This is a genomic window from Thermococcus radiotolerans, from assembly GCF_002214565.1.
Lineage (GTDB): Archaea > Methanobacteriota_B > Thermococci > Thermococcales > Thermococcaceae > Thermococcus > Thermococcus radiotolerans.
The window spans coordinates 713,118-936,750 of the sequence record NZ_CP015106.1; the positions used below are offsets into that span (position 1 = coordinate 713,118).

A 223,633-nucleotide genomic window follows, 5' to 3' on the forward strand; every position below is an offset into this window, starting at 1 on the left:
TCCGAATGCATAAAGCGGACTGAGGGACTTCTCAACTCAGAGGGAATACGCTACTCGCGGCTGATCGATCCGGACTCGTACATGATAACGGCCATGGCAGAGCCTTTTTACGAGAGGGGCAAATTTTTAGGGGTACTAGAGCTGGGGGATGAGCTGAGCCGTGCGTTCTACCTGATCGAGTCGGACATCCCGATAAACCTCAAAAACATTCCCGGACTGGAGTTCACCATAGCCTTTAGGGTGCGGAAAAAGGAGGGACTGACCGCGCTTCTAAGGATCATACATGAAGGAAAGGTCGGCGGGGCGAGACATAAACACCGCTCCACGCTGAACTTCCTCACCAGCTTCTTGGGAAGCCTCTTCCTGTCCACGGTAATGGACTTCGAGAGCTATTGGGCCCAGCTCCTCATCATGCTAATTCTGACGGTCCTTCTGTTCCTGGTACTCGACTACCCCTTCTCGCTGCTCTACTTCAAGGGCGTTGAAGTCGTCTCAGAGGCAGAAACATCAACGAATGTCTTCGTTCTCAAGATTAAGCTGGAGGAAAAGAAAAGGAGCTAACGCCCCAGCTCGGCGTGGGCCTTTGCCAGGTGCTTTGCCGCTATCGCGGCCAGGAGGGAGAGCTCTCCGGCGAGAACCGCGCCAGCTATTATCTCCGCGAACTTCTTGGCGTTGGTTCCAGGCGGATCTCCTCCGCCGGCAACGCCCATTATGCTCAGCGCCTCCCTCTGGGTCGGGACGCGGGTTCCTCCGCCGACCGTTCCAATCTCAAGGCTCGGCATGGTGACGCTTACGTAGAGGTCGCCCTCCGGGGTAACCTCCGCGAGGGTTATGCCGTGTGAGCCCTCGGTAATCTGGGCCTCGTCCTGTCCGGTGGCGAGGAAGATGGCCCCGACTATGTTTCCAAAGTGGGCGTTAAAGCCGTAGGAGCCGGCCTGGGCCGAACCGACGAGGTTCTTCCGGTAGTTGACCTCGGCTATGAGCTCTGGCGTCGTCTTCAGCTTCTTCTCAACTATCTCACGCGGGATTACCGCTTCCGCTATTACCGTCTTTCCGCGGCCGTTGATGAAGTTCATTGCGTTCGGCTTCTTATCAACGCACACGTTGCCCGAAAGCGCGAGGTACCTAACGTCCGGGAAGTGCTCCTCGATGACCTTCATTATCTCCTCGCTCGAGATGGTTACCATGTTCATTCCCATGGCATCGCCGGTCTCGAACTCGAAGCGCAGGTAGAGGTTGTTGCCGACGATGTAGGGCTTAACGTCCCTCAGCTTCCCGTGTCTGGTGACCTTGCTCACGGCCTTCTCCTGGAGGTACTCGATGTTGCCCTTAACCCACTCGGCAACTTCCCTGGCGCGCCTCGCGTCCGGGCATTTGAGGAGCGGCGCGCGGGTCATCTTGTCGTCGATTATGGTCGTCTTGACGCCCCCCGCGGCGGTGAGGGCGGAACAGCCACGGTTGACGCTCGCAACGAGTGCTCCCTCCGTGGTGGCAAGCGGAATGTAGAACTCACCCTTGGCGTATTCCCCGTTGATTTTAAGCGGACCGGCAACGCCCATCGGTATCTGGACGACGCCTATCATGTTCTCGATGTTCTTTCCTATGACCCTCTCGGGGTCTATCGAGTAGTGCCCTATGTTCTCAAGGCTGACGCCGAGCTTCTTCTCCAGGGCACGGCGCCTTACCTCGGTGGCGAGCCTCTTGTCGCCGTTCGTGTACCTCTCAACCTGGTGGAGCTTCACCTCTCCGCTGGCTACCTTATCCACAAGCTCTTCCACGTTCATACCAACACCTCCAGAAATCAGCCGAATATCCACTCCTCAAGTATCTCCCCCGTTTCCCTCAGGGCTATGGCAGCATCGCTTTCGGGGAAGTACTTAACGATTGGAATACCCTCGTTGATGGATTCCGGAACGTTGTAGTCGAATGGAATCCATCCAATGACTGGAACGTCGAGGTCGCTCTCAACCGCCTCAACGATCTTCTCAACGACATCGGCGGACTCCCTCACCTTGTTCAGGATGACGCCGATGTTGAGGTTGTACCTCTCGCCCAAAACCTTGAGCTTCTCAATCTCGTTCTTCACCATGGTCTCGAAGGAGTAGATGGGTGAGCGCTCGATTTCAACAACTATCAGCTGATAGTTGGCCACCTCAAAGGTCGGGAGGGTGTCAAAGGGGATACCCGTTGGGGAGTCCACGAATACGACCCCAAACTTGTATTTGACCTTCTCAAGTATCTCCACCAGCCTCCTCGGCGAGATTCCAAGAACGTCCTGGAGCTGCGTGCTGCCGGGCATAACGTGGACCCCCGTCTGGGGGTGCTTGTATATCGCCCATTCCGGGTCAATATCCGGGTTCCTCAGAAGGGAGTGAAGGGTATACTTGACGGTGTCGAGGGAGAAGTGAAAGCCGAGGTTGGGGAGGTACAGATCACCATCAATGGCCAGTACACGGTACTCCCGCATGGCCAGGTAAGTGCTAAGGTTGGCGGTCATCGTGGTCTTTCCAGCGCCGCCCCTCCCCGTCACGACTATCAGCGCCATCTTTAAACCCCCTTTATCAAGTGGAAAATACTCAAAAGAGGATATAAGGTTTCCGATGGGCATGGAAAACATCTCACCTCCTATCGTCGGCCGCAAAAGGTTTATATCATCCCCCGTTCAGATAGGCATTGTAAGGTTAAGGAGATGATTGCCATGGCCGAGAAGATGCCCGCGATTGTAAAAACCAAGCCCGCTTACGGTGCCGAGCTCGTCGAGGTCGACGTTCCAAAGCCCGGGCCGGGCGAGGTTCTCATCAAGGTTCTCGCCACCAGCATATGCGGAACCGACCTCCACATCTACGAGTGGAACGAGTGGGCCCAGAGCAGGATCAAGCCACCCCAGATTATGGGCCACGAGGTGGCCGGTGAGGTCATCGAGGTCGGCCCCGGCGTCGACACCCTCGAGGTCGGCGACTACATAAGTGCCGAGACCCACATCGTCTGCGGCAAGTGCTACGCCTGCAGGCACAACCGCTACCACGTCTGCCAGAACACGAAGATCTTTGGCGTCGATATGGACGGTGTTTTCGCGGAATACGCGATAGTTCCGGCCCAGAACGCCTGGAAGAACCCGAAGGGCATGAAGCCCGAGTACGCCACCCTCCAGGAGCCGCTCGGTAACGCGGTTGACACCGTCTTGGCGGGACCGATAGCCGGAAGGAGCACGCTCATAACCGGCGCTGGACCCCTTGGGCTGCTCGGCATAGCGGTTGCCAAGGCTTCGGGAGCTTACCCGGTCATCGTGAGCGAACCGAGCGAGTTCAGGCGCGAGCTGGCCAAAAAGGTCGGCGCCGACTACGTGGTTAACCCCTTCGAGGAGGACCCGGTTAAGTTCGTGATGGATGTAACCGACGGGGCCGGAGTTGAGGTGTTCCTTGAGTTCAGCGGTGCTCCCAAGGCTCTCGAACAGGGTCTCAAGGCCACCACACCCGGTGGAAGGGTCTCCCTGCTCGGTCTGTTCCCGCGCGACGTCACGCTGGACTTCAACAACCTGATAATCTTCAAGGCCCTCGAGGTTCACGGCATAACCGGAAGGCACCTCTGGGAGACCTGGTACACGGTGTCCAGCCTGATCCAGAGCGGCAAGCTCAACCTCGACCCTGTTATCACCCACAAATACAAGGGCTTCGATGATTTCGAGGAAGCCTTCGAGCTCATGCGCGCCGGCAAGACCGGAAAGGTCGTCTTCTTCCCGCACAAGGGCTGACCCATTTTCCCTTTTCCTCCACCGCAATTCTTAAGTAACTCCTCTCAAACTCAACCCAAGGAGGTGGCCCTATGGAGCTAAGCTACCAGGAAAAACTCACGCTCATAAAGCTCAACGAGGTTAAAAGGGTCAAATTCGACGAGCTCGTCGAGAAAACCGGCCTCGACCAGGTCGCGGTCATGCGCTCCGTCCTTGGACTCCAGAGCAAGGGACTGGCGAGGCTCGAGGAGAGAAGCGAAAGGATAGCGAAGCTAACCGAGACCGGGAGAAAGTACGCGGAGATAGGCCTCCCCGAGTGGAGGGCGCTGGCCGTTCTGAGGGAGAGGGGAAAGATAACCCTGGACGACCTGAGGGACGTTCTCAGCGAGGATGAGCTGAAACCGATAGTGGGCCTTCTGAGGAAGGAAGGCTGGGCATCCGTGCGGAAAGAGGACGGGAAGCTCGTTCTTGAAATCACCGAGAAGGGCATGGAAGCCGGGGAGAGACCCATTGATAAAGCCCTCAAGCTCCTCGCCGAGAGGAAAGTCGTACCCCTGGGTGAAGTTGAGAAACTGGTTCCGGCCAAGGAGCTTAAGAGGAGAAAGATAGCCGAGGAGGACACGGCAACCGAGAGGTTCGTGGAGATAACTCCCGAGGGAGAAGAGCTCGTGAGGAAGGGCCTTGAGCTGAAAGAGGAGGTCTCGACCCTCACCCCCGAGCTGATAAAGTCCGGCAAGTGGAGGGAAGTCGAGTTCAAGCGCTTCAACATCCAGGCCCCGGTAAGGAGATTCTACCCAGGCAAGAAGCAGCCATACAGGGCTTTCCTCGACAAACTGAGGAGAAGGCTAATCGAGATGGGCTTCATAGAGATGACCGTTGACAGCCTTATAGAAACTCAGTTCTGGAACTTCGACGCCCTCTTCCAGCCCCAGAACCACCCTGCCAGGGACTGGACGGACACGTACCAGCTCAAATACCCGAAGAGCGGCCACCTGCCCGGGGAAGAGCTGGTTGAAAGGGTGAGGGCTTCCCACGAGCACGGAGGAGACACAGGCTCCAGGGGCTGGGGCTACGTCTGGTCGCCGGAGAGGGCGATGCTGCTTATGCCGAGGGCGCACGGAACGGCGCTCAGCGGCAGACAGCTCGCTAAAGGCGTCGAGATTCCGGGGAAGTACTTCACAATCCAACGCGTCTTCCGTCCGGACGTCCTCGACAGGACACACCTCATAGAGTTCAACCAGGTTGACGGCTTCGTCGTCGGCGAAGACCTGACCTTCAAGCACCTCCTCGGAATACTCAAGCGCTTCGCGGTGGAGATAGCTGGAGCGAAGAAAGTCAAGTTCCTGCCCGACTACTACCCGTTCACGGAGCCGAGCGTCCAGATGAGCGCCTACCACCCGGAGCTCGGCTGGGTCGAGTTCGGTGGGGCTGGAATATTCCGCGAGGAGATGACCAAAGCCCTGGGCATAGACGTTCCGGTCATAGCTTGGGGAATAGGAATAGACAGGCTTGCTATGTTCAAGCTCGGAATAGACGACATACGCTACCTGTTCAGCTACGACCTGCGCTGGCTTAGGGAGGCGAGGCTCGTCTGGTGAGGTGATGGGGATGCCAAAGTTCGACGTTTCCAAGGCTGATCTCGAGAGGCTGGTAGGAAAGACCTTCACCGTGGAGGAGTGGGAGGACCTCTTCCTCTACGCGAAGTGTGAGCTGGACGACGTCTGGGAGGAGAACGGTGAAATCTACTTCAAGGCAGACTCAAAGGACACCAACCGGCCCGACCTATGGAGCGCCGAAGGTATAGCGAGGCAGATACGCTGGGCGCTCGGCTTCGAGAGCGGTCTTCCAAAATATGATGTTGAGGAGAGCGGCGTAACCGTTTACGTTGACGAGAAGCTGAAGAACATCCGTCCCTACGGTGTCTACGCGATAGTTGAGGGGCTGAGCCTCGACGAAGAGGCACTCAAGCAGATGATAAACCTCCAGGAGAAGGTCGCCCTGACCTTTGGAAGGAGGAGGAGAGAGGTAGCGATAGGAATCTTCGACTTCGACAAGGTGAAGCCTCCAATCTACTACCGCGCCGCTGAGAAGAGCGAGAAGTTTGTTCCCCTCGGCTTCGAGGAGGAGCTTACGCTGGAGGAAATCCTCGAGAAGCACGAGAAGGGGAAGGAGTACGGCCACCTGATCAAGGACAAGCCCTACTACCCGCTCCTCGTGGACAGCGAGGGCAAAGTTCTCTCGATGCCCCCGATCATAAACTCCGAGATAACCGGCAGGGTGACCACCGAGACCAGGAACGTCTTCGTTGACGTGACCGGCTGGGATTTGAAGAAGATAATGCTGGCTTTAAACGTCGTTGTTACAGCACTGGCCGAGCGCGGCGGGAGGATAAAGAGCGTTAGGGTAGTCTATCCTGAAGATGCGGATGTCTATCTTGCCCCTACTATCATTGCTCAATTTTTTGATGATTTCAAGTCTCATGAAGATGTGTGGCATGCCGTGAGAAATCTTTTGGGTTGGAAGGTAATCGAGAGCCCCGACTTAACCCCGAAGTCCTTCGAGGTCGAACTGGACTACATCAAGAGACTGACGGGGCTCGAGTTAAGCGATGGGGACGTGAGGAACCTTCTGGAGCGCATGATGTACGATGTCGAGTTGGTTGACGGGAAGGCGAGGCTACTCTACCCGGCCTTCCGCGACGACATAATGCACGCCCGCGACGTTCTGGAGGATGTCCTCATAGCCTATGGCTACAACGAGATTGAACCCGAGGAGCCGAAGCTTGCCGTCCAGGGCAGGGGCGACAAGTTCATTGAATTCGAGGACGCCGTCAGGGAGCTTATGGTCGGTTTCGGCCTGCAGGAGGTCATGACCTTCAACCTCACCAACAGGGATAACCAGTACACGAGGATGAATCTCCCCTGCGGGGACTACTCCAACCATCCACCCGCTGAGCTCGTCGAGATAGAGAACCCGATAAGCCCCAAGTGGTCGGCGCTGAGGGGATGGCTCACCCCGAGCCTGCTCGACTTCCTGAGCCAGAACACCCACGAGGAGTACCCGCAGAGAATCTTCGAGGTCGGAAAGGTCACGCTGATAGACGAAGGCAGAGAAACGAAGACCGTGAGCGAGAGCAAGCTGGCCGTTGCCCTGGCCCACCCGCGCGTAACCTTCACCGAAGCCAAGGAGATACTGGAAAGCGCCATGCGTCACCTCGGCTTCGAGTACGGGCTTGAAGAAATAGAGCATCCAAGCTTCATTCCTGGCAGGGTGGGGAGAATCATCGTGAACGGGAAAGAAATCGGCATCATCGGGGAAATCCATCCGGCAGTCCTAGAAAACTGGGGAATAGAAATGCCAGTGGCGGCCTTTGAGCTGTTCCTGCGGCCGCTCTACAGGGAACCCTACCTCTAATCCCCCTTTTTTAAGCCCTTCTGAAGCAGCGTGCACATTATTTCAAAGTTCGTGACGTTCGTGAGTATCTCCATGTCAAATATCTCAGCCATGACCCCACCTCCAATTAGAGCTGGAAGGCGCCCTTTATCAACCTTTCCGGTGGTTTATTGAATCTCGTCCAAAATCAGGGTTTGTATTTGTAAAATAACCCGTCGTTCCGTCGGGAAAAGGCATTTATACCCTCCGCCGGATTCACCAACCATGAGGATGGCCCTCAGGATAGCGTACGACGGCACGACATTCTACGGCTTTCAGAGACAGCCAGACGTTAGAACCGTCGAGGGTGAGCTAATCAGGGTTCTCTCAAAGCTCGGGGTAATAAGGGACGCCGAGAGCTCGAACTTCAAAGGGGCCTCCAGAACCGACAGAGGTGTCTCTGCGTTCTTCAACGTCGTGGCCTTTGACGTTGAGGGCCGACCAGACCTGGTTAGGGGGGAGGTTCTCAACCACCATCTCCGCGATGCCTGGGTTCTCGGCGTTGCCGAGGTGCCGGAAGACTTCCACCCGCGTTTCTGGGCAAAATCGAAGACCTACAGGTACTACTTGGTTGATGAAGGGTTCGACGAGGAAGCCATGAGAAACTGCGCCTCCCTATTCATCGGAACGCACGATTTCTCCGCCTTCGCTAGACTGGAGCCGGGAAAAGACCCCGTGAGAGAGCTGACGCGCCTTGAGGTGAGCCGGCGCCACGGCTACTACGTCATAGAGATTGAGGGCAAGAGCTTCCTCTGGGAGATGGCGAGGAGAATAGTCAACGCCGTCCGCCTCTGCGGGCTGAGCCTGATGGAGCCCGAGGAAGTTGAGAGGATGCTCGCGGGAGACTACGAGAAAAAGGTACCCCCCGCGAGACCGGAGGGCCTGATACTGTGGCACATATCCTACGAGGGAATAGAGTTCGAGGGGGATGAGCGGGGCCTCAACAAGGCAAAGAGAGACCTGTTTGAGCGCTACTCACGAGCGCTTACGAGAGCGGCCCTTCTTGGGGACGTTCTCATCGAGCTTTGAGTCCATCTCCCTGTCGTAGTACATGCCGTAGTACTGCTTGAGCGCCTTCTGCCTCTCGATGAAGTGGGTGAAGAGCAGGGGGTCGTCGTCCTGAACATCAACGATGACGGCCTTCATTCCCTTCTTCGGCCTTAGTGCGCGGCCTATCGTCTGAATCGTCATGATGTCGCTCTTTCCGCCGCCGGCGAGGATTATCGCCGAAATCTCGGGTATGTCAACGCCCTCCTTCAGGAGGGTGGAAACCAGGACCGGGATCTCGCCCTCCTTAAACGCCTCCAGTATCTCCCACCTGTTTGGGCTCTGGGAGCTGAGGAACTCGGCCTTTATCCCCTCCGCCTCAAGCATCTCCTTCAGAATCCTACCGTGCTCTATGCGCTTCACGTCAATGAGGATGCGGTGTCCTTTCCTGGCGAGCTCAACGGCCTTCTTGACTATCGCCCTGTTCCTCTCGTCGTTGTTCATTATCATGTCCTCGTACAGCTCCTTGTAGCGCTCGCTGAAGGACGGCATGGTCGATTCGTAGGTTATTATCTCGAAACGAGGCTTTGCAAGGAACCTCTCCTTTATCAGGTCCTCGGCCTTGACCTCAAATATGGTCGGGCCAACGACGGCCTCGATCTTTATCTCCTCCCCGCGAACGCGGCGCCAGGGGGTCGCCGAGAGGCCGAACCGATAAACTTGAGGGAGGCTGAGTCCAAGCAGGTAGAACTTCTCGGCAGCGGATGTTCTGTGGCACTCGTCGAACATCACTATCGCGTACTCGTTCTGGAGCTTCTCCGCGCCCCTCGAGAGGAGGGTCTGTATCATGGCAACGGTAACGCCGCGCTCCTCCCACTTGTTGTCCCCGACTATGCCGGGCTCAACGCCCAAAACTTCCCTAACCTTGTCCGCCCACTGGTAGAGGAGTTCCTTCGTGTGGACGACTATCAACGCAGACAGGTCGAGCTCGTGGATTATCCTGAGACCGACAACGGTTTTACCGCTCCCAACCGGGAGGGAAAGAACGCCCATCTTCTCCTTGAGGGCCTTTTTTATCGCCCTCGCCTGGTATCTGCGCATGACGTAGTTCTCGTTCCAGGTGGAGTTGAGCTTTACCCCACTGACCTGCCTCTCGTCCTTAATCCTCACCCGATAACCCTTGCAGTTGAGGAACTTCTTAACCCTCGGAAGAACACCCACGGGAAACGTTCTCTCGTAGGGGTCGTAGAGGCTCTCCGGCTTCTCCCATTTCCCGAAGTCCTTCTTGTAGCTCAGCAGCTCGTATATCTTGAAGTAAACCTGGGGGTCAGCCTTCTCGATTTTCACCAATGCCGAACCGTCCGGGATGCGAAGGACTACCATAGGCATGGCCAATCATCGGGGGTTTGGAAAAAGGCTTTATAGACCTTTTGGAACACCCATCTAAGGTGATAGAATGCTGAGGGAAATCATCGAGCGTTTTGAGGATACCGTCATCGTGGAAGAGCCCGTGAGCAAGGAGCTTGAGATAACCAGGCATCTCGTGAAATACCGCGATAGACCGGTCCTCTTCAGAAACGTGGACGGCTGGACCGTTGCGGGCAACATATGGAGCACGAGGGAGAGGATAGCGGGCTATCTGGGGACCGAGAAGGAGAAACTCCTCCACTTCATAGCGGATGCCATGGAAAACCCCGAACCCTACAGGACGGTTGACGGTGCACCCTTCATGGCGAACTCCACGGCCGACTTCTCACTCCGCGAGCTTCCAATTCCAAAGTACTACCCCAAGGACGGCGGCCAGTACTTCACATCAGCCATGGTCATAGCCAAGGACGAAAACGGCTTCGTCAACACCTCTTTCCACAGGATGATGGTCATTGATGAGAAGAGGGCCGCCATAAGACTCGTCCCAAGGCACCTCTACGCCATGTGGAAGGAAAAGGCCGAAGCCGGGGAGGAGTTGGACGTCAGGATAGTCGTCGGGAACCCGGTTCACCTCCTAATCGCCGGCGCCACGAGCGTGGCCTACGGTGTAAGCGAACTTGAGATAGCCTCGGCGATGAGCCGGAGGGCCTTCGGAAAGCCCCTCGAGGTCTTCAACCTCAGGGGAATACCCGTTCCGGTTGAGACGGAGTTCGTCTTCGAGGCGAAGATACTTCCTGAGCTGACCGATGAAGGGCCCTTCGTTGACATAACCGGAACCTACGACTACGTGAGGAAACAGCCGGTGGTGGTCTTCGAGCGCATGCACCACGTGGACGAGCCCGTTTTCCACGCCCTCCTGCCAGGCGGCTACGAGCACTACATGCTGATGGGACTTCCAAAGGAGCCGCAGATCTATGCCAGCGTTAAGAGGGTCGTTCCAAAGGTTCACGGTGTAAGGCTGACCGAGGGAGGTGCGATGTGGCTCCACGCCGTCGTCAGCATAACCAAACAGCACGACGGAGACGGAAAGAACGCGATTCTTGCTGCTTTCGCTGGACACCCCAGCCTGAAGCACGTGGTCGTTGTGGATGAGGACGTGAACATATACGATGACAGAGAAGTGGAGTGGGCGATAGCGACGCGCTTCCAGGCCGATAGGGATCTGGTGGTCATCTCCAACGCCCGCGGCAGTTCCCTCGACCCATCCGCCGAGAAGAGCCTCACCGCGAAGTGGGGAATAGACGCGACCAAGCCCCTGGATAGAAAGGAAGAATTCGAGAGGGCCAGGCTCTAGCCCTCACTCCACCATTTTGAGGAATATCTCCTCAAGGCTAGGGGCCTTGATCTGCATGGTGAGAATCTTAGCCCCCTGTGCGGCAACGAAATCGTGAATCTGCTCCCTGATGTCCTCCGAGGCCACTATGCGGTACTTCTTCTCGCCCAGCGGCGTGACCTTCCACTCGACCCCCGTGAAGTCCACCGGAACGTTGGTCTCCACCACGATCGTGTAGCCCGCCTTCTTCAGGAACTCCCTCTTGATGTTGTCAAGGTTGTCCTCAACGCGGAGCTTACCCTTGACTATTACGCCGACGGTATCGCATATCTCCTCGACGTGAGCCAGGATGTGGCTCGAGAAGAAAACAGTCTTTCCCGCCTTCTTCTGCTCTTTGATGATGTCCTTGAACTCCGCTATTCCCGTCGGGTCGAGGCCGGTCATCGGCTCGTCAAGGATCAGGAGCTCCGGGTCGTTGATGAGCGCCTGGGCAAGCAGAAGGCGCTGCCTCATTCCCTTAGAGAACTTACCGACCTTCCTATCACGTTCCTCCCACAGGTTGACCAGTTCAAGGAGCTCCCTGATGTTCTTCTCCCTCTCGGCCTTCGGGATTCCGAACGCGTCGGCTATTATCTCAAGGGTCTGAACCGGGGTGAGGAAGTCCCAGAGGGTGGCGTGCTCCGGCATGTAGCCTATGCGTTTTTTGGCCTCAACAAGCCGGTTCTCGTTGAACTTTCCATCGGCGAAAACCTCAAGGTCGAAGAGCTGAATCCTTCCCTCCTGAGGGAATATCAAACCAAGAGTGCTGAGGATGGTGGTGCTCTTTCCGGCGCCGTTGGGGCCGAGGAAGCCGTATATCTGGCCGGGCCTGACCTCAAGGTTCAGGCCATCGAGGGCGCGAACGTCCTTGTAAACTTTAACGAGATTCTCGATTCGTATCATCGTCATCACCTCAGATCCATGCGGAGGAAGCGGTAGAAGCCGATTCCAAGGTACACCAGCGTGAGCCCCACGAGTATTCCGAAGTTCGTGAGGTTGTTCCTGATGGCATAGGCCATACCGCGGTACTCGGCGGTGGCACTGTTGATGTTACCCTGGGTGTCCGATAGCATCCCAACGTCCCCCGTGATAACGCCAACCTGGGAAGTAGGGACGTAGAACAGGTACTTGGTGGTGTACTCCTTCTGGAGCGCCTTGATATCCTTATATCCCATGTTGGGGTTGTTAAGACTGTCCCTGATGGCTAGATATCCAACGATGTTCGGCATTATGAGGAAGAGCACGAATGCCAGCACGAGGGCCGCCCCAAGGGCCGAGCTGGAGGACTTGATGACGGTTGAGAGAATGTAGCCCAATGCAACGAGCTGAACCATCGCCAGGAGGAGCAGCATGTTGAGCAGCAGAACGTCAACGACGAGCTGACCGCTCAACGGTGCTCCCAGATAGACCACGCCGAGTATTCCGACGAGCGTGGATATCAGAAGCGCCATCAGCAGGACGGCGGAGTGTGCGAGGAACTTGCCGCCGATGTAGCCCAGCCTCTTCACAGGCTTGCTCATGGCAACGCGTAGCGTTCCCTTCTCAATCTCGCTGTTTATCGCTGTGGCGCCCATCAGGAGGGCGAGGATTCCGATGAAGAAGCCCGCCATTCCGGTGACGAACTGTATGAGGAACGTCATTGCACCCTCGACGGTGAGGTCCTCAACCCCCGCGCTCTTCATTATGTAGAAGACCGGGATGTAGAGGAGTACCATGATCCCTAGAATCAGCCAGAGCTTCTTAGTTCGAAGGCTCTGCTTAAACTCAAGCTGAAATCCCCAAAGCATGCACATACCCCCTTATTGCGATGTTGGAGTGAATCCCCCTCACTCGACTACAACTAACACAAGGAGTATAAAAATTTTGCCTATCGAGTTGAAGCGATGACGCCCCTCCAAGGTTGCCAATCGAAGTCACATCTCCAGTTATAAGGTTCCCAAACATACCTTCCACCCCGATGCATCGAACTTCGAGGTATTGTTGGCGTCAAGATATTTAAGGCTTTGGGCTTGACGAGACAGGAAGTTAGAGGTTTGCGAGCCTCAAAACATCCTCCCACTTCGTGCAGTGTTCTTTCAGCCGCCTGAGAACCTCGGCACTTCCTCCCAGAACCGGCCAGAGTATCGAATCTATGTGGAGCGGCGGAATTCCAGTTTCCTCTCCAATTCTTCCCCAGAAGCTCACCGGCGGCTCGTTCGTGAACCTCTTAGTGTAGGCGTTTATCCTCACGTCGTCGGGTATCTCGATGACCATTGGGTAAGGCACGAACTCCCCAAAGGCTATCCTGCCCGCGTAGCCGAACATCTTGACGGCGAAGACTATCGTCTTGGCGCTTCTCTTCGAGCCGAGAGCCTTTGCAAGCTCGTCGCGAAGGCGTTCCATGCCGTTGAAGTAGTAGTCCCTCAAGCCACTTAGGGAGAACGAATCGAGAAAAGGCTCGAGCCTTTCCAGCCTTCTCACCTTCCCGGCGACCAGCCTTCTGTTGGTCATCGAATTCGGCAGAAAGGAAGAGTACGCCTCGGCTATGCTTCCCGCCGGCGGGTTCTCGGAAAAGTACCTGGAGAACTCCCACCACCACCGCTCGCCCTTCGCCGTCAGCTGATAGCTCACAATGGAATTCGCTATGACCAGCTTGATAAAGAGCTCGTCGTCCCCAAGGTTCGCATGGAGGTTTTTGAGGGCATCGAACTGGAGGTCAACCCTCTCCTCGATGGTTCGAGCGCAGTCGAGGCCAAGTTCGCTTAGGATCTCTCTGAGAACCTCCACCTTTTTCTCGTTGGCCTTATATTTTACCCTGATGAACCTATCCAGCGTCACCTCAACCACCCACGGATTTTATCAGCCTCTCAAGGAACGCGCTGTCACCTATTACCTCCGCACCGGCGTTGTTGGGCAGACCGAGCTCGACCTTTGCCCTTATCCCGTGCTCCCGCAGGTAGTCGTGGGCCTCAGCGTTGAGCCTCTGAAAGTCATTCCTGAGTATCAGCCCGTAAACCGTAGGTCCCCAGGAGCTCTGACCGCAGCCGTAGGTTTTCTCCGCCAGAAAGTCGAGTATAAGCTTAACGTCCTCCCTGAACTCGCCACCCTGATACGGCTCGAAGTGCTTTCCAACGAGCCGCTGTATCGCGGAGAGGTGCTCGCCAAAGGTCTCAACGTCCCTCTCCTTCAACGCGGGCAAAAGGCCGAGCAGAACCCGGTGGCTTATCTCCATGGCAACGTCGGCCCTTCCAACAACGCCCGCCATCACGGGCTTTTCCTCCTCCTCGTCGAGGCCGGGCTTGAGCTCGGGAATAACCAGCAGAAAAGCCCACTCCTCCGGGAAGTCCTCGCGGAATATAAGCGGGGGAAGGCTATCCCTGACGCCGCCATCTATCACAAAACCACCGTAGGCGAAGGAGTAGATTCCGGCACCGCCGTTCTTGCCCCTTCCAAGAATCCTCGCCAGCTCCTCTACCGAGACGTTCAGGTTCTTCAGCCTCACTATCCCTGTCGCAACGGCCAGGCTGAGCTGGGTCGTGGAGCCCAGGCCCACGTGCCGGGGGATGGCCTTTCTAATCTCGACGATGTAGTTGACCCCTGTCTCATAGGCTGAGTTCATGCGCTTTATGGCGAATTCGATGGTTTTTCTGTCCTCGCCCTCAGCCGCTATCTCCATGGCCTCGCCCTCAATGATTCTAACTTCGTAGCCGCCTTCGAGAGCAACGCCGAGGCTCCCGAATCGCCTCCCAAATGTGGCGGCGGGGTCTATGAGACCGAGATGAAGCCTCCTGGGAGTGCGGATTATCATGAGGATCACCAGAACTTGAAGGGCGAAAGTCCTTTTATACCCAGCGGCCATTTCAATGTGGAGGGTGAAACCATGAAGTTCGCGGGGATTGATTTAAGTGAGCCCAGGATAATGGGCGTCATTAACGTTTCACCGGAGAGCTTCTACAAGGGGAGCGTCAGGAACGACGAGGACCGGCTGATCGAGACCGCGGTAAAGATGGTCGAGGATGGGGCGTCTTTCATCGACATCGGCGCCAAATCGACCGCTCCCTACCTTGAGACCCAGATTCCGGTCGAGGAAGAGGTAAGGAGAGCCGTTTGGGCGATTAAGACCATTCGCGACCACGTTGATGTTCCCATAAGCATAGACACCACCAGCGCGAGGGTAGCAGAGGAAGCGCTCAAAGCAGGGGCGGATATTATAAACGACGTCACCGGCCTGAAGGGAGACCCGAGGATGGCAGAGGTGGCCAGGGACTACGGGGCTCCTGCAATAGTCTGCGCCCATGGAGAAGTGAGGAACCTCAGCGACCCTATCCACACCGTGATAGACTTCCTGGAGGAGAGTCTCATCATAGCCGAGAGGCACGGTATCGAGGAAATAGCCATAGACCCGGCGATAGGCTTCCTCCGTCCGGAGTGGCCGCCCTGGTACGAGTGGGACTCGAAGGTCATAGCCAACCTCGACATCCTTAAAATCTTCGGAAGACCAATCCTCGTCGGGATATCCAGGAAGTCCTTCATAGGGGCGATAACCGGAAGAAAAGACCCGGCGGAGAGATTGCCTGGAAGTTTATCGGCAACGGCAATAGCCGTCCTAAAGGGAGCGCACATCGTTAGAACGCACGACGTCAAAGAAACCCTCGATGCGGTCAGGGTGGCCGCATTCATCCGGCGCTTTTCACCTTGACTTCCTTCCATTCTTCGACGAGCGTCGCCAGCAACGAGAGGGCCACGGGTCCGATTATTATTCCAACGAAGCCGAAGGCTAGATAGCCTCCAAAGATTCCAACGAGTGAGATGAGAGCGTTGACGCCTTTCTCCCTTGTTCCGAGCCTGGGCCTCAGGAGTATATCGGGGAGAGGTGAGATGAAGACGATTCCGTAAAGGGCAAACACAATGGCACCGGCAACGTTGCCGCTGTTGAGCATGTAGACCGCCCCGGCAAGCCAGACAACCCAGCCTCCGAAAACGGGGAGGAGCTCAAAGATAACGGTGAAGATTCCTGCGGCTATGGCTCCTCCGGGCTTGGCGAGTTCAAAGAGAATGAAACCACCGGCGGTGAAGACACCCTTGAGGATGCTGATGGCCAGCCAGCCGCGGAGGAGGCTGTGGAGTGTCTCACCGGCCTTCTCGAGGAGTTTTATCGCCAGCTCCCTATTCTCGGGCGGTAGGAGCGAGTAGACCTCTCTCCGAATGGCCCGGGCGTTTATGAGCATGCCATAAAAGGCAAAGACCATAACTATGGCCTGGAGGGAGAGCTTGGGAAGGGAGTAGGTGTAGCCGAGAACGTACTCCTCAAAGCGATTCGGGATGTCCTCTGCGAGCTTCTGGAGGAGTTCGTAGACGGCAGCCGGAAGGTTCCAGGTGAGGAGCCACTCGAAGAAGGCGTTGATGTAGTACGCTAGCGAGCTCTTGACGTCGTTTATCCAGAGGGCGAATCCGATTATGAAGAGGAAGGTGATCAGGGTGAGAATGGCCGTCATGGTGAATGCCGAGACCCTGTTGCCGGTTTTCTTCGCCAGTCTCTCGTGGAGGGGGTAGAGGATGTAGGCGAGCGTCACCGCCAGGATGATGGGAGAAAGGATGGGACTAACCGTTTCCCATACGAGGTAGAGGACTATGAGCGAAACCGCTATCCAGATTCCCGCCTCAAGCTCCATCCAGCATCCCCAGGTACTTCAGTATAAGTTCCCTCGCGCTCGGCTTGTTGAAGACTATGAGGGTCTTGGTACCCTCGTCAAGGATGAAATTCTTCCCAAGGGCTAATAAACCTTTCTTGAGCTTGTGAATCTCCGCCTTCTCGAAGTCTACGCTTTCCCTGACTTCCTCAGGCGCACCCGTCTCCTCTAATGCCTTCTCCAGCCTGTTGAGAACGCTCTGGTTGAGGAACTTTACCGGGCTCGGCCTGAACTCCTCGGCAACTACATCACTTCCGTCCATGTAGATTCCCCAGAACTCCTTGGCGCACTCGAAGGGATAGACGTAGTCCTCCCCGTAGTCGGGGAGGTACAGCTCCCTGATGACGGCAAGGAGAAGCCTCCTGGCGTCGCCGCCGTAGAACTCCACCTCAAGGTGAAACTTCCCATCGGCGAAGCCGTTCTCAAACACCTCGAGCTTCTCCTCGCAGAGCATGGCCATCACCCCGTTTTTATGTAAGCGCTAACGTACCTAGGATCGAGGAGCAGGGCGGTGCTCCCGAATATCCCAAAATCTGACGGGGACGAGCCTTTGTAGATGACTATCCTCGGGTTGGTGACGTTGAGAATCCCCTCAAGTACGCTAACTGCGTAGTCCAGGTCGCCGGTCTCGTCAACCAAGCTTCCGGTAACGTTCATTGCGAACCACGTCCTTCCGGTCGCGTATTTCTTCGTCTCGTTGATGCTCATGCCCCTGCCGCTGCTCACCGCCTGGAGGAAGCCCTGGAAGTACGTATCAACCATCTCGGTTATCATGGCCTTCTCCTCGTCGGTGAGGCCGCGCCATTCGGCGCCCATGTCCTTGTAGGGACCGGTCTTGAAGACCTCGACCTTTATTCCGTTCGTCTCGTAGTTCTGCTGGAGGTTGTAGTGAACGTAGATAACGCCTATACTCCCCACCTCTGCCAGGGGGTCGGCTATTATCTCATCGGCTCCGACGGCTATGTAATAACCTCCCGAAGCCGCTATGCCGCCCGTGTAGACCACGACGGGCTTCACGAGGTTGAGCTTCCTGACGGTTGAGTATATCTCCCTGACGGGTCCAACGTAGCCGCCGGGGCTCTCTATCCACAGAACAACGCCCGCGATGGAATCGTTCTTGGCGATTTCCCTCAGGGTGGGAATCACGCTGAGGGCCGTGTAGTCGTCTATGAGGCCGAAGATGGGAACTATGGCTATCGTCGCGTTGCCCTCGGGCATGTTCTGCTCCCTCAACTGGGCCTTCAGAAAGTCAATCTGCCTCTGGAGTTCGTCTATCTGGAGCTGGTACGAGGTGGTGTTGCACGTGACGTTGGGCCCCTGGACGAGAACGGTGGTCGTGACATTGGATGGATGATAGCCCTTCAATTCCGAGTTCTGCATGTAGAGCAGGAGGACCGCTACACTCGACGCCGCGAGAAGGAGTATGAGAACCGCAGCAATGTACTTCCAGATGTTTTCCCTCATTCGCTCACCCACCTATATCTCCAGCCCAAACTTTTAAACCCTGTCCCTCGGTAAGCTTTTATATTCAGCGCTCAACTCTCTCGTAGGTGATAGTATGGAGATAGGCGTAACGATTTATCCGCACTTCGTCACCAAGGACAAGACCCTTGCGTCGGTTTTGGCGGACGTTAAGATAAAGAACTACGACTTCGTCTCGATATTTCCGCACACGCTGGGGCTCATAATGAACGGCGTCGTCATCGAAAAGAAGCTCAGGAACATAGAAACGACCCTCCGCGGCGTCGGCATTGACTACCTCGTTAGAATGCCCACCTCCGTCAACCTGCGCGACCACATCTACTACACGCGCCACTTCCGCGTCGCCAGGGCGATGGCAGACGTGGCGATAAAGCTCGGTGCCAAGGTTATCGTGATGCAGAGCGGAAGAACCGGAAGGCTCGATCTTGAGATAGAGGCGATACAGCAGCTCGCCGACATGGTGGCGCCGTTTAACATAAAGATAGCCCTTGAGAACACCTTCAGCGTCAAGGACACTCTCTATGTGGTTGACAACGTTGAAAGGGAGAACGTTGGCTTTGCACTCGATGTTGCCCACGCCTTCCTCAGCGCCCAGGGCGACGCCGACAAGCTGCTGGAGGACGTCAAGCTCGGAACTGACAAGACGGTAATACTCATGATACACGACAACTTCGGAAAGCTCTTCCCGCAGGTTGAGCCGGAAGATGCCCTCGCTTACGGCGTCGGCGACCTGCACCTGCTCCCGGGGGAGGGAAGCATACCCTTCGGAAAGGTTCTCAAGCTCTTCGGAGACGTTCCGCTCCTCCTGAAGGTCAAAGACCCGGAGAAGTTTGCGAAGGTTCCGACAAAGATGGGGCTCATAGAGCTGCTGACGAGCCTATAGCTCCAGCCTCTCCCCTATTACTTTGAAGACCTCGGCGAAAGCCCTTCCTATTGCCTCTTTTCTCCTTGAGAAGTGCGTAACGTCCTCGGTGAAGTTCTTCATCAGAATCTCGACCGCTTCCTCCACCGTTATCTTCCCCTCGAGCCACGCGTAGGCGAATATTGCCTCCGCTATGTCGCCCTTGCCGTGCTTGTCGGTTCTCGGAGGAATAACGTGCCTCAACCCGGCCAGCTCGAGGGCTATGCTCAGCGAGGCGTTCGGAACCCTCTCGCCGGTGGGCCTGTCCAGATACTCGCTCAAGGCGAGAGAGAAGACGAAGTTGACCAGCGAATCTCCGAACTTTGAAAGCCCCTTGTCGGTGAAGTCCATCTCGTACCTCAAGCTCTCACCCACTCCCTCTCCGAGAGCCAGGCTTTAAGGTTTTTGAGGTGTGGAACCGTGGCGGTGAGTATCACCGCGTAGAGGAGAAGCGTCAGCCCGATGCTGTAGGCAACGTACGGCTCATCGGAGAAAACCCTGAACGTCACCGCGTCAACGAAGTGGACGAGCGCCCAGTTGGGGTTCTCCATGTGGACGTGGAACCAGAACGCCGAGGGCTGCATTATGGGCCAGATTCCTGCGTACACCGCGGTAAACAGTGAGAGGATTGTCACCGCGCCCTCATCAAGCGCGGCAAGGATGACTAGGAACGCCACCAGCGGGACTAGGTACTGTGGGTTGACGCGCCAGTACGTGGCCGTGAAGACGGCGTACGCAAGGGCGGCCGAAGCGGCCAGGTTTCGGTTAAACGTATGCCTGATGAGAACCAGCGAGAGAAGAACGAGGGTCGGAACGTACCAGTGCCGGAGAACGGGGAGGGTGTCACTTCCCCCGGTCATGTGGAGGTAAGTCGCGAGGCTCGAGACCCCGTTCATGCTGTAGGAGAGCGGAACGGTGTACGAGACTTTCAGTCCCCTCATCAAGTCCGGTAACCCCCTCAGACTCGATGGACAGAGGAGTATCATGGGAAGGAACGGAAGAAGACCGCCGAGCAGGAAGAAGGCAATGCGCTGGACGGCCCTCTTCCCCCTCAGCACCGCATCCCAGAGGGAGAGAAGCGCCGGAAATACGAGCGTGTGCTTGACAGCGAGGGAAAATCCGTAGAGGATATAGGAAGAGCGTTCCCTGCTCGAGAGATAAAGGCCGAGGAGGAAAAATGCGAGCGCAAGTCCGTCGAACATCCCGTAAACGGCGGAGACGTGTATCGTGATAGGGTTAAGGTAGTAGAGTGCAGCGCCGAGGATGGCGAGCTTTTCGCTTTTCTCCCGCAGGAGAAGGTACAGGAGAAAGGCCACGGCAGTGTCGGCGAGGATGAAAACCAGCTTGACGGAGAACGCCCACGTTGGGTCAACGTAGACGTAGTAGTTCCCACCGCTCCAGAAAGCCCTGACGGAACCCCCGACAACGTACCTGATGAGGGCAAGGACGTATGCCATGACCGGGCCGTAGACGTAGGGCCAAGGATATGGCCATCCCTTATTCCAGAAGCCGACTACGTCGGCGTAAGCGTAGAAACAGGCCTTCTTTTCCAGCATGGTTCCGGCAAAGCCGTAGAACTGGGCTAAATCGCTGCCGGCTGAATACGGTGCAAGGGCAAGCCTCAGGGACAGGCCGGACACTATGATGAGGAGCAGGAGGTATCTCGGACGTTCCAAGCATTCCACCCCAGAGGGGGTCGTTGATTTCAACTTAGAGTTAGAAGAGTTCGGCATTTAAGGGTTTTGGACGGAGGGATGGAAAGGGAGAAGAAGAAACTCACTCACTTATGGCAGCCTTCCATGCGTCGAGAACGGCCCTGGCCCTGTCGAATATCTTCTGGGCAGCCTCCTCCAGGGCCTTCTCTGGAGTTACCTTGCCGTCGGTGACGATCCTGAACTTCGGCTTCCTGGCCATAAGGACCGGGTGCTCGATGGTGTAGCCTGCAAAGGTCACGTGCTTGTTCTCGTGGAGCACCTCGTTGAGCAGGTTGGCGAAGGTGTGATCCTCCCCCTCAAGGTAGAACTCGAGGACGTTTTCCTCACGCTTGATGACCTCAATCTTCATTTTCCTCACCCTCTAAGTGTTTGAGCAGTATCTCCAGCGCCTGCTCCTTGTTCTTCACCAGTTCGTATTTAAACTTATCCTCCTTCCACTCGGCGAGGCCAAGTTCAACGAGCAGGTCAATGACCTCCATCGGGTCGATGCCCTTGAGAACCGCCACAGGAAGGATAACCTCCCGTATCTGCCTGGTGGTCTGAAGGGAGATGTCCGAGAGGTACTCGCCGAGCGTCCCCGTCAGGGCAACCAGCTCCTCCCAGGGCATGGACGTTATCAGCTCGCCCTCCCTCAGTTCAACGGTTTCGCCCAGGAGTTCCAGGGTCTTTAGGAGTATCGGGGTCGAGACGCTCGCCCCGGATTCCCTGAGAAGGTCGTCTATTGTGTAGCGGTAGAGGCCGCGTCTGTCGGGGTACAGCTTGGCCCTGACGCGGTTGTGTATCTCCCTTATCCTGCGGATGGCTTCCCTGATGTCCTCCTTGGTTCCCTGAACGTTTATCTTGAGGTCGTTGAGCTTGGCGTGGACGTAGATGAACGCGGGAAGGCGAAGCCTCTGGAGCTCCCTGAGGAACTCCTCCTTCTCCCTGTCGTCCCGGACGTGAATCGTTATTACCTTCTTTGCCCTCGCCATGCTCACACCTTCAGCTTCCTGTAGAGGGAGGACAGCTTTCTGGTCTCGACGTGGCCGCAGCGCGGGCATACCAGCTTGTCGCCGCGCCTCACGAGGGGCGCCCTGCACCGGGAGCAGAGGGCGTAGATAACACCCAGGTCGTGGCCCTTGGTGGACAGCTGGATTGGGCTCTTCTCGTTTGCTATGACCCTCGCCCTGATGATGTCGCCTATCTTGAACTCGCTGCTCATGCCTTCCACGTAGCCCTCCCTGACCTGGGAGATGTGGATTCCGGCGAGTTTCGATGTCGCTATCTCCCTGTCGTTCCTCCCCTCGATTTTAATGAGCTGAACTATCGCCGCCTGGGGCTTGACCTCAAGTATCTTTGCGATAACGATGTCGCCCGGCTGCGGAAGCGGGGGTGTGTCCGTTACGGGCTCAACGCTTATCTCCATTTTATCCTGGTCTATCCTTACCTTACCTGCCCTTATTGCATAGAGCTCACCGTTCTCCTCCTTAACGCCCTCGCCGGGAAAGTACTCCTCGATGACGCCGAGGTAGTCCCCAGGAAGAACCAGGTCACCGTTCCTTGCACTCCTCTTTTCATCCATTCTCCCACACCTCCATGAAAGTTCCAGCCCGGATTTTTTAAGCCTTTGCCATCTGGGGAGAATTTATAAAGGCCGGGGGAAAAGTTTTAGTAATTCCAATTGAGCCTATGGTGGTGGTTAAGGATGAGAATGCTTCTGATACACAGCGACTATTTGGAATACGAGGTAAAAGACAAGGCCCTTAAGAGCCCCGAGCCGATAAGCGAGGAGCAGAAGAAGGGCAGGCTTGAGGAGGTTCTGGCGGTTTTCATGAGCGTTGAGAAGGCCGACGAGACCAACCCGGAGGAGGTCGTTGAGAAGGCCGTTGCCGAGATTAAGGACGTTGCATCGCAGGTTAAGGCCGACAGGATATTCGTTTACCCATTCGCACACCTCAGCAGCGAACTTGCGAAACCTGACGTGGCGCTGAAGGTTCTCCAGAGGATCGAGGAGAGGCTGAGGGAGGAGGGCTTCGAAGTCAAGCGCGCCCCCTTCGGCTACTACAAGGCCTTCAGGCTGAGCTGCAAGGGACACCCCCTGGCCGAGCTCAGCAGGACGATAGTCCCAAGCGGCGAGGCGGTCAGCAAGGAGGAGCGCAACATAGCCCTCGAGAAGGAGGAGGAGCTCAAGAGCTACTGGTACATACTCACACCCGAGGGAGAGCTCGTTGAGGTCGAGAAGTTCGATTTCACAGGGCACGAAAACCTCAGGAAGTTCGCCAACTACGAGATAAGCAAGAGCAGGGTGGCGGAGAGGGAGCCGCCGCACGTCAGGATAATGCTCGACCAGGAGCTGGTTGACTACGAGCCGGGAAGCGACCCCGGAAACCTCAGGTACTACCCGAAGGGCAGGCTCATCAAGGGTCTCCTTGAGCAGTACGTCACCGAGAAGGTCATAGAGTACGGCGCCATGGAGGTCGAGACCCCGATTATGTACGACTTCGAACACCCGGCGCTCGAGAAGTACCTGAACAGGTTCCCGGCGAGACAGTACGTGGTTAAAAGCGGCGACAAGAAGTTCTTCCTCAGGTTTGCGGCCTGCTTCGGCCAGTTCCTCATCAAGAAGGACGCCACGATAAGCTACCGCAACCTGCCGCTCAGAATGTACGAGCTGACGAGATACTCGTTCAGGCGCGAGAAGAGCGGAGAGCTCTCCGGCCTCAGGAGGCTCAGGGCCTTCACGATGCCGGATATGCACACCGTGGCTAAAGACCTCAAGCAGGCCATGGACGAGTTCAAGAAACAGTACAAGCTCAGCATGGAGGTTCTCAGGGGAGTTGGCCTCACCCCAGACGACTACGAGGTTGCCATAAGGTTCACCGAGGACTTCTGGAAGGAGAACAGGGACTTCATCATCGAGCTGGCGAACATAATAGGTAAGCCGGTCCTCATCGAGATGTGGAAGCAGAGGTTCTTCTACTTCATACTCAAGTTCGAGTTCAACTTCGTGGACAACCTCGACAAGGCTGCAGCCCTGAGCACCGTCCAGATCGACGTCGAGAACGCAGAGCGCTTCAGCATAACGTACTACGACGAGGAAGGAAAGGAGCGCTACCCGCTCATCCTCCACTGCTCGCCCAGCGGTGCAATCGAGCGCGTTATGTACGCAATCCTCGAGAAGCAGGCCAAGCTCCAGGCGAAGGGCGTAAAGCCGATGTTCCCGCTCTGGCTCAGCCCGATACAGGTCAGGGTAATCCCGGTCAGCGACGAGGTTCTCGACTACGCGCTCTACGTTGCAGGAAAGCTGGAGGGTGCGAGGATACGTGTCGACGTTGACGACACAGGAGATAGGCTCAACAAGAAGATAAGGAAGGCGGAGAAGGAGTGGATACCGTACGTCATCGTCGTCGGCAGGAACGAGAAGGAGCAGGGCACCGTAACCGTCAGGAGGAGGAGCGACGGAACGCAGGTAGAGATGCAGCTCGAGGACCTCATCCGGGAGATAAAGGGCCAGACCGAGGGCTTCCCCTACAGGCCGAGACCCCTGCCGTTACTCCTCAGCAGGCGCCCCAAGTTCAGGGGCTGATTTTTCTTACCCTCAACTTTTCCATTCCCTTCCTCTTTGTAACACGGAAGGAATACATCTCAGGTTCAAAATCCTCGTAAGGTGCGGATATAAGGTACAACGCTTCTTTGAGTCCCTTTTCTTCCAGCCACGATTTGGCGAGGATCACGTAGTCACTTATCCCGGAAACCCACGCCACAAAGCGGGTTGAGACGACGTCTCTGTTCAGGGCCAATACCAAGATGGAGTCCGGGAGCTGGCGGGTTCTGGACGCTAGGGTCTGGTTCAGGAGTTTTAGAGTGTTTTCCTCGCCAAGGAGCAATGAGACCCCATCTAGTGTGTAAACCAAGCGGAAAACAGGCCTATATCTAACCAGTTCCCGAAGGTAAACGTCATATATCCTGTCGATTTTGGGGTTGAGGGTCTCGGGCTCAACTTTGTCCAAGTAGAAGACGTTCGGGAGTGACTCCTTTGAACCGTATCTCGTGCCGAATAGGTCTATTACAGCGACATTTCCGTCGTGAAGTGCCTTCTCCATATCAAAACCAACGGTACCGGTCTTTCGTATTAACGACCTGATGGGTCCCGCATAGTTGGATACAATGCCTACACTACCATTCTCAACCGCGTGCTTGAGAAGAAGGAGCGGTATCCTCCATGCGGAAGAATAAGCGTCGTAGATAATGCTGACGGTAGAACCGGGGAGGTATTCCTCCCGGAAGAGGTCTATGACGTTCATCTCCATTCGCCTTCCCCCCATAAAGTTGAGGGGAAGTCATCACAAAGTACGTCATGCCCCTCTCATACCAGCCATTATCTCGTTGAGGAAGTCCCTGCCTTCATCGCTGAACTCCTTCATGGGAACCTCCTTGCCGTACTTGTCGTAGACCTTGCCGTCCCTGAAGTTTATCTCAAAGACCTCGTAGCGCTCCTCGCTCTTCTCGTGGTGCTTTATGCCGTGCCCCTTGAGGTGCCTCTCGAGGCTCTCGACGTCAACGTACTTCCCGCACTTCTCGCATTTGTAGAACTGCCAGAAGATGTAATCCTGGCCGGCGAGCATGTTGTTCTTGATGTGGTTGATGAAGGCCCCTCCGAGGTACTCGTAGAAGTCCTCCTGGATGAGGTTATCCCCGTCCTCGACGACCTTGAAGCCGCTCCAGACTATGTGGTCGTTTATGTCCGCGAGGGTCGCCTTAAGGTAGCGGTAGGTCAGTATGAAGACGCCATTGTGGACGAAGAAAACGCTCTTGTCGGGTATGGCGATTATCCTGATTCCCTCGCCGCTCCCGTTTTCGGCCATCTTCTCGGCATGCTCCCTGTTGTCAGCGACCTCTATCGTGACCCGGACGTTGCTCTTCTTGTGAAGTCCGATTATCTTTCCACCGTTTATCTCCCAGTGATAGTCATCCAGATATCTCACCTGGGCATAGACCTTCTTGATTCTCGGGCTCAGCTCACCGTAGGCCATTAATCACCACCGTGAGAAAATCGCCCCCAACGTTAATAAGCTTTAGCGGAAAATTTTAAAAAGGGTCGTTCCGGCAGTGGCTGGCTCCGATGATGGAAAGCTACCTTCCAAAGCGCCTCTGCCTCTTCTGGTACTCGCGAATGATTCTGAGGAAGTCTATCTTCCTGAACTCGGGGAAGTAAACGTCAACGAAGAAAAGCTCGCTGTAGGCGATTTGATACAGGAGGAAGTTGCTTATCCTCTCCTCCCCACCGGTTCTTATAACGATGTCCGGGTCGGGCATGTTCGGATAGTACAGGTACTCCTTTATGAGGTCCTCATCAACGTCCTCAGGCTTTACCTTTCCGGCCAAGGCGTCCCTCACTATGTCCCTCACGGCGTCGGCTATCTCGCTCCTCCCCCCGTAGGCGAGGGCTATGTTGAGGGTGTAGTTGCTGTACTTCCTCGTGGCTTTCTCGGCCTCCTCAGCGGCTTTCCTGACGTTTTCGGGCAGGAGCTCCCTCCTCCCCAGGACGTTCACCCGGATCCCGTACTTGTGAACCCTCTCGTCCTCGAGGAGCTCCTTGAACTTCTCCTCGAAGAGGTTCATGAGGGCGTTTACCTCCTCGGGGGTTCTCTTGAAGTTCTCGGTGGAGAAGGCGTAAACGGTGAGCGTCCTTATGCCGAGCTCGCGGCACCACTCGAGTATCTCCTCAAGCTTCTGGGAGCCGAAGAGGTGCCCGTACCACGGGGGTTTCTCCAGCTTCCGCGCCCATCTCCTGTTCCCGTCCATTATGATGGCCACATGCTTTGGGATGCGGCCCCCCTTAACCTTGTCCAGAAGGTAGCCTTCGTAGACATCGTAAACGGGCTTGAATAAAATGTGGGGAACGTGGGAAAGGAGACGGGAAATCATGACCATCACTCAATCTTCTTCCTGCTGGAGAGGTGCATCTCGGCAAGCTCTATGTAAATCTCGGCGTTCTTCTTGGTCCACTCGATTTCCTCCTCGCTGAGCTGCCTGACGACCTTGCCGGGAACGCCGACGACTAGGCTGTAGTCCGGTATCTCCTTGCCGGGCGGAACGAGCGCCCCAGCGCCGATTACGACGTGCTTGCCTATCTTGGCCCCGTCGAGTATGACGGCACCCATTCCGATGATGGTGTAGTCGCCTATCTCCGCACCGTGAACGACGGCGTTGTGACCGATGGTGACGTACTTGCCTATTACCGTGGGCTGTCCGTGGGAGGTGTGTATGCTGACGTTATCCTGGACGTTCGAACCTTCGCCCACGTAAATCTGCTCTATGTCCCCCCTCAGAACCGCCGACGGCCAGACACTTGTCTTCGCCTCGAGGACGACATCGCCTATGACCGAGGCGGTCTCATCGATGAAAGCGGTCTCGTGAATTTTAGGCTTCTTTCCGGCCAACTCATAAATCGCCATGTCCATCACCGGCCTTAACTCCTCGACATAGCTTATAAACCTAACCGGACAATATAGGATGAGGGAGTGCAATGAAGTACAGAAGGGGTGCCAGCGCTGAAAGGGAGCTTATAAAGATGCTCGAAAAGGCCGGTTTCGCGGTGGTGCGCTCCGCTGGGAGCAAGAAGGTTGACATCGTGGCCGGCAACGGAAAGGTCCACCTCTGCATAGAGGTGAAGAGCACCAGGAGCGAGAGGCTATACTTCAGCAGTGAGGATTACGAGAAGCTCGTCTCCTTTGCCGGAAAGTTCGGGGCAAAGCCTGTTATAGCGGTCAAGTTCGTGAACAACGGCTGGCGCTTCTTCCTCCCGGAGAGCCTCGAAAAAAGTGGCAAAAACTATAAGGTGGGCCTGCAAACAAAGAACTATCTTACCTTCGACGAAGTTATCGGGAGGCAGAGGTCCCTCGAAGGGGTGGTAAAGGGTGAAGTTTAAGGGCATGCTGCTGATAATCCTGCTGGTTCCGATTCTTCTTCCGCACGTGAGCGCCCAGTCACCGCTCGTAATAGTCCCGCTCAACGATGAGTTCACGGGTGTTCCAGGGGACACTATAATAATCCCGTTCCAGCTCAGAAACCTGGGGAATCAGACTGTGTCGAACGTCACGGTGTACGTTACTGGCCCAACTGAGGGCTTTCTCTACGGGAGCAAGGTAATAAGGGAACCCATAGGCCCAAACGAAACGATTCAGGACACAATCTCCGTCAAAATACTCAACCTTGACCCCGGAAGGTACAACCTGACCCTCGTGGCGAGGGTCGGCTCCAGCTACTCCGAGGCCCAGATAACTGTCAGCGTTAAAACCCTCGTGGACTACGCACTCAGCATTGACGTCAACGACGAGTACACCTACGGCAGCAACGTCACTGTGAGACTGAAGATGACCTCCCAGGCGAACGGCGTTATCATAGGCCGGCTTGGGTACACGCTCACCCGCGATGGCAACGTTCTGGAAACGTTCGTCACCACGATATACCTCCGGCCGGGTGAGAGCTGGATAAAGGACGTAAAGCTCACGACGCCCAGGGTCGGCGATTACTCCGTGTACTTCTGGGCAAACTTCAGCGGGAGGTTCAAGAGCAAGACGACAACGTTCCGGGTGTACCAGAGAAACCTGAGGTACGATGCATACTTCAAGGACGGGGCCATATACGTCCACGTTTACGACGAGAACGGTCAGGGCGTTCCGGACATCTCCGTGAAGATAAACGGGATACCCTTCAAAACCGACGACGAAGGAACCGTTTCGTACCTCGTGGACAAGCCGGGAACCTACGAGGTCATCCTGAACCTCGACGGAAAGATAGTGACGACCTTCGTTGAGGTTAGAAAGCTATTCCTAAGCGCCGCCCAGGAGAACGAGACGCTCCTCGTGAGGGTCGTGGATTCCACAGGAAAACCCGTCTCCAACATAACGGTCACCGCCTCTGGGCCCCTCGGCAAGGACTACTCGACCACGAACGCCTCCGGCCTGGCTGAGGTTGACCTCAAAAAGATCGGCTACGGGACGATAATGCTCCGCGCGGAGAGCAGCAGGTACATAGGCGGCGAGGCCAGCGTGAAGGTAACGCAGCCGGTCACTCCAACCCCGACACCAACGACGACCACGACGCCCCCACTGACCACTACCACCACCCCGACAAAGCCTCCGAGGAACTACGGCCCGCTGGCGGCCATACTCCTGATTGCTGGCGTAATCCTGGCCGGAACCTCGTATGTGGCATTCTTCAGACCGATAGTCCAGGAGGAGATGCTCGACAGGTACTACTTCGTCAAGGTGAAGGCGCCCAGGCTGAAGGGCGTTGATAACTTCAGGTTCGAGAAGGGCGTCAACGCAATAGAGGTCAAGGCAACCAAGGGCAAGGCCGAGATAGGTGACGGAACCGTTGTGTGGGAGATCGACCATCTGGAGCCGGAGGAGGAGGCCTACCTGCAGGTCATCCTCGGCTGAATCCCTTTTCTTTCGTAAACCTTATTAACACGGGCGGATACATTCAGATGGAAATCTAAAGGAGGCGAAAGCCATGGTGGACATTGAACTGCTCAGGAAAATTGTGGAGGCGCCGGGAGTTTCCGGCTACGAGTTCCTTGGAATAAGGGACGTCGTTTTTGAGGCCCTGAAGGACCACGTGGACGAGATATACGTTGACAAGCTCGGCAACGTCATCGCCCACAAGAAGGGCAACGGGCCGAGGATAATGATCGCGGCCCACATGGACAAGATAGGCGTCATGGTCAACCACATAGACAAGGAGGGCTACCTCCACGTAGTCTCCGTTGGAGGCGTTGACCCCAGAACCCTAGTCGCCCAGAGGATAAGGTTCTTCACCGAGAAGGGCGAGCGCTACGGCGTCGTCGGCCACATACCGCCGCACCTCCAGAAGCCGGAGGACAGGAAGAAGGCCGCCGACTGGGACACCATCGTTGTGGACGTCGGCGCTGACAGCAAGGAGGAAGCCGAAGAGATGGGCTTCCGCGTTGGAACCGTCGGTGAGTTCGCTCCAGCGTTCGTCCAGCTCAACGAGAACAGGATTGCGACGCCATACCTCGACGACCGCGTTTGCCTCTACGCCATGATAGAGGCCGCTAGGGCCATTGAGAGCCACGAGGCGGACATCTACTTCGTTGCCTCCGTGCAGGAGGAGGTCGGCCTGAGGGGCGCTAGAGTTGCCAGCTACGCCATAGACCCCGAGATAGGCATAGCCATGGACGTCACCTTCGCCAAGCAGGTCGGCGACAAGGGCAAGATAGTTCCGAAGCTCGGCGGCGGCCCGGTCATGGACGTCGGTCCAAACATCAACCCCAAGGTTCGCGCCTTTGCCGACGAGGTTGCCAGGAAGTACGGCATAGAGCTCCAAGTCGAGGCCAGCCCGAGGCCGACCGGAACCGACGCCAACATAATGCAGATCAACCGCGAGGGCGTTGCGACGGCCGTTCTCAGCATACCGATACGCTACATGCACAGCCAGGTCGAGACCGCCGACTTGAGGGACATAGACAAGACCATCGAGTTCGCCAAGCACTTCCTCGAGGAGCTTCGCGAGATGGATCTCACCCCGTGAGGTCTCTTCTCTTCTTCCTTTGGAAAGGTTTATCTCCCCCAAGGCGAATTAGATAACGGTGGAAGGCGTGAGGGCAGAGCCTATACCGGGCCGATTCCCGCCTTCGATTGGGGGTTCCCGCAGTCCGTACACGCGCCGGGTGAAGCCCGAGCTTAGGAGGGGAGCCGGGGATGATACTCCTCGTACCCATCGGAAGGATTGATGGGCGGGTGATTGAGGCGGTGAGGGAGTTCGTCGGTTCTTACTACACCTCCCTAGGCCTCCCCGTCGCGGTGAGTGATGCCCTTCCCGAGGACCTGTTCTCCGACGCTTACAACCCCCTGAGACGCCAGTACCTTGGGAGGAGGTTCCTGCCCGCGCTCTCCGAAGTGGGAAGGAAGAGGAGAGCGCGCGCCGTCCTCGGGATAACCAATCTCGACCTCTACGAGGAGGGATTGAACTTCATTTTTGGACTCGCACATTCTGGACTCGGGGCGGCGGTTATCTCGACGTTCAGGCTCAGGCCAGAATTCTACGGAGAGGCCCCGGACGAGAGGCTCTTCGTCGAGAGGACAATCAAGGAAGCCATGCACGAGCTGGGGCACGTTTTTGGCCTGGGACACTGCCCTGATGAGCGGTGCGTCATGCACTTCTCAAACTCCATAGTTGACACGGACATCAAGGAACCCGTTTACTGTCCCCCCTGTCTCAGGAGGCTTAAGAAAAACTTGGAGGTTGGGTTATGATAGAGATTGAGGTTAAGGGGTACGCGAACGAGGCAGTGTTTGAGCGCGTTAGGGAGAACTTCAAGCTGATACGAAAGGAGTATCACGAGGACACCTACTTCAGGCATCCGTGCAGGGATTTCGCCGAAACCGATGAGGCCCTCAGGATAAGGATAAGACGCTTCAACGGGCACTTCGAGGCGTTCCTCACTTACAAGGGGCCAAAGATAGACCAGAACTCGAAAACCCGAATGGAGATAGAGGTCCCGATAAGCGACCCCGACAAGCACACGGAGATACTCAGAAACCTGGGTTTCGAGGAGGTTCTCACCATAGAGAAGACCCGGGAAAAGTACTACGTGGACAAGGGTATCATAATAGACCTCGACGAGGTGAACGGTCTCGGAAAGTTCATTGAGATCGAGGCCCTAGCCGAGGGAGAAGAGGTCGTCGAGGAAACGGTAAAGATACTCCGTGAGATTCTGGAGTCCCTGGGAGTCGAGAGGTTCGAGAGACGCTCTTACCTGGAGCTAATGCTCGAAAGGGAGGTGGAGCATGGGGAGGCTGGATGAGTTCTTCAAGTCACTGGGCGAGAAAAGGAGAAAGAGGTCAGAGCTGGATGTTCTCGAGGAGATAGAGGGCCTCATCGGGATAGGAGAAATCGAGCAGGCGGTTGAATTAGTCGGGGAGATTGAGGGCGAATCCAACAGGTTTCTGGCCCTGAGGATGATTCTGCGCTCGATTATGGAAAGATTAACTGAGTTGAAGCGCTCAGAGGGCGAAGCGGATACGGGATTCGAAAACATGAGGGAAACGGTCAAGACCCTGATACCCCTCGTTAATTCCCTCATCAATCCTCGCTACAGGGCCATACTCCTCGGAGACCTGGCGGTTCTATTCTACCACCTCAACGATGAACTCAACGGCGACATAGCCCTTCGAACCGCGATAAACCTTGCCAAGGAGAGTGCCGACATAATTCGGGACATTCTCATGGGACTCGTGAACGCGGGCCTGCTGAGGAAGGCGGGCTACGCCATGAAGATGGTCCGCGAGCCGGAGAAGCTCGACGTCGTGCTCGTGCACCTGGCGGAGATGTTCTACCGCGCTGGCGACGTCCAGAGGGCAAAGTTGATAATCGAGCACATCTCCAACCCGTTCCACAGGGCAATGGCGCTCTACTACCTCGCCGAGGTGGAGGGGGAGCGGAACAGGGAGGGGGCACTGAAGATACTGGACGCGGCATTCAAGATTGCAGATAAGGTGGAAGACCCCGACGCCAGATTCGAGCTCATGCTCAAGCTCTACGACCTCAAATACGCTCTCCTTGGGAAGGCGCTCACACTGGAGGATATCCTATCCCGGAGAGAAGCTCCTCCTCAGTGATGGCCGGTCCCTTCAACATACCCCTCTTCCTGAGCTCGTGGGATATCTCGAGGCTTGGAGGGAGCTTCACACCTAGTCTCTTCAGCGTCTCGGCCTCCTCGGCTATCTCCCTGGGGGTTCCCTCCAGGACAATTTCTCCGCCCGCCATGACCAGCACCCGGTCGGCGAAACGGAGGATGTAGTCGGTGTGATGCTCGACCAGAACCACCGTGATGCCGTGCTCCTTCCGGAGGAGGGAAACGAGTCCCAGGACTTCCTTCCGTCCGACGGGGTCAAGCTGGGACGTCGGTTCGTCCAGAACAAGCACGGCCGGCTCCATGGCCAGAACCGCCGCTATGGCCAGCCTCTGCTGCTGTCCCCCGCTCAGGTTGGGCGGAAACTCGTTCTCAAGTCCCCTCAGTCCGGTTACCTCCAGCGCCCACCGGAGTCTTCTGAGTATCTCGTTTCTATCGAATCCCAGATTTTCAAGACCGAAGGCTATCTCCTCCTCGACGGTCATGTTGAAGAGTTGGCTCTCGGGATTCTGGAGGACAAGGCCGACGAGCGTTGAGAGCTTCGCCACGGGTGTTTCCTTGGTGTTGTACTTCTCCCCGGTCTCCGGGTCCCTGACTATGACATCGCCTGAGAACTCACCCTTTATCGAGTTGGGAATCACGCCGTTGAGGGTCAGACAGAGCGTGGACTTTCCGCTTCCGCTCGGCCCGATTATTCCGAGGAGCTCCCCCTGCCTAACCTTAAAGCTCACGTTCTTCAGCGAGTACTCCCTCGCTCGCCTGTACCTGAAACTGAGGTCCTCCACGCTTATGACGTTCATCTCCTCGTCACCACCCTCGGGGCGAGGAGGAATACGCTTATGATGAACACTAGGGTCGAGAATATCTCCAGCCTTCCAATCCACATGTGAAGGATGAGGAGGATTTTGAGGTCAACCGGCAGTGTGGGGGAGGTTATGCCGATGCTGAGACCAACGTTGCCCTGGGCGGAGGCGACCTCGAAGAAAGAATCCGTCAGGCTCGTGCCGAGGCGGAGCATCGTGTAGAGCGTGCCTATGAGAAGGAAGGCGAAGTACGTCATCGTGAAGCTCATGACCTCCTGAATGTCCTCCTCGCTGAACAGATAGTTGCCCACCTTCCTCTTGATGACTGCACCCTTGGGCAGTATGGCGCTCTGGAGGGTCCACTTGAGGCTTTCGTACATCAATATGACACGTATGAGCTTTATACCACCCGCGGTGCTTCCGGCGCCGCCGCCGATGACCATAAGGATGCCTAGTATGAACTTGCCCAGCTCCGGATACTTGCTCAGGTCAGCGATTCCAAATCCGGTACAGGTTATTGCCGAAACTGCGTGGAAAACCGCCTGTCTGAGGGCGTCGCCTATGCCATCTCCGAGCTGGGTGAGGCTGAGGGCTATCACGGCTATCGCGGGGAACAGGAATATGAACATGTACTTGACCTGAACGTCCTCGAAGAAGGGCTTGAGGTGCCTGTCCCTGAAGAGTCTGTAGTGAACCGTGAAGTTGACGGCACCCATTATCATGAGGAATATCGTGACGGCCTCTATGGAGGTGCTGTTGAAGTAGCCGATGCTCAGGTCGTGGCTACTCATACCACCGGTTCCAAGACCGGTCATGGAGTGTATGACGGCATCAAAGAGGGGCATGCCGTTGATGTAGTAGAGGTAAACGCCAACCAATGTGAGAACCAGGTATATCTGGAAGATGACCTTTGATGTGTTCACCAGGTTGGGGACTATCCTCTCGCTCCTCGCCTCGGCGCGGTAGAGCCTGGCCGCCGCAACGCCGGGGCGGATGAGAACCGTCAGCGCGACCAGCACGATACCGATTCCGCCGAGCCACTGCATCCACGAGCGCCAGAAGAGGAGTATATGGGGGTAGCTCTCAAGGTGACTCATCATGGTGAGGCCCGTTCCGGTCCACGCGCTCATGCTCTCAAAGTAGGAATCCACGAAGGGCATGTCAGCTATGTAGATGAACGGTATGACGCTTATGAACGATGCGAAGAGCCAGGTGAAGGCGGCCGAGACCATAGCCTGTCTGAGGTTGACGTCCTCAACCTTTCCCATGTGCCTCGCGAGCCACGCGCCGAGCAGAATGGAGAACACTCCAGGGAGGGCAAAGTACACAACGTAATTGATTTCATCGGGGTAGAACCACACCAGCAACACGGGGAAGAGGTACGCCAGCCCCACACCCTGCAGGATTGCCCCGATGAGATTCTTAACCACGAAGATGTCGTCAGAGATGTTGATGTACTTTCTGAGCTCTAGCATGGGCCCACCGTAGAGGTAGGGTCTGCATTAAATAAAAGGTTTTTCCCGGAGTGGAAAGGTTTAAGGGGTAATAGGGCCTTCTTATGGCGGTGATAGAAAGTGGACGAGAGAGAGGCACTCATAAAGGCAGGGGAGATAGCACGCCAAGTGAAGAAGGAAGTTGTCGACATGATAAAGCCCGGGGCAAAGCTCTACGACATCGCGGAGTTCGTGGAGAGGCGCATAGTCGAACTCGGTGGAAAGCCCGCCTTCCCGTGCAATCTATCGATAAACGAAATCGCTGCCCACTACACGCCGTACAAGGGCGACGATAGCGTCCTCAAGGAAGGGGACTACCTCAAAGTCGACCTCGGCGTTCACGTGGACGGATACATAGCGGACACCGCCGTAACGTTCAGGGTGGGGATGGAAGAGGACGACCTGATGGCCGCCTCCAAGGAAGCACTTGAGAACGCCATAAGCGTGATACGCGCGGGTGTCAAAATAAGCGAGATTGGAAAGGCAATAGAGGAGACCATACGCGGTTACGGCTTCAATCCAATAGTCAATCTCAGCGGTCACAAAATAGAGCGCTACAAGCTCCACGCCGGTATAAGCATCCCGAACATATACCGCCCCAACGACAGCTACGTCCTCAAGGAGGGGGACGTCATCGCGATAGAGCCCTTCGCGACCACTGGTGCCGGGCAGGTCATAGAAGTTCCACCGGCGCTCATATTCATGCACATCCGCGACAGGCCGGTGAGGATGGCCCAGGCCAGGAGGCTTCTCATGCACATAAAGAGGGAGTACAACGGCCTCCCCTTCGCCTACCGCTGGCTCCAGGGCTTCATGCCGGAGGGTCAGCTCAAGCTCGCCCTGGCTCAGCTTGACAGGGCCGGAGCGATTTACAGCTACCAGATACTGAGGGAGGTTCGCGGCGGCCTGGTGAGCCAGTTCGAGCACACGGTTATAGTGGAAAAGGACGGGGCGTACATAACGACCTGAGCAAGCTTTTAGAAAAAGCTTGAGCAAAAGTCAAAATTCCGTAAAATATGAACGAGAGAGTTGCATCTCCTTTTCAATTTTAGCGGTAAGTTTGGGGTTTTATTCAAACACGCCGGCTTGACTGAGGTTTCACTCATTTCAACGTCCAAAGGACGTTCTACACAAGGGAAACACAATAAGAAGTATGAAAATTTGGGGAGCAACCCCCCAAGGGGCTCGGCAGTTGGCGCCGGGGCAGGGATTTGAACCCTGGTGCGCAACGCGCACGGGATCTCGAGTCCCGCGCCTTCCCAGGCTAGGCTACCCCGGCGCGATGGAGAGTTCTCGCGGGAGTTTTATAAATCTTTCCGCGAAAGATTTATTAACCTGAGTTAACTAAAAGCTCTCGGTTGCAAAAGTTTAAATTATCGGCCGCCCTAATAATAAGTGAAAAGGAGGTGGCAGAAATGGTCGGTATTCTTGTGCAGGAGGTTATGACCGACAGGTTCCAGAAAATAGACATCGACGCCCCGCTTTCTGAGGCGATCGGAATTTTTGAGAAGGAAGACCCTGACCTTATTCTGGTCTTCGACGGAAACCTGTACAAGGGAGTCCTGACCCAGGACCTGATAGTACGCTCCCACCTCAAGTGGGACCCAACCAAAGCCAAGGTTAGGGACGTCTACAAGACCGCTCCGGTTATCAAGCCGGATGAGGACCTTAGCAAGGCCGCCAAGCTCATGATTGAGGTTGACCTGCGCTCCCTCCCGGTTGGGGAGAGCAAGGCTGAAATCATTGGAGTTATAAGCGATATGGAGCTCCTCAACAGGATCGTTAAGGAGGAGTTCGGGGAAAAGAAAGTCGAAGACTTCATGACGAAGGACGTTATAACCCTGAAGCCCGACGACACTGTTGCAAAGGCGCTCGCAACAATGCGCGACCACGCGATCTCAAGGATACCCGTGGTCAACGAGGAGGGAAGGCTCGAAGGCCTTGTTACCCTGCACGACCTGATAATAAGGTTCATCAAGCCCCGCTTCAAGGCCCAGTACGGAGAGGTCGCCGGTGAAAAGATACCTCCCTTCAGCATGCAGCTCCGCGACGTGATGATAAGGGGTGTTATAACCATACCCGCCGAGGCAACGCTGAGGGACGCCGTCAAGACGATGATGGACAACGACATAGACGGACTGGTTGTCGTTGACGAGGGCAACAGGGTCAGGGGAATCCTCACCGTCAAGGACATGCTCCTGCCAATCTCAAGGATGGTTGAGAAGGAGGTCCGCTTCTACCTCCAGCTTGGCGGAGATGCGGATGTACTCAGCGACTTCACGAGGGAGAGGATAATTGAGGACGTGAGGCGCTTCGTTGACGGCTACGAAGACCTCCTTGGCCAGGAAGGCATAATCTACCTCTACATCAGGCGCTTCAACGAGCGCTTCAGGGGAGTGCACCTCTACCAGGCCAGAATGCGTGTCGTCACCGACAGGGGGGTGTTCATAGCAACCGGAGAAACATGGGGTGCGATACAGGCAGTCCACGACGCACTCAGGGCCATCGAGAGACAGCTCCTCCAGAAGGCGGAGCTTGAAAAGGACACCCACTACTACAAGCGCTTCCTTGAGAAGATGGGACTCGATTGAGGGGGTTACCCCCCCGGAAATTCCCTTTCTAAAATTCTTCTCTGGGTTTTGTCGAGGGTTCCAGGGTCAACCACCAGGATCAGCGTTCCGCCCGCGACGAGCACGTGGTCCTTCACGTTGAGGAGGAACTTAAGGGCGTTTTCGAAGCCGTTCTCCACGATCAGGTACTCGACGGCATCAACGTAAACAACCCTGTATCCGCTCTCGACGGCCTTGGCTATCAAGTCGGTCAGTATGTCTATCTTGGTGGGGCTTATAGCGTATATCTCGGGGGATTTGTGTATCTGCCCCTCCATGACCCTGGTGACCCAGAAAACCAGGGCGCTGGGGTGAACCTTACCGACTATGGAGTCTATGTTCTCCCGGGTTATCATCACAAGGTTTGAGGCCTCCTCGATACTGCCGAATTTCTCCGAGGCCTTCTCCCTTGAGGGACAGAGATAGGCACCGGGGGGAATGTTCTTCTTTGGCACTGGGGGAGCCCTGGCGGGTGGAAACGGTATGAACACGAATTTAACCGCCCCCACCGCGGCCATGATGCGGAAGAGCGCACCCAGGAAGAAACCAATGGGAGCAAACCACTCGATGTGACGGGTGACCGGATAGGTCAGGTTCAGAACACCCAGGAGCATCAACCCTATCGGGAACAGCGAGTCTATACTGCGGTCGGATATCTCCTTTTCCCTCAGAATCATGCCGAAATATATCAGGGCGGCGCCGTAGACGAGGGATGGAAACGTGGACTCAATGAAGAAGTTGTCGTGGAACGCGTTGGCGGCCAGCAGAAACAGCCACACATAGGACAGCACCAGGAGCACGGAGATGGCAACCACGTGCTTGAACTTGCTCGTGCGATATTTGAGGTGAAGAGCACCCCAGATCAGCAGCGTCGCTATGAAGAAGTTGGGTATCTTCGAGGCGATTCTGTAGGCATCGTGAGCGATCTCAATGCCAAGGGGTTTAAAAATGTAGCTCTCGATGTCCAGAACGTTGATAAAAAAGGCGGTCGTCAGAAGCATCCAGCTCTTTTCTCTCGTCTGATACGTTTTGTAAAACACCGCGAAGAACAGCACCCATCTGGAGATAAAATTGATTATGGAGACAAGATCGTGCCAATTCATCTCGTCATCACCGTTTTCTCCTGCTTCGCCACCACGAGGCTCCCGCTTGGAACGTTTCTGTCAACTATCACGCCTGGCCCGACGAAGGAGTTGCTCCCTATCTTCCTACCGGGGTAGATGCTAACGTTTATGCCCACCTTGACGTTGTGGCCTATTATCGCCCCGAGCTTCCTCCTTCCGGAGTCCTCGAGCTTGCCCTTTATCTCAACCTTTATCGTGCCCTTGTCGTGCCTCAGGTTTGCTGTGATAGTGCCAGCGCCGAGGTTAGTGTTCTCCCCGATTATCGAGTCCCCGACGTAGTTGAGGTGCGGAGCGTTGGAATTGTCCATTATGATGGAGTTCTTAACCTCCACGGCGTTGCCTATGTGGCAGTTGTCACCTATGCTGGTGTACGGTCTTATGAAGCAGTTCGGTCCGATGCGGGAGTTCCTGCCTATCTTAACCGGCCCGATTATGTAGGTCCCGCTCCTGACGACCGTACCCTCCCCGATTTCAACCGGGGGAACCACCGTGGCGCCTTCCTCCACGATGCCCCTGATGCTGTGTTTAAGCTTGTTCTTGAGGAGGTATTCGTTCAGCTCCAGCATGTTCCACGGCCTGCCAACGTCGTTCCAGTAGCCGGAATAGACGGCGTAGGTTACTCTCCTTCCGGCATCCAGCATCAAGTTGAGCGTGTCGGTTATCTCGTACTCCCCGCGCTTGCTGAGGGGAGTTTTCTTGATGAAGTGGAAGACGTCTGGTTTGAAGATGTAGACCCCAAGGTTCGCGTAGCCCGAGACCCTGCCGGGCTTTTCCTTAACGGCCGTGACTAGGTTTTCCTTGACCTCGATCTTGCCGAAATGGCTCAAATCATCGAACTCCTTGACGAGCAGCGCAGCATCGGCCCTTTCCCTTCTGAAGGCACTCACGAGCTCCTTCACACCGTCTATCTCGAAGTATATGTCCCCGTTCGCAACTATGAACTCCTCGTCCCCGATCAACTTGCCCGCCGATTCTATGGCCTTGGCCGTTCCGTCCCCCGGGAGCTGCTCGACGTAGGTTATCGGCTTTCCGTTGAACTCGTCCCCGAGGGTGGCCATCAGCTTCTCCTTCTCGTAGCGGACCACCACGATGAACTCGTCCACGAAAGGATCGAGGTTCTCAAGCACGTACTCGATTATCGCCCTGTTTGCGACCTTGAGCATAACCTTTGGCCTGTCATCTGTCAGCGGGCGTAGCCTCTCACCCTTCCCGGCTGCGAGAACGACGGCCTTCATAGAATCACCCCCAGCAGGTAAACAGCGACGGCGATTGAGCCAAAGACGACCAGAAAAGCCCTCTGGCCAATGGACTCCGAGAGCCTTACGAGGGCTTTCATCGTTACGATGCTGACGACGAACGCGGCGAGGAAAGCCGTGAACAGCAGCGAAACCGGGAGCGCGGGCTCCCAGCCGCCGAGGAACGCGAGCTTCATGACAAAGTACACGGGGGCCACGATAAAACTCAACTCAAGGGCCCGCCTCACGCTTATGCCTGTACACAGGAGACCCAGGAGAACCAGTCCACTCCTGGAAAGACCGCCAAGGAGTGTGATTCCCTGCGAGAGGCCGGATATTATTGCATCGAGGAGAGTTGCCTCTCCCTTTTCCTCTCGAATACGGCTCTCCAGCCCCTTAAAGGGTGCCCCCGACTTCGTGCCCGCGAGCAGAGCGAGGATGATTATCACAACGCCAATCGCGGCGTTTACCATGTCTGAGGTCCGGGGGCCGATAACGTCCCTGACCCCGGCGAGTATGGGGTAACCGAGGAGAACCGTGAAGATGGCGGCGTAGAGAAGATACCTCGTGTCAGAGTCGAAGCTCTTCCGGAGGGCGTTCTGGGAACCGAGGGCTATCTTCTCCTTGAAGTAGAAGAGAACCGCGAAGGTAACCCCCAGATAGGCGGGCACCAGGTAGTCCGCGTAGGCCGGATCGATGCTGTGAAGGAGGTTTGAGACGAAGTATCCCTCGGGGCTGATGGAAAGCCAAGACGAAAGTGCAACGACGATGCCTGAAACCAAGGGGGCTACGTATTCACCGATGTTAACCATGGCAACCACACCAAGGGTTTTAATTCCCCAGAACATAAACTTTTCGAGGGGTCGTGATGAAACTGACCGTGATATACGAAAACCATGCCGGGTTTAGAAAGGGTCTCCTCGGCGCCCACGGCTTTTCAGCGCTCATTGAGCACGGAGGAACCAGGGTTCTCGTTGATACCGGCACGGATGGGAGCGTGCTCCTTCACAACATGGGGGAGCTGGGAATCGACGTGGACGGGATAGACTTCCTCTTCATCACCCACGGACACTACGACCACACGGGGGGAATGAAGGCCTTCCTCGAAGCCAGAACGAAGCCGTTGAAGGTCATCGGCCATCCGGAAATCTTCAGGAACAGAATAGCCCTGAAACCCAAAAGAAGGGACATCGGCATCCCGTTCAGCAGGGAGGAACTTGAAGGGCTGGGAGCGGAGTTCGTTCTCAGGAAAGAGCCCTTCGAGTTCACACCGGGGTTCTGGAGTTCGGGGGAGATACTCAGGCGCACGTGGGACAGGGCGGTGGGCTACGTTGAAAGGGACGGAAAACTGGAGAGGGACTCCGTTCCGGACGACATGGCGCTGATAATCGACCTCGGCGATGGGGCCGCCGTTGTCACCGGCTGCGGTCACTCGGGGGTTCTGAATATCGCGTGGCATGCGGAGGATGTGAGCGGGAAGCCGGTCAGAGCGCTGATAGGAGGCCTTCATCTCAACGGTGCCAAGAGGGAAATCCTCGATGAAGTCGCCGAGAGGATAGAGGCCGAACGGCTCTACGCCGGCCACTGCACTGGCATTGACTCCTATGCGTACCTGAAGGCCATGCTCGGTGAGAGGATAGAGCCGCTGCACGTAGGCAAGACCATCGAGCTTTAGCGAACCTTTAAATACCCAGCCGAAAAGCCCAACATCGCGAGAGAAAAGGAGAGGTGGGAGAGATGAAGAACCCGTTCGAAAAAATGCCGACCGTGCTTACCGCTGACGAGCTCATCGACAAGGCCTTCAGGAGGGCCGAGAAAGCCGCATCGGCCTTCACGCCCAAGGGCGGTCCGAGGGCAAAGGCGAGGCAGAGGGAGGAGCTCCGCGTAAGAACTGTCTCAAACGTGGTGAGGGACAACCTCAGAAAGCTCCTGGACAGAACGCCGGGCGTTTCGGAGCTGCCAGCGTTCTACAGGGAGCTGGTTGACACGCTCGTTGACAGGGACCAGTTTCACCGCTCCCTTGCGAGGGTCAACTGGGCGATAAAGACGATAAGGAACCTGGAGCAGAGGTACGTTGAGAAGATACGGTACTCCAGGGACCCGGAGGAGATAGCCCGGCTCAGAAGGGCCTTCTACGGCCGCGTTGCTGACGTTCTCAGGGACATAGCCGACGACCTTGAGTACCTCAACCAGGCGAGGAACGTGCTGAAGGATTTGCCGGTCGTTGACCTTGGGCTCCCAACCGTCGTCATAGCCGGTCACCCCAACGTGGGCAAGTCAACACTGCTGCGGGCGTTAACCAACGCCAGACCCGAGGTTGCCACATACCCGTTCACGACCAAGGGCATAAACGTTGGCCAGTTCGAGGAGCACTACCTCAAGTACCAGGTCATAGACACGCCCGGCCTTCTAGACAGGCCGCTGAGCGAGAGGAACGAGGTCGAGAGGCAGGCCATCCTGGCGCTCAAGCACCTCGGAAAGGTCATCGTCTACATCTTCGACCCCAGCGAGTACTGCGGCTATCCCATTGAGGAACAGACCCACCTGTTCGAGGAAATCTACGCCGAGTTCGGCGAGTTCCCCTTCATCATAGTCCTCAACAAGGTGGACATAGCCGACGAGGAGAAGATTAGAAAGGTAGAGGAGTTCGTCAGAGCTAAAGGCCTTGAACCCCTCAGAATCTCGGCGCTCAACGGCGAAGGCCTTGAGGAGCTGAAGGAGCGAGTCATAGAGCTCGTAAAGCCCATGGTCGAGGAGCAGGCGAGGAGAATAATGGAGAAGGAACTGAGAAAGTACCGGGAAGAGCTGGAGCTCTGACCTTTTCTTTCCTATCGTTGAGTTCTATATCCCTAGAAAGCGGACGTTAAATACCGGTCAATTGCAAATTCGAGAGAAAAGCTCAAATTGAAGAGAAAAGAATTCAGGCGCTCTCCTCCTTGATGAGAACGGCGTTGACGACGCCGTCCTGGCCGGGCCTGCTGGTGACGATGGCCTTGCCGGCCTCGGTCTCGATGATGGCGCCCTTGGTGATGATGTTCCTCCTGACGTACTGCCTGTTGGCCGGGTTCTGGATGACGCTGATTATCTTAACCTTCTTCCCCTTGCCATTCTCGAAGACGTTGGCGTAGAGGGCCTCGATGAGCCTGACCTTCCTGTTTCCGCCGTAGGTTCTGATTATCTTCTTCTTTTCCCTGTCCTCACCGACCTTGGTGAAAGCCGGCTCCCTTCCAAGCTCCCTCTTCCTCTTCTTCCTAGCGAGGATAATCCTTCCGCCTGAAGGCTTCTTGAGTGACCTTCCCTGCCATATAGCCATTTATCTCACCTCATGAGCTTAATACTCAACCTATCGCCACTTTGGGGGGTTCGTTTATAAGCTTTTCTGGAAGGATTTTTAAATACTCTCCCCCATTACTCCATCAGGTGGTGGCATGGGAGCGATCGACGCCTTCACGAACGCATTCTCACTGGTTCTCAGGAACAAGAGACTCTACCTGCTTGTGCTGGTCATGAGCCTCATGATGGCCCCACTAGGGGCATACCTGATCCCCAGCGACATCGGCTACGAGTACAATCAAACGAGCATGCAGAAGGGAAACGTCATCATCGAGGAGTACGGAACGCCAATAGGCGAAGACGAGATGGGCATGATCATGGAGCTTCTCAAGGGACTCGCAATCTACTCGGTTATCGCCATCATAGTCGGGGCAATCTTCGAATACGGCGTTACGAAAGGAATCTTCATGTACATAAAGGGCAAGGAATACTCCCTAACCGGCATTCTGATGGACGGGCTGAGGCACTTCCCGGGGGTAATCCTGATAAACTTCGTCTACGGCCTCATAATGATAGTCTTCATAGCCCTCGCCGCGATTCCGATAGCCCTGGGGGCCGCTCTGATGCCAGCGGGAATCGTGCTCGTGTTCCTCGGCCTGCTCCTGGTGCTCTTTGTCCTAGCCTTCACCGTTGGCCTCTCTGCCCTCGCAATTCCCTTCTACGTGGATAGAGGGAGCATCGGGGCGGCCTTCGAGGCCTTTGGAGTGGCATTCAGGAACGTCATCTCAACAACCGGTTTCGGTGTTCTTCTTGGGGTGGGAGTGGTCGCCATTATGATGGTGGCGAGTCCGATAGCATTCGTGACGCAGATGGCCCTCCCAGAGAACATAGCCCCGTACGTCTCGGCGTTCCTCCAGGCACCCTTCGACGCCCTGCTGTACCTCTTTCTCTGGGTGGCTGGAGTGGCGTTCTACAAGGAAATCCAGAGGATGGAAGAACTGAAAAAAGTTGATGAAGAGCTGCGTGAGCTCGGGATAGAGGTTTAAGCCCCGTACTTCTTTTCTTTTGCAGCCTTGACGAGCCCCCTGAATACCGGTGCCGGATTCATGGGGCGGGACTTGAACTCTGGGTGGAACTGGGTTGCTATGAAGTACCTCTTCTCCGGAAGCTCAAGTATCTCCATCCTCCTCTCGTCGTCCCCGGCTATTCCGCTGAAGATTAAGCCGGCCTTCTCAAACTTCTCTATGTACTCCGGGTTGACCTCCCAGCGGTGCCTGTGGCGCTCGTAGATCAGTTCCTTCCCATAGAGTTCCCTCGCAAGGGTTCCTGGCTTTACCTTGACGGGATAGGCACCGAGACGCATCGTTCCGCCGAGCTTGTCGAGGTCCCTCTGTTCCGGCATCAGGTCAACGACGGGGTGCGGTGTCTGGGGGTCTATCTCGGTGGAGTGCGCACCCTTCAGCCCCAGAACGTTGCGCGCAAACTCAACAACCGTGAGCTGGAAGCCGAAGCATATCCCAAGGAAAGGTATGTCGTTCTCCCGAGCGTAGCGGGCCGCGAGCATCTTGCCCTCCGTCCCGCGCGCCCCGAAGCCGCCGGGAACTATTATGCCGTCAACGCCTTCGAGGAGCTTTGTTCCGCTCTTCTCGAGGTCTTCCGCCTCGATCCAGCGTATCTTCACCTTCACGCCGTTGGCGACGCTCGAGTGCTTTAACGCCTCCTTTATGCTGAGGTACGAATCGGCAAGCTTGACGTACTTGCCCACCACGGCAATCTCAACTGTGTCCTCTAAGGACTTGTACCTCTCGACCATCTCGCGCCAGGCGTCGAGTTCCGGCTCCCTCTCAGGAAGGCCGAGCCTGCGGGTAAGATAGTTTGCAAGACCCTCCTTCTCGAGCATGAGCGGAACCTCGTAGGTGTCCTCAACGTCGTAGGCGCTTATGACCGCCTCCGGCGGGACGTTGGTGAAGAGGCTTATCTTCCTCCTGGCGCTCTCCTCGAGCGGGTCCTCCGAGCGGGCCACTATAGCATCGGGCTGGATTCCAAGGCTCCTAAGCTCCTTAACGCTGTGCTGGGTCGGCTTCGTCTTCTGCTCGCCGACGACCTTGAGCTTCGGCACGTAGGTAACGTGAACGAAAGCGACGTTCTCCCTTCCCTCCTCGAGCTGCATCTGACGGGCAGCCTCAAGGAAGGGCATGCTCTCTATGTCACCGACGGTTCCGCCGATCTCGACGACAACGACGTCGTGGTCGCGAGCTATCTCCCTTATGCGCTCCTTTATCTCGTTGGTGATGTGCGGAATGACCTGCACGGTGGCACCGAGGTAGTCGCCCCTGCGTTCCTTTTCAATGACAGCAGAATATACCTTCCCAGTGGTTATGTTGTGGTCAAAACTCAGGCTGGTGTCCAGAAAGCGCTCGTAGTTGCCAAGGTCGAGGTCAACCTCGCCGCCGTCGTCGAGGACGAACACTTCGCCGTGCTGGTAGGGGTTCATGGTTCCGGCGTCGTAGTTGAGGTAGGGGTCTATCTTGATGTTGGTCGTTCTGAAGCCCCTCGCCTTCATGAGCATTCCGAGGGAAGCGCTGGTTATACCCTTTCCAAGACCGCTGACGACACCACCAGTGACGAATATGAACTTTGTCATGGCAAAACCTCCACCGGTTATGTCGTTGGTTGATTGGTGAGTGCTTAAAAGCTTTGTTGGTGGCGGGGAAGAAAAGCTTAAAAGGCTCCACGTCAATACCATTCATCGATGTAACTATGGAAACTGTCGACCTGAATGTATCCGCAACACTCAGGAATAGGAAATTTCTCGCCCTGCTAGCCATAGCACTTCTGGTGACCTATGCACTGCCGTTTCCCCTCATCAACGGTCCCCTTCATGACTATTCACGGCTCAAGAGGATAATGGAAAGGATGACCAAGGAAAACGACGCCATAGTCTGCCACAACGTCCTTGATACTAACCCCGACTTCTTCGGCTCCCACGGGATGAAATGCGATGACGAGTACTACAGACCGAACAAGTCCACGGTGACCGTGGGTGACTTGATAGTCTATGAGGACACGTACAACGAGTACCTGAGGGCAAGGGAAGACCTGAAACGCGGACTGTCGGTATTCATACTCTTCGCGATATTCGTCTTTCTGGCCACGCTGGGCTTTGGATACGCCATGGTGGATTTTGCCGTTGGGCTGTCGGCGGGAACTGAAAGAAGGCTCCAGGACTCGCTCACCTCGGGCCTCCGCGCGATCCCCGCCCTCGCCGCTTCTGAGATTCTGGTTTTCATCGTACTGCTACTGGTTCTAATACTCCTGGCGATTCCAATGGCGCTTTTAGGCCCATTCAGCAACGTTCTGGCAGGACTCGTGGCGTCTCCGGCTTTCGCGCTGGTGGTTCCAGCCTACTACTTCACAAAAAACATCGGATTGATTGAGGAGATCTGGCGCGTGGTGAAAAAGAACACCGGGGGATACTTTGCCCTTGGCGCCGGTCTCGTGCTGGTTGATGGATTGATGGTCCTTCAGTACAACCTGGGCCTCGGAATCTGGACGCTCCCCGTCATGATCACAATAGGGGCGGTGAGGTACCCGCTAAATAGCCTGGGGGCACTCAAAGTTTACCTAGACACTGAGCGGGAAGAAGAGACGAGCAACGAAGAGAAAGAAACGTGATCAACCGTCCAGCTCCAGACCGTTCCCCTCTTCCTCCTCGGTGAGCTCCCTTATCTCGTAGACCTTGAGCGGAACCTTCTTGAGGGCCTTGCCGATGACGGCCTTGGCTATCCTCTCGGCGTGCTCGATGGTTTGAGCGTTGTAGACCTTGATCGTCAGGTACATCCCAACCAGACCCACCGAGCCTATGACGAAGGCGCTCTCGAAGTGGGCCCCGCATACCGGGCACTGGGAGTAGCCGATTTCAACGCGCACGAAGTCGAGCTTCTCCTTGTTGAGGGCTTTCGCAACTTTGCTCACCGCCACGTTTATCGCGTCCTCGCTCGTTTCGACGTCCCTCACTATAATGGGTGCCTCCAAAACAACCACGTAGTCTCCCATAGCTCCCACCTCAGCCAAAGGCAAACAGTCTGTCATCCTCTCCCCTAAAGACTCCGAGCCTTACGCCGGCATCGATGAAACCGTGGGCGTAGTTGAGCGCGGCAAAGGCAGTCACGTAGTCACCTTTCTCGTAGTAGTACCTGGCGTCCTCAAAATAGCTCCTCGCCATGGTGAGGAAGTCCTCCGCAACGGTTCTTAAAAGGCTCTTCTCATGAACCGCTATTTCAAGGGTCTCCAGCGCTTCAGCGGTGATTTTAAAGTACCTCTGGAGCTTCTCCTCGGTTATCTCCCGTCCCACCGGTCTCGCCTCACGGTTGGTTGGGGGAGAGTCTTATAAACCTTATCCCATGACTCGCCACTCTTCGGTTGACCAACGTTCACAAGTCCAGCCGTCGGTTGGGCGCTCTTACCTTCAAAACGCTCCGGAGGGGACACAAAGGCGAAGGAGCAAAGCGTAAAGTTTATAAAGCCCACCCGATGATAGGTAAATGCCCGCACGGGTGAGGGCCCGGAGAGGGATGAGAGCCGGGTTTTAGAGCCGTGCGGAGCTGTTGGGTGTGGGCCGGTAGCTCAGCCTGGTATGAGCGCCGCCTTGGCAAGGCGGAGGCCCCGGGTTCAAATCCCGGCCGGTCCACCATCCTTGGGTCGGGCCCGTGGTCTAGACTGGTTATGACGCCACCCTGACAAGGTGGAGGTCCGGGGTTCGAATCCCCGCGGGCCCACCACATCAACCCTTTGCTGACGCAAAGCGTTGATGGAAAAATGGCGTGCAATTCTAAAAACGCTTATCAGGTGGTTTACTCCCCAATTACCACTTTTACAGCGTTTCACTCACTCAAGGCGTCCTTCGGACGCCAGAATAAGAGTGAAACTAGTTCAACAGCCTGTTTTAAAGTTAAACCCCCCCACAGGCAAATTTTAAAGTGCACGCTCTAGGCTCCAGCCAACTTGACAAAAAGGGAATATTTTGGTCAAACTTTGCTCTGCAAAGTTTGCTTTTCTGGCGAAAAGTTTGATCAAAGGCTAGTGATTCTTTTTGAGGAGCTTCTTGAGAGGGTTCGCCTTTTTGAGTGTGTGGTTTTTAGTGAAGAATTCCTTTGAACCTGCCTTATTCGAGTGAATTTTTGCCAAAAGCTTCAGCATCGGCTGAAAGAGGCAACGTTTTCAGAAGTTGTGAAGTTCATTAAGATAAGCATCGAAAAGTTAATATGGGAGTTTTACGATTTTCATTCCAGGTGAGACCATGAACCCACTCGACGAAGCCCTGAGGATTAAGGACGAGATAATAGCCTGGAGAAGGGACTTCCACATGTACCCCGAGCTCAAGTACGAGGAGGAGAGAACTTCGGAAATTGTGGAGGAGCACCTCCGTGAATGGGGGTACAGGATAAAGCGCGTCGGAACCGGGATAATAGCAGACATCGGAGATGGCGAGAAGACAATAGCCCTCAGGGCGGACATGGACGCTCTGCCCGTTCAGGAGGAGAACGACGTCCCCTACAAGTCCCGCGTTCCCGGAAAAATGCACGCCTGCGGACACGACGCACACACGGCCATGCTCCTTGGAGCCGCAAAGATAATCTCGGAGCACATCGATGAGTTCAACGGCAGGGTGAGGCTCATCTTTCAGCCGGCCGAGGAGGGCGGCAACGGAGCGGTGAAGATGATCGAAGGGGGAGCCTTGGAGAGCGTGGATGCGGTGTTCGGCCTCCACGTCTGGCACGACCTCCCGAGCGGGATCATCGGCATAAAGGAAGGCCCGTTCATGGCCGGTGCGGGCATATTCAAGGCACGGGTAATAGGAAAAGGCGGCCACGGAGCATCGCCGCACCAGACCGTTGACCCCATCCCGATAGCGGCGGAAACAATACTTGCACTCCAGACCATAGCGAGCAGAAACGTCCCTCCGATTGAGACGGGAGTTGTCAGCGTCACTGCAGTACACGCCGGAACGGCCTTCAACGTGATTCCAGAGGAAGTCGAGATGAAGGGGACGATAAGGTTCTTCAAGCACGAGGTAGGCGAGTTGATTCAGAGGCGCATGAGGGAGATACTCGAAGGTGTCACGAAGGCGCACGGGGCTTCCTACGAGCTGTCAATAGAGGAGCTCGTCCCGCCGACCGTTAACGATAAGAACATGGCGGCTTTTGCCAGAAAGGTGGCCGAAAAGTACGGTCTGAGGTATGGCGATGTTGAGCCAACCATGGGGGCCGAGGACTTTGCCTTTTACCTCCAGAAAGTCCCAGGAGCGTTCCTGACGCTCGGAATATACAACGAGGAAAAGGGGATAATCTACCCGCACCACCATCCCAGGTTCGACGTTGACGAGGAGGTTCTCCATCTCGGAACGGCGATGGAAGTTGCCCTCGCCATTGAGTTCCTCAGGTGAGCTCCTTCGCGAGTATCTTAATTTTTCCCACCTTTTCAGCGCCGAAGCTCTCAACGCTGCCCGGCAGGAGTGTCAGAACCCGCTCAAACCCGAGGATCTTCGCCCTGCCAAGAACCGCCTTCAAATCCTCAATCCTGCCCCAGAGCAGGAGCGCAACGCCCTCTCTCCCCGGAAGGTTTTTCAGCGCGTAGTACGAGCCGCCGCTCCTTCCTGATTCTACGGTATAGTGAATCCCAGCGATGTTGTCCTTAAAGGCCGAGAAGAACATGCTGTAGGAGCTTTGGAAGCGACCAGCGACCAGTTCGAGGTTCTTAACGTCCTCCCAGCCAAACTCCAAAGGTTCTACCGTCCCCCTTCCCTTCGCGGGCACCCACAGGATCGTTCCCGTGAAGAGTTCAACGTTAAAGCCGAGCTTTCTGTAGAACCCCTCCGCATCCGTATCCGGCTGGACGGTCAGCATCTCGACCTCCCGCTCCCTAGCGACCTCCTCAACGAACTCGATGAGCGCCCTTCCAATGCCCCTGCCCCTGTAATCCGGGTGAACCTCGATGACGTCAATATGGGCTATTTGCATAAGCTTCCCGTTAATTGGCTCCTCAGAGAATAGAACCTCCACCTCGCCCACGATTTCTCCGTCCAACTCAGCAACGGCGACCAGCTGGTTATCCCGCAGAAGGTTATTGATGTGTATCGCGCAGGTCTCAACCGCCGTCCATGGCCCGCCCTTGCTGTAGCGTTCGTAGATGCCGCCGTTGAACCTCTCGCCGGCCGTGTGGAGTGCAACTATCCCCTCAACGTCATCGAGAGTCGCCAAGCGGATCCTCATCGACATCACCAAGGTAGCCGAACTTCTCCAGTACGTGAAGGATTCCCTCCGCTCCGCCCTCCCCGTAGGTCTTTTTCGTCACGTAGTCGGCTTCTCTTTTCAGGCTCTCCGGCGCCTGGCCAACGGCGACGCGATAACCGACTACTCTGAAGGCATCGAGGTCGTTCTCCCCGTCCCCGATATGGGCGACCTCCTTGGGCTCTATCCCGAGCACCTCGCAGGCCTTTTCAAGCCCGGTACCCTTGTTTATCCATGGCTTCTTGACGTGTATCGCGAAGCCTGAATCAACGGCGATGAGGTTGAGCCCGAGCTCCGCTATTATATCCTTCACGGCCTCGACGGGGATGGTCCTCAGAATCACGAGGCCGGCCTTCCGCTCCGGCATCGAAAAGCTCATGACTGCCTCTGGATAGCGTCTCTTCACCTCGCTCCAGAGAATCCATTCCTCGTCCATCTTCGTCAGGTAAATCCTCTTTCTCAGCCGTCCGTCCCTTATGGACAGGGCTCCACCGTCCTCCGCCACCACCGGGCCGCTGGTGCCTATCATTATCGCCATTGCCTCCGCGAAGGGAACGGAGTTGCCGGTGACCAGCATGACGGGAACGCCCAGGCTCTCAGCGAGCCTTATCGCCCTCAGGGCATCTTCATGGAGCCGCCTGTCAGGATAAGTGATAGTGCCGTCTATGTCTAGGGATATTGCCTTTATCATCCTCTCACCCGCAATCTGCTTGAAAAAAGTCGATAAAAGGCTTACTGGACATCAGTGGTCCTTCATTATCTCCCTGAGCACGCTGGTTGCGTATGTTCCTTTCGGAAGGAAGAAGCGGAAGTACATGCCCGTTCCGGGGATGTAGCCGTAGGTCATTCCTAGGGGCCTAATCAGAAGCTCCCTCCTGCCGCCGGGCTCGGCCATCGGCTTGGGAAGCTTTCTGAAGGTCTCGAGCGTTATGCCCTCCTCCGCAAGAATCTCCTCCTCAAGCTTCCCCGGAAGACCCCTGGCCATCCTCATCGCAAAGCCGAAGAGCGGGCCACTAAGGGCGGCCTCGCCGCGCCGTATCTTTTCATTTACGAAGTCGATGTTCGTCTCGGTGACGCGGTACGTTCTGTCGCGGTAGGGAATTCCCCCTTTGACCTGAACGACGATATCGCCGACGAGGGCCTCGTTCAGGGGAATGCCCCTCTCAATCCTCCTGGAAATGTAGATGTTGAAGAGGTAGCTCTGGTAGGCGTGGATGAAGATGCGCATTATCGGGAGGGGCAGCGAGAGGAAGGCCCTTCTCCAGCTTCCCGTCTCCTTGTAGCGGTAGAGGAGCGTTCTCTCATAGCGCAGGAAGTTCGGAAATTCCTCTAAGGCCCTCTCAACGTCGCCCGTCTCCCAGAAGCGCCTCCTGGCTTCGTCGCCCTCCATGCCACCCTCGTGTGCTCCGAGGAACAGCCTCGCCGCAGCCTCAAAATCTCCCTGGAGGAGGAGCTTTCCTATGAGGTGGTTCGTGACGCGCCGCTCTCCAAAGCGCTGGTAGCCGAAGTAGTTCGGAAAGCCGCCTTTACCGCGGAGTTCTCTCATTATTTCCTTACTCCGCTCGAAGGCCTTTTCATCAACCTCTCTCACGATTATCTTGAAGCGATTTCCGAGGAGGTGACCGAGTTTTATAAACCGACCGTAGGAAACGAAGCGGAGCTCAACGTCTCTGATCCGAACGTTTTCAACCTTCTCCTTCGCATCTTGAGGCACGCTTATGTATTGATACGTCACCGCATGCCTGTCCTTCGTCCCGGCAAAGCCGATGTCCCTGTAGTTGATCCCGGCGCGCTTCGCTATCTCCTTCACCGCGCTCATCGTGTCCCAGTTCCTCTTTTTAAGGAAGAAGATGGCATGCTTCCTGCCCTCGAAAATCGAGGGAAGGGGGTCTTCAATGACCACGAAATCCTCGGGATGGACCTTTATCCTCCCGCCGATACCGGGCCCCTCGCTCAGATACATGAACTGGGAGAAGAACTCGCGGTAGTCCATGGCTCACACCAGCTTCAGATGGCCGGTAACCTTGTCAACTAGCTCCTCCGGGGCCGGGCCGATCGCCAGAACCGTTATCGTTCCCGGAGGAATCTCGGTTAAGCCGGCATCTCTGATGAGCGCCGCGGGGATGCCGAGCTTCTCCGCGTGAGCCTTCAGTTCGAAGAGCTCCCCCTCGTTTTCGGCCTTAACGACGACCTTCTTCTGCCCCTCGTGGAACCAGGCCTTGAACCACTCGGGCTTCTCCTTCTGAGCCTTCAGCGCAGCGGTAACCGCTCCGTGGGCAACCTGAACGGCGAACTTACCCTTGCTGAGCTTCAAATCCTTCCTCGCGACTATGACCTGCTTGTATCTGAACATCTCCCATCCCGAAGGAAGTGAGAAAAGGGGCTTATAAATTTAAGGAAAAGAAAGGTCAGAGTTCGGTTATCTCGGTGCTTTCCTTCTCCTCTTCCTCGGCCTTCTTCGGCAGTCCTCCTGGGCGCCTGCTCTTCTTCCTCTCGAGCTTCTCCCTGAGCTTCTCGGACTCGTCCCAGTACTTGTAGGCGACTCCAGCGAGCACGAAGGCCACTATGATGAGGAGTATCGCGAGCGGCTTCCATGGGTTGCCGGTTGGGCTGTAGGTTTCGGCAATACCCTTGAGCTCCTCGGCGAGAGGAGTGGGGTCGCTCATCTTGGCGAGGGTCTGGTTGACATAGCCCGGAAGCTCCTCCGGGGTCGGCCAGACTTTGACCTCCTCCACGATAACCTTGGGCGGAATGCTGTTGATGGTAACGAGGTTGCCGAGCTCAAGCCTGTGCTCGTTTCCGAGCGGGTCGAGGTAGACGAGCGTAGCCCCTATGTTGGTGAGGTTTTCCCTGAGCACGGTCAGGTCTATCTGAACCGTCTTGGTTTCTCCGGCCTTAATGGTCCCTATCTTGATTGATGACTGTCCGTCAAGGCTGGCCGGGAGGTCTAGGAGGAGCGTGGCGTTCGTTACAAACTCGTAGTCCGGGTTGCCCTCGTCAGCTGAGAGCATGAACTTGACCTTGACGGTATCGCCGACCTTTGCGCTCACGTAGTTGCCCCAGGTGCCGTTGTAAGCCTGGGCGGTGACGTCTATGGCGGGTATGTTGTAGACCTTAATGCCGCTGAGAATCGGGGAGTATATCGTCCTCTTCTTTCCGGTCTCGAGGCTCTTGTCGTCGTAGAAGGTAACTATGGCCTTCCCAATCTCAAACTCGCCGACCTTGGTGGGCTTGAGGACGTAGATGAGCGCAGGCATGCTGGTGAAGGCAGGGAAGGTCTTAAGGGTCCAGGTTTTGGTCATACTCACGAGCTCAAAGTCGTTGGGTATCGGCGCGGCAACGCTCACGTCGTAGGCATCTCCCCTTCCGAGGTTCTGAACGTTTATCGTGACCACGAGGTTGTCGTTGAGCAGCATCGCCTTTGGAACGGCATCTATTTTGGCTATAACGTTGGCCTGCCTGAGAATCGGAGTCACCTGAGCACCGGCAGGGCCGTAAACCCTGATTATCGCTCTCTTGTAGTCGGGCTCAACCTTCTGAACCGAGAGCTTCAGGGGGGCGTTTGGAACGTTCTTTGGCTCGTCTCCGACCTCAAGGAGCATCGTTCCCAGGCTGTAGTCCCCTCTGAAGGCCTCAACCTTAACCACATCGGGAATCGTTGAAACGAGCTTGATGTAGTACGTGGTGTTGTCCGCAGTTATGGGGAGCTTCTCGTTGACGTAGAGGAGGTCGTTGTAGAGGAGGACGGTCTCAACCTGCTCGGGCGGGTTAACCTCACCGCCCTTTTTGACGATCTGGAAGTTTGTGGATGCGACCTTGGGGACGTAGACGTTTATCGTGGCGCCGTTGTTCACGGTGTTTGTAACCTCTATGGACAGGTAGTTGGAGTATGAGTGGCTTGAGTCAAGCTTGTACCTCACGCTACCGGCGGAGCCCTTGTCTATGGTGAGCGTGTATATGTCGCCGTAGGGCATGGTGACCTTGAACGAGGCGGTATCGCCGGAAACCGAGGTCAGCTTTATTTTAATCTGCGGGAAGCCCTCCGGCAGGGTTAGCTCGTTCCCAACCACAAGGTTCTTGCCGGAGAGGACCTTCTGGAGGGGCGATTTCAGCTCAAGGAGGATGGACTTGGTGTCGTACCTGATCCACACGAGGCTCACGTTCAGGTAGACGTTCGCGCTCGATGGATAGAGGAGGTATCCATCCTGGCTGATGACGTACCTGAGGGGGCCCTGGGGGCCGTCGACCTGAATGTATATCTTGCTCCAGTTGGGATTGGCGTCGGCGAACTGGACCTCAAACGGACCCAGAACAGCCTTGTCTCCCAGACCCAGGGAGACGCTGGATATGCTGGCGTATTCCGGCACGCTTGCGGATTTTACTAGGTGCACCACAGGTGTCAGGGAGAGAATCATCAGGCCCAGCAGGATTAAAGCGGCTACCTTTTTCATATCTCCAGCCTCCAAAGAGTAGTTAACTAATCACCAAAAGGAAAAGGTGATATAAAGATGTTACGGTGTTAATCTTCTCCTGTCCCTTGGGAACAGGATGACTTCCCTGATGTTGTTGAGGTCGAGCATCTGTTTCACCAAGCGCTCGGCACCGAGGCCGAAACCGCCGTGCGGCGGCATTCCGTAGCGGAAGGCCTTGAGGTAGAACTCAAAGCTGGCTGGATTGAGTCCCTTCTCCTTGATCTGCTCGACGAGGACGTCAACCCTGTGCTCCCTCTGGCCGCCGGAGGTTATCTCTATCCCCCTGTACTCGAGGTCGAAGGAGCGGCTTATCTCCGGCCTGTTCTCATATTTCATTATGTAGAACGGCTTTGCCTCGCTGGGATACTGGTATATGAAATAGAGGGGCGCGTTTTCGTTTTCGAGCATGTACTTTCCGAGGAGCCTCTCGCCCTCGGTGTCTATGTCCTCGCCCCATGGAATTTCCCTGCCCAGGTCCGCGAGTATCTCCAGGGCCCCCTCGTAGGTGACGCGCGGGAATGGCAGCTTTGGCTCCTCCAGCTCGAAGCCGAGGGTCTGGAGCTCCTTGACGTTGTGCTCGCGGACGTATTCGATGGCGTGCGCGACGAGCCTCTCGAGGAGGTTCATTACCTCTTCCTCGTTCTCGATGAAGGCCATCTCGGCGTCGATGCTCCAGGCCTCGTTGAGGTGTCTCGTGGTGTTGTGCTCCTCGGCGCGGAATATCGGGGCTATCTCGTAGACTCTGTCCAGGCCGGTGGCCATCATTATCTGCTTGTAGAGCTGCGGGCTCTGGGCGAGGAAAGCATCTTTCTCGAAGTACTTCATGGGGAAGAGCTCGGTTCCGCCCTCGGTGGCGGTGGCTATTATCTTGGGTGTGTGCACCTCGATGAAGCCCTCGCTGTGGAAGAAATCGCGAACGGCCTTGAAGACGCTCGAGCGTATTTTGAATATGGCCATTACCTCGGGCCTTCTGACGTCCATGAACCTGTTGTCGAGTCTTGTGTCGAGCTCCGCCTTGACCTTGCCGGTCGGATCGAGCGGGAGCGGGCTCTCGGCCCTGCTGAGCACCTCAAGCTTTTCGGGAAGGATTTCAAATCCCAGCTTCGCCTTCGGGGTGAAGTTCACCACGCCCTCGACGGCGACGACGTCCTCGGCGTTCAGCTTGGGTATGAGCTTGAACAGCTCCGGGTCGACCTTCTTCTTGGGGGCCGTTACCTGGACTATGCCCTCGCGGTCCCTTATCCAGAGGAACTTTATTCCACCGAGGTCCTTGATTTCCCAGACCCAGCCAGCGACCCTAACGCGCTGGCCGTTCAGCTCTTCGGTAATCTGGCTTGAGTAGTGCGTCCGATACATCCTCAAAACCTCCATAGGGAAAAAGGAATCAGATGAAGTTTATCTTAACATCCTCCCCGGCTATCTGGGAGAGTATGCTCTCCAGCACCTCAGCCTTTTCAGGAAGCTTCCTCCTGTCCCTGTTGAGCACGAGAACCTTGTAATAGGTTCCCCCGCCGGGCTTGTAGACTATGTTCACACCGAAGACCCCCGCCGGGTAGAGGAGGTCCGTGGCGAGCTTTTTAACGTCGTCGGTGCCCTTGACTTCCACAGCCTCGATGACGCGTATCCTCTTGCCGAGCTCCCTCATGAGGGCCTTGATGTTCTTGCCGCCCTTGCCGATGGTTATCGGGACATCGCCCTCCCCAACCACAATGACTATGAGGTCACCGGCTTCGACGGCCTTCTTAAACTCCATGTCAACGTCGCCGATAAGCTTGTACAGGAGTCTCGCGACTTTAACATCCAGCTCGGAAATAACCCCATCCTGAAGTTTTTTCTCGTCGGCCGGGCACAGAATATCGTCGGTCTTCAAACACACCTCACAGATTGGCGCCTTCATCTCCTCACCTCCCTTTGCCTGAAGAATGAACCTAAAGGGCTAACCCTTAATTCTAGAAGTCATTTAAAAACCTTATTATAGGGGAAAGAGAAGGAAGAAGTTCAGATTTCGCCCTCTATCTCACGCCTTATGCGCTCGATGAATTCCTCAGTAAAGCGGTGCCGCTCCTCGGCCATCCTTCTCGCCGTTTCAGTGTACATCAGGTCCTTGAGCCTCAGTATCTTCTCCTCGAAGTGCCTAAGGGAGGCCTCTATGTCCCTCCCGTGCTCTCCCGAGTACATAAAGACCCTAGCTATCCCTATCGCGCCTATCGCGTCGAGCTTGTCGGCGTCGCTGAGTATCTTAGCCTCCAAGGTTCTCGGCTCGGGTCCGCGGGAAAAGCGGTGGGCCTCTATGGCATGGGCAACCTCCTCGATTTTATCCTCCGCGTAGCCAAGGCTCCGGAGATACTGCCGCGCTATCCGCGCGCCCTCAACGGCGTGGTCCTCCACCCTGCCGGAGCTTTCTAGGGGTCTCGCTATGTCGTGGAGCAGTGCCGCCAGTGCCAAGACCTCAAGGTCCGCCCCTTCCTCCCTTCCGATGTGCATACAGAGGTTCAGAACCCTCTCAACGTGGCTGAACCCGTGGGTTCCCTCCCTCTCGAAGAAGTGCCGCGCGTATTCGCGGGTTCTCTCTATGAGCCTGAGGCTTTCCTTGTTGGTTATGAACTCATCGAGCTTCATTCCATCACCTTAGGGCCTCATTTACGAGGGCGTTTAAAAGCTCAACGATTTTCTCGTGGACGTCGAGGCTTATTCCATCAACAGTCGGCGTCTGGGTTTTGAAGACCCCGTCTATCAGACCGAGCTTTGATATGACCCTGACTATCGCCCCCTCGTCCCAGCCGGGGAGGAGCTCCCGTCCGAACTCTATTGACGCCTGGGCCACGAGCCCGTAGGCTCCCCAGTTGGAGACGGCCGAAAGAACGAGTTCGTCCGTTTCGACAATGCTGGCTATCCTATCACCGTGGGGGACGTACCTTCTGGTGAGTTCGGTTATCTTCCCCATGCCGGCCTCGTTTCCGCCGTCGCCTATCCCTATCGTTGGCACCCCGAGCTCTCTAGCCCTCAGAACCGCCCAGTCGAAGGTCTCCCTCGTTATCTCCATGCCGCTCATTGAGTAATATCTCCCGTCCACTGCCCTCCCGGGGGTTTCCACAGCTACAACGAGGGAGTAGTCCCCTATCTCCGGTTCGTCCGTGAACCTGATGCCAAATGGTTCCAGGGCGGTCTTTACCTCCGGATACGTAAGCACCTCGGCGGTGCCCCCCAGGGTCTCAACGGCCTTCACTAGAGCCAGTGCTCCCGGCGGGCCGTCGGTCTCCGCGCGCATCATCGGAGGGATTGGAAACCCCGTTATCACGAGAACGCGCTCATAATTATCCAAAAACATCTTTGCAGAATTATGTAAAAAATTGGGGTTTTCCCTACGGTAGTCGAGGTAAACGCCCAGGGTGCCCCTGTTGCCAACGTCAGTGTTGATTAGGTGGGCTATCATGGCTCATTCCTCTGCCTCGTAGACGGTTATCCTGACCCTCTTGCCCTTTACCGCCTCCTTGAGCTTCCACCAGAGTTCCGTCGGCTCCTCGCTCCTGTGAACCAGTTCGTCCCCGTTTTCGAGCTTGACCCTCTTCTCCCGGTACTTGACGAAAACGCCTTCCATATCGAATATCTCCTTCATTCCCATCCCCCCAGGATTTTTCTAAGTTCGTGAAGGGTTCTGATTTCATAGTCCGCCATGTTATAACCTTCCTCACCGTCGCGGTTTATCCACACGGCGGTCATCCCGACGTTCTTGGCACCGTAAACGTCCTGGCTGAGGGAATCCCCGACCATCATGGCCTCACCGGGCTCCACGCCCAGGTCCTCAAGGGCGTAGAGAAATATCTTGGGCTCGGGTTTTATAGCGTTCACGTCGTCCCTAGTGACGACGACATCGAAGTAGTCCAGCAGACCGGCGAGCTTGAGCTTCAGTCTCTGGTACTCCGGGCCGCTCGTGATGACCCCGAGGAGGTAGCCCTCCTCCCTCAGCCACTCCAGGGTTGGAACCGTATCGGGATAAACGTGGAGCTTGTGGGGGTAGGTCTCGAGCAGCTCCTCGTAATTCAGGTCGAGGTCGAAGAGCCTGAAGAAGAAGTTCCAGTCGTGCCAGTCGTAGGTGTCTCTCCTGCCGAATATCTCTCCGAGGAACTGCTCCCTCGCCTCATCCTTGCTTATCCCAAACTTCTTCGAGAGCTTGTCGTAGACCTGCGGAAGGAAGAGCTGGATGAGCGGCATCTCGGTTAGTATTGTACCGTCTATATCAAAGAGAACCGCCTTCATTTTACCACCTCTTGACTAGGAGGGCCAGTATCTCAACTTCCCTGGTGAGGTTCTCGTCCATTACGACGCCCCATATCACGTCCTTCTCGGCCAGTATCTCCTGGAAGTGCCCCAGTATCCCGTGCGCGTCCTTCAGTGGAAACTCCCTTCCGACGAGTATTCCCACGAGACCCCTGTCCCAGATGCCCCAATGCCAGCCGAAGTCGACCTCCCGGAGGAGGCGCAGGATTCCGACGTTGCCGCCGCGGATCATGTTGAACAGGTCGGCGTAGTCGATGTTGACGAGCATCTGCGTTTCGAGATAGTAGTAGAGCCTGCTGAACATCTCGGCGATGTTCTCCGATGCACCCTGGAACGCGACCGAGATCGAGGCGTCGTCGCTGCGGAAGAAGTCCCAGAGGGAGTCGTAGAAGACGGTTTCAAAGTCACCGGCCCAGGGAGGCTTTTTCTCGGTGACCAGTTCTTTTTTCGGCGTCAAAACGTAGGCGAGCTTTATCGTGTCCTTCGGGGCGCTTTCCGTTATTATCTCCCTCAGTTCGTGGTTTATCTCCTTGTCGTCGAAGACGAGCCACAGAAAGGTGTTCTCGGGAAGGCTGGAGAAGAAGTTCCTGAGCCTCTCCTCGTACTCATCAAAGCGGGGCAGGAGGTAGTAGGCAGGGTTGACGGTCACCTTAACGATGCCGTCCGCGGTTATGCTGTTGACTATCCTCGCTCCCGTGTTCCCGATTCCGACAAAAAGATGGGTAAAAGACTGCATGGCGACCCCTTACTCAAGGGTCGCATGCTTCTTCTTCATATCCTTTTCGGTCTTCTGGAAGGTTGCCATGAGGAGTGCTATGACTCCGTCGAGGAATATCATCGTTGAGTCCTCGAAGAGCGTTCCCATCGGGGCTATCCACTTGTACTTGGTGAGCATCTGGCGCGCTATGTAGTCCGTCGGGATGTCGGTCTTGGCCCTTCCGGGTATCTCAACCACGACGTCGGAGAGCTTTCCGAGGGTCGAGTTGGCGTAGGAGGTTATCGCCACTATCTTTCCACCCTGCTTCTTGGCTATCTCCGCGGCATCGACTATACTGTTGGTCTCACCGGAACCGCTGATGGCTATGAGCAGATCACCCGGCTCGAAGGCAGGCGTTATGGTCTCACCGACGACGTAGACGTTGAAGTCGAGGTGCATGAGCCGCATCGCGAAGGCCTTGCCGACGAGGCCGCTCCTTCCGGCACCGTAGATGAATATCTTGTTCGCCCCAATCATGGCATCGACGAAGCCGCGAACCTGCTCTATCTTGAGCTTCTCAGCGACGTTGTCTATGTGGTCCACTATATCCGTCATGGCCTTCCTTATGGTCATCATGTACTCTCCCCAGAAGAGGTCGATTATTCTCCTGGTGACTTCCTCGGGATTTTCGGCCTTGGTTATGGCGCCGCCGACTATGATGATCGTGGCGCCCAGCTCGATGACCTTTGGGATGGTCTCGAGGTTCAACCCCCCGGCAACGGCAACTGGGACACTGACGGCCTTGACGACCTTCTCAAGGTCTTCCAGTGGACTCTTGCCCTGAACCTGCTCATCTATGCCGGTGTGGACGAGTATGTAGTGAACGCCCATCTTCTCGAGTTCTTTAGCCCTTTTGACCTTGTCCTTAACACCGATTAGATCGACCATGACCCTGATTCCATAGCGCCTTGCAACTTCAACCGCGTCTTTTATCGTCTTGTCATCGGCGACGCCGAGGATAGAAACAACGTCGGCACCGTGTCTTGCCGCCATCTCGACCTCCAGAGCGCCGGTGTCCATGGTCTTGAGGTCCGCCACAATCTTCCTGTCAGGGAAGCGCCTCTTGAGAAGCTCAACCGCGCGCATGCCCTCCTTCTTGATGAGCGGTGTTCCCACTTCGAGCCAGTGAGCGCCGCCGCGGGCGGCCTTCTCCGCGATAGAAATGGCCTGTTCAACGTCAGTTAAGTCAAGAGCAACCTGAAGTATCATCTCCTCGCCTCCAAGGAGTTTTCGTTTTAATCTTAGGGGGCTACTTTTTAAACTTTGGTGTCATAATTTTACAAAATCGTGTTAAAGGATTCAGCCAAGGTTTAAAAAGTGAAGGAGCAATTCCAGATGGGTGGAATCAATGGTAACGTTCATTCCCTTCGGCGAGAAGCCCAACAGGGACGGGGTTCTCTACGTTCTGCAGCTCTTGAAGAGGAACAAGCTCATCGAGGATTACATGATAGTCGAATCCAGCAGGGTTGAGCTCCTCCCGGAGAGGATTCCCCTCGACAACGCTTACATAGTCGGGGAACACCTGGCGACGTACGGCATAATTGAGAAGCTGAGGCCCAGTTCCCTGCTGAGCGTCGATGCTCACACCGACCTCATGCACGACTACCTCGACCACGGCTCATGGCTCGCCTACGCCCTGGAGGAGCGCATCGTGAACCGGGCCGCGGTTCTGGCGCCGGTTCTCATGATACCAACCACCGAGCGGACCCAGCTCTGGACGAGGCGCGTGAAGGTTTTCCCGGCCCTCCTGAGGAGCAGAAAGATTCGCGGAAAGTGGAGGGCGTACAAGAACCTCCAGACGAACCCCCTCGACGAGATAATCTCCGAAGCAAAGAGGTATCTGGGGGAAGAGGTGTACCTGACGGTTGACCTGGACGTTCTCAGGCCGGAATACAAGATAGCGCGCTTCCAGCACGGGGAGCTCACGCTTGAGGAACTTCTGAATCTCCTTGAGGAGGTAAAGAAAAACTTCAGGATAATCGCCTTCGACATAGCCGAGGTTTCCGACAAGATTCGCCGCTCAAGGCTGGGCAAAAAGGCCCTGGTTGAGGTTTTCCAGCTACTCACGGGGTGATGGGATGGCGCTCAAGGGACCCACCGAGGAGGAGATGAGAACGGTCCTCATGCCCCTCATGCTGTCAGGGGCGAAGATGCTCGACAAGCACTGCCCCAAGTGCGGTTCACCGCTCTTCGAGAAGGACGGCAGGGTTTTCTGCCCGATATGCGAGCACAGGAAAAAGCAGAGACAGGCTGAGATGAAAGGCGTTGAGGAGCGCCTCATGGAGAAGCTGAACGAGCTCGCCAACTCCCTGCCGGACGAGGTTGAGCAACTTGAGAAACACTTAAGGGCAATGGAGAAGATAATAGAACTGCTGGAAAGGTACAGGAAACTGGAGGGAGGGGAATGAAGAACGTCAGGGTTTTGAAGGCTCTGGAGGATGGTCCGAAGACCATCGAGGAGATAGTTGAAATCACGAAGCTCCCCGCCATGGAGGTCAGGCGCTACCTTCTCCGCTTCGTTGAACAGGGGAAGGTTGAGAGCTATCAGAAGGAAGGAAAGCTCTTCTGGAAGATTAAGGAGACGAGCGAAGTCGAAGAAGAGTTCAAATACGTCTGAACCCTTTCTTTTCTACTACATCCCCGTCACCGAACAAAGGAAAGGAAAGAAGGGCATCAGGCCTTCTTGGCGGCCTTCCAGTACTCGTTGAACTTGCCCTCGAAGAGGGCCTTGACGCGGAAGTCCTTGATCCATATCTGGGTCTCGTAGTTGAAGTACCTCGCCGCCATGTCCTCGAGGGCGAAGAAGACCTCGTCGTCGCAGATGAGCATCGGGAGCTCGAGCTTGTCTATGACCTTGAGCTCAAGCTTGCCAGCCTTGTAGTAGTCCATTATCTTCGAGGTGCCGAGCCTGTGGAACACGGTCTCAGTGACTATTATCTTGGCCTTGGCGCCGTTGTCTATCGCCTTGATGATGTCACTCTCAAGGTTGACCGCGATGTAGCCGTCGTCGGCGAGGAGTATCTGCTCCTTGACTTCCTCGAACATCTCCTTGGTCTTGAGGGTGGCGTTCCTGATTCCGCGGACGACCCAGACCTTCTCGACGCCGTACTTCGGAATCTCGGTCTCGATGAGCGGGCTCATGAGCTCAAGGAGCTCCTCCTTCGCCTTCTTCTTGGCCTCGAGCTCCTCGGCAACGCGCTCCTGCCACTCCTCGATGAACTTCTCGAGGATGTTCTGCGGGTGAACCGGCCTGTACTTGTTGACCTTGCCCGGCTGGCTAATGGCAAAGCCCTTCTTCTCAAGGCTCCTGAGAACGTCATAGGTTCTCGGCGCCGGAACCTCGGAGACGCTGGCCAGCTCGGCAGGGGTGAGAACTCCAAAACCGACTAATGCCACGTACGCCCTTGCCTCGTAGAGGTTCAACTCAAAGTGCTCCTGAAGGAGCTCTACCATCCTGTCCTTAACCATTTCTTACCACCACCCGATTTTCTATTTTTTGTTTGGATTTCATTCCATATAAATTTTTTCCACACGTCGTTAGTGTCTTTGGTTATGCTTCGAAGATTATTCGAAGATGACTTCACTAGATATTATTGCCGTTGCATGGATATACAAAAGCATTACTACTGGATAAATTTTAAAATTTTTGGTTTTACTGAAAAGCAAAATTTACAGGTACCATCTAAGCACCAAATGAACTATGAGTAATAAAAAGACGAAACGTAGTGTAACATTATTGATGAATTTGCAACAGATTAAGCATGCTCCAATGCACTAAATAAGCGCGATTCCAAATTGACACCAAAACATAGGGTAAAGTATGAAAAATAAACCTCAGCCCAGGTACTGGCGTATCTCCCCATGAAGCTTACGGAGGACCTCTTGGTAATCAATCTTGTTTTCCTCGATCAGATCCATTATCTCCTCGAGCTCCCTGGTCTTCTCCTCGCTGACGAGTTCCTTATACTTACTTATGAGATAGTGGTAGACCTTGATGCCCTGCTCGGTGGGCACGAGCTTCTTCCTTCCGCGGGTCTCGATGACGTAGTAGCGCTGGAGCAGGGTCTGGACGATCTTGGCGTAGGTTGAGGGCCTTCCTATCTTGCGCTCCTTCATCAGGGCGATTATGTCTCCCTGGGTGTAGAGGGAAACCTTCGGCGCCTTCCACTTCTTGGACTCGACGACCTTCAGCTTCGCCCCCTTCTCAAGCCTCGGGAGCTGTCTGAAGGGCGGGTTCCTCAGCTTGGTCCAACCGTCCTCGATTACCTCGACGTAGCCCTCTATCTCGGCCTTTCCAACACTCGCGTTAATGACGGCTTTCTCGTGGAGTATCTTGGCAGCTTTCATCTGGCTCGTCATGAAGCGCCTGAATATCATGTCGTAGAGCCTGTAGTGGTTCCGGGTGAGGTTCTTGGGGAGTTGGATAATCCCATCGCGGACGAGCTGCATGAGCCTGCCGGTGTCTATCGGCCTGGTCGGTCTTATGGCCTCGTGAGTCCCTTCCTCGCCCCAGGGCCTGGGCTTGAAGTATCCCTCTCCAACCTCCTGGGTGATGTACTCCTTCGCTATTTCTATTCCAGTGTTACTGACGTGCGTTGAGTCCGTACGGTGGTAGGTGATGAGACCCATCTCGAAGAGGTCCTGGGCGATACGCATCGTTTCCGGCGCGGACAGCTTGAGGAAGGTCGAGGCGTCCTTCAGCATGGCATCAGTCGTGTAGGGCGGCATCGGGTTCAGCTCGCGCTCTTCAAGCTGAACGTCCTCGACAGTGACGTATTCGGGCGGTTCAACGCTTTTGCCGTCCTTTCCGAGTTCCACAGTGATCTGGAGGTCGTTCTCCAGCTTTAGACCCATGAAGTAGGTCTCGCTCTCGGTGAACTCCTTGTACCTCTCAATCACCCAGCCCAGAACCGGCGTCTGAACCCTTCCGGCGGAGAGGTTGCGGTTCTCAAAGACGCGCTGGAGTTCCTGGCTCAGCTCGAACCCTATCCACCTGTCCTCTATGCGCCTGACGAGCTGGGCGTTAACGCGACCCTCGTTGACGTCCCTTGCTTCCTCAATGGCGCGCATTATGGCCGGTCTCGTGACCTCGTGGAACTCTATGCGCTTGATGTTCGGTGTGTACGGGCTGAGCACGTTCCTTATGTCCCAGGCTATCTTCTCACCCTCCGTATCGGGGTCCGTCGCTATGAGTATCTCGTCGACCTCCTGGGCTATCTCGCGCATTGCCTTGACGTTCTGAAGGGCGTCGCGGACGTTGGTCGAGCCGCAGCGAGGACAGACACCTTTCTCCTCCCAGTCAACGAACTGATGGCCGCAGTCGCGACAGCGCTTTATGGTATCGTAGACGGGTATGAACTTCAGCATGCCGTCTTTCTCATCAACAAGAACGCCGTGATAGCCCTCGTTCGTCACAAGGTCAAACATGTGCCCGCCGCTAGCGAGGATGGTCAGCATCATGTTTCCTATGCTCACCTCGTAGGCGACCAGGTCCCCTATCCTCGTCTTGCTCGGCTGGCCGAAGAAGTTGGCTATCGTCCTGGCCTTGTTCGGGCTCTCCACTATCATGAGGGCGGATTTGACGAGGTCCTTGACCTTGGCGCTTATCTTGCCCTCCATAACGAGGCGGACCTTCTCCCTGTCCTCGTCTATCTGCCTCAGAACCTCGTCGAGGTCCAGCTCCTCGAAGGGTACCATCTTGAACTCGGTGAAGCGCCAGCGCATCTGTCTGAGGAGGCCGTTGAAGACCTTCTCGTTGTCAACTATGAGCACGCTCAGTCCCTTAGTGATTCCGCCGGCGAACAGCCTGCTCGTCCTTCCGGTGGCCTGGATGTACGTCCTGACATCGGGAATCTCGATGTACCACTTGCCCTCCTCTTCCTTCAGGCTGATGAATGGATCCTCGGCGAGTCTCCTGAGAACCTCCTCGTCCTTGAGAACCCTCCTCAGGAACTCGACCAGCTCGCGGAAAACGCCAAGAACGTGGTTGTGGAAGCCGTTCTCTATCGGCAGTCCCTCAGCCAGGGCCTCCTCAATCTTAAGGAGCTCGAACTGCGGGATGTTCCTTATAAGTCTCCTAAGCCTCGCGTGCATCTTTTCGGCCTGCTTCCTGTCCTCGTCGCTCAGAAACTCCATTATCTCACTGAGCAGGCCGAGGGCGCGGTATATGGTGGGCCTTTCAAGGTCTATTGAAAAGCGGAACTTGGGAACGCCGGTAAAGACCGCGTAGCGGATGAGGTGGGGCATGTCGAGGCCCCTCACCAGGGAGCCGTAGTAGGTTGCCGAGCCTATGAGGTAATCGGCCTCGCCGTTTTCGAACTTCTCGATGGACTTCCTGTTCTTTGAGCTCACCAGTTCTATCCTAAAGCCCCGCTCACGGAGGTAATTGGCCAGCTCCTCGGCGTAGGTCAGGCCCTGGTCAATCGGCGTGAAGATTATGCCCCCCTTTCCGAGCCTCTCAAGGAGTTCCTCGACGTGCTCCTTAATGTCCCTGCTCGGCTTCAGATAGCTGTCAACGACGTTCCTGAGGGCACTTCTTCCGCTTCCAACCTCAAAGCCAAGCAGCTCACGGTAGAGCTTTATTCTGTCTCCCCTCGCCGAACCGGTGGCGGAGGCGATTATCATTATTCCAACGCCGTTTTTGGCCTTGAACTCCTCGATTTCACGCTGGAGCTTCCCTATGCTGCCGTTCAGCTCCTTGAGCCTCTCCTCCCTGTCCTGCGCGCGGCCGTTCAGGTACTTTGACATCTGTTTCTTCAGGCGGATTATCTCCCAGGCTTTCTCGATTACATCGTCGTTGAAGCCTAGGAGGAGAAGGGAGCGGTCTATGTTCTTGCTGGCCTTGAGGAACGCATCGACATCGTCAACAAAGATAAAGTCAAAGCGCCTGCCCTTGAGGACATCGTCAAACTTCCTGGCGAGCCACTGGGCGCTGGTAACGAGGATATCGTAGTCCTCGTTCTGAATCTTGGCCAGCATCTCTTCCCTTTCCTTCTTCCGAAGGTTGCCGTGGTAGTAGGCCAGGTTTATCTCAACACCGGCCCTCTCGGCTATAGCTCGGAGTTTTTTAGCTGTTTGGATCACCAGTGGGGTTGTCGGCACAACTATGTAGCTCTTCTTTCCCCTGGTCGCGTGCCATACAGCCATGAACGCCCCGAAGGTGCTCTTGCCCATTCCAGTGGGGGCTATGATCGAGAAGCTCCTGCCCTTCAAGAGTCTCTTAACCCATGTTCTCTGCGCGCTCCAGAAGGTGAAGCCGGTGGCCTTCTCAAAGAAGGCCTCGATTTCCCTAAGGCCCTTCTCAAGGCCGTATATCCTCTCCCACTCCTTAAGAGTACCCCTGAGCTGGAGGGCGTTTCTAACTGCGGTCACAAGGTCAAAATAAGAGTCAGCATGAGCGGTTTCATCGAGGCACTCATTGCAGGGATTCTTGAGGTACAGCCTTTCATCGGAGATTTTACCTAGGCAGTTCGGGCACATCTCGCGATAGATCGCCTTCATTTTCTCACCCTCTAAGTTCCTATTTGGTGTTAGGGGGATTTATAAGGCTTTTTGGAACGTGGGCGAGAATTCCTTTTTACCTTGACAAGGACAAAAAGATAATAAGGAATGAGATCAAAACGATAGTTGATGGTATCCGCGTGGGGGGATACAAATGAAAAAGCCTCTCGCATTTTTAATGGTAGTAATTCTGTTCTTTTCTTTGATCTCCGTAACGGCGCCTGCATCTGCCCAGGGTTCGGATGAGACAACTACCCATGAAATGCCCGATGAAATTTTCATTGTTGGTGATCCCGATGCTAGTTATATCGTCCAGAGCATTGCCGACGGATCGCTTGACATGAGCTGGGAAAACTACCCAATGTCTTTCTACCTTGGACTTGGCGAAGGAATCCTCTCGAGCTTAAACCTCCATCAGACAAGCACTTCGTATTTTGATCTGACTTTCAACACCTACCATGATCCCGATAAGGATGCCCCCATAGTCACCGTTGGGGACCAAGTTTACTTTAACCCCTTCGCCATGAGAAAAGTCAGACTCGCAATGAACTACCTCATAAACCGGACGTACATCGTACAGTCAATAGAGGACGAAAGCGGGGCCCCCATGTTCGGGGCTATACGGCCGAGTCATCCATCCAGCGGTTATTTTGAATATGTCTATTCCTCTCTGGGCCTCTCAGCAGGGGGGAACGTTACCAGGGCGATGGAACTCTTTAACGAAGCTATGGAAGAGGCCATCTCACAAGTCTCGGCTTATGGGCATACCCTTGAGAGGGGAGACGACGGCCTCTGGTACTTCGACGGCGAACCAGTCACAATCAAATTCGTAATAAGAACCGAGGACTGGAGGCACGATATAGGACTGTACGTTGCGGATCTAATGGAAGAATATCTAGGCTTCAGTGTTGACAGGCAGCTTATGAACAGGGACGAGGCGGGTCCAATAGTATTCTCCCACCCCCCGAGCGATTACGAGTGGAACGTATACACGGGCGGATGGGCCGGCACGGGAGACCCTTCCCTGTGGATCGATGACTACGCCGCCTGGTTCTACGCCGCTTGGTACGGATACGTTCCTGGAGCCGTTGAACCCAAGCATCAGAATACCCTGACGGTAGGGGAAGCGCTAGAATACATTGGAGGTGGAGATATTGCCCTCGGGCTGGAGCGGATAAACGCTACGTACTACACAACCCCCGAAAGCTTGGGTTCCATATTGGACTGGACGGAAGAGGAGCTTACTTACTTCCTAGTCTATTTCTCAATAAGCAGGTCATCTGCCAGCGGAAGCCCTCACCTCAACCCAGACGTAATCCCCGAAGAAACGTTAAGGATAACAGACGAGGATCAGTACTGGGACCTTCAGAAAATAAGCATGCTCCTCGGTATACTCGAAAGTCCGAGGATATTCATCACTGAAAATCACGGGTTCAACCCTTCGAGCAGGGAGAGGGTTAGTGCGATAGTATCCAGTCCAAACACTGGGATAGCCAACCGCTGGAGCGTGATGACCGCGACAACCCCCGATGGCATGCTTAGGATTGGGTCCACGATTCCCTCGGGTTCTCTCTACTGGGGTTCCTTCAATCCCGTTGGGGGAATGACCTCCGTGTACAACACAAGAATATGGAGCCTGATCAGAGACTACGGCATTGCCATGAACTTCAGGGGTTTAATGTCTCCCTACAGGTGCACATGGGAGCTTGAGCGGGGCCCGTTCACGGTTCCAGAAACTGCGGTGGTGTACAACCAGACCCTGGGATGGATTTCTGCCCATTCCGGTGAAACCGCCAGTGTTAGGGTTTTGGTTCAGTGTGACCTCGGCACCTGGCACAATGGTGTTCCTGGGGACATCAACGACATAAAGAACTACGTAGCCTTCCTCTACACCTGGGCGTTTCAGGACTACCCGGACGACCCATATTATGAGGGTGAACTTGCCTGGCGCGAAGACGGCGCGAATCTCCACAACGTTCTTGGTTTTGAGTGGACTGGTGATGGTTACGTGGTTTACGGTACTTACGAGCATCCGCTGGCTGACGACGTTACCGCATCAAAGTACATATTCTACCCACAGCTCCCATGGGAGTTATACTGGACAATGGGAGAGCTGGTAGCGAGGGACGGTGAGTACGGTATCTCGACTGACTACTCCTTCACCACGCAGTCCGATAAAGTCGCCTTAGACATGCTCCTCCCCGAACATATGAACGACCTTAGAAGCGTCATGGAAACGGTGCTCGCCGGAGGAGCCCTCGGTTCATTCCCTGGAATCGACTGGTCCTCAGCCTCTGAGAGGCTCAGCGCTGATATAGACTTCTACGATGAGCACGGACACATGGCGATAAGTAACGGACCCTATTACCTTGACGAGTACGACCGTGATTCTCAGGTCATGCACCTCCTCAAGAACCCCTCCTATCCCTTCACCGCGGCAGACGTTGCCTCGTGGACAGAGGGGGAGGTAGTGTACGGCGGGGGTGGAGGAGAGATATTCAGGCGTCTGCCCCCTGTTATAGTTAACGTCTCAGTCGAGCCTCAGAGACAGCTAGTTGGCGAGAACGTGATGATAAGCTGGAGGATCTCTAACACCAGCAACATCACTCGGGTTTGGCTCACCATACAGAGGCCCGATGGGACGACATTCCAGAGGGACTTTGACCCTTCAGCGGGTTCGTACATGTACAGCTACACCGTCGATTCCACTGGACTGTACTACGTTATTATAAGCGCGGAGGACGAATCCGGCAAAGTGAACAGGATGTCCCTATGGTTCTACGGAATCTCCGGAGAGGAAGAACCTGCAGCCAAGCCCCTCCTGATGAACTTCACACTGGTTCCAGATCCGGACATGGGCATAGAGGATGTTGCCGCTGGCATCCTTGACATTCTCCTTCAGGCATACCCGTCATTCAAATACGACGAATTGTCGGGGGACGAAGTAGCCAACCTGTCGCTTTACAGGACCGTTGTATCATACGACGAGCTGACGTTCAACACCTACCATGATCCCGATAAGGATGCCCCCATAGTCACCGTTGGGGACCAAGTTTACTTCAACCCCTTCGCCATGAGAAAAGTCAGACTCGCAATGAACTATCTGATAAGCCGTGACCACATAGTCAATGACATACGCTCTGGAAGTGGGGAGCCAATGTTTGGGTGCGTGAGGCCAGGTCATCCAGCCAACGGGTACTTTGAACCGGTTTACGACGTTTTGGGACTAACGGAGGAGGGCAACGTCTATTACGCGCTGGATATTTTCAGGGATGCTATGGAAGAGGCCGCCTCACAAGTCTCGGCTTATGGGCATACCCTTGAGAGGGGAGACGACGGCCTCTGGTACTTCGACGGCGAACCAGTCACAATCAAATTCATCATCCGCATTGAAGACGAACGGAGGGAGATAGGCGACTACGTGGCCGACCTCATAGAGGACTACCTCGGCTTCAGGGTTGAGAGACTGTACTGGGATAGAAGAACCGCGGGTTCAGTTGTCTTCGCCAGGCCTCCGAGCGATTACGAGTGGAACGTATACACGGGCGGATGGGTCAGCATGGGAATCCCACCCGTCTGGGTTGATGACTACACCGCCTTCTTCTACGCCGCTTGGTACGGATACGTTCCTGGAGCCGTTGAACCCAAGCATCAGAATACCCTGACGGTGAGGGAGGCCCTCGAATACCTCGGAGGGGGAAGTGCCTCTAACGGCCTGACACTGCTCGGAACTCACTACTACGAGACACCCGAGAGCTTGGGACCGATACTCGATTGGAGCGAGGAGGAACTCAGTTACTTCCTCAAAAACTTCTGGATAAACAGGGACGCGGCGCTGGCGACCCCGCATCTGAACGCAGACCTCGTCCCGGAGGAGACAATGTGGATAACGGACGAGGATCAGTACTGGGACCTTCAGAAAATAAGCATGCTCCTCGGTATACTCGAAAGCCCGCGCGTGTTCCTTATGGAAAACGTCAACTTCTACCCGGCCAACAGGGAGAGGGTTGAGAGCATCATGGCCGAGTCCAGCACCGGAATAGCCAACCGCTGGAGCCTGATAACGGCTGAAACACCGGATTCAACCCTCAAGGTGGGTTTGACTGGAAGGTTCCTCAGCCCGGCGAACCCCATAGGGGGCATGAGGGACTTCTACTCGAGGAGCGTACTGAATCTTGTGGTGGACTACGGGGCCTCGGTAAACTTCAACGGACATGTAGCCCCGTACAGATGTTCATGGAGCCTGGAGAAGGGCTCTTTCTCGGTACCGAGTGATGCAGTTATCTACACTCAGACGGACGGATGGGTTCCCTTCCACGCGGGCGAGGAGGCCAGTGTTAGGGTTTCGGTTCAGTGTGACCTCGGCACCTGGCACAATGGTGTTCCCGGGGACATCAACGACATAAAGAACTACGTAGCCTTCCTATACACCTGGACCACCCAGGACGGCTTCGATGACAGGTACTACGACCCCGCCCTTGCGGATGTCCTCAGGGGGAACCTCGGGATAGACCTTGGGAACGTTCTTGGTTTTGAGTGGACTGGTGATGGTTACGTGGTTTACGGTACTTACGAGCATCCGCTGGCTGACGACGTTACCGCATCAAAGTACATATTCTACCCACAGCTCCCATGGGAGTTATACTGGACAATGGGCGAACTCGTGGCGAACCACCCGACCTACGGCATTTACAAGGCCTACTCCTTCACTGACGGAAGTATGGAGTGGCTTGACCTCCTAAACTCCTCCCACGTCCAAGACTTGAACACTGTCATAGAAGCCATCCTCTCGAATGAGAGCATAGCCAGCTCGTTCCCTGGAATAGACTGGTCTTCCGCTCTAGATAGGCTCAACGCGGACCTTAGCTTCAGCGAACTCCACGGGCACCTGTTCATAAGCAACGGGCCGTATTACATTGACGGCTATTCCGAGGAGCCGTTCAACGTGGTCCTCAGGTTCTTTGACCCCTATCCCGTCACCAGGGGAGAGTTTATGACGTTCCTCACGGGATACCACGAAGAGACAGACACGTCCCCACCGTCAATAGTCAACGTCAGGGTTACTCCAGAAAGTCAGGAGGTCGGAAACGTTACGACGATAAGCTGGGTCGCCTCCGATGACAGCGGCCTGGCCAACGTGACCCTTGAGATAGACGGTCCCACAGGGGAGCCCCTAAAAGTGGAGTTCGACCCCTCCTTGGGTGTCTACGCCTACAACTATACGATACCGGCCGTTGGAACGTACACTGCCAAAATAACGGTTGGCGACGTCTATGGGAACGTTAGGGAGGTCTCCATCGAGTTCTACGGTAAGAGAACCGTGGTCGAGACGGTCACCGTAAACTCCTCCACCGAGAACGTCACAGTAAGCGGGGAAGACGTTGAGCTCAGCATGGACGTAAACGAGAGCGTTGAAGGGCAGCAGGAGGTCGTCGTAAACGTCACGGTCACGACGAACGAGGAGGAGATCGAGGGCGAGAACGTCACCGAACTGGCGGTCGCAACGGCGGAGAACGAGACTGTGGCACCTGTAAAATATGTGGCCGTTGAAGTCGAGACCAACGAAAGCGTCGTGGAGCGGTACACCCTTAGGGTAAGCTACACCGATGAGGAAATCAGGGGCATAGACGAGGGCACGCTGAGCATCTACTACTGGAACGGGAGCTCGTGGATACAGGTCACGGACTACATTGGAGAGCGCATACCCAACGGCCCCTTCATCTACGACACCGGTGTGAACACGGAAGAGAACTACGTCTGGGCGGTGGTTGACCACTTCAGCGTCTACGCCATAGGCGGCATCCCGGTTCCGGAGGTCAGGGTGCTGTCGCCCGCCGATGGGGAAGTGTTCGTGGTCAACAAATCGGCGAACGTTACGGTCGTCTGGTCAGGAGACGACGAGCTGGCGATAGACCACTACGAGGTACGGCTTGACGGAGGGGAATGGATCAACGTGGGCCTGTCCACGGAGTACACGTTCGAGGAACTTTCGGTGGGAGAATACACGGTTTACGTGAAGGCCGTTAACATCGCGGGCAGGGAAAGCACCGTAGAGGCCTCGTTTAAGATAGTAAGGAAAAAGATGTCTCCTAACCTTCACAGCAGGACCAACCTTGTAATGATGTACTGGATACTGTACAGGTACCAAGAAATGAAATTCGAGAAGCTTTACAACAGGTCATCCCAGGCGGGAGTTAGCAATGAAACCCTACAGAGAGCTGCAGAATACGCGTCTATTGCAGAGGAATATTACAAGGAAGCGATGAAATACGGCGAACTTCCACAAACGATGATGATCTGCCAAATAAGACCACTGAGACTTGCATACATTAACATAAGGAGAGCCGTTGAGATTCTCGAAGAGGCGCTGGAAGAGATCCATAAGTGACTATTTTCCCTTATTTTCTTTTTCTTTGATGTCCCGGTTCAGCAGAAGTGTTCTCAGTTCGTCCTCAAGCTTTGCCGAAAGCTCGTAGTCGCTGAAGACGTGCTTGTATTCCGCGAGGATTTCCTCAAGGACGTGGAGTGCCTCCATTTTGCCGGTCATCTCAACGAGCTTCAGAGCCCTCCTGAAGAGTTTAGCCACCTCGCTCCCGCTCTCGTCCGTGCTGAGGGAGAACCTCAGCTCCTTGAGGGTAACGTCGAGCGCCAGCTCCGGAACCTCAGCCAGGAACTCCATGGCGATCGCCTCCGGAAAGAGCTCGGCATGCTTATCGAAGCTCTCGAAGTAGAAGCCGGCATCGTAAGCTTTCATGGTCGCCGCGACGTGCTTGCAGTCTCCTCCAAGTGGACAGGTGCAGTGGTTCTCGCCCGTTGAGAGGTCAAGCTCGACGTAGTAGGGATACGTACCCAGAACCTTGGAGAAGAGCCTGTTTCCATGTTTGACTACCCAGAGAACCTTTCCGGCCTTGTAATAGCGCTCCCCCTTCTTGAGGGTTCTCTCATCCATGGCACTCACTTTAGGGGCTTTGGTTAGCCTCGCTTTAAGCCTTTCGACCGCAACCGTTTTATTCCCCGGTGAGTACTATATCCGGTGGTGACCATGGATGTTTTTGAGCTCGCGAGGCGCTATCACGATGAGCTCGGCATAAAGGAGCCGAGCATGGCCACTATGGCGGCTGAATTCTTCGACGACCTCGGCCTCAAAATGGCGGAGTTCCTTCAGGGCGAAGGCTACGCGATACTGAACACAAAGTTCATAGACTACGACAAGAGCCTCGTTCTCGACGTATCAAAAGGAGAAAAGAGGTTCGAGGTAACGCTCCGGAAGAGCTAATAGCGGTTCTCGTAGTCAAAGACTATCTCCTTCTTTTCTCCGGGGTTAACCGTAACCTTGAACTCGACGTAGTTCTGGGTCTCGTCAATAGGCTTGATGCTCGAGCTCAGAACCTTGCCCCACTTGTAGTGCCTGACTATGACCGTCTTGGCGTCCTTTCCGAAGTTCTCAAGGGTGATCTTGACCTTGTAGTAGGCGTAGTGGTCGTCGTGTCTCTCCTCAAGAACCACCGTGCTGCCCTTGAGGTCGTAGTCCCTTCCGATGCCTATTCTGAGCGTGTCCCCTTCGGGAGTGTGCTCTATGGCCCTCTCGCCGATGAGGAGAGACCCGTCGTCGGTTTCCTTGTATATCTCAACTATTCCCGCCGGAAGAACCTTCTCGGTCTTGAAGGATATCGACTCGTAGACCGGCCCCTCCCGGCTGTACGGCCAGCTCTCGTAGAGGTACTCCCTCTCGAAGGGAACCTCAAAGCTTATGTAGGGATACATCATCGTGCTGGCCGGGTTGATGTCGGCCACACCGAGCTTGTAGAGGTAGAACGCCTCTATCTTCTCCGGCCCGCCGACGTTGACCTGATCGGTTCCCTTCTCAGCCATGGCGTAGAGGACCCTCGGCTGGGGAACGTTCTGATACAGCTGGACGTCGCCGGCAACCAAGAGAACCTTCGCGTCCTTGAACTCCTGGGCAGTCGGGTTGTTGAGGACGATGTAGCCATAGAGCTTCGCGTTATCGCCGATGTAGAGCTTGTACCTGCTCTCCCAGCTCATGTTGGCGACGCGGTAGATGATGCTCACATTGTACTTTCCTGCCTTGTCAGCCTGGAGGACCGCGTAGGCAGACGCCTTCCCCTCAAGGTTCTTGGCCTTGAAGTAGGCCACCTCGTTCGGGTTTATGAGGTAGTACCCGTCGCCCTCGATGGCTATCTTCCCGTTCTTGAAGCCGAGAAACTTTCCGGCTATGGTCTCTCCGCTCCTCAGCTTGACCTCGACATCGCTTCCGACGTTGGCGCTGTAAACGTCTCCTCCCTGGCCCCTGCTGAAGACCCCAAGCACCTGAACGCCCTCGTCGAGCGGCCGGATGGTAACCTCGGCTATGTTCAGCCCCGCCAGCTCCTCGAGGGGAACCTCGTTCATGCCCTCCTTGAGCTCCAGCTCCAGCGTTTTCTCAACGACGCCTATCTTGGCAGAGTTGTACAGCACAACCGTCGTCTCGGCGGCCGAAGCCTTGCCGCCCTGGAAGGAAAAAACCGCCAGAATTATCACCAAAATTCCTCCGATACCTGCAATAATCTTCCGATTCATTCCAATCACCACTAATACCTTGGACTTTGGGGTATTTATACCCCGGGCATCGCTTCAAACGGAGCCGAAACGAAAGAAACGATAGGTTGACGAATGGAAACCCTTTTAACTGCCCGCTCGGATTGAGAACTGTCAAGCTGATGAGGTGATTGGTATGGACAGGATTGAAAAGGCTAGGGCAATCATCGAGAAGGCCAAGGCCGAAAACAGGCCGCTCGTCGAGCCTGAGGCGAAGGAGATACTCAAGCTCTACGGTGTCCCCGTTCCGGACTTCAAGGTCGCCACCAACGAGGAGGAGGCCGTTCAGTTCGCCAGGGAGATCGGCTACCCGGTCGTTATGAAGATCGTTTCTCCGCAGATCATCCACAAGAGCGACGCCGGCGGTGTCAAGGTCAACATCAAGAGCGACGAGGAGGCCAGACAGGCCTTCAAGACCATCATGGAGAACGCCAAGAACTACAAGCCGGACGCCGACCTCTGGGGCGTCATCGTCTACAAGATGCTCCCGCTCGGCAAGGAGGTCATCGTCGGTATGATCCGCGACCCGCAGTTCGGTCCGGCCATCATGTTCGGTCTCGGTGGAATCTTCGTCGAGATTCTCAAGGACGTCAGCTTCCGCGTCGCCCCGATAACCAAGGACGAGGCCCTCGACATGATCAAGGAGATCAAGGCTTACCCGATCCTCGCCGGAGCCCGTGGCGAGAAGCCTGTGGACATCGAGGCCCTTGCAGAGATAATCACCAAGGTCGGCGAGCTCGCCCTCGAGCTTCCGGAGATCAAGGAGCTCGACATCAACCCAATCTTCGCCTACGAGGACAGCGCGGTTGCCGTCGACGCCAGGATGCTTCTCTGAGGGTTTTTGTCCCTTTTCTCTCTTCTGCACTTGAGACAGAATGCGGGATTTAATTTGAAATAATGATGAAAAACTTGTTGGAATCACACTTCCCGCGCCAGCTCCATCTCCGTGACCCGCTCAAAAACGGTCTTGTGGTTTCCAAAGGCCTCGAACATTCTATCAGAATAGTTGGTGGACGCCGTTTCGAGGAACAGCCGGAGGTTTCTGCTTATTTCATCGTTCATTGGAACGTGAAGTGGCATCGGGTCGTAGTAATCGAGTCCCTTCATGAGGGCGGTTGAGAAGTACCAGAGCGTCTTCCTGACCTTCCTGCCCTTTATCCTGGAGAAGCTCGCCTCCATGCAGTTGAAGGCCGCGTGAAGGAGAACTATCATGTCTATCTCCACGCCCCGCCTGAGGAGCCTCTCCCTCTCCGAGTCCCTCCCGAGGTCCTTTATCCTGTAACCGCTTCTCGTCTGCTCGTCGTAGGGCACCTCGATGTCGTAGATGCCCTCCACCCTTGGGTCGTAGACGAGGACGTCCGTTCCCCCGACTATGGTGAGCCTCCCGTCCCTGACCTCGACGACCGTGTTCTCCGTGCTCAGAACGGGCATCCCAGCCGCCATCGCGAGGACGGACATGGTGCTCTTTCCGGTGTGGGGGTAACCTACGAAGAGAATCGCCTTCCCGTTGGGGGCCACCACTCCAACGGAGTCCGTTATGAACACCCTGCCCAGCTTTGCGCCGGCCCTTGCCGCAGCCTGAAGGATGAAGAATACCGGTGCCTCGTTGCCGTACGCCGAGGGGACCCCTGACTCTATCTTGTACTCGTCCCTGCCCATGTAGTCGTAGGCGGCACTGAACACCCTGAACCTCTCGCCGTTGAACCGCTCCACGATGACCTGCGCGTCGCCTGCGCCCTCTCCCACGTCCGGAAGATAGCGCCTCGCGAAGAGTCCAGTGAAAGCGTCCTCAAAACCGTCTTCAAGTTCCCCGGTGAATTTGACGTTTACACCGCCGATTCTCGTCCCCATTTGCCCACCCGGTATGGGCTGGGTTGAGGGATTTATAACTTTTCCGTGAAAAGTCGGGCAGAGAATCGGGGGGACATTGACAAGAACATCACAAAAGAAGGTAGAAAACTGAGGGCCTCACTCGAGGGCCGCGAGGAGCTTCTCCATGAACATCTTCTCCGGATAGGCACCCTCGAACTGGACCTTGTCCTCGCCATCGACTATGATGACGATCTTCGGCACGGCCATGACGCTGTACTTGTCGGCCCACTCGGGGTACTCGATGGCCTCGACCATGTCGCCGAGTATCTTGCCCTTGCCAGCGTTGGTGTTCTCGATGGCGAACTTGTGGGCCATCCTAACGGCGAGCGGGCAGTACGGGCAGGTCGGGGTGACGAAGACCAGTATTCTGACGTCCCTGTCAATGCTGGCGAGGTCCTGCTTGCTCTCCGGCATGAGGTCGGTCGTCGCGTTGCTGACGTCAACTATGTCCTCGAGGAAGGCACCGAACTCGTGGCCGGCGGGAAGGCCGAAGAACCTGACGCCCATATCCTTGCCGTCCTGGGTTATGGTGACGGCCGGGGCGCGGTCGATCCTGTACTGCTCGGCTATCTTCCTGCCCTCCTCGGTGTCGAAGTCGTGGAACTCGTAGGTGAGCTTGTCGCTGAGCTCGCTGAGCTCCTGAACCAGCTGTTTGAGCTGGTCGCAGTACTGGCAGTGCTCTTTTCCGATAAATCCGATGATCTTGACCGGGTTCGTCATCTTGGAGAAGAATTCCTCCTTAATGACCTTTTTGTCCGCATCACTAATCAGTCCCATTCCAAACACCTCCACATAAGGTTTATAACGATTGGATTACAATCTCTCCGTGGAATTCAATTCCGGTTTGCAACCTAAGGTTAAATGTTCACTATATAAGCTTTACGTCACAGATTTGGGTGGTGTAGGTCATGACTGAACCCGACATCTTTTACATACTGGGGAACAAGGTGAGGCGCGATCTGCTCAGCCACCTCACCTGCACGGAATGCTATTTCAGCTTCCTCAGCAGCAAGGTTAGTGTGTCCTCAACAGCGGTAGCCAAGCACCTTAAAATCATGGAGCGCGAGGGCATTCTGAAATCCTACGAAAGGGAGGGGCCGTTCATAGGGCCCGCAAGGAAGTACTACGACATAGCCATCTCAAAGACCTACGTTACCACGGTAACTCCCAACCTCTTCTGGTACCGCGGCCTGGACCTGGAAGGGGCACCCATCGAAAAGGTCAAGGTTGACCTGACCCGCATACCCGCGGAGCACGAGAGCCTTCTGGAGATGGTCAGCTCGTTCCTGGAGCTGAGTTCGGAGCTTGAGAAGATACTCCGCGCACTACAGGCCATCGAGAGCAGGCGCGACAGACTCATGAAGGAGCTGAAGGAGAGGTACCTCACTGAGATAGGCGACATGACCCAGCTGGCCATACTGCACTACCTCCTCCTCACGGGTGAGGCCACCGTCGAGGAGCTGAGCGACAGGCTCAACCTCAAGGAGAGGGAGGTTCTCGTAAAGGCACAGGAGCTGGACAGGTTCGTACCGTTAATAATAAAAGACGGAACCATCAAAATCGACGAGGACAAGCTAAAACAAAAGCTTGGCGGTGTCGAATATGCCGGAGAAAATAAGGGTCGTGGTTAACGAGGACAAGTGCTATCTCTGCGGTGGCTGTGCTGGAGTCTGCCCGACGCTTGCAATAAACGTAAGCCCCTCGAGATGGGAGTTCTTCCAGGACAAGTGCATCTACTGCAGGATATGCATTACCGCCTGCCCAGTGGGCGCACTGAGCGCCGAACCCCTGGAGGTGGGAGAGTGAACGGGATGAAATACGACGTCGTTGTAGTGGGCGCCGGAATCGCCGGGCCCATAGTCGCGAGAAACGTTGCTAAAGCCGGGTTTTCTGTTCTTCTCATCGATAAAAAGCCTGCCATCGGCACGCCGAAGCAGTGTGCCGAGGGCATAAGCATCAAGGTCTTTGAGAAGTACGACATACCCTACGACAGGCGCTTCATCAACCGCGAGATATACGGTGCCAAGCTGTACTCGCCCAGCGGGTACGAGCTTGAGCTCCGCTATAAGGACGTCAGCGGCGTTATCCTCGAAAGAAAGGTCTTCGACAAGATGCTGGCCTACTATGCCGCCAAGGCCGGTGCCGATGTCCTCGCCAGAACAGAGGCGCTGGACGTCATCAGGAAGGACGGCAGAGTGGTGGGAATAAAGGCAAAGCACGAGGACGAGCCGATTGAGATTCAAGCCGATGTCATAGTCGCCGCCGACGGCGTGGAAAGCATGATAGCAAGGAAGGCGGGCATAAACACCTACGCACCGCCACACGAGTTTGACTCCAGCTACGAGTACGAGATGCTCATCGAGGGCTACGACCCGGACCTGATACACCTCTGGTTCGGCAACGAGGTTGCCCCGAGGGGCTACGTCTGGGTCTTCCCGAAGGACGAGGACAGGGCCAACGTCGGGATAGGCATAAACTCCGACAACCCGCAGACGGCCAAGTACTACCTCGACAAGTGGCTGAAGGAGAACAACATCTCCGCCAAGAAGCTCCTTGAGATAAACGTCGGCGTCGTCCCCGTCGGTGGTTTCGTCAAGGAACTCGTCAAGGACAACATTCTCGTCGTCGGCGATGCAGCGAGGCAGGTCAACCCGATGCACGGCGGCGGAATGGCCGAGGCGATGGAGGCCGGAACGATAGCGAGCAAGTGGATAGTCAAGGCTCTGGAAGAGGAGAACCTCGCGCTGCTCAGGAACTACACGACCGAATGGTGGGAAACCGACGGGGAAAGACTCCAGAAGGTTCTCAAGGTCAGGAAGGTCACGGAGAAGCTCAGCGACGAGGACCTGGACCTCTTCATCCAGGTACTCAGCGGCGCCGACGCAGAAAAGATAGCGAGCGGAGACTACGGGGAGGTCATCAAGGCGCTCCTAAAGCACCCGAAGGTCATCCTCAGCCCGAGGAGAATAAAGCTCCTCAGGGAGCTTCTCTGACTACTTCTTCCCCTTCTTCCAATCCCTGCAGTTCATGTCAACGCATATCTCGTACTCGCGGCCCTTCTCACGTATTTTGACCACCGGAGCGCCGCCGCAGCAGGTTTTGTTGGTCGGGATTATCTCGCCGCGCTGGAGGAGCGGATAGGTGACGTTGCACTTGGGCCAGTTGGAACAGCCGACGAAGCGCTTGCCCGTCCTCCTGTTGTACCGCACCACGAGGTCACCGCCGCACTTGGGGCACTTACCTATGACGAGCGGACCTTTCTTCTCCTCCCCGTCAACGGCCTTTTTAACCGCCCTTTCCTCTTCCTCGCTGAGCTCCTTCACGGCTCCAGCTTTTCTGGCGGCGGTTTTTGAGGTAGTCGCGCCGGTCCCCGTCGTCTCCATGAGCATCTTCCCTATGTCCATCTCCCTCTCCTTGAAGACCTTCAGGATTTTGATGAGCTGGTTCTTGCTCTCCTCGATGACACCCTCTTTATCGGCCTTTCCGGCCATTATCTCCTCCATCTTCTCCTCGAAGGCCCTCGTCAGCTCGACGCTTACTATATCCGGCACGTTCTTCTCCAAAGCTTCGACGACGCGCATGCCGAGCGGGGTGACCTTTATCTTTCTCTTGCCCTCGATGTAGCCGCGGCTGTAGAGGGTCTCCAGAATCTGGGCGCGGGTTGCCTTGGTCCCTATGCCTAGGTCTTCCATCCTCTTGATAACCGCCGCGGGTGAGTAGCGCGCGGGAGGCTTCGTCTTCTTCTTCTCGCGCTTTATCTGGATGACCTTGACCGGCTCGCCCTCCCTGAAAGCCGGAAGAATCACCTCGTCGAACTTGACGTACTTGCCGTAGACCTTCAGCCAGCCCTCCTTCACGGTCCTCGCTCCACCCAGGATGAAGCGGTGGGAGTTGGAGTTTATGACCACCTTCATTATCTCCCTGACGGCCGGCTCCATGAAGAGGGCCAAGAACCTCCTGACGATGAGGTCGTAGAGGTTGGCTTCGTCCTTGGTCAGCTCCCCCTGCTTGGGCAGCTCTCCCGTTGGATATATGGCCGGATGGGCAGGGTCGTCCTTCTTACCCTCAACGGGTTTGAGCCTCTCCTTTCCGAGGAGGGCGTGGGCGAAGGGCTTGTACTCCGGCAGTTTGGCGAGGTTCTGGAGAATGGAGCGGAAGTTGAGGTTCTTTGGGAGCTTCTGTGAGCTTGTCCTGGGATAGCTGGTGTAACCCTTCTCGTACAGCTTCTGTGCAATCTCCAAGGTTTTCTTCGGGCTGTATCCAAAGGCGGAATAGGCCTCCCTCTGCAGGGTTCCGAGGTCGAAGGGAACCGGTGGGTGCCTGTTCTGCTGCTTGACCTCGACCTTCTCGACGAAGGCCGGGCCCTTCTTAGCCTCCTCGACGATGAGCTTCGCCTCGTCCTCATCGAGTATGCGCTCCTTTTCGTAGACCGCCGTGTACTGCTCCCCGTTCTTCTCGAGGAGCATCTTTATGACCCAGTATGGGGTAGGCTTGAAGTTGGCTATCTCCCTCTCCCTGTCAACCAGAAACTTAAGCGTCGGCCCCTGAACGCGGCCGGTGGATAGAACCTGCCACTTACCGCTGGCGCGCTTTATGGCGGAGGTGAGCGCCCTGGAGAGGTTCACGCCCCAGTACCAGTCGAGGACGTGGCGCGCTATCCCGGCATCGGCCATCCCGAAGTTTATCGTCGGTTCGAGGTTGTACCACGCCCTGAGAAGGTCTTTCTTCGTTAGGGCGGAGAACTTCATTCTCCTCGCCCGGGACGGCTCAACGCCGCAGGCGTACTTGAGGGCGGTATAGCCTATAACCTCACCCTCGGTATCGTAGTCACAGGCGACCACAAACTCGTCGGCGCGCTTGGCGAGCGTCGCGAGGGCTTTTATGTAATCCTTGGCGTAGCCCTTCCCCTTCTCCGCCGCATAAACGGGAACCCATTCTATGTCGAAGACCGGGTAACCGTAGGTTTTGGTCTTCGGCGCGAGTGAGAAGAGGTGGCCAACCGCAGGAGCGACTATTATCCTCTTCCCGTCGCGGGTGAATTCGTAGTAGGGAACCTTGCCGATCGTCTTTCTAACGGGCTTACCCTCGGCTAGGGCATAGGCGATTTTTCTCGCGACGTTGGGTTTCTCGGCTATGATGAGCGTGACCATGACGACACCTTGAAGCGATAGGCAGGGGGATTATAAAAAACCTGCGGAGCAAGCTTTCCTAAAAGCTTCCAGCGAAAAGCTTAATAAGGAACTTCCCAATGCACCTACCGCGGGCGGGGCCGTAGGGTAGCCTGGTCCATCCTGCGGGCTTTGGGAGCCCGTGACCCGGGTTCGAATCCCGGCGGCCCCACCAGGAAACAAGCTTTTGCAGGGCAAAAATTTGATCAAAAGCTGGTGATTCTTTTTGAGTGGTCAGGTTCTTAGTGGGTTTTTGTTTTAGTGGTTGGATTGTACGTTGGATTCATCGCCAAAACGGCGCTTTTTAACAGGTTCAACTTCAACCTGCGCTCCTCCGGAGCGCTAAAAAAGCCGAACCTATCGATGGTTGTCTTTTTTGGAATGAATCCGGCCAAAATTGCAGATTTCAACTGAAAACCCCCGTTGCCTAGCGAATTCTAAGTAAGGAATCACGAACTTTGATGAAACTTTGTCCAGAAACTTTACGCAGGCAAAGTTCTGGGGGTGTGGGGGCGTTAGCCCCCCGGAGGATTAAGGAACAGAGGAAGGTGGGGAAACGTAGTTTCCCAGGTTTTTAGAGAAAAAGCGGGGTTGTGGGGTGGAACCCCACTCCAGGGGTTTGAAAGTACAGAGAGATAAGGGGGCGGAGCCCCCTTGTCTTTCGTTGTGGAGCCCCGGGCGGGGTTTGAACCCGCGACCTGCCGCTTACCAAGCGGCCGCTCCACCAGGCTGAGCCACCGGGGCGTCGATGATACCATGCAGACCAGCGTTTATAAATTTTTCCCTCAGCCCATTTTCTCAACGAGGCCTTCCAGGACGTCCCTGAAGTTGGCCGCGTCGATCCATTTGATCCCCATCTTCTGAGCCCACGTGAGTATGCCAACGTCGGCGGAAACTATAGTTGCGTCGAGCTCTTTTGCCAGCAAGATAAGCTCAAAGTCCTCCTTGCTGTCAACGATGCCTTCCCTGAGGGCCTTCCGATAGTTTCTCCTCAGCTTCTGGATTATCTTGTCCACGTTATCGGTCTCGATGACCCCCTCCCTCACCGCCTTCTCGGCGACGCGGAGTCCCTTGTCTATCCTCCTCCTGATGTCGTCTATCAGTTCGTACACGACGAAGGCGGGAATCTTGATGTCGTGGACGTTAGGGGGCTTCTTAATCACGTAGAGTTCAATCTCCGGAAGGAGCTCCTCCTCATCAACGAAGTGCATAACCTCGCGGTAGATGCCGGGGGGCATGTAGAACTCCACCTTCCCGAAGAGCCTCTCAGCATAGCCCAGAAAAGTCCTCATGGCCTCGGTTGGGGAGTCACCGAACCTGTCCCGTATCTCCGGGTTGACGAAGATGCTCGTATCAAGGACGAACCTCATGACCACCACAAGCTTATTTAAGCGCGGAAGTTTAAAACGGTTAGGTGAAAGCATGAAAGTTGGAGTCGTTTTTGGAGTCAGCGAGCTTGCAAACCCAAAGGCATTCGAGAAAAAGGCCTCGGAGTTCATAACGGCCCTCGCAGGAGAGTTCGATGTCGTCGGAGGCTTCTTCATCTCGACGAAGAGGGATTTCAAGGAGGCCAAGGAGGAAGTCAACTTCAACGAGGTTGACGCGATAGTCCTCTATCCCCTGACGGGAGGAACCGAGGGACCGCTCAAGGAGTTCTTCGTTTACAGACGGCCGGTAGTCATCTACGGCGACCCGTTCAATAACTCACTCGCAGCCGGAATCGAGCTCAGGGAGTACTTCAGGGACAGGCTGGTGCCTTCCACCCTGGTGAAGGACCTCAACGAGCTTAAAGCCGCCCTCCTGGGCTACGACGACATGAAGGATCTCCTGGAGAAATTCCTCCGCATGCGCATAGGGCTGATAGGCAGGGTCTCACCCTGGCTCATCAACGAGAAGTTCGAGCTCCCCTACACCAGCATCAGCCTCAAGAAGTTCTACGAGTACTATGAGGCAACCACCGACGCGGAAGGCTGGAAGGTCGTGGAAAAAATAGTCGGAAAGGCCATGGAGATAAAGGAACCCGGCAGGGAGGACCTGGTGAAGGCAGGAAGGATATACCTCGCCATAAAGAGAATCCTGGAGGACTACAGGCTCGACGGCTTTACCATCGGCTGCTTCGACCTGATAGGCAAACTCAAGGCAACGCCCTGCCTGGCGCTGGCCATGTTCAACGCGGAGGGAATTCCGGCCGCCTGTGAGGGCGAGCTGAACGCTCTCCTCGGCATGATGATAGCGAGGCGCTTCTTCGACAAGCCGGCGTTCATGGGCAACATAGCCGACTACGGGGAGAACCACGTAATCCTGGCCCACTGCACCGCGCCCCTCATCGGGAAGTACATCGTCAGGTCCCACTTCGAGAGCGGCATGGGAGTCGGCGTGGACGTCCAGCTGCCGAAGGGAAGGGCCAGCCTCATGAAGATACGCGGAAGAAAGGCGGTTGTTGCCGGCGTCGAGGTGGTCGGCCAGGAGCACAGCGACTTCAGGTGCAGGACGCAGGTCAAGCTCCGCGTTGAGGACGCGGGGGACTTTCTGGACGGAACCCTCGGCAACCACCACCTGCTAGTCTACGTCGACAGCGAGGAGCTGGCGGACCTGCTGAGCGAGCTTGGCTTTGAGGTCATGCTCTACTGACCCTTTTCAATTTCAAAACTTTTCTAGAACAGGCAACAAAGGGAAAATTAAAAACAAAGGGCTAGGATGCGCTCTTCTCGAACCTTGCCCCGTAGAACTTCAGACCGAGCCACGCGGCGACGCCCGCGCCTATGATGATGGGGTTCAGCGTCACGCCGGCCAGGCCGAGGACGCCGACTATTCCCCTCATCCAGGGCTTGAGCTTCGTGCTGTAAAAGCCGGTCAGCGCTATCGCCAGCAGGTACATGACGAAGAGGGTCGCCAAGAGGTAGTAGAGCACCCTCAGGGCCATCGCCGGCGTCCACTCCGAGACCGTTATGAGGAACATCTCCGGGTGGGTGAAGTATATGTACGGCCCGATGTAGCCCGCCAGCGCGTACTTCACCGCGTTCATCGCGGTCTTCCAGAAGTCTCCGCCCGCTATAGCGGAGCCCGCGTAGCTTGCGAGGGCCACCGGCGGGGTGACGTCCGCGAGGATTCCGAAGTAGAACACGAAGAAGTGGGCCGCGAGCATGGCTATAAGGACGGTGTAGCCCGGAACCGGCTGGTTGTAGGGCTCTATGTTTCTGACCAGCATGTAAATTGCCGGGGCGGCGACGAGCGAGGTGATGATATAGTTGGCCGTCGTGGGGACGCCCATTCCGAGGATGAGGCTGAAGACCATCGTTAGCAGGAGGAGCAGCCAGAGGTTTCCGTGGGTAAGGCTTATGAGGCGGTAGCCAATGTTCGTCAGCTCACCGGTCATCGTGAGGACACCCTGGATGAGGCCCGCACTGGCGGCCGCGAGCATGACGCTGACGCTGGTCTTTCCGGCATCTATCATCGCCTCGTAGGTTGCCCTGTACATCATCTTGCCGCTGTCCATGCTGGAGCGGTAGCCGACGAGGATTGAGAAGATTATTCCGAAGACACCGGTCATGAGGACTATCTGCTCCTTGCTCATCAGCAGGTACTTCGTCAGGGCAATGAAGAGGAGGAACGTCGCACTGATGTAGAACTTCTCGTTGAAGGCGACGCCCTTCTTCATGACTCCAAGGGCCACCAGCAGAAGGAACATCGCGGCGAGAACCATCGCGGTCTGCCTTCCAATGTCTTTGCCCAGGAACATCAGCAGCGTTGCCAGCAGCGAAATGGCGACGTAGAGCTTCTCGTTTCCATATATCTCGTCCCTTGATATCCACGCAACCCATATGGCAACTCCGAGCGACGATATAGCGGCTATCTGCGGCGCTATTCCCCAGACGAGGGCCACCGTGATGACGACTATCGGCAGGAGGATGTAAAGCTTGCGCAGGAAGTAGGCCATCGTCTTGAACGCTTCGGCTGCCATGCCCTTCAGGCCGAGCCTCTTGGTCTCGAGGTCTATGAAGAGGTAGACTCCGCCGTAGTAGACCAGTGCAGGCAGAACCGCGGCGATGATGATTTTGTTATAGGGCAGGTTGAGGAACTCGGCCATGATGAAGGCGGCGGCGCCCATGATTGGCGGCATCAGCTGGCCGCCGGTTGACGCGACCGGCTCAACTGCTCCCGCTATCTCGGGTGGATAGCCCGCCTTCTTCATCAGCGGAATTGTGAAGGTTCCCGTTGTGAGGACGTTGGCGACGCTCGAACCGCTGACCGTTCCCATGAGGGCGCTTGAGACGACCGCAGACTTCGCAGGACCACCTGGCCTCTTTCCGAAGAGGTTTATCATGAACTCGGTGATGTAGTCGCTGACGCCTATCTTGAGCAGGAAAGCGCCGAAGAATATGAAGGCGAAGACGTATATCGTCATGACGAAGAACGGGATTCCAAAGATTCCCTCGTCGAAGTATAGCTGCTGAACGAAGCGCACCCAGTCGTAGTCGATGGCGTAGATTCCGTAGAGCAGGAAAAGGACCACTATCATGGGCAGAACCCAGCCGAGGACCCGCCTCGTTGCCTCAATGACCATTATTATAGCCAGCAGGCCGAAGATTACGTCGGTCTGGTTGAGGGTCGATGTTAGGATGTAGCGCTGGTAAACCGCGAAGAGGTACAGCATTGAGACGACTCCGGCGGCTCCCATGACGTAGTCGTAGGCGAAAACCTTCTTGAAGTACTTCTCCTTCTTGCGTATCGGGTAGAGGAGGAACGTTATCACCATGAGCATGGCCATGACGAAGGCCTCACCCTGCTTGGGCTGGAACGTTATCCTCAGGAACTCAAGCTCCACACCGAGGCGCTGGAACAGGTCGTAGAGGGTATAGTTGAAGTTGAATATGAAGAGAATCTCGTAGAGGCCTATGAGTATGGCGGCCACCTTCACGACAAGCTCCAGCCTAGGCGGTAACGTTCGGGTTCGTTCTATTACAACCTCCTCGGCCGCAACGACATCGAGAGTAGGTTCCTCTGACACTTTACCACCTCCCTATTAGTTTCACAATGAGCGGAACGCGCCTAACACGAAAATCAACGATGGTTTCATGTCCAGGACTGCTCAGAACGGGCGAGCCGTCCACGGTGACGTTGGCACAGTTGATCGGGATGAACCAGTACTTGAAATCCCTGCCCAGGTAGTCGTTCGTCCTCTTAACGTAGAACCCGTCGGTGAGGTTCTGGATGTCCTCTGGAAGCCCCGCCCCGAAGTCCTTCCACTTCATCTCAACGGCGTAGAAGCCGCTATCGTTGGCAACGAGCACCTCGACAACGGTGCTCCGCTCAACGCTGTGGATGTACGATATCTCGATGGTGGAACCAATGGGATAGAAATGAGACTCGCCATCAACGCTTATCTCAACGGCGTTAACCGGAAGAAAGAGCAGGAGAAATGCGAGAATGATTGCAAAAAAAGAAAGGGCTTTTCGGCTCAAAGAGACCCTCCTCACGGCTTTAATTCGCTAGGAACGGTCTTGCCCTTCTCCTCGTAGTACTTGATGGCTCCCGGGTGAAGTGGGATGCTCATACCGTCGAGGGCAGTGTCGAAGCTGATGTACTGGGCCTTGGCGTGAACCTGCCTGAGCTCGTCAACGTGGAGGAAGAGCAGCTTGGTCATGGCGTAAACGACGTCATCCGGAACGTCGGCGCTGACGACGAGGACGGCCTTAACGGCGAGCGTCTGGGTGTCCTCGGTCATGCCCTTGTAGGTGTCCTTCGGAAGGGTCTGGGTGACGTAGAATATGTAGCCCTTGTCCTTGAGCTTCTTGAGGATGTCCTCGCCTATCGGGAGGACCCTAACCGGGGTCTGAACGGCTATCTGGTCAATGGCCGGGGTGGGGGCGCCCGAAACTATAACCGCGGCATCGATCTGGCCGAGCTTGAGCTGCTGGGCGGCCTCGCTGAACTTGAGGTAGACCTTGTCAACGTCGTTCCAGACTCCGGCCGCCTCGAGTATCTGCTGGGCGGCCACGGCGGTACCGCTTCCGGCGGCACCAACGGCAACCTTCTTGCCCTTGAGGTCCTCGAGGGTCTTTATGCCGCTGTCTGCCTTAACGACGAACTGTATGGTTTCAGGATAGAGGGCAGCAACACCGCGGAGCTTGCTAACAGGCTTGCCCTTAAAGGCATCGAGAATAACCCCATTGTAAGCGTAATAGGCAACGTCGTTCTGCATTATCGCAGCCTGGGCCCTACCCTCACCGATTGCCTGGGCGTTTGCAACGCTGGCACCGCTGGTGACGGCCCTGGCTTCAATCTTAATACCAGCCTCATCTTTGCTGTACTGGTTCAGTATGTTGGCGTAGGCGGAGCCGAGTGGGTAGTACACACCGCTTGTTCCTCCAGTGTATATCTCCACCGAGCAGGTCTCGGTGGCGCCACTGGTGGTGCTCGTTTCACCGCCGCCACTGATGCAGCCTGCCATAACCACGGCAAAAACCAAAACGGCAACCAACCCAATTGACATAAGTTTTTTCATAGTCTTGCACACCTCCGAACTATAATGTACGTTTAATGGTCTAAAGACCATATTAGGATATTGAAGCACATCTGGGGTTATATAGTTTGTGTTACTTTTCCGTAAATCTTTCATGAAACATCCAACCTAAAACGTAAAACCATCGGTATAAGGTATACAAAGGTAGAATCTCGAACCCGGGCAAAGCCTTTTAATTGTAATGAATATCCCCTCAGGGGTTGCAAAATGAAAGTCGTGATGACAACCAAGATAGACCTTGCCTCGATGAACATTATGAACAAGCTTATCGAGAACTTCGGATTCAAGGAAACGGGAAAAGTTTTCGACGGAAACCCAGTGTACGAGAGGGGAGATACGCTCATACTGACAACGAACGACGAGATGATATACTACGACGGCCTCGACAGGGCCATTGAGGAGCAGCTGGGCTTCGTGCCCGAGATCATAGCCTTCGCCTCCAGACACTCGAGCAAGCAAAAACTGCCGGCACTCACCGTCCACGTGACCGGGAACTGGGGCGAGGGGATATACGGCGGAAAGGACGAGAGCCTTGCGGTCGCACAGCCAGCCGCCATGAAGCTGGCCCTTCTGAAGATGAGTGAACTCAACGACCTCGGCTGGACTGTCTGCTACGAGGCAACGCACCACGGCCCGAGCGAGCTTGAGGTGCCGAGCTTCTTCATAGAGATAGGTTCAAGCGAGGAAGAATGGGTAGTCGACAGGGCGGGAGAGATAATAGCCGAGACGATAATCCACGTGCTTGAGAACTACGAGAAGGCCAAGTTCCCGGTTGCCATTGGGATAGGTGGCGGGCACTACGCACCGAAGCAGACGAAGAGGGCCCTCGAGACCGACCTGGCGTTCAGCCATATAGCGGCGAAGTACGCCCACCCGCTCAAGAGGGAACTCATTCTGAGGGCAATAGGGAGGACCTCCGGGAACGTGGACGCCATATACGTTGATTGGAAGGGCAGCAAGGGCGAAACCAGGCAGATGGCTAGGGCGCTGGCCGAGGAACTGGGCTTGGAGTTCATACGTGACTAAACAATCGAAATCTTTAAAGATGTTAAGCGGGATTTTAAAATCAGCACTCGCCCTTAGCTAAATTTATATACTACCTGCCTACAAAGTGAAACAGATGTTAAATTGCCCGGAGGGTGAAAAGATGCTGAAGCTGATTGAAGACGCTATCGAAAGAACCTCTGCCGACCTTAACAAGGTCCCGGAGGCCCAAATCCCCCAGACCGACATTGATGAGGAGCTTAAGAAGATTCTCGAGCAGATACAGGCCAAGATTTATGTCGTTGGTGTCGGCGGTGCCGGCTGTAACACCATTAACAGGATGATGCAGGTTGGTATTCAGGGTGCAAAGGTCATCGCGGTTAACACCGACGCGCAGGACCTTCTCAAGGTTCGCGCTCACAAGAAGATACTCATCGGTAAGGAGCTGACCAGGGGCCTCGGAGCCGGAAACAACCCCAAGATGGGTGAGGAGGCCGCCAAGGAAAACGAGAGGGACATACGCGATGCCCTTGAGGGCGCCGACATGGTCTTCATCACCTGCGGTCTCGGTGGAGGTACCGGTACCGGTGCCGCCCCGGTGGTTGCTGAGATAGCCAAGAAGATGGGCGCCCTGACAGTCTCCGTGGTCACCCTTCCGTTCACCGTTGAGGGTATAAGGCGCATAAAGAACGCCGAGTACGGCCTTGAAAAGCTCAGAAAGAACAGCGACACCGTCATAGTCATCCCGAACGACAAGCTCATGGAGGTCGCCCCGAACCTGCCGATACACATGGCCTTCAAGGTCGCCGACGAGATACTCGTCCAGGCCGTCAAGGGCATCACCGAGCTCATCACCAAGCCCGGTCTCGTCAACCTCGACTTCAACGACGTCCGTGCGGTCATGAAGGACGGCGGCGTCGCCATGATCGGTATCGGCGAGAGCGACAGCGAAAAGAGGGCTTTAGAGGCCGCCCAGCAGGCCCTCAACAGCCCGCTCCTCGACGTAGACATAAGCGGTGCCAAGGGTGCCCTTATAAGCATCATCGGAAGCGACGTCAAGCTCGAGGAGGCCCAGCAGATCATTGAGCTCGTCACGAGCAAGCTCGATCCCGAGGCCCAGGTCATCTGGGGTATCCAGCTCGATGAAGAGCTCGGCAAGATGATAAGGATACTCATAGTCGTCACCGGCGTCAGCTCACCCTACGCCGTCGCCGAGGAGGAGACCCTCTACTACCCCGAGGAGTCGGAGAGAAAAGTTATTAAGCTCGACCTTGAGGAGCTTTGACGACCCTTTCATTTTCAAAATTTAGCGAGGTGACGAGGGTGGCAACAAGCACGGAAAAGCTTAAAAGCTTCTTCGCGGAGTCGCGGAGGGTTTTAATGGTCACAAAAAAGCCGGGAATGAAAGAATTTAAGATGGCAGCGAAGATTACCGGCATCGGAATGATCCTAATCGGCCTCATCGGCCTTGTTATTCGTCTGTTCGGCTACCTCATCACTGGCTCTTGAGCCAGCAACGGGTGATAGAAATGAGCGACAGCAGGATATTTACAGTACGCGTCACCGTAGGCCAGGAAGAGACCACGGCCAAGCTGATATACAGCAAGATTAAAACGTACAACCTGCCCGTCTACGCTATACTCGCCCCGTCAAAGGTGAAGGGTTACATATTCGTCGAGGCGCCCAGTAAGAGCGCCGTTGACGAGGCCATAAAGGGTATACGCCACGCAAAGGGCACCCTTCCGGGCGAGGTTAAGTTTGAGGAGATAGAGCACTTCCTTGAGGAGAAACCGGCCGTCAGCGGCTTCGAACCCGGCGACATAGTCGAGCTCATTGCCGGACCGTTCAAGGGTGAGAAGGCAAAGGTCGTAAGGGTCGACGAAGCCAAGGACGAGATAGTAGTCGAACTCATAGGCTCAATCGTCCCGATTCCGGTCACGGTGAGGGGCGAATACGTTAGACTTATAAGCAAACGCCAGAAGGAGTGAACGGTCAACAGACAGAGGTGAGAAAAATGGCACAGGTTGTTGAGGTGCTCGTTGAGGGAGGAAAGGCTTCACCCGGACCCCCGCTCGGTCCCGCCATCGGTCCGCTTGGACTCAACGTCAAGCAGGTCGTTGACGAGATAAACAAGGCTACCAAGGACTTTGAGGGAATGCAGGTTCCCGTCAAGATCATCGTCACCGACCCGAAGAAGAAGACCTTCGAGATCGAGGTCGGTGTTCCGCCGGTCAGCCAGCTCATCAAGAAGGAGATCGGCGCCCCGAAGGGCTCCAGCGAGCCCGGTCACAGCCCGGTCGGGAACCTGACCATGGAACAGGTCATCAGGATAGCGAAGGCCAAGGTGGACCAGATGCTCGCGGCCGACCTCAAGGCCGCGGCGAAGGAGGTCATCGGCACCGCCCTCAGCATGGGCGTTACCATTGAGGGCAAGGACCCCAGGGAAGTCCAGAAGGAGATTGACGAAGGCGTTTACGACGAGATTTTCGCCAACGCCGAGGAGTGAGGGAAAAGTTTAAAAATCCCTCTTTTTACGCATTTTTGACTTTTCGTTGCTTAAATCAAAAACGAAAGGAGGGCTGTAAATGGCCTATGACAGGCAGAAATTCGTGGAAGCGGTGAAGGAGGCGAAGGCCCGGGCTAAGCCGCGCAACTTCACACAGACCGTCGAAATGGCAGTCAACCTCAAGGATATAGACCTCCGCAAGCCGGAGAACAGGTTTAAGCTTGAGGTTGTGCTGCCCCACGGTCGTGGGAAGGAGCCCAAAATCGCGGTCATCGCTGATGGTGCCGTTGCCGAGGCGGCTAAAAAGCTCGGGCTTGATGTGATTAGTGGAGAGCAGCTTGAGGAACTTGCCAAGAGTCCAAGGGAAGCCAGAAAGCTCGCGAAGAACTACGACTTCTTCCTGGCGGCGGCTCCCCTGATGCCGAAGATCGGTAGGTACCTCGGTAGGTACCTCGGTCCGAGGAACAAGATGCCGCAGGTCGTGCCGCCGACCATGACCAACCTCGAACCGATAGTGGCAAGGCTCAAGAGGACCGTCAGGCTACAGCTCAAGAACAACCCCGTTGTGCACGCCAGGATAGGAACCGAGGACATGGACGACGAGAAGCTCGCTGAGAACGCCGAGGCAGTTCTCAACGCCATTATCAACAAGCTGGAGCGCGGCGAGAATCAAGTGAAGTCAGTGTACGTCAAGACCACCATGGGACCGGCAGTTAAGGTGGAGAGGTGAGGGAGATGGCCCACGTAGCCGAGTGGAAGAAGAAGGAAGTTGAAGAGCTCGCCAACATCATCAAGAGCTACCCAGTGATAGCGCTCGTTGACGTCGCCAACGTCCCGGCTTACCCGCTCAGCAAGATGCGTGAGAAGCTCAGGGGCAAGGCGCTCCTCAGGGTCAGCAGGAACACCCTCATAGAGCTCGCCATAAAGAGGGCCGCCCAGGAGCTCAACAACCCGGACCTCGAGAAGCTCATCGACCACATCCAGGGCGGAGCAGGAATCCTCGCCACCGAGATGAACCCGTTCAAGCTCTACAAGCTCCTTGAGGAGAGCAAGACCCCGGCCCCGGCGAAGCCAGGCGTTGCAGTTCCCAAGGACGTCGTGATTCCAGCCGGTCCGACCTCAATCTCACCGGGTCCGCTCGTCGGTGAGATGCAGGCTCTTGGCATACCCGCGAGAATCGAGAAGGGTAAGGTCAGCATCCAGAAGGACTACACCGTCCTCAAGGCCGGTGAAGTCATCACCGACCAGCTCGCGAGAATCCTCAACGCGCTCGGAATCGAGCCGCTCGAGGTCGGTCTCAACCTGCTCGCGGCCTACGAGGACGGAATCGTCTACACTCCAGAAGTCCTAGCGATCGACGAGAGCGAGTACATCACCCTGCTCCAGCAGGCCTACATGCACGCGTTCAACCTGTCAGTCAACACAGCCTACCCGACCAGCCAGACCATCGAGGCAATCATCCAGAAGGCCTTCCTCGGCGCGAAGAACGTCGCTGTGGAGGCTGGCTACGTCACCCCAGAGACCGTCGAGGACATCTTTGGCAGGGCTCTGCGTGCAGTCCTGCTCATAGCCCAGGAGCTGCCTGAGGACCTGCTCGACGAGAAGACCAAAGAGCTTTTAAACCAACAGGCACAAATAGCCGTTGCCGCTCAGCCTCAAGAGGAGAAGGTTGAGGAGGCTGAGGAAGAAGAGGAGGAAGAAGAGGAAGCCTCCGAGGAGGACGCGCTCGCGGGACTGGGCGCGCTCTTCGGCTGAACTTTCCATTTCCCTCGTATCCCTGAACAAATCCGTGTGAAATGAATGAAAAAATGAAGATGATTGGAGGTGCGAAAAATGGAGTACGTGTATGCCGCTCTGCTGCTCCACGCCGCTGGTAAGGAGATAACCGAGGAGAACCTCAAGGCCATCCTTGAGGCCGCTGGTGTCAGCCCGGACGAGGCCAGGATAAAGGCCCTCGTTGCCGCCCTTGAGGGCGTTAACATCGACGAGGTCATCGAGAAGGCCGCCATGCCGGTTGCCGCCCCGGTTGCCGTTGCCGCTGCTCCGGCTGCCGAGGCTCCGGCTGAGGCCGCCGCTGAGGAAGAGGAGGAAGAGGAAGAGGAGGCCAGCGAGGAGGAGGCCCTCGCTGGACTCGGCGCCCTCTTCGGCTGAAATCCTTTCCCTTTTGTCCGCCTTCGGGCGGACACCCAACCACTTTTCTTTGCAGCCATTCGCCACCGTTAAATAACATGAGCGCCATAATTCTCTGGTGGTCTCCATGCCCATAACCCTCGAAAAAACCGGGGGTAAACCCCTCAACGAGGCCCTCCAGGAGATGGGAATGGCCTCCAAGGTAATGGTTCTGGAGGAGCTCATGACCGTCTACACCGAATGGGTCAGTATGGTGAGCGAGGTTCTCGTCGGCCCGTATGGGCTGAGAAAAAACATCGGCGCCTACCGCGTTGATGCCCACTACAAAATCATGGACACCATGGCAAAGGTCTACGCCACCAGCGAGGCCTACAAAGCGCTTGACGACCTCATAAGAAGCCTGACCCAGGAGTGAGAGGCATTTTCGTATTTTGAGGGTCTATCTTTTATCTTGACCCCATTTGCACCGCCTGAGAAAGGTAACTCCTGAAAAACAAGCACTTTTAGAATTTCACGTCATCTTTCCGCCAGCGCTTCGTGGGAAGCGAAGCAAAGTTCTGGGGGTGTGGGGGCGTTAGCCCCCCGGAGGATTAAGGAACAGAGGAAGGTGGGGAAACGTAGTTTCCCAGGTTTTTAGAGAAAACGGGGCGCGGGGTGGAACCCCGCATCGGGGGTTTGAGAGTACAGGAAACTTTGCCTGCGCAAAGTTTCATCAAAGTTTGTGATTCTTTTATGGATTGCTATTTAGAAGGGGTCTTCACTTAAATTGGCAGTTGATTTGGATTCATTCCACGAAGGCAACCTTCAATAGGTTCGGTTTTTTAGCGCTCCTTTGGAGCGCGAGTTGAAGTTGAACCCGTTAAAAAGAGCCTTTTTGGCAATGAATCCCCTTATAAAGTCACCACTAAAACAAAAACCCGCTAAAAATCTGACCACTCAAAAGGAATCACAAGCTTTTGATCAAACTTTTGCTCTGCAAAAGTTTGTATTACTGGCGGGCCCGGCGGGATTCGAACCCGCGACTACCGGCTCCGAAGGCCGGCGCCATGTCCCCTAGGCCACGGGCCCTCGGAAGTGTTTTAAGGGGCGGCAAAATAAAGCTTGCGGTGGTTGGTAATGATGCTCCCGGACTGGAAAATCAGGAAGGAAATTCTAATCGAGCCCTTCAACGAGAAGTCCCTCCAGCCGGCAGGCTACGACCTGCGCGTTGGGAGGGAGGCACACATAAACGGAGAACTGATCGACGTTGAAAAGGCCGGAAAAGTTGTGATTCCCCCCAAGACCTACTCCCTCATCCTGACCCTCGAGCGTGTTAGGCTCCCGGACGATGTCATGGGGGACATGAAGCTCAGGAGCAGCCTCGCAAGGGAAGGCCTCCTCGGCTCGTTCGCATGGGTTGACCCGGGCTGGGATGGCAACCTCACCCTCGGAATCTACAACGCCTCGGATGAAGCGGTTGAACTCGCCTACGGAGAGCGCTTCGTACAGATAGCATTCATCAGACTGGAAGGGCCAGCGAAAAACCCGTACCGGGGAAACTATCAGGGGAGCCAGCATCTCGCGCTTTCAAAGAGAAACTCGAAATAACCAAATCTGCCCATTAACCCTCGTTCTATTTCTTATGACATTCTCAGGCAGATATAAGCCAACTCCCATTTTCTCGCGACCGTCGGGCCGATAGACCGCGGTATCACCCGGTTATAGCCGTGGGAAGGCACCATCCAGGTAAGGCCTCCTATGGCATGTTGTGCTTTTGCCAGGTTATCTATTGCTGGGAATGCTCATGAAAATATTCGGCTGGTCAAGCCGATTGTATTCAAAGGCGCATTGGGCATCTAGTCGACGTAGATGGCTCCGTTTACCGAAAGGTTTATATATCTCCAATTCCTTAAAAAATACCGAAAAACCCTTCCTGGAGGTGTTGTGAATGGCTGAGTTGCCGATTGCCCCGATTGACAGGCTTATAAGGAAGGCCGGTGCCGAGAGGGTCAGCGAGGAGGCTGCCAAGATCCTCGCCGAGTACCTCGAGGAGTACGCAATTGAGGTCGGCAAGAAGTCCGTCCAGTTCGCCAGGCACGCCGGCAGAAAGACCGTCAAGGCGGAGGACATCAAGCTTGCCATCAAGGCCTGAAGGCCTTTTTGGCTTCTTTTACTTCCCATTTCCCAACCGTTAGCGTTTTAAGCCCCTTCTCAAGGCTTCAAACATGCCCGAGATAGCCGTCCGAATGACCAAGCGCAACCACAACGCCTTCGTCCATCTCCTCGGCGCCCTGGAGAGCCAGGGCTTTGACCTGAGCGAGCTCTTGATAACCAAGGACTTCCGGGAGATACTCCGGGCGAGGCCAAAGGTGGTTCTGTACTCCTTCTTCACGGAGGAGATATGGGAAAACCTGCCCCAAGAGATCCGCCTCCTGAAAGACATGGGAACCCTTCTCGTCGCGGGCGGTTACCACGCGATAGCGATGCCGAAGCACACCCTCAATCAACTCGGCTTTGACATCGCGGTTATTGGTGAAGGCGAGGAGGTTCTCTACAGTCTCCTGAGCGCCCTTAAAAACAGTGGATATCGGGTCACGAAGGAGCTTCTGAACATCAGGGGGCTGGCCTTCTACCTCAACGGCGAGTTCGTCTTTACGGGCTTCGCCAAGGTTGAGGACTTCTGGCGCTTTCCACCCTATCCCGAGAGCGTTCGCTTGATATCCCCCATCGAGATAACGAGGGGCTGTCCCTTCGGCTGCTACTACTGTCAGACACCCTATATCAAGGGGCTGAGGATGCGACACAGGCCGATAGACCAGATAGTCAAGTACTCCCGCAGGATGAAGGACATGCGCTACATAACGCCGAACGCCTTCGCCTACGGCTCTCCAGGGGCGATTCTAAAGCTCAACAAGCTCGAGGCCCTCCTTAGGGCACTCCAGCCCCTTCGGAAAGAGGGCAGAAGGCTCTACTACGGCACGTTCCCGAGTGAGGTTAGGCCCGAGTTCGTCCTTCCAGAGACGCTGGAGCTCCTTATCGACTACGCCGACAACAGAAGGCTGGCGATAGGTGCCCAGAGCGGCGACGATGCAATGCTAAAAGCTATGCACAGGGTTCACAGGGTGGAGCACGTTAAGCAGGCGGTCGAGTACATGCTCGAGTACGGCTTCGAGCCGATCGTTGACTTCATCGTCGGCCTTCCGAATGAAACGGAGGAGAGCCAGCGCAAGAGCATCGACCTGATGAGATGGATAATAGCTAGGGGCGGGAAGGTAAGGGCGCACTACTTCATGCCGCTCCCAGGGACGCCATGGGCACGCTGCAGACCGAGCCCACTGAGCGATGAGATGAAGAAGTTCCTCGGCAGGATGGCGGCTAAGGGGAAGATAGAGGGCTCTTGGGGGATGCAGATTGAACTCTCCAGAAAGCTCCGGAAACTCATGGACGAGTTCTACGAGGAGCCGATGAGCCACACGGTACCCGTTCGGAACGTCTGCTGATGTAGACAAAAAAGCGTCAAAAATCATCCAATAAACTTATAACCCCATTCTTTCGTTACCTAACCGACGGCAATATGTACGCCGAAAACTATAAAAGATTCCTGGAGCTTATAGATAAACTGCGAGAGTTTGAGGGAGCCCTCATCGTGGAGGGCCCGCGAGACGAGGTGGCTCTGAGGAATCTGGGGGTCAGGGCGGAGATAATAAGGCTCTCCCGCCTGCCTTTAACGGAAGTTGCGCTCATCGCGTCATCACATAAAGAGGTCATGATACTTACGGACTTCGACAGAAAGGGCGAAGAACTCGCAAGGAAGCTCCTCCGGTATCTGGAGGGCTATCCCTGCAGGGTTGATTCAGAGACGCGCAGGGAGCTCAAGAGAATAGCAAAGAAGGACATCAAAGGGATCGAAGACCTCTATGGTCTCTACCTTAAGGTCGTCTCCGTTTCTGACCCCCCGCTGGAGGGGATTCGATGAAGAGGAAGAAGACAGTGCTTCACCACATTTTGGCTGAAAAGCAGAAGTTTGAAAAACGGAAAGAAGGTGGTGGTATGTCAGCCAAAGACGAGTTTGGAACCACAAAGTACGTAATATATGCGGAGTTTGAAGCGAACGGAATTGTTGAAAGGCCCGACGTCGTTGGTGCTATTTTTGGTCAAACTGAGGGCCTTCTGGGTGACGATCTCGATTTAAGGGAACTTCAGAAGACCGGAAGGATTGGAAGGATAAGGGTTGAGGTTCACACCAAGGCCGGAAAGACCTATGGAACGATAACGGTCCCATCGAGCCTTGACAGGGTCGAGACCGCTATCCTGGCGGCTGCTCTTGAAACCATCGACCGCGTTGGTCCGGCCGAGGCCAAGATAAAGGTTCTCCGCATCGAAGACGTCAGGGCAACCAAGAGGAAGTACATAATCGAGAGGGCCAAGGAGATACTCGAGAGCCTGATGGAGCAGGAGATACCGGAAACCCAGGAGCTTACCGAGGAGGTCAAGAAGGCCGTCCGTGCCAAGGAACTCATAGAGTACGGTCCCGAGAAGCTTCCCGCTGGACCCCACGTGCCGTTCTCAGACTCAATCATAGTCGTTGAGGGCAGGGCCGACGTGCTCAACCTGCTCAAGCACGGCATAAAGAACGCCATAGCCGTCGAGGGCACCTCCGTTCCGGAGACGATAATCAAGCTCAGCAAAGAGCGCATCGTTACCGCCTTCACCGACGGTGACCGCGGCGGCGAGCTCATCCTCAAGGAGCTCCTTCAGGTGGCGGATGTTGACTACGTGGCAAGGGCACCGGAGGGCAAGGAGGTCGAGGAGCTTACCAAGAAGGAGATAGTCAAGTCCCTCAGGAGCAAGGTTCCGGCCGAGCAGGTCATAACGGAGATATTCTACAAGGGCAGGAACTTCTACGACGTCATCAAGGAAAAGGAGAAGGCAAAGGCCAAGGAGGAGAAGAGGGAATCCAAGCCACCCGCCCAGGCGGTGACCCCAGCGCAACCGCAGAAAGTCGAGGAGAGGAAACCCCAGCCGGAGCCCAGGAGGGAGGAGCGCATAATAAAACCCATCCAGCAGCCGAAGCCGAGCGAGCTCGAGGAGTTCGGCCAGTTCATAGAGAAGGTCAAGGCCTCCAAGGAGTCCATGGCACTCCTCCTCGACAAGGACAAGAACACCGTTGCGGAGATACCGGTCAGGGAACTCACGAACCAGCTCAAGGAGCGCAAGGACGTCTACGCGGTGGTCTTCAACGGCGTCATAACCCAGAGGCTCATAGACACCGTGAGCGAGAGCGGTGTCAAGTACCTCGTGGGCGCGAGGAAGTACAACGTCGTCAGGCGCCCGATAAACCTCAAGATAGTTACCTTCGCGGAGTGAGCTCCGCACCTCTTTTCTCCTAATTTCCGAGGACTAACTTTATAACCACTCCCGCCTTTCTCCCCCCGGTGAGGAGAATGAACGTGGAGGAGCTTATACTGAAGTACGCGCTCATAAACGCTTACACCCACAAGGGAAAGGCGAATGCCAAGGCGGTGATAGGGAAGGTTCTTGGTGAGAACCCAGAGCTGAGGCCGAAGGCGAAAGAGGTAATCCCCCTCGTGAACGAAATCGTCGAGAGGGTCAACGGCATGAGCATCGAGGAGCAGGAGGCCAAGCTCAGGGAGATTTATCCCGAGTTCTTCGAGGAGAAGAAGGCCAAGAAGGAGGAGAAGAAAGGCCTCCCACCCCTGCCAAAGGCCGAGAAGGGGAAGGTCGTTACCCGCTTCGCCCCCAATCCGGATGGAGCCTTCCACCTCGGAAACGCGAGGGCCGCGATTCTGAGCCACGAGTACGCGAGGCTCTACGGCGGCAAGTTCATCCTTCGCTTTGACGACACCGACCCGAAGGTCAAGAGGCCCGAGCCCAAGTTCTACGACTGGATACTGGAGGACCTCGAATGGCTCGGCTTCAAGATAGACGAGATACACATCGCCAGCGACAGGCTGGAGATATACTACGACTACGCTGAGAGGCTCATAAAGGGCGGGAAAGCCTACGTCTGCACCTGCCCGCCTGAGAAGTTCCGCGAGCTTCGCGACAAGGGCATCGCCTGCCCTCACAGGGAGGAGCCGGTTGAGGTTCAGCTGGAGCGCTGGAGGAAGATGCTGAACGGCGAGTACAAGGAAGGCGAAGCCGTCGTCAGAATTAAGACCGACCTCAAGCACCCCAATCCCGCTGTGAGGGACTGGCCGGCGCTGAGGATAATAGACAACGCGGACCACCCACGCGTCGGTGACAAGTACCGCGTCTGGCCCCTCTACAACTTCGCCTCGGCCATAGACGACTACGAGCTCGGTGTCACACACATCTTCCGCGGTCAGGAGCACGCGGAGAACGAAACGAGGCAGCGCTACATCTACGACTATTTCGGCTGGGAGTACCCGGTTACCGTCCACCACGGAAGGCTCAGCATAGAGGGAGTGATCCTCAGCAAGTCCAAGACGAGGAAGGGAATCCAGGAAGGGAAGTATCTAGGCTGGGACGACCCCAGGCTCGGGACCATAAGGGCCCTCAAGAGGCGCGGCATAAGGCCGGAGGCAATAAGGCAGCTCATCATCGAGGTCGGTCTCAAGCGGAGCGACACGACGATAAGCTGGGACAACCTCGCGGCGATAAACAGGCACATCATCGAGCCGATAGCCAACAGGTACTTCTTCGTGGCCGATCCGATACCCATGTACATAGAGGGGGCCAAGGAGTTCACAGCGGAGATACCGCTCCACCCCGACCACCCGGAGAGGGGAACGAGAAAGCTCAAGTTCAGGCCGGGAGAGCCTGTCTACGTCTCAAGGGACGACATGGAGCTCTTCAAGCCGGGCAGCTTCGTCCGCCTGAAGGACCTCTTTAACGTTGAGATAATCGAGGCGGGCGAAGACGGGATCAGGGCGAAGTTCCACAGCGTCGAGTACGAGGTGGCCAGGGAGCACCGCTGGAGGATGGTCCACTGGGTCACCGAAGGAAAGCCCTGCGAGGTTCTCGTGCCGGAGGGAGACGAGCTGATAGTCAGAAAGGGCCTCCTGGAAAGCGACGCAGAGCTCAAGGTCGACGACATAGTCCAGTTCGAGCGCTTCGGCTTCGTCAGAATCGATGAAGTTGGAGAGAAGGTCGTGGCAATCTTCGCCCACAAGTGACCTCTTTTCTAAAATTTCAAAGGAGCGGGGCTACTCGAAGCCCCTCCACTTAACCAGTCCAAGCAGGAACCTGTGGGGCAATTTCTCATGGTGCGGGTAAACGCGGAGCGCGTAGTGCCAGCAGGGGTCACCGAGGTGCCTCAGGGCGGTTCCCTCGTAGGTGTAGAGCCACCGGTTCCCGCCGAGCTCCTTCGGGTGCCTCAGCTCGATGATGTATGGCTTCTCCACGTGGTAGCCCTCAGCCTTGACTCCGTAGTAGAGTTCGACCCTAACATCCTCCGGCGCAAGTCCGTCGAGGTACACGGTGACATCAAAGCCGCTTCTGTCTTCTCTGACCCGGAGGTCCTCTATCACCACGCTGTCCCACGACGCCGTGACGCGGTCCTTCCAAGCGGCTATCTCCTTGGTTCCCCTGTAATTCTCACGGGTGAGCCAGATGTGGTTACTCATGGCCTTCGCGTAAAACCTGCCGACGTACTCCTTGACCATCCGGTGGGTGCTGAAGCGCGGCGCTATGCTCTTGATGCTCTCCTTCATCATGTATATCCATCTCTCCCTGTTGCCGTAGTAGGTCGGGATTATCTCCCTCTCCAGGAGGTCGTAGAGTGCCCCGGCGTCCTTGGCATCGTCGGCCTCGGTCTCCGGCTCCGTGCTCTCCTCGCCAACGACCCAGCCGTTTTTGCCGTTGTAGCCCTCGACCCACCAGCCGTCGTAGATGCTCGCGTTGAGGACGCCGTTCAGTCCAGCTTTCATGCCGCTGGTTCCACTCGCCTCCATCGGCCTGCGCGGCGTGTTGAGCCAGACGTCAACTCCCGCCACCATGAGCCTAGCGCTGCCCATGTCGTAGTTCTCCATCACGAATATCTTGCCCCTGAACTCGGGCATCTGGCTGACTTCATAAACACGTTTGAGGAACTCCTTTCCGGCCTCGTCCATCGGATGGGCCTTTCCGCCGAAGACTAGGTAAATCGGTCTTTCGGGGTCGTTGAGGATTCTCTTCAGCCTCTCAAGGTCGGTGAACAGAAGGGTTGCACGCTTGTAGGTTGCGAAGCGCCTGGCAAAGCCGATTATGAGCGCGTTCTCGTCCATATCGGGTAAAGGATCGTCCGTTCCAAGGCGCTCGTTCCGCCTCATGACCTTCCTCCTGAGGAACTCTATGAACTGCCTCTTGGCTTCGAGATGCGCCTCCCAGAGCTCCTCGTCGGGAATCATCTCAACGGCGTACCAGAGGCCTTCGAGGTTGGTGTGCTCGCGCCAGATCTTGCCGAGGTAGCGGTCAAAGAGCTTCCTCATCTCGTTGTGAACCCAGGTCATGGTGTGGATTCCGTTGGTGATGCCCTCGATGGGTATCTCGTCTATGGGAACGTCGGGCCAGAGGTCTTTCCACATGCGCTTGCTGACCTCCGCGTGGAGCTGGCTCACGCCGTTAACGTAGCTCGAAGTTCTTATGGCTAGGAGGGTCATGTTCAGCTGGTTGTCCTCCCTGCCGAGCTCCAAAAGCTCTTCCCTGCCCTCAAGGAACTTTGCCAACCTCTTTCTGACTTCCTCTATCGGGAACCTGTCGTGGCCGGCCGGCACCGGGGTGTGGGTGGTGAAAACCGTCGTCCCTCTTACTATGCTGAGCGCCTCGGTGAAGGTGAGGCCCTCATCCATGTACCAGGCAATCCTCTGGAGGTTTGCAAAGGCCGGATGTCCCTCGTTGAGGTGAACCACGCCGGGTTCTATCCCTAGGGCTTTAAGCAGTCTCATGCCGCCGATTCCCAGGAGTATCTCCTGCTTTATCCTCTTGTCTATCTCCGCGTTGTAGAGGTAGTCGCATATCGTTCTGTCGTCAGCGTCGTTCTCAGGTACGTCAGTGTCGAGGAGGTATATCTTCACCCTGCCAACCGCGACCTCAAAGGCCCTCGCGTAAACGATTCCATTCCCTATCGGAACCTCCACCAGCAGGGGCTTTCCGTCCTTGCCGAGAACTGGTTTAATCGGCATCTCACCCGGCCTGTACTCCGGAAAGACCTCCCTCTGTCTGCCGTCCCTCTCGATTTCCTGCCGGAAATAGCCGTGCTTGTAGAGAAGGCCAATCGCGATGAACGGCAAACCGAGGTCGCTGGCTGTCTTGACGTGGTCTCCGGCCAATATGCCCAGCCCTCCGGAGTAAATGGGCAGGCTCCTGCTTATCCCGTACTCCATGCACAGGTACACTATCGGCCTGTCCCACTTGGGGTAGTTGGTGGAGAACCACGTGGACTGGGGGTTCATGTAGCTCTCAAACTGCTCGGTGACCAGGTCGTAGAGGTTCATAAAATCGTCATCCTTGAGAAGCTCGCGAAGGCGGCTCTGGGGAACGTCGAGAAGGAGCTTGACCGGGTTCTTGTGTTCCATCCAGAGCTCCGGGTCTATGTACTCCCAGAGCTTTGTGGCACGCCGGTTCCAGCTCCACCAGTAGTTGTACGCCAGCTCCGCCAAATCCTTCAGGGGATGCGGGAGCTTCTCCCTGATTACATCCTGGGTACAGGTGTCAAGTTCAACCATGGCAACCACCCGTGTATCATCTTGGGTGATACGTAATCGGCGCGAACCTTAAAAAGTCTTGCCGCTCGGCGTTTGACGAAAAGAAGAGAAGAAAGGCTCACTCCCCTTCGAGGACGAAGGGGCTGATGTAGTCACCGTACCTCTCCCTGGCCTCAAGGAGCCTCTTACGCTCCTCCTCAAGAACCTGGAAGAGCTCCTCCGGAACCTCCCTAACCTGCTCGCGGTAGATCTTCTCGATGCGCTCAATCTTCGCTAGCAGTTCCGGAACCCTTACCGTGAACTGCTTCTCGTAGGCCTCCCTGGTGTACTCCTTGTCCAGAACCTCTCTGAATAGCCTCGCCAAATCCTCGTACTTCGGAATGTAGCCTATCGGCGTCTCGATGGCGTCAACGTCGCCGTGAACGCGAAGCTCCATCCACTTGAGCCAGACCGCCTTGTCGAGCTTGTGGTTGAGCCAGTTGCCGTTTTCGTCGCGGAGGAAGTAGTTCACCGCAAATATCTTCGGGGCCTTCCTCAGCTTCTTCTCGAACTCAAGGTAGTTTCTGATGTAGTCCCCCAGCGGAACGCTCATGAAGTCCAGGATGGCCATCGGGTTAAAGGCACGGACGCCCTCCTTGCCGAGGGTTGCCGCTGTGGTTTCGCTCTCAAGGGCGGCGCCCATCGTAACGACTCCGTGCTTCCAGTCGAAAGCTTCTCTCACCGGGGGCCAGGTGTCCTTGTCGCGGCCGCCGAATATCATTCCGCCGACTTCCACACCGCACGGGGCTTCGAGGGCCTCCAGGTCAACGTTCGGGAAGTGCTCAAGGCTGACTGTAAAGCGCGCGTTCTTGTGGCTCGGAGGTATCTCGTTTCCTTCCTTGTCTTTCTTCCCGCACCACCATTTTCCGCTGTGGTTCTCACCCTCGTTCGGAATCTCAACGCCCATCTCGTTCCAGTAGGGCTTCCCGTCCTTGATGAGAACGTTGGAGAAGATTATCTCGACCGGCGAGTGAAGAACCTTCCATATTATTGGGTCGTCCTCCGGGTTTACACCCTGAATTATACCGAAGACTCCCTTCTCGACGTTGGCTCCCCGAGCAACGCCGTTGAAGGGCATTATGAAGGTCAGATCGTCGCCGACGATGTTCTCCCAGCTTATCATAGCTGTGGATGTCTTCCCGCACATGCTCGGGTATGCTCCCGTGAAGTAGGTCTTCCTTCCGTTGGGGCCGTTGACGCGCATCAGGAACATGTGCTCGCTGAGCCAGCCCTCCTTAACGGCCTTCTGAATTGTAAGCCTGAAGGCGAGCTTCTTGAGGCCTATGGTGTTCCCTCCGTACTGGGTGTTAACGGAGTAAACCGTCTCACCAACGAGGTCTATGTAGATGCGCCTCTTATCGAGGTTCTTGCTGGTCTTCCTTTCGTCGAGCTCGCCGGCTGAGTGGACGAAGCGGAAGAATCTGGCCTGCCTTCCGAGGCGTTTGAACTCCTCATAGCCTTTCCTGTAAAGAATGAACTCGGAGTGGGCAACGTAGGCCGAATCGGTGAGCTGAACGGCTGGAATCGTGAAAACCGAGTTCTTTGGCCCAAGGACGAAGAAGCACACGAAGAGCTCCTTACCGCGCATAACGCCCTTCATGAGCTCACGTATCTCCTTCAGGCCCTCGTCCCTGTCCTTGGTGTTGAGGAAGGGAATCTCCTTACCGCCGGGAACGAGGAGCTTGGTGTTGGTCTTGTCCCTGGCCTGGTCGTAGTAGTTGTCGTAGTGGACGGTGTGGTTCGGCGTTTCGAGGAGCTTCTCCTCCCCGTAATAGAGGGCCTTCCAGCGGACGTAGTGCTCGTCCTCTTCACTATCGGTGCAAACGAAAACCTTATCCGGCTCAAGCCATTCGATCCATTCCGCCAAAAACTCGTGGAGTTCGGGATTGTTTATCGCCCTGATTTTTTCAAACTGCTCTTTGTCGAGGAGTCTTTCGAGCCTCTCCAAGGCGTTCATAGTATCGCCTCCGATGGGAGTTGGATTTAAACTTAAAAATTCTTCGTCGTTGTGACCAGTCGAAAGCCCAATTCAGACCTTTTCTTGCCCCAATCCTGCAGAAACAGAGAATCTGGTTGTCACAACGACAGGTGCTCGGTGTCCAAATTTAGTGACCGATGTTCATCTACCTACCTCCGGCGCAAAGTATATTAACCAGCGGTGATATAGTCCAGTGGTGCGCGTAATGAAGGCAGTGATTTTGGCCGGGGGCAGGGGGACACGGCTGCTACCGCTGACCGTCTACAGGCCGAAGCCCATGATACCCTTCTTCAACAGGCCTCTGATGGAGTACACCGTCCAGAGTCTCGTGAAGGCGGGAGTTGATGAGGTTTACGTTTTGGTTGGGTACCTCAAGGAGCGCATAATGGACTACTTCGGCGACGGCAGCCAGTGGGGAATCCAGATACACTACTCCAACAGGGACAACGTGAAGCTCGGAACTGCCGGTGCCACCAAGAAGGTGGTTAAGGAGATGGACGATGCCTTCTTCGTCGTTTCGAGCGACGTGCTCACGAACCTGAACCTGGGGGCGTTGTACGATTATCACGTTCAAAAAAAGGCCCTCGCAACGATAGCCCTCTCACGGGTTGAAGACCCGACCCAGTACGGCATAGCGATAATAAACGAGGATGGACGGATACTCCGCTTCAAGGAGAAGCCAAAGCCGGAGGAGGCCTTCAGCAACCTCGTCAACGCCGGCATCTACGTCTTCGAGCCGGAGGCGTTTGACCTCGTCCCCAAGGGTAAGAACTTCGATTTCTCCAAGGATCTGTTCCCCAGGATGCTTGAGAACGACCTGGCCCTCTACGGATTCCCGTTCAACGAGTACTGGAACGACGTCGGCAGGCCGTCGAGCTACCTCCAGGCTACTGAGGACGTCTTCCTTGGCAGACTGGTTCTGCCGGGCCTGAGAACCGAGAGCCTCAAGGGAAACCTGGAGTACGGGGGCGCCCTGATAACCGGCAGGCGCTGCGTCCTGAGGCGGCCGGAGGTCAGGGGCTTCGCTGTGCTCGGAGACGACGTGGAGATAGGCAGAAACGTTAAAATAGAGCGTTCGGTGATATTTTCAGGGGCAATCATAGAGGAGGGCGCCGAGATTAAGGAGGCGATAATAGGGGAGAACGTCCACGTGGGCAAGGGCGTTGTTATACAGCCCGGCAGCGTTATCGGTGACAACACGCTCATAGAGGACTTCAGCAAGATAGGCTCCAACGTTAAGATTTGGGTGGAGTCTAGGATCGGTAAGGAGAGTATAATACTCCCGGATTGAGGTGGTGGAAGTGGAAGTGTACTACTCCCAGAGGTTCAACCCTGAGGAGCTCGCCCTTCTTGGAAGGGCCATAGGAACGATATCCCACGGCACGATAATAGTCGGAAGGGACGGCAGGGCGATATCCAGATACGGGAAGCGAGCGATGGTGGTCGGAATCGTCAGCACCGGTTCCACCATAATGGACGTCCGTCTGATTCCGCTGATAGCCCTGAAGGACTTTGCCCATAGAAAGGGGCTTCCGCTGGCGTACGTCTACTACTACGGCGGTGTTCGCGTCTACGTGAGCGGTATTGACAGCGACGAGATAGGGGCGATAATGGAGAGCAAGAGCTTCATCGAGGCTCAGCCCAACGATATCGGGGCGACCGTGTACTATCCCAACGCCCTGGATGACTTCCTCCACGAGGTCTTCAAGTACTACAACTTCCGCGTTGAGGCCAAGGCCCTCGTTGACGCCATGAACACGCCGGCGGTGCTGTTCTTCCCACGCATGAGCGACCACTTCGGCTTCGAGGTCGAGCTGATAAACGACATGATGACGAGTTATCTCCCGCCGAAGCCCAAGGAAGTCTTTATGCACAAACTCCAGAAGGGAGACTACGACTTTGGACTGCGCTTTAGGCCCGAGGGCATCGTTGAGTTCTACAAGGACGGGGAGGAGTTCGAGTTCGGAAGCATGTGGAAGCTCTTGGACCACATGAAGAAGAACCTTTGAATTTTTGCCCTCCCTTTTAAACCCTCTCAAAAATCTTTAAGAGAAAAGCGTTAAAAGGGTAGGGCTCATTATAATCTTCCGTTCATTTTGGGGGTGACGTCTGTGGGAGCATTCATAGTCATGGAAGGCATCGATGGCGCCGGTAAATCAACCCAGGCAAGGCTTCTGGCGGAGTGGTTTGAGGAAAAAGGCTACGAAGTCGTTCTCACAAAGGAGCCAACGGATACCGCCTTTGGAAAGCTGATAAGGAAACTGGTTCTCACCGGAGGACGTGAGGGTATAATCGATGGCGCCAGAATAAGCCACGAGGCCGAGGCGCTTCTCTTCGCCGCCGACAGGGCGGAGCACGTCAGCAAGCTGATAAAACCGGCCGTCGAAGCTGGAAAGGTCGTAATCTCGGACCGCTACTTCTACTCTTCCCTAGCCTACCAGTGGGCAAGGGGATTGGACCTTGAGTGGCTGATCGACCTGAACCGCTTCGCGATACGGCCCGACCTTGTGATTCTCCTCGATCTGCCCGTCAAGGAGAGCATGAAGCGCATAAACGGGCGGAGCATAAAGACGGAGTTCGATAAAATAGCGGAGCTCCAGAAGAAGGTGCGCGAGAACTACCTAAAGTTAGCCGAGCGCTTCCCCGAGATGAGGATAGTTAACGCCCTGGCCAGCGTGGAGGACATCCACAACGATATAGTCGCGCTGGTTGAGCACGAACTCTTCAAGAAGTGATGGGGTCGGCCAGTGCCAGTCTCTTCATCCGGTAGCGATCCGACCGGTAAACGCTCTTCATCCCCCTTCCTTCCTCGACGGATTCTTTTTAAAACCTTGGCATCAACTCCCTCAGGCCGATGACGAGCGTTAGCCACGCTGAGCGGTGAGGAGAAGAGGGTTAGCCGAGGCCGTTCTGAATCTCAGAATTTCTTGAGGGTTTATATCACATGACGCCCAAATAGAGACTGGGTGAGCCGATGAGAGCCCTTGAGATTAGGGGACTGAAGAAGAGTTACGGGGACTTTTTGGCATTGAAGGGAATAGACCTCACGGTCGAGGAGGGCGAGGTTTTCGCGCTCCTGGGGCCGAACGGGGCCGGAAAGACGACGCTCATAAGGATTCTGGCCGAGGGGCTGGGCTACGACTCCGGTGAGATAGTGGTCTTCGGTGAGCCTCTCTCAAAGAGGACCGCCAGACTGATCGGCTACGCGCCCCAGGCGAGTGTGGCCTACGACCTCTTAACCGTGGAGGAGAACCTGCGCTTTTACGCCGACCTCTACGATGCACCGAGAGAACGGGTGAAGAAGCTCATTTTGGAGTTCTCCCTGCCCGCGAAGAAGAAAGCCAGGGAGCTGAGCGGCGGCTTTAAGAGACGCCTCAATCTGGCGATAGCACTCCTCTACGAGCCGAGACTCCTAATCCTCGACGAACCTTCCGCCGGACTCGATGTGCCGTCGAGGAGGGAGCTCTGGAGCCTGATCATGAGACTCCGCAAGGAGGGGCGGACGGTACTCCTGGCGACCCACTACATGGAGGAGGCGGAGGCATTAGCGGACAGGGTGGCGATAATGAACGAGGGAAGGGTGATAGCCGTCGGGACCCCGGACGAGCTGAAGTCGCTGGCGGGGGAGGGAAGCGTGATACACGTCGAAGGCATTTTGAAGGGCACTGAACTCGTGAGAAAGGAGTTCCCGAGGACGATAGAGCGCGAGGGGACGCTCAGGATTGGCGTGGAGGAAGCAAAGACCGCCCTGCCGAGGGTCGTCGAACTGCTCGTTGAAGCGGGAAGCGAGATAAGGACGATAAGGGTTGAAGAGCCGACCCTCGAGGACGTTTTCCTGAAGCTCACGGGGAGGGGGTTGGAATGAAGGCCAGAGCCATCAAGGCCATAATCGGCAAGGACTTGAGGGAGACGAGAAGGGAGAGGATGGCGCTCTTCTGGATATTTGTCTTTCCGCTCATGTGGATCACCCTGCTAGGGGGAATATGGGGCGGCCACAACCCACCGATAACCGTCGACGTCGGCGTCGTCTACTTCAACGAGAGTGCCCCCTTCACCGCGGCGGACATCGTTAACGTGATGGAAAACGTGACGATGGAGGGTGTCCACGTTTTTAAGGTCAGGAGGTACCCCCACGAGAGCGCTGGGGTAGATGCCGTCAGAACCGGAAGAATCGATGTTCTCCTGGTCTTTCCAAGGGGCTTCGGAGAGAACGTTTCGAGCGGTCTGCAGGCAGAGGTCTACGCCTACTTCGACAGGAGCGACCCCCAGAACTACCAGATAGTGAGCGGCGTCATCAAGGGCTTCTTCTCCGAGTTTGAGAAGGAGATGACCGAAAGGCGCTTGAACATCACCCTTAGCTACATGGAGAACTACGTTCCAGCGGATGCAATGGGGAACTTCACGGTGGCTGACCTCGAAAGGTATATGCTCGGACTCACGAATCCACTCGAGCTGGAGGAGAGGGAAGTGAAGGGAGAAGCACCCTCCGCTATTCAGTTCTACGTCACGAGCTTCATCGGGATTCAGTTCCTCTTCGCCACGATGCTCATGATAGGCTCCGGGACTCTTGAGGAGATAGAGCACGGAACGCTGAGGCGCATAGCGGCCTCGCCTGCAACTGCCTGGGACTTCCTAATTGGAAAGATGCTCTCGACCTTCATCGTCATAACCGTGAGCATAGTCATTGGAATAGTTTACGCAAAGCTGGTCTTCGGGGAGACCGTCTTTCCAAGCGCCCTCGGCTGGCTCATAATATTCCTCGCGGCGGTCTTCTCAATGAGCCTCGGGCTGGCGATAGCCATGGGCACGAGGAGCATAAAAGCAACGAACGCGATAGTCAACCTCATCTCGATGCCCCTGCTTTTCCTAGCCGGCATCGTCATCCCGGCGAGCATACTGCCGGAGTGGGCGAAGCCCATAGCGAACTACTTCCCACTCGGAACTGCGCTGAAGAGCCTCCGCCTGCTGGAGCTCTACCACAGGCCGACAAGCGAAGTCCTGCCCGACGTTGTCTGGGTCGCCGTGAGCGCCTTTGGAATGCTCCTGATAGCGATACTCCTCTACAACTGGGCGGTGAAGAGGCTTGAATGAGGAATAAAGAAAAGCCAGCTAACCCATCCACTTCCCGAGGAACTCCCCCACTTTCCCTTTCCATTCCTCCGGGTGGAGCTTTATCGTCCTCACGTGGGGGGCATCGGTAACCCAGAGCTCAACGTCCGGGTTTATCTCCCTGTTTTTCTCGTAGAACTCCCTGACCTCGTCGACCATCACCAGCGGGTCTTTCTCCCCCGCTATGAGAAGGAGGGGTTTTCTGACCCTCTCGGCGTACTCTATGGGATGGACCTCTTTCCCACCGCTGAAGAGCTTCGTGAGCGGCCTGACGAAGAGGTGGAGCCACTCGGGGAGCTTTGCAAAGTATCTGAGTCCCCTGGCACCAGCTCTGTCGAGGTACATGGGCGGACTGTCGGCAACGCCGCAGCAGATTCCCTCGACCTCGGCGAGGGAGCGTATCGTGACTATGGCACCCATGGAGAAACCTACAAGCCCTATCCTCTGGGCGCGTTCGGGGTGGTTCTCCCTCAGCCACGCTATGGCCGCCCTGGCATCGAGCAGCTCCCTGTCGCCGACCGTTGTGTACTTTCCTTCGCTCTTTCCGTGGGCCCGGAAGTCAAAGGCCAGAACGTTGTAGCCCTCTCTGAGGAGGAACTCTATCGTCGGTCTCATGTACAGCTTCTCCCACCTGCTCGCGGTGTAGCCGTGGAGCGGGAGAACGGTCTTATCGCTTCCGTTGTCCACCCACCAGCCCCTCAGCTTCAGGCCGTCCTCCGTTTCGAAGGTAACCTCTTCATAATCGAAGCCGAGGTCCTTTGGGGTCCAATCCCCGAGGAGACGGGGCGGCGTTATCATCTTGTAGGCAACGAAGGCCGAAAAGGCAAGAAAAACAAGGAGAACAATGATAAAAATGCCAACCCAGGTCATGCCTCAACCCTCCGCGGTCACGTCCAGGTTCCGCATGCGCCATATCATGGGCATCGCGAGGAGAACCATCAGGGCCCCGATGGGGAAGAGAACCCTGTAGTTCTCCCCGGTCAGATCAACTATAGCGCCACCCAGGACTCCCGCGAGGAGAAGCGGCAGGGCGCGGGTGGCCTCGAAGAAGCCGTAGTACCTGCCGGTGAAGGCCTCCTTTTCGAAGCGGGTCAGCAGGTCGCCGATTACCGGGTACGAGGCCGCCATCAGAATTCCCCATCCCACACCCGCCAGCCCGAGGGCGATCACTATCTCGGTTCTGCTCGTCACGAACCACCCCCACAGCTGGGGCAGGGCAAAGATAACGCCGCCGAGGACTATGCTGAGGCGCCTCCCGAGCCTGTCGTAGATTATTCCCCCGGGCAGTGCCCCCAGGAGAACCGTAACGTTGAAGAGGGCCATCAGGTAGAGGCCCAGGGAGGTCACCGCCTTTATGTTCTCCTCGCTCGCCGAGCCGTACAGTATGTAGGCGAGTATGCCGTAGAGGAAGATGGCTATGAACTCAAAGCTCATCCACCAGAGTGTTTGAGCGGCGTAGAACTTGAGAAAATCGCGGTTCTCGACGATGCTTTTGAGATAGTCCCAGAGGCTCTCATCCTCCATGATCTCCGGCGCTTCGGGCTCCTTGACAATGAAGTACACGAAGAGCGCCGCACCTACCAGGAACGCCGCGGTTACGAGGAACGGAACCTTGAGGTAGGTCGTCTGGGCCAGTGCCTTTATTCCCTCGCTCTCCCCGGTCTCGGCCACGGCCTTCGCTATCAGGAACCCCGCCAGACCGAAGAGGAAGAGGTTGCCGGCCCATTCGAGGAGTGTTATAACGCCGCTGGCCTTTCCGCGGTGACCGCTCTCAATCGTGTCGGGCATCAGGGCGCGGTACTGGGCGGTGTAGAGGTGCATCGAGAGGTAGAAGAATCCCAGAACCAGCGCAAAGCCCCACAGGGGTGCCTCCATGACGTAGGAACCGTATATCATGAGCGCCGCGATGCCGGCGAGAACTCCGCCGGTCATTATGAATGGCCTTCTCCGTCCGTGCTTTGATTTAAGCGTATCGCTGTAATAGCCGAGGAGAACCGGGACGAACAGACCGATGAAACCCTCAACGGCCAAAATCGTTCCCTTAATGAAGGCCGAACCGGTGTAACTGGAGAGCAGAGGGAAAGACAGACCTTTGTTGAGAGCCCAGCCGGTGCTCCTGCTGAACCCGAGCAGGGCAAGGCCCAGAACGGTGCCCCATTTGAATCCCTTCCCCTTCATGGTTCCACCCCCTTATTTTGACACCGTTATGTCAAAAGGAAGTTTTTACGTTTTCGGTTCAAAGGGCTAAAAACTGTAAAAAATGAAAGGGCATCAGTCCATGTCCGGAACGTAGTCCAGTGCTTCTCCCTTACGCCGGACGATGTCTCCACGCCTGACGAACTGCATCGCTATGGCCGCCAGGATGAAGAAGGCTATTGAGAACGGTATCAGCGTCCTGTAGCCGATGAGGTCAAGGAATGCTCCGGCCAGCGGGGGCGCGACGAGGTTTGCCGCTTGGCTGAAGAAGTAGTAGAGTCCCGTGTAGCCGCCGAGCTTCTCCTCGGTCGTCATGTCAACGACCATCGGCAGGGAGTTCACGTTGACCATCGCCCAGCCCATGCCGCCTACGAAGAACAGCCCCATGAACGTCATGACTACAGGGTCCGAGAGGGAGCTGGATTCCGGTTTCTGACCCTCGCCGACGAGGTACGCTCCCACTAATATTCCTATGATTATTATAAGGCCGAGGGTTATGGTTCTCCTCCTGCCCAGCCTGGCACCTATGAAGCCCGCGGGAATCGCGAATATCATGAAGCTCAGGGAGAACAGCCCGAGCATAAATGCTCCCGTGCTCTCCTCGATGCCGAGGTAGTACTTGGCGTAGCTAGTGAAGAAAGTCTCTAGGGAGTTGAAGGCGATGAACCAGAGGAATATAGCAAGGAGAATCGCGAGCAGGCTCCTCTCGTGGCTGGCGAAGACGTCCTTGAGGTTATCCTTGAGCTCGCCGAAGCTCTTGTGGGAGGTTTCGGCGAGGAGCTTCCGTATGTTGAGCTTCTTTCCCGGGACGCGGTACTCTTCCGGCTCGGGGACGAAGAGAACGACAAGAAGGTTGGCCAGGAGCATTATGGCGGCGCCGAGGTAGAACGGGTAGGCGTAGTTCATGTCGTAGAGGGCCTTGCCGCCGAAGTAGGCCAGCAGGGCTCCAAGGCCACCCATGAAGTTAATTATCCCGTTGGCCTGGGAGCGCTTTTCGCTTGGGGTTATGTCGGGCATAAAGGCAACGACCGGGGAGCGGAACAGTGCCATGAAGAAGTTCATGAAGATTATTGTTCCCATGAAGAGGGCGAGGCTTTCATACATCCTCGAAATCGGTATGAGCGCAAACATTATCGCTGCAGAGGGGGCACCCAGGAGGATGTAGGGCTTCCTACGCCCCAGCCTCGTCCGCGTCATATCGCTCAGTGCGCCTAGGAACGGGAGCAGCAGGACCGCGAACAGGTTGTCGATGGTCATTATGAAGCCGGTCACCGTCTTGCTGAGGTGGAAGGTGTCCTGCAGGAATATCGGCACGTAGGCGTTGTACAGCGCCCATATTATGCTTATTCCAAAAAAGCCAAAACCGAGGAGGAATATCCTGCTGTACTTGAACTCTACCATGTTCATCACCCTACTATTTTAGTCCTCAATGAACTAAACCGCTGAGTTTATAAGGATTTTCGGTCTCCAGGTGAGTAGGGACCGGGGATGAAGCAACCGAAGGTCTTGGGGCACAGGGGGTTCAGGGGAAGGCTCGAAAACACCCTCCCAGCATTCAGGAGGGCGCTCAAATACGCCGATGGAATAGAGTTCGACATCAGGTTAACCAGTGATGGAAAGCTGGTGGTACACCACGACGACTCCTTCTACGCGGACGGCTCGCGGTACAGGCTAAGGGCACTGAGCCTGAGGGAGCTGTGGAAGCTGCACCCCCTCGGAAGGCTGGTTCCAACTGTCGAGGAGGTTCTCCGCTCATTTCCGAATGTCTTCCTAAACGCCGACGTCAAGGAGATTGAAGCCGTTGAGGGAATCCTAAAACTCGTTGAAGAGCATAGAGCCCTTGAAAACACGGTGTTCTCCTCCGAGAATCCAGAGATAGTGAAGACCATCCTGAGGGAATGTCCAGAATGCAGGGTAGGACTCTCGATAGTCGGGTATTCCTCGGTTCCCTGGATACCGCGCCTCGGAGGCATGAGCTCAATCCACGTTCCGATAGACGCGGTCTCATACATCGGCTATCGACCGTTGGTGGTCCTCCTACGAACCCTCAGGAGGCGCGGACTGAAGGTCTACATCTGGAACTACAGGATGAACGAGCTGGCCTGGGTTCCCAGGCTCCTGCCCCTGGCTGATGCGGTTATCTCCGATGATCCCGCGAGGCTGAGGAAAGGTTTTTACGTCAGAGACCTATCGGAAGGAGGCGATGGAGATGTGGGAACGCGATAGGGTTATCGTCCTTGGACACAGGGGGTACATGAGCGCCTACCCCGAGAACAGTCTCCTGGCCTTCAGAAAGGCCATAGAGACAGGTGCGGATGGAATCGAGCTGGACGTATGGCTGACCAGGGACGGAAAGGTCATCGTCATGCACGACGAGAGCATAGACAGAACGAGCAACATGAGCGGAAACCAGAAGAACATGACGGTGGAGGAGCTGAAGAAGGCGGACATAGGCATGGGCGAAAGAATCCCGACGCTTGAGGAGGTTTTTGAGGCCCTCCCCGAGGATGCCCTAATCAACATCGAGCTCAAGGACACCGATGCGGCAGGGGAGGTCGCTAAAATAGTGGCTCAGAACGGCCCTGAGAGGGTCATGGTGTCCTCCTTCATCATAGACGCGCTCAGGGAGTACAGAAAGCACGACAAAGAGACCGTGATGGGACTGCTGATAGACCGCGAAGAAGTTGTCCCCCTTATTCCACAGCTGAAAGGGGAGCTTAACCTCTGGTCGATAAACGTCCCCATGGAGGCGATACCCCTCATCGGGTTCGAAAAGACTGTTCAGGCCCTCCACTGGGCACGCTCCCTCGGCCTCAGGGTGGTGCTCTGGGCCGAGAACGACGTTCTGTTCTACCGGGACGACAACCTGGCCAAGCTCAGGGGGCTGTTCGACGTCGTCATAACGAACGATGTGGAAAAGATGTTGGGGTATCTTAAAACGCTTGGGCTCAGGTAAAGATTTTTAAGGTTCCCTTCTTTACTTCAAATGGTGGGGATATGCGGTGGGGTTCGATTCTAATTCTCACGGCCATCGCTCTGATGCTGACTGCTGCAATGGTACCGCCGGAGAGGTACGCTCCTCCCCCCAAGCTGAGCGTGTATCCCAACCTAGAGGACTTCACGGAGGAGCTTGAGGAGCACAACGTAACGAAGCCCTATCTATGTGTGCCAGCTGAAAGGGTTCTCGTCACGTGTCACATTCGCTCCGATTGGGAGCTGAACAGAACCATAATGGCGCTCGATAAGTTTCCACACTTCTCGATAGAACTCACCAATGGCTACGACGAAACCGATGTCGTGGTCTTTAACAAGAGCGAGTTTTACTACGCCCTTCCGAACACATGTCATCCCTGGGAAAACATTGAACTGAAGCCTATCAAGCTGGACCGGGAACGGCTGGAAAAGGAGCTGGAAGCCTACCGCGAGCTGGAGGGCCTGATTGATGATCCCACCGAGAAGGAGTTCATCCACAACCGCACCATCGAGTTGGAGGCGCTCCTCGGATTGAGGCAGAAAGAGCCGATCTGCAACGCAACGTTCGCCCACGTCATCCTGATGTATCCCGTAAAGACGGAGAGCAACGCACCCCTGATGGCGGCCCTGTGGACAGGTGTCATTCTCACGGGAATTGCCGGGCTGGTGATGGTATGGAGGGAAAGAAGGCTCTGATACTCGCGGTGACTCCGTTCGTGATTTTCATAGTCCTAGGCTCAATATTCGTCGGCACCTACTACAGGGAGACGTCCCTGGCCCGTGAACAGGTCTCTGCAATGGACGAACTTGAGAGGGTCGGGGAAGAAAACGCCGCGTGGTACGGGCTCTGCAACATGGTGGACATATACGTCACGGTGAGGGACCGGGAGGATGCCGCAAGGCTGGAGGAGTTTCTCAGGGAGGAGAAAATAAGGATCGCGGTTTCGAGGCCCAGGGAAAGGATAATAAGAATGACTGGCAGGGTCGCCCTCAAGGATGTTGATAGGATTGTGGAGAAAAGTGGAGAGAATGGATGGGTGGCGGCGTATCACAACAACTCCGATTTCTGCGCCAAGAGAATTCTCAGATTTGAAAGAGAGAACCGGATAATATCCGCCCACCTGGATGAACTCTCACCCGAGAGTAGAGAAATCCTCACGGGAGTTATGGAGAGAAATCGCGGAAGCATTGAGGGAATCGAAAACGAGACGAGGCTGTGGGCGGAGCTGGACATCATGGTGCGGGCGGGGCCTTCGTATACACCCGGAAGCTTCCACGACCTGTCGGGCTTCCTGGCGACGTGGGGCGTTGTGCTGGGAACCCCCTTCCTCCTGTGGTGGGTGTTCGGTGGCAAACAGGAAGAAGAGAAAAAATAACGGCGATGTTCTCACCAGAACATTTCATCAAAGTTGCTGACGTTCTCTATTCCATTAGGAGCCGCTATATGCACCGGCTTGTTCACGTCCGAGAGCCTGACCTCCTCGTGAACCGTCATGCGAACTCCCACAGGCTCCTCGGAGATTGCGGTTATCGTCATTACAATATCCATGTACGTCTCCATGAAGACCGGTGTTCCATCGTCCCTGAGGTGAACCTCAACCCACCCGGATTTCGTGTCCACGGTCACGTTGCCGGGGAGAGTTCCCCAGGCCTCATTGAGATAGCTGGTCTGGTTGGTGGCGTTAACGAACTCCCAGAAGGTAATGTTGACCCGGAAGGCGTATCCGCTGGCTAACTTTTTGATGGTCACGTTCTTCCTCTTCAGGAGGTTCTCGATGTAGGCAACGTTGAGTGAACCCTTCGCCTGGGAGTAGATGGTATCATTGCTGGAGACGCGGTACCACTTTCCATCCACGTTGATGTACGTGCTGGTGCCGTTGACGAAGTACGGCCAGTCAAAGTTGATGTCCATCCCCATGGTGTGCGTCTTTATGCTCATGTTGCCCTTTTCCAGGCCGGCGGTCTTGTTGAACATCCCGATGACACGACCGGACATCGTTATGTTGACGGTCTTGTTTGTCCCCGGATCAACGAAGTGCATGGTCATTGAGAAGTTCTGGCCATATTTGGCCGTCTCAATGTTCTCAATGGCGTTCAAAACCTTCTCCTTGGTCAGATCAACGTTCTCCCCGATGCATCCACTTGCCAGCGCTATGAGACCAACCAGCAAAAGGGCCATAACCCTCCTCATGGTACTACCTCCCGTGGTTTCATTAGAATGTGCGTAAGTGGACTTAAATACTTTTCCTATTCAGATTTTGCATACCATCAAAAAGAGTCAACAAAAAGTGGAAAGCTCAGAGCGCCTCGAACTTCTGAAGGAATATCCGCAGGTCGGTCTTAAACGGCTCTTCGGCGCGCTCTATCTCCTCACGAAGGCGTTGGAGAAAGTCCTTTTCATCAACGGATTCGTCCCAGAGACGTTTTACTAGATTTTCGAGCCTCTCATAGTATTCCGCGTACGGCCTCGCTTCAAACAGGGCCTCTTCCAGCTTCACATCTCATCCCTCCGTTTGAACCAGTAATACCAGAGCCGGCCGACGTCCTCGGCCTGACCCATTATCAGGAAGTAGCGGAGTATCGCGAGGTTCACGAGTATGAGCAGTATGAGGATGATGTTGTATGCCGGAACCTCGCGGCTCAGGAAGGCGTAGTAGTCCCAGATGAAATGGAGGAGCATCGCGAGGAGGAAGTACGGCGTGACAGAGTCTATCTTCCCCTCGGCCTTCATTCCGTAGCCAACACCTATCACCGCGCTCCAGGCACCGTGGGCGAACGGCGTCAGGAACGCCCTCACGATGGTCACTGAGACACCGTATCCCAGCCCGTAGAGGAAGTTCTCAGTTGCAGCGAAGCCCAGTCCAGCGGCAACGCCGTAGACGAGACCGTCCATTATGCCGTCCATCTGACCGGCTTTGAACGGCCACCTGACGGCCAGGGCCTTTGCCGGCTCCTCAACGATTCCGGCAACCATCGCCACGTAGAAAGCCGTCGTCGGAAGAACTGGGGTGACGGCTCCCCCCAGCGTCAGGACGCTCTCTATCATGTACGCTATGCCGACTGAGACCGTTGCCCCCAGCAGGAAGGTCCCTATGACGTACCTCCGGGGCTCGGGCTCGTACCTGTCGGCGTGATAGAAGTACCAGAGTATCACCAGAGCTGGAGCGTATGCGAAGAACACTATAGCACTGAGGAAATCCATGCCTCACTTCACCAAAAGAAATTGGGGGGCTGAAAATTTAAAGGTTTAGCATTTTCCAAGGAGTTCCTCCAGGTCCAGACCCTGGCTCTCCAGGTAGTCCACGAGGGTCTCCGGGGGTTTCACCGAAACCGCGTTGACGTTCCTTATCTCTATCGTTATCTCGTCCACCCATCTCTGGTCTTCCTTCCTGTAGTACGCCTTCTGGGTTATCTCCACCGGGACGAGGTCCTTGGTCAGCTTAACCGTCACGGTACCGCTGTAGTCCTTCTCGCTCCCGCCCTCGCTCCAGATTGTGTGGTTAACCGTGATGATGTAGTAGTCGCCCTCCGTCGTCACGGTCGCGTTTTCGAGTGGAAAATCCTTCCACAGGTTGTCGAGAAGGGTCGAGTTCATCTCGGGCCCCTTACCTTCCTCATAGCATGAAAACTGCCAGTTTACGAGGCCGCTCTTGTTCGTCAGCGTTACAAACCCGGCCTTGGTGGTGTAATAATAGACGGCATAGACCATCTCCCCCGTCTTGTTGGCCACGGTGGCAGAGGACTTCATCTCGTTTTCCTTGTCTATGGCAACCGAGGAGTGGAGCGTCGCAACGAGTTTGGTTCCGTTGTACGTTTTAACGTCCATGACGTACTCATAGCTCTTTATCCCAGCAACGGCGCTCTCAAGCTGCTCCTTCGTGAAGGGCAGATTTGGGGTCGTCGTTGTGGTAGTACTCGGGCTGCTTCCCCCAGAGGAGATGCATCCTGAAGCGAGAACCATGAGAACGAGCATCGCGCCGATGATTCCTAGGTACCTCTTTCTCATTCTATCACCCGGAGAATAGTTCAGCTCCCGGTATTAAAACCTTGGCATCAGAGCGAGCCCAAGACCCTGCTCAAGTCGGTGAGTCTGCCGAAGTCCAGGAGCTCCTCGTCCAGAGGGACCAGAACCCTCGTGCTGGAGACATCATACGCCCTGAGGAACGGGGAGACTATCTCCCTGAGCACGTCGTTTCCGTACGCCCATGGGCTGAACGCGGGCAGGACTATCAGTTTCTCACCCATCAGGAAGACGGGCACCTTGACGAGCGCCCCCACCTCATCCCGGAGCCGTATCGATGGATGCTCGTGCCCTATGATGAAGCGCTCCCCATCGACGAGTTTGTGACCGTGAACCAGCTTCCATCCGGCGAGTTCGAACTCATCAACGATCTCAACGCCCAGCTCCCTGAGCCAGAGCGTTCCCACGTCGTGGTTCCCCCTCACCAACACAAGTTCATTGACGAAGGGGGCAATTTCCTCAATAAATGCCTTCAGCTCCTCTCTTTCTCTCCACTCGGGAATGAAGGAGTGCTTAAGGTCGCCGTCCACGACGAGGGTTTTCGGCCTTTCCCGCTCGAGGAGGGACTTCAGCCTTCCAACGACTTCGTTGAACACTCGGGGCAGGTAAAAGCCCTCCCTGGCCATGCTGATCTCGTAGCCGAGGTGGAGGTCCGCTATGATGAGCGCCCTCCCGAGTTTCAGCGCCTTGCCCGGTAGCGGTGTGGGTCTCATGTGTTGGAGTTTGGCCTTCGGCTTTTAAACTTTGTTAGGCCAACCGAAAAGGTTTTAAATCTGTCCACAAAGGGTACAATGGTGAGTAAAAATGCCCTATGTTGGATTCGTGAGGAGCCCGCACGGGCCGGTCAAAACGTACGAACTCATACTGAGAGAGCTGGAAAGAAATGGCTTTTCCATCGAGTTCTCAAAGCACCACTGGGCGGGAGATCTGCCCTTCGGCCTGGTGATGGCGGAAACGAACATGGGAGAGGTGGCCGTGAGGTGGGCCCTGGGAAGGGAGTTCACGATGGAGCTCGAGGAGGTTGACAAGGAAACCTACGACGAGTTCGTCGAGGACACGATCGAGTACACCAACGCGGACTCAGGATGAGCGCTCCTGCTTTATCCTTTCTATAACGTCGAATATGCTCCACAGGTCCCTTATCACGTGGAGGTGCGGAATTAAGGCGAGCCTCTCGCGGTTCTTCTCAACGAACTTCGCACTGAACGGGAAGTAGTACCAGACGTACTCCGTGTTCTCATCGCCGTGCCCTATGAAGCGCCAGGGCTTGTCATCCACCCAGACGAATATTTCGTCCCCGTACTTCTCCCGAACCTTTCTGAAGGCATCGTCTATTGTCATCTCGCGGCCGAAAACTATAACGTCGTCGAATAGGTCGTAGATGCCCATCTCCTTGAGCCTTCGGACCTTCATGCCGTCAATGAAGTCCTCCGCCGAGAAGGAGATGACCGTGTGGCCATCCTCCTTGAGTTTCTTCAGCAGTTCCGGGGCATCGTCGAGGGGTTTGCTCAGCTTTGCCCTCTCCTCGAACCAGGTTTCGAAGAACTTCGTGCGCAGAAAGAAGGGGGGCTTTGAGGTCTTCTTGTGGCTACCGAACGTGGGTCTCTCGAAGTAGTTCTCAAGCTTCGTGAGGGCCTTGGCCCAGAAGCCCTTGAAGGGCAGCCAGCGGTAGCGCCTCTCCAGAGTCCGTCTGAAGGCCTCCTCGATGCACGAGTAAGTGTCCGCCAGCGTTCCGTCGAAGTCGAAGGCTATTATCATGATGACCCCTCCCAAAGCTCTCCAATCGGGGCTTTAAGGGTTTTTCTTTTTTGGGCCCGAACACAAAGCATATAACAATCCCAACCTTATTTTCCCCCGACTGTCTTAAAGCTAGAGGGTGATAGGCATGGGAAGGCATTACCTCCCCAACGCTGCGCATAAGGAAGAACTTGCCAAGGAGATTGGTTTCGCCTCCGTTGAGGACCTCTTTTCCGACGTTCCCAAAGGCATGGTCAAGGAGTTCAACCTTCCGGAGGGTAAGAGCGAATACGAGGTTTTTCTTGAACTCAACGAGGTTCTCTCCAAAAACAGAACCGTTCTTGAGATGCCCAGCTTCCTCGGAGCCGGGACGTACTTCCACTACGTTCCAGCCCACGTGAAGTACCTCATCGAGAGGAGCGAGTTCCTGACGGCTTACACCCCTTACCAGCCTGAGGTAAGCCAGGGCATGCTCCAGGCCCTCTTCGAGTACCAGAGCCTCATCGCGGAACTCGTTGGCCTTCCGATAGTCAATGCCTCAATGTATGATTGGGGAACCGCCATGGCCGAGGCGGCCCTGATGAGCGCCAGGGTTACCAGAAGGAACAAATTCGTAGTCCCGAAGGCCCTCAGTCCAGAGAAGAGAAAGGTTCTGCACACCTACACCGCGGGTCCGGGGGTCGAGATAGAGTACGTGGACTGGAATGAAAACGGCCAGGTGGACATCGAGAAGCTCAAGGAGGCGGTTGACGGCGCCGCCGGAGTATACGTAGAGATTCCAAACTTCTTCGGAATGCTCGAGGAGGAACTCATCACCATCGGCGAAATCGCCCACGACGCGGGAGCGCTCTTCGTGGTCGGCGTCGATCCAACGATCCTCGGTGTGGTGGAGGCGCCCGGAGAACTCGGAGCCGACGTCGTCGTTGGAGAGGCAGCCTACTTCGGAAACCCGATGAACTTCGGCGGCCCGAGGGCGGGGATATTCGCGGTTAAGAACGACAGGAAGTTGGTAAGGCAGATGCCGGGAAGGATAATCGGAATGACCAAAGACGCCGACGGGAAGAGGGCCTTCGTCATGACCCTCCAGACCAGGGAGCAGCACATAAGGCGCGCCAAGGCAACTTCGAACATCTGTTCAAACGAAGCCCTAGTGGCGGTTGCCGCGGCGATACACCTCGCGACCCTTGGCCCGAAGGGCTTAACCGAGCTCGGAGAGGTCATCCTCAAGAACACCGCCTACCTCAAGAAGAGGCTTTCAGAGGTTGCCGAGGTTCCCTTCGAGGGCGTCAACTTCAAGGACGTTCTTGTGAGGTTCGGCAAGCCCTACAATGAGATACATGGGGCCCTTCTCGAGAGGAACATCCACGGCGGTTACTACATAGGGGAGCACTTCCCGGAGCTGGGAGAGAGCGCCCTCTTCGCAGCCACCGAAACGACGAGGAAGGAATGGGTCGATGCCCTCATAGAGGCCCTCAAGGAGGTGGCCTGAATGTTCCGCCAGGCTAAATGGGATGAGCCGCTCATCTTCGAGCTTTCCCGCGAGGGAAGGATCGGCTACACCATGCCGAAACCGATTGAGGACGTCAGCGTTGAGGTTCCAGAGAAGCTGAAGAGAAAGAGCCCCCTCAACCTTCCCCAGCTGAGCGAGCCGGAGGTCGTCAAGCACTACACCCGCTTAAGCGAGATGAACTACGGCGTTGACTCGGGCATATATCCGCTCGGCTCGTGCACCATGAAGTACAACCCCAAGATAAACGAGGAGATAGCCGGCCACCCGGGAGTTGCCTACGTCCACCCCTACCAGGACGAGAGAACCGTTCAGGGAGCGCTAAAGATAATGTGGGAGCTGGAGCAGTGGTTGAAGGAGATAACCGGCATGGACCGCTTCACCCTTCAGCCTGCTGCCGGAGCCAACGGCGAGTTCACCGGAGTAATGGTCATTCGGGCCTACCACCTCGACAGGGGAGACACCCAGAGGACGGAGATGCTCGTTCCAGACTCCGCCCACGGAACGAACCCGGCGAGCGCCGCCATGGCGGGCTTCAAGGTCATCGAGATACCCTCCAACGAGAACGGAACCGTTGACCTCGAGGCGCTGGAGAACGCCGTGAGCGAGAGAACCGCCGGATTGATGCTCACGAACCCCAACACCCTGGGCATCTTCGAGGACGAGATACTCGAGATAGCGAGGATAGTCCACAAGGCAGGTGGGCTTCTCTACTACGATGGGGCAAACCTCAACGCGGTCCTCGGAAAGGTCAGACCAGGGGATATGGGCTTTGATGTAGTTCACCTCAACCTGCACAAGACGTTCTCAACCCCGCACGGCGGCGGCGGTCCCGGCAGCGGGCCGGTCGGCGTCAAAGACTTCCTCAAGGACTACCTGCCGGTTCCGCTCGTGGGATACGACGAGGAGCGCGGTTACTACCTCGACTACAACGTGCCCAAGAGCATAGGGAAGGTGAAGGAGCTCTACGGCAACTTCGCGGTGATGGTGCGCGCACTCACCTATCTCAAAGTCATGGGCAGGGAAGGCCTCAGGGAGGTCAGCGAGATAGCCGTTCTCAACGCCAACTACATCACCCAGAAGCTGAAGGGCACCCGCGGCTACGAGCTGCCCCACAAGGAGCTCAGGAAGCACGAGGTTGTGTTCAGCGCCGAGCCCATGAAGAAGGAAACGGGGGTTAAGGCCCTTGACGTGGCGAAGAGGCTCCTAGACTTTGGCCTACACGCGCCGACCATATACTTCCCGCTGATAGTCCACGAGGCCCTAATGATAGAGCCAACAGAGACCGTCAGCAGGGAGGAACTCGAGGCGTACGTCGAGGCCCTCAAGAGGATAAGCGAGGAGGCCTACAGCAACCCGGAGATCGTCAAGAGCGCACCTCACAACGCCGCCGTGAGAAGGGTGGACGACGTTCTAGCCGCCAAGAGGCCGATAATCACCTGGCGCATGTACAGGGAGCTGAAGGAAAAGGGAGAGGTCGACATCTGAACCAGCCACCATTATCTCTCCTTTTTTGGTTGTTCTTTTCTCCATTTCTGGCCTCGATTACTCACCCTCTCATCATGAGAACGTCGTTGAGGAGCACGAGGTGTCAGCCAAGGGGTTCTTTTAGGTATGGCGGGCTTCCGGAGGGAAGTTGAACGTATTCCGCCAATGACGGGGCTTCCACTCAAAAAAGCACTTCTGGGAGCAGTACCCACCAAACGAGGTTTATCCACTCAGACAGCGTTTTTCAGAAGAGTTTCATGGTGGGCCCGGGGGGCTTTGAACCCCCGACCACGCGGTTATGAGCCGCGCGCTCTGACCAGGCTGAGCTACGGGCCCACTGATGGCGCCGCCGCCCGGACTCGAACCGGGGACCGCCGGATTAACAGTCCGGCGCTCTACCGACTAAGCTACGGCGGCACGACCCAATGTAGGGAATACAGGGGGGATTTATAAAACTTACGGTGATGGCCAGGCTGGAGAGAAAACTTTATATTCCACGCTAGCTCTCTTAAAACCGTGCCCCGGTAGCCTAGCCTGGCGGGGCGGCGGACTTGTAATCCGCCGGTCGCGGGTTCAAATCCCGCCCGGGGCTCCACTCCAACAAACTTTTGCTCTGCAAAAGTTTGACCAAAAGGTCGTGATCCCTCTGAAGGGCTTCTTTGAGTTAGGTTGGATCTGTCCCAAAAAATCATAAAATTTCCGAGGATCTTTGTTGACTGCTAGTCCAGTAGGTGGCAAGCAGAGCTAGGAAGCGTCAAGATTTTCAGCAATTAAGGCACAAGATTTGGCAGTTCGCGTGGATACACTCTCATAGGGGCACATTCAGGATTTAGAGGCCTCTTATTTCCTCAATTTTTACAAAAAACCGACCAAGTTTTACCCATGTTTTGTCGGAATATGGCAATTAAGACTTCTGAAAGATATCATAACAACAATCTTTTTCAGTAAAAGATGTCAAAACTCCAGCAGGTTTGGGGAGTTTAGTCAGTTTTCAAGAAGTTCGAACATCGAACCCGTGCTGAGCCTTTATAAGCCTTTCCCAGGAGAGATGAACATAAGGGTGCATCAAGGTAGCTTTTCGACATGAAAAATGTTCTTAAACTTTTCGTAACCGATATAAACCCCTGTGAGCGAGTTATCACTCGAAAAGCTTATATACCGAAACCCGCAGGTGGGAGGTAGTGATAATCGTTCTAAAAAATGTTAAGGGGGCAATTCTCGGTGGCGGCGAAAAAAGAATTTGATATATTCACTCACGAGCTGGTTCCTGAGCACAGAATACTCAGCGAGGAGGAGAAGGCCGAACTCCTCAGAAAGTACAGAATTAGGATTTCCCAGCTTCCGCAGATCAAGGCTTCGGACCCTGCTGTTGTTGCTCTCGGCGCAAAGCCCGGAGACGTTCTTGAGATCAAGAGGAAGAGCCCGACGGCGGGCTACTATTACTACTACCGCCTGGTGGTTGAGGACTGATTCTGTGAGGTGAGATTATGGCATCGAGAGGACCAACCGTTGTTGATGTTACTCCCGACGACCTCTGGCTCGTTATGGAGGCATACTGGAAGGAGAAGGGACTGGTTAGACAGCACCTTGACTCTTACAACGCCTTCATAGACTACGGGATGCAGAAGGTCATAGACGAGTTCGGCGGCATCAAGCCGGACATTCCCGACTTCGAGGTTAAGTTTGGAAAGGTTCGCCTCGGCGAGCCCGAATTCCAGGAAGCCCAGGGGCAGAGGAAGCCCCTCTATCCTATGGATGCCCGCATAAGGAACCTCACCTACTCGGCCCCGCTGTACCTCGAGCTCATTCCCGTCGTCAACGGTATCGCCCAGGAGGCCGTCGAGGTTCGCATCGGAGAGCTTCCGATAATGCTCAAATCCAAGGCGTGCAGGCTTTACGGTCTCAGCGACGAAGAGCTGATAAAGCTCGGCGAAGACCCGAAGGATCCGGGAGGATACTTCATCATCAACGGTTCCGAGAGGGTTATAGTTTCTATCGAGGACCTCGCCCCGAACAAAACCCTGGTTGAGAGGGACGAGAGGCAGAACAGGGTGATAGCCAAGTGCTTCTCCTACAGGCACGGCTACAGGGCTTTAATAACCGTCGAGAGAAGGAAGGACGGAATTCTCTACGTCAACATCCCGAACGTTCCAAGACCCGTCAAGTTCGTCTACGTCATGCGCGCGCTGGGCGTTCTCAGCGATAAGGAAATCGTCGAAGCTGTGAGTGACGACCCGCGCATACAGCAGGTTCTCTTCGACAACCTTGAGGACGCAAGCGACATAACAACCCAGGAGGACGCCCTCGACTACATAGGAAAGCTCGCCCTCCCCGGCCAGCCGAAGGAGTACAGGCTCAGAAGGGCCCAGCACATAATAGACAACAACCTCCTGCCCCACATGGGCGTTGAGGAGAAGGACAGGAGCGCGAAGGCTTACTACCTCGGCATGATGGCCCTCAAGGTTCTGGAGCTCTCCCTCGGACTCCGTGGCGAGGACGACAAGGACCACTACGCCAACAAGAGGCTTAAGCTCGCTGGAGACCTTTTGAGGGACCTCTTCCGTGTTGCCTTTGGTCAGCTGGTCAAGGACATGCAGTACCAGATGACCAAAACATACCAGAGAAAGGGTGAGCGCTACACCTTCGAGAACATCCAGCGCTTTGTGAGAAACTCGATAAGACCGGACGTCCTCAGCGAGAGGATAGAACACGCCCTCGCTACCGGCGCATGGCCGGGCGGAAGGACCGGTGTGAGCCAGCTTCTGGACAGAACCAACTACATGTCAACCCTTTCTCACCTCAGGCGCGTTACTTCCCCGCTCAGCAGGGATCAGCCCCACTTCGAGGCGCGTGACCTTCACGGAACCCACTGGGGTAGGATATGTCCGACGGAAACTCCGGAAGGTCCGAACTGTGGTCTTGTCAAGAACCTCTCCCTCATGGCTCAGATAACCACCGGAATTCCGGAGGAAGAGGCCAGGGACTATCTGAGCAGACTCGGCGTTATCCCGATAGAGGAGCAGAGACCGAACCCTGAGCTCTGGCGCGTCTACCTCAACGGAGTTCTGATAGGAACCGTGGAGGATGGAGAGGGGCTCGTGAACAGAATAAGAACCGACAGGAGAAGCGGAAGGATAAGCGACGTTATAAACGTCGCCCTCTACCAGGACGAGGAGGTCAGGGAGATATACGTCAACAGCGATGACGGCCGCGTCAGGAGACCGCTCATCATAGTCGAGAACGGCAAGCCGAAGCTCACCAAGGAGCACATCGAGGGAATAAAGAACGGCACCCTGACCTGGAGTGAGCTCGTAAAGATGGGCGTCATCGAGTACCTCGATGCAGAGGAGGAGGAGAACGCCTACGTTGCCACCTGGCCGTGGGAGGTCACCGAAGAGCACACCCACCTCGAGCTTATGCCCGCTGCGATACTCGGTATTCCTGCTTCACTCGTTCCGTACCCGGAGCACAACGCGGCACCGCGTAACACCTACGGCGCAGGTATGGCCAAGCAGAGCCTCGGTCTCGGCTGGGCCAACTTCAGGATTCGCGTTGACACCCGCGGGCACCTCATGCACTACCCGCAGGTTCCGCTCGTCAACTCAAGGATAATGAAGGCCGTCGGTTTCGAGGAGAGGCCTGCCGGTCAGAACTTCGTGGTCGCTGTGCTGAGCTACGGCGGATACAACATGGAAGATGCGGTCATCATGAACAAGGCCTCCATAGAGCGCGGTCTTGCTCGCTCAACCTTCTTCAGAACCTACGAGGCCGAGGAGAAGAGGTACCTCGGTGGTCAGACCGACCGCTTCGAGGTTCCAGACCCGACGATCCAGGGTTATCTCGGCGAGAAGTACTACAGGCACCTCGACGAGGACGGTATAATCTTCCCGGAGTCAAAGGTCTCCGGCAAGGACGTCCTCGTTGGAAGAACCTCACCGCCGAGGTTCCTTGAGGAGCAGAGCGGCCTCGGAGGTATAATCCTCCAGGAGAGGCGCGAAACGAGCGTTGCTGTCAGGCCAAGCGAGAGGGGCATCGTCGACAAGGTTATCCTGACCGAGACGGGCGACGGAACCAAGCTCGTCAAAGTTACCGTGAGGGACCTCCGTATTCCCGAGTTTGGAGACAAGTTTGCTTCGAGGCACGGTCAGAAGGGTGTCATAGGCCTCATCGTCCCGCAGGAGGACATGCCCTGGACCGAGAGCGGAATTGTTCCAGACCTCATCGTTAACCCGCACGGTATCCCGAGCCGTATGACCGTCGGACAGCTCATAGAGGCCATCGGCGGAAAGGTCGCGGCACTGAAGGGAAGGAGAGTTGACGGCACCGCCTTCATCGGAGAGCCGGAGGAGAAGCTCAGGAAGGAGCTTGAGGAGCTCGGCTTCAAGCACAGCGGAAGAGAGGTCATGTACGACGGCATAACCGGAAGAAGGCTTGAAGCGGACATATTCGTGGGCGTCATCTACTACCAGAGACTCCACCACATGGTTGCCGACAAGATGCACGCGCGCTCGAGAGGTCCGGTTCAGGTTCTTACCAAGCAGCCGACCGAGGGAAGGGCCAGGGAAGGTGGTCTCAGGTTCGGTGAGATGGAGCGTGACGTCCTCATCGGCCACGGTGCTGCGATGCTGCTCATAGAGAGACTGCTCGAAGAGAGCGATAAGACCGAGGTATGGGTCTGTGAGAGCTGCGGACACCTAGCACTCGAGGACAAGCGCAGAGGAAAGGTCTACTGCCCGGTCTGCGGAGAGGAAGAAAAGATAAGCAAGGTGGAGATGAGCTACGCCTTCAAGCTGCTGCTGGACGAGCTGAAGGCGATGGGAATAAGGCCGTCTCTCAATATAGTTGACAGGGTGTGATTGCCATGCAGTCGATGAAAAAGGTCATCGGGAGTATTGAGTTCGGAATCCTCTCACCCCAGGAAATCAGAAAGATGAGCGCGGCCGAGATAACCGTCCCGGACACCTACGACGATGACGGTTACCCGATAGAGGGCGGCCTCATGGACAAGAGGCTGGGTGTCATCGACCCGGGACTGCGCTGTGAGACCTGTGGAGCGCGCGCCGGAGACTGTCCCGGTCACTTCGGCCACGTCGAGCTGGCCAGGCCGATCATCCACGTCGGATTCGCCAAGACCATCCACCGCGTTCTGGAGAGCACCTGCCGCGAGTGCGGAAGGATAAAGCTCACCGAGGAGGAGATAGAGGAGTACACCCACAAGTTCGAGGTCATGGGCGACAGGAAGAAGGCCAAGGACAGGCTCATCAAGGAGATTCACAAGAAGGCCAAGGAGAGGATGGTCTGCCCGCACTGCGGTGCCCCGCAGTTCCCGGTCAAGTTCGAGAGGCCGACCATCTACTGGGAGCTCAGGAAGGACGAGGAGGGCAACGAGTACAAGCACAGGATGATGCCAAGCGAGGTCAGGGACAGGCTTGAGAAGATACCCGACAAGGACCTGCACCTCCTTGGCCTGCACCCGGAGAAGGCCAGGCCGGAGTGGATGGTCCTCACGGTTCTGCCGGTTCCGCCGGTTACCATGAGACCGTCCATCACCCTCGAGAGCGGCATTAGGGCTGAAGACGACCTCACCCACAAGCTCGTTGACATCATCCGTATCAACAACCGCCTTAAGAGCAACATCGAGGCCGGTGCGCCGCAGCTCATCATCGAGGACCTCTGGGACCTCCTCCAGTACCACGTCACCACATACATCAACAACGAGACCTCAGGCATTCCGCCGGCCAAGCACAAGAGCGGAAGGCCCCTCAAGACCCTGGCACAGAGGCTCAAGGGTAAGGAGGGACGCTTCCGTGGAAACCTCAGCGGTAAGCGTGTCAACTTCTCTGCCCGTACGGTCATCAGCCCCGACCCGATGATAAGCATCAACGAGGTCGGCGTTCCGATAGCGGTAGCTATGGAACTCACCGTTCCAGAGAAGGTCACCGAGTTCAACTTCGAGAAGCTCAAGAAGATGGTCCTCAACGGGCCCGAGAAGTATCCGGGCGCTAACTACGTTATAGACCCCGAAGGAAGGAGAATCCGCCTCATGGAGAACAACCTCGAGCTCATCGCAGAGAAGCTCGACCTGGGCTGGACGGTTGAGAGACACCTGCTGGACGGCGACATAGTCCTCTTCAACAGGCAGCCGTCCCTTCACAGGATGAGTATAATGGCCCACCGCGTTAGGGTTATGCCCTACAGAACCTTCCGCCTCAACCTCGCCGTCTGCCCGCCGTACAACGCGGACTTCGACGGTGACGAGATGAACCTCCACGTGCCGCAGACGGAGGAGGCTCAGGCCGAGGCAAAGATACTCATGGAGGTCCAGAATCACATCATCTCGCCGCGCTACGGTGGCCCGCTCATCGCAGGAATCCAGGACCACATATCCGGCGGCTACCTGCTCACGCGCGAGGGCGCCTACTTCACCCGCTCAGAGGTCGAGCAGATGCTCATGTTCGCCGGCGTTGACGTGGACAAGCTTCCGAAACCTGACAAGGTCGAGAACGGCGTCGAACTCTGGAGTGGAAAGGTCATATTCTCCCTCCTCCTGCCGGACGACCTCACAATCTGGTACCGCAACAAGCTCTGCGACGAGCCGGAGCGCTGCGAGGCTCTCGAGAAGCTTATAGAGGAGAAGCTCATCCCCGACGAGGAGGAGGTCAGAAAGCTCGCCTACGACGGCTTCACCTACATCCTCAACGGAAAGCTCCTCAGCGGTGCGATAGACAAGAAGGCCTACGGAAGGGAGGACGGAAAGCTCCTCGACCTCATAGTGAGGGAGTACGGCGTCGAGAGGGCGAGGCAGTTCCTCGACCAGGTCACCAAGCTCGCGATCTGGGTCATAACGCACAAGGGCTTCACAACCGCGATAGACGACGAGGACCTTCCGAGTGAGGCCCTCGACAGGATTCACGAGATAATACGCGAGGCTGAGGAGAGGGTTAACAGGCTCATAGAGGCGTACAAGAACGGCGAGCTCGAGCCGCTGCCGGGTAAGACCCTCGAAGAGACCCTGGAGAGCAACATAATGGCCGTTCTGGCCGAGGCGCGTGACAACGCAGGTAAGGTTGCCGAGAGGTACCTTGGTATGACCAACCACGCAGTCATAATGGCCAAGACCGGTGCGAGGGGTAAGATGCTCAACATCACCCAGATGGCGGCGATGCTCGGTCAGCAGTCCATCCGTGGAAAGAGGCTCTATCGCGGCTACCGCGGAAGGGTTCTCACGCACTTCAAACCCGGTGATTTGGGAGCCAGGGCGAAGGGATTCGTTACCAACTCCTACAAGAGCGGTCTAACCCCGCAGGAGTACTTCTTCCACGCGATGGGTGGTAGAGAGGGACTGGTCGACACGGCCGTCAGGACCGCCCAGAGCGGTTACATGCAGAGGAGGCTCATCAACGCGCTCCAGGACCTCAAGGTGGACTACGACGGAACCGTCAGAGACCCGACCGGAATCATCGTCCAGTTCAAGTACGGCGAGGACGGAATAGACCCAATGAAGAGCTGGGGAGGCAAGACCGTGGACGTTGATAGGGTGATTGTAAAAACCCTGCTCAAAGTGAGGGGGAAGGGGTGAGATAGATGGTCGCCGCAAAAACCATCAAGAGCATGGTTGACAAGGCCGAGCTTCCCGACAACATCAAGGAAGAGCTCTACAACAAGCTCATCGAGTACAACAAGAAGTACAAGCTCAAGAAGGCCGAGGTTCAGGCCATCATAGACGAGGCCGTCAAGGAGTATCAGAGGGCCCTCATCGAGCCGGGCGAGGCAATAGGAACAGTCGCCGCGCAGTCCATCGGTGAGCCGTCAACGCAGATGACCCTCAACACCTTCCACTACGCAGGAGTTGCTGAAATCAACGTCACCCTCGGTCTGCCGAGAATCATCGAGATCGTTGATGCCAGAAAGAACCCATCAACGCCAATCATGACCGTCTACCTCGACGAGAAGCACCGTTATGATAGGGAGAAAGCCCTAGAAGTTGCGAGACGCATTGAGGGAACGAGCCTTGAGAACCTCGCAAGAGAGATGAGCATAGACATCCTCAACTTCGAGTTCATAGTTGATATAGACCCGGAGAGGCTTGAGAAGGCCGGTCTCGACATGGAGAGGATTCAGAGGAAGCTGGAGAGCTCCTTCAAGAGCGCTGAATTTGAAGTTGACGGCTACACCGTCATAATGCGCCCCAAGAAGGTCGGCAAGCTCTCCGACCTGAGGAGGCTCTCCGAAAAGGTTAAAAAGCACCGCCTTAAGGGTCTCTCGGGCGTCGGAAAGACCATCATAAGGAAGGAAGGCGACGAGTACGTCATCTACACCGAGGGCTCGAACTTCAAGCAGGTCATCAAGGTCCCGGGCGTTGATCCGACGAGAACCAGAACCAACAACATCCACGAGATCGCCGAGGTGCTCGGCATCGAGGCGGCAAGAAACGCCATCATCGAGGAAATTGTCAACACGATGCGCGAGCAGGGTCTTGAGGTTGACGTCAGGCACATCATGCTCGTCGCCGATATGATGACGCTCGACGGCGTGATACTGCCCATAGGCAGGCACGGTATAGTTGGGGAGAAGGCCAGCGTGCTTGCCAGGGCTGCTTTCGAGATCACCACCCAGCACCTCTTCGAGGCGGCTGAGAGGGGTGAAACCGACCCGCTCAACGGTGTCGTCGAGAACGTCCTCATCGGACAGCCCGTGCCCGTCGGTACGGGAATCGTCAAACTGGCAATGAATCTCCCCCTGAGACCGAAAAGGGAGTAGGGAGGTGTAGTTAATGGTTGACTTTGCGTTCGAACTTAGGAAGGCTGAGGAGACCGGAAAGATAATCATGGGAGCCAAGAAGGCCCTTCAGTACGCCAAGATGGGCGGGGCCAGGATGGTCATAGTGGCCAAGAACGCCAGACCGGACATCAAGGAGGACATCGAGTACTACGCCAAGCTCAGCGGCATACCGGTTTACGAGTTCGAGGGAACCAGCGTCGAGCTCGGAACCCTCCTCGGAAGGCCGCACACCGTTTCGGCCCTCGCCGTGATAGACCCCGGTGAGAGCAAGATACTGGCCTTGGCTGGGGGTAAGGAGTAATGCCGCTCAAGCTCAACACCGACCAGATCAAGTTCATAGCGCTCTTCGAGAGCATGACCGGAGCGACCGTCATGGACTGCCTCATAGACACGAACAGAAACAGGCTCATCTACGTCATCAAGAAGGGTGAGATGGGACTGGCCCTTGGAAAGAAGGGAGCCAACGTCAAGCGCGTCCAGAACATGCTTGGGAAGGACATAGAACTCATCGAGCACTCCGAGAACCCCGAAGAGTTCCTGAGGAACATTTATAAGAGCCTCGGGGTTAAGGTTAAAAAGGTCCACATCACTGAGAAGCGTGATGGTAAGAAGGTCGCCCTCCTCGACATAGGCCCGCGCGACAAGCCTCGCGCCATCGGAAGGGGCGGCCAGAACATCAACCTCGTGAAAGAGTTGATGGAGAGACACCACGGCATTCAAGATGTGATCATAATTTGAGGTGATGCTCATGCCTGGAAAGAAGGCCCCGTATGGAGAGTTTGCCGGTAGGAAGCTCAAGCTCAAGAGAAAGAAGTTCCGCTGGAGTGACATAAGGTACAAGAGAAGGGTTCTCCGCCTCAAGGAGAAGAGCGACCCGCTCGAGGGCGCTCCGCAGGCCAAGGGAATAGTCCTTGAGAAGATAGCCGTTGAGGCAAAGCAGCCGAACTCCGCTATGCGTAAGGCAGTCCGTGTTCAGCTCATCAAGAACGGTAAGGTCGTTACCGCCTTCACCCCCGGTGACGGTGCCATCAACCACATAGACGAGCACGACGAGGTCATCATCGAGGGAATCGGCGGTCCCAAGGGTGGTTCCATGGGTGATATCCCGGGAATCAGGTACAAGGTCGTCAAGGTCAACAGGGTCTCCCTCAAGGAGCTCGTCAAGGGAAGGAAGGAGAAGCCGAGGAGGTGAAGTGAATGGCCAAGGCAATCACCGAGCGCTTTTACCAGCCGAAGGAGCTCAAGGTCATGGGCAGGTGGAGCGTTGAGGACGTCGTCGTGAACGACCCGTCACTCAGGCCCTACATAAACCTCGACGCGAGAATCCTCCCGCACAGCCACGGAAGACACGCCAAGAAGTCCTTTGGAAAGGCCCAGGTTCACATCGTCGAGAGGCTCATCAACAAGGTCATGCGCAGCGGCGCCAGCGGCCACAAGGTCGGCGGCCACTTCATGAGAAGGGAGCACCGCTCGCTCATGAGCAAGAAGATGAAGGCCTACGAGGTCGTCAAGGAGGCCTTCATGATCATCGAGAGGAGAACCAAGCAGAACCCGATTCAGGTTCTCGTCAGGGCCCTCGAGAACTCCGCCCCGAGAGAGGACACGACCACCATCGCCTTCGGTGGAATCCGCTACCACATGGCCGTTGACGTTGCCCCGCTCAGGAGGCTCGACATAGCCCTCAAGAACATCGCTCTCGGAGCGAGCGCCAAGTGCTACAGGAACAAGACCAGCTACGCCCAGGCCCTTGCCGAGGAGATAATCGCTGCGGCCAACAAGGACCCGAAGAGCTTCGCTTACAGCAAGAAGGAAGAGATCGAGAGGATCGCCCAGTCCTCACGCTGAGGACTGGAAACCCCCCCACTCTTTTCTACTATTCTCCTTTGTTCTGGCGTAACTGTGTAACCCGCGGGGTTATCCAATTAAGCTCTTCCCCACCATGTTCCCAGGCTTCTCTATTCCAAAGAACCCTAAAATCGTTGGCGCTATGTCCATAAGCGAAGGGTTTTCAAGATTAACCTTCTCAAACCCCCAAAGGATCAGTGGGACTCTCAGAACCGGTTCGTTCATCGAGCCGTGCATCCCCCTAACCCAGTGGCTCACTCCCTTTATGCCCTTGCACATCCTGTGGGAGCAGAACCAGTAGCCGGGCTTTGCTGAGACTATCAGCTCCCCGCTGTTCGGGGTGTTGAGGTGCGGCAGATCCTCGCGGAAGAAGACGGCCTTAACTCCCGGTGCCTTCCTGAGGGTTTCAAATGCCTCCTCGGCATCGTTCGGATTCCTGAGGTACACGTGAACCCCGCCACCGGAGGAAACGCGGAGCGTCTCTATCCCGTGCTTTCTCAGGTAGGTCCTCAGGTTCACCCAGGTGTGAACCTCCTCCTGTCCATGGTCCGCAAAGATTATGAAGGCGTATTCGTCCTTCAGCCTCTCCCAGAGGGTTCTGACGGCGGTATCAACCGTCTCGACGGCCTTCAGCACCCCCTCGCTCAATGGCCCGTGGTCGTGGCTCATGCCGTCAATCGAGGCAAAGTGGACGAGCAACAGGTCCGGTCTGCACTCCTCGTAGAGGTACAGAGCGGAGCTGAGAACCCAGACGTCCTTCCTCCAGTCCCTCCCGTGTTGACGGTACATCTTGTCGCTTGAGAAGAAGGGAGGAAAAATCCTCACGTCGGTGCCGCTGAAGGGTGGCATGGTGTATCCGGAGACGCTGGCTGTTCTAACGCCCCTGGCACGGAGAATATCAACCACCGTTTGAGCCTTAATGACCCTGTGGGGGTTGAACGCTATTTCGTAGTCGTAGAAATTGACCTTCCTGTCAGCGAGGCGGTCGTAGTAGCCGTTCTCAACGACGCCGTGGTCTCTCGGCCACACACCGGTCATGACGCTCGTGTGAACTAGGTCGGTGAGCGTTGGGAAGATGGAATCAACGATGGCAAAATCACCGTTTTCCGCCAGCTCACTGAGGAAGGGCATGTGACCAAGGTTGTAGACCCCGTTTCCGTCGAGACTTATGAGGGCCAGCTTCTTCCGCATTTCGAAACCTCCAGGTGGTGTCAGCCTGACGTGCACTCATCACATTCAGTGGGATGGAGTGGTCATCATCCACCGGGTTTCTCTCCGCCGAGGCGGTATAAATTCTTTCCGAGCCACTCGTCCAAAGTTTTCTGTCTCGCGAGGCTTCCGAGGATGTAGCTTCTCGCAAGGTATTTCTCGAAGGGATGCTCAAGGCGCCTCTTTATGGCATCGAGGGCCTCGTTGAGCGTCTCGAAGCGTCCGATCAAGTTGCCCATCGCCTTCTTCACCCCGAGGCGAATCTGCCAGACGCCGACCGGTGCGTAGTACTCGGGGGTAACCTCACGGAAGACGACCGCTCTCGCCTGCCTCCTCCTTGCCCTGAGGGCTTCGAGAACGCTCAAACGGGCGGCATGATAGGCACCGGCGGTCTCCTTGACGTACTCCTTCCTCCCGCGGAAGTCCTCGTAGTCGTGGATTACACTCGGCTCGCTCGCACCGAAGAGCGAGCCCTTAAGCCAGACCTCAAGGAGTTCGAAGGCGTAAGGCTCCGGCATCAGGAGAACCGCGTAGCGGTTGCCCATGAACCGGTAGAAGTAAACCTCGTAGTCGTTTATCTCCGGGTTGTGCAGAATCTCACGCCGCAGGTTCTTTCCAATGGTGTCTTGAACGGCTGTAATGCTCCACCTCGTTGGGACGAGCCTCTTGTCCAGGCCCAGAAGACCCGCGGAGAGGAGCCTTATGATGTAGTACTCGTCGAAGCCCCAGTTGTATAGGCGCATTATAGCCGCTTCCGCCTTCAGCTCATCACTCACGACGTAGTCCGTCCTCCTCGGAATCTTGGGGTTCTCAGTGAGTTCGAAATCGAGGAGCTCGGCCTTCGGCCCGATAGGCGGTGCAAACTCACTCGGAAGGACTTTGAGAACCGGCTTCCTCTTGAGGAGTACCTCGCTGTCAACGGGCTTTATCGACATCGCCAGCTCCTGAACCTCGCCGAGGATTCTACCGCTCCGCCTCACGTGGACGTCAGCCTTCGTCTCACCCATGACGAGAAGCGAACGATAGTAGAGGATGTCCCTTATCGTCTTGTCCTCCCACTTCATCGGACTGTCGAGGTGACTGGTGTTTCCCTCAATAGGGGGCACCAGGGGTCCTATGCGGACCTTGGGATAACCGTACTCACCAACGAAGATACTCGGCGGTGAGGAGCCGAAGAGGTGGCGTTTGTTCAGTCTCTGTTCGACGGTGCGGGCTACTCTAAACCTCTCAAGAATCGGACAGGTTGGCCTGCCACAGAGGAGCTTTCTGCCCTTGCAGATCGCACAGAGTTTCGAGTTGAAGACCGGGGCACTCATCGAAGGTAGGTAAGCGGGGAGGTATTTATGGTTTGTTCCCTAGGAAACTTTGCTGGGCAAAGTTTCATCAAAGTTTGTGATTCCTCCCGAAAAGCCAACTGAGAAAAGGCTTGCAATCTCAACAAGAATTTCAAGCAGGAATTCACTCTCAGAGAGGCACCTCAAAAAGGAATCACAACTTTTGATCAGACTTTTGCCCTGCAAAAGTTTGTTATGGAGCCGGGAGGGGGATTCGAACCCCCGTAAAGCGGATCTGCAGTCCACCGCCTCACCTCTAGGCTATCCCGGCATTTGAATCCCAGAAAGATTTTGGCGCCGCGGAGGGGATTTGAACCCCTGTGGCCAACGGCCACCGGCTTAGCAGGCCGGCGCCCTACCAGGCTAGGCTACCGCGGCACTCCAGTGCCCAGGTTATATGAGCCGGGGAGGGTTTTTAAGTTTTTTGGACGAGACTCCCCATGAACGGCCAATGCGCTCCGCTCCCTTCGGGCTGAGAGACTGGCCCGGCACCGAGCGGTGCGGCCGCTCGGTTTATAAAGGAAGATGGGCAACATCGAGCCGGTGGTGAGCGATGATCAGGGTAAAGGTCCTTGGCAGAGGCATCGAGAGGGAAGTGGAATGGCGAAAGGGCATGAAGGTCTCCGACCTGCTCCACGAGATAGGCTTCAACACGGAGAGCGCCATAGCCAAACTGAACGGCCGCGTTGCCCTCGAGGATGAGAACCTCAAAGACGGAGACTACGTCGAGGTTATTCCAGTGGTCTCGGGAGGATAAACGGGTGCACAGCTTGTCATATATTTTTTATTACTGAGTAAAGATACTCTTCATGTTTTTTGAACGATACCCAACAAGGTATACTTCAATAGTTATACCAAAGATGCGCGAAAGTGTTATATACTGCTTTTGATAATTGTGGTTGACAACCTCTTTGGGGGGGCGAATGCGAAAGTGGGTAACGATGCTCCTCCTTGGACTTCTCCTCCTGAGCGGCGTTCAAACCGTCAAAGCGAAAGCAACACAAACCACCAGTCAAGCCCAGACAACCTGTCAGGACTGCTCCTGTATCGACGTTAACGTCCTTCTAAATAACCTCACAGCGAACATCACAAACCTGACTAACACCATTGGACAGAAGAAATTGGAACTCAAAACTCTTTACAAGGAATGGAGCGCCACTAAAAACACAAGCGTCCTCTTCGAAATCGTGAAGCTGAAAGATGAGATCAGACTACTCACCAACGAGCTGAAGTACCTCGAACGCCAAAAGCTCAGCCTCCAGTTAGTCCAGAATTACACCGTGCAAACACCTTACGGGAGAAAAATTCTCTATTATAAACTGCCTCCAGAGAGCACCATCGTCCAAGAGCACGTTAAAAAAGTTCATCCGGTGAGGGCTGATGTTGACTTGGAGTGGTTCATAGCATACTACCGGCAGGCGGCGGAGCTGACGTTTACAGAGGTCGTTCAAACGGACATGCGGATGAGAGAACTGCTTAAGAAAGTTGAAGCCGGGAACTACACCGAAGAGACCATCAATGAAATCTTCACCCTGCTGGACAAAAGAGAAAAACTCTGGAGTGAAATCTACAAATTCGCAGAAGAGAAAGAAAAACTACAAACCATGCAAACACTCAAAGAAACCGGACGAAAGCAGACGCTAATAGCAAGTGCCACCGGAATAGAACCATTGGCAATAAACTTTGGTGGAATCGCACAAGGAGACAGTTGCTATAGCATTTATTGCAATTTATATGGAACCAGTCCACCACTGCCTGGAGTTAGCGACCCCAAATATGCCTCATCGGCTCCACATGTTTATTATAAGTATTTTTATCCAGTTGCAGTATGGGTGGGGATCTATGAAAGCTTATCCCCTCGAAATGACACTTATTGGGGAGAATACTGTACATACGACTTCCCTTCAACCGATACAGATTTCAAGAAATATTGGGATCAGGCAGTATGGCTACATTCAGCATTGCCATACATAGGTTCAATACAAGTTAAGTTGTTTTACGTAGGAATAGCATACAACCCAGAAACAGGGAATTATCAAGAAAGCAATATAATATGGCAAGTAGAATGTAACAATAACGGGTGTTGGATCATTAATTACAGACTAAAACCATTATCCGATCCAGATGTCTCTCATTATTACGAGTATTACAAGTTGTATATAAATACACCATGGTTAGCCTGCTGTAAGAACGAGACGTAGGAAGTACCTGCAAGTGGGCAAATAGGCATTGTGGAGGATGCTTTGCTCCTGACGCATCGAGGTCCCAGAATTTTGTGGTTTGTACTCAGGAAGAGTATGGGAGTCAGTGTGGCTCAAGGTGGATAGTAAAGTGGTGACAAAGCATGAACAAAAAGAAGAAAGCAATAATTTTGGTATTTATTTTCCTGCTCTTGTTTTATTTTTCTCCCAAGGGGCTACTAATCAATACAAACGCAAAAGGATTATCTTTCGAGAATAGCAACCTGAGATTCCTACCGTGTCCCTCAAACCTTCAAGTGAAAGCAGAATACTACCAATACCAACTTGATCATTTTGTAAACTTTACACTTTCTTTTAAAGAGAAGGAAGCCAACATAACTCTTAAAGGATTTTTTGGGAAACACTTCTTTTGTATTCCTGAGGGAGTCTTTGTTTATTCGTATTACCTTGGCGACCCTGCAGTGGGGATTAATGCGGCATTGTTTGATTACAATCTGAGCCTTAAATGGTGGAGGCACTCGTCGATAACAGGATATACGTCACTCTAGGGTATTACAGTGTTGGAACCTTCTCCGGAGAGACGAAGGCATTCTTGTACCTCATAAGTGGAGATGATGTGAAGAGAAAAGAAGTTGCCAATATTGAAGGTCATCCGCTCGGCGTTAGATTGCCGCTTGACATTAACGAAAAATACGTGGCTGTTGCGTACTATCTTCACGATGAGATTGGAAATGAGAGGAATGGGGTCTGTGTTTTTACCTCAGGTAGGCTGATCAAAATCGCCTGCAAGGAATTTGGGGAGTGGGAGCGACCGATAAATGTGAAACTCGAAGGAAATATCGTTTACGTTCAGACTACCAATGGGGTGAGGGCATACAAAATACTCAGCCTGTGGTGATTTTGGACAGTGAAAGAGTCAGAGAGTCGAGGAATCGTTATCAGAAAAATTCCAGTCTTCTTACCTTGGAGCCACTTATTCCAACAAATGTTGTTTCCTTATCCAAAGTTAAGAATAAAGGGGCTTCAGGCCCCAAGCCTCTTCCTCATGAAGGCCTCGAAGTTGTTCATGGCCTCCTCGAGTATCTCAACCGGCGGCAGGAAGACTATCCTGAAGTGCCACTCGCCGGCGTATCCAAAGCCCGAGCCGTGGACGAAGAGCACGTGGGCCTCGTTGAGGGCGTCGAGGACGAACTCCTTGTCGTTCTTCCACTTCGAGCGCTCCTCAATGCGCGGGAAGATGTAGAACGCTCCCTGGGGCTTGGTGGTGCTTATCCCCGGAATCTCCGTGAGGCGCTTGTAGATGTAGTCTCTCCTCTCCTTGAGCTTGCCCATGTACTCATCGAGGTAGTCCATCGGCCCTGTTAGGCCGGCTACCGCGGCGAACTGGGCTGGGGTGTTGGGACACAGCCGTATCCTGGCCATCTTGTCTATAGCCTCTTTGACTTCGGCGAGCTTGTTTTCAGGATCAATGTAGTAGAAGTAGCCGAGGCGCCAGCCGGTGGCGAAGTAGACCTTGGACATGCCGTTCATGACTATAACGGGGACATCCTTCGTGAGCGAACCGGGGGAAACGTGTTGCCCCTCGTAGGTCATAAGGTCGTATATCTCGTCGCTGATGACCGGAAGGTCGTACTCGCCGGCCAAATCGAGTATCTCCCTCACGGTTTTCTTCTCGTAGAGCGCTCCCGTTGGGTTGTTGGGATTGATGACCGCTATGGCCTTTGTTCTCTCGTTAATTTTCTTCCTCATGTCGTCTATGTCCGGCTGCCATCCGTTCTCCTCAACAGTCAGATACTCGTTGGCGATTCCGCCGTAGAACTTGACGAGGCCAACGTAAGGCGGGTAGCTGGGACTCGGGACGAGGATGTTGTCCCCCGGGTTGAGAAGGGCGCCGAATATGAACTGTAGAGCCTCGGTAACGGCCGCAGTAACGCGAACGTCCTCGGGCGTTATATCAACACCGTTCTTCCTCTTCTCCCTCGAGACTATGGCCTCCCTAAGCTCCGGAAGCCCCTCGCTGGGGCCGTAGTAGTTGTGGCCGTCCTGAATGGCCTTACAGTAAGCGTCCCTCATGTGCTTCGGCGGCTGGAAGTCGTATTTTCCCGGATCGCCTATGTTGAGGCGGATGACCTTTATTCCCTTCTTCTCAAGCTCCCTTGCAGGCAGAACAACGTCCCTGATGGCGTACTCAATTCCCATAGCACGTTCGGATGCGCGAATCATGTGGATCACCATTTGAATGATGAGAGGTTTGTAGTAAAAAGCTTTGCCCACATAGGTTTAAAAAGAAGCAAGGATAACGGATTACGGGCGATGACGACTAGCAAGCATGCTGAAGAGATGCACCATGATGACGTGAACACCCACCGAGCCCCTCGATACGTTTATTAACCTTCAGAGGAAGGTTTTTGCATGAACATCTTCATCCCACTTATCGCGGGTGTTCTCGTAGGCTACGTCCTCCGCAGGAAAGAGCGCAGGGTAAACGTTGATGCCCCCATGAGCATCGCACTCCTCTTGTTGATATTCTTCATGGGCGTCGAGGCGGGGAAGGTGAAGATAGACGCCCTGTGGCTCTTGAGTTCATCCATCGTCTTCGCGGCCCTGACCATCGCGGGAAGCGTTGGAATCGCTCTCCTAGTGGGGGGAAGGGGATGAGGTTTCTGGTCTACGTTCTGGTGGCTCTGATTACCGGCATACTCACAGGCCACTTCTACGCCCCGGAATTCGGCAACCTCTACGAGGTCATGCTCTACCTGCTGATACTGATAATCGGAATAGACCTCGGTCAGAGCTTCCGGCTTGCGGAGATTAGGAAGCTCGGAAGGCTCGCCATAAAGCTGCCTCTGGGGACGCTCCTCGGTTCCCTGCTCGGTGGCCTCGCCGCCTCCCTTCTCCTGGGGATAGAGCTCAGGTGGGGGCTTGCCGTCGCTGCCGGTTGCGGCTGGTACAGCCTCACGGGACCACTGATCGCCCAGTACTCCGCCGTCTACGGCACCCTCGGCTTCCTGGCCAACCTCACCAGGGAGATATTCACCGTTCTGCTGTACCCAGTAGCTATCGGGAAGATGCGAAAGGAGCTGGCGGTTTCCATGGGCGGTGCAACCACGATGGACACGACGCTACCGATAATGACGAAGTTTGGGGGCAGCGAGGTCGCGCTCATAGCCTTCGTCCACGGCTTCGTCCTCACCGCACTGGTGCCATTCGTCGTTCCCTTTATACTCCAGCTGTTGGCCGGCGGGTGAGAAAAACTTTTTTAAAGCCTCACGGCTACCGGGGTTTGCAGGCACTATCATGCCTCACGGCTCGGGGGTGTCCGAGGCTGGGGCGAGTAGGAACCCACCGGGCCTCTGCGTGGAGGTGAGAGAATGAAGTATCCGAAGCAGATAAGGACTTACTGCCCCTACTGTAAGAAGCACACTATCCACAAGGTCGAGAAGGTCAAGAAGAGACCGAGGAGCGAGCTCAGCCAGGGCCAGAGGCGCTTCCGCAGGATCATGAAGGGTTACCGCGGTTTCCCGAGGCCGAACCCGGCCGGAAGGGAGAAGCCGGTCAAGAAGCTCGACCTCCGCTTCAGGTGCACCGTCTGCGGCAAGGCCCACACCAGGGGACAGGGCTTCCGCGTTAAGAAGTTCGAGCTGGTGGAGGTGTGAAGCATGGCGCTCCCGAAGAACCTCATCCCGATGCCGAGGAGCAGGTTCCTCCGCGTCAAGTGCATAGACTGCGGCAACGAGCAGATAGTCTTCAGCAACCCGGCGACCACCGTCCGCTGCCTCGTCTGCGGCGCGACCCTCGTCGAGCCGACCGGCGGAAAGGGCGTCATAAAGGCCAAGATACTCGAGGTTCTCGAGTGAACCTTTTCCTTTCCTTTGCCTCCGTTCCCGGAGGCTTCTGCTAAACTTTAAATACCTCTTTTCGTAACTTACCCCGGCAGAGAAAATTTTGAGGTGGTTAAAATGCCGAGGAAAGCCAAGGAGTACCCCGAAGAGGGAGAGTTTGTGGTTGCCACTGTTAAGAGCATTCACCCTTACGGTGCGTTCCTCAAGCTTGACGAATATCCGGGCAAGGAAGGATTCATGCACATAAGCGAGGTCGCCTCCACCTGGGTCAAGAACATCAGGGATTACGTGAAGGAGGGCCAGAAGATAGTCGCCAAGGTCATCCGCGTCGACCCGAGCAAGGGGCACATCGACCTGAGCCTCAAGCGCGTCAACCAGCAGCAGAGGAAGGCCAAGCTCCAGGAGTACAAGCGCGCCCAGAAGGCCGAGAACCTGCTGAAGATGGCGGCCGAGAAAATAGGAAAGGACTTCGAGACGGCCTGGAGGGAGGTCTGGGTTCCCCTCGAGGAGGAGTACGGCGAGGTTTACGCCGCCTTCGAGGACGCGGCCCAGAACGGGATGGACGTTCTCAGGGGACTCATCGGCGATGAGTGGACCGAGGCCCTGAGGCCGATAATCGAGGCCTACGTCGAGATTCCGACCGTTACGATCGACGCCGAGTTTGAGATAACCGTGCCCAGCCCGAACGGGGTTGAAATCATCAAGGAAGCCCTGATAAGGGCCCGCGACAGGGCCAACGAGGAGAAGGAGATAGAGGTCAAGTTCTCCTACCAGGGAGCGCCGAGGTACAGGATAGACATAACCGCCCCGGACTACTACAAGGCCGAAGAGGTTCTTGAGGACATAGCCGAGGAGATACTGCGCGTCATAAAGGAAGCGGGCGGCGAAGCGACGCTCATCCGGAAGGAGAAGAGAATCAAGAAGATAAAGAGGAGAGGGGCATGAGGTTTCGCATAAGGAAGTGTCCCGAGTGCGGGCGCTACACCCTCAAGGAAACCTGTCCAGTCTGTGGGGCTAAAACAAAGGTAGCCCATCCGCCGCGCTTCTCGCCGGAGGACCCGTACGGCGAGTACAGGAGAAGGCTGAAGCGCGAGCAGCTGGGCATCGTCGGGAGGGATTGAGATGAAGGAGTCAGTTATCCACGTCTACGAGAGGCCCCAGCTCAGGGACCCCGTTTTCATCGAGGGGCTGCCCGGCATAGGGCTGGTGGGAAAGCTCGCCGCCGAGCACCTCATCCAGGAGCTCAACGCGGTCAAGTTCGCGGAACTCTACTCACCGCACTTCATGCACCAGGTTCTCATCAAGAAGAACTCCGTCGTCGAGCTGATGAAGAACGAGTTCTACTACTGGAAGAACCCCGACGAAAACGGCAGGGACATCATAATCATCACCGGCGACCAGCAGGTTCCGCCCACAGACAGCCCCGGCCATTTCGAGGTCGTCGGGAAGATGCTGGACTTCGTCAACGAGTTTGGCGTTCGCGAGATAATCACAATGGGGGGCTACCAGGTGCCGGAGCTCCAGGGGGAACCGAGGGTTTTGGCCGCAGTGACCCACGAAGAGCTCGTTGAGTACTACCAGAAAAAGCTGGAAGGTTGCGGCATTGAGGTTATCTGGCGCGAAGACGAAGGGGGAGCGATAGTCGGCGCCGCCGGCCTTCTGCTCGGCATGGGCAAGCTCCGCTCGATGTACGGGATAAGCCTGCTCGGCGAGAGCCTTGGCTATATCGTTGATGCGAAGGCTGCAAAATCCGTCCTCCTCGCGGTGGCGAAGATACTCGGCCTCGAGCTCGACATGACCGCCCTGGAGGAGCGCGCCAAGGAGACCGAGGAGATACTCAGGAAGGTCCAGGAGATGCAGAGGGCCATGCTGGAGCAGCAGATGCCTCCCACACCCGAGGAGGAGGACAGGGGCTACCTCTGATTTTCCGCTTTATCTCTTCGATTCTTTTTGACCGCTTGAAACTTCAGGCTTCCCAGGATTGGGAATCCCCGGTACATCCCGCAGTTCTCTGCCAACAATCCGCTCTATGAGTAAGCCCATAGCGAGCACAAAGACCACCGTGAGGGCGAGTCTCGCCAGCATGAACCCCGCGCCAAGGAACTGGAGTTCTACCAGCTCCTGGGGAATCTTTATGCACGCCCAGGCAGAGAGGAAGGCAATAACACTCGCAACACGGGCACCTTTTTTGAGCAGGGACGCCGCTATGGGGAAGGCCACGTAGAGCGGACCCGTTGGAAAGGCCCCGATGAATATCGCAAGCAGCATGCTTTTTACCCCAGAGTTCCCCCCGAGGTATCTCACGATCAGGTCATCCGGCACAAACACCGCAAAGAGCCCCATCAGGACCATCACAGCGGGCAGGATGAGGATCATCTCAACGAAGAACTCGGCCGAAGATGATATCACCGGCTCCCTCTTATCCGGATACATGAGCAGCAGAGCCACCGCAACGACCAGTGTGGCGCCTAAAAACATCAAGTCCTTTATGAATCCTTTTTTCCGCCCTTCCTTCTGTGTTCCTTTCATAGAATCGCCCCCATGATAAGGCCGATAATGATCGCAACGATGAAGCTGAGGGCGTTCCTGAGCAGGGCCAGCTTATTCCCCAGGATTCTCATCTCGAGGGGCAACGTCACGAAGCCGATCATAGTCAGCGTCGTTATGAAGACGGCAACCGAGGTCACGGAGGCACCCTTTTCAAGCAGCGAGGCCGCGAGGGGGAAGGCTATCAGGGAGGGGATGTGCAGTATTGCGCCGAGGAATGCAACGGTTAGAATACCAACCAGCCCTGCTTCATTTCCAACGATCCCGGAGATTGTCTTCTCCGGCACAAAACCGGACATCAGCCCTATGATCAGGATTATGGCGAGCATCGTTGGGAGAATCCTGACGAACGACTTCGCGGCAACCCTTAGGGCCCGTCTCGCCTTGGCCTCGTCCTTCCAGAAACCGACGAGGAGACATACGAGGGCTAGGACGTTTATAAACAGAGTAGTCGTGCTCATGGCTTTTCCACCATGAGAAGCATGAAAAAAGTTTTATAAAAAACTAACTGGCGGCATCGGATAATCAGCCCAGTGCCGCTTCCAAAAGGCTCAATCCCAGCTCAAGGTACTCTTTAGCCTTCTCCTCGCTCTTTGCCTCGCTGAAGACCCTGATTATCGGCTCCGTTCCGCTGGCCCTGACGAGAACCCAGCCGTCCGGGAAGAGCACCTTAGTGCCGTCGGTGGTGTCAACAGTGTAGCCCCTCTTTTCAGCGAGCTCGGCGACCCTGGAGACTATCGCCTTTCTGTCGCCTTCGACTTTCCTTTTCGTCTTGAACTGGTAGTATTTCGGCAGTTCGTCAATCAGCTCGCTGAACTTCTTGCCGGATTTCGCGAAGATCTCGACTATCTTTGCCACCGTCATCGCCCCGTCCCTGCCGAGGACGAAGTCTGGGAAAATTACTCCACCGTTCTCCTCTCCTCCTATCGTTCCGTTGTGCTCGAGGAGAGCCCTCGCAACGATGAGGTCGCCGACCTTGGTTCTCATGACTTCCGCGTTGTTCCTCTTCGCTATGTCATCCAGCAGGTTGGAGGTGGCTATCGTCGTGACGAGAAGCCCACCGCCGTTCTCCCTCAGAACTGCATCGGCAACCAGAGCGAAGGTCTTGTCCCCCTGTATGAACCTGCCGTTCTCGTCTATGAAAACCGCCCTGTCGGCGTCGCCGTCCTGGGCAACCCCAAAGTCGGCACCGAGGGCCTTCACGATCTCCATGAAGCCCTTCAGGTTCTCCTCGTTCGGCTCGGGATTTCTGGCCGGGAAGTGGCCGTCCGGATGGGCGTTGACGCTGACGACCTTGCAGCCGAGCTCGCGAAGGAGGTAGGGGAGTGTTAGGCTTCCGGCACCGTTGGATGTGTCCACGACCACGAAGGGCCTCCGCTTTTTGATGGCCTCAACGTCAACCCTGCCCTTTATCGCCTCGATGTAGGGCTTGATGACGTCCTCCTTCCTGACGTCGCCTATCTCGTCCCACTTGGCCCTGTCGAAGTCCTCTTTGAAGAAAACCTCCTCCACGACGGCTTCGCGCTCCTTCTTCAGCCCCATGCCGTTGGGTTCGAGCAGTTTTATGCCGTTGTATTCGGGCGGGTTGTGGGAGGCGGTTATCACAGCACCGCCGTCGGCCCCGAAGTGTGCCGTTGCGAACTGTATCGCAGGGGTTGGGGCTATTCCGACGTCTATGACGTCGCAGCCGGTGCTGAGAAGGCCGCTTATAAGAGCGCCCTTGAGCATCTCCCCGCTGACGCGGGTATCCATGCCGACCACTACGAGGGGCTTCTCCCTCCCCTCGCGCTTGAGCATCGTTCCGAAGGCCATGCCCATCCTGAGGGCAAAGTCCGGGGTTATCATTTCGTTGGCTATCCCCCTGACGCCGAAGGTACCGAACAGCCTTCCCATTGCAATCACCTCACATTAGAGCACTGGCAAAGTTGATTATCATCATCACGAAGATGTAGAGCCCGTAGACGAACGCCCCAGCCTGAATCAGAGAGACGAGTATTTTCAGCGGCTTCCACTTGCCGGAAAGCAGAGGCACGGGAATGCCGATCAGTATCGCGGCGAAGAGGTATATCACCGCGTTCTTTATGGCGGAGTAGTCCACAGGTATGTTTATCTGCGGGTAGGTTATGGTGACCTCCTGTCCCTGGACCGTGAACGTTATATCCGCGTTCTGGAGGCCCACGACGATTATGTAGGACATTATGAGCACGAAGAGCAGCGTGGGCAGGAGACTGAGCGAAAGGGAAGATATCGAGCTGCTGAACCGCTCCCACTCATCCCCACAGTTCTTGACCTTCTCTTTCTTTTCCTTCTTTTCAGCTTCTTCAGCCATCATCACTCCCTCCCGAAATCGTCCGCAAAGCGGACTATATCGTCCTCACCCAGGTACTCCCCGATCTGGGTCTCGATGACCTCAAGAACTACCTTGCCCGGGTTCTCAAGCCTGTGGATGACGCCGGCGGGTATGAACGTGCTCTCGCCCGGCCGGAGGAGGATTTCCTTCTCCCCGACGCGGACCTTTGCGGTACCCCTGACCACTACCCAGTGCTCCGAGCGGTGATAGTGCATCTGAAGGGAGAGCTTCTTGCCGGGCAGAACGGTGAGGCGCTTTATCTTGTAGCGGTCCCCCTCCTCCAGAACCGTGTAGCTTCCCCAGGGCCTGTATGCAGTTCTGTGGACCATGACACGCTCATCGTTCATCTCCTTGAGGCGCCTGTAGACCTCCTTCACCCTCTGTCCCTCGCCGCGGTGGGCGACGAGGAGAGCATCGTCGGTGTCTATGATTATCAAATCATCAACACCAACCGTGGCCGTTAAGCGGCTCGTCATCACGAGGTTGTTGCGCGAGTTAACACCGATGTGATAGCCCTTCTTGCCGCCGACCTTGACGGCGTTTCCACTATCGTCCTTCTCCATCACCTCGTAGATGGCGTCGAAGCTGCCCAGGTCGTTCCAGTAGGCGTTGAGCGGAACCACCGCGGCCCTGTCAGTTTTCTCCATGACGCCGTAGTCAACCGAGACCTCGGGAACCAGCTCGTAGGCCTTCTCGATGCTCTCCGCCGTTTCAAAGGCCTCGTAGACATCGGGGGCGTGCCTCTTCACCTCCTCGGTGAAAACCTCCGTGTCGAACATGAACATGCCGCTGTTCCAGTAGTAGCCGTTCTCGACGTAGCGCTTCGCGGTCTCAAGGTCCGGCTTCTCCTTGAACTCGGCCACCAGATAGCCGCCCTCAAGCTTCTCCCCGGGCTTTATGTAGCCGTAGCCGGTGTGAGGCTTGGTCGGCTTTATCCCGAAGGTCACGAGGTAATTCCTAGCAAGTTTCTCCGCGTTTCTGAAGGCTTTTACGTAGTTCTCGTTGGCCTCTATCAGGTGGTCGGAGGGGAGCACCGCGACTATCGAGTCTCCGAAGGTCTCTTCGATTCTCTTTATTCCCCAGAATATAGCCGGCAGAGTGTTTTTTCCCTGGGGCTCGAGGAGGATGTTGTTCTCGGGCAGCTCCAGGCCCAGCTCCCGCAGGTCGTCGAGAACGCGGAAGCGGTACATATCGTTGGTGACCACGAAAATCTCCTCGGGCTTTGAAAAGGTAAGCGCCCTCTGGACGGTTTTCTGGAAGAGGGAGTACTCGTCGAACATCCTTATGAACTGCTTGGGCATCAGCTCCCTGCTGAGGGGCCAGAGCCTCGTTCCCTTTCCCCCGGCAAGAATCAGCGTCTTCATAACACCACCTCCAGTAGTTCGACGACAGAGCTTATATTTTTAGCCCTCCGATGTCTGAGGCTTCCAACGATGAACGGATGGTCAACGACGTCCAGGAGAGGGAAATCGTTCTCCCCGTCCCCCAAAGCGTAGCTCTCAACCCGCTCCAGGCAGGAGTAGAGGTTCAGCAGCTCCACTGCGGCCCGCCCCTTGTCGGTGTCCCCTGTAACGCCCAGGAACCTGCTGCCCCTCGACACCCTCAGGCCCATGCTCTCAAGCACTTCCTCGAAACCTGAGCTTTCCCACTTGAATATCGTCTCGCTGTAACCGCGCTCCATCGCCAGCCTCGCCAGGCTCTCCGGGAGTCCCGTGAAGGCCATGACCTCTGCGAGCGTGCAGTTGCCGTAGTACTTGAGGCCGTATTCCCCTGCGAGACCATCGAGGGCAGCCTTTATCCGGTCGTATTCCTCCCCCAGCTCGATGATAACGTATTCCCCCCGCTTCCTTCCGTTGACCTCGAAGGGGAAGTAGCCCTCGGGAATCACGATGGCACTTCCGTTCTCGACTATGAACGGGCCCTTCAGCCCCCAGGCCTTCCTGTAGTACTCCTGCTCCGCGAGGGTCTTCGAGGAGTTGAGCACGACCTCAAAGCCCGCCTCGAGAAGTGATTTAAGGACCGGTCCGGCCGGTTCGGGGGAGTAGTCGTCGCCGAGCAGTGTTCTGTCGAGGTCGAGGAAGAGCACCCTCATCGTCACACCTCGAAGCGAAGGAGCGTTTCGGCGTTGTCCTCCAGGGTCTCCATCCACCGGTTCACGTCTATGTTCTCTATGGGGGGCATGATCCTCGGACTCGGCGGTTCCTCGTTCTCACCCAGGAGACCGTGGAGGCGAAGCTCCTTCAGTATCTGGTTCCTCATGGATTCCGTCGCCAGCTTGGAGTGGTATATCGTCCCCAGGGAGCTGAGAATCATGTTAACGACGTGCTCCTGCCCCTTGTCCTCGTGCAGGTGGGGGTTCAGCGTTTCTATCTGGAACACCTCTACCCCTTGGTCGTAAACGTCCGTGTGAGGGTCCTCTCCCCACCTTCCGAAGGTCTCGAAGAGGTACACCAGCTCAAAGGGTTCTATCGAGTAGCCCGTCGAGAACGGCATTATCTCGGCCAGCTTTATGCTCATCGCGTGCTCGCCGGCGTTTCCGGTCACTATGATGTTCGTCTCGAAGTTCGTGGCCACGCCGAAGAGGGCGTTCATGTAGCGGTTCGTTATCTCGCTCACGCGGCCCCACTTTCTGAAGTACAGCCCCTTCGTGCTGACCTTGGGCTTGTGGCGCCAGCTCAGGCGAACCATCGCGTATTCGCTCTCGCTCATCAGAAAGCCAGCCGCGTAGTCCTTCACGTACTCGTTGACGGAGCCGGGAATGTAGTTGTCGGCATCAACGAAGCCCACGTACTTGGCCCCTATAGCCTTCGCCAGGAGGATTCCTATAAGCATCCCCTCACCTTTCCCACTCCGCACGCTTCCGTTTTCGTCGAGGATGTCCGTGTATCCCACCTCGCGGAAGGCCTCGGCGACCCCCACGTCCTTCTGGTGGACCATTATTATGCGCGAGTGTGTGAGGTTGTAGAAGTGCTTTACGAGGTCAACCTCCTGCTTGAAGAGGTTCGGCCCCTTCCTCTTGCTGTTCGAGACGATTATTATCGGGCACTGGTGCGGTATGGCCTTCAGAACACCGTCGACAAGCTGGAGCTTCTCGTTCTTCATCGGGACGACTATCGCGATGTCTTCAAGAGTTCCATAGATGTCCTCGCGGGGCACGTTCGTGACGGTAAAGCTCCCCACGTCTCGCGTCTGAGTGTCCAGCTTGATGACCTTCTGAACCTCGTAAATCTCAACCGCTCCAAACAGCTCCTTGTAAACCGGAGCCTCCAAAAGCAATTCAACCACCCCTTGATAATTTTCGAAGATGAAAAGGAAACCCCGTAAAAAATTTGGGAACACGAAAATAAAAAGGTTTGTTTTACGGGCGCAGTGCGAACTCACCAACGAAGGCCGAACTCGATATGGTGTCGCCGATTCCGACGGTGCTCTTGGGCATCGTTACTATCTTCGTCGGGGCGAAGGAGAGCTGATAACCGTCGATCTCAGCGATGCCGTTCTTCATGCCGTACTCCTCGGTAAGTCCCTCCTCCACCGCCCCAGCCTTCTCGTTCATCGGGACGTCCATGGCCTTGACCACGTCATCTATCGAGCGGATATCGCCGAGCTTCGCCTTGGCGGCGGCAGCCAGTGCCGCGAAGAGCAGCGCGTCGCGGACGAAGTCCCCTTTGTAGTCGGTCAGGGCGAGGTAGTAGCCGTAAGTGTGGAAGTGTATCCTCTTAATGCCTGTTCTCTTGGCGAGTCTTAGCATGGCCTCGGTTACCGCGATTGGGTCCACCGGGTCGTCGGCGAGGAGCTTCTCGGCGAGGCCCTTCTCACCCATGACCTCCATTATCGAGGCGAGTTCGACCTCGTTGAGGCCGACGCTGTGGAAATGGCCCAGGACGTCAATCAGGGCCCTTCTTACGGTCTCGTCCGCGGTGAAGGCAAACTCAAGGTGAACCGGAACGTCCCTCGCGTTCAGGATTTCGAGGTGCCGCACCATCTCCTCGAAAGGCTCGCGGTAGTTCTCCCTCGTTAGGGTCTGGAGACCGCTGATGATCCCCAGCTCGGCTTTTTTCGCTATCTCCTCAAAGTGTTCGGTGAACTCGGGCCTTATGTAGACGTTCGGGTTGTAGTCATCGGCGGCGCCAATGAAGCGGTTCTCGCGGGGCGCCTCGAAGCCGAGAACCCTGAACCCGCGCGGGAACTCGTAGATGTAGTGGATGCAGTTCTCCTCGTCGGCCCGGAACTCCTTTGGATGGACGAGGTTAAGCTTCCCGTTCTCGGCCTTGGGAACGTAGATCGGTCCGTCCTTGAAGAGAGCCGCCTGAAGCCTCGAAATCTGGGGGACGTGGGCTATGACCGGAACGTTGTAAACGCCGCCAAGAAGGTTGGCCATTATTCCAACCTGGCCACCCATCCTGAGCTCGTCCCAGCCCCACTGCTTCATGTAGAACCTGACCGTGCAGCTCTCCACGAAGAGTTCCGCCGCCTTGCCCCGGCGAATGCTCCAGAGAATCCCGCCGAGGAGATGTTCAACGGAGGTTATCTTCTCCGGAAGCTCCTCGGAGTACCTCAGAACCCCATCCTTTCCGACCCGATCTATCCTTCGCTCCAAATCCACAGAGTCAAGGTACTTTATGGCGTCGATGTTCGTGTTGTACGCGAGGAGAACCCCACCGATTTTCCCGATGTTTTCGCGAACTTTATCGAAGGCCGATGAGTAGAGAGCGTCCCAGGACATTGTATCACCGGGAGTGATGTAACTACTGAAAGTTAATAAGGGTTGCGGTGAGGAGAGAAAAATCAAAGGCTCACTCCTTCCACTTCGGGTTGTCAACGATTCTGACCTCACCGTTCTCCTCGACCACGAGTTTGGAGAAGCCTTTCTCGGCTATGCTGCCGTAGTCGTGGCCGGCGTCGGCGGGATAGACCGCCAGGAAGATGAAGGGCTCGTCGCCCGTGTTAACGGTCCTGTGCGCCCAGTAGGGGGGAACGTAGACAACCGTTCCGGGCTTCATCTCTATCCATTCGGCCTTTCCTTCGGGCGTCTGAAGAAGCATTCCGCCCTTCCCCTTGATGCCGTAGTATATCTCCGCCCTGTCCGCCTTGGAGTGGTAGTGCCCCTTGGTGAAGAAGAACTCCCTTCCTACCTTGCCCGGGTAGAGAACTGTGGTTGCGAAGTTGAGGTCGCCGTCCTTCTCCTCCTGCTCAACCGCGTAAACCTCGTAGACAACCGGGTTCTCCTTGAGAAGCTCTTCGTAGGCTTTTTCATCGACGAAGTACCCCTTCAGGTCGCTGAGCCTCCTGACGAGCTTTTTGGCCCCGGGAATGACGCCGGTTTCGAGGTCAATATCAACACCCAGCGGGTTCTTGTACTCCATTGGAACCACCGTGATAGAAGTGAGGGTGGACCTATTTAACCTTTCCCTTCTGTATCACCGAAAGTGTTACAGCAGTCTGAAGAGGAGGTAGGCGACGCCGATGGAGACCGCCCAAGCTCCAGCGTTCCAGCGGACGACCTTGGAGCCGTCCAGGGGCGGGAAGGGGAGCAGGTTGAAGAACGCCAGCCACAGGTTGACCGTTGCCGTAGTCTTGACGACCCACCAGACGGGCGTGAACGGAGCCACTGCCCTCAGGGCCACCAGCGCGGCAGCGCCGACGGCTATGTTGGTAAGCGGACCCGCGAGGGCTATCTTTCCGAAAGCCTCCCTGGAATCCACAGCGTAGGGGGCGTAGACCTGAACGGCACCGAGGGCGGCGAATATCCACGCCGTTCCGGTGAGAAGGCGAGTCGCTATGCCCACGAGAAGCGCCAGGAGTATTCCCGTGTCCCAGCGTTTGTAGTACGCCCTGTAACCGTAGTGCCGCGCCACCTGCCTGTGGGCTATTTCGTGGAAGATGAAGGCCGTCAGAACGGCGATGACGGAGTAGGGAATCGCGTATGGGTCAAAGTTGGAAAACAGCAGAGCGAGGACTAGAAAAGAAATCAGTAAATCCTCGATCTCCCTCCTTCCCATGCCGCCCCTGTGAACTCCCTTCCACGGTTCGTAGCCCATCGGAACGCCCCGCGGGGAGGCTCACTTGCCCTTTACTTCAATCTTCTTGCCGATTACAAGCTCGGCGGCTTTAACGGCGGCACCACCGCTTCCCACCGCTATCCTCACCTGATCCTCCGGAACGTAAACGACTATCTTGTCCTCAAGCTCCTCGATTTCAAGGATCTTGACGTTGAGCATCTTCTCAAGTCTGTCCTTCATGGTGAATCCCCAAGAATGCTGTAGCGGTTCTAAATATAAAAGTAACGAATCAGTCGAAGTCCCAGATGGTTCTCCCCTTGTGAAACATCATGACGTAGCCGCAGTTCCTGCAGATGACTATCTTCACCTTGTGCGCCGTAAAGCCCCATTTGCTGTCTATCTTCCCCTCCTCAACGCTGAAATCCGTTCCGCCGCAGAGCGGGCAGACCAGATGCTTTCTCTCCATCACATCACCCCCCTGTCCAGTAGGGCGAGAGGAACCTCCTCTCTTTCGCCCTGTCGAGGAGGTGCTCTATCCCGGGCTTGTGGCCGAGGCCGACCACGGCTATAACCCTCGGTCTCTTAACTCCTTGGAGCTTAAGGTTCTCGACTATGGAGACGAGGTTCCTCGCCATGACTTCATTCCTCTCCTCGACCAGAACGCGGTAGAGGTATGGGTAGCGGCGCTTGAACTGCACCATCATGATCCTGTACTCCGCCATTGGGTCGGAGGGCTCGCCGAGCCTAACGGGCAGGAATATCCCCAGGGCTTCCAGGGCCATTAGGAGCTTCTCCCTCCCAGGGGCGGCGGCTATCTTGGAGAGTATGACGTTGATATCCTCATCTATGAGGTAGAGGGGGACGCCGAGGGCCTGGGCGGCGCTTATAGCCGCTTTCATCTCCTCACCGGGCTTCATCCCGAACTCCTCTCCCAGTTTCTCCTCGACCTTCGCGAGTGCGTAGTTTATCAGCCCCTTCCTGCCGAAGCGGAGGGCATCCTCGAGGGTCATCTTCCTGTTCTCGTTCATGGCAAGGAAACGTGCCCTGTCGAGCTCTATCGCAACGGCGTGGGGCCTCTCATCGAGTATCGTCCTGATGACCTCCTCCCTGCTCTTCGGCGAAACGTGCATCGTGCCTATGAGCCTGACGTAGCGAAGATAGCTCATCCTCTCTCCTCCAGAAGGTTTCTCACGCTGAATTCACCTGATTTGAATTCCATGACATCGAAATCCCTCGGAACTACGAAATCCACTCCAAAATCGCGGCATATCCGCGAGGCTTCGGTTAGGTATTCATCGTAGGTGTAGCGGAAGGCCCTGTGGAAGAGCGCCAAAAGCCTGACCTTGGCCCTCTTGGCGACTTCGCAGGCCTCCTCGACCGTCGAGTGATAGCTATCGCCCCTATCCCCAGAATTCAGATAGGTCGCCTCGTGGATGAGGAGGTCGGCATTTTCGGCGAAGAGCCTCACCCTTTCACACGGCTCTGTGTCGCCGGTGTAGACGACCTTGAGGCCCTTCCTCCTCGGCCCGGTGACGTCCTCGAGGCGAATTATCCGGCCGTTCCACTCGATTTTACCTTCTCGCTCAAGCTTTCCGAGTATCGGACCCTCACTCAGGCCGTACTCGGCGAGCTTCTCGGGAAGAAACTTTCCGCGCCTGTCCTTCTCCCGGAAGACGTATCCCAGGGCGGGAACTCCATGCTCGACCTTGAAGCTCCAGATTTCGTAGTCCCCAAACCTCAGCCTCGTCTCGCCGAGCTCGTGGACGTGTATATCGAAGCCCGGCCTGAAGAAACCGCTCTGGAGAAAGTGCTGAACGAACTCGAAGGTGTACTTGGGACCGTAAATGTGGAGGGGCTTTTCCCTGTCCCAGAGGTTCATCGTCTGTATCAGGGCGGCCAGGCCGAGGTAGTGGTCACCGTGGAAATGGGTGATGAAGATCTTCCCTACCTTCATCGGGCTGAGCTTTGCGGTGTTCATCTGCCTCATCGTGCCCTCCCCGACGTCGAAGAGTATAATCTCACCCCGGTAGCGGAGCGCAATCGCTGGAACGTTTCTTTCCCGCGTCGGCATTATGCCGCCGGTGCCAAGGAAAATCACTTCAAGCATGTTATCACCTCCGAGGAGAAGTTTAAAAAGCTCCCGGGGCCTTCACTGTCGGGAACTTTCTGAAAATTTTTCTAGTTATCTACCATGGATGTAAGATATGTTTATGAAAATCGTTTTATATTTTGAAGTGTAATAAGTAATGAGTTTACGTAGGTTACCATTCTGGAAACCTTCGTGGGCTCAGCTTGAGGAGGCATTTGCATGAAACGAAAGACCGCTTTGTTTGTTATCCTGCTTCTGGCCTTTTCGATATTTATCATGCCGGGTCACAGGGTCACCGCGGAGGAATCCGACCTCGTTGACGGTTATGGGGGTATGGTCATAGCCGACGAGGAGATCATCATCGGCGACCGTGGGGACTACTTCTGGGCCTATGAGAACGAGAGTGGGAACGTCATCGGGAAATTCCACACCGGATACGAAAAGTGGGACGAGATGACGGCCTGTGACGTTAACGGCGATGGGAAGGCTGAGATAATCCAGGGCGACAGGAGCACGGACAAGATATACATCTACACGATGGACGGAGCCGAGCTGGGCAAGCACGACGTCAACTTCGAGGCTGGGGACGACATAGCCTGCGGGGACCTCACCGGCAACGGAAAAGCCGAGATAGTCCACGCCGACAGGAACAACTGGATACACATATTCAACGAGAACTTCAACATGGTGAACCAGTTCAAGGTCGATGACTTCGCGGATGGTGATTCAATAGCCGTCGGCGACCTCGACGGTGACGGAAAGGCCGAGATAGTGCACGCCGACGTGAGTGCAAACATCATAACGGTCTACGACATGAACGGCAACGTCATGGGTAGTCTCGCAACGGAGGACTACTTCGAGCTGACATCGAGGGACGAGATAGCGATTGGAGATGTCAACCTCGACGGACTGAACGAGCTGGTAATTGCCACCCAGGATTCGGACGACTACCAGGAGAGAGGCATACACGTCTTTGGCTTCTCAAAGAAGGGCGCCCAGCTGGAGGGGAGAGAGTTAGCGACCTTCGTGATGCCCTTCCAGAAGGGGGACAGGATGGCAGTTGGGGACGTCAACGCAGACGGCCTCGACGAGATAGTCTGGGCCTCCCAGGACGGCTACGTGAAGGTCTACAACCTCGGAGGCGACCTGCTGAACGGACCGAAGGGCCTGAAGACGGAGTTCAGCTACGGAGCGGGCCTCGCAGTTGGCGACGTGAACGGCGACTCAATAGTCGTTGGACCGCCAAGGAAGGGGAGGATGCACGTTGAGAACCTCGTTATAGCCGTGATAAACGCCCCACCGGTTGACTACGACGTCATCAACAAGACGGGGGTATTCTACTCGGAGTTCACGACCGAGAAAACGCAGGCAACGAAGTTCTCGGTGAAGTCCACCCACGACGTCAAGATGAGCCTCGGAATGAAGGCGGTCATGGGCAACAAGAAGGTCGCCTACGCTGAAGTCAACCTGAAGGTGAGCATGGGGTTCCAGCTCCAGAGGGAGAGGGGACGGAGCTACGAGGAGAGCATAACCTACGGACTGACCTCCGACATGGGGGACGGGGCGCTCTACGTAACCACGGACTACGACGTCTACGAATTCCCGATAATAAGCCCGCCTGAGCTTGCCGTCGTGAACGGCGAGCAGCAGTACATACTTGTGACGGTTCCCAAGGGGCCGCCCCACGTCCACTTCCAGAACTACAAGTCGGACCTCCACGAGATCGGAGACATAAACACATATCCCGAGAACCTGAACGAGCTGAAGAACTACGAGCCCGGAAACCTTCTCGACACCTTCACCATAGAGGTCGGCCAAGTGGGGAGTTCCTACGAGAGGGCAGTCAAGGAGCTGGGCTGGACGAAGAGCAAGAACACCTTCAACGTCGGCGTTTCCCTCGGCATCGGAGGGGGCTACACGTCACCCACCTCAAGTCTCGACCTGAAGATGGAGGGCAGCTACGGCTATGAGAAGGTAACGACCCACGAGGTGACCGTTTCCAACGAGACCAGCGTCAAGGTCGTCTACGAGGGCGGCATAAGCGACCCGAGCATGTGGTACAACGCGACCGGGGTCATCTACCTCGACAGCGAAGACGGACACCTCGTCCTCGACTTCCTCGTGCCGAGCAAGGGGGAGCACTACGAGGCGAGGGGCGGAAGCCCGATACTGATAAACTTCGGCTTCTTCACGATAGACTACTACGCCCTGCTGCTCATGAACAAGCCCCCGGAGTGCTCGATTTCAGCTTCTCCAAGCTCCGGGAAGCTTCCACTTGAAGTTGACTTCGCCCTGAACCTAAACGACCCGGAGAACGGCTCCATGAGGTGGGAGATTGACTTCGGGGACGGCTCCAGGGCCGAGGGCAACGGCACGGAGGTTGGACACGTTTACCGCGAGGAAGGGAACTACAAGGTCACCCTAAGGGTTTACGACCCCTGGAACGCCAACGCCACCTGCAAGGCATCGATAAACGTCAAACCCAACGAGAAGCCAACGGCACTCTTCAGCTACTCGCCCGCCGAGATCAAGGCCGGAGACGAGGTAATCTTTACCGACAGCTCCACGGACCCGGACGGAAGCGTTGCCAAGTGGAGCTGGAACTTCGGCGACGGAAGCACTTCAACCGAGAGGAACCCGAGGCACACGTACACGAACCCCGGCTCCTACACCGTAATGCTAACAGTCGAAGACGAGAGCGGACTGAAGGGAACTTACTACAAGGAGATAACCGTGGAACCACAGAACTATCCGCCGACGGCTGACTTTACGTTCCTGCCAAAGGAACCAAAGGCCGGGGAGGAGATAAGCTTCGCGGACAAGTCCTACGACAGGGACGGAGATATAGTGGGCTGGAGCTGGGACTTTGGAGACGGGAGCACATCCAGCGAGGCTGAACCTGTTCACACCTACTCAAGCGCCGGCAACTACACGGTGACCCTGAAGGTGAGGGACGACGGTGGAGGAGAGGACGTCAGGAGAATCACCATCACGGTTGGAGCCGCGGAGAGCCCCTCGCCAACCGAGACGACATCAACCGAAGCCCCAACTACCACCCCATCTTCGACGACGTCGAGCACGCCGAGTGGTGAAACCAGTTCCCCGGAGACAAGTTCCTCCAGCGCCCAGCCATCCCCGACCGAGTCAGGGGGCACGTGCGGACCGGGAATAGTCGTCATCCTAGCGGCACTCGTTGCCCTTCGGAGGAGACGCTGACTCCTCCATTTAATTTTGACCAAAGCGTTAAATACTCCCGGACGGCTAATTATTCTGAGGTGTTCTGAGATGGAGGAGATTCTGAAGGCAATCGAGGAAAAGGATTGCAAAAAGGTTGCAACCCTTCTGTACCACAGGGTTGACGAGCTGGGCGACGAGGAGCTTAAGGAGGCCCTCGAAAAGGCCGAAAAGCTCGCCCTGGAGTGTGGTGATTTCGAACTGTACAAGCTCACCGTTTACTACTTCCACGAACTCCTCGGTGTGGACAAGCTGAGCGAGTTCGAGAAGATGGCCGAGGAGAAGGATACGTTTGAGGTGAAGTTCGAGCTGGCCGACCTCTACTACCTCATCGGGGAGCTGGAGAAGAGCCTCGAGCTCTATCGGGCCCTCCTCGAGGAAGAGACCGAGAAGGGCAACAAGGGGAACATAGCGAAAATCTACTACGCCATGGCGCTCATCCACGAGGAACTTCAGGAGTACGAGAAGGCCATTGAACTCATGGAGAAGGCCGAGGAGATACACCGCGAACTCGGAAACGAGGACGAGGTTCTGAGGATAGCCATCCACAAGGCCTACGTGCTCTTTGAGTCCGGGGAGACCTACGAGGCAAAGGCCATGCTCGCTGGCCTTCTCCCGAAGGTTCTAGACAAGAGCGACCTCCTCGTTGAGATACACCTCAGCTTCGAGGAGATATTCGAGGAGGACGAGAACTACGATGCGGCTTTGCAGGAGTGTCTCTACGCCCTCGTCCACGCGAAGGGAAGCGACTACGAGGAGGTAGCCTTCGGCTCGCTGATGGACGTCCTCTGGCAGCTGTTCCTCGAGGACGATTTCGAAACGGTTTACCTGCACATGGATATGTTCGCAAAGGCCCTTCCGGAGCTGGCGGACTTCTTCGAGGCCGTAAAAGCGATAGCCCTCTACAAGGACGGCAAGATTGATGCGGAGGAAGCAGGGAAGGCTATAGAAAGCGTCAAGGACCCGCGCCTACTCGACCTGCTCGAGTTCCTCGGCGAGGCTGAGATGTGAGAGGGGAACCACGACGGGGATTCCCCCCACCTCTTCTATTCTAACCTTCACGTCATAGACCTCCTCAAAGAGAGCCGGCTTCAGTATCTCCCTCCCACCGTCAGCCACGATTCTTCCATCCTTCATAAAGACGAACCTCCTGGCGAAGCGAAGGGCCAGGTTGACGTCGTGCATGACCACGATCGACGTTCCCCCTTCCTCCGCGAACTTCCTCGCCGTTTCCATGACCTCCAGCTGGCTCTTGATGTCGAGGTTGTTGGTCGGCTCGTCCATGAGAAGTATTCTGGGCTCCTGAGCCAAAGCCCTCGCGATGCTCACCTTCTGGAGTTCTCCACCGCTCAGCTTGTTGGTGGGCTTCAGCGCAAGGTGACCTATGTCCATCATCCTCAGGACTCTCCTCACGGTCTCAACGTCTCGCTTCGACGGCCTCAGCCCCATGTAGGGCCTCCTGCCGAGCAGAACCGTATCAAAAACCGTCATGAAACCCGGCTCGCACCTCTGGGGCACGTAAGCGAGAACCCTCGCCAGCTCATCCCTGGAGTAATTCGCCACCGGGCGTTCAAGCACTTCAACCGCCCCGCAGTCCAGAATGCCCCCCACGCACTTGAGGAGGGTTGACTTTCCGGCACCGTTCGGGCCGAGTATCGCCACGAACTCCCCCTCTTCAATCTCCAGGTCAACGCCCCTGAGTACCTCCGAGCCGTTGTAGGTGAAGTGGAGGTTCCTCACCCGTACTGCCTTCATCTCCGTCCCTCCATCCTTATCAGGAGGTATATGAACGCGGGGGCACCGAGAAAAGAGGTCACTATGCCGACCGGAAGGATCATCGGGGACAGTACCAGCCTGGCAATCGTGTCCGCGGCCACCAGTAGCAACGCGCCGGCAAGGGCCGACAGGGGGATGAGGAAGCGATAGTCGCCACCGGCGACGAGCCTGATGGCGTGGGGCGCTATGAGGCCAACGAAGCCGATGACACCGACGAAAGCAACGCTTACGGCTGTTATCAGCGCCGCCAGGAAGGTCGAGATAAGGCGAACCCTCTCAACGTCAACTCCAACGCTCTTGGCGACGTCGTCCCCCATAACGGAGGCGTTCAGATCCCAGCGCTTAACGACGAAGTACGCGAAGATTGGAACGAACACAACGAGCATTATCGCGTTTTCCCGCCAGGTGGCCCTTCCGAGGTCCCCAAAGCTCCAGTAGACCATGGCCGCCAGCTGAAGCTCGTCGGCGAAGTACTGAACGAGGGTCGTCAGTGCAACGAAGAGTGAACTCATAGCCACTCCGGCCAGAATTATGGCCTCGGGGCTGAGTCCCTTCAGCCTCGCCAGTGCAAGGATCACAGCCGTGGCGCTTATGGCGCCGATGAAGGCGAAGAGCACAACGGCGTAGGGGTTGTCAAGCGAAATCCTGCCGGAACTCTCGGCGTAGCCTGCCCCCAGGAGGATCGCGAGGGAAGCGCCGAACATCGCCCCGTGGGAGACGCCCATTGTGAACGGCGTGGCCAGCGGATTCCGCAGAAAGCCCTGCATGACGGCACCGGCTATGGCAAGGGAGGCACCGACCAGAAGACCGGCAGCTATCCTCGGCATCCTTATGTTCCAGACCACCAGTCTGGCACTGTCCGTTCCGCCGCCGAGGAGTGCATCAACGACCTCCCTCACCGAGAGGAAGTAAGCGCCATGGGAGAGGGAGTACAGGCTAACCGCGAGGATGGAAAGAAGAAGGAAAATGCCGATGGACAGTTTCCTGGCCACGTAACCCTCGTAGTCCATTCCCATCACGGTGAGGTCGGCAGTGAGTATTTAATCGTTCCGTTGGAGAGGTCTATCTTTCCGAAGCCGCCGAACTGCTCCTTCATGGTGCCGTAAACCGGCTTTCCGAGCAGGAAGGCGTATATCTCGTCGGCCTTCTTTGCAGGGTCAACGTCGCTGAACCTCTCGGGATAGAGCACCTTTCCGATGAAGTACGCATCGGCCAGGGCCGTTCCAACGTTTGTGGTGTAGAAGTTGTAGGGGAGTATGCCGTAGACGTTGCCTTCCTTGACGGCCTTGAGCGAGGCGTAAAAGTCCGGGTTCTTCGAGTAATCGTCGAGGATCAGCTTAAGACCGCCCTCGTCGATGAATATGTACTCAGGCTGCCACTCGAGGAGCTTCTCCTTGTCGATGAACTGGTGGCCGCTCCCAAGCTCGTCGGCAACGTTCTTGGCGTGAACGACGATGAACGGCGGATAGCTGGCCTCCGTGCTCTCAATCCCGTGGGCGCCCTTGTAGCCGATTCCGCCGACGAAGACGGTCTTCGGTTCAACGTCGGCCGTGCGCTTCATCAGGTCATTCTGGGTTGCATTGATGAAGTCTATGACTTCTCTAGCCCTATCCTCCCTTCCGAGTATCCTGCCCGCCAGTTCGAGGGACTTGAAGAGCTCTTCGTCCTCGAAGGTCGCCAGCCCGCCGTAGCTGAGGACGACGACGGGGATTCCGGTCTTGGCCCCTATATCGTCGGCCGTCTTCTTGTCCACGTAGGTTATGAAGATAACGTCGGGCTTCAGCTCTATGAGCGCCTCGAAGTCCGGCAGCTTGCCCGGTCCACCCGGCCCGACGGTCGGCAGCTCCCTGAGTTCGGGGTGGGCTATGATGTAGGGCCTTCCGAAGTTGTAGCGCTTCTCGAAGTCCTCAACACCCACCACCATATCGCTCGCGTTCAGATAAACCACTAGCCGTAGCGCCCCGGGACCGACGGCAACGACCCGGTTCACCTTCGCCGGAACCTCGACGCTCCTCCCAAGGGCGTCCGTGACGGTTATCGTGGCCTTTCCGGTTTCCCCAGTTCCAGTGTCGCTCCCGATACAGCCGCTTATTGAAACCACCAGCAGGATTAGAAAGGGGGCAAGGAACCTCCTCATCTCAGCACCCCCTCGGCGAGACCTTCACTATCCCCCTCCCGATTACCGCACGGTAGGACTCTCCCGCGCAGCGGAGGCAGAAGGGCTCGTCGTTTACGTAAATGGCCCGGGTTTCCATAACCAGCTCCCCGCACTTCGAGCAGCGGACGCTCTCCACTATCGGCGCCTGCTCTATCTGGGGGACCTTAACCCGTTCGATCTTGAACTCCTCCCTCGGGAGCTCCAGCATGGTGTATGCTATCTCCTCCCAGAGTTCCCAGAGGCGTCTCCGCTCCTCTTCGGTTCCCTTTCTTTCCCTCACGACCCTGTTGAACAGCTCAGTGGCTCCGGAAGGGTAGTATTTCCCCAGTCTTTCGGCATCCGCGTAGACCCTGACGCCTTCCCAGGTGGAGCGCTTGACGAGGGTCAGGGCCGTCTTTCCGAGGTCGAGGTAGACGAGAGAGTTGTTTCCCAGGGTGCAACCCGTTGTCACCTGAACACCGTCGGTGAAGCAGCTGTTGATCTCGACTATAGCCAGAATGGACTCGTCAACGCTTCCAGAGTAGTCGAGCCTCCCGACGCCGAGTTCCTCCATGGCTATAAGCGACGCCCGGATTCCGAGCGCTAGGTAGGGACAGACGTGACCGTGGAACTCCCGGGCGTACTCTAGGATTCCCCGGGCGTCACCCTCATCCACCAGCCTGTTGAGAGCGAGCATTGTATCACCAAAGACGGATTGGGTAACACGTTTTTAACTATTTTTTGAGCTTGGTGTTATTAACCTTTGGTGTCCAAGAAAAAGCGTGCATACACACAAACACTTTGTATGATAGTAGTGGTTTCATGAGAATCGCGATTCCCCTGAAGGACTGGAGAGGACTCGAGAGCGAGGTCTACAAGCACTTGGAAGGGCAAAATACGTGGCCAAAGAGCTTCTAAACGCAGATCCTGCGGAAACTTTCTCTCAAGGACCAGGTAGTGAATGCCCGTCCCCGCCATGAAGAACAACACCAAACAACGCGAGCATCGGGAGGTCGGGCCAGAGAGGGGGAACCCCACGCCGGTCAAATGCCTTAGGGCGTAGGCGGAAAAGGATTTATTTGAAGTGAGTTTCATCATAAAGTGGGGATTAGTATGGAGCGCCTTGAATACAAAGCAGAGATTAGATGGGACGGAAATGTGGGGAGTAGCGCGAGAGTGAGGGAGTTCTCCTTCAGGATAGACACGAACACCGACGGCCACAATGTCGGACCGAACCCAACCGAGTACCTGCTCGCCGCTATAGGTGGCTGTCTAACCGTGAACTGGGGCAGGCTCATAAAGAAGATGCGCCTGAAGGTTGAGGGCATGGAAATAACCGTTTCGGGGTGGAGGGACAGAAAAGAGCCTCAGCTGAGGGAGATTACCTACAAAATCCGAATTGTGACGGACGAGCCCGAGAAAAAGATACTACGCGCCAAGGAGCTCGCCGAGAAGTACAGGACGGTCTTCAACACCGTCGGGGCGGAGAAAATAAGGGGAGAGGTGGAGGTAGTCAGAAAACCTCCAGCGATGACGTCCCCTGAGAAAGACCGTAAGAGCTGAGAGAAGGCCTTTTCGAACATCATGTAAACCTCCTCTCCAGAACTTTTCTGTGGATTGCACTGCCCGTGAAGAAGAACGCAAGGCCAAACAGAGTCAGCATTAAAAGGTCAAGCCACACCGGGAGGTAGCCCTTTCCAAGTGAATGCCTCAGGGCGTCGACGTAGTATGTCAGCGGCGAGACGAAGGAAATCCACCTGCCGTAGGCTGGCAGGTTTTCGATGGGGACAAAGATGCCGCTGATGAATAGGAGCGAGAACTTAATGAGCGACGACAGCATCATGACGTCAGCTGGGACGTCCGTAGGTGGGTAAGAGGACATGAGCACCGTCATGGCGGAGAAGCAGCCAACCGCCAGGATGGTGGCGAGGACGAAGAGCCAGATGGAGGGGTGGATTGAGAGGTAGAGCATTGCAGGAACCGCTATCGCGAACGTTATCGCCAGCCCGAAGTATAGGGAAGCCTGAAAGTCGCCGAGGAGCACAGTGATCAGCGAAACGGGGGCTGTTATGAGCCTCTCGAACGTCCTTCCCCTGCACTCCCACGGGATTATCGTGGGGCCGACGGCCGTTGATGTGAAGAAGGCCGTCATGGCCGTTAGACTAACGAGGAGATGACCGCCCGAGAGGTTGCGCCCTATCATGAAGGCTAAGAACAGGAAGAAGGGGAAGATAAGGCCCATTATTACAACCGGCCCCTTGAGGTAGAAGATGCGCATGTCCTTCTTCGCTATGGCGAAGGAACGTTTGAGCGCCTCAATCATTTTTCTCACCAACCAGCTTGATGAAGACGTCCTCCAGTGAGGGGGAGAGCGTTCTCAGGCTCACTATTCTCAGCCCCTTTCTTTCGGCGTAGTAAACCAGCTCCTTAACCGTTGCATCGGGGTCGTTCGTGAAAACCCTCGCCTTGTCCCCCATCAGCTCAACCCTAATCGCCGAAGAGATACTAGAGGTCTCAAGTTTCATAGGCTCGAAGCTGACCTCAACCGAAACACTTCCCCTGACCAGCTGCTTGAGCTTCTCGGGCGTGTCAATCGCTATGAGTCGCCCTTTCCTTATGATTCCGATCCTCTCGCACAGCTCGTTTGCGTCAATCATATTGTGGGTCGTCATGAATATAGTCTTCCCCTTCCTCTTCTCCTCGCGGATGACGTCCTTTATCAGGCGTGCGCTTATAACGTCGAGCCCACTCGTCGGTTCGTCGAGGATTAACAGCTCGGGATCGCTTATCATTGCCATCGCGAGGATAAGGCGTTGCCTCATGCCCTTGGAAAAGGCCCTCACCTTCATGTTCCTCTTCTCGTAGAGGTCGAAGAGCTTGAGGAGCTCAACCGAGCGCTTCTCTATCTCCCCCCTTCCCATCCCGTAGAGCTCGCCCATTAGCCTGAGGTTCTGCATCGCCGTCAGGTCAACGTAGGGGTTGGCCATCTCAGGGACGATGCCGGTTCTCTCCCTCGCCTTTATCTTTTCTCTCTCATCGAGCATGTCGTAGCCAAGAACCCTTATTTCCCCGGAGTTTGGCCTCAAAACGCCTGTAATCGTTCTGACTGTTGTCGTCTTTCCCGCCCCGTTTGGGCCGAGGAAACCAAAAATCTCCCCCTTCCTAACCTCAAAGCTCACGTTATCAACGGCGAGAAAAGAACCGTAGTACTTGGTAAGTCCGACGACTTCTATGGCCTTCATGTCTTCAGCACCCGGATGAAGTAAGGTTCATGGGTTAAAACCCTTTCCGGTTTGCCACTAAGGAATTCATCCAACAGAAGCTCCAAAATGGAGTAAATCTATAAAAGTTAAAATCAGGAAGCCCCTGGAACAGCTTCTTCCTCCTTCAAAACCTTGCACTTCCAGAGCCCCGCTATCTTTCTCCAGGCTTTAACGTAGCCAATCAGAAACGGTATCTGAATTATTGGGGTCACCGCAGGCGCTATCGCCATGAGACCAGTCCCTGCCGCAAGGGCTATGGCCATCGCCGTTCCCTCGTTCTTTCCAACGGACGTAAACGTTATTGCCATGTGGTCCCTGTAGGGGATCCCGACGGCCCTGTCCACGAGGGTCATGAAGAGCAGGGCGGTCGTGTAGTAGATGACCAGGGGAATCAGGGCGATGCCGACGATGCTCGGCTTGCTGGCTATGAGCTTCGCCTTCTCCATGAAGATGAGGAAGACGATGGTGTACATGCCCATGAGCGAGATTGCCGGGAAGGCGGGTTTTATCCTCAGGAATCCCTCAGGGCCGAGTTTTCTCATGAGGTAGGATCTCGTGAGAACGCCGAGTATCATGGGCGTTATGACGACTATGAGGATCGTCTTGACGAGGAGCCAGGCTGATATTGAGACGTGGTAGCTCGACGCGAAGACCTTGAGCCAGGCCGGAACCGTCACGATGGCCAGCGTGAAGCTCAGGGCAACCACTACCGTGGCCAGCTCGATGTTGCCCTTCGTGAAGCCGGTGTAGGCTATGCTCATCGAGGAGCAGGGCACGACGACGGCCAGGAGAAGCCCGAGGGCGAGCGTGTGGTTTATTGGATGGATGAGGTTCGTCAGCCATATCGCCCCATACATTATGAGCGGGGAAATCACGAGTCCCATCGTGAGGCCTATGACCAGCTGCTTCCCGAGCTTGACACTGTTCTTGAGCTCGCCAAGGCGGAGGTTAATCATCATCGGGTATATCATGCTGATGACGACGAGCATGTTCAGGGTTTTGAGCGTGTTATGGTAGGGCTTGAGGTTCGCGTGCGTTCCGACGTAAAAGCCCGCTATCATGGCAAGTGTAACGTAAACCGGAAGGTACTTATCGAGATGGTTCTTGAGCTTCAGCCAGTTCATTCCTCATCACCTCCGCACTCGGGGTGCGTTTTTATCACGAGGACGGGCCTCTTCGTTTTTCTCAGTACGCGAACCGTTGTGGAGCCGAGGAGCTCATGCGAGAAGCCGAGCTTCCCGTGACTGGGCAGGAGTATGAGCGACACGTCCTCCTCATCGGCGACCTTGACGATTTCCTCCCATGGGAGGCCGAACCTGACCAGGGTTTTCACGTTTTCGGTGCCGAACGTCTTCTTCACGTCCTCGACCTTGGCCTGGAGCCTCTCCATGGTTTTCTTGAACAGTTCCTCTTTGATTGCTTCGAGTTCCAGCTCCTCGTCGTTATAGAGGAGTGAGTAGCCGTTGAGGAGGTCCTCAAGGGTCCCCTCATCTATCACGTGAAGGAGAACAACCTCCCCAACTGGCATGTTGTTGGCCTTCTCGAATTGCTTTGCCGCCCTGTACGCTCCCTCGCTGAAATCCGTTGGGAAAAGTATTTTCCTAAACATCAAACTCACCTGTTGTATCTTTCATTTCAAATATTTTTCACATAATTAGGCTACCCTAACTGCTTTTAAGGTTTGCTGGTCAGGGGTGGGCACTAAAGGACACGCTGACTATTTCCGAGGTTTGCCTGGCCACATTACTACAGGTTCACCATCACAAAAAGAGCCGAGAAAGTTCGGTGAACCTCTGTAAAGATTGGAAAGAAACCAGGGACCAAAATGAATAATGGCCCCTGCTTAGAGCTCCTTGAGGACTTCCTCAATCCTTTCTATCAGGTACGCAGCCGCCAGGCCAATGTCGTCCACGACCTCACCGGAGGGACTAGTATAGCAGGGTGTTTTGATGCCGAGCTTTTCCTCAAGATTGAGATATTCGTCATAGCGTATCCTGAGACCATCAATGAGCTTCTTGGCACACGCCTCGGAACAGGAATCAACCACCATCACGTACCTTGCTTCCTTCAAAAGTCCAAGGATGTCGGACACTCCACCGACGACAGCACTCAGGGGACAGAGCGCAACTTCACTGCCTACCTCCTTAAGCGCCTCGAGGACAATTATTTCGGAGAGGGAGTTCCCACACGTTATCAAACACACTTTGGGAGTCTCCATCATTCCCCATCTCCATTGGTTTCTTCGTCCTCTGTGTATATACGCCTTGCCCTCAGTATGGCAAAGAGCCTTACGAAGAGTATCATGAGTATCATGTCGCTGAAAGGGCCTCCTAAGGCGGTTCCAACGGCCGCGAGAGAACCAAACGTCCCTATTGCCATCGCCGTCGCGAGGGTCATGTTGGAGCCGGTTGAATACACGAGCGATATGATGTGCTCCAATGGGAAGCCAAGCGCCTTTCCGGTGAAGTAAGCCACGGCCGCGCGGACGAGGAAGTAGGCGTTCATTATGAGCGCTCCGACAACTATAATCTCCGGCCTCTCGGCTATTATCTTCCCGTTTATGCCGAAGACCACGGTTATCATCCAGTACATGCCGAGGAGCGAGAGGCCCACAAGGGGCTCCTTGAGCTTCATGAGGGCATTCTTTCCCTTCCACCTCAGAACCGCGTACTTCGTTAGCTGGCCCGCCACGAGGGGCACTATGATGTAGAGGACGAGCGACTTGAGGAGCAGCCACGTGGGGACTTTTATGAGCGTGTGGAGGAGCAGCTTGGCGTAGACGGGCATGACGAAAAGCGAGAGGATGAACGTCCACACGACGCCGACGAGCGTCAGCTGGAACTTCCCGCCCGCGAGGTTCGTGAATGCTGGAGCAGAGCTTGGAAGTGGAGCGAGGCTTATCAGCACGATCCCCGCGAGCAGCCTCGGGTCAGTGTTCGGCATTACCACAAACCAGAACTTGAGGAGAAGCCACGTCAAAGCTGGGAAGAGGAGGACGTAGAAGGCTGTCAATGCCGCGAGATACTTCGTCTTTATCTCGGTTCTCGTCGTGAACGCCTTTCTTATGTCCATGAAGACCATCGGCTGGAAGAGCATCATGAAGAGCGCAATCGGCAGCGTCCATTTGAGGGACAGGAAGACATCCCTGTGATGAACGCCGGCGTAGCTCGATAGGATGATGAGAGTGAAGACGATGTAGGTCATCTTCTCCTTCAGGAACTTTACAATTTTCATCTCAACCATCTCCTAATTCGCCGTTTGGAAAAATAAAAGCTCAGGCGAGCCATAGGAGGCCCACCACCCTTCCGTCTTTCACGAGTTGGACTTTCGTCCCCCACTTCCCGTGCCAGTAGGCGCCGACTTCGAGTTCTCTCGGCTCGACATCCTCCCAGAGCTCTCCGACTATCTCCCCGTCAACGAACAGGGGGACGTGGAAGGTTCCGCAGCGGCAGTGCCACGCAGGCCCCTTCGTGGCCTTCTCGAGCAGTGCCTCCGCCTCTGCCCTAATCTCCTCGTAGCTCGGCTCGTTCCCCATCACGTAGCCAAACCTGCCAACCTTCCACTTCCATCCGGGAACACCGAACGGCATCTCAACCACCTCCTTCTTTTTGCTCAAACAACGAAAGGGTCACGGGGCGGGGGAGGCCTTTCTCCCCGCGCGCCTTCCCATTCCGTACAGGAAGGCCAGGAAGGCACCCACCACGGCCCCCACGCTGAGCACGTGGAGCGTCTCGGACACGTTCGCCTCGAATATTTTCATCACAATCTCAACGAGGGCCAGCGAGAGTATTGCCAGCATCGTGTAGCGGACGTAGAGTGGCTTTATCCTGTGCATCAGGAGCGAGCCCGTTATCCCGCCGAGGAAGCCAGCAGTCCCGACGGCTATGAGGGTTCCAGTCGCTATGGGTATCCTCGGGAGCAGGAGGGCGTACGTCAGCAGGGTAACGCCCGAAACTCCGAGTGCAGTTGCCGCTGTGTTCGCCGAGACCTTCTTCGGGTTTCTGAAGAGGTACGAGAAGGCTATGAGCGCTATTGGCGCCGCGTCCATGCCTATGAGGCCCGCGGTGAAGCCCTCGACGGCCCCGAGCGCGTAGATTTTCCAGCCGTCTCCGCCTTCCGCCACCCCGCTGGAGAGCATGCGGTAGAGGGCGAAGAGCAGGAACAGAGCAAAGGCCACCAGCACGAGGACCCTCGGAATGTGAACGTTCACGTACGCCCCCAAAGGCACGAAGAGCGCCGCGGGGACGAAGACCCCCGCAACCTTCCTCCATTCTATGAGGCTTTTCCTCCAGTTCATGGCGGTTGCCACGGTCAGCTCCGCCGTGTTCTGCGTCAGCCCGAGCAGCATGGCCGCGTGAACGCCCAGCCCCATGGCTATGTAGTTGGGTATGAGCACTCCCGTCGCTCCCATTCCAGCTATCGCGAATACGCTCGCGAGGATGTAGGTGAGTATCACCATCCCAAACATCCTCCATCACCCCCATCTTTTCTATCATCTTTCCTGTTTTGTAATATTACAAAATCATTTATAAAGTTTTCTATAATATTCAAGCCAAACTCCCCCAAAAGCGGTAATTTTATAAGGATTGAAAAGTAATGATTAACGGTGGTGAAGGTGCCGAAGTGGATGATGGGCGACATGGCCAGTTTGAAAAACCTCATGATGACCCTCAAGCCTTTGATGGTCGAACCGAGGCGGAGCATCATAAAAATCCTGAGTGGGGGCGTCAAGGGGACGAACGAGATATACAAGGCCCTCCAGGAAAGGGGCCTCAACATGCCCCGCTCAACGCTCTACTACCACCTCTCGGCCCTCGAGGACATGGGGATAATCGAGATGGCCGGTTATAGAGAGGTGGGCGGGGGAGCGCCCGAAAAGCTCTGGAAACTCAAGGTTAGGAGGATAGGGATAGACCTAGTTACCGGAGAGATATTCAAGGAATGACGCTAAAAAAGAAAAACCTCATAGCACGCCCATTCTAAACATCGCTGCCTTGAGAAAGTTATCGTAGTTATTGTCCGCTACGTTTCAGCTTCCAGTTGCGTTTGTTGCAACTGGTGTGGTTGGCTTCTTGCTCCTGTTCACATCAAGCCACCTAAAGCGAGAGGTCATCAGCTCCAGGCTGAACGGAAACATCCTAAAAACAAAACCACAAAATTTACGATTGCAATTTTCATGGGGGTTATCAAGGCTCCCAATTTCCTCATAGCGTCTTACCAGTCTATTCTTGCATTAAAAACATAAAGGGATTCTAAAAGCTTCAAATCAGTTTGAAGCTATATCTATGTCTTCCCAAGCGTGGGTTGGCCATTCCAAACCACTTGTTGGGGGTACTAGCTCCAAGATCTTAACGGTTTCCCTACAACTCTATTCATCTAACTCTTGGACACAGCTCAAGAACCACTTAGGGTCTTCAGCCCCTCAACAAATTCCTTTATCCCTTCCTTCAGCCTTTTTTTCATTAGGACCTTCCTGAGGACGGGCCTCTTGCCAAGGATTCCCTCCATCTGCTCAAGACACTTTCCGGGCCTCCCAGCGCACGTGCAGAAAAAGGCTGCGTTTCTAATCTTCTCTCTGTTCTGGAGTAGATAAGTCCTTATGGCAGGAGTCACGCGACCGTTCCAGACGGGGGTTCCAATGACCACGAGGTCGTAGCTGGAAGGATCTTTCTCAAACTCTATCTCTGTGGTTTTACCTCTCGTCGCGTCATAGCCGGCTATGAGGAAGCCAAGAATCCCCTTACGGGGCTTTTTGTCTATGACTTCGTCAATATCCGCGTTGAAGGCTCTGGCAACTTCTTGAGCAACCCTTTTAGTCGTCTCGCTCCGCGAGTAGAAGACAACGAGCGTTTTCATAGGCACTACCCACATTAAATTGCTATGATGGTTAATAGCATTTTGAGCTTCATCATGTCGTGAAGTACAAAAATCGGGGAGAAGTCTTCACCTCCAAGTGCTATAAAGTCTCAGATTAACCCTTTCTCCTTGCTATTATATCCGCGAGAAGCTCCCCATCAACGCCCACGTTCTCGGGCTCGTTCTCATGAATTACCACGCTCACGTGGTGCACCTTGTAGATCTCCCTGACTACGTTGGTTATTCTCCTCACGAGCTCCCTCTTAGTTTCAACATCGGCTTTGGGCCCTTCAATTATTATCGTCGGCATTGCCATCACCAAATCTGTTTTTGTTTCATGTGTTAAAATCCTTGTGGGTATGTGAGCCCTTTTCACGGAGTTAACTGCTAATCCCTGCTACCAAGCGAATTCTCCCCCACTCTCGGTAACGTCTTTTGTGCTTATGCACAAAGTTTATATGAGAAGAAATTTTCAATTAAACGGGTGATGTGGCATGAGAATAGCTGTTCCAGCGATGGATGACAGGGGCCTGGAAAGCGAAGTTAGCGGGCATTTTGGAAGGGCGAAGTACTTCGTCTTCGTGGAGGTGGAGGATGGCAAAATAAAGGATTCCAAGGTCGTTGAGGTTCCCTTCGAGGAGCACGGGGCCGGCGACCTTCCGAGGTTCGTCAAGGAGCACGGCGGAGATGTTGTCCTTGCCTACGGAATGGGCCCCAAAGCGGTCTCCTTCTTCAACGAGCTTGGTATAGAGGTTGTTACTGGAGCCTACGGGAGAATCAGGGACGTTGTTGAGGCCTTCATACACCAGGTTCTTGAGGTTGACCCCTACTGGAAGGAGAAGATAGAGCGCGAAAAGGCAAGAGAGGGATGGAAGAAGCACAGTCATTGAGAGAGTTTTCAACGATGGGTTCAGGAAACGTTTAAATTTTTCATATGATTTTTATTTCAGGTGAAGCAAATGAAAGTGAGCATAAAGGAGTTCGCACCGAGCTGGTTCGCGAGCGTTATGGGAACAGGGGCCCTCGCTTTGGCCAGCAAAGCGTATTCATCGAGGCTTCCGGCATTGGACGGATTGGCAGAGTTCCTCGTTTACTTCAACACTCTCCTGTTCCTCGTCCTTTTAATCCCCTGGCTCCTCAGGTGGATGAAGCACACGGAAAACGCACTGAAAGACCTCAAGCATCCTGTTGTGTGTCACTTCTACGGAACGATAGCGGTGGCCATGCTCGTCCTCTCGGCGGATTACCTTTTCATACTCAAGAGGACTGCAATAGCGAAGGCGTTCTGGATTCCGGGGGCAGTCCTAACGATATTCTTCGCCCTGCTCATCCCCTACCTGATGTTCGTGGAGAAGGAGATAGACCTCAAGTCCGTTACCCCTGCCTGGTTCATTCCCCCGGTCGGCTTAATTGTGATCCCCATGAGCGGTGCGGCGTTGATATCAAGCTTCTCCGGAACTGCCAAGGAGGTTGCCTACGCGGTTAACTACTTCGCCTGGGGTGCGGGCTTCTTCCTCTACCTCGGCCTCTTCGCGATAGTGTTTTTCCGCTTCATAAGGCACGAGCCGATGCCCTGCGGTATGGCCCCAGCAGTGTGGATAAACCTCGGTCCGATAGGGGCAGGAACTTCAACGCTCTACGCGCTCGTTAAAGCCAGCGAGTTTCTGACGGTTAAAGAACCGTTTTTCGCCTTCGGTCTAATCCTCTGGGGCTTCGGTGTCTGGTGGCTGGCGATGGCCATCATAATGACCATTTACTACATCAGGAAGCTCAACCTGCCCTACAGCCTCGCCTGGTGGGCCTTCATCTTCCCGCTCGGGGCCTACGTGGGCGCGACCCACAACGTTGGCACGGCCTTCGGGATAGGAGTCATAGACGGCTTCGGCTTCGCCCTCTACTGGCTTCTTCTTACCATATGGCTGGTGACCGGTTTGAAAACCGTAAAACACGTGCTCCTCGAATGATTTTTAATTCGTTATTATTTTTAAAATTCTTTAAATCCTCATTCTCCGAGGAGGCCCTTTATTATGAGCTCCGCCGCCTCGTCCTCGGTTAGGCCCTTGGCCATGAGCTGGATGAGCTGGGCCTCGTTTATCCTGCCTATCGAGGCCTCGTGCGTGAGCTCGGCCTTATCGTTCTTCACCCTCAGCAGGGGAACGGTTTGGACGTCGGCATCACCCTTAACAATCTCGTGGCACTCAATGTGGCCCTTTGCGTAGTCGCCGAGGCCGTAGGCCTCGTTTACAACGTTGACCTTCGCCCTGTCAAAGGCTATGACCGTGCTCCTCAGGTTTGCCCTTGAGTGGGCTCCTTCCAGGTAGGCGACTTCCTTTATCTCAACCGCATCGTCCTTAACTGCCTTGGCCTTCGACTCAAGCTCAAGAACTGCCCTCTCACCGAGCCTCGCGACCATCTCAAGCTTCAGCTCCCTTGCCCTGTGCTTTGTCAGGGTGAACCTCCCCGTGTAGCGGGCATTCCTGCCAACGCTCACTTCAGTCTTACCAACCATCCTCACGCCCTCGCCGTGGACGTGCTCATCGTCATAGAGCACGCTTGAACCTTCCCCGATTTTTATCATCGTCACGGCTTCGTGGGTGAAGTCTTTGGCATAGGGAAAGATGCAGTGGGAAGTGAACCTGACCTTCGAGTTTTTGCCAACCCTTATGTCAAAGAGAACCCTCTGGTAGCCCTCGTTACCCAGGTAGCCGGTGCAGAGATGTATGGGAAAGGGAAGCCCAATGTTGTCCGCGATTTTAACTTCAGCCCTAACCCCGTTCCCAATCTCCTCGCCCCTTATCTCAACCCCCGGAACGTTGTTGAGGCCGATGATTCTGTCCCCGCTGATGATTATCGCCGCTATCCTGTCCCCGAAAAGAGAGGTGTCGAGACCTTCCCGTTGGTAGGCCTCAACCAGCGCCTCGTATTCCTTGGTGAGGTCAATTTTTATCGTCATCCTCCACCATCCCCGTTAAAAGGCATCTTCCACAGGTTCTCCTGTAGTAATCAACAACCTCTCGCGAAAAGCCCTTCTTCAGCAGTCTGCCCGCGCAGATGAAGTATGAGAAGTCCGTTTTGGCCGCTATCTCCTCGTGGTGGGTGATGAGTATCACTGTGGTGCCGCACCTCTGGAAGTAGTCGAGAACACGCTCTATCAGCTCTCCGGCCGTTATATCGAGGCCTGAGTCAGGTTCGTCGAGGATGGCATACCTCGGTTTCAGGAGGATGAGTGATGCAAGCTCTATCCTCTTCCTTTCACCGCCGCTTAAACTTTTGTCCACAAAACGGCGGGCATAGAGCTCGTAGGGCAGGCCAACGAGTTCGAGGGCTTCCCGTATCTCATCCCTATCAATTCTGAGCTTCCCGCCGAGGATAAGGTAGTCCCTCACCGTTATGCCTTCGTATCGGGCCGGTTCCTGCCATACCATACTTATCCCTAGCTTTGCCCTCTCCGTAACGCTCAGTCCGGTTATGTCCTCCTCATCTAGGAGAACTTCTCCCGAAGTGGGTTTGAGCTCTCCCATTAAAATACGGGCTATTGTCGATTTTCCCGCACCGTTGGGGCCAAGTATCGAGTAGGTAATACCGTTTCTGAAGGCCATGTTTACTGAGTGGAGGATTTTCCTTTCGTCATTTGCGTATTCGACGTTCCTCAGGCACAGCATTTTTATCAATAAAATTTCATATGAAGACAACTTAAAATTTTTTGGACAATCCTGACCAGAACTTTTAGTTGAAAATAATAACATATGAAAATTATTTTAAATTAATCTAGGCAACTCTCTATGGAGGTGATAAAATGTCCGGAGGAGAAGCTCCCATAATAGGGAAGGATGCACTTGGAAGGCCAGTTAAAGATCTGAGCGTTATCCCCTGGTGGGGAGTTGATCGAAAGGATATAGAATGGTATCCCAAGATAAACTACGACAAATGTGCGGGATGCGGTCTTTGCTTCGTAACGTGCGGAAGAAGGGTGTTCGAATGGGACCCGGACAATGCAAAACCCATCGTTGCAAGGCCCTACAACTGTATGGTAGGATGCAGCACCTGCGCCATGCTCTGTCCCTGTGATGCCATAGAATTCCCCGACAAAGCCTATCTGAGGAGATGGGTGGCAAGAGCGAGGGTGGTGAAAAAAGCCTTTGAAATCGTTGATTCCATAATGCCCAAGAACCACCTGAGCGAAGAGGAGATCAAGAGCACCCCGGAAGGGTGAGAGGACACTGCATTCCGGATCAATGAGGGATGAACGGAGAATCCCGTTTCACGGTCCCCACTCAGATCACCGGCTCTCTAAGGCAGAAAATAACGGAAAACCCGGTTGGGGGTGTCCTCAACCCATGGCCACGAGAAGCGTTTTGAGGGCTATGAGGTACATTATGAGCCCTATCGCCTTCTTTACCTGCTCCGAGCTCATCTTAAAGTGCATCAGGTGGGTTCCGAGCCAGCCCCCGGCTATTGCAGGAACGGAGACCCAGAGGAGCAGTTCCCAGTCTAACGTCCCCATTCCCCAGTAGGTTAGGAACCCGCTGAGGGATGAAAAGAACACAACCAACGCCGTAGTTGCCGCGACTTTTTTCGGCTCATAGCCGAGCATTATGAGAGCGGGGCTGATTATACCGCCCCCACCAACACCGAGGAGACCGCCGAGGAATCCTGCTATTCCTCCAATTAACGAGCCCTCGACGATGTGGTTTCCGCCGCTTCCCCTTCTTTTGGGCTTGAAGAAAATCATCATCGTGCCTGAATACAGCAAAAAGGCCACGAAAACCCACAGGACGTATACTCTGGGAATAAACTTGCCCGCGTAAGCTCCGAACGGGGCCATTATGGTTGCAACGATTAAAATCGGAAGCCCAAAGCGGTGGTCAAGTTTTCCGTGCCTGATGTTCTTTAGAGTGGCGGAGAACATCGAGAGCGTGTTTATAAACAGACCTGTTGGCTTCGCTGTCATCAAAGGGATGCCAAGCCAGCCCATCACCGGAACAATGGCCACCGCCGAGCCGACACCGCCTATCGAGAAAACGATACTGAGGATGAAGGCTATGAGCGCTAACTCCGGGTAGTTCATTAGACTCACCTCATTTTATTTTGTCCATCAAACGAATGACACGGAGGTTATAAATATTTGTGTCGGCTAATTTCAACAAGTCCAACATTTCAGCGCCAAAAACTCTTAACTTTTAAGGGGCAATCCACTATTGGACTGAAGAAAAATACTTGGATAAGTGCATAACGTTCGTAAAAACGTTGAAAATGGGCCTCACCTGTTCGTGAGGCACTCACTTTCCTCTTCTTCCAGTCGTATAATCAGTTCGAGGACGCACTCAAGCTTTTTCAGGTCGTCGAGAATGGCCTCCAGACGGGGTCTTGTACCATCGTCGCTTTTTTCAATCATGGACTTAACGATATCCTCCAAGGGACGAACCTCGCGTTCAAGTGTCTCCCTTGGCTGGCGAAGGAATTTCTCCAGAAAGGCAGGAACCGCGGTAAAGTACTTAGTCTTGCCTTCTCTCCTGCAGGTTACGAGGTATTCCCTCACGAGGCGGCTTAACGCAACGGATATTGAGGAGCGACTTAAACCCGTTTCTTTCGCGAGCTCGGTTATCGTCATTGGTCTGTCCGAGAGTAATAGGATGGCATAGATTTTTCCCTCCGTCGCGCTGTATCCCCATCGAATCATGATTCGTTCCACAATCTCGATGAACTTTTTCCCACTGCTGCTCATCATAGCTCACCTCAATCCGCCTACCTAATTTCGATATCATTGTTTAAAAAGTTTCGAGGGCCCAGTACCCAGAAGCAGTAATTCAAAATACCCAAAAGGAAAAGGAGTGGAGAAGTAAATGAAGGGGAAAGCACTGAATCATTCCTTGGCAGTTGCTATTATGATTCCGCCTATCAGGGCAATTATTGCACCTATCAACCAGAAACCGCCGTCGAAGGGCATCGTTATCAACGCTAAAATCACTATGCTCCATCCTACAAGGCCCTTGTTACTCTTGTAGTAGTACGCCAGCACCATCATTATCAGGCTCAGAATTATCTCCACCCAGCCTACCGTTGATGCACTACCGTAGTGCCAGCCATAAAAGTTACCCGTGGCCAAGACAACTATCCCATCCAACAGTATCAAAAGGGCACCCAGCAGGGCGGTCCACATGCCTGTTTTTGCGGATGCCATGGCTTTTCACCTCCAAGTTCTTTCGATTAAACCTTCTCTCCCACATTATTTAAATTTTTCTGTTATATTTGATATATCAGAAAAAACTAACATAAATTATAAATCATTTGTATCGAAAACTTTAAACGCAGTGAGGAGTAGCGCATATTGGGGGTGGAAGATATGAAAGCCCCAAAAACAATAAAGGAACCCTTTCCAAACGCGATGAACCCCTCAGCGGATATTAAGGGCGTTAAATCTGAAGAAGGAGGAAGTCAGCTCACCACCGCGCTGAAGGCCTTCAAGCTCATCCTCGGGAATCCAATAGCGAGGGCACTCATAAGGCCGAGCCTTAAAAAGTATGAAATCAACGGGCGTGAGCTCCCAGCCCTCTACTGGGCCCTCAGCATCTACGCAGGCGAGAGCATAAACGCGCCGATGATGGTGCGCTTCCAGGCAGACACGATAAAGCTCCTGCTCAAACTCGGTATAAAGCTCGCCCGGGGCGACGAGGAGGCCGTCAAGGAAGCCCTGCTGAGGGATCCCCACATAAGGCGCGGAATATGGGTCGTCCTCGAGGGCATAGCGAAGTACGGCGTTACAGTTCCCCAGCGCCTCGCTGGGCCTTTCCTCATCGTCTGGAACTTCACCAACATGTGCAACTTCCGCTGTCAGCACTGCTACCAGAGAGCGGATAAACCGCTACCGAGCGAGCTCAGCCTCGAGGAGAAGCTGAGCCTCGTTGACCAGCTTGATAAGGCAGGGGTTGCGGCAGTTGCCTTGAGCGGAGGAGAGCCAACGATACACCCACACTTCCTCAGAATCGTCAAGGAGCTGTCGAGCAGGGGGATACACACCTCAGTTGCCACGAACGGTTGGACTTTCGCCAAGAGGGAGGAGCTTGAAAAGGCCGTCAAGGCGGGAATTAAGTACGTTGAGGTAAGCGTCGATTCCGCAAAACCCGAGAAGCACGACGAGTTCCGCGGAATTCCCGGCGCGTGGGAGCACGCGGTAAAGGCCCTTGAAAACGCAGTGGAGCTCGGGCTAAGCCACGGAATGGCCACGATAATGGACAAGGAGACATACCAAGAGATAGACGACATACTCGACCTGGCGGAAAGCATCGGAGTGAAGCGCGTCATCTTCTTCAACCTCGTGCCCACTGGCAGGGCCGAGGATATGGTTAAGGTGGACCTCTCACCGGAGGAGCGCGAAGAGTTCATGAAAGAAGTCTACCGCCAGATGAAGAAGCGGAAGCTTGAGATACTCACGACAGCACCGCAGTACGCGCGCGTTACCCTGCTGATGAGCCAGGGGAAGAGCGTTACGCCGGCGCATTTCTACATAGGCGAGAACAACTCGGTGAAAACGCTCGCCGAGTTCATCGGTGGGTGCGGTGCGGGCAGGATTTACGCGGGAATAGAGCCGGACGGAACCGTCGTTCCCTGCGTCTTCCTTCCGTTGCCCGTTGGAAACGTCAGGAACAGGCCGTTCAAGGAGATATGGGAGAACAGCAGGATATTCAGCATACTCCGCGACAGGGATAGCTGGGAGGGCCAGTGTGGAAAGTGCCCCTACAAGTACATCTGCGGCGGCTGTCGCGCGAGGGCCTATCACTACACGCTCGATTTAAGGGGCGACGACCCGGGATGCATAATCAACAAGAGTCTGTGGGCGGAGATAATCCAATACGGCAAGCCGAAGGGGCTCACAGAAGTCAACTGGGTAGATGAGAGTGTTGTCCTCCGCGGGCCAAGCCTCTACGTGCCAAGCTATTACAGAGCAGTTGAGATCGTCGGCCAGAAGATTGCCACAAAAACCAGTAGGAAACAAATGGTTCACGCATGATATTTAAGGGATTGGAGTACATTAAAATATCATGAATCCCAAAACCAAGGTAGCTTTAATCCTCTCGCTGGTCTCACCCATCTTCGCCGAAGTGCTGAGCGGTTCGACTCCACCGCTTGAAGTCCTCACGAACCCCCTCTCGTTCCCGTTCCTGTGGGCCTACTACGGTGCCGGTGTTCTCCTTGTCAGGGAGGCGTGGGCTCGGTGGGGGAGGAACTACGTTAGGCTCATGCTCCTAGGCTTCGTCTACGGCATCGTGGAGGAAGGGCTCGTCATAAAGTCTTGGTTCAATCCGGAATGGCCGGACCTGGATGTTTTCAGCGTTTACGGGCGCGTCTGGGGTGTGAACGCAGTCTGGGCGGTGTGGCTGACGATATTCCATTCCCTGATGAGCATAGCGATACCGATAATGGTCGTCGATGCCCTCTATCCGGAGTTCTCGAATGAAAGGCTCCTGGGAAGAAAGGGGATAACGATAGCGCTCGTATCCTTCGGCGTCTCCGCGGTGGCGTTCTTCCTCTTCCTCGCCCCATACCGCCCGCCCGCAGTCCAGTATTTCCTCACCATCGTCCTCACGGCACTTCTGCTGCTCCTCGCAAGGCGGGTAAAAAGGGAGGCCATCTTCAAGCGCGGCATTCCAAAGGGACATCCCTTCGTCTACGGCTTCGGGGTTTCCTTCGCGTTGTTCTTCATATTCACGGCCTTCCCCCACTCCTCAGTACATCCAGTTGTGCCTTCCATCCTCGGACTCCTGGTGGCCCTCCACTTCTACTCCATGCCGGCCCGCCTGGACGGAAGGGGGGAGTATGCCCTCGCCATTGGCTTCTTGGCCTTCTGGTTCGTACCATATGACATAATCCTCGAGCTCAACGGCGTGAGGGGTGAGGCCCTCCTCGGCGTGGCCACCTTCGCGGTTCTCGCTTGGAAGCTGAGGAAAATGGAAGTCAGTGAACCCAAGGTTTGAAACCCGCCCATTTTTAAGCGCCGGGGGCTAAAATCTAAACGGAGGGATCGAGATGCACGAGTGGGCACTCGCCGATGGGATAGTTAGAACTGCCCTGGATTACGCGCAAAAAGAGGGCGCATCCAAGCTCCTCGCCGTTCAGGTCGTTCTCGGCGAACTCCAGGATGTCAACGCCGAGATAGTCGAGTTCGCGATGAAGGAGCTCCTCAAGGGAACCATTGGAGATGGCGCGGAGATAGAGTTCATCGAGGAGGAGGCGGTTTTTAAGTGCCGTGACTGTGGCCACGAGTGGAAGCTCAAGGAAGTCAAAGGAAACTTCGACGAGCGTATAAAAGAGGACATACACTTCATTCCGGAAGTGGTGCACGCCTTCCTCGCCTGTCCGAAGTGCGGCAGCAGGGACTTCGAGGTGGTCAAGGGGAGGGGAGTTTACATAAGCGGCATAAAGATCGAGAAGGAGGGGGAGGCATGATAACCATAGACCCACGCGTCAAGGGCATAGAGGGCAGGCTTGAGAAGGTGAAGCGCATAATCCCCGTCGTCAGCGGGAAGGGTGGAGTTGGAAAGTCGCTCGTCTCAACAACTCTGGCCTTGGCTTTGGCGGAGAAGGGCTACAAGCTCGGCCTCCTCGACCTCGACTTCCACGGCGCGAGCGACCACGTTATCCTCGGCTTCGAGCCAAAGGAGTTTCCCGAGGAGGAGTACGGCGTAATCCCGCCGATGGTTCACGGGATAAAGTTCATGAGCATCGTCTACTACTCCGAGGACAAACCCACGCCAATGAGGGGCATGGAGATAAGCGACGCCCTCATAGAGCTCCTCGCCATAACGCGCTGGGACGAGCTGGATTACCTCGTCATCGATATGCCTCCCGGACTCGGCGACCAGTTCCTGGATGTGCTGCGCTTCCTCAAGAGGGGCGAGTTCCTCGTCGTTGCAACGCCGTCAAAGCTCTCCATGAACGTCGTTGAAAAGCTTCTAACACTGCTGAAGGAGAAGGAGCACAGAATCCTCGGAATCGTCGAGAACCTCAAGCTGGACGATGAGACGGGCATAGAGGAGCTGGCGAAGAGGTTTGGCGTGCCCTACCTAACCGGCATACCGCTGTACAGGGACTTGGAAGGGAAAATAGGAAAGCCGGACGAGCTGCTGAGGACGGATTTCGCGGAGAGGATAAGGGAAGTCGCGGAGAAGATTTAGCGAAGGGTTTTTCTTTTCTTCATCCTAAACTCGCTAAAGGTGAAACTATGGAACTCCCCGAACTCCTCAGGAGGGCCAGACGGGTCGTCGTCTGCGGAATAGGGAACGAGGTTAGGGGTGACGATGCATTCGGCATCCTCGTTGCCGAGAGGCTGAAGGAGCTGGTGAAAAATCCAAACGTTCTCATTCTCAACTGCGGAGAGGTGCCGGAGAGCTACACGGGAAAGATAACAAAATTTGAGCCTGATCTGGTAGTCTTCGTTGATGCGGTTGATTTCGGCGGGGAGCACGGTGAAGTCATACTCGCCGACCCGGAGGGAACCCTCGGTGAGGCCGTCTCGACCCACAGCCTGCCGCTCAAGGTTCTGGTGGGATACCTGAAGACGCGCCTCAACGCGGAGTTCGTCCTCCTCGGCTGCCAGCCGGCCGTCCTGGGCCTCTTCCAGGAGCCGAGCGAGGTTGTGGTTGAAAGGGCCGAGGTCCTCGCAGAATCCATGGCCGGTGTTCTCAATGAAACTGAGGGTTAGGGAAGCCACCATTTGGGACTGCCAGAGGATAGTCGGCATATACCTCTCCAACTCGCCCTGGAAGGACTCGCCCTACGAGACCTACCTCCAAGTCGGCCCCTGGGGCCTGGAGGAGACCTGCGCAATCCACCTGAACAACCTCAAACTCGTCGGGGGAACAGCACTCGTGGCTGAGCTGGATGGAAAGATAGCTGGCGAGGCCGAGGTTTTCATAAGCGATGAGGTCTGGGACGGGGAGCTCGTAAAAACCGCACACCTCAGCGTCATCGAGGTGGCGCGGTGGTATCAGGGGAAGGGCGTCGGAAGGGCCCTGCTGGAGCGCGTGGTGGAGCTGGCCGAGGGGGAGGGTTGCGACCTCCTCACGGTGACCCCCGAGAAGAAGGCCCTCGGGTTCTACAGAAAGCTTGGATTCGACAGAACGGTCTACCACGGGGTTATCGCGGACATCTCAACGGACGCCGGGAGGGGGGCGCCAAAGGTTGCCGAACTGACCCCCGACTGGGACGACCTGAGGGGACTGCCCCTCAGCCTGGGGCAGTTTCAGAGCTCCTACAACCACTGGTTCTCAGAGTTCGTTGACAGGATCGCCGACGTGGACGGGAGGGTTCACTTCGAGAGCGGGAGGATTAAAAGCGGCTTCTTCGTGCTCGAAGGAAGCTTCTTCGACAGAAAAACCGCAACGGCGTATTTCTGGGGAGAGAACGGCCTGGATGGCTTGAGAGAGCTCGTAGCCCTCGCGAGGAGCAGGGGGTTCAAAACCCTCAGGACGAGCCTCGGCAGGGAACTGGTAAGCGGCAGTCTGGAGTTCAGCATAACACCCCTGGACGAGGTTCTCATACTCGCAAAGTCACTCTGACTTCCTTTCGAGAAGTTTTCTGAGGTCACTCCGCCGGTTAACGTTGAAGAAGCCTTCTTTCCAGAGGGACGGCAGCTTCTCCACATTCAGGTAGCATACATCGGCAGAGCGTATCGCACCGTTCAGCGAGTAGTCCCCGCTGCGTATTCTCTCCTCAAGGACCCGGCGGAACGCCTTTGAGTAGGCAGCATGGAGGGGCTCGAGGTATCCATTGGTCCAGCGGGGGACACAGGCGAGTTTTTCGCTCCCCAGGAATTTTTGGATCATCAGGTCAACGAACTCCGGGACGATGAGCGGCATGTCCCCCGCGACGACGAAGGCATCACCGAGGCCCAATGCAGTATAAACCCCGCCTATGGGCCCTATGGAGAGTTCATCAACCACCACCTCGTAGCCGAGGCTTCTGAGCCTACCGGCGTTGTCGGCAGATGCCACGATAACGACCTCCTCGATAAGCGACGCCGACTCAATTCTCTCGAGGGTGTACGAAATGAGCGGCCTTCCACCTATCCTGAAGAGGAGCTTGTCGCCCCAGAAGCGCTTACTCCTGCCCCCCGCGAGAACCGCACCGAGCATGATATCCGTTGGATTTCGGGCTTTTAGGGTTGACGGTTGAAAACCAGAGGTTTAAAAAATCCCTAAAAAGGCCTGTGAGAACTAATCACAGGTGAGAGAAAATGTGCCTAGCGATTCCGGGAAGGATAATCGAAATCACAGGAAAAACCGCGGTTGTAGACTTTGGAGGCGTGAGAAGGGAAGTTCGCCTCGATCTGCTTCCAGAGGTCGAGGTCGGGGACTACGTCATAGTCCACACGGGCTTCGCGATAGAGAGGCTCGACGAGGAGAGGGCGCTGGAGATACTCGAGGCGTGGGCAGAGGTCGAGCGGGCGCTGGAGGGATGAACGTGACCGACGTCCTGAACGCCTTCAAGGACAGAGAACTGGCCCAGAAGGTCGTGAGGAAGATACGCGAGGAGGCGAAGGGCCTCGATGAGCTCCGCTTCATGCACGTCTGCGGAACGCACGAGGATACCGTAACCCGCTCCGGGATACGCTCCCTCCTGCCGGAGAACGTCAAGATAGTCAGCGGGCCGGGCTGTCCGGTCTGTATAACCCCCGTTGAGGACATCGTCAAGATGCGCGAGATTATGAAGGAGGCCTACGCTGAGGGGGACAGGATAATCCTGACAACTTTCGGCGATATGTACAAGATCCCCACTCCCCTCGGGAGCTTCGCGGATTTGAGGGGCGAGGGCTACGACGTGAGGGTGGTTTACTCCATATTCGACACCTACAAGATAGCCAAGGAGAACCCGGAGAGAACCGTCGTTCACTTCAGCCCCGGCTTCGAGACCACAACTGCCCCCGCTGCAGGGATGCTCAACGCCGTCGTTGAAGAGGGCCTTGAAAACTTCAAGATATACTCCGTCCATCGCCTGACTCCCCCGGCCGTTGAGGCCCTTGTAAAGGCCGGAACGCGCTTTCACGGTCTCATAGACCCCGGACACGTCTCAACTATAATAGGCGTCAAGGGCTGGGAGTACATAACGACCGACTACGGCATACCGCAGGTCATAGCGGGCTTCGAGCCGGTGGATATGCTGATGGCAATTCTGCTCCTCGTACGGATGGTCAAAAACGGCGAGGTGGAGATACTCAACGAGTACACCCGCGCCGTCAGGTACGAGGGCAACGTAACGGCTCAGAGGCTCATCGAGAAGTTCTTTGAAATTAAAGACGCCAAGTGGCGCGCCCTCGGAACCATACCCGAAAGCGGGCTTGAGCTGAGGAAGGAGTGGAGGGAGCTGGAGATAAGGACGTACTACGATCCAGAGGTTCCCGAACTCCCGGACCTCGAGAAGGGCTGCATCTGCGGCGCAATCCTTCGCGGTCTGGCGCTGCCCCCGCAGTGTCCGCACTTCGGCAAGACCTGCACGCCGCGGAGTCCAATAGGGCCGTGCATGGTCTCCTACGAAGGAACCTGCAGCATCTTCTACAAATACGGAGCTTTGTTTTGACACCAAAGGTTGAAAACTCCTCTCCGGTTTTTAACTTTTGGTTTTAGAAACCTATAAAGGCTCAGATTACGAAGAAGAAACCGGTGAGAGGAATGAAGGCCTACCGACTTCACGTTCAAGGCATCGTTCAGGCCGTCGGATTTCGACCCTTCGTCTACAGAATCGCCCACGAAAACAACCTGCGGGGCTACGTCAAGAACCTCGGCGATGCGGGAGTTGAGATAGTAGTCGAGGGCAGAGAGGAGGATATAGCGGCTTTTCTGCGAGACCTCAGGGAGAAGCTTCCCCCGCTCGCGCGGATAGAGATGATAAGGAAGAAGGAGCTTCCACCTCAAGGTTTTGACCGATTCTACATCGAAAAGAGCTCCCAGGGTGGGGAAGGCGGGGACTCGATAATCCCGCCCGACATAGCGATATGCGACGACTGCCTGAGGGAGCTCTTTGATCCGACGGACAAGCGGTACATGTACCCCTTCATCGTCTGCACCAACTGCGGGCCCAGGTTTACAATCATCGAGGATTTACCCTACGATAGAATCAACACCACGATGAGAGAGTTTCCGATGTGCGACTACTGCGAGAGCGAGTACAGGGACCCACTAAACAGGCGCTACCATGCTGAACCCGTCTGCTGTCCGGTCTGCGGGCCGAGCTACCGGCTCTACACGAACGATGGAGAGGAAATCACGGGCGACCCGCTGAAGAGGACGGCCGAACTCATAGACAAGGGCTACATCGTCGCCATCAAGGGAATAGGAGGAATACACCTCGCCTGCGACGCAACCAACGAGGAGACAGTCGCGGAGCTGAGACGGAGAACCCACAGGCCCCAGAAGCCCTTCGCGATAATGGCGAGGGACGTCCAGACGGTGGAGGAGTTCGCCTTCCTAAGCAGAGAAGAACTCGAGGAGCTGACTTCCTACAGGAGGCCGATAATAACCCTCCGCAAGAAGGAGCCGTTCCCGCTTCCCGAGAACCTCGCACCGGGGCTTCATACCATAGGCGTCATGCTGCCCTACGCGGGAACGCACTACATACTCTTCCACTGGAGCAGGAGCAGGGTTTACGTCATGACATCCGCGAACTACCCTGGAATGCCCATGGTCAAGGACAACGACCGGGCCTTCGAGGAGTTAAAGGATGTCGCCGACTACTTCCTCCTCCACAACAGGAAGATACTCAACAGGGCCGACGACAGCGTCATCAGGTTCGTCAACGGGAGGAGGGCGGTGATAAGGCGCTCCCGCGGTTTCGTCCCTCTGCCCATAGAGATACCCTTCAACTACCGCGGTTTAGCAGTCGGGGCGGAGCTTCTCAACGCCTTTGGGGTCGCCAAAAACGGGAAAGTCTACCCCAGCCAGTACATCGGGAACACCTCAAGGGTCGAGGTTCTCGAGTTCATGGAGGAGGCCATAGAACACTTCAAGAGAATCCTCCGGGTGAACGAGTTCGACCTCATCGTTGCGGACTTACACCCGAGCTACAACACCACAAAGCTCGCCATGGAGATGGCCAACGAGCTAAACGTGGAGTTCCTACAGGTGCAGCACCACTACGCGCACATAGCGAGCGTTTTAGCTGAGAGGAAGCTGGACGAGATGATAGGCATAGCCGTTGACGGCGTCGGCTACGGGACGGACGGCCACACATGGGGCGGAGAGGTTATATACCTGAGCTACGAGGACGTCGAGAGACTGGCCCACATAGACTACTACCCGCTCCCGGGCGGAGATTTGGCCAGTTACTACCCGCTGAGGGCCCTGATGGGCATCCTGAGCAAGGTCTATGGCGTCGAGGAGCTTGAGGGGATAATAGAGAGGTGCTGTCCGAAGGCCATCGAGAGCCTCCGCTACGGGAGGGTGGAGTTCAACGTCGTGCTGACCCAGCTGGCGAAGGAGGTCAACACGAGCTACGCCTCATCAACCGGCAGGGTTTTCGACGCCATCTCGGTTCTCCTCAACGTGGCGTACAGGAGGCACTACGAGGGCGAGCCGGCAATGAAGCTGGAGAGCTTTGCAATGCGCGGGAAGAACGACCTGAAGTTCGAAATCCCAGTTGACGGAGAGCTGATAAGAGTGGAGGAACTCTTCGCACAGGCACTCGACGTCATTGACACCGCCAGTCCGGCGGACATAGCCTACTCGGCCCACCTCGCCCTCGGGCGGGTTTTCGCGGAAACGGCCATAGAGCGGGCGAGGGAGTTTGGGGTTAAGAACGTTGGAATAAGCGGTGGAGTCGCCTTCAACGAGCTCATAGTAAAGACCGCCAGGAAGATAGTCGAGGCCGCTGGCCTGAAGTTCCACACGACCCATGAGGTCCCGCGCGGGGACAACGGGATAAACGTCGGTCAGGCCTTCCTCGGCGGCCTGTACCTCGAGGGATACCTCACGAAGGAGGACCTGATGCTGTGAGGAAAGGTTAAATTCAGGTTTGCTGCACGGTTATCCGGAGGGAGAAACATGAAGATAAAGCTCGAACACGGGGCAGGCGGAGAGATAATGGAGGAGCTCCTAAGGGACGTCGTACTGAAGAGCCTGAGCCTGAAATCTGCCGGTGGAATCGGATTGGATGCCCTCGACGATGGGGCGGCGATACCCCTCGGCGATAAGCACCTTGTGTTCACGATAGACGGCCACACGGTCAAGCCGCTCTTCTTCCCGGGTGGAGACATAGGGCGCCTGGCCGTCAGCGGGACGGTGAACGACCTGGCCGTCATGGGGGCCAAGCCCTTAGCATTAGCCAACTCCATGATAATCGGAGAGGGCTTCGACGGTGAGGATCTGAAGAGAATACTCCGCTCGATGGACGAGACTGCCAAAGAGGTGCCGGTTCCCATCGTCACCGGCGATACCAAGGTTGTTGAGGACGGTATAGGCATCTTCGTCATAACGGCAGGAATAGGAATCGCGGAGAGGCCTGTAAGCGACGCCGGAGCGGAAGTTGGCGACGTTGTTCTCGTCAGCGGGACCCTCGGAGACCACGGGATAGCGCTGATGAGCCACAGGGAGGGCATAGCCTTCGAGACTGAGCTCGAGAGCGACGTTGCCCCGATATGGGAGGTTGTGGAGGCGGTAGCTAAAGCGATAGGCTGGGAGAACATACACGCCATGAAGGACCCCACGAGGGGTGGACTAAGCAACGCCCTCAACGAGATGGCGAGGAAGGCCGACGTCGGGATACTCGTAAGGGAGGCCGACGTACCAGTGAGGCCGGAGGTCAGGGCGGCGAGCGATATGCTGGGCATAAACCCCTTCGATGTCGCCAACGAGGGCAAAGTGGTCATGATCGTTCCACGAGAGCACGCGGAGGAGGCGCTGGAAGCTATGAGGAGCACCGAAAAGGGGAAGAACGCGGCGATAATCGGCGACGTCATAGAGGACTACAGGGGCAAGGTTCTCGTGGAGACGGGCATAGGCGGAAAGCGCTTCCTTGAGCCGCCGGCCGGAGACCCGGTTCCGAGGGTCTGCTGAGCCCCTTTTCACAATTCCCACTTTTGTCCTTAACCTTCGGTTTGGGAAAGCCGTATAAGGCTCTTTTTCCAATTTCGACCGGTGAGGGAGATGATAATCGCAAAGCCCTGCGTAACGATGAAGGGAGTCGTCATAAGCGGCTACTCGTGGGACAGGAAGGTGAAGGTTGACCTCACGAGAACCGCCCAGTGCCTGAAGGAGAAGGGCTACACCGTGAAGAAGCTCCTGCCGGGGATGATGCTCATTCTCGAAATGGAGGGCTATGAAACGAGCGTCTATCCGAGCGGCAAGATAATAATCAAGCTCCTCGAGGATGCAAAAAAAGGTGAGGAGCTCGCTCGAATCATCTACGACTGCGCTGGAGTTCTGGAGGTGGTTTCATGAGGATTCCGGAGGACGTTAGGAAGGACATTCCACTGACCGAGGAGGTCATATACTTCGACAACACGGCTACTTCGCTCACGCCGAGGCCGGTTATAGAGGCGATGGACGGGTACTACCTCAAGTACCGCGCCAACGTCCACAGGGGAATACACAGGCTCTCTCAAATGGCGACCCACAAGTACGAGGAGAGCAGGAAGGTCGTTGCCGATTTCCTCAACGCGGAGTTCGAGGAGATAGTCTTCACCAAAAACACGAGCGAGAGCCTCAATTTAGTTGCTCTCGGTCTTGAGCATCTCTTCAAGCCCGGCGACAAGATAGTGACGACGCCCTACGAGCACCACTCGGATCTGCTCCCATGGCAGAGGCTGGCCAAAAAGCTCGGGCTGAGGCTCGAGTTCATAGAGGGCGACGACGAGGGCAACCTCGACCTGAACGACGCTGAGAAGAAGATTAGAGACGCGAAGCTGGTGGCAGTTCAGCACGTCTCCAACGCCCTCGGTGTTATCCACGAGGTCGAGGAACTCGGAAAGATGGCGAAGGAAGCGGGGGCGATATTCGTCGTTGATGCCGCCCAGAGCGCCGGCCACATGGAGGTGGACGTGAAGAGGCTCCACGCGGACTTCTTGGGGTTCTCGGGCCACAAGGGGCCGATGGGGCCGACTGGAATAGGCGTTCTCTACATCAACGAGGAGTTCTTTGAGACCTTCGAGCCGCCGCTGATAGGAGGTGGAACGATAGAGGACGTCGGGCTGGAGGACTACAAGCTGACCGAGCCACCCGAACGCTTTGAGGCTGGAACGCCCAACATAGGCGGCGCGATAGGCCTCGCCGCTGGAATAAGGTACATCGAGAAAATCGGGATAGACAGAATCGAGAGACAGGAGCACAAGCTCGTCAAGCGCATAACCGAGGGCCTCGATGAGCTCGAAGTGCCCTGGTACGGGCCGAGGAACCTGAAGAAGCACGCCGGTGTCGTCAGCTTCAACGTTCCACCGCTCCATCCCCACGACGTCGCGGCGATACTTGACGAGCACGGCATCATGGTGAGGAGCGGTCACCACTGCGCATTACCTGTGATGAAGAAGCTCGGGATAAACGGCACGGCTAGGGCCTCGTTCCATGTCTACAACAGCGTGGAAGAGGTCGAGACTTTCCTCGGCGTCATGGAAGAGCTGGTGAGGAGCCTGAGGTGATTTTCCCATTTCCCTTTTGAACGGCTGTCGTTCGGGAAAATGTAAATCAGAGGGGCAGCTCACCCCATTCGACGTTTATCGTCTCCGGGGTGCGGTAGATAAAGGCCCCCTCCCCCTTGTGGACGTGCTTCCTCATCGGGCCCGGGGGAACACCGTTCGTCTCGTAGATAACGCTCTGGATGTCCGGGTCGTGGTAAAGGACCAGGCTCGGACCGGCCAGGTTCATTATTGAATCTATCGCGTACTGCGTCGCGAGAACCGTCACCCTGGCCCGAATGGGCCTCGTTATCAGGGGTATGGCGGCACCGCCGGCCGTGGTGTAGGCTAAGACCGCGGCGTCGTTGACGCCTATCATGGTGTTCCTCCTGTGTCTGATTACCGCACTCACAACCAGAAAAGCTATGCCTGCAATGGTTATGCTGTATGTCTCACCCAGCTCCACCAGGATGTTCTTCCCGAACTTCGGCGGTTTCCCTGAGTAGAAGGCCTCGTCCAGAGGCGTGTAGCTCTCCTGGATAACCTCGGCGTATTTTCCCTCAGATTTCATGGCCTCGGGAACGCTCTTCACCTTTCCGGCAAGGAAGTCGGCGTAGAGCCTGTCCGTCAGGGTTCTGTCCAACCCATAGACGGTCTGCACTATCGTTGCCGCGGTGTAGCCGTCGAGAAGGTCCTCCCTCGCGAGGGCTATTGGGTCGAGGCCCGTTCCCTGGCCGTCCTTCACCCTGATGATGGTGTCAAACCCCTCCTCCGGAAAGTCTCCCTCCGTGTCGAAGATGACGACTCCATAGTCAATCTCCCTGTACCTGCCCGCCAAGTACTTCAGGGCCTTCCCAGGCCATTCGTCCATTCCAAAGACCTTGAGAGTCCTACCGTGGTAAACGGGGTCGTAGAAAACGTCCTCCCCTTCCCTTTCAAAAAGCCTAACCGCTATACGACTGTACTTCATACGGTTCACCGATGGAGAATAGGAAAAGGTTCTATAAACGGATTCTGGTTCGGTTTAGAGCACCTTCACCATCCGCTCCATCCATGGGCTGACGCGGACCCGGATGTAGCCGCGCAGCTTGTCATCGACCTCCCTGTCGCCGGTGTAAACCCTAACGAAGCCGTTCCTGAGCTTGGAAGGTGTCGCCACAACGATTATGTTCTCCTTGGGAATCCTTCGCAGAACCTCCGCCGAGAACTGCTGATTTCCCCTGCCGAAGAGGAATCCAAGGCCCCCGATTACGGTTACAACGATTCTGGCGTTCTCCCCCGCGAACCTCAGCAGGTCTTTCTCCGCGGCATCTTTGACGATGAGCCTAGCCTCACCGTTTTTAATCTCAACGATGTCAACGCCCAGGAGCGTTCCGTTTATCCCCAGCAGGTCTTTGAGCTTCTTTACCGTTGAGCCAGCACCGAGGAAATATATCCCATCCTCAAGCTCCTCGGCCAGGGCAGCTATTATGGCATCCACGTCCTCGGCCTCGTCCGTCTTCGTGGGCTCCTTCGCACCCTGAAGGAGGAGCTCGGCATAGGGTGTCAGTGCCTTCCCGTAGTGCTTTGGCCTCACCTCGTCGTGCCTGAAGGCGTTCTCATCCAGGTCCATGACGTCCCGCTCTACAAGCTTGGCATTCCCGTTGAGGAATTCAACTACGAGCCTTGCTGCGTCCTCGGGGGATGCCGCGAAGACCCCGGAGAACATCTTAACGCCCGTCGGAACGCCGAGTATCGGAACCTCCCTCCCGGCGACGCTGAAAACGTCCCTCGCGGTTCCGTCGCCGCCGGCGAAGACTATCAGCTCAACCCGGCCGAGCATCCTCTTCACGAGTTCCTTCGTGTCGTCGCTATCCGTATCCGGAATCCTAACGCCGAGGACCTCGCGGTAGCGTACATCCCTGTGTCTGATGACCTCGTAGGGAAAATCGAACTCCGCCAGAACCTCTTCCCCCAAACCATCGGGTCCGGTTAAGAACTCGACGTCCTTTCCCTCCGCGTAGTTGCTCAGCTCGTGGAGGAAAAGTCTCGCAACGTCGGCCGCGATGGGCCTTGCACCCCTCTTTATGGCCTCCTCAACGACGCCGTCCGTGCCCTTCAGGGCCACCTTACCGCCCATTCCAGCTATGGGGTTGATTATCAGTCCAACGCGCATGCTATCACCTCATGTATTTCCTCGCGAACACCGTCAGGAAGACCGCCCACATGAACATGCCAAACAGGGCCTCGACGGAGGCTATAACCCTCCCAATCCCTATCGGGTGGTAGTCGCCGTAGCCGAGGGTAGTTGCGGTGACGACGCTGAAGTACTCGTAGTCGAGAAAGCCCATAGCTCCGGAGATGCCCTCGACGCTCCGCGTCAGAAAGAACAGGATTGGGAAGAAGACGTTGACCGCGCCGAGCCATATGAGTATGGGCCTCTTCCAGTCGGTGCCGTATTTGCAGGTCAAATCCGCAAAGAGCCACTCGAAAAGTGCTTCCATCCTCATGAAGAGCCTCTTAATCCCCTTCCTCCTGCCGCTCAGCCGGGAGTTCCTCTTGGCCACCATCTCCAGATAGTAGTAGCGGTCGGCCCTCTCGAAGTCCCCGTTCCGCTCCCAGCTTATCCTGGCGAGGCGGTAGAAAACTTCCGCAGCGCGGTGGCTGTTGAACTTACAGTCCTCGACCTCAACGAAGCCCTCGACGTTGAGTTCCACCGGGATGTTGGGCAGAACCGTGGAGTTCCAGGCAAAGTCGCCGTGGAAAGATACCTTCCGGAATATCAGGTTGCCCATGACCCTAGTGTGCACGAACTCGGGATTCCTGAGCCAGCTTCCCAGAATTTCGGCGTGGCCAAAAATGTTTAAGTTCTCGAGCACGAGGTTGCCGTGGAACCGCCTTATGCTGAGCCTGACCTGCCTCTTGAAGCGCGCCGACTGGTCGAAGCCTATGTCCCGGAGAACAAGGGCGGTGGCCTTAACAGCCCTCTCGCGCGATTCGGATGGCTTTACCCCATGTTCCTCAAGGATTTTCCGCAGGAGGGGATAGCGGACGTTTATTCCAATCCTGCGGACTTCACTCAGGTCGCTCAGCTCTATCCTCCCGGTCGCGGTTCTGCGCTCCCCGTACTCCTTTTCGCCCTCCTCCCCCTTGCCGGTGTACTCGGTTGAGTTTATCATGACGTAGCGAACGCTCGAATTTCTGATGTAGACCGAGTTGGAGAACCCAACGCGGAGCAGGTTCAGGCCGAAAATGTGAGAGCCGTGAACGGTGAACGTTCCCAGCTCGCTCTCAAAGACGACCAGCCTGCCCACCGTGGAGTTGTAGAAGATTACACCCGACACGTTAACGCCCTCGAAGAGTATCGTCCTGACCTGGGAGTTTTTAAAGACTATCGGCTTCTCAGCGTTGAAATCGCTTATTTTGACGTCGTAGAGGTAAACACCCTCAAAATAGGTCTGGCCCGCCCTGAGCCTCTTGAGAAAAGCCTCCTCCTTCACCCTCTTTATTTCATCCCCCAAAAGCCTCTCGCCCTCGTCGTAGGGGATATGGAGGGGGCAGTAGGCGGAGCCCTCTATGGGCTTCAACCTGCACCTCTGCCCGTTCTCGTAGGTGTACTCGCACATGGCCCTCCCCGGTAAACTAGCTTCCCGAATAATTAAGGTTTTCTCCTGCTCGGGAGGGCGCGCATGTAGAAACGCCTTCCCCCGTACTCGAGTTCGATTAGCTTTCCGTCCCGGATAAGCCCTTCCACCACGTCCCAGTCGGCCCCTGCTTTTCTCAGGAGCTCCCTCACAGCCTCTTCCCTCATCGGGTGCACTGCGGTTATGCTCAGCAGGTCTTCCTCGACGTCCCCGGTTGAGGCGAAGGCGTTCCCCTCATAGCCTATGAGGTATTCGACCCGGTCCCCGCCGAGTCTCTCCGAGAACAGCTGGTAGGCGAGGTGTATCGTCTCCTCGCTCGCAGGTTCGACCCACGGTTCGGCGGGAGGCCTCGTGGGGATTCCTATGTACGCCTTGTCCGGCCCGAGCTCCGCCAGAAAGTCAGCAATTTTTTCAAGTTCTCCGCCGTAGTCAACGTTTATCAGCATGGTCTCGGTAACGAGCTTCCCTCCGAAGCCGTCCGCGAAGGTGAGCATGCCGTCGAGGATTTTCTCAAGCGAGAGGCTCCTGTGGGGTCTGTCCACCCTGCGCCAGAGGGGTTCGCTCACGGCATCGAGCTTCAGGGAGACGAAGTCGAACTCAAAAAGCTCCTCCCTGACGTCCTCCCTCCATATCAGCGAGGAGTTCGTGAGTATCGCAAGGGGTATCCCTAGGGATTTCAGCATCTCCACCTCTCTGGACAGGTTTACGTCGAGCGTCGGCTCCCCGTCGGGAACGAAGGTGATGTAGTCTATCCTTTCCCCGGCCGCTTCGGCTTCCTCGACCTTCCGCGAAACCTCCTCGAAGATCAGTTCCGGCTCGTAGAAAGCCCTCCTCTCCACCTCCATCCTCAGGGTTCTGCCTATCTGGCAGTAGACGCAGGCGTAGGAGCAGACCTTATCGGGTATGTTGTTTATTCCAAGGCTCTTACCGAGTCTCCTCGATGGAACCGGACCGAAGGCTATCATGTCACCACCAGAATTAGGTTAACCTAAAAGCGTATAAGGTTTGCCCAAACGGAAGGTTCAAAATGGGAAGGAAGAAGGATAACAGGGTAATCACCGCTGGGGAGTGAGGTGTTCGCATGCTGCTGACCGAATTCAAGAAAAAGGCCCTGAGGCTCATCGACGAGGAGCTCAAGGTTCTGGACTTCTCCTTTGGCCTGCCCTACACCTACGTGCTGATTGAGGGGAAGAGGGGAAAAGCCCTCGGCGTTGCCATGACCCTCCCCGAGGAGATAGGGAGATTCGACAACTCCATCGAGGAGCCCGCTCTGGAGGCGTTCATTGAAAGGGCCGACAGCCTCAACATCATCGAGAGGTCCCTGGGCCTGGCGGCGATAAACGCGGTTTCTCAGTACTACATCGACTTGAGTGATGCAAAGTGGGTTGACGCCGTGGAACTGCTCGACGGCGACGTCGAGAAGGTAGCCGTCATCGGAAACATGCCGCCGATAGTCAGGGCCCTGCGGGAGAGAGGTTTCGAGCTCTACGTCTTCGAGAGAAACCCGAAGCTCTGGGATAGGGAAACTCTGAGCGATTCCCTGGAGTACTGGCTTCTGCCGGAGGTGGACGCCGTGATGGCGAGCGCCTCCTGCATGATCAACGGAACCCTCGACATGCTCCTCGACAGGGCAAAGAACGCCAGGATTTTCCTCCTGACCGGCCCCACGGGACAGGTCCTCCCGGAGTTCCTCAGGGGCACCGGGGTGACTCACGTGGCCTCGATGAAGGTCGTGAAGGTTGAAAGGGCGATACTCCAGCTGAAGCTCGGCTGCTTCAGGGGCTTCTCCGACGAGAGTAGGAAATACGTCCTCGAAATATGAGGATTTCTTCTTCATTCTTTATTCCGGGCCCATTAAATGAACCATTCTGGACATTACGGTATGCCCTGCGTCACGAATCTTTTTAAACTAAACCGGCCTCCCGGAGGCCTCAAGGTGAGAAAAATGAGTCAGAGAGTTGCCATCGCGGTGAGGAACGCATCGGTCGCAAACCGCTACCGCTACATCCCCAGGATGCCCAGGTGGTTCTACTCCTTCGTGCCGTTCAAGGTGGCCACCGGTGGAAGCTCCGCCCTGGTTAGCCTCTACCTCCTGGAACTCGGGGGGAACGCCTCAACCGTTGGATTGACCTTCGCTCTCGCAAGCCTGGCCTCGATGCTCGGCGCGCTGTTCTGGGGCAGGGTGAGCGACAGGACACTGCGGAGAAAGCCGTTCATACTCCTTGGCTTTGCCAGCGTTCCGCTCTTCCTTACGGCGATGGCCTTCGTGAAGACCCCGGCTCAGCTCATCGCGGTAAACACGGTATACGCATTTTTCCTTGCCCCAACCCTATCGGTTCCCATAGCCCTCGTGCTGAGGAGCGTGAGGAAGCACAGCTGGGACCACGCCATCGGCAAGTTCAACGAGATAAGCGGCTGGGGGTGGGTCCTCGGACTGGTTCTCGGTTTTGGCCTGTCGAGGTTCCTGACCATGCCCCAGCTGTTCATAGCCTTCGCCATCCTGGGCCTGCCCTCGGTCTTTATGGGGGAGCGGATGATACGGGAGGCTCCGATATACATCAACAGGCGGGCCATCAAAGCGTTCGGCAACTACGTCGTCGAAAAGGCCCGCTACTTCCCCAGCTTCATACTACACACCAACTTCAGCCTTCCAGAGGGTCTGAGGAGGTTCTACATAGCCTTCCTGCTCTTCTGGATAGCTGCAGGCCTCTACTTTCCCCAGATGCCGGTGCTCCTCACGAGTGAGGGCTACACGAGGGAGGTCGTGTACCTGGCACTCATAGCCAACTCCGCGGTCTCGGCGATGAACTACACCCGCGTCGGGGTCGCGATGGGGGGAGGGAAGGAAGGGGTCCTGAGAAAGGGACTGCTCCTCCGCGCCGGGGCCTTCGCCACGATGGTGCTCGGAATCCTGCTCTCCCCGGTGCTGCTTCCACTGGCCGTTGCCTCCTATATCCTGGCTGGCTACTCCTGGGCCTTCATCGGAATATCCTCGACTGCCATAGTCAGCGAGAGGGCCGGAGAAAAGGAGAAGGGCAGCGCAATGGGGACTTACAACGTCGTCAGCTCGGCGGGGTACATCACGGGCAGCGCCCTCGGCGGCTTTGCCGCTTCCACCGTCGGCTTTGTCCCAATCTTTGGAGCAGGACTGCTCCTGCTGGGCACCAGCATCGCCCTGCTGAAAAAGTGAGAAGAGTCAGAACTTCAGAACCCTGGCAAGGACTATGAGCGGGTCCCAGACCGGGGCGAAGGGCGGTGCGTACGCCAGATCCGTGAAGAAGACATCCCTGGTCGTGAAACCCGCGGTGAGCATGGCCGCCGCGGTGTCTATTCTCGACAGTATCTCCGCACCGACGGCCTGAACTCCAAGGAGTCTGTTCGTCTCGTTGTCCACAACTCCTTTCAGCCATATCGGCTTGGCACCTGGATAATAATGCGGCCTCGTGCCGGCTTTTATGAATGCAGTCCTGACGTCGTAGCCCTCCCTTATCGCTTCGGCCTCCGTCAGGCCGGTCTTGCCTATCTCAACGTCGAAGAACTTGGTCACGCTCGTTCCAAGCACTCCAGGGAAGTGCACCTCCCTCCCGGCTATGTTGCTTCCGGCAACGTAGCCCATCTTGTTTCCGACGGGAGCGAGGGGTATCCACACCCTCCTGCCGGTGATGAGGTGCTTCGTCTCGGCAACGTCTCCGGCGGCGTAGACGTTTTCGACGCTCGTCTCCATTTTCTCGTTCGTCCATATAGCGCCAGTCTCGCCCATTCTTACGCCAAGCTCCCTGGCCAGCTCAACGTTGGGCCTTATCCCCGTGGCCAGTATCACGATGTCGGCCCTGTACTCACCGGCGTCGGTGATGACCCTCTCGACCCTCTCCTCACCCCCGATGCGCAGGATTATCTCCTGCGTTCTCAGGTTTATCCTCTTCCTCATCTCCTCTTCAAGGACGTCAGTGACTTCCTTGTCGAAGGCCTTGGCCATGACCCTCTCGTTCCTCTCTATGAGGGTGACGTTCTTCCCCTGGGCCGCGAAGGCCTCGGCCATCTCAACGCCTATGTACCCGCCGCCGATGATGACAACGTTCTCAACGCTGTTCCTCTCCATGTACTCCCTTATGGCAACGGCATCTGGCGGGAGGTCCGCGGTGAAGACTCCCGGGAGGTCGATTCCCTCAACCGCCGGAACCCTGGGCGAGGCGCCGTTAGCGAAGACGAGGTAGTCCCATCCGTAGGTGTGCTCCCCATCGAGCTCCCTGACCCTGACCTCCCCCTGGGCGACTTCAAGGACCTCCGCCCTCATGTGGAGGTCTATGCCCCTCTTCTTGATGAAGACCTCCGGCGGGTAGTGCATGAGCTTCTCCTTCGGCGAGATGCCCTCGACAACGTAGGGCACGCCGCAGGGAGCGTGGCTGACCCACTCGGTAGCCTCGAAGACCTTGACGTCCCACTCCGGTTTGAGCCTCTTAACGCGCGAAGCCGCGCTCATTCCGGCCGCTCCACCACCTATGATAACCACCGTCTTCTTCATGAGCATCACCAGGAAAGGTTCAAAACCTAAGGTTAAAAAGATTGGTGGGACAGAAACGGGTCATTCCTTTCTGCCGAGGAAGTACTTCCTGCCCTTGACCTCTATCATGCGGTAGACCTCGCCTTCCTTGAGCTCCATGGAGGGCCTTTCTAGTTCGTAGGTCTCGTAGGTCTCCATGTCCATAAGCTGGACCTCCCTCGGGGTTATGCTCGTCACCATCGCCTCGCTCCTCTCGCCCTCGACCACATCTATGCCCTCGCGCTTAACGGTTTTCCAGTCGTGGTATTCGCTCTCGCGGGTGGCCAGGTTCCTAATGCTCATGCCCTTGCCGTCAACCCGCTCGACCTCGTAGACGTTGCCGTGCCTGTCCGCTACCAGGTCTCCCTTCTGAAACTTGGGGATCCTCACGCTCACGCTGGTGCGGTACACTTCCCTGCTCGTCTGCCTGTCAACCCCAACGAGTTCGTAGGCCTCGCTTATCGTGCCCCCGAAGCGCTCCCTTATCGCCTGCGCCAGCTTCCTGGCGCTCGACGTGGAGCCCATGTAGAAGTCCAAGCCTTCTTCCTTCTCTATCGTGTCTTGGATGAAGCCCATCCTATCCCTGCGCATTATCTCATCCACCTTCTCCTCGACGAGTTTTCCGATGGCCTTCCTTTCCTCATCGGTTAGTGGCCTGTCCTCGGCGCGGACCTGGAGTATCGCCTCGAAGTAACCGCCTAAGAACTTTGAGCAGCGAGGACAGACCGTCTGCCGGACGTAGACGGTAACGTGCTTGGTCTCGTCGTGAAGCTCCCTCTGAAGCTCATGTATCCTCGCCTTGACCCTGACCTCGTAGGTGATTATCGCCGGGAAGTACTCTATGTGCCAGTCAACGGGCTGGAAGGCAACGAGGGCCTTCCCAACCGGAAGCTCCTCCGTCTCCTCAAGTTCCTCGAGGGGGACTATCTCAAACTCCCTCACCCTCTCGTCCAGTGAGTCCCCAATGGTTTCCAGCAGGGCGTTATCTGCAACCTCAAATATCAGCTCCTCAAGGTCGTAGCTGTTCGGATCGACCCAAACGCCCCTGCGCTTGTAGCTCCCGCAGTTCTGGCAGAGTTCGGTGTTTATCTCGCCTTCAATGAGCAGAACGGGGTTTTCCTTTCGGTAACAGACCTGACAGAGGCCGTCTATCAGCGGCCCTCCCTCGCTCTCGCTTATCCCGCATCTGTAACAGAACCTCTCGCTCATTCATCTCACCGGGGAGAAGTGAGAAAGGGAGTTTAAAAATCTAATCACAGAAAGAGCTTTGCCATCTGAGCGTGGGGAACGCCCGCAATCCTCAGGATGCGCTCCTCATCCACGTAACCAAGTTCAATCGCCCTGGAGACGCACCTTTCTCCAGTCAGGTTTGCTATCGTGGCCTCTTCGAGCAGCGAGCCGAGGGCGTCCTCTTCGACAAGTTCGCCTTTGTAGAAGCGCTCCTTCACCTCAAGCTTCAGCTCACCCTCCCTGAATGTCTTTCCCAGGAGTTCCTCGTCGCATGCAGCCAGAAGGACCTCTCCCTGAACCCTGTACACCTTGACGTATATCATGGAGCGACACCGAATGAAGAAACGTCCGATGGTTTAAAAGCGTTGGGAAAAATCAAGAGAAAAGAGAGGGCGTCAGCCCTCGGAGCCCTCAATCTCGTTGATGGCCTCCTCCAGTATGCTGTACGCTTTGCGGATGTTGATGTACGCCTTGCGAATGTGCGGCAGGGCGGCTATGGCAAGGTTGTCCCTGCCGGGCGTCAGATACTTCTCTGCCTCTGCGTAGTACTGGTCTGCGAGCTCCTTGTACTTCATGGCCTCCTGGAGTGTCTCGTTGTCGACGCCGAGCTCAACGGCCTTCTGGTAGAGCGGATCGAACTTCTGGTCGTACCTCCAGTAGAGCATGTACCAGACGTAGTTCCAGGTGCTGACAATCCAGCGGGCGGTCTTGTACTCAACAGTTATCGTTACAGGGGACGCGTACTTGACCTTGACAAAGAGGTATATTCCGTTCTGATATTCTAAGGTGTAATAACTGAGGATGTGACTGTTGGACTGGAGTTTGATTATCTGAGTGTCAGCGGGGAGTGAAACCATGACGTAGCCGGTTTCTCCACTTGGGCCGTCCACTGTGATGCTTAGTGTTGTGCTGTCTGCAACGTAGTCGGTAACCTTACCCACTCCAGAGACAACCTTCGGAGGTATCTGGGTTGGCGAATACAACCTATTTGTAGCAGGTTCATTTACATTAACGACGAAGGTCTTGGAATAATCTTGGTATCCTTCACTGACAACCCTGATGTTGAATGTGTACTCCTTCTGGAGAGGCGCGATGTAGAATTGAAGCTCACCATCATGGGCTATGTACTGCTGCCCATTAATGTAGACAGTAGCTTCTCCTTGCATAGGCTTCATTGTGGCTTTGTCCAGTACCTTGAGTGTCATCAATGAAGATTCTCCTAATACTGGCTGTCCAAAGAGAACTGTTTCCAACTCAGGAGTGCCAATCTCTGCAAATAATGGGACTACCGCTACTACACTACCATCAGCTCCAGTAGCATATAGTGCCCCAAAGTATGTGCCATTCTCACTTGCATTGACGCGTATGGGAACTGTGATCTCGGAATTACTGGGGAATTCTATTTCTCCAGATATCATAGGCTCAAAAATACGAACCTCTGAATTCTTGTAGACTACTAACAAGTAGACGTAGGCAGGTTCATCTGATCCAATGTAGAGATACGCTGGTAGACTATTGTTGACAAGAGGTATCTGTAGGGTTCCTCCGGAGGTCACAAGGATTGTCGGATAGTTGCTGTATAAATTGTACACTGCCTCCACGTACACGTCTTGGTCGGGGTACTCTGGAATCACGGAGACCTCAAGGTACACTGCATCTTCAAAGAACTCCGGATTATGCATACTATCGATATAGAACTCGTGGGGATAACCGTTTATATCCCCCCCAGTATCCCAGAGCATGCCACCGTAGAGTGTTACATTGTTCGTAGCGTGGAATGTGGCATTAAATGTCCCTAGAGTATTCTTCAGTGTTATATAACCCACTGCGGGACTCCCAACATTCCCATTTACATGGAGGACTCTAGGTTCGGAGGTAATCCCGTAGAAGTTCACTTTTATTGTGGAATGGAACTCCCATCCAGTATTGTACTCCCTAGCGTCCCAAATTACAAGTTCCCATGTACCATGGAGGGGATTTTGAAGCTCTATCACCCTATTTCTGAGTCCGAATGCACCGTAACCTAGGTAATTGAGTACATGAGTTCCTGTTGGGGGAACAAGTTGCATAAATAGGAAATTACCTGAATCTGTGGTGATATTAAGAACCATTCTCTGGGTGCCCTCTGGAACTTGGAATACATATCTGTGGACAGAATCACCGACATCCTGGAATGTGTCTGTTATCACTAGCTGGCCATTTACTGGCCGTTCTGGAACAAAGACAGTGATCGGGATGTAACCCTCGACAAGGTTTGTTGATGGATTATCAATGTAAATAAGCCCCGCGTAGATACCAGGTTTTTGGATCTTAGAGTAATCTATTGTCACGAAGAAAGTAACATTGTTGCCCTCAGAGACTGAAAGTTCAGTAACTGAAGGCTTTGCCCAAGACACTGTGCTTGTTATCTTCAAGTGACCCTCATAGTTTAGGGAGTACACAGAAACCGGAACAGTTGTGACCTGAGAGTTCCTTATGTAAATTCCACCGTAGAGGTAAGGAAGGCCATATTGGTAGTTTATGTACTCTGCTGGCTTATTCGGGAGCCAATTAGTCTCTATTGGAGTCTTAAAGTCACTATATGTAGTTCCAACGTAAAGTAAGGGCGTGTTTTCATGTGCTACTTTGGAGAACTTGTCAATAGCCTTGTCTGCCTGTACCAGACCAAATCCTTGGTCAACAAGCGTGTATCCAGGTATCGGGGTAGCAGAGAATTCGATGGATTCTTTTATCTTGAGTGGATCAAATTGCAACTCATTCTTTTTTGCATAGCCTACGATTAATGCAGCAACACCTGCCACATGTGGGGTGGCCATAGAAGTCCCCTGCCACCAATCAGAGGCCCAACTGTAGTACTCTCCCCAGCTGTATATCGGGAGCGTAGAGAACACAAACTGCCCGGGAGCTATTACATCGGGATCAAGGAGACCATCCATCCTCGGTCCTCTAGATGAGAAATCAGTGACCTGCGGAGGCACCTCTGGACTTCCTGGCATACTAAAGTACTTCCATGGCTCTGGGTCAACGTATGCACCGACAGTAATGGCGAATCTGGAATCTCCTGGACTTCCGACAGTGTTCATTGCGGGCCCCTCATTCCCAGCTGCTATAACAAAGGTAACCCCATAGCGGTCCGAGAGCATATCAACATAAAAGTTGTCTGGACTTTCTGTACCATCATTATAGTCAGCGTTTCCTCCAAGGCTCATACTGATGATATCTGCACCTTTTAGGGTGGCATCTATCATGCTTGCAATTATCCATGAAGCTTGTCCATATCCTATACTTGAAAGTGCCCTGTATTCCATTAACTGCGCTCCTGGAGCAACTCCAATCATTCCCGTCTCATTAAACGGCCATGGATATCCTGAATTAGGTTCGCCATAACCAGCTATAGTGCCACTTACATGGGTTCCATGCTGTCCCCCATCCCATCCAAACACTATAGAGGTTCCCTCAGAGTCAATCATTGAGAGCACTACGTCAGTATAAGCCAAAGCAACGGGCATAGTGGTTAGATATCCAACCATTAAGTTCACTACGTATTCAGGACCAATTCCTGGACCTAGCGGCGCATAGTCCCCTGCAATTTCGAAGGATTTAAGCTCAAAGGCACCAGAAAGATCAATAGTGTAGTTATAGGAAGCATTGGAAACCGGTACTGCGTTTAGGGCATTTTTGAACATGTTGACTGCAAGAGAATAATTGTTTATGTAGCCATTGTAGTCTCCAGCATTTAAAGCATTCTCAGAAGCGAGTAAATACTGCACAACCGGTTCCAAGCTTGCATCAGTTGTGTTCAACTGTAGCGGAATTGGGTACAGATAAACTGTATCATAACCGTTTCCAGTGCTATTAACTGCTAGGACAAAGTACACCTCGTCGATATTATTGTCAAAATTCAGATCAAAGTACCTTTCTGGAAGGAAACCAAACTTGTAAATCCCGTTCGAAGACACTACTTCACTCGGAACTTGTATAGTTAAGTTCAGAGTTGAGATTGTAGTGTACCTGTCAGGCCTCCCAAGGTAGTCTTCAGAGACTGGATCCATTACAAGGAATTTCCAGTACGCCCCCCAATCAATCTGCACGTCATGGAGTACCAAGTGGACGAGCCCTCCAGAAACGTCTGCTGAAGTAAAGTTATAGGAAAGTTTTACTTCACCTTCGCCAGTAGTATCAATCCAGGTTATTATTTTTCGTTTTCCCTCAGGGGTTATCTGGAGATACGGCTGACCAGGATCGGCTCCGGTATCAATAACTGCAACCTTTACACCACTTCCATCTACACCATAGCTGTTCCTAGCTTCGGGGGCATTAATGACTTCCATGTCCCAATCGTAAAGGGACAAGTATGGAGATGATCCAATATTATTAGGTTCAAGTTGAGGCGGTAGTTGATGGTAGTTTACTATGTACTCATAGAGTTTAACCCATGAAGGTTTAGGTATTCGGACCATTCTGTCCTTCCAAACATACTTGATGCCTGGGATATTGGCGATGTCCATAAGTTTGGAAATTGGAACACTAACAACAATAAACTGTAACTCAGGCTTACTGATGGGATCTATTGTCCCTATCTTTCTAAGCTCGTTTAGGACACTATCAGAACGTCCCTTTTCAGGAGCTATTATCAGTCGAACTGTAGTTTTGTCTTCCTTAACTGCGTCTTCCTTTATCCTCCGAAGTACAGTTGCTAACCCTTGAGAATCCTCAAGCTTGGGTAAAGGCTTGGTACTTACCAATGCCTCATGAACAGAGGCCTTATGGAGTACTGGCAAGCTAGCACTATTTGCACTTACCATAGCTTTCGGAAGTAATGCTGGAACTACCGCCAACAACATTACTACCACAATCAAAAGACTCAAGGCCTTCCGATTCATCCTGACACCTCCGGGTTGTAATGTTCACCTATACTGTGGATGGAGCACCGATATAAACGTTTCGCACCACAGGGATGTATAACCAACCTTAGCAGCCATATTACAACCTGGATGATTATTCTAGAACATTAGTGACCTTCCTTTATGTTACATCCGGCTCGGAGGCTAAGAATAGCAGAGTCCCCGCGATGAATAACATCACGAACGCATCCACACCGGGATCAAGGGAGTACAGCATCAACGACAACACGACCACAAAGCTTTCTTTGCTCCGCTCGCTGTTGTAGAGGAACGTCCCAAGCAGAAATGCCTCTAAAATCCCTAGGATGCCAAAATCGGCTATGGGCTGTCCGAAAAAGAAGTAGGTGTAGTTGGTGGACGCGCCGAACATAGAGGCTACAAGGTGACGGGGATTATCGCTGAAGAGCAGCGCACCGTGGAAGAAGCCCCAAGGGAGCGAAAGGCGGACTAGATTGTGGAAAACAAGGAAGGTGAACCCTATCCTGACAAGAACGGCGTTTAATCCGCCGCTCATTCCGAGTATCAGGAAGAGAGGAACCGTGCTGAGGGCAGCCAGCCATCTCCTGAGCTCCGGATAGTCCAGGTAGACCACCAGAAAGTAGGCGAGGTACACCAGAAGGACCAGGGAGCGGAACGTTCCCAGGAAGAACAGAATGGAATAAACCGCGACCAGAAAGGTCTTCCAGCGAAGGGAAACCTTGGAATACGCCATTCCGATGACGGCCAGAATGGCTGCCAGCACCAGGGGGCCGACGAGCTCGTACCTGAGGGCGCGCTCGAAGAATGGGACCCCGATTACGATGTAGAGGCTGAGCGGAATCAGGAGGGCAACGAGGAGGGAGATGTGAGGAAACAGCCGGAAGGGGTTTATCCGGAGCCGGTAGGCGATCAAAACCAGAACCGCCAGGGTAGGAACCACGGGAAAGTCATGAAAGGAAAGCACCAGGAAGAGCACCGCTAAAAAAGCCGGGCTGAGCTTTATCCTGGAAACATATCCCAGGGCAAAGACAGAGAAGAACGCAACGGCATAGACCGTTCCCAGAAGGAGCATCGAAGGCTCCAAACCGCGGGAGTATATAACCTCCGCGAGCTCCCCGTCGAAATAGTTGGCGTACAGTGAAAGGGCGAGGTACGAAAAGAAGGCAAGGCTAAAGATTTTTAACCCCCTCACTTTACCACCAATTAATGTTAAGAAAAGGACTTAAAAACTTGAGGGGTGTCGTGGAATGAAAAAGGAGAGCCTCTACCTCCCGCTGCTTCTCATCGCGTCCTTCATCGTTAGGTTAATACCCCACAGGACGCTCCTGCTTGCCACTTACGATGAATACCTTCACAAGGATATAACCCTAAGAATCGTCCACTACGGTCTGGACTCCATATCAAAGGATATCCCCTCCCTGCTCGGCCTCCGGGCGTACAGCTACCCTCCCCTGTTCCACATAATCGGAGCCGCATTCTACAAGATTTTCCCATCGGACTACCTGTTCTTCGTTCTCCCCGCGGTCTACGGTACCCTGGCCGTTCTCGGCTTCTATCTCGCCTTTAAGGAGCTCATGGAGGATAAAAAGCGTGCGCTCCTCGCCGTGACCCTTCTGGCGTTTGCTCCGAACTTCATCTACAGAACGAGCCTGTACATACCCGAGAACCTGGGGCTGTTCCTCTTCTCCCTCAGCATGCTCTTCGGAATAAGGTTCCTCAAATCGAAGAGAATCCCTGACCTAATCCCGCTGGCGCTCGTCTTCGCTATATACATGGTGACCCACAGGGGATGGATATTCTTCGTCCTAGCCGCGCTCCTCGTGCTCGTCTCGTACTGGTGGGATTTCATAAAGCGGCATCTTCACTACTTCGTGGCCCTTGCGGTGGTTGCGCTCCTCGCCTACACGCAGGTTTCCTTCGTACACTCCACGCTGGGAGAGCTCGCCCTGAGGCTCCAGAGGAGCGAGGTCAGCTTCCTCGGATACTTCAAGTGGATAGGAGTCGTTCAGCTCGTTTTCGGAGCGATAGCGAGCCCATACTACTTCAGGCGCGACAGCATAAGGCGCGGCTTTGTTCTGTGGGCGTGGGCATTCATATTCGCCGGCGGAATCTCATTCCGCTTCCGTGACCCCTACGCGGCCATACCGCTCTCCGCAATGGCCGCCGAGTACCTCATTGACGTCATATTCCCTGTCATAGGCCCAACGCTCAGAAAAGCCTTCGAGGGCGTTAAGGGCTTCGGTGCGGAGTGGATACAGGGGATATCAAGAAAGAAGTGGCTCACCTCGCTCGTAATCCTGTTGATCCTGGTCTCCCCCCTCGCCCAGGGCGTTTACGGGACCTATAAATACGTTGAGGCTCCAACGGTGAGCGATAAAGAGGCCTACGAGTGGATAGTTCAGAACACACCGGAAAACGCCACGATACTCGTCTGGTGGGACATGGGGTACCTGCTGATAGGCAACACGAAGAGGAAGGACGTCGTCATCTGGAAGAAGGTCTACCAGGGCTTCTTCGGGGAGGCTCCGACGGTTCAGGAGGCCACACAGGCGTACTCCGATCACGTCGTGATGTTCAGCTCGAACCAGAGGGAGTGGGCGTACTACCTCATGAGAAAATACAACGTAAGCTACATCTTCGCTGATAGGAAGCGCTATTCCTACGGCTTCATTCGCTACGGCCTCATGGAGTACGCCCCCTACGACACCCACTTCAAGCTGGAGTTCTGCAACGGCGGTTCGGTGATATACCACTTCATTCCGGAGCCAACTCTGAAGATGGAGCAACCGTTCCCGGTGAACTACACCGGCAACTATTCCCCGCTGGTGAACTTCCTGGAGAAGTTCTGGACAGGATACAACTACGCCGACTTCGACAGCAGGTACAAGGCGTACTTCAACCTCAACGCGTGGATGGTCGACCTGTACTCGCGCCTCTATCAAAGAACCGGCGATGAGAGCTTCAAAGCGAGAAAGGACTGGCTCCTTCGCTGGCTTTCGTACAAGCAGATGGATAACGGAGCATTCCCATGGGGCATTCCGCCCAACGACTTTACGCTGTACACCTCATACACGCTCGAACCCCTGAAGGACGTTAACTTCGACGGAAAGGAGAGGTCGCTCAAGCTGCTGGAGGACAGGGAACGCGAGGACTACTTCATGACGACCCCCAAGGATCCCCACGGAGGGATGGTGACCAACGCCCTCATGCTTCCCGTTTACAAGGATCTCGGCATCCTGAACTCCACGACGGAGAAGAACATCGTCGACCAGCTGCTGAAGGAGCAGAAGGGAGATGGGAGCTGGAACGATAACCTCGGTACCACCATAGCGGTTGCCTCGAGCCTCGCGAGGTACTATCAGCTGACGGGCAACGAGAGCGTTCTGGACTCCGTTAAGAAGGCCGCCCAGTGGATGACGGGAGAGCAGGAGGAGAGCGGAAAGCTCAAGGCCGAGAAATACGAATACGCGTATTCCAGGGCGACATACGCTCAGATGGTCTACATCTATCACGTGGCCGGGCTCACGGATGCCGAGGAGAAGACGCTCAGGTTCATCGAGGATACCTTCGACCCCAACAGAGAGGTTCATCCACTCGACGCGGTGCTCACGATGTATCGCTACTTCGGCTACGCCTACGGCAGTGAGAGGGCCATTGACATGCTGAACGAACTCCTCAGGACCCATCCCCTGCTGGAGTTCGACTGATTTTTTTAATCTCGAAATGTTTAAATAGTAACACCAACAAGAGTAAGGGGGATCAGCATGCCGGGGACTTCAAGGAAGGGAGAGTTGCTGACGGCAGGGGGAATATCACTCTTCACACTAGTTCTTGCGGTCATGACGCTCCCCTCAAGGACCATAACCTACGACGGGGCGCTCTACATCGACATAGCCAGGAACCTCCTCCACGGGATAACGAACTACACGTACCAGGGCACCTACATGATGTACCGCCCGCCCGTTTACGTCTACACCCTGGCCGTGCTCTTCAGGTTTTTCTCGCCGGAACACCATGTGACAATCGCCCGGTTGGTGTCGGCGGTTTTCTACTCGCTGACCGCCGGCCTCGTGTACCTCTTCGCCGTCAGGATGTGGAATGACAGCGTTAAGGCCACCCTGGCTGCCGCGCTGTACATCTTCAACCCCCTGGCATTCGCGATGGGGACCAGGGAGCTCGTTCACAGCGAGTTCACCTTCTTCTACACCCTCGCGGTGTACCTCCTCTACACGGGGAAGAAAAATCAGGCTCCCCTGAGGATATACCTGTCCTTCGTGGTTGCGGGGATAGCGATACTCACCAGGTACACGGGTCTGTCAATAATCGGGGTTATGGTGGCGTACCTGTACCTGACCGAGCACTGGGAATGGGCAAAGAAGAGGGAGTACCCCCTCGGCTTCGCCCTGCTGGCGATAACGCTCCTTCCCTGGCTGTACATGGGGCACCTCCACTACGGTGGAGCCTTCAAACCCTTCAGCGTTGCAACCCAGTACGTGACCAACGCGCCCCCCGTATCGGCCTTTGACTACATCGGAATGCTCGTCAACACAATCGGGGTAATCGCCCTACTGGCAGCAATAGGATTCATCCTGCTCAAGAAAGACGAAGAGGGTTGGCTCCTGATTAGCTGGCTCTTCGTTGGTCTGCTCGGCATAATGACCGTGACCCACAAGGAGGAGAGGTTTATAACCTTCCTCTCACCCGCCCTGGCACTCCTCGCTGCCCACGGGCTGTGGGGAATCTCGAAGGCACTCTCAGAGGCCACCAAAGCTGTGGAATACAAAAGGCACGTTGCTGTTCTGCTCCTGGTGCTCTTCCTGGTGCCCATCTGCAGGGACGCCTCGGCCCTCAAGGGCGACTGGGACGAGCAGGGGGCAATCTACGTGGAGGTTTTTGAGTACGCCTCGGAGAACTATCCCGCGGACTGGCTGCTGGTTTCGCAGAAAATGTATACAATGGCCGGCCTCTACTATCCGAACGCAACCATTCAGGTAATAATGGACGTCCCTCAGGTGAGGGAGCGCATCTCCGAGGGCCGCTACGACGTCATAGTCCGCATGAAATCGGACCCTGCGCTTAACATAGAGAGCAGCGGAAACTACAGGATTGCGAGGGAATTCCAAAACGGGGACTTTATTGTTTACGTTAGAAAGTTTTAGGGAACCCTTATTCCCCTAATGGACACATTTGCCTTCTTTTTCATTCCTGTACGCCAGAGAACAGCCTTGGATAGTTAATTTTAAATATGAACCCTCGATATATCACCCGCAGTAAACGATTGTGGAGGGATTCGCATGAGCGAATACAAATTTATAAAGTGGTTTGAGGAACTCGGAAAGGGCGACGTCGCTCTTGTTGGCGGAAAGGGTGCCAACCTTGGAGAAATGACCAACGCCGGTATTCCGGTTCCGCCCGGCTTCTGCGTCACCGCCGAGGCCTACAAGTACTTCGTCGAGAACGTCAAGCTCGAGGATGGTAAGACCCTCCAGGAGTGGATTATGGGCGTCATCGCCGAGACCAACGTTGATGACTCCAAGCAGCTCCAGGAGAACACCGCTAAGATCAGACAGAAGATAATTGAGCTCCCGATGCTCCCGGAGATCGCCGAGGAGATTGAGAAGGCTTACAAGGAGCTCTCCCAGAGGTTCAACAAGGACGCCGTTTACGTTGCCGTTCGCTCTTCTGCCACCGCTGAGGACCTTCCTGAGGCCAGCTTCGCCGGCCAGCAGGAGACCTACCTCGACGTCTACGGCGTTGACGACGTCATAGACAAGGTCAAGAAGTGCTGGGCCAGCCTCTGGACTGCCCGCGCTACCTTCTACAGGGCCAAGCAGGGCTTCGACCACAGCAAGGTCTACCTCTCAGCTGTCGTCCAGAAGATGGTCAACAGCGAGACCAGCGGTGTCATGTTCACCGCCAACCCGGTCACCAACGACAGGAACGAGATAATGATCAACGCCGCCTGGGGCCTCGGTGAGGCCGTCGTCAGCGGCAGCGTTTCCCCGGACGAGTACATCGTCGAGAAGGGCACCTGGAAGATAAAGGAGAAGTACATCGCCAAGAAGGAAGTCATGGTCGTCCGCAACCCGGAGACCGGCAAGGGTACCATCTACGTCAAGGTCGCCGACTTCCTCGGTCCCGAGTACGTTGAGAAGCAGGTTCTCACCGAGGAGCAGATCATCGAGGTCGCCAAGATCGGTGCCAAGATCGAGGAGCACTACGGCTGGCCGCAGGACATCGAGTGGGCCTACGACAAGGACGACGGCAAGCTCTACATCGTCCAGAGCAGGCCGATCACCACCCTCAAGGAGGAGGTCAAGACCGAGGAGGCCGAGATGACCGAGGAGATGAAGGTTCTCCTCAAGGGTCTCGGAGCCTCGCCGGGCATCGGTGCCGGTAAGGTTGTCGTCATCTTCGACGCCAGCGAGATCGACAAGGTCAAGGAGGGCGACGTTCTCGTTACCACCATGACCAACCCGGACATGGTTCCGGCCATGAAGAGGGCTTCCGCTATCGTCACCGACGAGGGCGGAAGGACCTGCCACGCCGCCATCGTCAGCAGGGAGCTCGGTATCCCTGCCGTCGTCGGTACCAAGGAGGCCACCAAGGTCCTCAAGGATGGCATGCTCGTCACCGTCGACGGTACCAGGGGTGTCGTCTACGAGGGCATAGTCAAGAGCCTCGTCAAGAAGGAGGAGGAAGAGAAGGCCGCCGGCCAGGTCGTCGTTGCCGGTGCCCCGCTCGTTACAGCGACCGAGGTCAAGGTCAACGTCTCCATGCCCGAGGTTGCCGAGCGCGCCGCAGCCACCGGCGCCGACGGTGTCGGTCTCCTTCGCGCTGAGCACATGATCCTCGGCATAGGCGCCCACCCGATCAAATTCATCAGGGAGGGCAAGGAGGAGGAGCTCATCGAGAAGCTCGTCGAGGGTATCAGGACCGTCGTCGAGGCCTTCTACCCGAGGCGCGTCTGGTACAGGACCCTCGACGCCCCGACCAACGAGTTCCGTGAGCTTCCGGGCGGAGAAGAGGAGCCCGAAGAGAGGAACCCGATGCTCGGCTGGAGAGGAATCAGGCGCGGTCTCGACCAGCCGGAGCTTCTCAGGGCCGAGTTCAAGGCCATTAAGAGGCTCGTTGACGAGGGCTACGACAACATCGGCGTCATGCTCCCGCTCGTCAGCCACCCGGAGCAGGTCAGGAGGGCCAAGGAGATCGCCCTTGAGGTCGGCCTCGTTCCGCACAAGGACGTCGAGTGGGGCGTCATGATCGAGACCCCAGCGAGTGCCCTCATCATCGAGGACCTCATCAAGGAGGGCATCGACTTCATCAGCTTCGGTACCAACGACCTCACCCAGTACACCCTCGCCATCGACAGGGACAACGAGAGGGTCTTCAAGCTCTACGACGAGAAGCACCCGGCAGTGCTCAAGCTCATCGAGAACGTCATCAAGACCTGCAAGAAGTACGGCGTCGAGACCAGCATCTGCGGCCAGGCCGGCAGCGACCCGAAGATGGTCAAGCTCCTCGTCAGGCTCGGCATCGACAGCGTCAGCGCCAACCCGGACGCCGTCGAGCTCGTCAGGAAGACCGTCGCCAGGGAAGAGGCCAGGCTCAGGCTCGAGGCCGCCAGGAAGGCTCTCTTCGAGTGAGCTTTCTTCCCTTTTCTCTTCGTTTCTACCGTTTACTACGACTTCAACGGAGTTTCTCCAGGTAAATGGAGAAGCTCTGGTCGCTGGCTCTTTTATCCACAATAAACTTTTTATACCAACGTTTCGATAGCCGTCTCAATGAGGAGCGACAAAGTAGAGGCAATGCGCGACCAGATCGTCAGTGGACCGATAGTGAAAACGCTCATAGTGCTAGCCTATCCTTTAATCATAAACCAGCTCGTCCAGGTTCTCTACAACCTCACCGACACATACTGGCTCGGGAAGCTCGGAAGGGAGGAACTAGCCGCTCCGGGAACGGCGTGGCCCCTCGTCTGGTTCTTTATGGCGATAGGCATGGGGTTTGCTACAGCGGGCTTCGCCTTTGTCAGCCAGTACGTCGGAGCGAGGGAGTACGAAAAGGCAAACCGCGCCGCGGGGGCACTCTACTCCCTCATGATGTTCTTCGCCATCGGTGTTGGGATATTCGGAGTTATCTCCGCCCCGTACCTCCTCCAGTTCATGAACGTGAGCGAGACCGTTTACCCCTACGCACTCGACTACACCCGCGTCATCTTCGCCGGGATACCCTTTGCCTTCACGCTCTTTGCCTTCAACTTCCTCCTGAGGGCCATAGGCGACACCAAAACACCGGTTAAGATAAACATAGCCACTGTGCTTCTCAATCTGGTCCTGGACCCGTTCTTCATCTTTGGCTGGGCGGGCTTTCCGGAGCTCGGGGTCGTCGGTGCTGCCGTAGCCACGATGCTCTCCAATAGCCTGGGTTCGGTCGTTGGCGGTTACCTCCTCTTCAAGGGAAAGGTTGGAATACACCTTACGCTTGAGGGCCTGAAGCCGGACTGGGAGTTCTACAAGCGCATCTTCCGCGTCGGCATACCCTCAAGTGTTGGTTCGTCAACCACAGCCCTTGGCTTCGTCATACTCACGAGGATAATCTTCACCCTCGGTGGTCAGTTCGGTGAGGCAGATGTGGCCTTCGCGACCTATTCGATAACCAACAGGCTCACCAACTTCATGTTCGCCTTCTCGGACGGCATAAGCATGGCTATGGGCACTATGGTCGGCCAGACGGTTGGTGCGAAGCTCTACGAGAGGGCCAAGACCATAGCCGAGAAGACGATGGCGATAAACTTCGCCATCCTGAGCGTCGGAACGCTCCTCTTCGCCCTCTTCCGCGTCGAGATATTCAGCTTCTTCATCAAGGACCCAGCGATAATAGCGGAGAGCGCCAAGGTCGTTAAGTACTTCTCCGCATCGCTGCCGTTTTTCGGCATCTTCTCGGCGGTGAACAACGTCTTCCAGAGTTCCGGCCACACCAAGAAGAGCATGGTGCTGAGCATGTTCCGTCTCTGGGGGCTGAGGCTCCCCCTCAGCTACGGCCTTGGAATCCTCGTGAAGGACACGGCCGGGATGTGGCTGGGGATGGGCCTGAGCAACGTTCTCGGCGCGGTTGTTGCGCTCGCTTGGTTCCTGACCGGAAGCTGGATGAGTCGCATCATAGAGGAGAAGGGGTAACTTTATATATCACCGTTTCGATTGCGGTCTGATAGCACATGAGGGGCGAGAAAATCCAGAGGATGCGTGAGGAGATACTGACTGGGCCCATAGAGAAAACCCTTCTCGTTCTGGCGGGTCCGCTTATCGTTAACAACCTAGTCCAGGTTGTCTATAACATCACGGACACATTTTGGCTAGGTAAACTCGGGAGGGAAGCGCTCTCGGCCCCCGGCGTCACCTGGCCGATAATCGGAACCCTCATGGCGCTGGGCATGGGTTTCACGACGGCGGGCTTCGCCTTCGTCGGGCAGTACATCGGGGCGGGGGAGTACAAGAAGGCCAACCGCTCGGCTGGGGCCCTTTACTCACTCATGCTGTTCTTCGCGACGGCAACTGCCATAATCGGAACGCTCCTCTTACCTTACGCCCTGCACTTCATGAAGGTCAGCGAGAACGTCTATCCATACTCGCTCACCTACGCGACGATAATATTCCTCGGCATTCCCTTCTCCTTCACCTTCATGGCCTTCGGGGCCCTCGTAAGGGCGACTGGAGACACGAAGACGCCCGTCAAGATAACCCTCCTCACGGTGGCAATAAACATAATCCTCGACCCAATCCTGATATTCGGCTGGCTCGGCTTCCCTGAGCTGGGCGTTGCCGGAGCCGCCATAGCGACGGTTTTTGCCAACTCGGTAGGAGCTTTCATTGGCCTCTACCTCCTCTTCACAGATAGAGTTGGACTGAGCCTGAGCCTTGAGAGCCTCAAGCCCGATTTTGAGTTCTACAAGAAGATATTCAAGGTCGGCCTGCCGTCGAGCATCGGACAGTCGGCGAACAGCTTCGGCTTCGTCATCCTCACGAGGATAATCTTCGGCTTCGGCGATGTCACCTACGCCGCCTACGTTATAACCACCAGGCTGGTTAACTTCCTCACGAGCATCTCGCGCGGCATAAGCATGGCAATGGGAACGATGATAGCCCAGAACGTTGGGGCGGAGAACTACGAAAGGGCCAAGAGGATAGCCGAGAGGACGATGGCCATAAACTTCACAATAGCGAGCCTTGCGATACTGATAATCGGGGTCTTCTGCGTCGAGATATTCCGCGTGTTCCTCAACGACCCGGCTGTGATCAAGGAGAGCGAGGTCGTTCTCAAGTACTTCCTCATCTCGGTGCCCTTCTTCAACGGAATCTTCATAGTCGTGAACAGAACCTTCAGCTCCGCCGGCCACACCAAGAAGAGCATGGCCCTCGGGATATTCCGCCTCTGGGGCCTAAGGATTCCGCTCAGCTATGCCTTCGGTTACATAGGAGCCATCACCGTCCTTGGAATCACCATACCCCTGGCCGAACTCTTCAACTTCACGAGCAAGGGAGTGTTCTTCGGAATGGGAATGAGCAACTTTATAGCCGCGATAGTCGCCCTCGCCTGGTTCCTGCGCGGAACATGGATGAGACGGATAATCGAGGAGAAAGCAAAAACCGAGCCCGAGAAGGCCACGGCTTGACAGCCGGAAGGCTAATAAACCCTTCCCCCGACCCACCACCGGTGAGAGCGATGATAGAGGACAAGCGGTGGAAGGGTGTTTACTCCTTTGAGGACTCCCCGTTCATCATGGAGATTCTGACGGAGCTGAGGGACGAGAAAACGGGGCCAATACCGTTCAGAAAGGGACTCGTCAAGCTCGGCCGCTACATGGCCTACGAGCTGACCAAGACGATGGAGGTCGAAAGGGTTCCGATAAAAACGCCGCTTGAGGAGACAACCGGAACGATAGTCAAGGACAGGCGAAACGTCGTCATAATCACCGTTCTCCGCGCGGCGATACCCCTCATGGAGGGCCTCATCAAGGTCCTCGACCATGCCCGCGTTGGTATCGTTTCGGCCTCCCGCGGAAAGGCGCCGAAGTTCGAGATAGAGATGAGGTACGTCAAGGTGCCGCAGATAAGGGAGGAGGACACCGTCATCGTAGCAGACCCAATGATAGCAACCGGTTCAACGCTCATCAAGGTTCTCGAAGAGGTCAAGAAGTACGGAAAGGCCAAGCGCTACGTCATAGTTGGAGTTCTCGCGGCCCCCGAGGGAATAAGTAGGATAAAGGAAGCCCACCCGGACGTTGAGATGTTTGTGGCGGCCATAGACAGGGAGCTCAACGACCACGGCTACATCCTGCCCGGCCTTGGAGACGCCGGCGACAGGGCCTTCGGTGCGCCGATTAAGGTTTGAGGTCCCCCCTTTCCGTTTTCTCCGCGCGGGGACGTTAAATTTATAAGCCAGCCTTTTGTTATTCTTTTTGAAACCCGCAGTGCGCGGGGGTTGCCGAGCCTGGTCAAAGGCGGTGGACTCAAGATCCACTCCCGCAGGGGTTCAGGGGTTCAAATCCCCTCCCCCGCACCACAACGAAAGACAAGGGGGCTCCGCCCCCTTATCTCTCTGTACTCTCAAACCCCCATAGTGGGGCTACGCCCCACAACCCCGTTTCTCTTTAAACTACTGGGGGGCTAACGCCCCCACACCCCCAGAAATTTTCTTGTGCAAAGTTTCATCAAAGATTGTAGCGCCTTTTCAAAATTCCGAGTTTCTCATGTGATTTCTCTCCTTGATGGTGCATTTGGGGGTGGAGAACCTGTGGATTGCTTCTTTTGGTATGGATTTGCTTTTAAATCGACGCCAGAAGGGCGTCAAGAGAAGTAAACCCCTTGTTAAAGCCGTTTGAGAGTGTTCTCATATAGGAAAGCAGGTTTTATGAGTGTTGGGACAATCCTTGTAGTGGACTTTCTGTAAGGAGCTACTAACTTTTGGTACGTCCTTAACGGACAGCGGAAAGAATACGTACGATTATGACGTACTTGAACAAGAGTCAAAACGAAGCCTGCAGAAAATGAAAAACTTCAGCGCTCCAGCTTCTTGACACCGTCCTTGGTGCCAACGAGGACTATGTCGGCTATGTCCGCAAAGATGCCGTTCTCCACGACGCCCGGAATGTTGTTGAGCTCTATCTCAAGGTCGAGCGGGTCGTCTATGCGGTGGAATCTGGCGTCGAGGATGAAGTTGCCGTTGTCCGTAACAACCGGCCCGTCCTTCTTGCTCGCCATCCTGAGCTCTGCCGTTGCGTTGAAGACCTCTATCTCCTCGGCTATGGCGCGCCAAGCTGCCGGAATCACCTCGATGGGAACCGGCATCCTCTGGCCAAGCCTCTCCACGAGCTTGCCCTCGTCAACGAGAACGAGGAACGTTCCGGCGCGGTACTCGATTATCTTCTCCATGGTGAGCGCCGCACCGCGGCCCTTGATGAGGTTGAGGTGCGGGTCAACCTCGTCGGCGCCGTCAACGGCGATGTCAATCGCATCCACCTCGTCCAGACCAACTACCGGAACGCCGTTCTCAAGGGCGAGGAGCCTGGCCTGGTAGGAGGTGGGAACACCGTAGACGTCCTCGAGCTCCTCCTCCATTATGAGCTTGCCGAGGTACTCGATGAAGTAAGCGGTGGTGGAGCCTGTGCCGAGGCCGACTATCATGTCGTCCTCGATGAACTTCAACGCCTCCTTAGCGACGGCCCTCTTGAATTCCTCCATAGGCTCACCCCATCACCGTTCCGTTCTGCGTGAGTTGATACAGCAGGCTCTGGTTTGAGTAGAACTGGGGCTGGAAGCTGACCATCAGAGTGTAGCTGAGCATGGTGAAGTATAACCAGAACAGGAACCAGCCAAAGAAGGCCTTCCTGAGTATAAGACGCTCCTCCTCGATGTCGGGCGGCAGCTCCTTTATGATGGCCATGACTACCTTATCGATGACCAGGAACATGGCGACGCCTATCATCCAGCCGTACTGAAACTTCGCGGCGGCGATGCCACTGACCAGGCCACAGATGAGTCCCCAGAGGTAAACTGAGAGTGAAAACTTGTGTTCAATTGCCAGCTCCACGTTCTTCACCTACGCTTAGCTTTAAAAAGACCTTTTAAAACCTTTCCGTTACTCGGACAGTGTCTCCAGGAACTTGCGGCCCTTATCCGTCAGCCTGTAGTAGACGCGCCTGCCCTTTCTGTGGGATTCATCTATCAAACCCAGACTTTCAAGCTCGCGGAGGTGCTGGTAAACCGCCTGGTACTTCAGGGGCTTCTCAAGGGCCTCCCATATCTCGTAGCCGTACATGACCCTCTCGCTGAGGAGCCTCAGGATGTCGAGCTTCGTTCCCCCTATGCTGAACTTCTCCCTGGTCTCGGAGTAGTGCCCCTTGAGACCTGAGCTGGTCACAATGAGCGCTATCCTGTCGTCCCTCTCAAAGTAGCCCTCCTCCGCCAGCTTGAGCAGGGCGGGAACTATCACCGCCGAAGCGTATTCCGCGAAGACCCCCTCACCGGCGAGCAGTCTCTGCCCGAGGTCAAGCTCATCCTCGCCGACCATCACCGCGGTTCCATCGGTCTCGTGTATGGCCCGGAGTGCGAGCTCCTTCATCACGGGGTTCTTCACGTAGAGCGCCAGCGCCTTGGTCGGCTCCGCCCTCGGCTCGACGCCCAGGATTTCGCTCGCTATGGGGGAACACTTCTCGGCCTGAACGGCGATAAGTTTTGGCATCTCCTCGATGGCCCCTATCTCCATGAGCTCAACGAACCCCTTGTAGATGCTGTAGAGGTTGCTCCCGCTGCCGGTCGGAACCACCACGTGGGTCGGGTTCAGCTCCTCCCAGAGCTCAAAGGCGAGTGTCTTCTGCCCCTCAAGGCCGATGATGTTGCTCTCTGGCGTTACGTTGTAGAGCCCTTTCCCCTCGGCCAATCCCTCCGCGTAGCTTATGCCCTCATCAACGCTCTCGCCGTAGCGTATAACCTTGGCACCAAAGGCCACTATCTGGTTGAGCTTTCCGGATTCTATCAATCTGGGCACGACGGTGTACGCATCGACACCCGCCCTCGCGGAGTAAGCAGCCAGGGAAGCGGCCGCGTTTCCGTTGCTCGCAACCACGAAGCCGTTCTCGGCGTAGGGGAGACCGTAGGAAAGGGCGACCGTGATGAGCCTGTCGCGGAAGGAGCCCGTGGGGTTCCGGGTCTCGTCCTTGATGAATACGTTCAATCCCAGCTCTTCGCCAAGTTTTGCCTTCAGAAGGGGCGTTCCGCCCTCGTTCAGACTGATGACTTTCCTCACATCGGGGAGAAGCTCACGGTACCTCCAGACACCGGGTTTCCGGTCCCTCCAAGCAGAAACGTCCACGTTATCGTAGTCGTAGGTTATTCCAAGGGGTTCACCGCAGGAGCAGGTTAGGGGAATAAGGGAGGAATAGAGCCTCCCGCAGCTTGGACAGCGAACCTGCATCGGGCATCACTTCAGCCTTATGGCGTCGAGGTTGTTAGGTGCCCTCGTCGACAGGCCGAACTTCTTGTGGATGCTGGTGCTCAGGTCGAGGCACTTGTGGGGCTCGCCGTGGACGGTTATGACGCGCTCGGGCCTGGGCCTCAGCCTCGCTATGTAGCTTATCAGCTCCCTCCTGTCGGCGTGACCGGAGAAGCCGTCTATGGTGTGGACCTCCATATTGACTTTGACGACCTCGGTCTTTCCGCCCTCTCCAACTAGCGGTATCTCCCTCAAGCCCCTCTGAACCTGCCTTCCGAGGGTTCCCTCGGCCTGGTAGCTGACGAATATCATGCTGTTCTTCGGGTCGGGGGCGAGCTGCTTGAAGTACTCGACGCTCGGTCCACCGACGAGCATGCCCGATGTCGCTATGATTATCGCGGGCTCTCCGCTGTCTATGATGTCCTGCCTCTCACGGCTGTTGGCGACGGGCTTGAATATCGGGTTGAGGAACGGGTTGTAGCCCTCGTGGAATATCTGCTCGCGGAGGTGCCTGCTGAGGTACTCCGGGTAGGCCGTGTGGATTGCCGTAGCTTCCCATATCATTCCATCGAGGTAGATTGGCACCTCTATGCCGCCAACGCGGGCGTACTCTTCGAGGACCATCATTATCTCCTGGGCCCTACCGACCGCCATAGCAGGAATCAGAACCTTGCCCTTCCTCCTTATCGTCTGGTGGATAACCTCTATCAGGCGCTTCTCAGCTTCTTCACGCGGCATCTGGTAGTCGTTGCTTCCTCCGTAGGTGGACTCCATGACGAGCGTCTCAAGCCTCGGGAATCTGCTCACAGCGGGCTCGAAGAGCCTCGTCGGAATGAACTTGAAGTCGCCGGTTATGGCTATGTTGTGGAGACCGTTGCCTATGTGGAGGTGGACGATGGACGAGCCGAGAATGTGACCTGCGTTGTGGAGGGTAAGCCTCATGTCTGGGGCTATGTCCCTGACCTCGCCGTAGTCGAGTGTTATGGTATGCTTGATGACCTCCTTGATGTCCCTCGGGCGGTACAACGGCTCAACGCCGTTCATCTGCTGTATTTCGATGAAGTCCTGCTGGAGAAGCACCATCAGGTCCCTGGTCGGGGGAGTGGTGTATATCGGCCCGTCGAAGAGCTTGTAGCGGAAGAGGTACGGCAGCATTCCGCTGTGGTCGAGGTGAGCGTGGGTTATGATGATGGCGTCAAGCAGGCCGGCATCGAGGACGTACCTAAACTCCGGCGCCTCAAAGTGTGGAAAGGCCTTCTTGGGATCCCTGAGTGCAGCTATGTTAACGCCGAAGTCAACGAGAACATAGCTCTCGTTGGTTTGGACAAGGAGCGCACTCCTTCCAACCTCACGGAAGCCTCCAAGACCGGTGATTCTAATCCACTCACTCTTCAGCTCGGGCTTGCGGTAGATGTTCCGCCCAACCTGCCTGAGGAACTTCCTCCTGTCCTTCGCCTCGGCCTGGAGTATCTGCCTTATGGAGTAGATGGTCTGGCTCTGGAGGGGGGGAGTCCTTATGACCCTGGGGGCCCAGTGAACCCTCTGGGTTATGAGCCTCAGGGTTTCGCCGTTCTTTCCTATAACCAGACCCGGCTTCTTGGCCTCTATGAGGACCTCTCCAACTGATGGGTCAAAGCTCACATTGGTTATCTCTGCCTCCGGTGGAACGAGCTGCTTTATCATTTCCTCGGCCTTTTCCGGCGGAAGAAGAACCTCCGGGTCAGGGCGGACGCTGATGCGCTTCTTGAGCACCTTAGCAAGGTTCTTGATGAGCTCCCCGTCCTGCATTATGGCCTCGGGGTTCTTGACGTATATGACCAGCTCCGGCCCCTCGAACTCGACGTCGGTTATCCTGGCCTCCCTGGGGACCATCTGACTTATAACGGCCTTTATGTCCCGTAATATGTCATCAACGAAAGTTTCTCTCCTTATCAAAGTCACCACCTCACTTTAGAAGAGCCTCTATCTCCTCCTTGCTCAGCTCCCTGTAGCCGTCCTTTGTCACGGTAACGAGGGTTATTCCCTCCCCGGTGAAAACATCACGCCTTGTGGCGGCTTTTATCGCCCGGAGGGCAAGTTTTATGCCCTCTTCCAGCTTAATGTCCTCGGTGTAGCTATCCTCCAGAACCGCGAAGGCAAACTCCATTCCAGAGCCCGCGGCGGTGAACTTATCCTCTGTAATGCCCCCGGCCATGTCTATCGAGTA

General features: G+C 55.6%; 219 protein-coding genes and 12 tRNA genes (2 of these 231 only partly in view). 110 read left to right on the forward strand and 121 right to left on the reverse strand.

Annotation, left to right across the window (positions count from 1 at the left end; translation table 11 throughout):
- Positions 1 to 561 carry the 3' portion of a hypothetical protein gene (locus A3L10_RS03895; protein ID WP_088866489.1) on the forward strand. It extends 51 nt beyond the left edge of the window, so 561 of the gene's 612 nt are visible here — the last part of the coding sequence; the start codon falls outside the window, past its left edge; its stop codon occupies positions 559 to 561.
- Here the strand turns inward: A3L10_RS03895 and hmgA are convergent.
- Both hmgA and A3L10_RS03905 read right to left on the reverse strand, forming a co-directional pair.
- The gene (hmgA, locus tag A3L10_RS03900) at positions 558 to 1,784 is read right to left on the reverse strand and encodes a hydroxymethylglutaryl-CoA reductase (NADPH) (RefSeq protein WP_088866490.1); all 1,227 of its coding nucleotides are present in this window, start codon (positions 1,782 to 1,784) and stop codon (positions 558 to 560) included. The genes A3L10_RS03895 and hmgA overlap by 4 nt on opposite strands.
- Positions 1,785 to 1,801: 17 nt before the next feature.
- The gene (locus tag A3L10_RS03905; RefSeq protein ID WP_088181527.1) at positions 1,802 to 2,545 is read right to left on the reverse strand and encodes a MinD/ParA family ATP-binding protein; all 744 of its coding nucleotides are present in this window, start codon (positions 2,543 to 2,545) and stop codon (positions 1,802 to 1,804) included.
- A 153-nt stretch (positions 2,546 to 2,698) separates the two neighbouring features.
- Between A3L10_RS03905 and tdh the strand changes: the two genes are divergently transcribed.
- The 4 genes from tdh (at position 2,699) to truA (ending at position 8,191) form a co-directional block, all read left to right on the forward strand.
- Positions 2,699 to 3,751 carry an L-threonine 3-dehydrogenase gene (gene tdh / locus A3L10_RS03910; protein WP_088180124.1) on the forward strand — a complete coding sequence of 351 codons (1,053 nt, stop codon included), beginning with the start codon at positions 2,699 to 2,701 and terminating at the stop codon, positions 3,749 to 3,751.
- Positions 3,752 to 3,822: 71 nt separating this feature from the next.
- On the forward strand, positions 3,823 to 5,328 hold the full coding sequence (gene pheS / locus A3L10_RS03915) for a phenylalanine--tRNA ligase subunit alpha (RefSeq protein ID WP_088866491.1): 1,506 nt from the start codon (positions 3,823 to 3,825) through the stop codon (positions 5,326 to 5,328).
- Between the two features lie 10 nt (positions 5,329 to 5,338).
- Positions 5,339 to 7,144, forward strand: a complete 1,806-nt coding sequence (pheT, locus tag A3L10_RS03920; protein ID WP_088866492.1) for a phenylalanine--tRNA ligase subunit beta — start codon at positions 5,339 to 5,341, stop codon at positions 7,142 to 7,144.
- 243 nt (positions 7,145 to 7,387) lie between these two features.
- Complete coding sequence (truA, locus tag A3L10_RS03925) at positions 7,388 to 8,191, forward strand: tRNA pseudouridine(38-40) synthase TruA (RefSeq protein ID WP_088866493.1); 804 nt, start codon at positions 7,388 to 7,390, stop codon at positions 8,189 to 8,191.
- Here truA and A3L10_RS03930 read toward each other — a convergent pair.
- Positions 8,138 to 9,532: a DEAD/DEAH box helicase gene (locus A3L10_RS03930; RefSeq protein ID WP_088867537.1), complete on the reverse strand. Its 1,395-nt coding sequence runs from the start codon at positions 9,530 to 9,532 to the stop codon at positions 8,138 to 8,140. The genes truA and A3L10_RS03930 overlap by 54 nt on opposite strands.
- Before the next feature lie 73 nt (positions 9,533 to 9,605).
- On the opposite strand from A3L10_RS03930, the gene A3L10_RS03935 reads away from it, so the two are divergent.
- A complete protein-coding gene (locus tag A3L10_RS03935; RefSeq protein WP_088866494.1) occupies positions 9,606 to 10,871 on the forward strand; it encodes a UbiD family decarboxylase in 1,266 nt (421 codons plus the stop codon).
- 3 nt (positions 10,872 to 10,874) lie between these two features.
- On the opposite strand, the gene A3L10_RS03940 is transcribed toward A3L10_RS03935, so the two are convergent.
- The 4 genes from A3L10_RS03940 to A3L10_RS03955 form a co-directional block, all read right to left on the reverse strand.
- Positions 10,875 to 11,792 carry an ABC transporter ATP-binding protein gene (locus tag A3L10_RS03940; RefSeq protein WP_088866495.1) on the reverse strand — a complete coding sequence of 306 codons (918 nt, stop codon included), beginning with the start codon at positions 11,790 to 11,792 and terminating at the stop codon, positions 10,875 to 10,877.
- Positions 11,793 to 11,797: 5 nt separating this feature from the next.
- Complete coding sequence (locus tag A3L10_RS03945) at positions 11,798 to 12,676, reverse strand: ABC transporter permease subunit (protein ID WP_088866496.1); 879 nt, start codon at positions 12,674 to 12,676, stop codon at positions 11,798 to 11,800.
- A gap of 238 nt (positions 12,677 to 12,914) precedes the next feature.
- Positions 12,915 to 13,706, reverse strand: a complete 792-nt coding sequence (locus A3L10_RS03950; RefSeq protein WP_088866497.1) for an N-glycosylase/DNA lyase — start codon at positions 13,704 to 13,706, stop codon at positions 12,915 to 12,917.
- A gap of 1 nt (position 13,707) precedes the next feature.
- Complete coding sequence (locus tag A3L10_RS03955) at positions 13,708 to 14,676, reverse strand: beta-ribofuranosylaminobenzene 5'-phosphate synthase family protein (RefSeq protein ID WP_088866498.1); 969 nt, start codon at positions 14,674 to 14,676, stop codon at positions 13,708 to 13,710.
- Positions 14,677 to 14,748: 72 nt separating this feature from the next.
- On the opposite strand from A3L10_RS03955, the gene folP reads away from it, so the two are divergent.
- Complete coding sequence (gene folP / locus A3L10_RS03960) at positions 14,749 to 15,567, forward strand: dihydropteroate synthase (RefSeq protein WP_088866499.1); 819 nt, start codon at positions 14,749 to 14,751, stop codon at positions 15,565 to 15,567.
- Here the strand turns inward: folP and A3L10_RS03965 are convergent.
- Genes A3L10_RS03965 through sppA form a run of 3 tightly spaced genes read right to left on the reverse strand, consistent with a single transcriptional unit; the run spans position 15,545 to position 18,022 of the window.
- The gene (locus A3L10_RS03965) at positions 15,545 to 16,540 is read right to left on the reverse strand and encodes an AI-2E family transporter (protein ID WP_088866500.1); all 996 of its coding nucleotides are present in this window, start codon (positions 16,538 to 16,540) and stop codon (positions 15,545 to 15,547) included. The two genes, folP and A3L10_RS03965, sit on opposite strands and share 23 nt — an antisense overlap.
- On the reverse strand, positions 16,530 to 17,012 hold the full coding sequence (locus A3L10_RS03970) for a PH1570 family protein (protein WP_088866501.1): 483 nt from the start codon (positions 17,010 to 17,012) through the stop codon (positions 16,530 to 16,532). The genes A3L10_RS03965 and A3L10_RS03970 overlap by 11 nt, the downstream gene beginning before the upstream one ends.
- 5 nt (positions 17,013 to 17,017) lie before the next feature.
- The gene (gene sppA, locus A3L10_RS03975; protein WP_088866502.1) at positions 17,018 to 18,022 is read right to left on the reverse strand and encodes a signal peptide peptidase SppA; all 1,005 of its coding nucleotides are present in this window, start codon (positions 18,020 to 18,022) and stop codon (positions 17,018 to 17,020) included.
- A 94-nt stretch (positions 18,023 to 18,116) separates the two neighbouring features.
- Here sppA and A3L10_RS03980 point away from each other — a divergent pair, with 94 nt between their 5' ends.
- On the forward strand, positions 18,117 to 18,923 hold the full coding sequence (locus A3L10_RS03980; RefSeq protein WP_088866503.1) for a sugar phosphate isomerase/epimerase family protein: 807 nt from the start codon (positions 18,117 to 18,119) through the stop codon (positions 18,921 to 18,923).
- On the opposite strand, the gene A3L10_RS03985 is transcribed toward A3L10_RS03980, so the two are convergent.
- The 5 genes from A3L10_RS03985 to A3L10_RS04005 all read right to left on the reverse strand — a co-directional run bounded on the left by A3L10_RS03985 (position 18,918) and on the right by A3L10_RS04005 (position 22,217).
- Positions 18,918 to 19,304 carry a ribonuclease III family protein gene (locus A3L10_RS03985; protein WP_088866504.1) on the reverse strand — a complete coding sequence of 129 codons (387 nt, stop codon included), beginning with the start codon at positions 19,302 to 19,304 and terminating at the stop codon, positions 18,918 to 18,920. The genes A3L10_RS03980 and A3L10_RS03985 overlap by 6 nt on opposite strands.
- A complete protein-coding gene (locus A3L10_RS03990) occupies positions 19,301 to 20,617 on the reverse strand; it encodes a hypothetical protein (protein WP_088866505.1) in 1,317 nt (438 codons plus the stop codon). Before A3L10_RS03990 ends, A3L10_RS03985 begins: the two co-directional genes overlap by 4 nt.
- 100 nt (positions 20,618 to 20,717) lie before the next feature.
- Positions 20,718 to 21,005: a DNA-directed RNA polymerase subunit L gene (locus A3L10_RS03995; protein WP_088180109.1), complete on the reverse strand. Its 288-nt coding sequence runs from the start codon at positions 21,003 to 21,005 to the stop codon at positions 20,718 to 20,720.
- Positions 20,995 to 21,627 carry a DUF2067 family protein gene (locus A3L10_RS04000; protein ID WP_088866506.1) on the reverse strand — a complete coding sequence of 211 codons (633 nt, stop codon included), beginning with the start codon at positions 21,625 to 21,627 and terminating at the stop codon, positions 20,995 to 20,997. Before A3L10_RS04000 ends, A3L10_RS03995 begins: the two co-directional genes overlap by 11 nt.
- A gap of 2 nt (positions 21,628 to 21,629) precedes the next feature.
- A complete protein-coding gene (locus A3L10_RS04005) occupies positions 21,630 to 22,217 on the reverse strand; it encodes an exosome complex RNA-binding protein Csl4 (RefSeq protein WP_088866507.1) in 588 nt (195 codons plus the stop codon).
- Between the two features lie 123 nt (positions 22,218 to 22,340).
- On the opposite strand from A3L10_RS04005, the gene A3L10_RS04010 reads away from it, so the two are divergent.
- Complete coding sequence (locus A3L10_RS04010; RefSeq protein WP_088866508.1) at positions 22,341 to 24,221, forward strand: threonine--tRNA ligase; 1,881 nt, start codon at positions 22,341 to 22,343, stop codon at positions 24,219 to 24,221.
- Here A3L10_RS04010 and A3L10_RS04015 read toward each other — a convergent pair.
- The 4 genes from A3L10_RS04015 to A3L10_RS04030 form a co-directional block, all read right to left on the reverse strand.
- Positions 24,211 to 24,945: a hypothetical protein gene (locus A3L10_RS04015; protein ID WP_088866509.1), complete on the reverse strand. Its 735-nt coding sequence runs from the start codon at positions 24,943 to 24,945 to the stop codon at positions 24,211 to 24,213. The two genes, A3L10_RS04010 and A3L10_RS04015, sit on opposite strands and share 11 nt — an antisense overlap.
- Positions 24,946 to 24,990: 45 nt before the next feature.
- A complete protein-coding gene (locus A3L10_RS04020) occupies positions 24,991 to 25,668 on the reverse strand; it encodes a TBP-interacting protein (RefSeq protein ID WP_088866510.1) in 678 nt (225 codons plus the stop codon).
- Between the two features lie 100 nt (positions 25,669 to 25,768).
- Entirely contained in the window at positions 25,769 to 26,563 is a 795-nt protein-coding gene (gene uppS, locus A3L10_RS04025) for a polyprenyl diphosphate synthase (RefSeq protein ID WP_088867538.1), read from the reverse strand.
- Positions 26,564 to 26,568: 5 nt separating this feature from the next.
- Positions 26,569 to 27,093, reverse strand: coding sequence for a gamma carbonic anhydrase family protein (locus A3L10_RS04030; protein WP_088866511.1), 525 nt, complete (start codon positions 27,091 to 27,093; stop codon positions 26,569 to 26,571).
- A 71-nt stretch (positions 27,094 to 27,164) separates the two neighbouring features.
- Here A3L10_RS04030 and hjc point away from each other — a divergent pair, with 71 nt between their 5' ends.
- The 6 genes from hjc to A3L10_RS04060 all read left to right on the forward strand — a co-directional run bounded on the left by hjc (position 27,165) and on the right by A3L10_RS04060 (position 32,283).
- Entirely contained in the window at positions 27,165 to 27,566 is a 402-nt protein-coding gene (gene hjc / locus A3L10_RS04035; RefSeq protein WP_088180102.1) for a Holliday junction resolvase Hjc, read from the forward strand.
- Positions 27,556 to 29,082 (forward strand): Ig-like domain-containing protein, encoded by a 1,527-nt coding sequence (locus A3L10_RS04040; protein WP_088866512.1) that lies wholly within the window; start codon positions 27,556 to 27,558, stop codon positions 29,080 to 29,082. Before hjc ends, A3L10_RS04040 begins: the two co-directional genes overlap by 11 nt.
- A gap of 73 nt (positions 29,083 to 29,155) precedes the next feature.
- Positions 29,156 to 30,193, forward strand: a complete 1,038-nt coding sequence (locus A3L10_RS04045; RefSeq protein ID WP_088866513.1) for a lysyl aminopeptidase — start codon at positions 29,156 to 29,158, stop codon at positions 30,191 to 30,193.
- Between the two features lie 170 nt (positions 30,194 to 30,363).
- A complete protein-coding gene (locus A3L10_RS04050; RefSeq protein ID WP_088866514.1) occupies positions 30,364 to 30,918 on the forward strand; it encodes an archaemetzincin family Zn-dependent metalloprotease in 555 nt (184 codons plus the stop codon).
- Entirely contained in the window at positions 30,915 to 31,469 is a 555-nt protein-coding gene (cyaB, locus tag A3L10_RS04055) for a class IV adenylate cyclase (RefSeq protein WP_088866515.1), read from the forward strand. The genes A3L10_RS04050 and cyaB overlap by 4 nt, the downstream gene beginning before the upstream one ends.
- A complete protein-coding gene (locus tag A3L10_RS04060; protein WP_088866516.1) occupies positions 31,453 to 32,283 on the forward strand; it encodes a hypothetical protein in 831 nt (276 codons plus the stop codon). Before cyaB ends, A3L10_RS04060 begins: the two co-directional genes overlap by 17 nt.
- Here A3L10_RS04060 and A3L10_RS04065 read toward each other — a convergent pair.
- Complete coding sequence (locus A3L10_RS04065; RefSeq protein ID WP_088866517.1) at positions 32,237 to 33,097, reverse strand: energy-coupling factor ABC transporter ATP-binding protein; 861 nt, start codon at positions 33,095 to 33,097, stop codon at positions 32,237 to 32,239. The two genes, A3L10_RS04060 and A3L10_RS04065, sit on opposite strands and share 47 nt — an antisense overlap.
- Positions 33,094 to 34,575, reverse strand: a complete 1,482-nt coding sequence (locus tag A3L10_RS04070; RefSeq protein ID WP_088866518.1) for a TrkH family potassium uptake protein — start codon at positions 34,573 to 34,575, stop codon at positions 33,094 to 33,096. The genes A3L10_RS04065 and A3L10_RS04070 overlap by 4 nt, the downstream gene beginning before the upstream one ends.
- 99 nt (positions 34,576 to 34,674) lie before the next feature.
- On the opposite strand from A3L10_RS04070, the gene map reads away from it, so the two are divergent.
- The gene (gene map / locus A3L10_RS04075; protein WP_088866519.1) at positions 34,675 to 35,562 is read left to right on the forward strand and encodes a type II methionyl aminopeptidase; all 888 of its coding nucleotides are present in this window, start codon (positions 34,675 to 34,677) and stop codon (positions 35,560 to 35,562) included.
- A gap of 224 nt (positions 35,563 to 35,786) precedes the next feature.
- Here map and A3L10_RS04080 read toward each other — a convergent pair.
- Positions 35,787 to 35,872, reverse strand: a tRNA-Ser gene (locus A3L10_RS04080).
- 136 nt (positions 35,873 to 36,008) lie between these two features.
- Here A3L10_RS04080 and A3L10_RS04085 point away from each other — a divergent pair.
- Positions 36,009 to 37,184: a CBS domain-containing protein gene (locus A3L10_RS04085; protein ID WP_088180093.1), complete on the forward strand. Its 1,176-nt coding sequence runs from the start codon at positions 36,009 to 36,011 to the stop codon at positions 37,182 to 37,184.
- Between the two features lie 5 nt (positions 37,185 to 37,189).
- On the opposite strand, the gene A3L10_RS04090 is transcribed toward A3L10_RS04085, so the two are convergent.
- The 3 genes from A3L10_RS04090 to A3L10_RS04100 are packed head-to-tail and all read right to left on the reverse strand — an operon-like array spanning position 37,190 to position 40,373.
- Positions 37,190 to 38,305, reverse strand: coding sequence for a DUF835 domain-containing protein (locus A3L10_RS04090; protein WP_088866520.1), 1,116 nt, complete (start codon positions 38,303 to 38,305; stop codon positions 37,190 to 37,192).
- Positions 38,302 to 39,561: a bifunctional sugar-1-phosphate nucleotidylyltransferase/acetyltransferase gene (gene glmU, locus A3L10_RS04095; RefSeq protein WP_088866521.1), complete on the reverse strand. Its 1,260-nt coding sequence runs from the start codon at positions 39,559 to 39,561 to the stop codon at positions 38,302 to 38,304. The genes A3L10_RS04090 and glmU overlap by 4 nt, the downstream gene beginning before the upstream one ends.
- Positions 39,558 to 40,373 (reverse strand): undecaprenyl-diphosphate phosphatase, encoded by an 816-nt coding sequence (locus A3L10_RS04100; RefSeq protein ID WP_088866522.1) that lies wholly within the window; start codon positions 40,371 to 40,373, stop codon positions 39,558 to 39,560. The genes glmU and A3L10_RS04100 overlap by 4 nt, the downstream gene beginning before the upstream one ends.
- Positions 40,374 to 40,429: 56 nt before the next feature.
- Here A3L10_RS04100 and A3L10_RS04105 point away from each other — a divergent pair, with 56 nt between their 5' ends.
- Together A3L10_RS04105 and A3L10_RS04110 are read left to right on the forward strand one after the other, a co-directional pair.
- Positions 40,430 to 41,236, forward strand: a complete 807-nt coding sequence (locus A3L10_RS04105) for an MBL fold metallo-hydrolase (RefSeq protein ID WP_088866523.1) — start codon at positions 40,430 to 40,432, stop codon at positions 41,234 to 41,236.
- Positions 41,237 to 41,298: 62 nt separating this feature from the next.
- Positions 41,299 to 42,378 carry an NOG1 family protein gene (locus A3L10_RS04110; protein ID WP_088866524.1) on the forward strand — a complete coding sequence of 360 codons (1,080 nt, stop codon included), beginning with the start codon at positions 41,299 to 41,301 and terminating at the stop codon, positions 42,376 to 42,378.
- A 103-nt stretch (positions 42,379 to 42,481) separates the two neighbouring features.
- Here the strand turns inward: A3L10_RS04110 and A3L10_RS04115 are convergent, their stop codons facing one another.
- Positions 42,482 to 42,874: a 30S ribosomal protein S8e gene (locus A3L10_RS04115; RefSeq protein ID WP_088180087.1), complete on the reverse strand. Its 393-nt coding sequence runs from the start codon at positions 42,872 to 42,874 to the stop codon at positions 42,482 to 42,484.
- A 115-nt stretch (positions 42,875 to 42,989) separates the two neighbouring features.
- On the opposite strand from A3L10_RS04115, the gene A3L10_RS04120 reads away from it, so the two are divergent.
- Positions 42,990 to 43,880, forward strand: coding sequence for a hypothetical protein (locus A3L10_RS04120; RefSeq protein ID WP_088866525.1), 891 nt, complete (start codon positions 42,990 to 42,992; stop codon positions 43,878 to 43,880).
- Here A3L10_RS04120 and pyrG read toward each other — a convergent pair.
- Entirely contained in the window at positions 43,877 to 45,478 is a 1,602-nt protein-coding gene (gene pyrG / locus A3L10_RS04125; protein WP_088866526.1) for a glutamine hydrolyzing CTP synthase, read from the reverse strand. The genes A3L10_RS04120 and pyrG overlap by 4 nt on opposite strands.
- Before the next feature lie 116 nt (positions 45,479 to 45,594).
- Here pyrG and A3L10_RS04130 point away from each other — a divergent pair, with 116 nt between their 5' ends.
- Positions 45,595 to 46,509: a hypothetical protein gene (locus A3L10_RS04130; RefSeq protein WP_088866527.1), complete on the forward strand. Its 915-nt coding sequence runs from the start codon at positions 45,595 to 45,597 to the stop codon at positions 46,507 to 46,509.
- On the opposite strand, the gene A3L10_RS04135 is transcribed toward A3L10_RS04130, so the two are convergent.
- On the reverse strand, positions 46,510 to 46,890 hold the full coding sequence (locus A3L10_RS04135) for a DUF555 domain-containing protein (protein ID WP_088180083.1): 381 nt from the start codon (positions 46,888 to 46,890) through the stop codon (positions 46,510 to 46,512). It abuts the gene before it with no gap.
- A 10-nt stretch (positions 46,891 to 46,900) separates the two neighbouring features.
- A complete protein-coding gene (locus A3L10_RS04140) occupies positions 46,901 to 47,188 on the reverse strand; it encodes a DUF357 domain-containing protein (RefSeq protein WP_088866528.1) in 288 nt (95 codons plus the stop codon).
- 261 nt (positions 47,189 to 47,449) lie between these two features.
- Between A3L10_RS04140 and A3L10_RS04145 the strand changes: the two genes are divergently transcribed.
- From A3L10_RS04145 to A3L10_RS04155, 3 genes are all read left to right on the forward strand, one after another.
- Positions 47,450 to 47,527, forward strand: a tRNA-Ala gene (locus A3L10_RS04145).
- A 10-nt stretch (positions 47,528 to 47,537) separates the two neighbouring features.
- Positions 47,538 to 47,615 (forward strand) — tRNA-Val (locus tag A3L10_RS04150).
- Positions 47,616 to 48,133: 518 nt separating this feature from the next.
- Positions 48,134 to 49,279: a M20 metallopeptidase family protein gene (locus A3L10_RS04155; RefSeq protein WP_088866529.1), complete on the forward strand. Its 1,146-nt coding sequence runs from the start codon at positions 48,134 to 48,136 to the stop codon at positions 49,277 to 49,279.
- Here A3L10_RS04155 and A3L10_RS04160 read toward each other — a convergent pair.
- The 13 genes from A3L10_RS04160 to hxlAB form a co-directional block, all read right to left on the reverse strand.
- Complete coding sequence (locus A3L10_RS04160) at positions 49,272 to 50,111, reverse strand: GNAT family N-acetyltransferase (RefSeq protein WP_232461017.1); 840 nt, start codon at positions 50,109 to 50,111, stop codon at positions 49,272 to 49,274. The genes A3L10_RS04155 and A3L10_RS04160 overlap by 8 nt on opposite strands.
- Positions 50,077 to 50,814 (reverse strand): phosphoglycolate phosphatase, encoded by a 738-nt coding sequence (locus tag A3L10_RS04165; RefSeq protein WP_088866531.1) that lies wholly within the window; start codon positions 50,812 to 50,814, stop codon positions 50,077 to 50,079. Before A3L10_RS04165 ends, A3L10_RS04160 begins: the two co-directional genes overlap by 35 nt.
- Before the next feature lie 51 nt (positions 50,815 to 50,865).
- A complete protein-coding gene (gene truD / locus A3L10_RS04170) occupies positions 50,866 to 52,116 on the reverse strand; it encodes a tRNA pseudouridine(13) synthase TruD (RefSeq protein WP_088866532.1) in 1,251 nt (416 codons plus the stop codon).
- Between the two features lie 3 nt (positions 52,117 to 52,119).
- Complete coding sequence (gene pth2, locus A3L10_RS04175; RefSeq protein ID WP_088180077.1) at positions 52,120 to 52,476, reverse strand: peptidyl-tRNA hydrolase Pth2; 357 nt, start codon at positions 52,474 to 52,476, stop codon at positions 52,120 to 52,122.
- Positions 52,477 to 52,531: 55 nt separating this feature from the next.
- Positions 52,532 to 54,574 (reverse strand): COG1361 family protein, encoded by a 2,043-nt coding sequence (locus A3L10_RS04180; protein WP_088866533.1) that lies wholly within the window; start codon positions 54,572 to 54,574, stop codon positions 52,532 to 52,534.
- Between the two features lie 60 nt (positions 54,575 to 54,634).
- Positions 54,635 to 55,951 carry an aspartate--tRNA(Asn) ligase gene (aspS, locus tag A3L10_RS04185; RefSeq protein ID WP_088866534.1) on the reverse strand — a complete coding sequence of 439 codons (1,317 nt, stop codon included), beginning with the start codon at positions 55,949 to 55,951 and terminating at the stop codon, positions 54,635 to 54,637.
- A gap of 28 nt (positions 55,952 to 55,979) precedes the next feature.
- Positions 55,980 to 56,492, reverse strand: a complete 513-nt coding sequence (locus A3L10_RS04190) for a KH domain-containing protein (RefSeq protein WP_088180074.1) — start codon at positions 56,490 to 56,492, stop codon at positions 55,980 to 55,982.
- Positions 56,493 to 56,593: 101 nt separating this feature from the next.
- Positions 56,594 to 57,214, reverse strand: coding sequence for an HD domain-containing protein (locus tag A3L10_RS04195; protein ID WP_088866535.1), 621 nt, complete (start codon positions 57,212 to 57,214; stop codon positions 56,594 to 56,596).
- Positions 57,215 to 57,218: 4 nt separating this feature from the next.
- On the reverse strand, positions 57,219 to 58,028 hold the full coding sequence (locus tag A3L10_RS04200) for a glutamate cyclase domain-containing protein (RefSeq protein WP_088866536.1): 810 nt from the start codon (positions 58,026 to 58,028) through the stop codon (positions 57,219 to 57,221).
- Between the two features lie 3 nt (positions 58,029 to 58,031).
- The gene (locus A3L10_RS04205; RefSeq protein WP_088180071.1) at positions 58,032 to 58,211 is read right to left on the reverse strand and encodes a hypothetical protein; all 180 of its coding nucleotides are present in this window, start codon (positions 58,209 to 58,211) and stop codon (positions 58,032 to 58,034) included.
- On the reverse strand, positions 58,208 to 58,852 hold the full coding sequence (locus tag A3L10_RS04210) for a TIGR02253 family HAD-type hydrolase (protein ID WP_088866537.1): 645 nt from the start codon (positions 58,850 to 58,852) through the stop codon (positions 58,208 to 58,210). The genes A3L10_RS04205 and A3L10_RS04210 overlap by 4 nt, the downstream gene beginning before the upstream one ends.
- 1 nt (position 58,853) lies before the next feature.
- Positions 58,854 to 59,609: a hypothetical protein gene (locus A3L10_RS04215; RefSeq protein ID WP_088866538.1), complete on the reverse strand. Its 756-nt coding sequence runs from the start codon at positions 59,607 to 59,609 to the stop codon at positions 58,854 to 58,856.
- A 9-nt stretch (positions 59,610 to 59,618) separates the two neighbouring features.
- A complete protein-coding gene (hxlAB, locus tag A3L10_RS04220) occupies positions 59,619 to 60,839 on the reverse strand; it encodes a bifunctional 3-hexulose-6-phosphate synthase/6-phospho-3-hexuloisomerase (protein WP_088866539.1) in 1,221 nt (406 codons plus the stop codon).
- Between the two features lie 139 nt (positions 60,840 to 60,978).
- Here hxlAB and A3L10_RS04225 point away from each other — a divergent pair, with 139 nt between their 5' ends.
- Genes A3L10_RS04225 through A3L10_RS04235 form a run of 3 tightly spaced genes read left to right on the forward strand, consistent with a single transcriptional unit; the run spans position 60,979 to position 62,247 of the window.
- Positions 60,979 to 61,704: an arginase family protein gene (locus tag A3L10_RS04225; RefSeq protein WP_088866540.1), complete on the forward strand. Its 726-nt coding sequence runs from the start codon at positions 60,979 to 60,981 to the stop codon at positions 61,702 to 61,704.
- Between the two features lie 4 nt (positions 61,705 to 61,708).
- Positions 61,709 to 62,038 (forward strand): Sjogren's syndrome/scleroderma autoantigen 1 family protein, encoded by a 330-nt coding sequence (locus tag A3L10_RS04230; RefSeq protein ID WP_088866541.1) that lies wholly within the window; start codon positions 61,709 to 61,711, stop codon positions 62,036 to 62,038.
- A complete protein-coding gene (locus tag A3L10_RS04235; protein ID WP_088866542.1) occupies positions 62,035 to 62,247 on the forward strand; it encodes an ArsR family transcriptional regulator in 213 nt (70 codons plus the stop codon). Before A3L10_RS04230 ends, A3L10_RS04235 begins: the two co-directional genes overlap by 4 nt.
- 56 nt (positions 62,248 to 62,303) lie before the next feature.
- On the opposite strand, the gene trmBL2 is transcribed toward A3L10_RS04235, so the two are convergent.
- Complete coding sequence (gene trmBL2, locus A3L10_RS04240) at positions 62,304 to 63,098, reverse strand: HTH-type transcriptional regulator TrmBL2 (protein ID WP_088866543.1); 795 nt, start codon at positions 63,096 to 63,098, stop codon at positions 62,304 to 62,306.
- Positions 63,099 to 63,464: 366 nt separating this feature from the next.
- Entirely contained in the window at positions 63,465 to 67,130 is a 3,666-nt protein-coding gene (gene rgy, locus A3L10_RS04245; protein ID WP_088866544.1) for a reverse gyrase, read from the reverse strand.
- 154 nt (positions 67,131 to 67,284) lie between these two features.
- Here rgy and A3L10_RS04250 point away from each other — a divergent pair, with 154 nt between their 5' ends.
- The gene (locus A3L10_RS04250; protein ID WP_088866545.1) at positions 67,285 to 73,518 is read left to right on the forward strand and encodes an ABC transporter substrate-binding protein; all 6,234 of its coding nucleotides are present in this window, start codon (positions 67,285 to 67,287) and stop codon (positions 73,516 to 73,518) included.
- Here the strand turns inward: A3L10_RS04250 and A3L10_RS04255 are convergent, their stop codons facing one another.
- Positions 73,519 to 74,079, reverse strand: a complete 561-nt coding sequence (locus A3L10_RS04255; protein WP_088866546.1) for an SWIM zinc finger family protein — start codon at positions 74,077 to 74,079, stop codon at positions 73,519 to 73,521.
- A 93-nt stretch (positions 74,080 to 74,172) separates the two neighbouring features.
- Here A3L10_RS04255 and A3L10_RS04260 point away from each other — a divergent pair, with 93 nt between their 5' ends.
- Entirely contained in the window at positions 74,173 to 74,406 is a 234-nt protein-coding gene (locus tag A3L10_RS04260) for a hypothetical protein (protein WP_088180061.1), read from the forward strand.
- Here A3L10_RS04260 and A3L10_RS04265 read toward each other — a convergent pair.
- Entirely contained in the window at positions 74,403 to 75,707 is a 1,305-nt protein-coding gene (locus tag A3L10_RS04265) for a DUF4139 domain-containing protein (protein ID WP_088866547.1), read from the reverse strand. The two genes, A3L10_RS04260 and A3L10_RS04265, sit on opposite strands and share 4 nt — an antisense overlap.
- Positions 75,708 to 75,861: 154 nt before the next feature.
- Between A3L10_RS04265 and A3L10_RS04270 the strand changes: the two genes are divergently transcribed.
- Positions 75,862 to 76,560 (forward strand): acetate--CoA ligase family protein, encoded by a 699-nt coding sequence (locus A3L10_RS04270; protein ID WP_088866548.1) that lies wholly within the window; start codon positions 75,862 to 75,864, stop codon positions 76,558 to 76,560.
- An 83-nt stretch (positions 76,561 to 76,643) separates the two neighbouring features.
- On the opposite strand, the gene A3L10_RS04275 is transcribed toward A3L10_RS04270, so the two are convergent.
- Together A3L10_RS04275 and pdo are read right to left on the reverse strand one after the other, a co-directional pair.
- Positions 76,644 to 77,576, reverse strand: coding sequence for a hypothetical protein (locus A3L10_RS04275; RefSeq protein WP_088866549.1), 933 nt, complete (start codon positions 77,574 to 77,576; stop codon positions 76,644 to 76,646).
- Between the two features lie 117 nt (positions 77,577 to 77,693).
- On the reverse strand, positions 77,694 to 78,374 hold the full coding sequence (pdo, locus tag A3L10_RS04280; protein ID WP_088866550.1) for a protein disulfide oxidoreductase: 681 nt from the start codon (positions 78,372 to 78,374) through the stop codon (positions 77,694 to 77,696).
- 131 nt (positions 78,375 to 78,505) lie between these two features.
- Between pdo and surR the strand changes: the two genes are divergently transcribed.
- Genes surR through A3L10_RS04295 form a run of 3 tightly spaced genes read left to right on the forward strand, consistent with a single transcriptional unit; the run spans position 78,506 to position 80,590 of the window.
- Positions 78,506 to 79,228, forward strand: coding sequence for a sulfur metabolism transcriptional regulator SurR (gene surR, locus A3L10_RS04285; RefSeq protein ID WP_088866551.1), 723 nt, complete (start codon positions 78,506 to 78,508; stop codon positions 79,226 to 79,228).
- Complete coding sequence (locus tag A3L10_RS04290; RefSeq protein WP_088180044.1) at positions 79,200 to 79,403, forward strand: DUF362 domain-containing protein; 204 nt, start codon at positions 79,200 to 79,202, stop codon at positions 79,401 to 79,403. The genes surR and A3L10_RS04290 overlap by 29 nt, the downstream gene beginning before the upstream one ends.
- Before the next feature lie 5 nt (positions 79,404 to 79,408).
- On the forward strand, positions 79,409 to 80,590 hold the full coding sequence (locus tag A3L10_RS04295) for a geranylgeranyl reductase family protein (protein WP_088867539.1): 1,182 nt from the start codon (positions 79,409 to 79,411) through the stop codon (positions 80,588 to 80,590).
- Here the strand turns inward: A3L10_RS04295 and topA are convergent, their stop codons facing one another.
- Complete coding sequence (gene topA, locus A3L10_RS04300) at positions 80,591 to 82,747, reverse strand: DNA topoisomerase I (RefSeq protein WP_088866552.1); 2,157 nt, start codon at positions 82,745 to 82,747, stop codon at positions 80,591 to 80,593.
- 115 nt (positions 82,748 to 82,862) lie between these two features.
- Between topA and A3L10_RS04305 the strand changes: the two genes are divergently transcribed.
- Positions 82,863 to 82,940 (forward strand) — tRNA-Pro (locus A3L10_RS04305).
- 492 nt (positions 82,941 to 83,432) lie between these two features.
- Here A3L10_RS04305 and A3L10_RS04310 read toward each other — a convergent pair.
- Both A3L10_RS04310 and A3L10_RS04315 read right to left on the reverse strand, forming a co-directional pair.
- Positions 83,433 to 83,509: transfer RNA gene (locus tag A3L10_RS04310), tRNA-Thr, on the reverse strand.
- A gap of 41 nt (positions 83,510 to 83,550) precedes the next feature.
- Entirely contained in the window at positions 83,551 to 84,135 is a 585-nt protein-coding gene (locus tag A3L10_RS04315) for an RNA ligase partner protein (protein WP_088866553.1), read from the reverse strand.
- A gap of 52 nt (positions 84,136 to 84,187) precedes the next feature.
- Here A3L10_RS04315 and A3L10_RS04320 point away from each other — a divergent pair, with 52 nt between their 5' ends.
- Complete coding sequence (locus A3L10_RS04320) at positions 84,188 to 85,396, forward strand: hypothetical protein (RefSeq protein ID WP_088866554.1); 1,209 nt, start codon at positions 84,188 to 84,190, stop codon at positions 85,394 to 85,396.
- Positions 85,397 to 85,457: 61 nt separating this feature from the next.
- Here A3L10_RS04320 and A3L10_RS04325 read toward each other — a convergent pair whose 3' ends face one another.
- The 3 genes from A3L10_RS04325 to A3L10_RS04335 are packed head-to-tail and all read right to left on the reverse strand — an operon-like array spanning position 85,458 to position 89,270.
- A complete protein-coding gene (locus A3L10_RS04325; protein WP_088866555.1) occupies positions 85,458 to 87,773 on the reverse strand; it encodes a TRAP transporter permease in 2,316 nt (771 codons plus the stop codon).
- Position 87,774: 1 nt separating this feature from the next.
- The gene (locus tag A3L10_RS04330) at positions 87,775 to 88,227 is read right to left on the reverse strand and encodes a DUF1850 domain-containing protein (RefSeq protein ID WP_088866556.1); all 453 of its coding nucleotides are present in this window, start codon (positions 88,225 to 88,227) and stop codon (positions 87,775 to 87,777) included.
- 11 nt (positions 88,228 to 88,238) lie between these two features.
- Complete coding sequence (locus A3L10_RS04335) at positions 88,239 to 89,270, reverse strand: TAXI family TRAP transporter solute-binding subunit (protein ID WP_088866557.1); 1,032 nt, start codon at positions 89,268 to 89,270, stop codon at positions 88,239 to 88,241.
- A 225-nt stretch (positions 89,271 to 89,495) separates the two neighbouring features.
- On the opposite strand from A3L10_RS04335, the gene A3L10_RS04340 reads away from it, so the two are divergent.
- From A3L10_RS04340 to A3L10_RS04380, 9 genes are all read left to right on the forward strand, one after another.
- Positions 89,496 to 90,314 (forward strand): D-aminoacyl-tRNA deacylase, encoded by an 819-nt coding sequence (locus tag A3L10_RS04340; RefSeq protein ID WP_088866558.1) that lies wholly within the window; start codon positions 89,496 to 89,498, stop codon positions 90,312 to 90,314.
- A 121-nt stretch (positions 90,315 to 90,435) separates the two neighbouring features.
- Positions 90,436 to 91,557 carry a cell division protein FtsZ gene (gene ftsZ / locus A3L10_RS04345; RefSeq protein ID WP_088866559.1) on the forward strand — a complete coding sequence of 374 codons (1,122 nt, stop codon included), beginning with the start codon at positions 90,436 to 90,438 and terminating at the stop codon, positions 91,555 to 91,557.
- Positions 91,558 to 91,595: 38 nt separating this feature from the next.
- Positions 91,596 to 91,781 carry a protein translocase SEC61 complex subunit gamma gene (locus tag A3L10_RS04350; protein WP_088866560.1) on the forward strand — a complete coding sequence of 62 codons (186 nt, stop codon included), beginning with the start codon at positions 91,596 to 91,598 and terminating at the stop codon, positions 91,779 to 91,781.
- Between the two features lie 20 nt (positions 91,782 to 91,801).
- The gene (locus A3L10_RS04355; protein WP_088180034.1) at positions 91,802 to 92,260 is read left to right on the forward strand and encodes a transcription elongation factor Spt5; all 459 of its coding nucleotides are present in this window, start codon (positions 91,802 to 91,804) and stop codon (positions 92,258 to 92,260) included.
- Between the two features lie 26 nt (positions 92,261 to 92,286).
- A complete protein-coding gene (locus A3L10_RS04360; protein ID WP_088866561.1) occupies positions 92,287 to 92,778 on the forward strand; it encodes a 50S ribosomal protein L11 in 492 nt (163 codons plus the stop codon).
- A 79-nt stretch (positions 92,779 to 92,857) separates the two neighbouring features.
- Positions 92,858 to 93,508, forward strand: a complete 651-nt coding sequence (locus A3L10_RS04365; protein ID WP_088866562.1) for a 50S ribosomal protein L1 — start codon at positions 92,858 to 92,860, stop codon at positions 93,506 to 93,508.
- A 5-nt stretch (positions 93,509 to 93,513) separates the two neighbouring features.
- Complete coding sequence (locus A3L10_RS04370; RefSeq protein WP_088867540.1) at positions 93,514 to 94,533, forward strand: 50S ribosomal protein L10; 1,020 nt, start codon at positions 93,514 to 93,516, stop codon at positions 94,531 to 94,533.
- Between the two features lie 78 nt (positions 94,534 to 94,611).
- Positions 94,612 to 94,929, forward strand: a complete 318-nt coding sequence (gene rpl12p / locus A3L10_RS04375; protein WP_014012337.1) for a 50S ribosomal protein P1 — start codon at positions 94,612 to 94,614, stop codon at positions 94,927 to 94,929.
- A gap of 97 nt (positions 94,930 to 95,026) precedes the next feature.
- Positions 95,027 to 95,323: a hypothetical protein gene (locus A3L10_RS04380; RefSeq protein ID WP_157726889.1), complete on the forward strand. Its 297-nt coding sequence runs from the start codon at positions 95,027 to 95,029 to the stop codon at positions 95,321 to 95,323.
- A 577-nt stretch (positions 95,324 to 95,900) separates the two neighbouring features.
- On the opposite strand, the gene A3L10_RS04385 is transcribed toward A3L10_RS04380, so the two are convergent.
- Positions 95,901 to 95,976 (reverse strand) — tRNA-Arg (locus A3L10_RS04385).
- A 48-nt stretch (positions 95,977 to 96,024) separates the two neighbouring features.
- Here A3L10_RS04385 and dcd point away from each other — a divergent pair.
- The 6 genes from dcd to A3L10_RS04415 all read left to right on the forward strand — a co-directional run bounded on the left by dcd (position 96,025) and on the right by A3L10_RS04415 (position 102,047).
- On the forward strand, positions 96,025 to 96,495 hold the full coding sequence (gene dcd / locus A3L10_RS04390; protein WP_088866564.1) for a dCTP deaminase: 471 nt from the start codon (positions 96,025 to 96,027) through the stop codon (positions 96,493 to 96,495).
- Between the two features lie 340 nt (positions 96,496 to 96,835).
- On the forward strand, positions 96,836 to 97,039 hold the full coding sequence (gene hpkA / locus A3L10_RS04395; protein ID WP_088180029.1) for an archaeal histone HpkA: 204 nt from the start codon (positions 96,836 to 96,838) through the stop codon (positions 97,037 to 97,039).
- 73 nt (positions 97,040 to 97,112) lie between these two features.
- Positions 97,113 to 98,387: a TIGR04013 family B12-binding domain/radical SAM domain-containing protein gene (locus A3L10_RS04400; RefSeq protein ID WP_088866565.1), complete on the forward strand. Its 1,275-nt coding sequence runs from the start codon at positions 97,113 to 97,115 to the stop codon at positions 98,385 to 98,387.
- 74 nt (positions 98,388 to 98,461) lie between these two features.
- A complete protein-coding gene (locus A3L10_RS04405; protein WP_088866566.1) occupies positions 98,462 to 98,863 on the forward strand; it encodes a toprim domain-containing protein in 402 nt (133 codons plus the stop codon).
- A complete protein-coding gene (gene dnaG, locus A3L10_RS04410; protein ID WP_088866567.1) occupies positions 98,860 to 100,254 on the forward strand; it encodes a DNA primase DnaG in 1,395 nt (464 codons plus the stop codon). Before A3L10_RS04405 ends, dnaG begins: the two co-directional genes overlap by 4 nt.
- Positions 100,255 to 100,331: 77 nt before the next feature.
- Complete coding sequence (locus A3L10_RS04415) at positions 100,332 to 102,047, forward strand: glutamate--tRNA ligase (protein ID WP_088866568.1); 1,716 nt, start codon at positions 100,332 to 100,334, stop codon at positions 102,045 to 102,047.
- Positions 102,048 to 102,077: 30 nt separating this feature from the next.
- On the opposite strand, the gene malP is transcribed toward A3L10_RS04415, so the two are convergent.
- Positions 102,078 to 104,576 (reverse strand): maltodextrin phosphorylase, encoded by a 2,499-nt coding sequence (gene malP / locus A3L10_RS04420; protein WP_088866569.1) that lies wholly within the window; start codon positions 104,574 to 104,576, stop codon positions 102,078 to 102,080.
- 97 nt (positions 104,577 to 104,673) lie between these two features.
- The gene (locus tag A3L10_RS04425) at positions 104,674 to 106,551 is read right to left on the reverse strand and encodes a phosphoenolpyruvate carboxykinase (GTP) (protein ID WP_198362084.1); all 1,878 of its coding nucleotides are present in this window, start codon (positions 106,549 to 106,551) and stop codon (positions 104,674 to 104,676) included.
- Positions 106,552 to 106,777: 226 nt separating this feature from the next.
- Between A3L10_RS04425 and A3L10_RS04430 the strand changes: the two genes are divergently transcribed.
- From A3L10_RS04430 to A3L10_RS04450, 5 genes are all read left to right on the forward strand, one after another.
- A complete protein-coding gene (locus A3L10_RS04430) occupies positions 106,778 to 107,863 on the forward strand; it encodes a sugar phosphate nucleotidyltransferase (protein WP_088866570.1) in 1,086 nt (361 codons plus the stop codon).
- Positions 107,864 to 107,873: 10 nt separating this feature from the next.
- The gene (locus A3L10_RS04435; RefSeq protein ID WP_088180022.1) at positions 107,874 to 108,581 is read left to right on the forward strand and encodes a phosphohexomutase domain-containing protein; all 708 of its coding nucleotides are present in this window, start codon (positions 107,874 to 107,876) and stop codon (positions 108,579 to 108,581) included.
- 102 nt (positions 108,582 to 108,683) lie between these two features.
- Positions 108,684 to 109,307: a dTMP kinase gene (gene tmk, locus A3L10_RS04440; RefSeq protein ID WP_088180021.1), complete on the forward strand. Its 624-nt coding sequence runs from the start codon at positions 108,684 to 108,686 to the stop codon at positions 109,305 to 109,307.
- A 239-nt stretch (positions 109,308 to 109,546) separates the two neighbouring features.
- Complete coding sequence (locus A3L10_RS04445; RefSeq protein WP_088866571.1) at positions 109,547 to 110,437, forward strand: ABC transporter ATP-binding protein; 891 nt, start codon at positions 109,547 to 109,549, stop codon at positions 110,435 to 110,437.
- A complete protein-coding gene (locus A3L10_RS04450; RefSeq protein ID WP_088866572.1) occupies positions 110,434 to 111,663 on the forward strand; it encodes an ABC transporter permease in 1,230 nt (409 codons plus the stop codon). Before A3L10_RS04445 ends, A3L10_RS04450 begins: the two co-directional genes overlap by 4 nt.
- An 18-nt stretch (positions 111,664 to 111,681) precedes the next feature.
- Here A3L10_RS04450 and A3L10_RS04455 read toward each other — a convergent pair whose 3' ends face one another.
- The 3 genes from A3L10_RS04455 to A3L10_RS04465 all read right to left on the reverse strand — a co-directional run bounded on the left by A3L10_RS04455 (position 111,682) and on the right by A3L10_RS04465 (position 115,278).
- Entirely contained in the window at positions 111,682 to 112,551 is an 870-nt protein-coding gene (locus tag A3L10_RS04455; protein WP_088866573.1) for an alpha/beta hydrolase, read from the reverse strand.
- A 3-nt stretch (positions 112,552 to 112,554) separates the two neighbouring features.
- Positions 112,555 to 113,859, reverse strand: a complete 1,305-nt coding sequence (locus A3L10_RS04460; protein ID WP_088866574.1) for an MFS transporter — start codon at positions 113,857 to 113,859, stop codon at positions 112,555 to 112,557.
- 93 nt (positions 113,860 to 113,952) lie between these two features.
- On the reverse strand, positions 113,953 to 115,278 hold the full coding sequence (locus A3L10_RS04465) for an SLC45 family MFS transporter (protein WP_088180016.1): 1,326 nt from the start codon (positions 115,276 to 115,278) through the stop codon (positions 113,953 to 113,955).
- Between the two features lie 87 nt (positions 115,279 to 115,365).
- Between A3L10_RS04465 and A3L10_RS04470 the strand changes: the two genes are divergently transcribed.
- Genes A3L10_RS04470 through A3L10_RS04485 form a run of 4 tightly spaced genes read left to right on the forward strand, consistent with a single transcriptional unit; the run spans position 115,366 to position 118,226 of the window.
- Entirely contained in the window at positions 115,366 to 116,103 is a 738-nt protein-coding gene (locus tag A3L10_RS04470; RefSeq protein WP_088866575.1) for a glycerophosphodiester phosphodiesterase family protein, read from the forward strand.
- Complete coding sequence (locus A3L10_RS04475) at positions 116,087 to 116,833, forward strand: glycerophosphodiester phosphodiesterase family protein (protein ID WP_088866576.1); 747 nt, start codon at positions 116,087 to 116,089, stop codon at positions 116,831 to 116,833. The genes A3L10_RS04470 and A3L10_RS04475 overlap by 17 nt, the downstream gene beginning before the upstream one ends.
- 41 nt (positions 116,834 to 116,874) lie before the next feature.
- Positions 116,875 to 117,546, forward strand: a complete 672-nt coding sequence (locus A3L10_RS04480) for a hypothetical protein (RefSeq protein WP_088866577.1) — start codon at positions 116,875 to 116,877, stop codon at positions 117,544 to 117,546.
- Complete coding sequence (locus A3L10_RS04485) at positions 117,525 to 118,226, forward strand: hypothetical protein (RefSeq protein WP_088866578.1); 702 nt, start codon at positions 117,525 to 117,527, stop codon at positions 118,224 to 118,226. Before A3L10_RS04480 ends, A3L10_RS04485 begins: the two co-directional genes overlap by 22 nt.
- Positions 118,227 to 118,237: 11 nt before the next feature.
- Here A3L10_RS04485 and A3L10_RS04490 read toward each other — a convergent pair whose 3' ends face one another.
- From A3L10_RS04490 to A3L10_RS04510, 5 genes are all read right to left on the reverse strand, one after another.
- Positions 118,238 to 119,041, reverse strand: a complete 804-nt coding sequence (locus A3L10_RS04490) for a hypothetical protein (protein ID WP_088866579.1) — start codon at positions 119,039 to 119,041, stop codon at positions 118,238 to 118,240.
- Positions 119,042 to 119,147: 106 nt separating this feature from the next.
- Positions 119,148 to 119,348, reverse strand: a complete 201-nt coding sequence (locus tag A3L10_RS04495; protein ID WP_088866580.1) for a hypothetical protein — start codon at positions 119,346 to 119,348, stop codon at positions 119,148 to 119,150.
- A complete protein-coding gene (locus A3L10_RS04500) occupies positions 119,345 to 120,052 on the reverse strand; it encodes a PrsW family intramembrane metalloprotease (protein ID WP_088866581.1) in 708 nt (235 codons plus the stop codon). The genes A3L10_RS04495 and A3L10_RS04500 overlap by 4 nt, the downstream gene beginning before the upstream one ends.
- Before the next feature lie 45 nt (positions 120,053 to 120,097).
- Complete coding sequence (locus A3L10_RS04505) at positions 120,098 to 120,856, reverse strand: hypothetical protein (protein WP_088866582.1); 759 nt, start codon at positions 120,854 to 120,856, stop codon at positions 120,098 to 120,100.
- Positions 120,857 to 120,903: 47 nt separating this feature from the next.
- Positions 120,904 to 121,584, reverse strand: a complete 681-nt coding sequence (locus tag A3L10_RS04510) for a metallophosphoesterase (RefSeq protein WP_088866583.1) — start codon at positions 121,582 to 121,584, stop codon at positions 120,904 to 120,906.
- 91 nt (positions 121,585 to 121,675) lie between these two features.
- On the opposite strand from A3L10_RS04510, the gene A3L10_RS04515 reads away from it, so the two are divergent.
- On the forward strand, positions 121,676 to 121,960 hold the full coding sequence (locus A3L10_RS04515) for a hypothetical protein (protein WP_088866584.1): 285 nt from the start codon (positions 121,676 to 121,678) through the stop codon (positions 121,958 to 121,960).
- Here the strand turns inward: A3L10_RS04515 and A3L10_RS04520 are convergent.
- Positions 121,952 to 122,629 (reverse strand): HAD family hydrolase, encoded by a 678-nt coding sequence (locus tag A3L10_RS04520; protein WP_088866585.1) that lies wholly within the window; start codon positions 122,627 to 122,629, stop codon positions 121,952 to 121,954. The genes A3L10_RS04515 and A3L10_RS04520 overlap by 9 nt on opposite strands.
- Before the next feature lie 127 nt (positions 122,630 to 122,756).
- Here A3L10_RS04520 and gcvPA point away from each other — a divergent pair, with 127 nt between their 5' ends.
- Both gcvPA and gcvPB read left to right on the forward strand, forming a co-directional pair.
- Positions 122,757 to 124,097, forward strand: coding sequence for an aminomethyl-transferring glycine dehydrogenase subunit GcvPA (gcvPA, locus tag A3L10_RS04525; RefSeq protein WP_088866586.1), 1,341 nt, complete (start codon positions 122,757 to 122,759; stop codon positions 124,095 to 124,097).
- On the forward strand, positions 124,098 to 125,603 hold the full coding sequence (gene gcvPB / locus A3L10_RS04530; protein WP_088866587.1) for an aminomethyl-transferring glycine dehydrogenase subunit GcvPB: 1,506 nt from the start codon (positions 124,098 to 124,100) through the stop codon (positions 125,601 to 125,603).
- Between the two features lie 258 nt (positions 125,604 to 125,861).
- On the opposite strand, the gene A3L10_RS04535 is transcribed toward gcvPB, so the two are convergent.
- Both A3L10_RS04535 and A3L10_RS04540 read right to left on the reverse strand, forming a co-directional pair.
- A tRNA-Ile gene (locus A3L10_RS04535) sits at positions 125,862 to 125,939 on the reverse strand.
- Positions 125,940 to 125,944: 5 nt separating this feature from the next.
- A tRNA-Asn gene (locus tag A3L10_RS04540) sits at positions 125,945 to 126,020 on the reverse strand.
- Positions 126,021 to 126,121: 101 nt separating this feature from the next.
- Between A3L10_RS04540 and A3L10_RS04545 the strand changes: the two genes are divergently transcribed.
- From A3L10_RS04545 to A3L10_RS04585, 9 genes are all read left to right on the forward strand, one after another.
- A tRNA-Thr gene (locus tag A3L10_RS04545) sits at positions 126,122 to 126,198 on the forward strand.
- A gap of 626 nt (positions 126,199 to 126,824) precedes the next feature.
- Positions 126,825 to 127,073, forward strand: a complete 249-nt coding sequence (locus A3L10_RS04550; RefSeq protein WP_088181520.1) for a DNA-directed RNA polymerase subunit H — start codon at positions 126,825 to 126,827, stop codon at positions 127,071 to 127,073.
- A 17-nt stretch (positions 127,074 to 127,090) separates the two neighbouring features.
- Complete coding sequence (locus A3L10_RS04555) at positions 127,091 to 130,459, forward strand: DNA-directed RNA polymerase subunit B (protein ID WP_088866588.1); 3,369 nt, start codon at positions 127,091 to 127,093, stop codon at positions 130,457 to 130,459.
- Between the two features lie 5 nt (positions 130,460 to 130,464).
- A complete protein-coding gene (locus A3L10_RS04560) occupies positions 130,465 to 133,182 on the forward strand; it encodes a DNA-directed RNA polymerase subunit A' (RefSeq protein WP_088180000.1) in 2,718 nt (905 codons plus the stop codon).
- Positions 133,183 to 133,187: 5 nt separating this feature from the next.
- On the forward strand, positions 133,188 to 134,363 hold the full coding sequence (gene rpoA2 / locus A3L10_RS04565; RefSeq protein ID WP_088179999.1) for a DNA-directed RNA polymerase subunit A'': 1,176 nt from the start codon (positions 133,188 to 133,190) through the stop codon (positions 134,361 to 134,363).
- 13 nt (positions 134,364 to 134,376) lie between these two features.
- A complete protein-coding gene (locus tag A3L10_RS04570; RefSeq protein WP_088179998.1) occupies positions 134,377 to 134,685 on the forward strand; it encodes a 50S ribosomal protein L30e in 309 nt (102 codons plus the stop codon).
- A complete protein-coding gene (locus A3L10_RS04575; RefSeq protein WP_088179997.1) occupies positions 134,685 to 135,122 on the forward strand; it encodes a NusA-like transcription termination signal-binding factor in 438 nt (145 codons plus the stop codon). The genes A3L10_RS04570 and A3L10_RS04575 overlap by 1 nt, the downstream gene beginning before the upstream one ends.
- Positions 135,123 to 135,132: 10 nt before the next feature.
- Positions 135,133 to 135,576, forward strand: a complete 444-nt coding sequence (locus tag A3L10_RS04580; protein WP_014788295.1) for a 30S ribosomal protein S12 — start codon at positions 135,133 to 135,135, stop codon at positions 135,574 to 135,576.
- 5 nt (positions 135,577 to 135,581) lie between these two features.
- Complete coding sequence (locus A3L10_RS04585) at positions 135,582 to 136,229, forward strand: 30S ribosomal protein S7 (protein WP_088179996.1); 648 nt, start codon at positions 135,582 to 135,584, stop codon at positions 136,227 to 136,229.
- 69 nt (positions 136,230 to 136,298) lie between these two features.
- On the opposite strand, the gene A3L10_RS04590 is transcribed toward A3L10_RS04585, so the two are convergent.
- The 4 genes from A3L10_RS04590 to A3L10_RS04605 all read right to left on the reverse strand — a co-directional run bounded on the left by A3L10_RS04590 (position 136,299) and on the right by A3L10_RS04605 (position 139,150).
- A complete protein-coding gene (locus A3L10_RS04590) occupies positions 136,299 to 137,420 on the reverse strand; it encodes an alkaline phosphatase family protein (RefSeq protein ID WP_088866589.1) in 1,122 nt (373 codons plus the stop codon).
- A gap of 65 nt (positions 137,421 to 137,485) precedes the next feature.
- A complete protein-coding gene (locus A3L10_RS04595) occupies positions 137,486 to 138,754 on the reverse strand; it encodes an Nre family DNA repair protein (protein WP_088866590.1) in 1,269 nt (422 codons plus the stop codon).
- A 214-nt stretch (positions 138,755 to 138,968) separates the two neighbouring features.
- Positions 138,969 to 139,043: transfer RNA gene (locus A3L10_RS04600), tRNA-Cys, on the reverse strand.
- Between the two features lie 21 nt (positions 139,044 to 139,064).
- Positions 139,065 to 139,150: transfer RNA gene (locus tag A3L10_RS04605), tRNA-Ser, on the reverse strand.
- Positions 139,151 to 139,325: 175 nt separating this feature from the next.
- Here A3L10_RS04605 and A3L10_RS04610 point away from each other — a divergent pair.
- The 4 genes from A3L10_RS04610 to A3L10_RS04625 all read left to right on the forward strand — a co-directional run bounded on the left by A3L10_RS04610 (position 139,326) and on the right by A3L10_RS04625 (position 141,871).
- Positions 139,326 to 139,529 (forward strand): MoaD/ThiS family protein, encoded by a 204-nt coding sequence (locus tag A3L10_RS04610; protein ID WP_088179992.1) that lies wholly within the window; start codon positions 139,326 to 139,328, stop codon positions 139,527 to 139,529.
- A gap of 184 nt (positions 139,530 to 139,713) precedes the next feature.
- Positions 139,714 to 140,973, forward strand: a complete 1,260-nt coding sequence (locus A3L10_RS04615; protein WP_157726891.1) for a hypothetical protein — start codon at positions 139,714 to 139,716, stop codon at positions 140,971 to 140,973.
- Positions 140,974 to 141,116: 143 nt separating this feature from the next.
- Complete coding sequence (locus A3L10_RS04620; protein WP_088866592.1) at positions 141,117 to 141,521, forward strand: hypothetical protein; 405 nt, start codon at positions 141,117 to 141,119, stop codon at positions 141,519 to 141,521.
- Positions 141,482 to 141,871, forward strand: a complete 390-nt coding sequence (locus tag A3L10_RS04625) for a hypothetical protein (RefSeq protein WP_157726893.1) — start codon at positions 141,482 to 141,484, stop codon at positions 141,869 to 141,871. Before A3L10_RS04620 ends, A3L10_RS04625 begins: the two co-directional genes overlap by 40 nt.
- 125 nt (positions 141,872 to 141,996) lie before the next feature.
- On the opposite strand, the gene A3L10_RS04630 is transcribed toward A3L10_RS04625, so the two are convergent.
- On the reverse strand, positions 141,997 to 143,196 hold the full coding sequence (locus A3L10_RS04630; protein ID WP_088866594.1) for a pyridoxal phosphate-dependent aminotransferase: 1,200 nt from the start codon (positions 143,194 to 143,196) through the stop codon (positions 141,997 to 141,999).
- Positions 143,197 to 143,385: 189 nt separating this feature from the next.
- Here A3L10_RS04630 and A3L10_RS04635 point away from each other — a divergent pair, with 189 nt between their 5' ends.
- From A3L10_RS04635 to A3L10_RS04665, 7 genes are all read left to right on the forward strand, one after another.
- Complete coding sequence (locus tag A3L10_RS04635) at positions 143,386 to 143,631, forward strand: LysO family transporter (protein WP_088866595.1); 246 nt, start codon at positions 143,386 to 143,388, stop codon at positions 143,629 to 143,631.
- The gene (locus A3L10_RS04640; RefSeq protein WP_088866596.1) at positions 143,628 to 144,221 is read left to right on the forward strand and encodes a lysine exporter LysO family protein; all 594 of its coding nucleotides are present in this window, start codon (positions 143,628 to 143,630) and stop codon (positions 144,219 to 144,221) included. The genes A3L10_RS04635 and A3L10_RS04640 overlap by 4 nt, the downstream gene beginning before the upstream one ends.
- Before the next feature lie 123 nt (positions 144,222 to 144,344).
- Positions 144,345 to 144,629, forward strand: a complete 285-nt coding sequence (locus A3L10_RS04645) for a 50S ribosomal protein L44e (RefSeq protein WP_014012391.1) — start codon at positions 144,345 to 144,347, stop codon at positions 144,627 to 144,629.
- A 3-nt stretch (positions 144,630 to 144,632) separates the two neighbouring features.
- A complete protein-coding gene (locus A3L10_RS04650) occupies positions 144,633 to 144,830 on the forward strand; it encodes a 30S ribosomal protein S27e (RefSeq protein WP_012571194.1) in 198 nt (65 codons plus the stop codon).
- Between the two features lie 102 nt (positions 144,831 to 144,932).
- Positions 144,933 to 145,760, forward strand: a complete 828-nt coding sequence (locus A3L10_RS04655) for a translation initiation factor IF-2 subunit alpha (RefSeq protein WP_088866597.1) — start codon at positions 144,933 to 144,935, stop codon at positions 145,758 to 145,760.
- Entirely contained in the window at positions 145,757 to 145,936 is a 180-nt protein-coding gene (locus A3L10_RS04660) for an RNA-protein complex protein Nop10 (RefSeq protein WP_088179985.1), read from the forward strand. The genes A3L10_RS04655 and A3L10_RS04660 overlap by 4 nt, the downstream gene beginning before the upstream one ends.
- Position 145,937: 1 nt before the next feature.
- Positions 145,938 to 146,738 carry a proteasome assembly chaperone family protein gene (locus A3L10_RS04665; RefSeq protein ID WP_088179984.1) on the forward strand — a complete coding sequence of 267 codons (801 nt, stop codon included), beginning with the start codon at positions 145,938 to 145,940 and terminating at the stop codon, positions 146,736 to 146,738.
- Between the two features lie 9 nt (positions 146,739 to 146,747).
- Here A3L10_RS04665 and A3L10_RS04670 read toward each other — a convergent pair whose 3' ends face one another.
- The 14 genes from A3L10_RS04670 to A3L10_RS04730 form a co-directional block, all read right to left on the reverse strand.
- Positions 146,748 to 147,344, reverse strand: a complete 597-nt coding sequence (locus tag A3L10_RS04670) for a permease (RefSeq protein WP_088866598.1) — start codon at positions 147,342 to 147,344, stop codon at positions 146,748 to 146,750.
- Entirely contained in the window at positions 147,341 to 147,823 is a 483-nt protein-coding gene (locus A3L10_RS04675; RefSeq protein WP_088866599.1) for a permease, read from the reverse strand. Before A3L10_RS04675 ends, A3L10_RS04670 begins: the two co-directional genes overlap by 4 nt.
- Before the next feature lie 64 nt (positions 147,824 to 147,887).
- The gene (gene glmM / locus A3L10_RS04680; protein ID WP_088866600.1) at positions 147,888 to 149,255 is read right to left on the reverse strand and encodes a phosphoglucosamine mutase; all 1,368 of its coding nucleotides are present in this window, start codon (positions 149,253 to 149,255) and stop codon (positions 147,888 to 147,890) included.
- A 10-nt stretch (positions 149,256 to 149,265) separates the two neighbouring features.
- Positions 149,266 to 149,694 carry a hypothetical protein gene (locus A3L10_RS04685; protein ID WP_088866601.1) on the reverse strand — a complete coding sequence of 143 codons (429 nt, stop codon included), beginning with the start codon at positions 149,692 to 149,694 and terminating at the stop codon, positions 149,266 to 149,268.
- Positions 149,694 to 151,076 carry a mannose-1-phosphate guanylyltransferase/mannose-6-phosphate isomerase gene (locus A3L10_RS04690; RefSeq protein ID WP_088866602.1) on the reverse strand — a complete coding sequence of 461 codons (1,383 nt, stop codon included), beginning with the start codon at positions 151,074 to 151,076 and terminating at the stop codon, positions 149,694 to 149,696. The genes A3L10_RS04685 and A3L10_RS04690 overlap by 1 nt, the downstream gene beginning before the upstream one ends.
- The gene (gene mpgP / locus A3L10_RS04695; RefSeq protein ID WP_088866603.1) at positions 151,073 to 151,804 is read right to left on the reverse strand and encodes a mannosyl-3-phosphoglycerate phosphatase; all 732 of its coding nucleotides are present in this window, start codon (positions 151,802 to 151,804) and stop codon (positions 151,073 to 151,075) included. Before mpgP ends, A3L10_RS04690 begins: the two co-directional genes overlap by 4 nt.
- Positions 151,805 to 151,806: 2 nt before the next feature.
- The gene (mpgS, locus tag A3L10_RS04700) at positions 151,807 to 152,988 is read right to left on the reverse strand and encodes a mannosyl-3-phosphoglycerate synthase (RefSeq protein WP_088866604.1); all 1,182 of its coding nucleotides are present in this window, start codon (positions 152,986 to 152,988) and stop codon (positions 151,807 to 151,809) included.
- An 82-nt stretch (positions 152,989 to 153,070) separates the two neighbouring features.
- Positions 153,071 to 154,435 carry an ADP-specific glucokinase gene (locus A3L10_RS04705; RefSeq protein WP_088866605.1) on the reverse strand — a complete coding sequence of 455 codons (1,365 nt, stop codon included), beginning with the start codon at positions 154,433 to 154,435 and terminating at the stop codon, positions 153,071 to 153,073.
- A 70-nt stretch (positions 154,436 to 154,505) separates the two neighbouring features.
- Positions 154,506 to 155,075, reverse strand: a complete 570-nt coding sequence (locus A3L10_RS04710) for a glucose-6-phosphate isomerase (protein WP_088866606.1) — start codon at positions 155,073 to 155,075, stop codon at positions 154,506 to 154,508.
- A gap of 66 nt (positions 155,076 to 155,141) precedes the next feature.
- Positions 155,142 to 155,750, reverse strand: a complete 609-nt coding sequence (locus A3L10_RS04715) for a site-2 protease family protein (protein ID WP_232461018.1) — start codon at positions 155,748 to 155,750, stop codon at positions 155,142 to 155,144.
- A gap of 21 nt (positions 155,751 to 155,771) precedes the next feature.
- Positions 155,772 to 155,951 carry a KH domain-containing protein gene (locus tag A3L10_RS04720; RefSeq protein ID WP_058939157.1) on the reverse strand — a complete coding sequence of 60 codons (180 nt, stop codon included), beginning with the start codon at positions 155,949 to 155,951 and terminating at the stop codon, positions 155,772 to 155,774.
- Positions 155,952 to 156,000: 49 nt separating this feature from the next.
- Positions 156,001 to 156,177, reverse strand: coding sequence for a hypothetical protein (locus A3L10_RS10345; protein ID WP_198362085.1), 177 nt, complete (start codon positions 156,175 to 156,177; stop codon positions 156,001 to 156,003).
- Positions 156,178 to 156,181: 4 nt separating this feature from the next.
- Positions 156,182 to 156,877, reverse strand: coding sequence for a TraB domain-containing protein (locus A3L10_RS04725; RefSeq protein ID WP_088866607.1), 696 nt, complete (start codon positions 156,875 to 156,877; stop codon positions 156,182 to 156,184).
- Complete coding sequence (locus A3L10_RS04730) at positions 156,874 to 157,818, reverse strand: ribonuclease Z (RefSeq protein ID WP_088866608.1); 945 nt, start codon at positions 157,816 to 157,818, stop codon at positions 156,874 to 156,876. Before A3L10_RS04730 ends, A3L10_RS04725 begins: the two co-directional genes overlap by 4 nt.
- Positions 157,819 to 158,019: 201 nt before the next feature.
- Here A3L10_RS04730 and A3L10_RS04735 point away from each other — a divergent pair, with 201 nt between their 5' ends.
- Positions 158,020 to 161,016 (forward strand): PKD domain-containing protein, encoded by a 2,997-nt coding sequence (locus A3L10_RS04735; RefSeq protein ID WP_232461019.1) that lies wholly within the window; start codon positions 158,020 to 158,022, stop codon positions 161,014 to 161,016.
- A 69-nt stretch (positions 161,017 to 161,085) separates the two neighbouring features.
- Entirely contained in the window at positions 161,086 to 162,045 is a 960-nt protein-coding gene (locus A3L10_RS04740) for a tetratricopeptide repeat protein (RefSeq protein WP_088866609.1), read from the forward strand.
- Here the strand turns inward: A3L10_RS04740 and A3L10_RS04745 are convergent.
- Genes A3L10_RS04745 through A3L10_RS04760 form a run of 4 tightly spaced genes read right to left on the reverse strand, consistent with a single transcriptional unit; the run spans position 162,004 to position 165,644 of the window.
- Entirely contained in the window at positions 162,004 to 162,789 is a 786-nt protein-coding gene (locus A3L10_RS04745; RefSeq protein WP_088866610.1) for an ABC transporter ATP-binding protein, read from the reverse strand. The genes A3L10_RS04740 and A3L10_RS04745 overlap by 42 nt on opposite strands.
- Entirely contained in the window at positions 162,786 to 163,820 is a 1,035-nt protein-coding gene (locus tag A3L10_RS04750; protein ID WP_088179965.1) for a FecCD family ABC transporter permease, read from the reverse strand. Before A3L10_RS04750 ends, A3L10_RS04745 begins: the two co-directional genes overlap by 4 nt.
- A gap of 5 nt (positions 163,821 to 163,825) precedes the next feature.
- Positions 163,826 to 164,947 carry an iron ABC transporter substrate-binding protein gene (locus tag A3L10_RS04755; RefSeq protein WP_088866611.1) on the reverse strand — a complete coding sequence of 374 codons (1,122 nt, stop codon included), beginning with the start codon at positions 164,945 to 164,947 and terminating at the stop codon, positions 163,826 to 163,828.
- A 1-nt stretch (position 164,948) separates the two neighbouring features.
- Positions 164,949 to 165,644 carry an FmdE family protein gene (locus tag A3L10_RS04760; protein WP_088866612.1) on the reverse strand — a complete coding sequence of 232 codons (696 nt, stop codon included), beginning with the start codon at positions 165,642 to 165,644 and terminating at the stop codon, positions 164,949 to 164,951.
- Positions 165,645 to 166,060: 416 nt separating this feature from the next.
- Here A3L10_RS04760 and A3L10_RS04770 point away from each other — a divergent pair, with 416 nt between their 5' ends.
- Complete coding sequence (locus A3L10_RS04770) at positions 166,061 to 166,510, forward strand: OsmC family protein (RefSeq protein ID WP_088866614.1); 450 nt, start codon at positions 166,061 to 166,063, stop codon at positions 166,508 to 166,510.
- 19 nt (positions 166,511 to 166,529) lie between these two features.
- Here the strand turns inward: A3L10_RS04770 and A3L10_RS04775 are convergent, their stop codons facing one another.
- The 8 genes from A3L10_RS04775 to A3L10_RS04810 form a co-directional block, all read right to left on the reverse strand.
- Positions 166,530 to 167,270 (reverse strand): ABC transporter permease, encoded by a 741-nt coding sequence (locus A3L10_RS04775; protein ID WP_088866615.1) that lies wholly within the window; start codon positions 167,268 to 167,270, stop codon positions 166,530 to 166,532.
- Complete coding sequence (locus A3L10_RS04780) at positions 167,263 to 168,189, reverse strand: ATP-binding cassette domain-containing protein (RefSeq protein ID WP_088866616.1); 927 nt, start codon at positions 168,187 to 168,189, stop codon at positions 167,263 to 167,265. Before A3L10_RS04780 ends, A3L10_RS04775 begins: the two co-directional genes overlap by 8 nt.
- Positions 168,190 to 168,302: 113 nt before the next feature.
- Complete coding sequence (locus tag A3L10_RS04785) at positions 168,303 to 169,334, reverse strand: arsenic resistance protein (protein ID WP_088866617.1); 1,032 nt, start codon at positions 169,332 to 169,334, stop codon at positions 168,303 to 168,305.
- Positions 169,331 to 169,819, reverse strand: a complete 489-nt coding sequence (locus A3L10_RS04790) for a universal stress protein (RefSeq protein WP_088866618.1) — start codon at positions 169,817 to 169,819, stop codon at positions 169,331 to 169,333. Before A3L10_RS04790 ends, A3L10_RS04785 begins: the two co-directional genes overlap by 4 nt.
- Positions 169,820 to 170,053: 234 nt before the next feature.
- Positions 170,054 to 170,428 (reverse strand): putative zinc-binding protein, encoded by a 375-nt coding sequence (locus A3L10_RS04795; protein WP_157726895.1) that lies wholly within the window; start codon positions 170,426 to 170,428, stop codon positions 170,054 to 170,056.
- Positions 170,428 to 171,453, reverse strand: coding sequence for an arsenic resistance protein (locus A3L10_RS04800; protein ID WP_088866620.1), 1,026 nt, complete (start codon positions 171,451 to 171,453; stop codon positions 170,428 to 170,430). Before A3L10_RS04800 ends, A3L10_RS04795 begins: the two co-directional genes overlap by 1 nt.
- Positions 171,454 to 171,484: 31 nt before the next feature.
- Positions 171,485 to 171,799, reverse strand: coding sequence for a hypothetical protein (locus tag A3L10_RS04805; RefSeq protein ID WP_088866621.1), 315 nt, complete (start codon positions 171,797 to 171,799; stop codon positions 171,485 to 171,487).
- Positions 171,800 to 171,838: 39 nt separating this feature from the next.
- Positions 171,839 to 172,678 carry a sulfite exporter TauE/SafE family protein gene (locus A3L10_RS04810; RefSeq protein WP_088866622.1) on the reverse strand — a complete coding sequence of 280 codons (840 nt, stop codon included), beginning with the start codon at positions 172,676 to 172,678 and terminating at the stop codon, positions 171,839 to 171,841.
- Positions 172,679 to 172,816: 138 nt separating this feature from the next.
- On the opposite strand from A3L10_RS04810, the gene A3L10_RS04815 reads away from it, so the two are divergent.
- On the forward strand, positions 172,817 to 173,155 hold the full coding sequence (locus A3L10_RS04815; protein ID WP_232461020.1) for a helix-turn-helix domain-containing protein: 339 nt from the start codon (positions 172,817 to 172,819) through the stop codon (positions 173,153 to 173,155).
- Between the two features lie 449 nt (positions 173,156 to 173,604).
- Here the strand turns inward: A3L10_RS04815 and A3L10_RS04820 are convergent, their stop codons facing one another.
- Positions 173,605 to 174,066, reverse strand: a complete 462-nt coding sequence (locus A3L10_RS04820; RefSeq protein ID WP_088866624.1) for a flavodoxin family protein — start codon at positions 174,064 to 174,066, stop codon at positions 173,605 to 173,607.
- 115 nt (positions 174,067 to 174,181) lie between these two features.
- A complete protein-coding gene (gene dmpI, locus A3L10_RS04825; RefSeq protein ID WP_232461024.1) occupies positions 174,182 to 174,382 on the reverse strand; it encodes a 4-oxalocrotonate tautomerase DmpI in 201 nt (66 codons plus the stop codon).
- 178 nt (positions 174,383 to 174,560) lie between these two features.
- On the opposite strand from dmpI, the gene A3L10_RS04830 reads away from it, so the two are divergent.
- Complete coding sequence (locus A3L10_RS04830) at positions 174,561 to 174,956, forward strand: NifB/NifX family molybdenum-iron cluster-binding protein (RefSeq protein WP_088866626.1); 396 nt, start codon at positions 174,561 to 174,563, stop codon at positions 174,954 to 174,956.
- Positions 174,957 to 175,025: 69 nt separating this feature from the next.
- Positions 175,026 to 176,030, forward strand: a complete 1,005-nt coding sequence (tdt, locus tag A3L10_RS04835; RefSeq protein WP_088866627.1) for a TDT family transporter — start codon at positions 175,026 to 175,028, stop codon at positions 176,028 to 176,030.
- Positions 176,031 to 176,068: 38 nt separating this feature from the next.
- Here tdt and A3L10_RS04840 read toward each other — a convergent pair whose 3' ends face one another.
- A complete protein-coding gene (locus A3L10_RS04840; protein WP_088866628.1) occupies positions 176,069 to 177,019 on the reverse strand; it encodes a SufB/SufD family protein in 951 nt (316 codons plus the stop codon).
- Positions 177,003 to 177,728: an ATP-binding cassette domain-containing protein gene (locus A3L10_RS04845; protein WP_088866629.1), complete on the reverse strand. Its 726-nt coding sequence runs from the start codon at positions 177,726 to 177,728 to the stop codon at positions 177,003 to 177,005. The genes A3L10_RS04840 and A3L10_RS04845 overlap by 17 nt, the downstream gene beginning before the upstream one ends.
- 134 nt (positions 177,729 to 177,862) lie before the next feature.
- Between A3L10_RS04845 and A3L10_RS04850 the strand changes: the two genes are divergently transcribed.
- Entirely contained in the window at positions 177,863 to 178,279 is a 417-nt protein-coding gene (locus A3L10_RS04850; RefSeq protein WP_088866630.1) for a 4Fe-4S dicluster domain-containing protein, read from the forward strand.
- Between the two features lie 117 nt (positions 178,280 to 178,396).
- Here A3L10_RS04850 and A3L10_RS04855 read toward each other — a convergent pair whose 3' ends face one another.
- The 3 genes from A3L10_RS04855 to A3L10_RS04865 form a co-directional block, all read right to left on the reverse strand.
- Positions 178,397 to 179,134 carry a sulfite exporter TauE/SafE family protein gene (locus A3L10_RS04855; protein ID WP_088866631.1) on the reverse strand — a complete coding sequence of 246 codons (738 nt, stop codon included), beginning with the start codon at positions 179,132 to 179,134 and terminating at the stop codon, positions 178,397 to 178,399.
- A gap of 192 nt (positions 179,135 to 179,326) precedes the next feature.
- Complete coding sequence (locus tag A3L10_RS04860) at positions 179,327 to 179,791, reverse strand: GbsR/MarR family transcriptional regulator (RefSeq protein WP_232461021.1); 465 nt, start codon at positions 179,789 to 179,791, stop codon at positions 179,327 to 179,329.
- Positions 179,792 to 179,929: 138 nt separating this feature from the next.
- A complete protein-coding gene (locus tag A3L10_RS04865) occupies positions 179,930 to 180,247 on the reverse strand; it encodes a hypothetical protein (RefSeq protein ID WP_088866633.1) in 318 nt (105 codons plus the stop codon).
- 162 nt (positions 180,248 to 180,409) lie between these two features.
- On the opposite strand from A3L10_RS04865, the gene A3L10_RS04870 reads away from it, so the two are divergent.
- Genes A3L10_RS04870 through A3L10_RS04895 form a run of 6 tightly spaced genes read left to right on the forward strand, consistent with a single transcriptional unit; the run spans position 180,410 to position 185,621 of the window.
- The gene (locus tag A3L10_RS04870; RefSeq protein WP_088866634.1) at positions 180,410 to 182,074 is read left to right on the forward strand and encodes a radical SAM/SPASM domain-containing protein; all 1,665 of its coding nucleotides are present in this window, start codon (positions 180,410 to 180,412) and stop codon (positions 182,072 to 182,074) included.
- 31 nt (positions 182,075 to 182,105) lie between these two features.
- Entirely contained in the window at positions 182,106 to 183,038 is a 933-nt protein-coding gene (locus tag A3L10_RS04875) for a cation transporting ATPase C-terminal domain-containing protein (protein WP_088866635.1), read from the forward strand.
- 52 nt (positions 183,039 to 183,090) lie between these two features.
- Positions 183,091 to 183,510: a hydrogenase nickel incorporation protein HypA gene (gene hypA, locus A3L10_RS04880; RefSeq protein ID WP_088179958.1), complete on the forward strand. Its 420-nt coding sequence runs from the start codon at positions 183,091 to 183,093 to the stop codon at positions 183,508 to 183,510.
- Positions 183,507 to 184,238 carry an Mrp/NBP35 family ATP-binding protein gene (locus A3L10_RS04885; RefSeq protein WP_088866636.1) on the forward strand — a complete coding sequence of 244 codons (732 nt, stop codon included), beginning with the start codon at positions 183,507 to 183,509 and terminating at the stop codon, positions 184,236 to 184,238. The genes hypA and A3L10_RS04885 overlap by 4 nt, the downstream gene beginning before the upstream one ends.
- A 47-nt stretch (positions 184,239 to 184,285) precedes the next feature.
- Positions 184,286 to 184,765, forward strand: a complete 480-nt coding sequence (locus A3L10_RS04890) for a hydrogenase 3 maturation endopeptidase HyCI (RefSeq protein WP_088866637.1) — start codon at positions 184,286 to 184,288, stop codon at positions 184,763 to 184,765.
- Entirely contained in the window at positions 184,749 to 185,621 is an 873-nt protein-coding gene (locus A3L10_RS04895; protein WP_088866638.1) for a GNAT family N-acetyltransferase, read from the forward strand. Before A3L10_RS04890 ends, A3L10_RS04895 begins: the two co-directional genes overlap by 17 nt.
- On the opposite strand, the gene mobA is transcribed toward A3L10_RS04895, so the two are convergent.
- Entirely contained in the window at positions 185,613 to 186,197 is a 585-nt protein-coding gene (mobA, locus tag A3L10_RS04900; RefSeq protein ID WP_088866639.1) for a molybdenum cofactor guanylyltransferase MobA, read from the reverse strand. The genes A3L10_RS04895 and mobA overlap by 9 nt on opposite strands.
- 101 nt (positions 186,198 to 186,298) lie before the next feature.
- On the opposite strand from mobA, the gene A3L10_RS04905 reads away from it, so the two are divergent.
- The 6 genes from A3L10_RS04905 to A3L10_RS04930 all read left to right on the forward strand — a co-directional run bounded on the left by A3L10_RS04905 (position 186,299) and on the right by A3L10_RS04930 (position 192,685).
- Entirely contained in the window at positions 186,299 to 186,523 is a 225-nt protein-coding gene (locus tag A3L10_RS04905; RefSeq protein ID WP_088866640.1) for a HypC/HybG/HupF family hydrogenase formation chaperone, read from the forward strand.
- Entirely contained in the window at positions 186,520 to 187,638 is a 1,119-nt protein-coding gene (gene hypD, locus A3L10_RS04910) for a hydrogenase formation protein HypD (RefSeq protein WP_088866641.1), read from the forward strand. The genes A3L10_RS04905 and hypD overlap by 4 nt, the downstream gene beginning before the upstream one ends.
- A 92-nt stretch (positions 187,639 to 187,730) precedes the next feature.
- A complete protein-coding gene (gene hypF, locus A3L10_RS04915; protein WP_088866642.1) occupies positions 187,731 to 190,049 on the forward strand; it encodes a carbamoyltransferase HypF in 2,319 nt (772 codons plus the stop codon).
- Between the two features lie 48 nt (positions 190,050 to 190,097).
- On the forward strand, positions 190,098 to 191,108 hold the full coding sequence (gene hypE, locus A3L10_RS04920) for a hydrogenase expression/formation protein HypE (protein ID WP_088866643.1): 1,011 nt from the start codon (positions 190,098 to 190,100) through the stop codon (positions 191,106 to 191,108).
- A gap of 90 nt (positions 191,109 to 191,198) precedes the next feature.
- Complete coding sequence (locus A3L10_RS04925; RefSeq protein WP_088866644.1) at positions 191,199 to 191,492, forward strand: hypothetical protein; 294 nt, start codon at positions 191,199 to 191,201, stop codon at positions 191,490 to 191,492.
- Positions 191,489 to 192,685 carry a cysteine desulfurase gene (locus A3L10_RS04930; protein ID WP_088866645.1) on the forward strand — a complete coding sequence of 399 codons (1,197 nt, stop codon included), beginning with the start codon at positions 191,489 to 191,491 and terminating at the stop codon, positions 192,683 to 192,685. The genes A3L10_RS04925 and A3L10_RS04930 overlap by 4 nt, the downstream gene beginning before the upstream one ends.
- A 46-nt stretch (positions 192,686 to 192,731) precedes the next feature.
- Here A3L10_RS04930 and A3L10_RS04935 read toward each other — a convergent pair whose 3' ends face one another.
- The 4 genes from A3L10_RS04935 to A3L10_RS04950 are packed head-to-tail and all read right to left on the reverse strand — an operon-like array spanning position 192,732 to position 197,249.
- Complete coding sequence (locus A3L10_RS04935; RefSeq protein ID WP_088866646.1) at positions 192,732 to 193,631, reverse strand: hypothetical protein; 900 nt, start codon at positions 193,629 to 193,631, stop codon at positions 192,732 to 192,734.
- Positions 193,632 to 193,685: 54 nt separating this feature from the next.
- Positions 193,686 to 194,816 carry an ATP-NAD kinase family protein gene (locus tag A3L10_RS04940; protein ID WP_088866647.1) on the reverse strand — a complete coding sequence of 377 codons (1,131 nt, stop codon included), beginning with the start codon at positions 194,814 to 194,816 and terminating at the stop codon, positions 193,686 to 193,688.
- Between the two features lie 4 nt (positions 194,817 to 194,820).
- Positions 194,821 to 196,266, reverse strand: a complete 1,446-nt coding sequence (locus tag A3L10_RS04945) for a potassium channel family protein (RefSeq protein ID WP_088866648.1) — start codon at positions 196,264 to 196,266, stop codon at positions 194,821 to 194,823.
- Positions 196,267 to 196,298: 32 nt separating this feature from the next.
- Positions 196,299 to 197,249, reverse strand: a complete 951-nt coding sequence (locus tag A3L10_RS04950; RefSeq protein ID WP_088866649.1) for a radical SAM protein — start codon at positions 197,247 to 197,249, stop codon at positions 196,299 to 196,301.
- Positions 197,250 to 197,365: 116 nt separating this feature from the next.
- Here A3L10_RS04950 and A3L10_RS04955 point away from each other — a divergent pair, with 116 nt between their 5' ends.
- The gene (locus A3L10_RS04955; protein ID WP_088866650.1) at positions 197,366 to 198,106 is read left to right on the forward strand and encodes a Rossmann-like domain-containing protein; all 741 of its coding nucleotides are present in this window, start codon (positions 197,366 to 197,368) and stop codon (positions 198,104 to 198,106) included.
- Positions 198,107 to 198,229: 123 nt separating this feature from the next.
- Positions 198,230 to 199,474, forward strand: a complete 1,245-nt coding sequence (locus A3L10_RS04960) for an MFS transporter (protein ID WP_088866651.1) — start codon at positions 198,230 to 198,232, stop codon at positions 199,472 to 199,474.
- Between the two features lie 6 nt (positions 199,475 to 199,480).
- Here the strand turns inward: A3L10_RS04960 and cdr are convergent, their stop codons facing one another.
- From cdr to A3L10_RS04985, 5 genes are all read right to left on the reverse strand, one after another.
- Positions 199,481 to 200,806, reverse strand: coding sequence for a CoA-disulfide reductase (cdr, locus tag A3L10_RS04965; RefSeq protein ID WP_088866652.1), 1,326 nt, complete (start codon positions 200,804 to 200,806; stop codon positions 199,481 to 199,483).
- Between the two features lie 60 nt (positions 200,807 to 200,866).
- Positions 200,867 to 202,033, reverse strand: a complete 1,167-nt coding sequence (locus A3L10_RS04970; RefSeq protein ID WP_088866653.1) for a 60S ribosomal export protein NMD3 — start codon at positions 202,031 to 202,033, stop codon at positions 200,867 to 200,869.
- Positions 202,034 to 202,077: 44 nt separating this feature from the next.
- Positions 202,078 to 202,377: a DUF424 domain-containing protein gene (locus A3L10_RS04975; RefSeq protein ID WP_088866654.1), complete on the reverse strand. Its 300-nt coding sequence runs from the start codon at positions 202,375 to 202,377 to the stop codon at positions 202,078 to 202,080.
- 72 nt (positions 202,378 to 202,449) lie between these two features.
- Complete coding sequence (locus A3L10_RS04980; protein WP_088866655.1) at positions 202,450 to 206,937, reverse strand: S8 family peptidase; 4,488 nt, start codon at positions 206,935 to 206,937, stop codon at positions 202,450 to 202,452.
- Positions 206,938 to 207,079: 142 nt separating this feature from the next.
- The gene (locus tag A3L10_RS04985; RefSeq protein WP_088866656.1) at positions 207,080 to 208,129 is read right to left on the reverse strand and encodes a hypothetical protein; all 1,050 of its coding nucleotides are present in this window, start codon (positions 208,127 to 208,129) and stop codon (positions 207,080 to 207,082) included.
- A 55-nt stretch (positions 208,130 to 208,184) separates the two neighbouring features.
- Here A3L10_RS04985 and A3L10_RS04990 point away from each other — a divergent pair, with 55 nt between their 5' ends.
- The 7 genes from A3L10_RS04990 (at position 208,185) to A3L10_RS05020 (ending at position 218,499) form a co-directional block, all read left to right on the forward strand.
- Positions 208,185 to 210,644, forward strand: a complete 2,460-nt coding sequence (locus A3L10_RS04990; protein ID WP_088866657.1) for a glycosyltransferase family 39 protein — start codon at positions 208,185 to 208,187, stop codon at positions 210,642 to 210,644.
- Between the two features lie 57 nt (positions 210,645 to 210,701).
- Positions 210,702 to 212,096: an ArnT family glycosyltransferase gene (locus A3L10_RS04995; protein ID WP_088866658.1), complete on the forward strand. Its 1,395-nt coding sequence runs from the start codon at positions 210,702 to 210,704 to the stop codon at positions 212,094 to 212,096.
- Positions 212,097 to 212,231: 135 nt separating this feature from the next.
- Positions 212,232 to 214,583 (forward strand): phosphoenolpyruvate synthase, encoded by a 2,352-nt coding sequence (ppsA, locus tag A3L10_RS05000; RefSeq protein WP_088866659.1) that lies wholly within the window; start codon positions 212,232 to 212,234, stop codon positions 214,581 to 214,583.
- A gap of 138 nt (positions 214,584 to 214,721) precedes the next feature.
- Positions 214,722 to 216,116, forward strand: coding sequence for an MATE family efflux transporter (locus A3L10_RS05005; protein WP_088866660.1), 1,395 nt, complete (start codon positions 214,722 to 214,724; stop codon positions 216,114 to 216,116).
- A 38-nt stretch (positions 216,117 to 216,154) separates the two neighbouring features.
- The gene (locus A3L10_RS05010) at positions 216,155 to 217,609 is read left to right on the forward strand and encodes an MATE family efflux transporter (protein ID WP_088866661.1); all 1,455 of its coding nucleotides are present in this window, start codon (positions 216,155 to 216,157) and stop codon (positions 217,607 to 217,609) included.
- A gap of 50 nt (positions 217,610 to 217,659) precedes the next feature.
- On the forward strand, positions 217,660 to 218,328 hold the full coding sequence (upp, locus tag A3L10_RS05015; RefSeq protein ID WP_088866662.1) for a uracil phosphoribosyltransferase: 669 nt from the start codon (positions 217,660 to 217,662) through the stop codon (positions 218,326 to 218,328).
- An 83-nt stretch (positions 218,329 to 218,411) separates the two neighbouring features.
- A tRNA-Leu gene (locus A3L10_RS05020) sits at positions 218,412 to 218,499 on the forward strand.
- Between the two features lie 494 nt (positions 218,500 to 218,993).
- Here A3L10_RS05020 and rpiA read toward each other — a convergent pair.
- The 5 genes in view from rpiA to psmB are tightly spaced (at most 39 nt apart) and all read right to left on the reverse strand, a layout consistent with a single transcriptional unit that may run on beyond the window.
- Positions 218,994 to 219,677, reverse strand: a complete 684-nt coding sequence (gene rpiA / locus A3L10_RS05025; protein WP_088866663.1) for a ribose-5-phosphate isomerase RpiA — start codon at positions 219,675 to 219,677, stop codon at positions 218,994 to 218,996.
- 4 nt (positions 219,678 to 219,681) lie between these two features.
- On the reverse strand, positions 219,682 to 220,035 hold the full coding sequence (locus tag A3L10_RS05030) for a hypothetical protein (protein ID WP_335755147.1): 354 nt from the start codon (positions 220,033 to 220,035) through the stop codon (positions 219,682 to 219,684).
- A gap of 39 nt (positions 220,036 to 220,074) precedes the next feature.
- Positions 220,075 to 221,409, reverse strand: coding sequence for a pyridoxal-phosphate dependent enzyme (locus A3L10_RS05035; protein ID WP_088866665.1), 1,335 nt, complete (start codon positions 221,407 to 221,409; stop codon positions 220,075 to 220,077).
- Between the two features lie 6 nt (positions 221,410 to 221,415).
- The gene (locus A3L10_RS05040; RefSeq protein ID WP_088179929.1) at positions 221,416 to 223,362 is read right to left on the reverse strand and encodes a beta-CASP ribonuclease aCPSF1; all 1,947 of its coding nucleotides are present in this window, start codon (positions 223,360 to 223,362) and stop codon (positions 221,416 to 221,418) included.
- Positions 223,363 to 223,372: 10 nt separating this feature from the next.
- On the reverse strand, positions 223,373 to 223,633 hold the final stretch of the coding sequence (psmB, locus tag A3L10_RS05045; RefSeq protein WP_088866666.1) for an archaeal proteasome endopeptidase complex subunit beta. Its footprint extends 351 nt past the window's final position; 261 of the gene's 612 nt are visible here — the last part of the coding sequence; its start codon lies off the right edge, out of view; it ends in the stop codon at positions 223,373 to 223,375.

Excerpts from the sequence above, each read along its gene's own strand:
- A3L10_RS04270 (WP_088866548.1), top strand. The coding sequence starts at position 75,862 with ATGGACAGGATTGAAAAGGCTAGGGCAATCATCGAGAAGGCCAAGGCC.
- A3L10_RS05010 (WP_088866661.1), top strand. The coding sequence starts at position 216,155 with ATGAGGGGCGAGAAAATCCAGAGGATGCGTGAGGAGATACTGACTGGG.
- A3L10_RS04725 (WP_088866607.1), bottom strand. The coding sequence starts at position 156,877 with ATGAGCTATCTTCGCTACGTCAGGCTCATAGGCACGATGCACGTTTCG.
- A3L10_RS04355 (WP_088180034.1), top strand. The coding sequence starts at position 91,802 with ATGAGCGACAGCAGGATATTTACAGTACGCGTCACCGTAGGCCAGGAA.
- A3L10_RS04850 (WP_088866630.1), top strand. The coding sequence starts at position 177,863 with ATGTCCGGAGGAGAAGCTCCCATAATAGGGAAGGATGCACTTGGAAGG.
- A3L10_RS04905 (WP_088866640.1), top strand. The coding sequence starts at position 186,299 with ATGTGCCTAGCGATTCCGGGAAGGATAATCGAAATCACAGGAAAAACC.
- A3L10_RS04475 (WP_088866576.1), top strand. The coding sequence starts at position 116,087 with ATGTGGGAACGCGATAGGGTTATCGTCCTTGGACACAGGGGGTACATG.
- A3L10_RS04195 (WP_088866535.1), bottom strand. The coding sequence starts at position 57,214 with ATGAAGCTCGATGAGTTCATAACCAACAAGGAAAGCCTCAGGCTCATA.
- A3L10_RS04015 (WP_088866509.1), bottom strand. The coding sequence starts at position 24,945 with ATGGAGATGAACGTCATAGACCTCTTCCGGGAGGAATACCTCCCCGGT.
- A3L10_RS04780 (WP_088866616.1), bottom strand. The coding sequence starts at position 168,189 with ATGAAGGCCATAGAAGTCGTCGGACTTACCAAGTACTACGGTTCTTTT.
- A3L10_RS04400 (WP_088866565.1), top strand. The coding sequence starts at position 97,113 with ATGCCCGAGATAGCCGTCCGAATGACCAAGCGCAACCACAACGCCTTC.
- A3L10_RS04665 (WP_088179984.1), top strand. The coding sequence starts at position 145,938 with ATGAAGGAGTCAGTTATCCACGTCTACGAGAGGCCCCAGCTCAGGGAC.
- A3L10_RS04775 (WP_088866615.1), bottom strand. The coding sequence starts at position 167,270 with ATGATTGAGGCGCTCAAACGTTCCTTCGCCATAGCGAAGAAGGACATG.
- A3L10_RS04570 (WP_088179998.1), top strand. The coding sequence starts at position 134,377 with ATGGTTGACTTTGCGTTCGAACTTAGGAAGGCTGAGGAGACCGGAAAG.
- A3L10_RS04205 (WP_088180071.1), bottom strand. The coding sequence starts at position 58,211 with ATGAAGGAGATATTCGATATGGAAGGCGTTTTCGTCAAGTACCGGGAG.
- A3L10_RS04970 (WP_088866653.1), bottom strand. The coding sequence starts at position 202,033 with ATGAGCGAGAGGTTCTGTTACAGATGCGGGATAAGCGAGAGCGAGGGA.
- A3L10_RS04720 (WP_058939157.1), bottom strand. The coding sequence starts at position 155,951 with ATGAAGGACAGACTTGAGAAGATGCTCAACGTCAAGATCCTTGAAATC.
- A3L10_RS04740 (WP_088866609.1), top strand. The coding sequence starts at position 161,086 with ATGGAGGAGATTCTGAAGGCAATCGAGGAAAAGGATTGCAAAAAGGTT.
- A3L10_RS04215 (WP_088866538.1), bottom strand. The coding sequence starts at position 59,609 with ATGCAGTCTTTTACCCATCTTTTTGTCGGAATCGGGAACACGGGAGCG.
- A3L10_RS03905 (WP_088181527.1), bottom strand. The coding sequence starts at position 2,545 with ATGGCGCTGATAGTCGTGACGGGGAGGGGCGGCGCTGGAAAGACCACG.
- truA (WP_088866493.1), top strand. The coding sequence starts at position 7,388 with ATGAGGATGGCCCTCAGGATAGCGTACGACGGCACGACATTCTACGGC.
- A3L10_RS04030 (WP_088866511.1), bottom strand. The coding sequence starts at position 27,093 with ATGGCGATTTATGAGTTGGCCGGAAAGAAGCCTAAAATTCACGAGACC.
- A3L10_RS04060 (WP_088866516.1), top strand. The coding sequence starts at position 31,453 with ATGGGGAGGCTGGATGAGTTCTTCAAGTCACTGGGCGAGAAAAGGAGA.
- gcvPA (WP_088866586.1), top strand. The coding sequence starts at position 122,757 with ATGGGAAGGCATTACCTCCCCAACGCTGCGCATAAGGAAGAACTTGCC.
- A3L10_RS03945 (WP_088866496.1), bottom strand. The coding sequence starts at position 12,676 with ATGCTTTGGGGATTTCAGCTTGAGTTTAAGCAGAGCCTTCGAACTAAG.
- A3L10_RS04465 (WP_088180016.1), bottom strand. The coding sequence starts at position 115,278 with ATGGTAGAGTTCAAGTACAGCAGGATATTCCTCCTCGGTTTTGGCTTT.
- A3L10_RS04520 (WP_088866585.1), bottom strand. The coding sequence starts at position 122,629 with ATGATAATAGCCTTCGACTTCGACGGAACGCTGGCGGACACTTACTCG.
- A3L10_RS04045 (WP_088866513.1), top strand. The coding sequence starts at position 29,156 with ATGGTGGACATTGAACTGCTCAGGAAAATTGTGGAGGCGCCGGGAGTT.
- rpl12p (WP_014012337.1), top strand. The coding sequence starts at position 94,612 with ATGGAGTACGTGTATGCCGCTCTGCTGCTCCACGCCGCTGGTAAGGAG.
- A3L10_RS04260 (WP_088180061.1), top strand. The coding sequence starts at position 74,173 with ATGGATGTTTTTGAGCTCGCGAGGCGCTATCACGATGAGCTCGGCATA.
- A3L10_RS04870 (WP_088866634.1), top strand. The coding sequence starts at position 180,410 with ATGAAAGCCCCAAAAACAATAAAGGAACCCTTTCCAAACGCGATGAAC.
- A3L10_RS03940 (WP_088866495.1), bottom strand. The coding sequence starts at position 11,792 with ATGATACGAATCGAGAATCTCGTTAAAGTTTACAAGGACGTTCGCGCC.
- A3L10_RS04710 (WP_088866606.1), bottom strand. The coding sequence starts at position 155,075 with ATGGAGTACAAGAACCCGCTGGGTGTTGATATTGACCTCGAAACCGGC.
- A3L10_RS04820 (WP_088866624.1), bottom strand. The coding sequence starts at position 174,066 with ATGAAAACGCTCGTTGTCTTCTACTCGCGGAGCGAGACGACTAAAAGG.
- pdo (WP_088866550.1), bottom strand. The coding sequence starts at position 78,374 with ATGGGACTGATTAGTGATGCGGACAAAAAGGTCATTAAGGAGGAATTC.
- A3L10_RS04505 (WP_088866582.1), bottom strand. The coding sequence starts at position 120,856 with ATGAGAAAGAGGTACCTAGGAATCATCGGCGCGATGCTCGTTCTCATG.
- dcd (WP_088866564.1), top strand. The coding sequence starts at position 96,025 with ATGATGCTCCCGGACTGGAAAATCAGGAAGGAAATTCTAATCGAGCCC.
- A3L10_RS04670 (WP_088866598.1), bottom strand. The coding sequence starts at position 147,344 with ATGAAAGGAACACAGAAGGAAGGGCGGAAAAAAGGATTCATAAAGGAC.
- A3L10_RS04320 (WP_088866554.1), top strand. The coding sequence starts at position 84,188 with ATGAAAGTTGGAGTCGTTTTTGGAGTCAGCGAGCTTGCAAACCCAAAG.
- A3L10_RS05005 (WP_088866660.1), top strand. The coding sequence starts at position 214,722 with ATGAGGAGCGACAAAGTAGAGGCAATGCGCGACCAGATCGTCAGTGGA.
- hpkA (WP_088180029.1), top strand. The coding sequence starts at position 96,836 with ATGGCTGAGTTGCCGATTGCCCCGATTGACAGGCTTATAAGGAAGGCC.
- A3L10_RS04675 (WP_088866599.1), bottom strand. The coding sequence starts at position 147,823 with ATGAGCACGACTACTCTGTTTATAAACGTCCTAGCCCTCGTATGTCTC.
- A3L10_RS04135 (WP_088180083.1), bottom strand. The coding sequence starts at position 46,890 with ATGGGAGACTACGTGGTTGTTTTGGAGGCACCCATTATAGTGAGGGAC.
- A3L10_RS04275 (WP_088866549.1), bottom strand. The coding sequence starts at position 77,576 with ATGGGGACGAGAATCGGCGGTGTAAACGTCAAATTCACCGGGGAACTT.
- hxlAB (WP_088866539.1), bottom strand. The coding sequence starts at position 60,839 with ATGATACTTCAGGTTGCTCTTGACTTAACTGACGTTGAACAGGCCATT.
- rgy (WP_088866544.1), bottom strand. The coding sequence starts at position 67,130 with ATGAAGGCGATCTATCGCGAGATGTGCCCGAACTGCCTAGGTAAAATC.
- A3L10_RS04160 (WP_232461017.1), bottom strand. The coding sequence starts at position 50,111 with ATGTCGATGAGGATCCGCTTGGCGACTCTCGATGACGTTGAGGGGATA.
- A3L10_RS04360 (WP_088866561.1), top strand. The coding sequence starts at position 92,287 with ATGGCACAGGTTGTTGAGGTGCTCGTTGAGGGAGGAAAGGCTTCACCC.
- A3L10_RS04005 (WP_088866507.1), bottom strand. The coding sequence starts at position 22,217 with ATGGATGAAAAGAGGAGTGCAAGGAACGGTGACCTGGTTCTTCCTGGG.
- topA (WP_088866552.1), bottom strand. The coding sequence starts at position 82,747 with ATGGTCACGCTCATCATAGCCGAGAAACCCAACGTCGCGAGAAAAATC.
- A3L10_RS04945 (WP_088866648.1), bottom strand. The coding sequence starts at position 196,266 with ATGTGCGAGTACACCTACGAGAACGGGCAGAGGTGCAGGTTGAAGCCC.
- A3L10_RS04415 (WP_088866568.1), top strand. The coding sequence starts at position 100,332 with ATGAACGTGGAGGAGCTTATACTGAAGTACGCGCTCATAAACGCTTAC.
- A3L10_RS04455 (WP_088866573.1), bottom strand. The coding sequence starts at position 112,551 with ATGACCTGGGTTGGCATTTTTATCATTGTTCTCCTTGTTTTTCTTGCC.
- A3L10_RS04450 (WP_088866572.1), top strand. The coding sequence starts at position 110,434 with ATGAAGGCCAGAGCCATCAAGGCCATAATCGGCAAGGACTTGAGGGAG.
- A3L10_RS04295 (WP_088867539.1), top strand. The coding sequence starts at position 79,409 with ATGAAATACGACGTCGTTGTAGTGGGCGCCGGAATCGCCGGGCCCATA.
- pth2 (WP_088180077.1), bottom strand. The coding sequence starts at position 52,476 with ATGTTCAGATACAAGCAGGTCATAGTCGCGAGGAAGGATTTGAAGCTC.
- hypF (WP_088866642.1), top strand. The coding sequence starts at position 187,731 with ATGAAGGCCTACCGACTTCACGTTCAAGGCATCGTTCAGGCCGTCGGA.
- A3L10_RS04585 (WP_088179996.1), top strand. The coding sequence starts at position 135,582 with ATGGCCAAGGCAATCACCGAGCGCTTTTACCAGCCGAAGGAGCTCAAG.
- rpoA2 (WP_088179999.1), top strand. The coding sequence starts at position 133,188 with ATGGTCGCCGCAAAAACCATCAAGAGCATGGTTGACAAGGCCGAGCTT.
- A3L10_RS04070 (WP_088866518.1), bottom strand. The coding sequence starts at position 34,575 with ATGCTAGAGCTCAGAAAGTACATCAACATCTCTGACGACATCTTCGTG.
- gcvPB (WP_088866587.1), top strand. The coding sequence starts at position 124,098 with ATGTTCCGCCAGGCTAAATGGGATGAGCCGCTCATCTTCGAGCTTTCC.
- A3L10_RS04790 (WP_088866618.1), bottom strand. The coding sequence starts at position 169,819 with ATGTTTAGGAAAATACTTTTCCCAACGGATTTCAGCGAGGGAGCGTAC.
- A3L10_RS04990 (WP_088866657.1), top strand. The coding sequence starts at position 208,185 with ATGAAAAAGGAGAGCCTCTACCTCCCGCTGCTTCTCATCGCGTCCTTC.
- A3L10_RS04560 (WP_088180000.1), top strand. The coding sequence starts at position 130,465 with ATGCAGTCGATGAAAAAGGTCATCGGGAGTATTGAGTTCGGAATCCTC.
- A3L10_RS04735 (WP_232461019.1), top strand. The coding sequence starts at position 158,020 with ATGAAACGAAAGACCGCTTTGTTTGTTATCCTGCTTCTGGCCTTTTCG.
- rpiA (WP_088866663.1), bottom strand. The coding sequence starts at position 219,677 with ATGGAGGAATTCAAGAGGGCCGTCGCTAAGGAGGCGTTGAAGTTCATC.
- A3L10_RS04470 (WP_088866575.1), top strand. The coding sequence starts at position 115,366 with ATGAAGCAACCGAAGGTCTTGGGGCACAGGGGGTTCAGGGGAAGGCTC.
- tdh (WP_088180124.1), top strand. The coding sequence starts at position 2,699 with ATGGCCGAGAAGATGCCCGCGATTGTAAAAACCAAGCCCGCTTACGGT.
- hmgA (WP_088866490.1), bottom strand. The coding sequence starts at position 1,784 with ATGAACGTGGAAGAGCTTGTGGATAAGGTAGCCAGCGGAGAGGTGAAG.
- uppS (WP_088867538.1), bottom strand. The coding sequence starts at position 26,563 with ATGATTTCCCGTCTCCTTTCCCACGTTCCCCACATTTTATTCAAGCCC.
- A3L10_RS04225 (WP_088866540.1), top strand. The coding sequence starts at position 60,979 with ATGGTAACGTTCATTCCCTTCGGCGAGAAGCCCAACAGGGACGGGGTT.
- A3L10_RS04685 (WP_088866601.1), bottom strand. The coding sequence starts at position 149,694 with ATGATGGCTGAAGAAGCTGAAAAGAAGGAAAAGAAAGAGAAGGTCAAG.
- A3L10_RS04980 (WP_088866655.1), bottom strand. The coding sequence starts at position 206,937 with ATGAATCGGAAGGCCTTGAGTCTTTTGATTGTGGTAGTAATGTTGTTG.
- hjc (WP_088180102.1), top strand. The coding sequence starts at position 27,165 with ATGAAGTACAGAAGGGGTGCCAGCGCTGAAAGGGAGCTTATAAAGATG.
- A3L10_RS04845 (WP_088866629.1), bottom strand. The coding sequence starts at position 177,728 with ATGCTGTGCCTGAGGAACGTCGAATACGCAAATGACGAAAGGAAAATC.
- pyrG (WP_088866526.1), bottom strand. The coding sequence starts at position 45,478 with ATGACAAAGTTCATATTCGTCACTGGTGGTGTCGTCAGCGGTCTTGGA.
- upp (WP_088866662.1), top strand. The coding sequence starts at position 217,660 with ATGATAGAGGACAAGCGGTGGAAGGGTGTTTACTCCTTTGAGGACTCC.
- A3L10_RS04500 (WP_088866581.1), bottom strand. The coding sequence starts at position 120,052 with ATGGATTTCCTCAGTGCTATAGTGTTCTTCGCATACGCTCCAGCTCTG.
- glmM (WP_088866600.1), bottom strand. The coding sequence starts at position 149,255 with ATGGGAAGGCTGTTCGGTACCTTCGGCGTCAGGGGGATAGCCAACGAA.
- A3L10_RS04180 (WP_088866533.1), bottom strand. The coding sequence starts at position 54,574 with ATGAAAAAGGTAGCCGCTTTAATCCTGCTGGGCCTGATGATTCTCTCC.
- A3L10_RS04895 (WP_088866638.1), top strand. The coding sequence starts at position 184,749 with ATGAAACTGAGGGTTAGGGAAGCCACCATTTGGGACTGCCAGAGGATA.
- A3L10_RS04810 (WP_088866622.1), bottom strand. The coding sequence starts at position 172,678 with ATGTTTGGGATGGTGATACTCACCTACATCCTCGCGAGCGTATTCGCG.
- aspS (WP_088866534.1), bottom strand. The coding sequence starts at position 55,951 with ATGTATCGGACGCACTACTCAAGCCAGATTACCGAAGAGCTGAACGGC.
- A3L10_RS04090 (WP_088866520.1), bottom strand. The coding sequence starts at position 38,305 with ATGAATTGGCACGATCTTGTCTCCATAATCAATTTTATCTCCAGATGG.
- A3L10_RS04960 (WP_088866651.1), top strand. The coding sequence starts at position 198,230 with ATGAGTCAGAGAGTTGCCATCGCGGTGAGGAACGCATCGGTCGCAAAC.
- A3L10_RS04655 (WP_088866597.1), top strand. The coding sequence starts at position 144,933 with ATGCCGAGGAAAGCCAAGGAGTACCCCGAAGAGGGAGAGTTTGTGGTT.
- A3L10_RS04190 (WP_088180074.1), bottom strand. The coding sequence starts at position 56,492 with ATGAAGGCGCCAATCTGTGAGGTGTGTTTGAAGACCGACGATATTCTG.
- trmBL2 (WP_088866543.1), bottom strand. The coding sequence starts at position 63,098 with ATGGTTAAGGACAGGATGGTAGAGCTCCTTCAGGAGCACTTTGAGTTG.
- A3L10_RS10345 (WP_198362085.1), bottom strand. The coding sequence starts at position 156,177 with ATGGAGAGAAAGCATCTGGTCTGCCCGCTCTGCGGCGGAACGGATTTC.
- A3L10_RS04650 (WP_012571194.1), top strand. The coding sequence starts at position 144,633 with ATGGCGCTCCCGAAGAACCTCATCCCGATGCCGAGGAGCAGGTTCCTC.
- A3L10_RS04590 (WP_088866589.1), bottom strand. The coding sequence starts at position 137,420 with ATGCGGAAGAAGCTGGCCCTCATAAGTCTCGACGGAAACGGGGTCTAC.
- A3L10_RS04050 (WP_088866514.1), top strand. The coding sequence starts at position 30,364 with ATGATACTCCTCGTACCCATCGGAAGGATTGATGGGCGGGTGATTGAG.
- A3L10_RS04805 (WP_088866621.1), bottom strand. The coding sequence starts at position 171,799 with ATGCCGTTCGGTGTTCCCGGATGGAAGTGGAAGGTTGGCAGGTTTGGC.
- A3L10_RS04485 (WP_088866578.1), top strand. The coding sequence starts at position 117,525 with ATGGAGGGAAAGAAGGCTCTGATACTCGCGGTGACTCCGTTCGTGATT.
- A3L10_RS03965 (WP_088866500.1), bottom strand. The coding sequence starts at position 16,540 with ATGGAGCTTGAGGCGGGAATCTGGATAGCGGTTTCGCTCATAGTCCTC.
- A3L10_RS04405 (WP_088866566.1), top strand. The coding sequence starts at position 98,462 with ATGTACGCCGAAAACTATAAAAGATTCCTGGAGCTTATAGATAAACTG.
- A3L10_RS04760 (WP_088866612.1), bottom strand. The coding sequence starts at position 165,644 with ATGCTCGCTCTCAACAGGCTGGTGGATGAGGGTGACGCCCGGGGAATC.
- A3L10_RS04235 (WP_088866542.1), top strand. The coding sequence starts at position 62,035 with ATGAAGAACGTCAGGGTTTTGAAGGCTCTGGAGGATGGTCCGAAGACC.
- A3L10_RS04755 (WP_088866611.1), bottom strand. The coding sequence starts at position 164,947 with ATGAGGAGGTTCCTTGCCCCCTTTCTAATCCTGCTGGTGGTTTCAATA.
- A3L10_RS04800 (WP_088866620.1), bottom strand. The coding sequence starts at position 171,453 with ATGGTTGAGATGAAAATTGTAAAGTTCCTGAAGGAGAAGATGACCTAC.
- folP (WP_088866499.1), top strand. The coding sequence starts at position 14,749 with ATGAAGTTCGCGGGGATTGATTTAAGTGAGCCCAGGATAATGGGCGTC.
- A3L10_RS03980 (WP_088866503.1), top strand. The coding sequence starts at position 18,117 with ATGGAGATAGGCGTAACGATTTATCCGCACTTCGTCACCAAGGACAAG.
- A3L10_RS04705 (WP_088866605.1), bottom strand. The coding sequence starts at position 154,435 with ATGTCCTGGGACGCTCTCTACTCATCGGCCTTCGATAAAGTTCGCGAA.
- A3L10_RS04575 (WP_088179997.1), top strand. The coding sequence starts at position 134,685 with ATGCCGCTCAAGCTCAACACCGACCAGATCAAGTTCATAGCGCTCTTC.
- A3L10_RS04445 (WP_088866571.1), top strand. The coding sequence starts at position 109,547 with ATGAGAGCCCTTGAGATTAGGGGACTGAAGAAGAGTTACGGGGACTTT.
- dnaG (WP_088866567.1), top strand. The coding sequence starts at position 98,860 with ATGAAGAGGAAGAAGACAGTGCTTCACCACATTTTGGCTGAAAAGCAG.
- A3L10_RS04460 (WP_088866574.1), bottom strand. The coding sequence starts at position 113,859 with ATGAAGGGGAAGGGATTCAAATGGGGCACCGTTCTGGGCCTTGCCCTG.
- A3L10_RS04950 (WP_088866649.1), bottom strand. The coding sequence starts at position 197,249 with ATGATAGCCTTCGGTCCGGTTCCATCGAGGAGACTCGGTAAGAGCCTT.
- A3L10_RS04515 (WP_088866584.1), top strand. The coding sequence starts at position 121,676 with ATGCCCTATGTTGGATTCGTGAGGAGCCCGCACGGGCCGGTCAAAACG.
- A3L10_RS04200 (WP_088866536.1), bottom strand. The coding sequence starts at position 58,028 with ATGATAGCCCACCTAATCAACACTGACGTTGGCAACAGGGGCACCCTG.
- A3L10_RS04610 (WP_088179992.1), top strand. The coding sequence starts at position 139,326 with ATGATCAGGGTAAAGGTCCTTGGCAGAGGCATCGAGAGGGAAGTGGAA.
- dmpI (WP_232461024.1), bottom strand. The coding sequence starts at position 174,382 with ATGGCAATGCCGACGATAATAATTGAAGGGCCCAAAGCCGATGTTGAA.
- A3L10_RS04000 (WP_088866506.1), bottom strand. The coding sequence starts at position 21,627 with ATGGCGAGGGCAAAGAAGGTAATAACGATTCACGTCCGGGACGACAGG.
- A3L10_RS04340 (WP_088866558.1), top strand. The coding sequence starts at position 89,496 with ATGAAAGTCGTGATGACAACCAAGATAGACCTTGCCTCGATGAACATT.
- A3L10_RS04750 (WP_088179965.1), bottom strand. The coding sequence starts at position 163,820 with ATGGACTACGAGGGTTACGTGGCCAGGAAACTGTCCATCGGCATTTTC.
- A3L10_RS04580 (WP_014788295.1), top strand. The coding sequence starts at position 135,133 with ATGCCTGGAAAGAAGGCCCCGTATGGAGAGTTTGCCGGTAGGAAGCTC.
- A3L10_RS04510 (WP_088866583.1), bottom strand. The coding sequence starts at position 121,584 with ATGAGACCCACACCGCTACCGGGCAAGGCGCTGAAACTCGGGAGGGCG.
- glmU (WP_088866521.1), bottom strand. The coding sequence starts at position 39,561 with ATGAAGGCCGTCGTTCTCGCAGCCGGGAAGGGTGAGAGGCTACGCCCG.
- A3L10_RS04020 (WP_088866510.1), bottom strand. The coding sequence starts at position 25,668 with ATGGCCTACGGTGAGCTGAGCCCGAGAATCAAGAAGGTCTATGCCCAG.
- A3L10_RS03970 (WP_088866501.1), bottom strand. The coding sequence starts at position 17,012 with ATGCTCTGCGAGGAGAAGCTCGAGGTGTTTGAGAACGGCTTCGCCGAT.
- A3L10_RS04955 (WP_088866650.1), top strand. The coding sequence starts at position 197,366 with ATGCTGCTGACCGAATTCAAGAAAAAGGCCCTGAGGCTCATCGACGAG.
- A3L10_RS04690 (WP_088866602.1), bottom strand. The coding sequence starts at position 151,076 with ATGAAGACGCTGATTCTTGCCGGGGGAAAGGGAACGAGGCTCTGGCCC.
- cdr (WP_088866652.1), bottom strand. The coding sequence starts at position 200,806 with ATGAAGAAGACGGTGGTTATCATAGGTGGTGGAGCGGCCGGAATGAGC.
- A3L10_RS04105 (WP_088866523.1), top strand. The coding sequence starts at position 40,430 with ATGAAACTGACCGTGATATACGAAAACCATGCCGGGTTTAGAAAGGGT.
- A3L10_RS04555 (WP_088866588.1), top strand. The coding sequence starts at position 127,091 with ATGGCATCGAGAGGACCAACCGTTGTTGATGTTACTCCCGACGACCTC.
- A3L10_RS04730 (WP_088866608.1), bottom strand. The coding sequence starts at position 157,818 with ATGCTTGAAGTGATTTTCCTTGGCACCGGCGGCATAATGCCGACGCGG.
- A3L10_RS04715 (WP_232461018.1), bottom strand. The coding sequence starts at position 155,750 with ATGGGCTACGAACCGTGGAAGGGAGTTCACAGGGGCGGCATGGGAAGG.
- A3L10_RS04595 (WP_088866590.1), bottom strand. The coding sequence starts at position 138,754 with ATGAGTGCCCCGGTCTTCAACTCGAAACTCTGTGCGATCTGCAAGGGC.
- A3L10_RS04830 (WP_088866626.1), top strand. The coding sequence starts at position 174,561 with ATGAGAATAGCTGTTCCAGCGATGGATGACAGGGGCCTGGAAAGCGAA.
- A3L10_RS04865 (WP_088866633.1), bottom strand. The coding sequence starts at position 180,247 with ATGGCATCCGCAAAAACAGGCATGTGGACCGCCCTGCTGGGTGCCCTT.
- sppA (WP_088866502.1), bottom strand. The coding sequence starts at position 18,022 with ATGAGGGAAAACATCTGGAAGTACATTGCTGCGGTTCTCATACTCCTT.
- tdt (WP_088866627.1), top strand. The coding sequence starts at position 175,026 with ATGAAAGTGAGCATAAAGGAGTTCGCACCGAGCTGGTTCGCGAGCGTT.
- A3L10_RS03995 (WP_088180109.1), bottom strand. The coding sequence starts at position 21,005 with ATGAAGATTGAGGTCATCAAGCGTGAGGAAAACGTCCTCGAGTTCTAC.
- malP (WP_088866569.1), bottom strand. The coding sequence starts at position 104,576 with ATGGTTGAACTTGACACCTGTACCCAGGATGTAATCAGGGAGAAGCTC.
- hypA (WP_088179958.1), top strand. The coding sequence starts at position 183,091 with ATGCACGAGTGGGCACTCGCCGATGGGATAGTTAGAACTGCCCTGGAT.
- A3L10_RS04100 (WP_088866522.1), bottom strand. The coding sequence starts at position 40,373 with ATGGTTAACATCGGTGAATACGTAGCCCCCTTGGTTTCAGGCATCGTC.
- A3L10_RS04615 (WP_157726891.1), top strand. The coding sequence starts at position 139,714 with ATGCTCCTCCTTGGACTTCTCCTCCTGAGCGGCGTTCAAACCGTCAAA.
- A3L10_RS04430 (WP_088866570.1), top strand. The coding sequence starts at position 106,778 with ATGAAGGCAGTGATTTTGGCCGGGGGCAGGGGGACACGGCTGCTACCG.
- A3L10_RS04785 (WP_088866617.1), bottom strand. The coding sequence starts at position 169,334 with ATGAACTGGCTGAAGCTCAAGAACCATCTCGATAAGTACCTTCCGGTT.
- pheS (WP_088866491.1), top strand. The coding sequence starts at position 3,823 with ATGGAGCTAAGCTACCAGGAAAAACTCACGCTCATAAAGCTCAACGAG.
- A3L10_RS04315 (WP_088866553.1), bottom strand. The coding sequence starts at position 84,135 with ATGAGGTTCGTCCTTGATACGAGCATCTTCGTCAACCCGGAGATACGG.
- A3L10_RS04155 (WP_088866529.1), top strand. The coding sequence starts at position 48,134 with ATGAACCCACTCGACGAAGCCCTGAGGATTAAGGACGAGATAATAGCC.
- pheT (WP_088866492.1), top strand. The coding sequence starts at position 5,339 with ATGCCAAAGTTCGACGTTTCCAAGGCTGATCTCGAGAGGCTGGTAGGA.
- hypD (WP_088866641.1), top strand. The coding sequence starts at position 186,520 with ATGAACGTGACCGACGTCCTGAACGCCTTCAAGGACAGAGAACTGGCC.
- A3L10_RS04255 (WP_088866546.1), bottom strand. The coding sequence starts at position 74,079 with ATGGATGAGAGAACCCTCAAGAAGGGGGAGCGCTATTACAAGGCCGGA.
- A3L10_RS04890 (WP_088866637.1), top strand. The coding sequence starts at position 184,286 with ATGGAACTCCCCGAACTCCTCAGGAGGGCCAGACGGGTCGTCGTCTGC.
- truD (WP_088866532.1), bottom strand. The coding sequence starts at position 52,116 with ATGGACTACCGCGAGTTCTTCTCCCAGTTCATGTATCTGAGCGAGGGG.
- A3L10_RS03930 (WP_088867537.1), bottom strand. The coding sequence starts at position 9,532 with ATGGTAGTCCTTCGCATCCCGGACGGTTCGGCATTGGTGAAAATCGAG.
- A3L10_RS04940 (WP_088866647.1), bottom strand. The coding sequence starts at position 194,816 with ATGCGCGTTGGACTGATAATCAACCCCATAGCTGGAATGGGCGGTAAG.
- A3L10_RS04370 (WP_088867540.1), top strand. The coding sequence starts at position 93,514 with ATGGCCCACGTAGCCGAGTGGAAGAAGAAGGAAGTTGAAGAGCTCGCC.
- A3L10_RS04115 (WP_088180087.1), bottom strand. The coding sequence starts at position 42,874 with ATGGCTATATGGCAGGGAAGGTCACTCAAGAAGCCTTCAGGCGGAAGG.
- A3L10_RS04770 (WP_088866614.1), top strand. The coding sequence starts at position 166,061 with ATGGAGCGCCTTGAATACAAAGCAGAGATTAGATGGGACGGAAATGTG.
- ftsZ (WP_088866559.1), top strand. The coding sequence starts at position 90,436 with ATGCTGAAGCTGATTGAAGACGCTATCGAAAGAACCTCTGCCGACCTT.
- A3L10_RS04165 (WP_088866531.1), bottom strand. The coding sequence starts at position 50,814 with ATGATAAAGGCAATATCCCTAGACATAGACGGCACTATCACTTATCCT.
- A3L10_RS04365 (WP_088866562.1), top strand. The coding sequence starts at position 92,858 with ATGGCCTATGACAGGCAGAAATTCGTGGAAGCGGTGAAGGAGGCGAAG.
- A3L10_RS04120 (WP_088866525.1), top strand. The coding sequence starts at position 42,990 with ATGGGAGCGATCGACGCCTTCACGAACGCATTCTCACTGGTTCTCAGG.
- A3L10_RS04930 (WP_088866645.1), top strand. The coding sequence starts at position 191,489 with ATGAGGATTCCGGAGGACGTTAGGAAGGACATTCCACTGACCGAGGAG.
- A3L10_RS04885 (WP_088866636.1), top strand. The coding sequence starts at position 183,507 with ATGATAACCATAGACCCACGCGTCAAGGGCATAGAGGGCAGGCTTGAG.
- A3L10_RS04640 (WP_088866596.1), top strand. The coding sequence starts at position 143,628 with ATGAGGTTTCTGGTCTACGTTCTGGTGGCTCTGATTACCGGCATACTC.
- A3L10_RS04425 (WP_198362084.1), bottom strand. The coding sequence starts at position 106,551 with ATGAACGCCTTGGAGAGGCTCGAAAGACTCCTCGACAAAGAGCAGTTT.
- A3L10_RS04010 (WP_088866508.1), top strand. The coding sequence starts at position 22,341 with ATGAGAATGCTTCTGATACACAGCGACTATTTGGAATACGAGGTAAAA.
- A3L10_RS04110 (WP_088866524.1), top strand. The coding sequence starts at position 41,299 with ATGAAGAACCCGTTCGAAAAAATGCCGACCGTGCTTACCGCTGACGAG.
- A3L10_RS04660 (WP_088179985.1), top strand. The coding sequence starts at position 145,757 with ATGAGGTTTCGCATAAGGAAGTGTCCCGAGTGCGGGCGCTACACCCTC.
- A3L10_RS04935 (WP_088866646.1), bottom strand. The coding sequence starts at position 193,631 with ATGAAGTACAGTCGTATAGCGGTTAGGCTTTTTGAAAGGGAAGGGGAG.
- A3L10_RS04855 (WP_088866631.1), bottom strand. The coding sequence starts at position 179,134 with ATGAACTACCCGGAGTTAGCGCTCATAGCCTTCATCCTCAGTATCGTT.
- A3L10_RS04335 (WP_088866557.1), bottom strand. The coding sequence starts at position 89,270 with ATGAAAAAACTTATGTCAATTGGGTTGGTTGCCGTTTTGGTTTTTGCC.
- A3L10_RS04065 (WP_088866517.1), bottom strand. The coding sequence starts at position 33,097 with ATGAACGTCATAAGCGTGGAGGACCTCAGTTTCAGGTACAGGCGAGCG.
- A3L10_RS04630 (WP_088866594.1), bottom strand. The coding sequence starts at position 143,196 with ATGATTCGCGCATCCGAACGTGCTATGGGAATTGAGTACGCCATCAGG.
- A3L10_RS04635 (WP_088866595.1), top strand. The coding sequence starts at position 143,386 with ATGAACATCTTCATCCCACTTATCGCGGGTGTTCTCGTAGGCTACGTC.
- A3L10_RS04490 (WP_088866579.1), bottom strand. The coding sequence starts at position 119,041 with ATGAGGAGGGTTATGGCCCTTTTGCTGGTTGGTCTCATAGCGCTGGCA.
- A3L10_RS04745 (WP_088866610.1), bottom strand. The coding sequence starts at position 162,789 with ATGAAGGCAGTACGGGTGAGGAACCTCCACTTCACCTACAACGGCTCG.
- A3L10_RS04130 (WP_088866527.1), top strand. The coding sequence starts at position 45,595 with ATGGAAACTGTCGACCTGAATGTATCCGCAACACTCAGGAATAGGAAA.
- A3L10_RS04860 (WP_232461021.1), bottom strand. The coding sequence starts at position 179,791 with ATGAGCAGCAGTGGGAAAAAGTTCATCGAGATTGTGGAACGAATCATG.
- A3L10_RS04875 (WP_088866635.1), top strand. The coding sequence starts at position 182,106 with ATGAATCCCAAAACCAAGGTAGCTTTAATCCTCTCGCTGGTCTCACCC.
- hypE (WP_088866643.1), top strand. The coding sequence starts at position 190,098 with ATGAAGATAAAGCTCGAACACGGGGCAGGCGGAGAGATAATGGAGGAG.
- A3L10_RS04265 (WP_088866547.1), bottom strand. The coding sequence starts at position 75,707 with ATGAATCGGAAGATTATTGCAGGTATCGGAGGAATTTTGGTGATAATT.
- A3L10_RS05035 (WP_088866665.1), bottom strand. The coding sequence starts at position 221,409 with ATGCAGGTTCGCTGTCCAAGCTGCGGGAGGCTCTATTCCTCCCTTATT.
- A3L10_RS04645 (WP_014012391.1), top strand. The coding sequence starts at position 144,345 with ATGAAGTATCCGAAGCAGATAAGGACTTACTGCCCCTACTGTAAGAAG.
- A3L10_RS04290 (WP_088180044.1), top strand. The coding sequence starts at position 79,200 with ATGCCGGAGAAAATAAGGGTCGTGGTTAACGAGGACAAGTGCTATCTC.
- A3L10_RS04995 (WP_088866658.1), top strand. The coding sequence starts at position 210,702 with ATGCCGGGGACTTCAAGGAAGGGAGAGTTGCTGACGGCAGGGGGAATA.
- mobA (WP_088866639.1), bottom strand. The coding sequence starts at position 186,197 with ATGCTCGGTGCGGTTCTCGCGGGGGGCAGGAGTAAGCGCTTCTGGGGC.
- A3L10_RS04620 (WP_088866592.1), top strand. The coding sequence starts at position 141,117 with ATGAACAAAAAGAAGAAAGCAATAATTTTGGTATTTATTTTCCTGCTC.
- cyaB (WP_088866515.1), top strand. The coding sequence starts at position 30,915 with ATGATAGAGATTGAGGTTAAGGGGTACGCGAACGAGGCAGTGTTTGAG.
- surR (WP_088866551.1), top strand. The coding sequence starts at position 78,506 with ATGACTGAACCCGACATCTTTTACATACTGGGGAACAAGGTGAGGCGC.
- A3L10_RS04085 (WP_088180093.1), top strand. The coding sequence starts at position 36,009 with ATGGTCGGTATTCTTGTGCAGGAGGTTATGACCGACAGGTTCCAGAAA.
- A3L10_RS04210 (WP_088866537.1), bottom strand. The coding sequence starts at position 58,852 with ATGAAGGCGGTTCTCTTTGATATAGACGGTACAATACTAACCGAGATG.
- A3L10_RS04250 (WP_088866545.1), top strand. The coding sequence starts at position 67,285 with ATGAAAAAGCCTCTCGCATTTTTAATGGTAGTAATTCTGTTCTTTTCT.
- A3L10_RS04975 (WP_088866654.1), bottom strand. The coding sequence starts at position 202,377 with ATGATATACGTCAAGGTGTACAGGGTTCAGGGAGAGGTCCTTCTGGCT.
- A3L10_RS04925 (WP_088866644.1), top strand. The coding sequence starts at position 191,199 with ATGATAATCGCAAAGCCCTGCGTAACGATGAAGGGAGTCGTCATAAGC.
- A3L10_RS04840 (WP_088866628.1), bottom strand. The coding sequence starts at position 177,019 with ATGACGATAAAAATTGACCTCACCAAGGAATACGAGGCGCTGGTTGAG.
- ppsA (WP_088866659.1), top strand. The coding sequence starts at position 212,232 with ATGAGCGAATACAAATTTATAAAGTGGTTTGAGGAACTCGGAAAGGGC.
- A3L10_RS03955 (WP_088866498.1), bottom strand. The coding sequence starts at position 14,676 with ATGATAATCCGCACTCCCAGGAGGCTTCATCTCGGTCTCATAGACCCC.
- A3L10_RS04230 (WP_088866541.1), top strand. The coding sequence starts at position 61,709 with ATGGCGCTCAAGGGACCCACCGAGGAGGAGATGAGAACGGTCCTCATG.
- A3L10_RS04795 (WP_157726895.1), bottom strand. The coding sequence starts at position 170,428 with ATGGAGACTCCCAAAGTGTGTTTGATAACGTGTGGGAACTCCCTCTCC.
- A3L10_RS03935 (WP_088866494.1), top strand. The coding sequence starts at position 9,606 with ATGCTGAGGGAAATCATCGAGCGTTTTGAGGATACCGTCATCGTGGAA.
- A3L10_RS04480 (WP_088866577.1), top strand. The coding sequence starts at position 116,875 with ATGCGGTGGGGTTCGATTCTAATTCTCACGGCCATCGCTCTGATGCTG.
- mpgP (WP_088866603.1), bottom strand. The coding sequence starts at position 151,804 with ATGAGGGTGCTCTTCCTCGACCTCGACAGAACACTGCTCGGCGACGAC.